This window comes from Xanthomonas sp. LMG 8993, from assembly GCF_009835065.2.
GTDB classification, from domain to species: Bacteria; Pseudomonadota; Gammaproteobacteria; order Xanthomonadales; family Xanthomonadaceae; genus Xanthomonas; species Xanthomonas arboricola.
The window spans coordinates 1-230686 of record NZ_QVIF02000008.1; the positions used below are offsets into that span (position 1 = coordinate 1).

194 protein-coding genes, 2 other RNA genes, 2 pseudogenes and 1 riboswitch (1 of these 199 cut by a window edge) are annotated in these 230686 nt (G+C 66.1%); of the genes and pseudogenes, 123 read left to right on the forward strand and 75 right to left on the reverse strand.

Annotated elements, in window-relative coordinates; all coding sequences use genetic code 11:
* Positions 1–536: 536 nt before the first annotated feature.
* Together DYQ94_RS14705 and DYQ94_RS14710 are read right to left on the reverse strand one after the other, a co-directional pair.
* Positions 537–821 carry a DUF4031 domain-containing protein gene (locus DYQ94_RS14705; RefSeq protein WP_024940290.1) on the reverse strand — a complete coding sequence of 95 codons (285 nt, stop codon included), beginning with the start codon at positions 819–821 and terminating at the stop codon, positions 537–539.
* 9 nt (positions 822–830) lie between these two features.
* Positions 831–1412 carry a hypothetical protein gene (locus DYQ94_RS14710; protein WP_126966598.1) on the reverse strand — a complete coding sequence of 194 codons (582 nt, stop codon included), beginning with the start codon at positions 1410–1412 and terminating at the stop codon, positions 831–833.
* 298 nt (positions 1413–1710) lie between these two features.
* Here DYQ94_RS14710 and DYQ94_RS14715 point away from each other — a divergent pair, with 298 nt between their 5' ends.
* Positions 1711–1926 (forward strand): hypothetical protein, encoded by a 216-nt coding sequence (locus DYQ94_RS14715; RefSeq protein ID WP_160955152.1) that lies wholly within the window; start codon positions 1711–1713, stop codon positions 1924–1926.
* Here DYQ94_RS14715 and motB read toward each other — a convergent pair.
* From motB to msrB, 3 genes and pseudogenes are all read right to left on the reverse strand, one after another.
* Positions 1901–3096 (reverse strand): annotated as a pseudogene (gene motB, locus DYQ94_RS14720) (flagellar motor protein MotB). The gene DYQ94_RS14715 and the pseudogene motB sit on opposite strands and share 26 nt — an antisense overlap.
* Positions 3097–3106: 10 nt before the next feature.
* Positions 3107–3961 carry a flagellar motor stator protein MotA gene (motA, locus tag DYQ94_RS14725; protein ID WP_024940287.1) on the reverse strand — a complete coding sequence of 285 codons (855 nt, stop codon included), beginning with the start codon at positions 3959–3961 and terminating at the stop codon, positions 3107–3109.
* Positions 3962–4375: 414 nt separating this feature from the next.
* Positions 4376–4840, reverse strand: coding sequence for a peptide-methionine (R)-S-oxide reductase MsrB (gene msrB, locus DYQ94_RS14730; RefSeq protein WP_102253354.1), 465 nt, complete (start codon positions 4838–4840; stop codon positions 4376–4378).
* A gap of 417 nt (positions 4841–5257) precedes the next feature.
* Between msrB and DYQ94_RS14735 the strand changes: the two genes are divergently transcribed.
* Positions 5258–5689, forward strand: coding sequence for a hypothetical protein (locus DYQ94_RS14735; protein ID WP_126966600.1), 432 nt, complete (start codon positions 5258–5260; stop codon positions 5687–5689).
* A 39-nt stretch (positions 5690–5728) separates the two neighbouring features.
* On the opposite strand, the gene DYQ94_RS14740 is transcribed toward DYQ94_RS14735, so the two are convergent.
* Positions 5729–6208 carry an Lrp/AsnC ligand binding domain-containing protein gene (locus DYQ94_RS14740; protein ID WP_024940284.1) on the reverse strand — a complete coding sequence of 160 codons (480 nt, stop codon included), beginning with the start codon at positions 6206–6208 and terminating at the stop codon, positions 5729–5731.
* A 148-nt stretch (positions 6209–6356) separates the two neighbouring features.
* On the opposite strand from DYQ94_RS14740, the gene DYQ94_RS14745 reads away from it, so the two are divergent.
* Complete coding sequence (locus tag DYQ94_RS14745) at positions 6357–7646, forward strand: D-amino acid dehydrogenase (protein WP_039525213.1); 1290 nt, start codon at positions 6357–6359, stop codon at positions 7644–7646.
* Positions 7646–8746: an alanine racemase gene (alr, locus tag DYQ94_RS14750; RefSeq protein ID WP_046344495.1), complete on the forward strand. Its 1101-nt coding sequence runs from the start codon at positions 7646–7648 to the stop codon at positions 8744–8746. Before DYQ94_RS14745 ends, alr begins: the two co-directional genes overlap by 1 nt.
* A gap of 215 nt (positions 8747–8961) precedes the next feature.
* Here alr and DYQ94_RS14755 read toward each other — a convergent pair whose 3' ends face one another.
* Entirely contained in the window at positions 8962–9537 is a 576-nt protein-coding gene (locus DYQ94_RS14755; protein ID WP_024940281.1) for a DUF3016 domain-containing protein, read from the reverse strand.
* Positions 9538–9786: 249 nt separating this feature from the next.
* Here DYQ94_RS14755 and DYQ94_RS14760 point away from each other — a divergent pair, with 249 nt between their 5' ends.
* From DYQ94_RS14760 to DYQ94_RS14780, 5 genes are all read left to right on the forward strand, one after another.
* Positions 9787–10233 carry a hypothetical protein gene (locus DYQ94_RS14760; RefSeq protein ID WP_046346071.1) on the forward strand — a complete coding sequence of 149 codons (447 nt, stop codon included), beginning with the start codon at positions 9787–9789 and terminating at the stop codon, positions 10231–10233.
* Positions 10220–10510, forward strand: a complete 291-nt coding sequence (locus DYQ94_RS14765; RefSeq protein WP_104574587.1) for a hypothetical protein — start codon at positions 10220–10222, stop codon at positions 10508–10510. The genes DYQ94_RS14760 and DYQ94_RS14765 overlap by 14 nt, the downstream gene beginning before the upstream one ends.
* 107 nt (positions 10511–10617) lie before the next feature.
* Entirely contained in the window at positions 10618–12651 is a 2034-nt protein-coding gene (locus DYQ94_RS14770; protein WP_160955162.1) for a hybrid sensor histidine kinase/response regulator, read from the forward strand.
* A 125-nt stretch (positions 12652–12776) separates the two neighbouring features.
* A complete protein-coding gene (locus DYQ94_RS14775; protein ID WP_016903450.1) occupies positions 12777–13085 on the forward strand; it encodes a DUF3247 family protein in 309 nt (102 codons plus the stop codon).
* Between the two features lie 87 nt (positions 13086–13172).
* Positions 13173–14507, forward strand: a complete 1335-nt coding sequence (locus DYQ94_RS14780; RefSeq protein ID WP_024940276.1) for a PQQ-dependent sugar dehydrogenase — start codon at positions 13173–13175, stop codon at positions 14505–14507.
* A 110-nt stretch (positions 14508–14617) separates the two neighbouring features.
* Here DYQ94_RS14780 and DYQ94_RS14785 read toward each other — a convergent pair whose 3' ends face one another.
* Positions 14618–14878 (reverse strand): hypothetical protein, encoded by a 261-nt coding sequence (locus DYQ94_RS14785; protein WP_087962350.1) that lies wholly within the window; start codon positions 14876–14878, stop codon positions 14618–14620.
* A 192-nt stretch (positions 14879–15070) separates the two neighbouring features.
* On the opposite strand from DYQ94_RS14785, the gene DYQ94_RS14790 reads away from it, so the two are divergent.
* Together DYQ94_RS14790 and DYQ94_RS14795 are read left to right on the forward strand one after the other, a co-directional pair.
* Complete coding sequence (locus DYQ94_RS14790; RefSeq protein ID WP_054592389.1) at positions 15071–16138, forward strand: class I SAM-dependent methyltransferase; 1068 nt, start codon at positions 15071–15073, stop codon at positions 16136–16138.
* The gene (locus DYQ94_RS14795) at positions 16135–16848 is read left to right on the forward strand and encodes a pseudouridine synthase (protein ID WP_126966601.1); all 714 of its coding nucleotides are present in this window, start codon (positions 16135–16137) and stop codon (positions 16846–16848) included. The genes DYQ94_RS14790 and DYQ94_RS14795 overlap by 4 nt, the downstream gene beginning before the upstream one ends.
* 74 nt (positions 16849–16922) lie before the next feature.
* Here DYQ94_RS14795 and DYQ94_RS14800 read toward each other — a convergent pair whose 3' ends face one another.
* The 6 genes from DYQ94_RS14800 to DYQ94_RS14825 all read right to left on the reverse strand — a co-directional run bounded on the left by DYQ94_RS14800 (position 16923) and on the right by DYQ94_RS14825 (position 22242).
* On the reverse strand, positions 16923–17729 hold the full coding sequence (locus tag DYQ94_RS14800; protein ID WP_104567937.1) for an SDR family oxidoreductase: 807 nt from the start codon (positions 17727–17729) through the stop codon (positions 16923–16925).
* Between the two features lie 187 nt (positions 17730–17916).
* Entirely contained in the window at positions 17917–18477 is a 561-nt protein-coding gene (locus tag DYQ94_RS14805; RefSeq protein WP_016903456.1) for a DUF1415 domain-containing protein, read from the reverse strand.
* A 135-nt stretch (positions 18478–18612) separates the two neighbouring features.
* Entirely contained in the window at positions 18613–19440 is an 828-nt protein-coding gene (locus tag DYQ94_RS14810; RefSeq protein ID WP_126966602.1) for an alpha/beta hydrolase, read from the reverse strand.
* Entirely contained in the window at positions 19427–21166 is a 1740-nt protein-coding gene (locus tag DYQ94_RS14815; protein WP_126966603.1) for an ATP-binding response regulator, read from the reverse strand. Before DYQ94_RS14815 ends, DYQ94_RS14810 begins: the two co-directional genes overlap by 14 nt.
* The gene (locus tag DYQ94_RS14820) at positions 21159–21623 is read right to left on the reverse strand and encodes a hypothetical protein (protein WP_126966604.1); all 465 of its coding nucleotides are present in this window, start codon (positions 21621–21623) and stop codon (positions 21159–21161) included. The genes DYQ94_RS14815 and DYQ94_RS14820 overlap by 8 nt, the downstream gene beginning before the upstream one ends.
* A gap of 133 nt (positions 21624–21756) precedes the next feature.
* A complete protein-coding gene (locus tag DYQ94_RS14825; RefSeq protein WP_016903460.1) occupies positions 21757–22242 on the reverse strand; it encodes a YajQ family cyclic di-GMP-binding protein in 486 nt (161 codons plus the stop codon).
* 106 nt (positions 22243–22348) lie between these two features.
* Here DYQ94_RS14825 and DYQ94_RS14830 point away from each other — a divergent pair, with 106 nt between their 5' ends.
* The 6 genes from DYQ94_RS14830 to DYQ94_RS14855 all read left to right on the forward strand — a co-directional run bounded on the left by DYQ94_RS14830 (position 22349) and on the right by DYQ94_RS14855 (position 26776).
* Entirely contained in the window at positions 22349–23245 is an 897-nt protein-coding gene (locus DYQ94_RS14830) for a DMT family transporter (protein WP_054592383.1), read from the forward strand.
* Between the two features lie 161 nt (positions 23246–23406).
* Positions 23407–24414: a methionine ABC transporter ATP-binding protein gene (locus DYQ94_RS14835; RefSeq protein ID WP_016903462.1), complete on the forward strand. Its 1008-nt coding sequence runs from the start codon at positions 23407–23409 to the stop codon at positions 24412–24414.
* Entirely contained in the window at positions 24411–25103 is a 693-nt protein-coding gene (locus tag DYQ94_RS14840; RefSeq protein ID WP_024940266.1) for a methionine ABC transporter permease, read from the forward strand. The genes DYQ94_RS14835 and DYQ94_RS14840 overlap by 4 nt, the downstream gene beginning before the upstream one ends.
* 136 nt (positions 25104–25239) lie before the next feature.
* Positions 25240–26055 carry a MetQ/NlpA family ABC transporter substrate-binding protein gene (locus tag DYQ94_RS14845; RefSeq protein ID WP_126966605.1) on the forward strand — a complete coding sequence of 272 codons (816 nt, stop codon included), beginning with the start codon at positions 25240–25242 and terminating at the stop codon, positions 26053–26055.
* A 62-nt stretch (positions 26056–26117) separates the two neighbouring features.
* Positions 26118–26193, forward strand: a non-coding RNA gene (locus DYQ94_RS14850) — sX9 sRNA.
* A 25-nt stretch (positions 26194–26218) separates the two neighbouring features.
* Positions 26219–26776, forward strand: a complete 558-nt coding sequence (locus tag DYQ94_RS14855) for a CcdC protein domain-containing protein (protein ID WP_024940264.1) — start codon at positions 26219–26221, stop codon at positions 26774–26776.
* An 87-nt stretch (positions 26777–26863) separates the two neighbouring features.
* Here the strand turns inward: DYQ94_RS14855 and DYQ94_RS14860 are convergent, their stop codons facing one another.
* Positions 26864–27535, reverse strand: coding sequence for an OmpW/AlkL family protein (locus DYQ94_RS14860; RefSeq protein ID WP_016901022.1), 672 nt, complete (start codon positions 27533–27535; stop codon positions 26864–26866).
* Positions 27536–27710: 175 nt separating this feature from the next.
* Between DYQ94_RS14860 and DYQ94_RS14865 the strand changes: the two genes are divergently transcribed.
* From DYQ94_RS14865 to lpdA, 5 genes are all read left to right on the forward strand, one after another.
* Positions 27711–28238, forward strand: coding sequence for a DNA-deoxyinosine glycosylase (locus DYQ94_RS14865; protein ID WP_425519011.1), 528 nt, complete (start codon positions 27711–27713; stop codon positions 28236–28238).
* Positions 28239–28472: 234 nt separating this feature from the next.
* Positions 28473–29231 (forward strand): DUF2884 family protein, encoded by a 759-nt coding sequence (locus DYQ94_RS14870; RefSeq protein ID WP_126966607.1) that lies wholly within the window; start codon positions 28473–28475, stop codon positions 29229–29231.
* 128 nt (positions 29232–29359) lie between these two features.
* Positions 29360–31132 carry a dihydrolipoyllysine-residue acetyltransferase gene (locus DYQ94_RS14875; RefSeq protein WP_126966608.1) on the forward strand — a complete coding sequence of 591 codons (1773 nt, stop codon included), beginning with the start codon at positions 29360–29362 and terminating at the stop codon, positions 31130–31132.
* Complete coding sequence (locus tag DYQ94_RS14880; protein ID WP_054592378.1) at positions 31129–31776, forward strand: hypothetical protein; 648 nt, start codon at positions 31129–31131, stop codon at positions 31774–31776. Before DYQ94_RS14875 ends, DYQ94_RS14880 begins: the two co-directional genes overlap by 4 nt.
* A gap of 16 nt (positions 31777–31792) precedes the next feature.
* Complete coding sequence (lpdA, locus tag DYQ94_RS14885) at positions 31793–33625, forward strand: dihydrolipoyl dehydrogenase (RefSeq protein WP_126966609.1); 1833 nt, start codon at positions 31793–31795, stop codon at positions 33623–33625.
* Between the two features lie 433 nt (positions 33626–34058).
* On the opposite strand, the gene DYQ94_RS14890 is transcribed toward lpdA, so the two are convergent.
* On the reverse strand, positions 34059–34871 hold the full coding sequence (locus DYQ94_RS14890) for a hypothetical protein (RefSeq protein WP_026064024.1): 813 nt from the start codon (positions 34869–34871) through the stop codon (positions 34059–34061).
* A 528-nt stretch (positions 34872–35399) separates the two neighbouring features.
* Here DYQ94_RS14890 and DYQ94_RS14895 point away from each other — a divergent pair.
* The 10 genes from DYQ94_RS14895 to DYQ94_RS14940 all read left to right on the forward strand — a co-directional run bounded on the left by DYQ94_RS14895 (position 35400) and on the right by DYQ94_RS14940 (position 43646).
* Positions 35400–35765: a hypothetical protein gene (locus tag DYQ94_RS14895; RefSeq protein WP_016901016.1), complete on the forward strand. Its 366-nt coding sequence runs from the start codon at positions 35400–35402 to the stop codon at positions 35763–35765.
* Positions 35766–35790: 25 nt separating this feature from the next.
* Entirely contained in the window at positions 35791–36591 is an 801-nt protein-coding gene (atpB, locus tag DYQ94_RS14900) for a F0F1 ATP synthase subunit A (protein ID WP_016901015.1), read from the forward strand.
* Between the two features lie 73 nt (positions 36592–36664).
* Positions 36665–36967 (forward strand): F0F1 ATP synthase subunit C, encoded by a 303-nt coding sequence (gene atpE, locus DYQ94_RS14905; protein WP_002814105.1) that lies wholly within the window; start codon positions 36665–36667, stop codon positions 36965–36967.
* 113 nt (positions 36968–37080) lie between these two features.
* Complete coding sequence (locus DYQ94_RS14910; RefSeq protein WP_016901014.1) at positions 37081–37551, forward strand: F0F1 ATP synthase subunit B; 471 nt, start codon at positions 37081–37083, stop codon at positions 37549–37551.
* Between the two features lie 3 nt (positions 37552–37554).
* Positions 37555–38082 carry a F0F1 ATP synthase subunit delta gene (locus DYQ94_RS14915; RefSeq protein ID WP_016901013.1) on the forward strand — a complete coding sequence of 176 codons (528 nt, stop codon included), beginning with the start codon at positions 37555–37557 and terminating at the stop codon, positions 38080–38082.
* Between the two features lie 47 nt (positions 38083–38129).
* A complete protein-coding gene (atpA, locus tag DYQ94_RS14920) occupies positions 38130–39677 on the forward strand; it encodes a F0F1 ATP synthase subunit alpha (protein WP_039525261.1) in 1548 nt (515 codons plus the stop codon).
* A gap of 186 nt (positions 39678–39863) precedes the next feature.
* Positions 39864–40727 (forward strand): F0F1 ATP synthase subunit gamma, encoded by an 864-nt coding sequence (gene atpG, locus DYQ94_RS14925; protein WP_047129381.1) that lies wholly within the window; start codon positions 39864–39866, stop codon positions 40725–40727.
* A 144-nt stretch (positions 40728–40871) separates the two neighbouring features.
* Positions 40872–42278 carry a F0F1 ATP synthase subunit beta gene (gene atpD / locus DYQ94_RS14930; RefSeq protein WP_016901010.1) on the forward strand — a complete coding sequence of 469 codons (1407 nt, stop codon included), beginning with the start codon at positions 40872–40874 and terminating at the stop codon, positions 42276–42278.
* Positions 42279–42420: 142 nt separating this feature from the next.
* Positions 42421–42843, forward strand: a complete 423-nt coding sequence (locus DYQ94_RS14935) for a F0F1 ATP synthase subunit epsilon (RefSeq protein ID WP_024938404.1) — start codon at positions 42421–42423, stop codon at positions 42841–42843.
* A 233-nt stretch (positions 42844–43076) separates the two neighbouring features.
* Complete coding sequence (locus DYQ94_RS14940; protein WP_102251211.1) at positions 43077–43646, forward strand: chorismate mutase; 570 nt, start codon at positions 43077–43079, stop codon at positions 43644–43646.
* Positions 43647–43688: 42 nt separating this feature from the next.
* Here DYQ94_RS14940 and DYQ94_RS14945 read toward each other — a convergent pair whose 3' ends face one another.
* Positions 43689–44072: a GtrA family protein gene (locus DYQ94_RS14945; protein WP_016901007.1), complete on the reverse strand. Its 384-nt coding sequence runs from the start codon at positions 44070–44072 to the stop codon at positions 43689–43691.
* Between the two features lie 145 nt (positions 44073–44217).
* Between DYQ94_RS14945 and glmU the strand changes: the two genes are divergently transcribed.
* Positions 44218–45582, forward strand: coding sequence for a bifunctional UDP-N-acetylglucosamine diphosphorylase/glucosamine-1-phosphate N-acetyltransferase GlmU (gene glmU, locus DYQ94_RS14950; protein ID WP_126966610.1), 1365 nt, complete (start codon positions 44218–44220; stop codon positions 45580–45582).
* Positions 45583–45672: 90 nt separating this feature from the next.
* The gene (locus DYQ94_RS14955; protein ID WP_126966611.1) at positions 45673–46644 is read left to right on the forward strand and encodes a right-handed parallel beta-helix repeat-containing protein; all 972 of its coding nucleotides are present in this window, start codon (positions 45673–45675) and stop codon (positions 46642–46644) included.
* On the opposite strand, the gene DYQ94_RS14960 is transcribed toward DYQ94_RS14955, so the two are convergent.
* The 7 genes from DYQ94_RS14960 to DYQ94_RS14990 form a co-directional block, all read right to left on the reverse strand.
* On the reverse strand, positions 46641–47993 hold the full coding sequence (locus DYQ94_RS14960; RefSeq protein ID WP_126966612.1) for a sensor histidine kinase: 1353 nt from the start codon (positions 47991–47993) through the stop codon (positions 46641–46643). The two genes, DYQ94_RS14955 and DYQ94_RS14960, sit on opposite strands and share 4 nt — an antisense overlap.
* 8 nt (positions 47994–48001) lie before the next feature.
* Entirely contained in the window at positions 48002–49345 is a 1344-nt protein-coding gene (locus DYQ94_RS14965) for a sigma-54-dependent transcriptional regulator (RefSeq protein ID WP_126966613.1), read from the reverse strand.
* Positions 49346–49505: 160 nt separating this feature from the next.
* Positions 49506–49976: a PDZ domain-containing protein gene (locus DYQ94_RS14970; protein WP_237474933.1), complete on the reverse strand. Its 471-nt coding sequence runs from the start codon at positions 49974–49976 to the stop codon at positions 49506–49508.
* 117 nt (positions 49977–50093) lie between these two features.
* The gene (locus tag DYQ94_RS14975; protein ID WP_126966614.1) at positions 50094–51320 is read right to left on the reverse strand and encodes an ABC transporter permease; all 1227 of its coding nucleotides are present in this window, start codon (positions 51318–51320) and stop codon (positions 50094–50096) included.
* A gap of 55 nt (positions 51321–51375) precedes the next feature.
* Positions 51376–52677 carry an ABC transporter permease gene (locus tag DYQ94_RS14980; RefSeq protein ID WP_126966615.1) on the reverse strand — a complete coding sequence of 434 codons (1302 nt, stop codon included), beginning with the start codon at positions 52675–52677 and terminating at the stop codon, positions 51376–51378.
* An 11-nt stretch (positions 52678–52688) separates the two neighbouring features.
* Positions 52689–53408, reverse strand: coding sequence for an ABC transporter ATP-binding protein (locus DYQ94_RS14985; protein ID WP_065032892.1), 720 nt, complete (start codon positions 53406–53408; stop codon positions 52689–52691).
* 101 nt (positions 53409–53509) lie between these two features.
* Positions 53510–54781 carry an efflux RND transporter periplasmic adaptor subunit gene (locus DYQ94_RS14990; protein WP_039814569.1) on the reverse strand — a complete coding sequence of 424 codons (1272 nt, stop codon included), beginning with the start codon at positions 54779–54781 and terminating at the stop codon, positions 53510–53512.
* Positions 54782–54985: 204 nt separating this feature from the next.
* Between DYQ94_RS14990 and glmS the strand changes: the two genes are divergently transcribed.
* The 4 genes from glmS to DYQ94_RS15010 all read left to right on the forward strand — a co-directional run bounded on the left by glmS (position 54986) and on the right by DYQ94_RS15010 (position 59179).
* Complete coding sequence (glmS, locus tag DYQ94_RS14995) at positions 54986–56815, forward strand: glutamine--fructose-6-phosphate transaminase (isomerizing) (protein WP_102580587.1); 1830 nt, start codon at positions 54986–54988, stop codon at positions 56813–56815.
* Positions 56816–57151: 336 nt separating this feature from the next.
* Positions 57152–57625, forward strand: coding sequence for a hypothetical protein (locus tag DYQ94_RS15000; RefSeq protein WP_024938393.1), 474 nt, complete (start codon positions 57152–57154; stop codon positions 57623–57625).
* A 228-nt stretch (positions 57626–57853) separates the two neighbouring features.
* Entirely contained in the window at positions 57854–59002 is a 1149-nt protein-coding gene (locus tag DYQ94_RS15005; RefSeq protein ID WP_126966616.1) for a hypothetical protein, read from the forward strand.
* Between the two features lie 100 nt (positions 59003–59102).
* Positions 59103–59179: non-coding RNA, sX9 sRNA (locus DYQ94_RS15010), on the forward strand.
* Positions 59180–59309: 130 nt separating this feature from the next.
* Here the strand turns inward: DYQ94_RS15010 and gloA are convergent.
* The 4 genes from gloA to DYQ94_RS15030 form a co-directional block, all read right to left on the reverse strand.
* The gene (gene gloA / locus DYQ94_RS15015; RefSeq protein WP_126966617.1) at positions 59310–59834 is read right to left on the reverse strand and encodes a lactoylglutathione lyase; all 525 of its coding nucleotides are present in this window, start codon (positions 59832–59834) and stop codon (positions 59310–59312) included.
* Positions 59835–60052: 218 nt separating this feature from the next.
* On the reverse strand, positions 60053–61117 hold the full coding sequence (locus tag DYQ94_RS15020) for a copper resistance protein B (protein ID WP_425519012.1): 1065 nt from the start codon (positions 61115–61117) through the stop codon (positions 60053–60055).
* 233 nt (positions 61118–61350) lie between these two features.
* Complete coding sequence (locus DYQ94_RS15025) at positions 61351–63186, reverse strand: copper resistance system multicopper oxidase (RefSeq protein ID WP_184429119.1); 1836 nt, start codon at positions 63184–63186, stop codon at positions 61351–61353.
* Between the two features lie 82 nt (positions 63187–63268).
* Complete coding sequence (locus DYQ94_RS15030; protein ID WP_126966620.1) at positions 63269–63670, reverse strand: CopL family metal-binding regulatory protein; 402 nt, start codon at positions 63668–63670, stop codon at positions 63269–63271.
* Positions 63671–63803: 133 nt separating this feature from the next.
* On the opposite strand from DYQ94_RS15030, the gene DYQ94_RS15035 reads away from it, so the two are divergent.
* Together DYQ94_RS15035 and DYQ94_RS15040 are read left to right on the forward strand one after the other, a co-directional pair.
* Positions 63804–64907, forward strand: coding sequence for a PLP-dependent cysteine synthase family protein (locus DYQ94_RS15035; RefSeq protein ID WP_024938387.1), 1104 nt, complete (start codon positions 63804–63806; stop codon positions 64905–64907).
* 99 nt (positions 64908–65006) lie between these two features.
* A complete protein-coding gene (locus DYQ94_RS15040) occupies positions 65007–67031 on the forward strand; it encodes a M3 family metallopeptidase (RefSeq protein WP_126966621.1) in 2025 nt (674 codons plus the stop codon).
* Positions 67032–67129: 98 nt separating this feature from the next.
* On the opposite strand, the gene fabB is transcribed toward DYQ94_RS15040, so the two are convergent.
* Together fabB and fabA are read right to left on the reverse strand one after the other, a co-directional pair.
* Entirely contained in the window at positions 67130–68338 is a 1209-nt protein-coding gene (fabB, locus tag DYQ94_RS15045; protein ID WP_039525306.1) for a beta-ketoacyl-ACP synthase I, read from the reverse strand.
* Positions 68338–68853: a 3-hydroxyacyl-[acyl-carrier-protein] dehydratase FabA gene (gene fabA, locus DYQ94_RS15050; protein ID WP_039522501.1), complete on the reverse strand. Its 516-nt coding sequence runs from the start codon at positions 68851–68853 to the stop codon at positions 68338–68340. The genes fabB and fabA overlap by 1 nt, the downstream gene beginning before the upstream one ends.
* Before the next feature lie 340 nt (positions 68854–69193).
* Here fabA and dinB point away from each other — a divergent pair, with 340 nt between their 5' ends.
* The 4 genes from dinB to DYQ94_RS15070 all read left to right on the forward strand — a co-directional run bounded on the left by dinB (position 69194) and on the right by DYQ94_RS15070 (position 74755).
* On the forward strand, positions 69194–70273 hold the full coding sequence (gene dinB, locus DYQ94_RS15055; RefSeq protein WP_039525307.1) for a DNA polymerase IV: 1080 nt from the start codon (positions 69194–69196) through the stop codon (positions 70271–70273).
* 173 nt (positions 70274–70446) lie between these two features.
* Positions 70447–71097: a phosphoglycolate phosphatase gene (locus DYQ94_RS15060; RefSeq protein ID WP_047127351.1), complete on the forward strand. Its 651-nt coding sequence runs from the start codon at positions 70447–70449 to the stop codon at positions 71095–71097.
* A 434-nt stretch (positions 71098–71531) separates the two neighbouring features.
* Complete coding sequence (locus DYQ94_RS15065; protein WP_485129988.1) at positions 71532–73748, forward strand: TonB-dependent siderophore receptor; 2217 nt, start codon at positions 71532–71534, stop codon at positions 73746–73748.
* 95 nt (positions 73749–73843) lie between these two features.
* Positions 73844–74755, forward strand: coding sequence for an alpha/beta hydrolase (locus DYQ94_RS15070; RefSeq protein WP_126966686.1), 912 nt, complete (start codon positions 73844–73846; stop codon positions 74753–74755).
* A gap of 107 nt (positions 74756–74862) precedes the next feature.
* On the opposite strand, the gene DYQ94_RS15075 is transcribed toward DYQ94_RS15070, so the two are convergent.
* Complete coding sequence (locus tag DYQ94_RS15075) at positions 74863–75255, reverse strand: TfoX/Sxy family protein (RefSeq protein WP_024938378.1); 393 nt, start codon at positions 75253–75255, stop codon at positions 74863–74865.
* Positions 75252–75734: a free L-methionine (R)-S-oxide reductase MsrC gene (gene msrC / locus DYQ94_RS15080; RefSeq protein WP_054592358.1), complete on the reverse strand. Its 483-nt coding sequence runs from the start codon at positions 75732–75734 to the stop codon at positions 75252–75254. Before msrC ends, DYQ94_RS15075 begins: the two co-directional genes overlap by 4 nt.
* Positions 75735–75851: 117 nt before the next feature.
* Between msrC and bioD the strand changes: the two genes are divergently transcribed.
* Positions 75852–76526, forward strand: coding sequence for a dethiobiotin synthase (bioD, locus tag DYQ94_RS15085; protein WP_126966624.1), 675 nt, complete (start codon positions 75852–75854; stop codon positions 76524–76526).
* Between the two features lie 258 nt (positions 76527–76784).
* Here the strand turns inward: bioD and DYQ94_RS15090 are convergent, their stop codons facing one another.
* Both DYQ94_RS15090 and queD read right to left on the reverse strand, forming a co-directional pair.
* Entirely contained in the window at positions 76785–77147 is a 363-nt protein-coding gene (locus tag DYQ94_RS15090) for a phasin family protein (RefSeq protein ID WP_126966625.1), read from the reverse strand.
* 192 nt (positions 77148–77339) lie between these two features.
* On the reverse strand, positions 77340–77693 hold the full coding sequence (gene queD / locus DYQ94_RS15095) for a 6-carboxytetrahydropterin synthase QueD (RefSeq protein ID WP_024938374.1): 354 nt from the start codon (positions 77691–77693) through the stop codon (positions 77340–77342).
* A gap of 282 nt (positions 77694–77975) precedes the next feature.
* Here queD and DYQ94_RS15100 point away from each other — a divergent pair, with 282 nt between their 5' ends.
* Together DYQ94_RS15100 and DYQ94_RS15105 are read left to right on the forward strand one after the other, a co-directional pair.
* Positions 77976–80597, forward strand: a complete 2622-nt coding sequence (locus DYQ94_RS15100) for a TonB-dependent receptor plug domain-containing protein (protein ID WP_184429094.1) — start codon at positions 77976–77978, stop codon at positions 80595–80597.
* Between the two features lie 108 nt (positions 80598–80705).
* Positions 80706–82991 (forward strand): transferrin receptor-like dimerization domain-containing protein, encoded by a 2286-nt coding sequence (locus DYQ94_RS15105; RefSeq protein ID WP_126966627.1) that lies wholly within the window; start codon positions 80706–80708, stop codon positions 82989–82991.
* A 158-nt stretch (positions 82992–83149) separates the two neighbouring features.
* Here the strand turns inward: DYQ94_RS15105 and DYQ94_RS15110 are convergent, their stop codons facing one another.
* The gene (locus tag DYQ94_RS15110; RefSeq protein WP_039525325.1) at positions 83150–84538 is read right to left on the reverse strand and encodes a DEAD/DEAH box helicase; all 1389 of its coding nucleotides are present in this window, start codon (positions 84536–84538) and stop codon (positions 83150–83152) included.
* A gap of 308 nt (positions 84539–84846) precedes the next feature.
* On the opposite strand from DYQ94_RS15110, the gene DYQ94_RS15115 reads away from it, so the two are divergent.
* Together DYQ94_RS15115 and maiA are read left to right on the forward strand one after the other, a co-directional pair.
* The gene (locus DYQ94_RS15115) at positions 84847–85905 is read left to right on the forward strand and encodes a fumarylacetoacetate hydrolase family protein (protein WP_026064014.1); all 1059 of its coding nucleotides are present in this window, start codon (positions 84847–84849) and stop codon (positions 85903–85905) included.
* 43 nt (positions 85906–85948) lie between these two features.
* A complete protein-coding gene (gene maiA / locus DYQ94_RS15120; RefSeq protein WP_102580573.1) occupies positions 85949–86614 on the forward strand; it encodes a maleylacetoacetate isomerase in 666 nt (221 codons plus the stop codon).
* Positions 86615–86897: 283 nt separating this feature from the next.
* On the opposite strand, the gene DYQ94_RS15125 is transcribed toward maiA, so the two are convergent.
* Entirely contained in the window at positions 86898–88031 is a 1134-nt protein-coding gene (locus tag DYQ94_RS15125; RefSeq protein ID WP_016900968.1) for a PilT/PilU family type 4a pilus ATPase, read from the reverse strand.
* A 98-nt stretch (positions 88032–88129) separates the two neighbouring features.
* Here DYQ94_RS15125 and DYQ94_RS15130 point away from each other — a divergent pair, with 98 nt between their 5' ends.
* From DYQ94_RS15130 to DYQ94_RS15195, 14 genes are all read left to right on the forward strand, one after another.
* Positions 88130–88513: a DUF4398 domain-containing protein gene (locus tag DYQ94_RS15130; RefSeq protein WP_039525328.1), complete on the forward strand. Its 384-nt coding sequence runs from the start codon at positions 88130–88132 to the stop codon at positions 88511–88513.
* Entirely contained in the window at positions 88510–89400 is an 891-nt protein-coding gene (locus DYQ94_RS15135) for a coiled-coil domain-containing protein (RefSeq protein ID WP_046344413.1), read from the forward strand. Before DYQ94_RS15130 ends, DYQ94_RS15135 begins: the two co-directional genes overlap by 4 nt.
* A 345-nt stretch (positions 89401–89745) precedes the next feature.
* Positions 89746–89964: an HP1242/YdcH family protein gene (locus DYQ94_RS15140; protein WP_002814034.1), complete on the forward strand. Its 219-nt coding sequence runs from the start codon at positions 89746–89748 to the stop codon at positions 89962–89964.
* Between the two features lie 286 nt (positions 89965–90250).
* Positions 90251–91621 (forward strand): pyridoxal-phosphate dependent enzyme, encoded by a 1371-nt coding sequence (locus DYQ94_RS15145; RefSeq protein ID WP_126966628.1) that lies wholly within the window; start codon positions 90251–90253, stop codon positions 91619–91621.
* Between the two features lie 86 nt (positions 91622–91707).
* On the forward strand, positions 91708–92907 hold the full coding sequence (locus tag DYQ94_RS15150; RefSeq protein WP_126966629.1) for a cystathionine gamma-synthase: 1200 nt from the start codon (positions 91708–91710) through the stop codon (positions 92905–92907).
* The gene (locus tag DYQ94_RS15155) at positions 92904–94286 is read left to right on the forward strand and encodes a glycosyltransferase family 4 protein (RefSeq protein WP_102255805.1); all 1383 of its coding nucleotides are present in this window, start codon (positions 92904–92906) and stop codon (positions 94284–94286) included. Before DYQ94_RS15150 ends, DYQ94_RS15155 begins: the two co-directional genes overlap by 4 nt.
* A 101-nt stretch (positions 94287–94387) precedes the next feature.
* A complete protein-coding gene (locus tag DYQ94_RS15160) occupies positions 94388–95173 on the forward strand; it encodes an ABC transporter permease (protein WP_049818051.1) in 786 nt (261 codons plus the stop codon).
* Complete coding sequence (locus DYQ94_RS15165) at positions 95170–96456, forward strand: ABC transporter ATP-binding protein (RefSeq protein WP_024938363.1); 1287 nt, start codon at positions 95170–95172, stop codon at positions 96454–96456. The genes DYQ94_RS15160 and DYQ94_RS15165 overlap by 4 nt, the downstream gene beginning before the upstream one ends.
* 40 nt (positions 96457–96496) lie before the next feature.
* Positions 96497–98785 (forward strand): methyltransferase domain-containing protein, encoded by a 2289-nt coding sequence (locus DYQ94_RS15170; protein WP_184429092.1) that lies wholly within the window; start codon positions 96497–96499, stop codon positions 98783–98785.
* Between the two features lie 51 nt (positions 98786–98836).
* Positions 98837–99898 (forward strand): glycosyltransferase family 4 protein, encoded by a 1062-nt coding sequence (locus DYQ94_RS15175; RefSeq protein WP_024938361.1) that lies wholly within the window; start codon positions 98837–98839, stop codon positions 99896–99898.
* A 20-nt stretch (positions 99899–99918) separates the two neighbouring features.
* Positions 99919–101661 (forward strand): glycosyltransferase, encoded by a 1743-nt coding sequence (locus DYQ94_RS15180; protein WP_126966688.1) that lies wholly within the window; start codon positions 99919–99921, stop codon positions 101659–101661.
* Between the two features lie 37 nt (positions 101662–101698).
* Entirely contained in the window at positions 101699–102298 is a 600-nt protein-coding gene (locus DYQ94_RS15185; RefSeq protein WP_237474934.1) for a glycosyltransferase, read from the forward strand.
* A gap of 77 nt (positions 102299–102375) precedes the next feature.
* Entirely contained in the window at positions 102376–103410 is a 1035-nt protein-coding gene (gmd, locus tag DYQ94_RS15190; RefSeq protein WP_024938358.1) for a GDP-mannose 4,6-dehydratase, read from the forward strand.
* Positions 103394–104359, forward strand: a complete 966-nt coding sequence (locus tag DYQ94_RS15195) for a GDP-mannose 4,6-dehydratase (RefSeq protein ID WP_024938357.1) — start codon at positions 103394–103396, stop codon at positions 104357–104359. The genes gmd and DYQ94_RS15195 overlap by 17 nt, the downstream gene beginning before the upstream one ends.
* Before the next feature lie 270 nt (positions 104360–104629).
* On the opposite strand, the gene DYQ94_RS15200 is transcribed toward DYQ94_RS15195, so the two are convergent.
* From DYQ94_RS15200 to DYQ94_RS15230, 7 genes are all read right to left on the reverse strand, one after another.
* A complete protein-coding gene (locus tag DYQ94_RS15200) occupies positions 104630–106654 on the reverse strand; it encodes a hypothetical protein (RefSeq protein ID WP_126966630.1) in 2025 nt (674 codons plus the stop codon).
* Complete coding sequence (locus DYQ94_RS15205) at positions 106654–107970, reverse strand: NAD(P)/FAD-dependent oxidoreductase (RefSeq protein WP_024938355.1); 1317 nt, start codon at positions 107968–107970, stop codon at positions 106654–106656. The genes DYQ94_RS15200 and DYQ94_RS15205 overlap by 1 nt, the downstream gene beginning before the upstream one ends.
* A complete protein-coding gene (locus tag DYQ94_RS15210; RefSeq protein ID WP_223214397.1) occupies positions 107967–108392 on the reverse strand; it encodes a GtrA family protein in 426 nt (141 codons plus the stop codon). Before DYQ94_RS15210 ends, DYQ94_RS15205 begins: the two co-directional genes overlap by 4 nt.
* A complete protein-coding gene (locus tag DYQ94_RS15215; protein ID WP_228960050.1) occupies positions 108389–109357 on the reverse strand; it encodes a glycosyltransferase family 2 protein in 969 nt (322 codons plus the stop codon). Before DYQ94_RS15215 ends, DYQ94_RS15210 begins: the two co-directional genes overlap by 4 nt.
* Entirely contained in the window at positions 109341–110042 is a 702-nt protein-coding gene (locus DYQ94_RS15220; protein ID WP_024938352.1) for an NAD-dependent epimerase/dehydratase family protein, read from the reverse strand. The genes DYQ94_RS15215 and DYQ94_RS15220 overlap by 17 nt, the downstream gene beginning before the upstream one ends.
* A gap of 144 nt (positions 110043–110186) precedes the next feature.
* Positions 110187–111131, reverse strand: coding sequence for an electron transfer flavoprotein subunit alpha/FixB family protein (locus DYQ94_RS15225; RefSeq protein ID WP_024938351.1), 945 nt, complete (start codon positions 111129–111131; stop codon positions 110187–110189).
* On the reverse strand, positions 111131–111877 hold the full coding sequence (locus tag DYQ94_RS15230) for an electron transfer flavoprotein subunit beta/FixA family protein (protein WP_039525367.1): 747 nt from the start codon (positions 111875–111877) through the stop codon (positions 111131–111133). Before DYQ94_RS15230 ends, DYQ94_RS15225 begins: the two co-directional genes overlap by 1 nt.
* Before the next feature lie 216 nt (positions 111878–112093).
* On the opposite strand from DYQ94_RS15230, the gene rfbB reads away from it, so the two are divergent.
* From rfbB to rfbD, 4 genes are all read left to right on the forward strand, one after another.
* Positions 112094–113149 (forward strand): dTDP-glucose 4,6-dehydratase, encoded by a 1056-nt coding sequence (gene rfbB, locus DYQ94_RS15235; protein WP_065032868.1) that lies wholly within the window; start codon positions 112094–112096, stop codon positions 113147–113149.
* Positions 113150–113212: 63 nt separating this feature from the next.
* Positions 113213–114100: a glucose-1-phosphate thymidylyltransferase RfbA gene (gene rfbA / locus DYQ94_RS15240; protein WP_024938348.1), complete on the forward strand. Its 888-nt coding sequence runs from the start codon at positions 113213–113215 to the stop codon at positions 114098–114100.
* Complete coding sequence (gene rfbC / locus DYQ94_RS15245; protein ID WP_024938347.1) at positions 114097–114654, forward strand: dTDP-4-dehydrorhamnose 3,5-epimerase; 558 nt, start codon at positions 114097–114099, stop codon at positions 114652–114654. Before rfbA ends, rfbC begins: the two co-directional genes overlap by 4 nt.
* Entirely contained in the window at positions 114651–115559 is a 909-nt protein-coding gene (rfbD, locus tag DYQ94_RS15250) for a dTDP-4-dehydrorhamnose reductase (protein ID WP_126966631.1), read from the forward strand. Before rfbC ends, rfbD begins: the two co-directional genes overlap by 4 nt.
* A gap of 115 nt (positions 115560–115674) precedes the next feature.
* Here rfbD and DYQ94_RS15255 read toward each other — a convergent pair whose 3' ends face one another.
* Both DYQ94_RS15255 and DYQ94_RS15260 read right to left on the reverse strand, forming a co-directional pair.
* Complete coding sequence (locus DYQ94_RS15255; RefSeq protein WP_024938345.1) at positions 115675–117078, reverse strand: mannose-1-phosphate guanylyltransferase/mannose-6-phosphate isomerase; 1404 nt, start codon at positions 117076–117078, stop codon at positions 115675–115677.
* A gap of 45 nt (positions 117079–117123) precedes the next feature.
* Positions 117124–118460 (reverse strand): annotated as a pseudogene (locus tag DYQ94_RS15260) (phosphohexomutase domain-containing protein).
* A 134-nt stretch (positions 118461–118594) separates the two neighbouring features.
* On the opposite strand from DYQ94_RS15260, the gene DYQ94_RS15265 reads away from it, so the two are divergent.
* Together DYQ94_RS15265 and DYQ94_RS15270 are read left to right on the forward strand one after the other, a co-directional pair.
* A complete protein-coding gene (locus DYQ94_RS15265; RefSeq protein ID WP_065032865.1) occupies positions 118595–119326 on the forward strand; it encodes a CoA transferase subunit A in 732 nt (243 codons plus the stop codon).
* Positions 119326–119958, forward strand: coding sequence for a CoA transferase subunit B (locus DYQ94_RS15270; RefSeq protein WP_126966632.1), 633 nt, complete (start codon positions 119326–119328; stop codon positions 119956–119958). Before DYQ94_RS15265 ends, DYQ94_RS15270 begins: the two co-directional genes overlap by 1 nt.
* Positions 119959–119987: 29 nt before the next feature.
* Here DYQ94_RS15270 and DYQ94_RS15275 read toward each other — a convergent pair whose 3' ends face one another.
* Together DYQ94_RS15275 and DYQ94_RS15280 are read right to left on the reverse strand one after the other, a co-directional pair.
* The gene (locus tag DYQ94_RS15275) at positions 119988–122723 is read right to left on the reverse strand and encodes a rhamnan synthesis F family protein (protein ID WP_252374715.1); all 2736 of its coding nucleotides are present in this window, start codon (positions 122721–122723) and stop codon (positions 119988–119990) included.
* A gap of 109 nt (positions 122724–122832) precedes the next feature.
* Positions 122833–124482 (reverse strand): electron transfer flavoprotein-ubiquinone oxidoreductase, encoded by a 1650-nt coding sequence (locus DYQ94_RS15280; protein WP_126966633.1) that lies wholly within the window; start codon positions 124480–124482, stop codon positions 122833–122835.
* Between the two features lie 127 nt (positions 124483–124609).
* Between DYQ94_RS15280 and DYQ94_RS15285 the strand changes: the two genes are divergently transcribed.
* Complete coding sequence (locus DYQ94_RS15285) at positions 124610–125209, forward strand: alpha-ketoglutarate-dependent dioxygenase AlkB family protein (protein WP_126966634.1); 600 nt, start codon at positions 124610–124612, stop codon at positions 125207–125209.
* Here the strand turns inward: DYQ94_RS15285 and DYQ94_RS15290 are convergent.
* The 4 genes from DYQ94_RS15290 to DYQ94_RS15305 form a co-directional block, all read right to left on the reverse strand.
* On the reverse strand, positions 125206–125868 hold the full coding sequence (locus tag DYQ94_RS15290) for an ABC-type transport auxiliary lipoprotein family protein (RefSeq protein ID WP_126966635.1): 663 nt from the start codon (positions 125866–125868) through the stop codon (positions 125206–125208). The genes DYQ94_RS15285 and DYQ94_RS15290 overlap by 4 nt on opposite strands.
* On the reverse strand, positions 125865–126791 hold the full coding sequence (locus tag DYQ94_RS15295) for an MlaD family protein (protein WP_011035876.1): 927 nt from the start codon (positions 126789–126791) through the stop codon (positions 125865–125867). The genes DYQ94_RS15290 and DYQ94_RS15295 overlap by 4 nt, the downstream gene beginning before the upstream one ends.
* A gap of 2 nt (positions 126792–126793) precedes the next feature.
* A complete protein-coding gene (locus DYQ94_RS15300; protein WP_054592900.1) occupies positions 126794–127636 on the reverse strand; it encodes an ABC transporter ATP-binding protein in 843 nt (280 codons plus the stop codon).
* A gap of 85 nt (positions 127637–127721) precedes the next feature.
* Positions 127722–128951 (reverse strand): MlaE family ABC transporter permease, encoded by a 1230-nt coding sequence (locus tag DYQ94_RS15305; RefSeq protein WP_372358572.1) that lies wholly within the window; start codon positions 128949–128951, stop codon positions 127722–127724.
* 49 nt (positions 128952–129000) lie between these two features.
* On the opposite strand from DYQ94_RS15305, the gene DYQ94_RS15310 reads away from it, so the two are divergent.
* The gene (locus tag DYQ94_RS15310) at positions 129001–130260 is read left to right on the forward strand and encodes a threonine/serine exporter family protein (RefSeq protein WP_024938335.1); all 1260 of its coding nucleotides are present in this window, start codon (positions 129001–129003) and stop codon (positions 130258–130260) included.
* A 59-nt stretch (positions 130261–130319) separates the two neighbouring features.
* Here DYQ94_RS15310 and DYQ94_RS15315 read toward each other — a convergent pair whose 3' ends face one another.
* The 3 genes from DYQ94_RS15315 to DYQ94_RS15325 all read right to left on the reverse strand — a co-directional run bounded on the left by DYQ94_RS15315 (position 130320) and on the right by DYQ94_RS15325 (position 133127).
* Positions 130320–130772 (reverse strand): H-NS histone family protein, encoded by a 453-nt coding sequence (locus DYQ94_RS15315; RefSeq protein ID WP_024939137.1) that lies wholly within the window; start codon positions 130770–130772, stop codon positions 130320–130322.
* Positions 130773–130916: 144 nt separating this feature from the next.
* Positions 130917–132611, reverse strand: coding sequence for a proline--tRNA ligase (locus DYQ94_RS15320; protein WP_126966636.1), 1695 nt, complete (start codon positions 132609–132611; stop codon positions 130917–130919).
* A gap of 114 nt (positions 132612–132725) precedes the next feature.
* Positions 132726–133127, reverse strand: coding sequence for a DUF4124 domain-containing protein (locus DYQ94_RS15325; protein WP_104626241.1), 402 nt, complete (start codon positions 133125–133127; stop codon positions 132726–132728).
* A gap of 120 nt (positions 133128–133247) precedes the next feature.
* On the opposite strand from DYQ94_RS15325, the gene pssA reads away from it, so the two are divergent.
* Genes pssA through rimI form a run of 3 tightly spaced genes read left to right on the forward strand, consistent with a single transcriptional unit; the run spans position 133248 to position 134967 of the window.
* Positions 133248–134021 carry a CDP-diacylglycerol--serine O-phosphatidyltransferase gene (gene pssA / locus DYQ94_RS15330; RefSeq protein WP_016902892.1) on the forward strand — a complete coding sequence of 258 codons (774 nt, stop codon included), beginning with the start codon at positions 133248–133250 and terminating at the stop codon, positions 134019–134021.
* Complete coding sequence (locus DYQ94_RS15335; protein ID WP_046344356.1) at positions 134018–134488, forward strand: alanine acetyltransferase; 471 nt, start codon at positions 134018–134020, stop codon at positions 134486–134488. Before pssA ends, DYQ94_RS15335 begins: the two co-directional genes overlap by 4 nt.
* Positions 134485–134967, forward strand: coding sequence for a ribosomal protein S18-alanine N-acetyltransferase (rimI, locus tag DYQ94_RS15340; protein WP_024939133.1), 483 nt, complete (start codon positions 134485–134487; stop codon positions 134965–134967). Before DYQ94_RS15335 ends, rimI begins: the two co-directional genes overlap by 4 nt.
* 168 nt (positions 134968–135135) lie before the next feature.
* Here the strand turns inward: rimI and DYQ94_RS15345 are convergent, their stop codons facing one another.
* Complete coding sequence (locus DYQ94_RS15345; RefSeq protein ID WP_160954894.1) at positions 135136–135345, reverse strand: hypothetical protein; 210 nt, start codon at positions 135343–135345, stop codon at positions 135136–135138.
* A 421-nt stretch (positions 135346–135766) separates the two neighbouring features.
* Here DYQ94_RS15345 and DYQ94_RS15350 point away from each other — a divergent pair, with 421 nt between their 5' ends.
* The gene (locus DYQ94_RS15350) at positions 135767–136900 is read left to right on the forward strand and encodes a pectate lyase family protein (RefSeq protein ID WP_024939132.1); all 1134 of its coding nucleotides are present in this window, start codon (positions 135767–135769) and stop codon (positions 136898–136900) included.
* Positions 136901–136985: 85 nt separating this feature from the next.
* On the opposite strand, the gene DYQ94_RS15355 is transcribed toward DYQ94_RS15350, so the two are convergent.
* From DYQ94_RS15355 to DYQ94_RS15370, 4 genes are all read right to left on the reverse strand, one after another.
* Positions 136986–139820, reverse strand: a complete 2835-nt coding sequence (locus DYQ94_RS15355; protein ID WP_126966637.1) for a valine--tRNA ligase — start codon at positions 139818–139820, stop codon at positions 136986–136988.
* Between the two features lie 207 nt (positions 139821–140027).
* Positions 140028–140453, reverse strand: a complete 426-nt coding sequence (locus DYQ94_RS15360) for a DNA polymerase III subunit chi (protein ID WP_016902887.1) — start codon at positions 140451–140453, stop codon at positions 140028–140030.
* A complete protein-coding gene (locus tag DYQ94_RS15365; RefSeq protein ID WP_184429090.1) occupies positions 140453–140824 on the reverse strand; it encodes a hypothetical protein in 372 nt (123 codons plus the stop codon). The genes DYQ94_RS15360 and DYQ94_RS15365 overlap by 1 nt, the downstream gene beginning before the upstream one ends.
* Complete coding sequence (locus DYQ94_RS15370; RefSeq protein WP_126966638.1) at positions 140824–142296, reverse strand: leucyl aminopeptidase; 1473 nt, start codon at positions 142294–142296, stop codon at positions 140824–140826. Before DYQ94_RS15370 ends, DYQ94_RS15365 begins: the two co-directional genes overlap by 1 nt.
* 107 nt (positions 142297–142403) lie before the next feature.
* On the opposite strand from DYQ94_RS15370, the gene lptF reads away from it, so the two are divergent.
* From lptF to DYQ94_RS15385, 3 genes are read left to right on the forward strand one after another with little or no spacing between them, the layout of a single operon-like run.
* Positions 142404–143486 (forward strand): LPS export ABC transporter permease LptF, encoded by a 1083-nt coding sequence (lptF, locus tag DYQ94_RS15375; RefSeq protein ID WP_039814671.1) that lies wholly within the window; start codon positions 142404–142406, stop codon positions 143484–143486.
* The gene (gene lptG, locus DYQ94_RS15380; RefSeq protein ID WP_024939127.1) at positions 143483–144589 is read left to right on the forward strand and encodes an LPS export ABC transporter permease LptG; all 1107 of its coding nucleotides are present in this window, start codon (positions 143483–143485) and stop codon (positions 144587–144589) included. The genes lptF and lptG overlap by 4 nt, the downstream gene beginning before the upstream one ends.
* 5 nt (positions 144590–144594) lie before the next feature.
* Positions 144595–144894: a hypothetical protein gene (locus DYQ94_RS15385; protein ID WP_126966639.1), complete on the forward strand. Its 300-nt coding sequence runs from the start codon at positions 144595–144597 to the stop codon at positions 144892–144894.
* A 130-nt stretch (positions 144895–145024) separates the two neighbouring features.
* Here the strand turns inward: DYQ94_RS15385 and DYQ94_RS15390 are convergent, their stop codons facing one another.
* The gene (locus DYQ94_RS15390; protein WP_054592486.1) at positions 145025–145486 is read right to left on the reverse strand and encodes an RDD family protein; all 462 of its coding nucleotides are present in this window, start codon (positions 145484–145486) and stop codon (positions 145025–145027) included.
* Positions 145487–145673: 187 nt separating this feature from the next.
* On the opposite strand from DYQ94_RS15390, the gene xerD reads away from it, so the two are divergent.
* From xerD to DYQ94_RS15415, 5 genes are all read left to right on the forward strand, one after another.
* Positions 145674–146645 (forward strand): site-specific tyrosine recombinase XerD, encoded by a 972-nt coding sequence (xerD, locus tag DYQ94_RS15395; protein ID WP_126966640.1) that lies wholly within the window; start codon positions 145674–145676, stop codon positions 146643–146645.
* A 135-nt stretch (positions 146646–146780) separates the two neighbouring features.
* Positions 146781–147584: a DsbC family protein gene (locus tag DYQ94_RS15400; protein ID WP_016902881.1), complete on the forward strand. Its 804-nt coding sequence runs from the start codon at positions 146781–146783 to the stop codon at positions 147582–147584.
* Positions 147585–147956: 372 nt separating this feature from the next.
* Positions 147957–152009 (forward strand): phosphoribosylformylglycinamidine synthase, encoded by a 4053-nt coding sequence (gene purL, locus DYQ94_RS15405; protein ID WP_126966641.1) that lies wholly within the window; start codon positions 147957–147959, stop codon positions 152007–152009.
* A 746-nt stretch (positions 152010–152755) separates the two neighbouring features.
* Entirely contained in the window at positions 152756–156724 is a 3969-nt protein-coding gene (locus DYQ94_RS15410) for a YadA-like family protein (RefSeq protein ID WP_221232210.1), read from the forward strand.
* 83 nt (positions 156725–156807) lie between these two features.
* Entirely contained in the window at positions 156808–158688 is a 1881-nt protein-coding gene (locus DYQ94_RS15415) for a S8 family peptidase (RefSeq protein ID WP_164738935.1), read from the forward strand.
* On the opposite strand, the gene DYQ94_RS15420 is transcribed toward DYQ94_RS15415, so the two are convergent.
* The gene (locus DYQ94_RS15420; protein WP_126966643.1) at positions 158682–159053 is read right to left on the reverse strand and encodes a hypothetical protein; all 372 of its coding nucleotides are present in this window, start codon (positions 159051–159053) and stop codon (positions 158682–158684) included. The two genes, DYQ94_RS15415 and DYQ94_RS15420, sit on opposite strands and share 7 nt — an antisense overlap.
* Positions 159054–159231: 178 nt before the next feature.
* On the opposite strand from DYQ94_RS15420, the gene DYQ94_RS15425 reads away from it, so the two are divergent.
* From DYQ94_RS15425 to DYQ94_RS15490, 14 genes are all read left to right on the forward strand, one after another.
* On the forward strand, positions 159232–165759 hold the full coding sequence (locus tag DYQ94_RS15425) for an ESPR-type extended signal peptide-containing protein (protein ID WP_126966644.1): 6528 nt from the start codon (positions 159232–159234) through the stop codon (positions 165757–165759).
* Between the two features lie 221 nt (positions 165760–165980).
* Complete coding sequence (locus DYQ94_RS15430) at positions 165981–167864, forward strand: diffusible signal factor-regulated S8 family serine peptidase (protein WP_016901936.1); 1884 nt, start codon at positions 165981–165983, stop codon at positions 167862–167864.
* Positions 167865–167993: 129 nt separating this feature from the next.
* Positions 167994–169721, forward strand: coding sequence for a type II secretion system ATPase GspE (gene gspE / locus DYQ94_RS15435; protein WP_160955010.1), 1728 nt, complete (start codon positions 167994–167996; stop codon positions 169719–169721).
* A gap of 175 nt (positions 169722–169896) precedes the next feature.
* Positions 169897–171114, forward strand: a complete 1218-nt coding sequence (xpsF, locus tag DYQ94_RS15440) for a type II secretion system protein XpsF (protein WP_047129329.1) — start codon at positions 169897–169899, stop codon at positions 171112–171114.
* 123 nt (positions 171115–171237) lie between these two features.
* On the forward strand, positions 171238–171669 hold the full coding sequence (gene gspG / locus DYQ94_RS15445; RefSeq protein WP_024939118.1) for a type II secretion system major pseudopilin GspG: 432 nt from the start codon (positions 171238–171240) through the stop codon (positions 171667–171669).
* 10 nt (positions 171670–171679) lie between these two features.
* Positions 171680–172189, forward strand: coding sequence for a type II secretion system protein XpsH (gene xpsH, locus DYQ94_RS15450; protein ID WP_104570683.1), 510 nt, complete (start codon positions 171680–171682; stop codon positions 172187–172189).
* Positions 172186–172602, forward strand: coding sequence for a type II secretion system protein XpsI (xpsI, locus tag DYQ94_RS15455; protein ID WP_029218999.1), 417 nt, complete (start codon positions 172186–172188; stop codon positions 172600–172602). Before xpsH ends, xpsI begins: the two co-directional genes overlap by 4 nt.
* Positions 172599–173234: a type II secretion system protein J gene (locus DYQ94_RS15460; protein WP_016901925.1), complete on the forward strand. Its 636-nt coding sequence runs from the start codon at positions 172599–172601 to the stop codon at positions 173232–173234. The genes xpsI and DYQ94_RS15460 overlap by 4 nt, the downstream gene beginning before the upstream one ends.
* The gene (locus DYQ94_RS15465) at positions 173231–174082 is read left to right on the forward strand and encodes a type II secretion system minor pseudopilin (protein WP_016901924.1); all 852 of its coding nucleotides are present in this window, start codon (positions 173231–173233) and stop codon (positions 174080–174082) included. The genes DYQ94_RS15460 and DYQ94_RS15465 overlap by 4 nt, the downstream gene beginning before the upstream one ends.
* The gene (locus DYQ94_RS15470; protein WP_029219000.1) at positions 174079–175200 is read left to right on the forward strand and encodes a PilN domain-containing protein; all 1122 of its coding nucleotides are present in this window, start codon (positions 174079–174081) and stop codon (positions 175198–175200) included. Before DYQ94_RS15465 ends, DYQ94_RS15470 begins: the two co-directional genes overlap by 4 nt.
* Complete coding sequence (gspM, locus tag DYQ94_RS15475; protein WP_016901906.1) at positions 175184–175837, forward strand: type II secretion system protein GspM; 654 nt, start codon at positions 175184–175186, stop codon at positions 175835–175837. The genes DYQ94_RS15470 and gspM overlap by 17 nt, the downstream gene beginning before the upstream one ends.
* Positions 175827–176618, forward strand: a complete 792-nt coding sequence (gene xpsN / locus DYQ94_RS15480; protein ID WP_065032854.1) for a type II secretion system protein XpsN — start codon at positions 175827–175829, stop codon at positions 176616–176618. Before gspM ends, xpsN begins: the two co-directional genes overlap by 11 nt.
* Positions 176615–178939, forward strand: a complete 2325-nt coding sequence (gene gspD / locus DYQ94_RS15485) for a type II secretion system secretin GspD (protein WP_126966646.1) — start codon at positions 176615–176617, stop codon at positions 178937–178939. The genes xpsN and gspD overlap by 4 nt, the downstream gene beginning before the upstream one ends.
* Positions 178936–179775 (forward strand): glycosyltransferase family 2 protein, encoded by an 840-nt coding sequence (locus tag DYQ94_RS15490; RefSeq protein ID WP_046344326.1) that lies wholly within the window; start codon positions 178936–178938, stop codon positions 179773–179775. The genes gspD and DYQ94_RS15490 overlap by 4 nt, the downstream gene beginning before the upstream one ends.
* A 513-nt stretch (positions 179776–180288) precedes the next feature.
* On the opposite strand, the gene DYQ94_RS15495 is transcribed toward DYQ94_RS15490, so the two are convergent.
* From DYQ94_RS15495 to DYQ94_RS15510, 4 genes are all read right to left on the reverse strand, one after another.
* Positions 180289–181017: a UTRA domain-containing protein gene (locus DYQ94_RS15495; protein ID WP_104575375.1), complete on the reverse strand. Its 729-nt coding sequence runs from the start codon at positions 181015–181017 to the stop codon at positions 180289–180291.
* A 105-nt stretch (positions 181018–181122) separates the two neighbouring features.
* Positions 181123–181698, reverse strand: a complete 576-nt coding sequence (gene pnuC / locus DYQ94_RS15500) for a nicotinamide riboside transporter PnuC (protein ID WP_126966647.1) — start codon at positions 181696–181698, stop codon at positions 181123–181125.
* Between the two features lie 197 nt (positions 181699–181895).
* The gene (locus tag DYQ94_RS15505; RefSeq protein WP_126966648.1) at positions 181896–184061 is read right to left on the reverse strand and encodes a TonB-dependent receptor; all 2166 of its coding nucleotides are present in this window, start codon (positions 184059–184061) and stop codon (positions 181896–181898) included.
* 32 nt (positions 184062–184093) lie between these two features.
* Positions 184094–185254 carry a phosphotransferase enzyme family protein gene (locus DYQ94_RS15510; RefSeq protein WP_126966649.1) on the reverse strand — a complete coding sequence of 387 codons (1161 nt, stop codon included), beginning with the start codon at positions 185252–185254 and terminating at the stop codon, positions 184094–184096.
* Between the two features lie 355 nt (positions 185255–185609).
* Here DYQ94_RS15510 and DYQ94_RS15515 point away from each other — a divergent pair, with 355 nt between their 5' ends.
* The 12 genes from DYQ94_RS15515 (at position 185610) to DYQ94_RS15570 (ending at position 204589) form a co-directional block, all read left to right on the forward strand.
* On the forward strand, positions 185610–186449 hold the full coding sequence (locus tag DYQ94_RS15515; RefSeq protein ID WP_126966650.1) for a glycosyltransferase family 2 protein: 840 nt from the start codon (positions 185610–185612) through the stop codon (positions 186447–186449).
* Positions 186450–186578: 129 nt separating this feature from the next.
* Positions 186579–187601 carry a hypothetical protein gene (locus DYQ94_RS15520; protein WP_160955009.1) on the forward strand — a complete coding sequence of 341 codons (1023 nt, stop codon included), beginning with the start codon at positions 186579–186581 and terminating at the stop codon, positions 187599–187601.
* A gap of 13 nt (positions 187602–187614) precedes the next feature.
* Entirely contained in the window at positions 187615–189522 is a 1908-nt protein-coding gene (locus tag DYQ94_RS15525; protein ID WP_024939104.1) for a glycosyltransferase family 2 protein, read from the forward strand.
* A 49-nt stretch (positions 189523–189571) separates the two neighbouring features.
* Positions 189572–190855, forward strand: coding sequence for a hypothetical protein (locus DYQ94_RS15530; RefSeq protein ID WP_184429086.1), 1284 nt, complete (start codon positions 189572–189574; stop codon positions 190853–190855).
* A complete protein-coding gene (locus DYQ94_RS15535; protein ID WP_126966652.1) occupies positions 190837–191805 on the forward strand; it encodes a glycoside hydrolase family 113 in 969 nt (322 codons plus the stop codon). The genes DYQ94_RS15530 and DYQ94_RS15535 overlap by 19 nt, the downstream gene beginning before the upstream one ends.
* Before the next feature lie 156 nt (positions 191806–191961).
* Positions 191962–193158 carry a nicotinate phosphoribosyltransferase gene (gene pncB / locus DYQ94_RS15540; protein ID WP_126966653.1) on the forward strand — a complete coding sequence of 399 codons (1197 nt, stop codon included), beginning with the start codon at positions 191962–191964 and terminating at the stop codon, positions 193156–193158.
* A 175-nt stretch (positions 193159–193333) separates the two neighbouring features.
* Positions 193334–193789 (forward strand): cellulose biosynthesis protein BcsD, encoded by a 456-nt coding sequence (gene bcsD / locus DYQ94_RS15545; protein WP_104567975.1) that lies wholly within the window; start codon positions 193334–193336, stop codon positions 193787–193789.
* 28 nt (positions 193790–193817) lie between these two features.
* A complete protein-coding gene (locus tag DYQ94_RS15550; RefSeq protein WP_024939099.1) occupies positions 193818–194303 on the forward strand; it encodes a hypothetical protein in 486 nt (161 codons plus the stop codon).
* Between the two features lie 92 nt (positions 194304–194395).
* Positions 194396–196540, forward strand: a complete 2145-nt coding sequence (gene bcsA / locus DYQ94_RS15555) for a UDP-forming cellulose synthase catalytic subunit (protein ID WP_126966654.1) — start codon at positions 194396–194398, stop codon at positions 196538–196540.
* Positions 196541–196584: 44 nt separating this feature from the next.
* Positions 196585–198900 carry a cellulose biosynthesis cyclic di-GMP-binding regulatory protein BcsB gene (gene bcsB, locus DYQ94_RS15560; RefSeq protein WP_126966655.1) on the forward strand — a complete coding sequence of 772 codons (2316 nt, stop codon included), beginning with the start codon at positions 196585–196587 and terminating at the stop codon, positions 198898–198900.
* Positions 198897–200078 carry a cellulose synthase complex periplasmic endoglucanase BcsZ gene (bcsZ, locus tag DYQ94_RS15565; protein WP_237474953.1) on the forward strand — a complete coding sequence of 394 codons (1182 nt, stop codon included), beginning with the start codon at positions 198897–198899 and terminating at the stop codon, positions 200076–200078. Before bcsB ends, bcsZ begins: the two co-directional genes overlap by 4 nt.
* Positions 200060–204589 (forward strand): cellulose biosynthesis protein BcsC, encoded by a 4530-nt coding sequence (locus tag DYQ94_RS15570; RefSeq protein ID WP_126966656.1) that lies wholly within the window; start codon positions 200060–200062, stop codon positions 204587–204589. Before bcsZ ends, DYQ94_RS15570 begins: the two co-directional genes overlap by 19 nt.
* Positions 204590–204824: 235 nt before the next feature.
* On the opposite strand, the gene DYQ94_RS15575 is transcribed toward DYQ94_RS15570, so the two are convergent.
* Both DYQ94_RS15575 and DYQ94_RS15580 read right to left on the reverse strand, forming a co-directional pair.
* Positions 204825–206483 (reverse strand): PA domain-containing protein, encoded by a 1659-nt coding sequence (locus tag DYQ94_RS15575; protein ID WP_126966657.1) that lies wholly within the window; start codon positions 206481–206483, stop codon positions 204825–204827.
* Entirely contained in the window at positions 206476–206889 is a 414-nt protein-coding gene (locus DYQ94_RS15580) for a post-PEP-CTERM-1 domain-containing protein (RefSeq protein WP_160955008.1), read from the reverse strand. The genes DYQ94_RS15575 and DYQ94_RS15580 overlap by 8 nt, the downstream gene beginning before the upstream one ends.
* Before the next feature lie 666 nt (positions 206890–207555).
* On the opposite strand from DYQ94_RS15580, the gene arsC reads away from it, so the two are divergent.
* Together arsC and def are read left to right on the forward strand one after the other, a co-directional pair.
* Positions 207556–207978: an arsenate reductase (glutaredoxin) gene (arsC, locus tag DYQ94_RS15585; protein WP_126966696.1), complete on the forward strand. Its 423-nt coding sequence runs from the start codon at positions 207556–207558 to the stop codon at positions 207976–207978.
* 195 nt (positions 207979–208173) lie between these two features.
* On the forward strand, positions 208174–208689 hold the full coding sequence (gene def / locus DYQ94_RS15590) for a peptide deformylase (protein ID WP_126966658.1): 516 nt from the start codon (positions 208174–208176) through the stop codon (positions 208687–208689).
* A gap of 60 nt (positions 208690–208749) precedes the next feature.
* Here the strand turns inward: def and ettA are convergent, their stop codons facing one another.
* Complete coding sequence (gene ettA / locus DYQ94_RS15595; RefSeq protein ID WP_024940592.1) at positions 208750–210411, reverse strand: energy-dependent translational throttle protein EttA; 1662 nt, start codon at positions 210409–210411, stop codon at positions 208750–208752.
* A 226-nt stretch (positions 210412–210637) separates the two neighbouring features.
* Between ettA and DYQ94_RS15600 the strand changes: the two genes are divergently transcribed.
* From DYQ94_RS15600 to ribD, 5 genes are all read left to right on the forward strand, one after another.
* Positions 210638–211153: an RcnB family protein gene (locus DYQ94_RS15600; protein WP_160955007.1), complete on the forward strand. Its 516-nt coding sequence runs from the start codon at positions 210638–210640 to the stop codon at positions 211151–211153.
* Positions 211154–211342: 189 nt separating this feature from the next.
* Entirely contained in the window at positions 211343–212596 is a 1254-nt protein-coding gene (gene glyA, locus DYQ94_RS15605; protein ID WP_046344297.1) for a serine hydroxymethyltransferase, read from the forward strand.
* Between the two features lie 102 nt (positions 212597–212698).
* Positions 212699–213223 (forward strand): transcriptional regulator NrdR, encoded by a 525-nt coding sequence (gene nrdR / locus DYQ94_RS15610; RefSeq protein ID WP_006453216.1) that lies wholly within the window; start codon positions 212699–212701, stop codon positions 213221–213223.
* Positions 213220–213705, forward strand: coding sequence for a GNAT family N-acetyltransferase (locus tag DYQ94_RS15615; protein ID WP_160955006.1), 486 nt, complete (start codon positions 213220–213222; stop codon positions 213703–213705). Before nrdR ends, DYQ94_RS15615 begins: the two co-directional genes overlap by 4 nt.
* Entirely contained in the window at positions 213702–214796 is a 1095-nt protein-coding gene (gene ribD, locus DYQ94_RS15620) for a bifunctional diaminohydroxyphosphoribosylaminopyrimidine deaminase/5-amino-6-(5-phosphoribosylamino)uracil reductase RibD (protein WP_126966660.1), read from the forward strand. Before DYQ94_RS15615 ends, ribD begins: the two co-directional genes overlap by 4 nt.
* 95 nt (positions 214797–214891) lie before the next feature.
* Here the strand turns inward: ribD and DYQ94_RS15625 are convergent, their stop codons facing one another.
* On the reverse strand, positions 214892–215515 hold the full coding sequence (locus DYQ94_RS15625) for a hypothetical protein (RefSeq protein WP_104567979.1): 624 nt from the start codon (positions 215513–215515) through the stop codon (positions 214892–214894).
* Between the two features lie 219 nt (positions 215516–215734).
* Positions 215735–215913, forward strand: a riboswitch (FMN riboswitch).
* 162 nt (positions 215914–216075) lie between these two features.
* Between DYQ94_RS15625 and DYQ94_RS15630 the strand changes: the two genes are divergently transcribed.
* The 6 genes from DYQ94_RS15630 to DYQ94_RS15655 all read left to right on the forward strand — a co-directional run bounded on the left by DYQ94_RS15630 (position 216076) and on the right by DYQ94_RS15655 (position 221948).
* Positions 216076–216678: a riboflavin synthase gene (locus tag DYQ94_RS15630; RefSeq protein ID WP_054592512.1), complete on the forward strand. Its 603-nt coding sequence runs from the start codon at positions 216076–216078 to the stop codon at positions 216676–216678.
* Positions 216675–217814: a 3,4-dihydroxy-2-butanone-4-phosphate synthase gene (gene ribB, locus DYQ94_RS15635; RefSeq protein WP_039525502.1), complete on the forward strand. Its 1140-nt coding sequence runs from the start codon at positions 216675–216677 to the stop codon at positions 217812–217814. The genes DYQ94_RS15630 and ribB overlap by 4 nt, the downstream gene beginning before the upstream one ends.
* Before the next feature lie 256 nt (positions 217815–218070).
* Positions 218071–218535, forward strand: a complete 465-nt coding sequence (ribH, locus tag DYQ94_RS15640) for a 6,7-dimethyl-8-ribityllumazine synthase (RefSeq protein WP_005997267.1) — start codon at positions 218071–218073, stop codon at positions 218533–218535.
* Positions 218532–219020 carry a transcription antitermination factor NusB gene (gene nusB, locus DYQ94_RS15645; protein WP_024940797.1) on the forward strand — a complete coding sequence of 163 codons (489 nt, stop codon included), beginning with the start codon at positions 218532–218534 and terminating at the stop codon, positions 219018–219020. Before ribH ends, nusB begins: the two co-directional genes overlap by 4 nt.
* Positions 219021–219130: 110 nt before the next feature.
* Positions 219131–220105, forward strand: a complete 975-nt coding sequence (gene thiL / locus DYQ94_RS15650) for a thiamine-phosphate kinase (protein WP_054592513.1) — start codon at positions 219131–219133, stop codon at positions 220103–220105.
* 262 nt (positions 220106–220367) lie between these two features.
* Positions 220368–221948, forward strand: a complete 1581-nt coding sequence (locus tag DYQ94_RS15655) for a CocE/NonD family hydrolase (protein ID WP_126966662.1) — start codon at positions 220368–220370, stop codon at positions 221946–221948.
* A gap of 603 nt (positions 221949–222551) precedes the next feature.
* Here DYQ94_RS15655 and DYQ94_RS15660 read toward each other — a convergent pair.
* The gene (locus DYQ94_RS15660; RefSeq protein ID WP_126966663.1) at positions 222552–223496 is read right to left on the reverse strand and encodes a DegV family protein; all 945 of its coding nucleotides are present in this window, start codon (positions 223494–223496) and stop codon (positions 222552–222554) included.
* 476 nt (positions 223497–223972) lie between these two features.
* Here DYQ94_RS15660 and DYQ94_RS15665 point away from each other — a divergent pair, with 476 nt between their 5' ends.
* Positions 223973–224788, forward strand: a complete 816-nt coding sequence (locus DYQ94_RS15665) for a GH12 family glycosyl hydrolase domain-containing protein (protein ID WP_046344285.1) — start codon at positions 223973–223975, stop codon at positions 224786–224788.
* A gap of 499 nt (positions 224789–225287) precedes the next feature.
* Here DYQ94_RS15665 and DYQ94_RS15670 read toward each other — a convergent pair whose 3' ends face one another.
* The 5 genes from DYQ94_RS15670 to DYQ94_RS15690 form a co-directional block, all read right to left on the reverse strand.
* A complete protein-coding gene (locus tag DYQ94_RS15670) occupies positions 225288–226889 on the reverse strand; it encodes a rhamnogalacturonan lyase B N-terminal domain-containing protein (protein WP_126966664.1) in 1602 nt (533 codons plus the stop codon).
* Between the two features lie 246 nt (positions 226890–227135).
* Complete coding sequence (locus DYQ94_RS15675; protein ID WP_047129733.1) at positions 227136–227462, reverse strand: hypothetical protein; 327 nt, start codon at positions 227460–227462, stop codon at positions 227136–227138.
* Positions 227463–227618: 156 nt separating this feature from the next.
* Positions 227619–228014 carry a ribosomal maturation YjgA family protein gene (locus DYQ94_RS15680; RefSeq protein WP_126966665.1) on the reverse strand — a complete coding sequence of 132 codons (396 nt, stop codon included), beginning with the start codon at positions 228012–228014 and terminating at the stop codon, positions 227619–227621.
* Positions 228015–228051: 37 nt separating this feature from the next.
* A complete protein-coding gene (locus tag DYQ94_RS15685; protein ID WP_126966666.1) occupies positions 228052–229332 on the reverse strand; it encodes an amidohydrolase family protein in 1281 nt (426 codons plus the stop codon).
* Positions 229329–230686, reverse strand: the 3' portion of a protein-coding gene (locus DYQ94_RS15690; protein WP_126966667.1) for an amidohydrolase. 43 nt of this gene lie beyond the right edge of the window; the window shows 1358 of its 1401 coding nt (coding positions 44–1401); its start codon lies beyond the right edge, outside the window — the gene reads right to left on this strand; its stop codon occupies positions 229329–229331. The genes DYQ94_RS15685 and DYQ94_RS15690 overlap by 4 nt, the downstream gene beginning before the upstream one ends.

Here is a 230686-nt window from a genome sequence, read left to right on the forward strand (position 1 = left end):
AACGGCGTGCCGTCATGTGCAGAGGGATGCCGCCGGTCGTGAAGTTGCAGGCCTCTTTACCAGGAGGCTTACTCGGCACAGCGCTTGCCACGTAGGAGCGTGCCTGCGCGCGACGGGCATTACCGGGACGGCTCCTCGCGCTCAGGCGCGCTCCTACAACGGCGTGCCGTCATGTGCAGAGGGATGCCGCCGGTCGTGAAGTTGCAGGCCTCTTTACCAGGAGGCTTACTCGGCCCAGCGATTGCCACGTAGGAGCGTGCCTGCGCGCGACGGGCGTTACCGGGACAGCTCCTCGCGCTCAGGCGCGCTCCTACAACAGCGTGCCGTTATGGTGCGGAGGGGATGCCGCCGGTCGTGAAGTTGCAGGCCTCTTTACCAGGAGGCTTACACGGCCCAGCGATTGCCACGTAGGAGCGTGCCTGCGCGCGACGGGCGTTACCGGGACGGCTCCTCGCGCTCGGGCGCGCTCCTACAACGGCGCGCCGCCGATCAGCCCGCGGTTGCGCATCCCAAATCCCGACTCCCCAATCCCCGCCTCAAGGCGCCTCGCCGCGCGCCTGTGCACGCGCGTTGGCGATCAAGGCCTTGAGCAGGGCGCGGTCGGTGTGACGGGAGATCGCAATGGCACCGAGCGCGATCGCTTCGGCGCGTAGCGTTGCGGACACATCGTAGTGCGCGCCGCTGAGTTTGTTCTGGAAGGCGCGGCGGGGAATGCCCAGCCGCGCCGCCATTGCATGCAGCTCGTCCAGCGTATCGCCGAGCAGGTGCGCCCAGCGCTGCTCGCGCCACGGATGCACCGCATCGTCGACGTAGACGGCCACGGGCAGGCCTTAGGCCTTCTTGCCCTTCTTCTTGCCGCCGTCGGTTGCGTCGTCGGTGTCGTCCTGCGACGCGTCGCCTGCGGTCTCGGCAGCGGCGTCTTCGGCGGTGGCATCAGCATCGGCATCGGTGTCCGCGTCGGCATCTGCCGGGGCATCGCCTGCCTCGGCGTCTGTGTCTTCGGCTTCGCCGTCGTCGCCTTCAGCGTCGCTGTTCTCGAACTCGGACACCAGCGTGGTCAGGTATTCCTCGGCGGTCTTGCCGTCTTCGGCGGCCAGGTCGTCGATCATCTGCTGCAGCTGGGTGGAGTATTCCAGCGAGATGGTCTTGCCTTCCTTCTCCTGCAGATTGGCCAGGTGCTTGAGCATGGCCAGCATCGGCACCGGGTTGTCGGCGCTGCCCATGGTCTGGCCGCCGATCGACAGCAGCCATTCGCTGCCGTTTTGCAAGCCGATCGCAGCGACCACGCGGCCGTCGGCATCCTGCAGCACGGCATGGTTGGCGATCTGCGGCGCCTGGCCCAGACGGACGATCGGGCGCTTGGGTTGGGACTTCTTGCGCTTGTCGCGCTTGGCCTTGGAATTGCGGGACACGGTGTTCTCGACGCTGGGAATGGCCGACCATTCTAGGCGCTTGCGCGTGACCCGGCTCGGGTACCGCCGCCAGGCCGATGAACGCCGGCCGCGCCGGGGGATGCTGCTGTCGGCGCTTCCGGCGTTGCGAAGGCCGCTGACGCCGATATGCCGGACAGGCTGCAGCGGCTGGCACCGCGCGTCTGCCGGGCGCCAACGCGCGATTGCCGGTCAGGATCGGCATTCAGGACGACAAGCCCTACAAGCCCGACAAGCCCGACAAGCCCGACAAGCAGCCCGCAGGGCGACCAGATCCGGGATGCAAATCAAGTTCGGGATGCACATCGGATTCGACATGCACGATAACGTCTGCCGTCTGCCGTCTGCCGTCTGCCGTCTGCCGCCGCCCGCTGCCCGCTGCCCGCTGCCCGCAACCGCCAAGAACGCCAAGAACGCCAAGAACACCAAAAACCGCCAGGCAACCTCAGGCCAAGTTCCCGCAGCCGCCGTCAGCGCCGCGCGGGTACTTCGCTGACCGCAGTGCGCGGTGCGGCCACGGCGGCTTCGGCAGCCTTGGCCAGTGCGGTGGCCGAAGCCACCTGGCTGCGCGTGGAGACGCGCGGTGCCGCCGGCGCGGCGCTGGTGACCGGGGGTGCTGCAGCAGGCGGTGTGGCGCTGGCCGCAGCCGCAGGTCCACCCGCCGGCGCAGCAGCGCTGGGTCCTGCCGCAGGCAGCGCGGCCGGGGTCCCCGCCGCGGTGGTGGCGGTTGCTGCGGCACTCAGATCCGGCACATGGGTGTCGGCATCGTGGGTCGGCTTGCCCAGCGCAATGCCCTGGCCGGCGCCGGCCAGCGCGGCCTGTTCGGCATCCTGGGTCATCACCACGATGCTGATGCGGCGGTTGATCGGGTTCTGCGGGTCGGTCTTGTCGAACAGCACCGACGAGGACAGCCCCACCACGCGGGTGACCTTGGCATCGTCCATGCCGCCGCCCACCAGCGCACGGCGCGCGGCATTGGCGCGGTCGGCGCTGAGTTCCCAGTTGGTGTAACCGGTATCGCTGCTGTAGGCGGTGGTGTCGGTGTGGCCGGTGATGCTGATGTGGTTGGGCACCTGGTTGATGAAGCTGGACAGCTCGCGCAGGATCGCCACGGTGTACGGCTTGAGCTGGTCGCGGCCCATGTCGAACATCGGCCGGTTCTGCTTGTCCACGATCTGGATGCGCAGGCCGTCCGGGGTGAGGTCGAGCAGCAACTGGTCCTTGAACGGCTCCAGCGCCTGGCTCTTGTCGATGGCCTCTTTCAGGTCCTGCATCAGCGCTTCCAGGCGCTTTTTGTCCCTGGCGCGGCTGTCCTCGTTGGTGTCGGCAGCGTTGTCGCGCTTGCGGCCCATCTCGTCCTTCTGCCCCTTGGCCATGTCGGCGGTGCCGCCGAGCTTGATCATCGAGGTGCTGGCGCCACCAGGGCCGTTCATGCCCGGCGAGGGGCCGGCGACTTGCCCGACAACGGGCTGGGATTGCGGAAGTATTCCGAGATCGCCGCGCGCTGCTCCTTGGTGGTGGCGGCCATCAGCCACAGCACCAGGAAGAACGCCATCATCGCGGTCACGAAGTCGGCAAACGCCACCTTCCAGGCGCCGCCATGATGGCCGCCGCCCTGCACCTTCTTGACCCGTCGGATGACGACGGTGGATTTGCCCTCGGCCATGACCGCGGTCCTACTTGATCGTCTTCAGGTGCGTTTCGAAATCCGCAAAGCTCGGACGCACGTTGGAGGGCAGCGTCTTGCGCGCGAATTCCAGCGCAATCTTCGGGTTGTAGCCACGCAGGCAGGCCAGCAGCGCGGTCTTGACCGCCTCGTACATGCGCCCGTCCTGCTCGGCGCGCGCTTCCATCGCCGCGGCCAGCGGTGCGACGAAGCCATAGGCCAGCAAAATGCCCAGGAAGGTGCCGACCAGGGCGGCGCCGACGTGGTGGCCGATCTCCTCGATCGGCCCGCCGATCGAACCCATGGTGATCACGATGCCGAGCACGGCCGCCACGATGCCGAAGCCGGGCAGGCCGTCGGACACCTTGCTCAGCGCATGCGAGGGCGCCAGCGCCTCGTGGTGATGTTTTTCCAGCTCCAGCTCGAGCAACGGCTCCAGCTCGTGCGGCTCGATATTGCTGCCGATCATCAGGCGCAGGCAGTCGGTGATGAAGTCCAGCAGGTGATGGTCGGCGACCACCTTGGGGTAGTTGCCGAAGATGGTGCTGTCCTGCGGTTTTTCGACGTGATCTTCCAGCGCCATGAAGCCATCGCGGCGCGCCTTGTTGAGCAGCTCGTAGATCAGGCTCAGCGTGTCCTTGTAGTCGTCGGACTTGTACTGCGGGCCCTTGAACACGCCCAGGATGCTGCTGAAGGTCTCCTTGACGATCTTGCCGGGCGTGCTGACCAGAAACGCGCCGAACGCCGCGCCACCGATGATCATCAGCTCGTACGGCTGCCAGAGCGCGCCCAGCTTGCCATGCGACAGCACATAGCCGCCGAGGACACTGACGATGACGACGATGAAGCCGATGATGATGAGCATGGCGCAGCCAAAAGCAAACAGGGTTGCTGTTGTTTCGGCTTGCGCGGCGGATTCTTGAAGCGCACGGCGTGAAGGTGTGCGGTGTAACTGAACGATCGCTTGGTGGATCGCTTCTTCACGCGGCAGGTTGCGGCGCTGTCGTTGCTAGCGCTAGGTGCGCTCAGGCCGTTCCAGCCCTTGATTGAAGGGCTTTGCGGCGCGGATACCCACTGCAAGCAATCTCTGCAACGCTCGTCGTGACGTAGTTTGGCGCAGCTGAGTCGGCGCTTGGTCGCAATGATGGTTCGACGCACTGCCGGGGTCGCTGCGCTGCGTCGCCGATGCGGCAGCGCCTGCCAGTGGGCGCATAGGTAGGCGCAGGTGTTGCAGGCATGCATCCGGCACGGAATCCCCGGGCCGGATGCATGTGTCGGCTCAGGCCGGTTGCGCTTCGGCGCCTGCGCGCTGCAAGGGGTTGGGCAGGACCTGGCCGTTTTCGGTAAAGCCCAGCGAGACCGAGTTCAGGCAGTGGCGTTCGCCGGTCGGCGGCGGGCCGTCGGGGAAGACGTGGCCCAGGTGGCTGTCGCAGCGCGCGCAGACGATCTCGGTGCGGATCATGCCGTAGCTGGTGTCGCGGATTTCGCGCACATGGGCGGTGTCGTACGGGGCAAAGAAGCTCGGCCAGCCGGTGCCGGATTCGAACTTGGCGCTGGAGCGGAACAACGGCAACCCGCACAGGCGGCAGGTGTAGACGCCGTCGAGCTTGTTGTCCAGGAACACCCCGCAGAACGGCGCTTCGGTGCCATGGTGCAGCAGCACGCGCTGTTCCTCGTCGCTGAGCCCGGCGATCAGGGCGTCGCGTTGGGCGGGGGAGGGAGGGGTCAGATCGAACTGGCTCATGGGGTTCTCGCATGCGCGCGCTGGCAGGGTGCCGCGCCTGCACCCGTGATGTGGGCGCTGTCGGCGTGGTTCAAGCGTGCCGGGACCAAGCCCCTCTCCCGCCGGGGCGCCACTGCACAGCTTGCGCGCCACTGGCGCGCGTGCCTTGGTGCGCCTGCGCCGCTGGCGCAGGGCGGGGCGCGGAGCGGGGTTGGGGTGAGGGCACGGCGGCGAAGCCACGACGCAGTACTGATTGCCAGGCTTCACGCACCCTCATCCGGCGCTGTGCGCCAGCTTGTCCCGATGGGAGCAGACAAGTGCCTTTCGCGCCGCACTCATCTCGCGAACGCGTTCAGGCCATAGCCGGCCCGATGCATTGCCGCAGCACGCCGGCGCCCCCATCCAGTGAGTACTCCTCGATCAAGCACGGTGTCCGTCATGGCGATCCCTTCTTCAATGCGCGGCCTGCTGCTGTGTGGCCTGCTGGCTGCCGCCAGCGCTGCGGCGGCGCAATCGGCCACCAGCACACGCTCGTCCAATACGCTGCAGCCGATCACCAGCCCGACGCCCGCCCAGCCCACGCTGACCGCGCCGCGCGCAGTGCAGCCCGCGCCGGCCACGGCTCCGGTGCCATCGCAGCTCGGCCAGCGCCCGTCCGCGCCCACCATCCCGACCCGTGGCCCGGCCCAAACGCCGGTGGCGCCGGCCGGCAGCCAGGTTGCGCCGGCCAGCGCGCCGATGGTCTACGACCGCAATGGCCGCTTGCTGCAGGGCATGCAGCCGGCCGGCGCCAACCGCGTGCTGGATACCAAGACCGGGCGCTATTACGACGCGGTCCCGGCCGGTGACGGCATGCGCGTGGTGCGCTGACCCGCGCCGTTACCAATCCCGACTCCCGAATCCCAAATCTCAGCCCTCGATCGGCAACGCCAGGGTCTCCTTGACCTCTTCCATCACGATGTAGCTCTTGGACTCGCGCACATGCGGCATGGTCAGCAAGGTGCTGCCGAGCAGCTTGCGGTAGGAGGCCATCTCGCTGATGCGCGCCTTGAGCAGGTAGTCGAAATCGCCCGAGACCAGATGGCATTCCAGGACGTTGGGCAGCTTGAGCGCGGCGCGCCGGAACTCCTCGAAGATGTCGCCGGACTTGTAGGCCAGGCTGATCTCCACGAACACCAGCAGGCTGGCCTTGAGATAGTGCGGGTCCAGCCGTGCGTAGTAACCGGTAATGGCGCCATCGCGCTCCAGCCGGCGCACGCGCTCGGTGCAGGGCGTGGTCGACAGGCCCACCCGCTCGCCCAGTTCGGTAAAGGAAATCCGCCCCTCCTGCTGCAGGATGCGCAGGATCTTGCGGTCGATCTTGTCCAGCTCGCGGGTGCGCGTCGTCATCGGGTCTGCTTCCACAGGGTTTGACAGGAGGATTCACTGCCAAGGCGGGCCGATTCCAGAAATGGCACTGCCTGGCTCGCAATATACTGCGTCTAACTGTCCCCCTCGGCGCCTGCTTGTGGGGGAATACCCTTTCCAGGAGAACGACATGCGGGTGCTCATTCTCGGTAGTGGCGTCATCGGCACCACCACGGCCTGGTATCTGGCGCAGGCCGGTTGCGAGGTCACCGTGGTCGACCGCCAGCCGGCGGCGGCGCTGGAAACCAGCTACGCCAACGCCGGCCAGCTGTCGTTCGGCTACACCTCGCCGTGGGCCGCGCCCGGCGTGCCCGGCAAGGCGGTGAAGTGGCTGTTCGAGCAGCATGCACCGCTGTCGATCCGGCCCACCCGCGACCTGCGTCAGCTGGCCTGGCTCAGCCAGATGCTGCGCAACTGTACCGCCGAGCGCTATGCAGTGAACAAGGCGCGCATGGTGCGCATGTCCGACTACAGCCGCGATTGCCTGAACGCATTGCGTGCCAGCACCGGCATCGAGTTCGAGGGCCGTCAGCTCGGTACCACCCAGCTGTTTCGCACCCAGCAGCAACTGGATGCCGCCGCGCAGGACATTGAGGTGCTGGCCCAGTACGGCGTGCCCTACGAGCTGCTGACCCCGGCGCAGATTGCGCAGTTCGAACCGGGCCTGGCCGGCGGTGGCGCGCAAATGGCCGGCGCCCTGCGCCTGCCCGAGGACCAGACCGGCGACTGCCGGCTGTTCACCCAGCGCCTGGCCGAACTGGCCGCGCAGGCGGGGGTGGAGTTCCGCTACGGGCAGCAGATCGAGCATCTGCAGCACGCAGGCGGGCGCGTCACCGGCGTGCAGATCGATGGCCGCATCGAGACCGCCGACCGCTACGTGCTGGCGCTGGGCAGCTATTCGGCCGACCTGCTGCTCTCGCTCGGCCTGCACCTGCCGGTGTATCCGCTCAAGGGCTATTCGCTGACCATCCCGATCGTGGATGCCGCGCGCGCGCCGACCTCCACGGTGCTGGACGAGAGCTACAAGATCGCGCTGACCCGCTTCGACGACCGTATCCGCGTCGGCGGCATGGCCGAGGTGGCCGGCTTCGACCTGTCGTTGAATCCGCGCCGCCGCGCCACGCTGGAGATGGTGGTCAACGACCTGTTCCCCGGCGCCGGCGATCTGGCCCAGGCCGAGTTCTGGACCGGCCTGCGCCCGGCCACGCCGGACGGCACGCCGGTGGTCGGTGCCACGCCGTATGCCAACCTGTTCCTCAATACCGGCCACGGCACCCTGGGCTGGACCATGGCCTGCGGCTCGGGCCGCTATCTGGCCGACCTGATGCAGGGCCGCACGCCCGACATCGATAGCGAAGGCCTGGACATCTTCCGTTACCTGTCGCCACGCAGCGCCCGCGCGCAGCAGGAGGCTGCGTAGTGCGTCCTGCGCAAGCGTTGATCGACCTGGACGCATTGCGTCACAACTACCGCCTGGCCAAGCGCCTGGGCGGCAGCAAGGCCCTGGCGGTGGTCAAGGCCGATGCCTACGGCCACGGCGCGGTGCGCTGCGCGCAGGCGCTGGACGGCGAGGCCGACGGCTTTGCGGTGGCCTGCATCGAAGAAGCCCTGGAGCTGCGTCAGGCCGGCATCCGCGCACCGATCCTGCTGCTGGAAGGGTTCTTCGAACACGACGAACTGCGCCTGATTGCCGAGCATGATCTGTGGACGGTGGTGGCCACGCCGCAGCAGGTGCGCGCGCTGGCCGAGTTCCAGAGCCCGCGTCCGTTGCGGGTATGGCTGAAGCTGGACAGCGGCATGCACCGGCTGGGCCTGTCACCGGAAGACTTTCGTGCGGCGTGGTTGCGTCTGCGCGGGCTGCCGCAGATCGCCTCGCTGGTGTTGATGACCCATCTGGCGCGCGCCGATGAGCTGGAGTGCAGCCGCACCGACGAGCAGGCGGTGGCGTTCGCACTCACTGCAGGCGGCATGCAGGCCGAAACCAGCCTGCGCAATTCGCCCGGCCTGCTCGGCTGGCCGGCGCTGCGCAACGATTGGTCGCGCCCGGGGCTGATGCTGTATGGCGCAAACCCGTTTCCGCAGGACACCGACACCACCGCGCAACTGCGCCCGGTGATGACGCTGCGCTCGCGCATCATCTCCGTGCGCGAGCTGCCGGCCGGCGAGCCGGTGGGGTACGGCGCCCGCTTCGTCGCCGAGCGGCCCACCCGCGTCGGCGTGGTGGCGGCCGGTTATGCCGACGGCTATCCGCAGTTCGCCCCCAACGGCACCCCGGTGCTGGTGGATGGACAGGTCTGCCCGCTGATCGGGCGTGTGTCGATGGACATGCTGACCGTGGATCTCACCGAGCACCCGCAGGCCGACATCGGTGCGTCAGTGCAGCTGTGGGGAGATGCGCCGCGCGTCAGTCCGCTGGCAACGCAGTGCAATGTCAGCGCATATCAACTGCTGTGTGGACTCAAGCGCGTGCCGCGGACGTATGTGGGTGAGGCGGCAGTGGGCGAGGGAGTCACGCGGTGAGATGTCTCTTCTCCCATCGGGAGAAGGTGCCCCGAAGGGGCGGATGAGGGGACGCGAAGCCACACTTGGAACGACAGGTGGGCTTCGCCCGTACCCTCACCCCAACCCCCGCTCCGCGCCCCGGCCTGCGCCAGCGGCGCAGGCGCACCAAGGCACGCGCGCCAGTGGCGCGCAAGCCGTGCCGTGCCCCAACGGGAGAGGCTTGAAGCGGCTGCTTACAGCCCGGCGGTACTCCGGTCGCCGCGGAACTGCTTGCGCACCCAGTCGTCGATCATCGCCTTTTCGAAGCGCAGCGGATCGCTGTCGGTCAGGCGCGGGCCGCTCATCAGAAACGCCGAATCCACCAGCTTGCGTTCGCCCTGGTCGATCACCTGACCATCGGCGCCGGTCAGCGTGTAGTTGAAGCTCAGGCGCGGCGGGTAGATGTCCTTGACGATGCGCACGTCCTGCATGCGCGGCCCGTGCCAGGGCTCATACTGGCCGGCGCGGCGGATGTCGGTGATGGTCACGCTCAGGCGCTGGCCGTCGGGCAGCTTGCGCGCGGCGCTCTGCTGGAAATAGGTCGCCAGCTGGGTCACCCAGTCGCCACGCTGCGCTTCCCAGCGGTTGCCGCTGAAGCGCACTTCGGAAAACTGCGCCGGGTCGGTCCAGCGCACATCGACCTTGCCATCGCCGGTCAGCGCGCGTGGCGCCTGCGGGTCGGTGACGTTGCGTACACGTGCCTGCGCGCCGGTTGCCGCGAGCAGTCCTGCCAGCAACAGGCTGGCGCCGCAAAGGCTGGAACGTTTCATGGAAAGTCTCCAAGCGGAAGGTACGTGGACGTACCGGGCGTCATTGCAGTGTGGGGGCGCGTCTGACCGCCCGCAACGCTTGCCGCGCAAGGGCTTGCCGGCCATTGCCACGCGGTTAATCCGCAGCGCTGGCGCCATGACGGCGGGTTCACCGCGCCTGCGCCTGCGCTTCACGGCGCAGCCAGGAAGATCGCCAGCATGGACACCCACTCTTTCCGCACAAAGTCAGCCTCTTCGGCGCCGGCACACCTGCCGTCGGACGTGCGCCTGCAGTTCATCGACTGGGCGAAACAACACGGCCATAACCCCTCCACCGGGGCCGCCGCCTTCGTCGCCCTGCAAAGCGATGTGGATCTGGATCTGGCGACCCGCGCGCTGCGGATGGAACCGGGAGCCTCGCCGCGCGATGCCTTGCGCGAACACCTGGCCGCGCTGGCGCGCCAGGGCGATGTGGCGGTGCAGTTCCCGCCGGTCTACGCCTACACCGCCGCCAACGGGCTGGAATACCGCTACTCGCTGATGCTGGTGATCGCCGAGGATTGCGTCGAGTGGACCGGGCGGGTCTGGCAGGACCTGGATTACCAGGGAATGCTCACCGGCCGCGGCCAGGGTCCACGCGCCAACTACACCCAACTGGCGCGGATGGCGCTGGAACACGAGCTTGATCAGGAGCGCCCCCGTTATGTCCAGGCATGAACTCGAACTGCAGTTGCCGCTGGGCGCACAGGTCGCCACCGGCGAGGATGGTTTCAGCGAGCGCTGCCGCAGCGAATGCGCCAAACTTGGCCTGTCGCGGGTGCGGTTGCTGTTGCTAGACGCCGAGTACGCGCGTTCCACCGCCTGGCGCGAAGAAGCGCAGCGCTGGATGGACGAGCAGTTGCGCCGCGAAGGCGAGTGGGTGTTTCGCGGGGTAGTCGCCGGGATCGTGGTGCTGGCGGCCTGCATCGCGCTGTGCGCGGCGCTGCTGTGGTGATTCCTGGGGAGCCGGTGGCACGCGCGTGAACCGGGTCGGCCGGCTGTGCACCCGCTGACGACACCGGGCGTGGTTTCATCTGCTCGTCATCCGCCCTGGCATCACCCCTGGATCCCGATTTGAGCACCTCGACCACCAGCCCCGATCTGGCTACCAGCCACCCGGCAGCCCTCGCCGAGCCCTTCCTCGACCCGGGGATGTACCACGAGATCTTCCATAATCTGGACGCGGGGTTCTGCGTCATCGATATGGTGTTCGATGGCGACAAGGCCATCGATTACGTGATCCGGATGACCAATGGCGCGTTCGAGCGCTACACCGGTCTTTCCAATGTATTGAATGTCTCCATTCGCGGCATGCTGGTCGATCACGAACAGGAATGGTTCGACCGCTACGGCCATGTTGCCCGCACCGGCAACCGCATCCACTTCGAAATGCAGGCCAAGGCATTGCGCCGCTGGTATTCGGTGGACGCATTCCGGGTCGGGCAGCCGGAGCAGGCGCGGGTGGCGGTGTTGTTCATGGACATCACCGAGCGCAAGCGGGTGGAGCGCGAGCTGGCCGAGAGCGAGGCACGTTTCAGCGCCCTGGCCGATGGCCTGCCGATGCCGGTCTGGGTGCTGGACGCGCAAGGCGTGGTGCGCTTCGTCAACAGTGCCTATGGCGAATTTTTCGGCATCGATATTTCCAGCGGCACGGTGTCGGCCTGGAGCGAGTTGCTGCATCCGGACGACCTGTCGATCTTCCAGTTCGAACTGGCCACCGCATTGGAAGAACAGCGCGGCCTGCATGCACTGGTGCGTGCGCGCCGCCACGACGGGCAGTGGCGCTGGATCGAAATGACCGCCACGCCGCGCTATTCGGCCGACGGGCGCTTCATCGGCCTAGCCGGCAGCAGCCCGGACGTGACCGAACAACGCGAGATCGAACTGGCGCGCGAACAGCTGCTCGAATCCGAGCGCAGCGCACGCAACGAAGCCGAGAGCATGGCGCGGCTGAAGGACGAGTTCCTGGCCACCTTGTCGCACGAGTTGCGCACGCCGCTGACCACCATCCTGGGCTGGAGCGAGCTGCTGCTGCAGCGGGTCGAGGAAGGTCATCCCAATTACAAGGGCCTGTCGGTGATCGCCAGCAGCGCCCGTGCGCAGAAACGCCTGATCTCGGACATGCTCGACCTCAGCAGCATGTTGCTGGGCAAGGTGCAGCTGGAGGTCGAGTCGCTGGATCTGGTCGAACAGGTGCGCGAGGCCCTGAACACCCAGGAGCTGGCTGCCGAAGGCAAGGACCAGGTGCTGGAAGTACATGCCCCGTCCACGCCGTGCCTGGTGCTGGGCGATGCCACGCGGCTGCAGCAGGTGCTGTGGAATCTGCTGTCCAACGCGATCAAGTTCACCCCGGCGCATGGCCGCATCGACGTCACCATCGAGCGCGACGACGGCCACTTGCTGGTCGCGATACGCGATTCGGGCGACGGCATCGCAGCGGAGTTTCTGCCGCATCTGTTCGGCCGCTTCCGCCAGGCCGACGGCACTACCACGCGCCAGCATGGTGGGCTGGGCCTGGGCCTGGCGATCGTACAGCAGCTGGTGGAAATGCATGGCGGCCAGGTCAGCGCCACCAGCGGCGGCCGCGGCAAGGGCGCCACCTTCACGGTGCGCCTGCCGGAGCATATTCCCGATCAGGCCAGGAGGCCGCGGCGCGAGCTGCGCCGACGGCTGATGTCCGAGCAGATCATCGAAGCGCGCGCGCTCAATGGCTTGCGCCTGCTTGCGGTGGAAGACCAGCCGGACATGCTCGATTACCTGCGCCGCCTGCTGGAAGAGCAGGGCGCCGAAGTGGTCACCGCCGGCAGCGCCACCGATGCGCTGGCATTGATCGATCATCGCGGCCACGCACGCTTCGATCTGATGCTGACCGACATCGGCATGCCGGGCATGGATGGCTACGGGCTGATCCGCACCGTGCGCGAGAATATGGGGCTGGACGCGGCGGCACTGCCGGCCGTGGCAGTGACCGCCCTGGCACGCGACGACGATCGCAAGCGTGCGCTGGACTCCGGTTTCCAGGAGCATCTGGCCAAACCCTACAGCGTCGCCCAACTGGTCACCGCGGTGCGTGCCGCGCGCGAATCGGTGGAGTGAGACCGCAGGCGGCGCCGATGTCGCGCCGCTGCTCCGGCTGACAAGCACGGGTGAAAGAGGCTGTTTACTGCCTCTTTCACGGCCGATGGCCTAGCGTGGTGCATTCCCTCGATGGAGATGACGCCATGTCCAGATACGCCCCGCATGTCTATTCGGAACAAGTACAGATCGCCACGCTCGAACATTGGGTGTCGCTGCTCGGTGGCCAGGAGCGCGTGCGCGTCGAGCTCGACGACGGCAGCATGATCAGCGGCACCGTCGCCGTGCGCCCGAGCATCCAGACCTATCTGGACGACCAGCAGCGCGAAGGCCTCAACGGCCAGTTGCGCATCGACCAGCTGGATGCCGCGCAGGAGCCGCACTGGATCTGGATGGACCGCATCGTGGCAGTGCACCCCTTGCCGCTGGGCAGCGATCCGCAAGCCGCTCCCTGAGTCACGCATTGACGATGTGTTTACTTCTCGTCATGGCGTTGACGGCATGATGGCCGATTGTCGTAACTGTTCAGGATCAATCGCGCAATGAATGCTCCCGCGTTGAAGCTCGCCCGCTGGCCGCTGTCGCTGATGACCGTCGCCCTCCTCGCCGCCTGCGGCGATACCGCCACGCTTGCCATCGAACAAGGGACCGGGCCGAACCCGCAATTGCCCGAGCCGGTCAAACGCCTGATCCCCACCGTCAAGGTGGCGCCGGTCAAGCGCTGGACCGAGAACGCCAAGCCGATCGCTGCCGACGACCTGCAGGTGGCCGCGTTTGCGCGCGACCTGGATCACCCGCGCTGGGTCTATGTACTGCCGAACGGCGACGTGCTGGTGGCCGAGACCGCCGAGCCGCCCAAGCCGGAAGACGCCGAAGGCGGCGGCATCCGCAAGAAGGTGCAGGGCGCGATGATGAGCAAGGCCGGCGCCGTGGTGCCCAGTGCCAACCGCATCACCTTGCTGCGCGATGCCGACGGCGACGGCGTGGCCGAAGTGCGCACCCAGTTCATCAGCGGGCTGTTTTCCCCGTTCGGCATGGCCCTGATCGGCGATCGTTTCTACGTGGCCAATGCCGATGCGCTGGTGAGCTTTCCGTACAAGCCCGGCGAGACGCATATCACCGCCAAGCCGACCTTCGTGGCCAATCTGCCCGGCGGCCTGAATCATCATTGGACCAAGTCGCTGCTGGCCAGTGCCGATGGCAGCAAGCTGTATGTCGGCGTCGGTTCCAACAGCAACGTGGCCGAAAACGGCATGGAGGCCGAACTCAACCGCGCCGCGATCCTGGAGATCGACCCGGCCACCGGCAGCAGCCGGGTGTTCGCCAGCGGCTTGCGCAATCCGGTCGGCACCGCCTGGGAGCCGCAGAGCAAATCGCTCTGGGTGGTGGTCAACGAGCGCGACGAGATCGGCAGCGATCTGGTGCCGGACTACCTGACCTCGGTGCGCGACGGCGGCTTCTATGGCTGGCCCTACAGCTATTACGGCCAGCATGTGGACGAGCGGGTCAAACCGCAGAACCCCGAGCTGGTGGCCAAGGCGATCAAGCCCGACTACGCGCTGGGCCCGCATACCGCCTCGCTGGGCCTGAGCTTTGCCAGCGGAAGCCTGCTGCCGGAGCGCTTCCGCCAGGGCGCCTTCATCGGCCAGCACGGCTCGTGGAATCGCGACCCGCCCAGCGGCTACAAAGTGCTGTTCGTGCCGTTTGTCGATGGCAAGCCCAGCGGCACGCCGATCACGGTGCTGGATGGTTTTCTGGATGCCGAAGGCAATGCGCAGGGGCGCCCGGTGGGCGTGAGCCCGGACAATACCGGAGCGCTGCTGGTGGCCGACGATGTCGGCAATGTGATCTGGCGGGTGACACCCAAGGCGCGCTGATCCAGACAACGCGCTGGCTCAGGCGTTCAAACGAAAAAAACCGGGCCCAGGCCCGGTTTTTTCATGCGTGTGCCGCGATCGTGCGCGGTGCCACGCCAATGCGCCCACGCTCAGCGCGGCGGTTCGGGCGAAGCACTGAAGCGGCGCGCATAGCCACGTTCTTCGGTGATCCGGCTGATGTCGTCATCGGCCATTTCCGGGGCGCCATACACCGCATATGCCACGCTGCCATCGTCGCGCTCGCCGACCTGGTGCAGGCGGTAACGCGGCCGGCCCGCACCGGTGTTTTCGGGGTAGTGCATCGGTGGCGGGGTGTCATCCAGATCCATTTCGCTGTTGTCGACCACTCCACCTACGAACAGGGCTCGCATCGCGTCTCTCCGGTATTGGTGTGATTCCAGCCTAGGCGGGCGGATGTTGCGTGCGCATCAATAGACCGTATAGACATTGGAAGGGCCGCCGTCTGCAGGTCACGCAATCGAATGCCCGCCCAAGCGGGCGCCAGGGCGGGCGGCAGGCAGCGCTCCCTTACAATGGCGGCCTGTTCCCGACCCGATGATCCGATGGCTGGCCCGCACGATGCCCCGCTTCAAGCTCTGTTTCTGCCCTTCGCCCAGGGCGTGCTGCCATGGCCCAGCGGCCCGGTGCTGTTCCTGCGCGCGCGCGACGGGTTCCCGCTGCGCGAGCATGCGGCTGCCGATGCGCTGACCTGCGAGCAGAGCTTTCGTCCCTTCGCCGAGGCGCTGGAGCGCAATGGCTGGAACGTGCGCGAAGAGAGCGAGATCGAGGCCGACAGCACCCGTTACGCCCTGGTGCTGGTGTTGCCGCCGCGGCAACGCGAGGAAGCGCGTGCCCTGTTCGCGCGCGCGGTCGCGCTGGCCGCACCGGGCGGCCGCGTGGTGGCCTGCCAGTCCAACAACGAGGGCGCGCGCTCGGGCGAGGCGGATCTGCGTCAGCTCACCGGCCTGGCCGGCAGCCTGACCAAGCACCATTGCCGCACCTACTGGAGCGCACCGCTGCCTGCCGACACCGATGCGGCGCTGCAGGCGCGCTGGGCCGCGCTGGATGCGCCGCGCCCCATTCTGGATGGGCGCTTCGTCAGTCGCCCCGGCGTGTTTGCCTGGGACCGCATCGATCCTGCCTCGGCGCTGCTGGTCGAGCATCTGCCGAGCACCCTGGCCGGACACGGCGCCGATCTGGGCGCGGGCTTTGGCTATCTGTCGGCCGAGGTGCTGGCGCGTTGCCCCAAGGTCACCGGGCTGGATCTGTACGAGGCCGAGGCGCGCGCGCTGACCCTGGCGCGGCGCAACCTGCAGGCCATCGCGCATCCGGCGCAGCTGCAGTACCACTGGCGCGACGTCACCGCTGGCCTGGGGGCGCAGTACGATTTCATCGTCAGCAACCCGCCGTTCCACACGCCTTCGCGTGCCGATCGCCCGGATATCGGCCAGCGCTTCATCGCCGTGGCCGCGCAGGCGTTGCGCCCGGGTGGGCAGCTGCTGCTGGTCGCCAACCGGCATCTGCCCTACGAGTACGTGCTCAACGAAAGCTTCGGGCAGGTGCGCGTGGCCGCCGAACGCGACGGCTTCAAGCTGATTTCCGCCGTGCGCGGTCGCGGAGCGCGCGTATGAAGCTGGTCAAGCACATCGCCAACCTCGGCTACGGCAGCCGCAAGCAGGTGACCCAGCTATTTCGCCAGGGCGCGGTCACCGACGCCGCCGGCGAGGTGCTGTATGCCGACGACCAGGTGGAGCACGATGCGATCCGTATCGATGGCGAACCGCTGGATCCGCCGGCGGGTTTCAGCCTGCTGTTGCACAAGCCCGGCGGCTACACCTGCTCGACCAAGGACACCGGCCGGCTGATCTACGAACTGCTGCCGCCGCGCTTCCGTTTGCGCGCGCCGGTGCTGGCGCCCGTCGGGCGGCTGGATCGCGAGACCAGCGGCATGTTGCTGATGACCGACGACGGCGCGCTGCTGCACCGGATCATTTCGCCCAAGTCGGCGCTGGACAAGGTTTATGACGTCATCCTGGCCGAGGACCTGCGTGGAGACGAGGCGGGGCTGTTTGCCAGCGGCACGCTGTTGCTGGACGGCGAAACCAAGCCGCTGCTGCCGGCCGAACTGGACGTGCTCGGCCCACGCGAGGCACGCCTGACCCTGCACGAAGGCCGCTACCACCAGGTGCGGCGCATGTTCGCCGCCGCCGGCAATCACGTGGTGGCCTTGCACCGCAGCCGCATCGGTGGCTTGTCGCTGGATGGTCTGCCGTCCGGGCAATGGCGCGCGCTGGAGGCAGGGGATCTTGCGGTGTTGTTCGGCCGCAGCGAGCAGGCCTGAGCCACGCCGCTAGTGCTTGCGCCTGCGGCGCTTCCGGCCTGCGGTTTGCTGCAGGCCGCCTGCGCGGCAATGCCTCAGACGTACTGCATCTTGCGCGACATGCCGCCATCGACGATGAAGTCCTGCCCGGTCACAAAGCCGGACAGCTGCGGCGACAGCAGATAGACCGCCAGTTGCGCGATGTCTTCCGGCGTGCCGACCCGTCCGGCCGGATGCTGGGCATGGTCGCGCCGTGACAACTTGGGTGTGCGCCGGCGCGCCGGTGCGCGCCAAGCGTCGGTGCTGATCCAGCCCGGACTGATGCTGTTGACGCGCACCTGCGGGCCTTCGCTCAGCGCCAAGGCGTGGGTGAAGGCCACCAGCCCGCCCTTGGCGGCGGCATAGGCTTCGCTATGCGGCTCGGATTGCCAGGCGCGGGTGGAGGCGATGTTGACGATCGCACCGCCGTCCTGGGCCTGCGCCAATGCGGGCAAGGCCTGCTTGCTGCACAGGAAGGCGCCATGCAGGCTGGCCAGCCTGCGATTCCACTCGTCCCAGTCCAGTTGCGGCAATGGCGCCACATGCGGATCGGCCACGCCGGCGTTGTTGACCAGGCCATCGAGTCGCCCGAAGCGGGTGAGCGCGGTGGCGATCAGGCGCGTTGCCTGGGCCGGGCGCGCGGCATCGCACCGCACGAAGGCACTGCGTCGCGGCAATGCCCACTCCTGCAGGCAGGCCTTGCCGGCATCGGCATCCAGGTCGCCGATCACCACGCTGCCACCGGCGCCCAGCACCGCCTGCGCGATGCCACGGCCGATGCCTTGGGCGCCGCCGGTGATCACCACCACGCGGTCCTGCAACGGGGAGGGATTCCATGCGGAGACGGCGGGGGTCAGGGGCATCGGGCGCACCAGGGGAGTGAGGTCGCGCGCACTGTAACGCGGGCGCCGTGGTGGCCGTAGCAACGCGATCGCCGCGCGCGAGGCATGCAGATTGGTGGCTTGCCCGCCGTTATCGCGTCATGCCGCGCCGCTGCGCGCCGGCATCGCTGCGCGTTTCAGGCACGCGCAACCGCACCCGATGCGGCGGTCAGTGCTGCGATGCGCTCAACAACCGTTCCCAGCCGTCCTGGCCCAGGCGTTCCAGCGTCTGGATATTGCGTTCGACGATCACGTCCGGATCCGGAAACGCGGCCACCGCACGCTCCACGCTGTCTTCGCGCAGCAGGTGCAAGGTGGGGTAGGGCGAGCGGTTGGTGAAGTTGGCCACGTCATCCACCGCCGCGCCTGCGAACTGATAGTCCGGATGGAAGCTGGCCACCTGCAACACGCCACCCAGATCCAGCGCTTCCACCGCCGCATCGGCGTTGTCGAGGAAGTCGTTGTAGTCCAGGAAATCGGTGAGCACGTCCGGATGCACGATCAAGGTGGTGTCGATCTGCTCGGCCGGCGTGTCGCGCAGCAACACCAGCTCCTCGGCCAGTTGTTCGAGCAACGCTTCGGGCGTGCTGGCATCGCTGAGCACCAGCCGCACCTGCTCCTTGACGTAGACCGCCTTGGCGAACGGGCACAGATTCAGGCCGATCACCGCGCGCTCGATCCACTGGCGGGTGGCGGTCAACGGGTCGAGCGTGGCAGGCGTGGTCGTCATCGTGGCGGCGGCGTGATGGTGGGCCAGTGTATGCGATCGCTGCCGGCGCGGCCGCCTGTGCCGCTGCAGCGCAGCGCGGAGCCGGCGCTTGGCGGAATGCGGGGAGAACTGCAGCAGTTGCTGCGCTGACGCAGCCTAGGTGGCATCCGCATGCGTGTTTGCGCCGACATGCGCACGCAGGAACGCACTCGATGCCTGCGCAACTTTATCGGCGTGCAGGGTCTTGTGCGGCGAGCCGATCGCATGCGCGCCGGTGTCGAAGGCCATCGCGCAGGTGTGCTCCGGCGCGCTGCCGAGCGCAGCGAACATCGCCAGCATCGCCGGCACCGAGGCGGTGGGATCCTCCTCGCCGTTGGCAGCGCGGTAATAGCCCAGAAACACCGGGCATTGCACGCGTGGCCACGGTGGATCGGCGGCAACCGCGTCGAACAGGCTGCGCAGCGCGCGGAATCCATCCGGGTGGATGGTGCCGGACCAGAACGCCAGCGACGCGGCGGTGCGCGGGCGCGGGTCGGTCAAGGGCGTTTGCGCGGCGCAGACCTGATCCAGCAGCGCCGGGTCGGCCGGCCGGATGCCCGGTGACCAGGCGACCACCGCAGCCACCGCGTCGGGGCGCTGCGCCGCAAGCCACAAGCCCAGCGTGGCACCCATGGACGAGCCGACGATCGCCACGCGTGTGCCCATGCGCCGTGCCTGCGCCAGTGCATCCAGGGCCGAGGCCTGTAACGCCGCCGGCGTCAGCCCCTGCATCGCATCGGCGGCGCTGCGGCCATGCCCGGGCCAACGGTGCACGTACAGGTTGGCAGCCAGCGCATCGGCGATCTGCTCGGGCAGTTCGCCGGCTTCTCCCGGGCTGGCGGCGAACCCGTGCAGGTACAGCAGCGCCAGCGGCGTGCGTGTGCGCGCGGCGGTATGCCAGTGCCGGCGTGCCGCATTGCCCGGTTTCAGGTCAGCCGGTTGCATGGGTGGCATGCGCGGCGAGGATGGCCAGCAATTGGTGCGCGTTGATCGGTTTGGACAGATAGCCGGCCACGCCGGCCGCGGTGGCCTCGCGCATCGAATCGGTGCGGGTGTCGGCGGTCAGCACGATGATCGGCGGCAGCGCGGCGATCGCCGCGCGCGCCTCACCCAGCGCGTCCCAGCCCGAGGTGCCGGGCATGTGCAGGTCGAGGAACACCAGGTCCGGCGCTGCCTCGCGGATGCGCTGCACCGCGTTGCTGCCATCGCTGTGAAAGCTCACCCGGTGCCCAGCGCGGGTGAGCAGATTGCCGATCACCAGCCGATTGGTGTCCATGTCCTCGAACACCAGGCAGTGCAGCGGCGGCACCGTCTCGGCATGCTGTTGCAGGGCCTCGCGCAGCGCCGGCGGGCGGCAGCCTTGCGCTGCGGCGGCGGCCAGTGCGAAGGTCCAGCGAAATACGCTGCCGCCGCCGGGGTTATCGCGCACGCTCAGGCTGCCGCCCATCGCCTCGGACACCGACAGCGCAATGAACAGGCCCAGCCCGACCCCGCCCTCGGCACGGCTGAAACCGGTGCTGAGCTGGGTGAAGGGCGTGAAGATATAGGCCTTCTGGGCGTCGGGGATGCCGATGCCGGTATCGGTCACGGTCACCGCGATCGCCCAGCGCTGCTGCACCTGCGTGGCGGCGATCAGCACGTCGACCGCGCCACCGGCCGGGGTGAACTTGATCGCATTGATGACCAGGTTGGTGATGACCTGTTCGATACGCCCCTCGTCGCCGATGAGGTCAGGCGTCTGCGCCACATCGCTGCGCAGCGCCAGCGCCACGCCCTTGGTCGACGCTGCACTCGCGCACACCGCTTTGACCGTGGCCAGCACGTCGAGCAGGCTCAGCGGCTTGCTGTGCAGCTGCAGCCGACCACCGTCGATGCTGGCCACGTCGATCACTTCGTTCACCCGATGCCGCAGCGCGATCGCATTGACCGTCACCGCCTGCATCAGTTCGCGCTGTTGCGCCGACAAGGTGTCGCTGTCGATCAGCTGCGCGCAGTTGATGACCGCGTTCAACGGCGTGCGCAGTTCGTGGTTCATGGTGCTGATGAAGCGGCTCTGCGCATCGCGCGCGGCCAGCGCCTGCAGGGCGATCTCCTGCATTGCGCTGACGATGCGCGCCACCAGCAGCGGCAGCACCACGCTCAGCGCCACTGCATACACAAAGTAGGCCGGCCGCGACAGCCAGTAGCCGGCCGGCGCGGTCAGCAGCATCAGCACGAAGGTGCTGAGCAGCACCGGCAGCGTCGCCTTCTGCCCATAGCGCGCCACCGCGGCGATGGTGATGAAGGGCAGGAAGGCGTTCAGCGACATCAGCAGGATGAAGGCCAGATAGGTCTGGATGCCGATGAACAGCAGGTTCATCGCAAACCCGATCGCATCCAGCCACTCGCCCGGCGGGATGATCCTGCGTCGCACCAGCACCATCCAGACCACCGCCACCATCCACAGCGTCGCTGCGGTGGGGAAGACCGCCTGTGCATCCCTGACCAGCACCGGCTGCGGCCCGTACAGCCAGCCGAAGCACCACAGCGCCACGATGGTCTGCACGATCACCCGGCCGACGCAGGCGCGATATTCCAGGAACGATTCGAACAGCCGCACCAGCCTGTCGTTGCGCAGCTGCCGGGCAGCCAGGATCAGGCCGGGCGCCGCGCGGTTGGATCCACTACGCATCGGGGGCGGTGTCGTCGTTGGGGAGGGTGCGCCGGTAATTCTCGACCAGCAGGCCGGCCGCGGTCGCAATCGCGGTGTAGCGCTGCGCAAGCGCGGACCCCGGTTCGCCGCCGTCGACATCGCCGCGCAACCGGTCGCAGGCGTTCAGCAGTTCGCCAGAGCCGGTCAGCGAGAGCGTGTTCTTGAGCGCATGGATCTGCTCCAGTGCCTGCGCCTGGGTGGTGCTGGCCTGGCCGAGCGTGCAGCTGGCGATGGCGCGCTGCACTTCCACCGCAAACGCATCGGCAAACGCCGCGGCCGCCAGCGGGTCCAGCCCGGCCAACGTGTGCAGCGTCGAGCCGGCTTCGATGCGTGGCTGTGCGTGCGTCACGGCGCACGCCGTCCCGGCAGCGGGCGGCGCCTGCGGCACTGTGGCCGGGTGCGCGCGTTGCAACAGGCTGGAGAGCAGGCCACGCATGCTTGCATCAGATCCGTAACGCGCCGGCGCGCGCGTGGCCGATGCCCGGGTAACGGACGGCCGACACATCGCGCTGCGCGGCCCGCCTGCACAGTGCGGCACGACAAGGCGCCGTGTCAGCCACCAAGCCTGCTCAGTCGCGGAAGTTGTCGAACTGCAGCGGCAGCTCGAAGTCGGCCTTCTTCAACAGCGCCATCGCGTCCTGCAGATCGTCGCGCTTCTTGCCGCTCACGCGCAGCTTGTCGCCATTGATCTGCGCCTCGACCTTGAGCTTGGCTTCCTTCAGCTTGGCCACCAGTTGCTTGGCCTGCTTCTGCTCGATGCCCTGCTTGACGGTGACCTTCTGGCGCGCACCGGCCAGGTTGGTTTCCATGTCGCCGAACTCCAGGCAACGCACGTCGATGCCGCGCGCCAGCAGGCGCGCGCGCAGGATGTCGGTCATCTGCTTGACCTGGAAGTCGCTGGGCGCGGACTGGTTGATCGCCTTGCCGTCTTCCAGCTCGAACCTGGCCTCGACCCCCTTGAAATCGAAGCGCGTATCCAGCTCGCGGTTGGCCTGGTCCACCGCATTGGTCAGTTCGTGCTTGTCGACTTCGGACACCACGTCGAAGGAAGGCATGCAAAGCTCCTGCTGTCTGTAAACAGCCGCCATTCTAGGGCATCGCGTCATCGCCCCTGTCGACACAGGGTTGCCAGGCTGCGCGCACGCGCAGCGATAATGGTCCATGCCCACCACCCGCTCTCCGCTTCCCGCCATCGCCTGGATGGTGGCCGCCGTGGCCTGCTTCTCGCTGATGGATGCGGGAATGAAGCTGCTGTCGGCGCATTACCCGCCGCTGCAGGTCACCCTGCTGCGCGGCGCCGCCTCGCTGCCGTTCGTGCTGGTGTGGGTATTCGCCACCGCCGGACCGCGCTCGATCGTGCCGGTGCGCTGGGGCCTGCACCTGCTGCGCGGGGTACTGGGCATGGTGATGATCGGCTGCTTCGTCTACGGCCTGAAGCGCATGCCGCTGTCGACCGCCTACACGCTGTATTTCGTCGCCCCGCTACTGGTGGCGGCGCTGTCGGTGCCATTGCTGGGCGAGCGGGTCGGGCCACGCCGCTGGACGGCGATCGGCATCGGCCTGGTCGGGGTGATCGTGGTATTGCGCCCAGGCGTGGACGGGCTGATCTCGCTGCCCGGGCTGATGGTGCTGCTGGCGGCCACCGCCTATGCCATCGCCGCCATCACCGTCAGTCTGCTGACCCGCACCGACACCCCGCAGGCGATGGTGGTGTGGTTCCTGCTGTTCATGGCGGTCGGTGCCGGCCTGCTGGCCATTCCCGACTGGGTGCCGTTGCGGGGCGAGCACGCCTGGCTGATCGCCGGCATGGGCCTGGCCGGCGCACTGGGGCAGATTGCGCTGACCCAGGCCTTCCTGCGCGGCGAGGCCTCGATGATCGCGCCGCTGGAATACACCGGCCTGGTCTGGGTGATCGGCTGGGACTGGCTGCTGTGGCAGACCCTGCCCGACAGCTGGACCTGGACCGGCGCCGGCATCATCGTCGCCAGCGGGCTGTATCTGCTGCGCCGGGAGCGGATTCGGAAGGCGGATCGGCCGATGTCGTTGGATAAGCCGTGATTGGGGATTCGGGATTCGGGATTCGCAAAAGCCAGAGCACCTTGCCGTTGCTCTAACTAATCCCCAATCCCGACTCCCCAATCCCCAACTTAGAACTCATTGGAATATCGTCCGCAAACATTGACTGGTAGGCTTCACGGCCCCCCAATCGGCCACGCGCGGTGATCCAGTTTCAGCGCCTGCACAAGTCTTATTCCGTTGACGGTCGCCAGATCGTGGCGCTGCATCCACTCGATCTGCGGATCGGCCCCGGCGAGGTGTTCGGCATCATCGGCCATTCCGGTGCCGGCAAGTCGACCCTGATCCGGCTGATCAACAGGCTGGAAGAGCCCAGCGGCGGGCGGCTGCTGATCGGCGACGAGGACGTCACTGCGCTGGACAGCCAGGGCCTGCGCGCGCTGCGTCGGCGTGTCGGGATGATCTTCCAGCACTTCAACCTGCTGTCCTCGCGCACCGTGGCCGGCAATGTGGCGTTTCCGCTGGAACTGGCCGGCACCCCGCGCGCCGAGGTCGATGCGCGCGTGGCCGAGCTGCTGGCACGGGTCGGGCTGGAGCAGCATGCCAGCAAGTATCCGGCGCAGCTGTCCGGCGGGCAGAAGCAGCGCGTGGGCATCGCGCGCGCGCTGGCCACCCGGCCGCAGATCCTGCTGTGCGACGAGGCCACCAGCGCGCTGGACCCGCAGACCACCGCCTCGGTGCTGCAGCTGCTGGCGCAGATCAACCGCGAGCTGGGCCTGACCATCGTGCTGATCACCCACGAGATGGACGTGATCCGCCGGGTCTGCGACCGCGTCGCGGTGCTGGATGCCGGCAAGCTGGTGGAAACCGGCCCGGTGACCGAGGTGTTTCTGCATCCGCAGCACGCCACCACCCGGCGCTTCGTGTCCGAGGCTGAGCATGTGGACGAGGCCGAGCTGCATCGCGACTTCGCTGCGGTGGGCGGGCGCATCGTGCGGCTGACCTTCCTGGGCAACGGCACCTACGAACCGGTGCTGGGCCGTATCGCCCGCGAGACCGGGGTCGACTACAACATCCTGTCCGGGCGCGTGGACCGCATCAAGGACACCCCGTACGGCCAGCTCATCGTCGCGCTGACCGGCGGCGACCATAACGCGGCACGCGCCGGCTTCGTCGCCGCCGGCGTGCACGTGGAGGATCTGCGCGTATGACTCTGATCGCCACGACAAGCGGGTTTTTCCGCAATCTCGATGCCGCCAAGTGGGGCGATATCGGCCAGGCCACGCTCGATACCTTGCTGATGCTGGCCGGCGCGCTGCCGCTGACGCTGCTGATCGGCCTGCCGCTGGGCGTTGCGCTGTTCCTGTGCGGTGCCCCGCAGCTGCGCCGCCGCCCGGTGCTGTACGGCGTGCTCGCGGCACTGATCAACCTGCTGCGCTCGGTGCCCTTCATCATCCTGATGATCGCGATGATTCCGCTCACGCTGATGTTGATGGGGACCTCGCTGGGCGTGCGCGGCGCGATCCTGCCGCTGGTGGTCGGCGCCGCACCGTTCTATGCACGGCTGGTGGAAACCGCCTTGCGCGAAGTGGACCGCGGGATCATCGAAGCCAGCCAGGCGATGGGCGCCACCACCCGCCAGCTAGTGCTGCGCGTGCTGCTGCCCGAAGCGCGCCCGGGCCTGATCGCCGGCGCCACCGTGACCACCATCGCGCTGATCGGTTTCACCGCGATGGGCGGTGCGATCGGCTCCGGCGGGCTGGGCGATGTCGCGTACCGCGAGGGCTATCTGCGATCGCATTCGGATGTCGCGCTGATCACCGTGATCGCCCTGCTGGTGCTGGTGCAGCTGCTGCAGATGCTGGGCGACTGGCTGGTGGCGCGCTACAGCCGGCGCTGAGCTCGACCGCGATCGCGTGTTGCCGGCGCGCGCAGGGCCCAGCAAGCACACGGGCCTGCCGATCGCGGCTCCACCTGCGGTCTGCTAGGTTTAGCGCTTGCGGCAGTGCCGCATTCCTCCTCCCACGGACCCCCACATGAACACATTCGCGTTTCGTTCCCTCCTGGCTGCGGCCACGCTGGCCCTGGCTTCCTGTGGCGGTAGCGGTAGCGGTAGCGGTGGCAGCAGCGGCGGCGACACACTGACGGTGGCCGCCACCGCGGTGCCGCATGCCGAGATCCTGGAGGTGGTCGAACCGCTGCTGGCCAAGCAGGGTGTCAAGCTGGACGTGCGCGTGTTCAACGACTACGTGCAGCCCAACGACCAGGTCGTGCAGAAGCAGATCGACGTCAACTACTTCCAGACCGAGCCGTACCTGGATGCCTACAACCGCGACCGCAAGAGCCAGCTGGTGACCGTGGTCGGCGTGCATATCGAGCCGTTCGGCGCGTATTCGCGCCGGTTCAAGACGCTGGCCGAGCTGCCTACCGGCGCAGATGTGGTGATTCCCAACGACCCGAGCAACAACAGCCGCGCGCTGATCCTGCTCGACAAGGCGGGCGTGATCAAACTCAAGGACCCGAGCAATGCCCTGTCCAGCCAGCGCGACATCGTCGAGAACCCCAAGCAGCTGAAGTTCCGCGAGCTCGACTCGGCGATGCTGCCGCGCGTGCTCGACCAGGTCGACCTGGCACTGATCAATACCAACTACGCGCTCGACGCCGGCCTCAATCCGACCCGCGACGCGCTGGCGATCGAGAGCAAGGACTCGCCGTACGTGAACTTCCTGGTCTCGCGCCCGGACAACAAGGACGACCCGCGCGTGCAGAAGCTGGCCAAGGCCTTGACCAGCCCGGAAGTGAAGGCGTTTATCGAGCAGAAGTACAAAGGCGCGGTGTTGCCGGCGTTCTAAGAGCGGCGATCAAACCGACCGCGCTCACCCCCAGGCGGGTGCGGCCGGTGCTCCGCATCGGCATGCACCCCGCGAACACGCCGGTTGCTGCGCGCCGCCCACGTTCACCTGACGTCCGCGCGTTTCGTGTTGCCAACCACTCTTCATCGCCACCGAGCATGTGATGCCACTTCTCCTCGCCATACCGCTGGCCGTGATCATCGCCCTGGCGGTGTTCGCGGTGCTGTTGCCGTTGTCGCTGGTGCAGCGCTTTCGTGTCGGCACCGCGCGGCGGCAGGCACGCGGCTGGCTGTTGATGATCAATCTGGTCTCGGCCGGCCTTTCCACCGTGTTGTTCGTGATCTTCGTGTTGATCGCCGCCGCGTTCTGGCCCGGCGCGATCAGCCATGCCGCCTTCGGCTGGGCCTGCGGGCTGGCGCTGGGGCTGCTGGCACTGCGTCTGACCCGCTTTGAGCGCACCCAGCAGGGGCTGTTCTACCGGCCCAACCTGTGGCTGGTGCTGGCCTTGACCGCGCTGGTGGTGGTACGTGTGATCGCCGGCATGGTGCAGGGGTGGCGCAGCACCTGGCAGGGGGCTGCCTGGCCCACGGAAGGGTGGCTCAGTCACGCCAGCCTGTTGGGCGCGGCCGGCGTACTACTCGGCTATGCGCTCGCCTATGCCACCTTGCTGTGGTGGCGCTGGCGCAGCGCGCGCCTGCGCGGCAGCGTCTACTGGCGCTGAGCGGGCGGCGCCACGATTTCAAAGCATAAAAAAAACGGGCCTTGCGGCCCGTTTCTTGTTCGACTGAAACGTCGCTTTCCCGCGTGCTTAGAAGCGCGCGCCGACGCCGAAGCCGACGGTCCACGGATCCAGTTCCAGCTCGCTGCCGGTGCCCTGGCCGCCCACGCGCAGTTCCGGACGCGAACGCATGTAGCGGGCGTCGGCACGTGCGAACCAGGTGGAGTTGATGTTCATGTCCACGCCGACGGTGCCGATGACACCCTTGGCGGTGTCCAGGCCCACGTGCTGGCCGGTGGCCGACGCCGCGTCGATCTTCTCGTTGCTGAAGTTCGACTCGTAGTAGCCCACGCCCACGAACGGACGGAACACGTTATCGGCCTGGCCGAAGTGGTACTGGCCGCTGATGGCGATCGGCTGCTGCTCGACGGTACCGATCTTGCCCACGCCATCGGCGTTGACACGGTGGTTGAACTTGTCGGCGGCGCCCCACAGCTCAACGGCCCAGTTGTCGTTGATGTAGTAGCTGGCGCTCAGCGTCGGTGCCGGGCCGCCATCGACGTCCAGGCCGGGAGCCGGATCGTTCTTCGGCTTGATCAGAGCAACACCGCCGACCACTGCCCAATGCTTTCCGGAAGCGCTATCGGCGCTGGTGGAAGCCGAGGAGGTGTCGCCGGTGTAGGTGGTGTCTTGTGCAAATGCCGACGGCGCAAACGCAAGTGCGGATACGGCAGCCAGGCTCAGGATGGAAATGGCACGCATTGGGGGTCTCCTCAGTGTTCTTGTTAGGCCCGTGGAGTGGGCCGCGCCAAAGCTATTCCTGAAAATCTGAATCCACGCCCACCCGTGGCTCGCTAAAATTTCGTTTGTTCAGCAAGTTTCCGGAGAAGGCCGTGGCTGCAACAGGCAAGCTGAAAAAGACATTCACGCAGATGCGATCGCCGTGACGAAAACCGACCTGTTGCAGGGCCTTCCAGCGCACATTCCTAACGATTGCCGTGTCCTGGTGCTCGGCTCGATGCCGGGCAACGCCTCGTTGCACGCGGCGATGTACTACGCCCATCCGCGCAACCGTTTCTGGCCGCTGATGCAGGAACTGCTGGGCATCCACGCCGGGTTGGCATATCCGGCGCGCCTGCAGGCGCTGTCCGACTGCAAGGTCGGCCTGTGGGATGTGATCGGCCAATGCGAGCGGCGCGGCAGCCTGGATACCGCCATCGTCGCCAGCAGCATCGTGGTCAATCCGCTGGCGGCGCGGCTGGCGACGCTGCCGCAGCTGCGCGCGGTCGCCTGCAACGGTGCGGCCGCCGCGCAGGCATGGCGCCGTCATGTGCAGCCGCTGTTGCCGGTCGCCCTGCACACGCTGCCGGTATGGGCCTTGCCGTCCACCAGTCCGGCCAATGCGGCATGGTCGCTGCCACGGCTGTGCGCGGCCTGGCAGCCGCTGCGCGACGCGCTGGATTAGCGACGTCGGATCGCCGCGCAACCAATTCATGAGCGAAGACATCAGCGAGCGGATGGGGCCGTGCGAACCATGTGCCTGCGTCGTGGCGGAGTTGGCCGACACCTGTCACCACTGCAGCGCCGGCCGTGTTGGTCAGCGCGCAGCCACCGGCCGGAAGTCATGCCAGCGTCCGGCACGGGCAAGTGCTGCTCCTGGGCAGGCATGCTGCAGCCAACGCATAACGGAAGCGACCAGATGGCGATCAAGCACGCACTACCGATGGCAGCGGGCCTGCTGCTGGGCCTGCTGGTCGCCGTACCGGCTGCCAGCGCCGACGATCTGCACTGCAACGTCAGCAGCGACTACGACCTCACGCTCAACCCGCGCAGCCTGATCCTGATCCGAGCGTCGGGCACGCCGCAGCGGCTGGTGATGCGCCAGGGCGCGTTGTTCGTCGACGACCGCTGGGTCGCGGTGAGCGCGGACGATCGCACGCGTTTGATCAACTTCGAGCGGCAGACCCGCGACGTGGTGCCGCTGGCGCAGGAGGTCGGGCGTGAAGCGGCCGACATCGCCGTCACTGCGCTGGGCGAGGTGGCGGCCGGCTTCAGCCGCAGCCCCGAGGCCACACGCGTGCAGCTGGCGGCCGTGCGCGAAAAGATCGACACCCGCCTGAAGCAGAGTTTCGGCAAGAGCCAGCTCACCTCGATCGATATCGATGACGACATCGGCGCGATGGTGGCCGAGCTGCTGCCGCAGCTGATCGGCGATGTCGTCGCCGGTGCGGTGCAGTCGGCACTGACCGGAAACGATCTGCAGCTGCGGTCGCTGGAAGGGGTCGAAACGCGCATCGAGCGCCTGATCGAGCCGCAGGCGCGTGCGTTGCGGCCACGCGCGCAGCAACTGTGCACGCGTGTCGAGGCGCTCGACGGCTTGGACAATGCGCTGGCGTATCGTTTGCCCTCGGGCGAGCCACTGCAACTGTTGCGGGTCGATCGACGCGCGTCGAAATGATCCGGCGCATGCGCCGGCGAACGCTGCATCCCGTCCGGTGCGCGACTTTTTCCACGGCAATGGTTGGCGCTGCGGCCCGCAGCCGGCCACAATAGGGGTTTCCCCATTCTGTTGCCGGAGTTCCCCGTATGGCCGAAATCAAGGAAGCACTTGTCCCCGATATCGGTGACTACAGCGATGTCCCGGTAATCGAGGTGCTGGTGTCGGTCGGCGATACGGTCAGCAAGGACCAGAGCCTGGTCACGCTGGAATCGGACAAGGCCACGATGGAAGTGCCCTCGTCGGTGGCCGGCGTGGTCAAGGAGATCAAGGTCAAGGTCGGCGATTCGCTGTCGCAGGGCGCGCTGGTCGCGCTGATCGAAGTGGCCGACGCCGGCGCCGAAACCGCCGCCGCCCCGGCCGCCGCTCCTGCCGGCCCCGCCAAGGCTGCGCCCGCTGCCGCGCCGGCGCCTGCCGCCAAGGCCGAGCCGGCTGCGCCTGCCGCGTCCTCGGACGGCGGCCTGGTCGAGGCCCGCGTGCCCGATATCGGCGATTACACCGACATCCCGGTGATCGAGGTGCTGGTCGCCGTTGGCGATACCGTCGCCAAGGACCAGAGCCTGGTCACGCTGGAATCGGACAAGGCCACGATGGAAGTGCCGTCCTCGGCCGCCGGTGTGGTCAAGGAACTCAAGGTCAAGGTCGGCGACACGCTCTCGCAGGGCAATGTGGTGGCGATCATCGCTGCCAGCGATGGCGGCGCCGGTGCGGCGCAGTCCCCGGCCAAGCCCAGCACCGACACCGCCGAAACCGCCGGCAAGGTCGAGCCGGTCGCCGTGTCTGCGGTGCCGGACAAGCTGGCCCAGCGCGAGATCGCGCAGGTGCAGGGCGCCCGGTCCAGCGAGGCCGCGCAGCCTGCGCAGGGCGGTCAGCCGTCGGCCGGGCAGCCGTCCAGCCCGCCGGTGACCTTCGACGCCGACAGCGTGCTGCCGTCCAAGGTGGCCTACGCCAGCCCGGTGGTGCGCGTGTTCGCACGCGAGCTCGGCGTGGATCTGAACCAGCTCAAGGGCAGCGAAAAGGGCGGCCGCATCACCCGTGAGGACGTGCAGCGCTTCGTCAAGGCCGCACTCAGCGGCGGCGCGCCTGCCGCAGCCGGGGCCGCACCGGCCGGTGGTGGCAACGGCCTGAACCTGCTGGCTTGGCCGAAGGTGGACTTCAGCAAGTTCGGCGAGACCGAGACCCAGCCGCTGTCGCGCATCAAGAAGATTTCCGGTGCCAACCTGGCACGCAACTGGGCGATGATTCCGCACGTCACCCAGTTCGAATCGGCCGACATCACCGACCTGGAAGCCCTGCGCGTGGCGTTGAACAAGGAAAACGAGAAGGCCGGCATCAAGCTGACCATGCTCGCCTTCCTGGTCAAGGCCAGCGCCGCGGCGTTGAAGAAGTTCCCCGAATTCAACGCCTCGCTGGATGCGGCCGGCGAGAACCTCACGCTGAAGAAGTACATCAACATCGGCTTCGCCGCCGACACCCCGAACGGCCTGGTCGTGCCGGTGATCCGCGACGTCGACAAGAAGGGCGTGCTGCAGATCGCGCAGGAAAGCGGCGAGCTGGCCAAGAAGGCGCGCGACGGCAAGCTCGGCCCGGCCGACATGAGCGGCGGCTGCTTCTCGATCAGCTCGCTGGGCGGCATCGGTGGTACGGCGTTCACGCCGATCATCAATGCGCCGGAAGTGGCGATCCTGGGCGTGTCCAAGTCGGCGATGCAGCCGGTGTGGAACGGCAAGGAGTTCGCCCCCAAGCTGATGCTGCCGCTGTCGTTGAGCTACGACCACCGCGTCATCGACGGCGCGCTGGCCGCACGCTTCACCACCTACCTCAGCCAGGTGCTGGCCGACATGCGCCGCGTCCTGCTGTGAGAGCAGCGCTGCTGACCTTCGCCCTGCTGGGCGTGCTGCCGTGGACATCCGCGGCGGCACGCGAGTGCGAGAGCACGCTCGGGCGCGGCTGGCCGCCGGCGGTGGGCAACTATGGCACCGCGGTGACCACGCTGCTCGACGCCGGCACCCGGCCGAGCCTGTCGTTGCTGACGCTGCCTACCCGTGGCGTGGAAAGCGGTGTATCGCTGGTGCCGGGCAAGGACGGTGCCGACTGGACCCTGCGGCATAGCCGCGCCGACGAGCGCGTCTACAGCTGGGTCAGCCAGAGCGATCGCGGCAGCGTGCAGTTCCGCACCGCGCAGACCCCGGAAACGGTCGAGATCCCGATTCCGGCGGCGTTGGCAAGGCGCCTGGTCAGCAACTGGACCGGCGCACTGACGCAACTGGCGCCGAGCGGTCGCAGCGCCCCGGTGAGCGAGGGCGAGGTGCTGTCGTTCCAGGTCGATGGCGTGCGTTACAGCGGCACCCGCCCGAGCTGCGGCGCCGGCGAGTTGCTGCTGCAGCAGGCCGCGTTGCTGATCGAAGCCAGCGAAGGCAAGGAAAAGAAGCGCGACAAGCGCTGGACCCAAATCGAATCGTCGCTGGATGAACTCCAGCAGACGCTTGCCGGCACGGCCGGTTGAGCCACAGGAGAAGCAAATGGCGGTCATTGAAATCAAGGTTCCCGACATCGGCGATTACAGCGATGTCCCCGTCATCGAAGTGCTGGTCGCCGTCGGCGACAGCGTGGTCAAGGATCAGGGCCTGGTAACGCTGGAGTCGGACAAGGCCACGTTGGAAGTGCCGTCCTCGGCCGCCGGCGTGGTCAAGGAGCTCAAGGTCAAGGTGGGTGACAGCCTGTCCGAAGGTGCGCTGGTGCTGCTGCTGGAAGCCGAAGGCGAGGCCGCCGCACCGGCTGCGCCCGCCAAGGCCGACAGCAAGCCCGCACCGGCGGCTGCGGCGCCTGCCGCCGCGCCCGGCAGCAAGCCGCCGGTGACGCCGTCGCATCGCGCGCCGGCCGAACCGGCGCCGTCCAAGCCGGCGCTGGCCAGCGGCAAGCCGGCCGATATCGAATGCAAGATGGTGGTGCTCGGCGCCGGCCCTGGCGGCTACACCGCCGCATTCCGCGCCGCCGACCTGGGCCTGGATACGGTGCTGATCGAGCGCTACGCCAGCCTGGGCGGGGTCTGCCTCAATGTCGGCTGCATCCCGTCCAAGGCGCTGCTGCATGCCGCCGCGGTGATCGACGAAGTGGCGCACGCCGGCGATTTCGGCGTGGACTTCGGCCAGCCCAGGATCACCCTGGACAAGCTGCGCGAGTACAAGGAAAAGGTGGTCGGCAAGCTCACCGGCGGCCTGGCCAGCATGGCCAAGCAGCGCAAGGTGCGCACCGTTACCGGCGTGGCGTCGTTCGTGTCGCCCAACGAGCTGGAGATCGTCGGCGACGACGGCAAGACCCAGCTACTGCGCTTCGAGCACTGCATCATCGCCGCCGGTTCGCAGGCGGTGAAGCTGCCGAACTTCCCGTGGGACGACAAGCGCGTGATGGACTCCACCGACGCGCTGGAACTGCACGACATTCCCAAGACCCTGCTGGTGGTCGGCGGCGGCATCATCGGCCTGGAAATGGCCACGGTGTACAGCGCGCTCGGCAGCAAGGTCACCGTGGTCGAGTTCATGGACCAGCTGATGCCGGGCGCCGACAAGGACCTGGTCAAGCCGCTGGCCGATCGCCTGAAGAAGCAGGGCGTGGAGGTCCATCTCAAGACCAAGGCCACCGACGTCAAGGCCGGCGCCAGCGGCATCACGGTGTCGTTCGAAGCGGCCACCGAAGGCGAGAAGCCGGGTCTGCAGGCCACCGCCTACGACCGCGTGCTGGTGGCGGTTGGCCGTACGCCCAACGGCAAGAAGATCGGTGCCGACAAGGCCGGCGTCACCATCACCGAGCGCGGCTTCATTCCGGTCGATCGGCAGATGCGCACCAACGTGCCGCACATCTTCGCCATCGGCGACATCGTCGGTAACCCGATGCTGGCGCACAAGGCCACCCACGAGGGCAAGCTGGCCGCCGAAGTGGCTGCCGGCGAGAAGAAGGAATGGGTGGCGCGGGTGATTCCGTCGGTCGCCTACACCAACCCGGAAATCGCCTGGGTCGGCGTGACCGAGACCGAGGCCAAGGCCAAGAGCCTGAAGGTCGGCGTGGCCAAGTTCCCGTGGGCCGCCAGTGGCCGCGCGATCGGCATCGGCCGCACCGAAGGCTTCACCAAGCTGATCTTCGACGAAGAAACCCACCGCGTGATCGGTGGTGCCATCGTCGGCGTGCATGCCGGTGATCTGCTGGCCGAGATCGGCCTGGCGATCGAGATGGGCGCCGAGGCCGAAGACATCGGCCATACCATCCACGCGCATCCGACCCTGAGCGAATCGGTCGGCATGGCCGCCGAGGTCTACGACGGCACCATCACCGACCTGTACATCCCCAAGAAGAAGTAAGCGCCGCCACTTGCGGCACGGCCAGCGACGCCCCGCCTTGCGCGGGGCGTTGTCGTTTCGGTGTGCTGCCGGGAGGGGTTGCAGGGTGCGGCCGTTCCCACCGGGGCGCTGCATGCGCCACGGAATGCAGTGCTCGCAGTGCTGATGCTCTGCGCTGTGCTCCCATGGCGCGTTGCAGCTGCGCAGCGGGACGAGGGTCCGGCGCATCGTCGCCGGGCACAATGACCTGCCGTGCGGCGCAGGCGGGCGTGACGGTGTGGATGCTGGTGCGGCATTGCCATGCCGATCCGGTCTTCAAGGCGCAGATGTCGGGTGCGCTGACGCAACAGGTCGCGCATGGCGATATCCGCGCACTCGCTGGTGCTGTCGGCACCGCACAAGAAAACAAAAGGCCCGCAAAACGCGGGCCTTTTGGTGCAACGCTGCGCGTCGATCAGAACGCGAACGTCACGCCCGCAACCGGGCCCTTGAACTCCTGCTTCAGACCGATCAGGCCATCGCTGCCGCGCTGGTCGACGTCGAGCTTGAACCAGTCATAGCCGGCGAAGATGCCGAAGTTCTTGGTGAAGCGGTATTCGGCAATCGCGTTGGCGCGGCTCAGGTCGCCGTCGTAATCGCCAAAGTCGCCCCAGCTGGTGTTGAGGTACTGGCCCTGCACGTTGAACAGCCAATGCTCACTCGGGCGCGCGGTGAAGCGGATGCCGACCACCGGCGCAACGCCGTCTTCGCTTTCGTCCAGCACATCGCCGCTGAAGACGCTGCCCAGGTCGGCGTACGCGTTGGCTTCGACCTTGGCGTATTCGGCGCCGATCTGCAGGCCCAGGCTGAATTCCGGCGAATCGATCACCGAGTAGTCATACACCAGGGTGGCAACCTGATACTTCAGCTCGCCCTTGATGAAGCTGCCGGTCGGGACGGTGACGCCACCGCCGCTGATGTCCTGGGTCAGGGTCTCGCGGCGATCCTTGTCGTACTTGAAGTAATCGAAGATCAGGCGCTGGCGGGTGCTGATGCGGAACACGCCGTCGACGCGCGGCTCCCATTCCTTGCCGCCGAGCTTGAAGTCTTCGTTGACCGACACGTTGTTGCCTGCCACCAGCGTGTTGCCACGGATGGTGTTGTCGTTGTCGACGTTCATCGCACCCAGACGGAGCTGGAAGCGGTCATCGGTATCTTCGGCGTGCGCCGGCGCGGCGTAGGCGGCAGCCAATACGCACGGGATGGCCAGTGCGAGAAGGTGTTTCATGGGGAGCTCCGAATTCTTGGAATGGTCAGGCGTTTCGGCCTGTGCGGCGCATCTTCGATAAGACGGCGTCTTCCATAAGTGAAGGAGCTGTCGCATTGCTGTGAAGGCCGAGATAGCAATCGGACAAAACGGTCCGCTGCTGCAGGGGTCAGACTTTAGTCGTACGTTGCGCAATCCGGGCGCCAGGCGCGAAGCGCCACGGCATGGGTCATGCCGCCATGGCACCGATTGGACCGCCAACGGGAAGGTCGCAGGGTGCGACAAAATGCGTAAAAAGCAGGAGCCCCGATGCTCCGGGGCTCCCATACGCGACCTGCGGCGGGACCTTTCGACGAGGATGTGCAGGCCTCGCGGGTTATGACCGCCGGTTTGTGGCAAAGTTCCCACCCGCCGCGGCAACCCTGTATGGTGCGACGCAGCAACGGATGACCTCTGCCGGTTGTCTCGCAATTTGTCCCATTGCTATACTTTCGCGGCTCGACGAGGCGCATCTGCGCTTCCCACTCATTCACACGTAAGGTAACCGTAGTGCTGAACTCCGTTGACGCGGGTCGGCGGTTGATGCTGCGCGCTGCGGTATATCCGCTTGCCGCTGTAGCTATAACCAGTCTGGGGTTGCTGTTGGTCGGTCCCCGTTACTCTGCCGGTCTGGCATTGACCGGGTTTGCGACGGTGCTGGGCGGTTGGGTGGCAGCACGTACCGCGCTAGGTGGCGGTATCCAGGCAGCCGGCATTGCCATGGTCCGGCTGATCCTGGCGATGGTGTTGAAGTGGGTGTTGGTTTTCGTGGCGCTGGCGCTTGGCTTCGGCCTGTGGCGGCTGCCTCCTCTGGCCTTGCTGGCGGGTATCGCCATCGGGCTGATTTTTCAGGTTCTGGCTCTGGCCAGGCGTTGATTCGAACTTAAAGGGCTCCGGACACATGGCGGGCGAGGCAGCAACACCTACCTCCTATATCCAGCATCACTTGCAGAACCTGATCTATCCGGTTCGCGAGGGTGGCGGCACGTTTTGGACCATCCACGTCGACACCCTGGTCATGGCGGTGCTGATGGGCCTGGTGATGGTCTTCGCGTTCTGGACGGCGACCCGCAATGCCACCGCCGGCGTGCCGGGCAAGTGGCAGGCGTTTGTCGAAATCTGCCTCGAGTTTGTCGACCGTCAGGCCAAGGACACCTATCACGGCAGCAGCAAGCTGGTGACGCCGATCGCGATCACCATCTTCTTCTGGATCCTGTTGATGAACCTCATCAAGATGATCCCGGCCGATTTCATCGCCATCCCGCTGGGCTGGGCCGGTATCCACGCCTGGAAGCCGGTGCCCACCGCCGACGTCAATGCCACCCTGGGCATGTCGATCAGCGTGTTCTTCCTGATGATCGTCTTCTCGCTGCGCTCCAAGGGCGTGGGCGGCATGACCAAGGAATTCCTGACGGCGCCGTTCGGCAAGTGGATGATGCCGTTCAACCTGCTTTTGAACATCGTCGAGTGGCTGAGCAAGCCGATTTCGCTGGCGATGCGACTGTTCGGCAACATGTTCGGCGGCGAGATCGTCTTCCTGCTGATCTGGGTGCTGGGCGGTGCGGGCATCGCCGGCATGGTCGCTGGCGGCGTATTCGGCCTCGGCTGGATGCTGTTCCACCTGTTGGTGATTCCGCTGCAGGCCTTCATTTTCATGATGCTGTCGATCGTGTATCTGAGCCTTGCCGAAGACAGTCACTGAGTTTCGCTGCACCCTTCATACGCTTCATCCCGATTCATCCATCACCCTTAGAAACTTTCGTTCGGAGATCACCATGTACCTCGCCGTCCTGACCAACCTCGCTCAAGTCCAGAGCTCCACCGTCCTCGCCGTCGGCATCATGATCGGCCTGGCCGCGCTGGGTGCCGGCCTCGGTCTGGCCATCATGGCTGGCAAGTTCCTGGAATCGGCTGCGCGCCAGCCGGAGCTGATCCCGGTGCTGCAGGTCCGCATGTTCATCACCGCCGGCCTGATCGACGCCGCGTTCATCATCAGCGTCGCCGTCGGCCTGCTGTTCGCCTTCGCCAACCCGCTGGCCCAGGTGTTCATCGAGCGTCTGTCGCAGGCTGCCGGCTGATCCAGCGGTAGCAGGATGTGGAGGCAACCGCTCGCGGTTGCGTCCGCGGATGAAGGTCGGAAAGCGTCGCCATGCGGTGGCGCTTTCACCCCTAAACAGCGATTGAGCGACCCATGGATATCACCCTTACCATCTTTGCCCAGGCGCTGGCCTTCGCCGGTCTGATCTGGATCGTCGCGACCAAGATCTGGCCGCCGCTGCTGCAGGCGATCGAAGAGCGTCAGCAAAAGATCGCTGAAGGTCTGGCTGCTGCCGATCGCAGTCAGAAGGATCTGGCGCAGGCGCAGGAAAAGGTCAACGAAGCACTGAAGGACGCACGCACCAAGGCCAACGAGATCATCGATCAGGCCCATGCGCGCGCCAACCAGATCATCGAAGCGGCCAAGCACGAGGCAATTGCCGAAGCCAACCGTCAGAAGGATCTGGCGCAGACCGAGATCGACGCGTCCGCCACGCGTGCCCGCGAGGAACTGCGCAAGCAGGTGTCCGTGCTGGCCGTCAGCGGTGCCGAAAAGCTGCTCAAGCGCGAAATCGATGCCAACGCCCACAAGGCGCTGCTCGACGAGCTGGCGGCGGAGATTTAATCGATGAGTCAGGCCCTCACACTTGCCCGTCCGTACGGCCGCGCCGCGTTTGCGATCGCGCGTGAGGGCGGCAACTTTGCGCCCTGGTCCGATGCGCTGGCGTTTTCGGCGCAGGTGGCCGGCGACCCGCGCGTGGCCGCACTGCTGCTCAACCCGGCCCTGGGCCAGGATCAGGCAGTGACGTTGTTGGCGCCGCCGCAGGCGAGCGAAGACTATCTGCGTTTCCTCGGCCTGCTGGCCGACGCGCAGCGGCTGTCGCTGTTGCCGGAAGTGGCAGGACTGTACGAACAACTGCGGGCCGAAGCCGAACACGTCGTCAAGGCGACGGTGACCTCGGCGGCTGCAATGAGCCAGGCGGAACTGGACACGATCGCTGCTGCGCTGAAGAAGCGTTTCGGCCGCGAGGTGGACATCACCACCGCGGTGGATGCTTCGTTGATCGGCGGCGCGGTGATCGACACCGGCGACGTGGTCATCGACGGCTCGCTGAAGGGCAAGCTTGCGCGTCTGCAAAGCTCGCTCGCCCACTGAATTCACATAAACGCATGGCCCTCGCGGCCGGCACCTAGGACTGAACGATGGCAACCACGCTCAACCCCTCCGAAATCAGCGACCTGATCAAGACCCGCATCGAGGCGGTCAAGCTGTCCGCAGAGTCGCGCAACGAAGGCTCCGTGACCAGCGTGTCCGACGGCATCGTGCGCATCTTCGGCCTGGCCGACGTGATGCAGGGCGAAATGATCGAACTGCCGAACAACACCTTCGCGCTCGCACTGAACCTGGAGCGCGATTCGGTCGGCGCCGTGGTGCTGGGCGATTACGAGAACCTGCGCGAAGGCGACGTGGCCAAGACCACCGGCCGCATCCTGGAAGTGCCGGTCGGTCCGGAACTGCTCGGTCGCGTGGTCAACGCGCTGGGTGAGCCGATCGATGGCAAGGGCCCGCTGGGCGCCACCCAGACCGCACCGGTGGAGCGCGTTGCGCCCGGCGTGATCTGGCGCAAGTCGGTCGACCAGCCGGTGCAGACCGGCTACAAGTCGGTCGATGCGATGATCCCGATCGGCCGCGGCCAGCGCGAGCTGGTCATCGGTGACCGCCAGACCGGCAAGACCGCGCTGGCGATCGATGCGGTGATCAACCAGAAGGGCACCGGCATCAAGTGCGTGTACGTGGCGATCGGCCAGAAGGCCTCGACCGTTGCCAACATCGTGCGCAAGCTCGAAGAGAACGGCGCGCTGGCGCACACCGTGGTGGTGGCTGCGACCGCGTCCGAATCGGCCGCGATGCAGTACATCAGCCCGTATGCCGGCTGCACCATGGGCGAGTACTTCATGGACCGCGGCGAAGACGCGCTGATCGTGTACGACGATCTGTCCAAGCAGGCCGTGGCCTACCGCCAGATCTCGCTGCTGCTCAAGCGCCCGCCGGGCCGCGAAGCCTATCCGGGCGACGTGTTCTATCTGCACTCCCGCCTGCTCGAGCGCGCTGCACGCGTGTCCGAGGAGTATGTGGAGAAGTTCACCAACGGTGCGGTGACCGGCAAGACCGGTTCGCTGACCGCGCTGCCGATCATCGAAACGCAGGCCGGCGACGTGTCCGCGTTTGTGCCGACCAACGTGATCTCGATCACCGACGGCCAGATCTTCCTGGAAACCGACCTGTTCAACGCCGGCATCCGCCCGGCCGTGAACGCCGGCATCTCGGTGTCGCGCGTCGGTGGTGCGGCCCAGACCAAGATCATCAAGAAGCTGTCCGGCGGCATCCGTATCTCGCTGGCGCAGTACCGTGAGCTGGCCGCGTTCGCGCAGTTCGCCTCGGACCTGGACGAAGCCACCCGTAAGCAGCTCGAGCGCGGTCAGCGCGTCACCGAGCTGATGAAGCAGAAGCAGTACGCGCCGATGTCCATCGCCAACCAGGCGCTGTCGATCTATGCCGTCAACGAGGGCTACCTCGACGAAGTGCCGGTCAACAAGCTGCTGGCGTTCGAAGAAGGCCTGCACGCGCACTTCGCCAACACCCAGGGTGAGCTGGTCTCCAAGATCAACAGCACCGGCGGCTGGGACAACGACATCGAAGCTGCCTTCAAGAAGGGCATCGAAGAGTTCAAGACCACGGGCAGCTGGTAACAGCGCCGGGAGTCGGGATTGGGCATTCGGGATTCGTAGAAGCGGTGATCTGAGGGCTTGAACGCCCAGGATCACCAGTTCGGATCTCCAGATTCAGGTACTCGGGGTTTGTGGGTGAGGTGACGTCGGCGGCTTTGGCCAATCCCGAATCACCCATCTCGAATCCCACCATCGAAGCGAGCGAGTATGGCAGGCGGACGCGAAATCAAAACCAAGATCAAGAGCGTGCAGAACACCCGCAAGGTGACGCGCGCGCTCGAAATGGTCTCGGCCTCCAAGATCCGCAAGGCGCAGGACCGTATGAAGACCTCGCGTCCGTACGCGCAGGCGATGAAGCAGGTGATCGGGCATCTGGCGCAGGCCAGCACCGATTACCAGCATCCGTTCCTGGTCGAGCGCGAGCAGGTCAAGCGGGTCGGTTACATCGTGATCTCTTCCGACCGCGGCCTGGCCGGCGGCCTGAACAACAACCTGTTCCGCAGGATGCTGGGCGAAGTGCGCCCGTGGCAGGACAAGGGTGCCGAGATCGACGTGGTGACCATCGGCCAGAAGGCTTCGGCGTTCTTCCGTCGTATCAAGGTCAACATGGTCGGCAGCGTCACCCATCTGGGCGACAGTCCGCAGATCGAGCAGTTGATCGGTGTGATCAAGGTGATGCTGGATGCCTTCGTCGAGGGCAGGGTGGACCGCGTGTATCTGGTCTACAACCGCTTCGTGAACACGATGACGCAGAAGGCCAGCTTCGATCAGCTGCTGCCGCTGCCGGCCGCCGAGCACAAGGTGGCGCACCACGATTGGGATTACCTGTACGAACCCGATGCCGCGACCGTGCTGGAGCACGTGATGACGCGTTACATCGAGTCGCTGGTGTACCAGGCCGTGCTGGAAAACGTGGCCTCCGAACATGCTGCGCGCATGGTGGCGATGAAGGCCGCCAGCGACAACGCCAACAAGATGATCGGCACCTTGCAACTGGTCTACAACAAGGCGCGTCAGGCGGCGATCACCCAGGAAATTTCGGAAATCGTCAGCGGCGCGGCCGCGGTATAAGCACGGCCGGGATTGGGGATTCGGGATTGGTAGGAGCGCAGCGAACTGCGCCCTTGCGAATCCCCAATCACGAATCCCAAATCACAAAATTCCACGAGATGGCATCTGCCACTCGGACAGAACAAAGCTAACCGGAGCAGCAAAATGAGTCAGGGCAAGATCGTTCAGATCATCGGCGCGGTCGTCGACGTCGAATTCCAGCGCAATGAAGTGCCGAAGGTCTATCACGCGTTGAAGGTCGAAGGCACCGAAATCACCCTGGAAGTGCAGCAGCAGCTCGGCGATGGCGTGGTGCGCACGATTGCGCTCGGCTCCACCGACGGCCTGAAGCGCAACCTGCTGGCCACCAACACCGAGCGCGCGATTTCGGTGCCGGTCGGTGCCGGGACGCTGGGCCGCATCATGGACGTGCTGGGTCGTCCGATCGACGAGGCCGGCGACGTGCAGGCTTCGGACCATTGGGAAATCCATCGCGCTGCGCCGTCGTATGAAGACCAGTCCTCCAGCACCGAGCTGCTGGAAACCGGCATCAAGGTCATCGACCTGATGTGCCCGTTCGCCAAGGGCGGCAAGGTCGGCCTGTTCGGCGGCGCCGGCGTCGGCAAGACCGTCAACATGATGGAACTGATCAACAACATCGCCAAGGCGCACTCGGGTCTGTCCGTGTTTGCCGGCGTGGGCGAGCGTACCCGTGAGGGCAACGATTTCTACCACGAGATGAAAGACTCCAACGTGCTGGACAAGGTCGCGATGGTGTACGGCCAGATGAACGAGCCGCCGGGCAACCGTCTGCGCGTTGCGCTGACCGGCCTGACCATGGCCGAGTACTTCCGCGACGAAAAGGACGAGAACGGCAAGGGCAAGGACGTGCTGTTGTTCGTGGACAACATCTACCGCTACACGCTGGCCGGTACCGAAGTGTCCGCGCTGCTCGGCCGCATGCCGTCGGCAGTGGGCTACCAGCCGACCCTGGCCGAGGAAATGGGCGTGTTGCAGGAGCGCATCACCTCGACCAAGAGCGGTTCGATCACCTCGATCCAGGCCGTGTACGTGCCTGCGGACGACCTGACCGACCCGTCGCCGGCGACCACCTTCGCCCACCTGGACTCCACCGTCACGCTGAGCCGTAACATCGCTTCGCTGGGTATCTACCCGGCGGTGGATCCGCTGGATTCCACCAGCCGCCAGATGGACCCGCTGGTGATCGGCACCGAGCATTACGACACCGCCCAGCGCGTCCAGCAGACCTTGCAGAAGTACAAGGAACTGAAGGACATCATCGCGATCCTGGGCATGGACGAGCTGAGCGAAGAAGACAAGCAGTCGGTGTCGCGCGCACGCAAGATCGAGCGCTTCTTCAGCCAGCCCTTCCACGTGGCCGAAGTGTTCACCGGCTCGCCGGGCAAGTACGTCTCGCTGAAGGACACCATCCGCGGCTTCAAGGCGATCTGCGACGGCGAGTACGACCACCTGCCGGAGCAGGCGTTCTACATGGTCGGCAGCATCGAAGAAGCCGTCGAGAAAGCCAACAAGATGAGCGCCAAGGCGTAAGAGCCGGGATTTGGCATTCGGGATTCGGGATTTGGTACGGCGGTGATTGGGACGGTGGATGAGGATGGGAACGACGGTGAACGCCGCTGTTGCCAATCCCCAATCCCCAATCCTCAATCCCCGCCTCACAGAGTGAGGCACCATGAGCACTATCCGTTGCGACATCGTCAGCGCCGAGAAGGAAATCTTCCACGGCGAGGCGACGCTGGTCGTGGCTACCGGCGAGTTGGGTGAGCTGGGCATCGCGCCCAAGCACGCACCGCTGATCACGCGCCTGAAGCCGGGCAAGGTGGTGGTCACCACCGCCAGCGGCGAACAGCTGGACTTCGCCATTTCCGGCGGCATCCTGGAAGTGCAGCCGCAGGTGGTGACCGTGCTGGTCGACACCGCGGTGCGCGCGCAGGACATCGACGAAGCTGCCGTGCGCAAGGTCAAGGAAGAGGCCGAGCGTCTGCTGGCCAACCGTGGCGACACGGTGGATGTGGCCGATGCGCAGCGTCGGCTGGCCGAGGCGACCGTGCAGCTGCAAGCACTGGAACGCCTGCGTCGCAACCTCAAGCATTAAGCACGCGGGCGTGCGCGCATTTGCTAGCGCACGCAGACGTGATACCCGATGCAGCGCCGCACGCCGGTGTGGACTGGAAACGCCGACCTCAGGGTCGGCGTTTTCGTTTCTGGAGCTGCGCGTGCGTGGCGCCGCCTCCATGCCTGGGCACAGCAGGCACACTGCCTGCCTTGTGCCATGCCGCCGGTTGCAGGCGGCGCGGCCTCTCACTCACGCACGTCGAGGAACACCCGATGACCCGCACGATCGATGGCTTTCGTAGTTATGCGCTGAGCGGCCTGCTGGCCGTGGCGATGCTGGGGTGCGCGCTGCCGGCCCGCAGCCAGCCGCCGCTGGATCCGCTGCTGGATCGCATCGTGCAACGCAATGCCATCGGCGATGCGGTGGCGCTGAGCAAGTGGGACAGCGGCAAGCCGGTGCTGGACCAGACCCGCGAGGCGGCGGTGCTGCAGAGCGTACGCGAGCAGGCGCCTGCGCATGGACTGGATGCCGACGATGCGGCGCGCTTCTTTGCTGCGCAGATCGAGGCCAACAAGGCGGTGCAATACGCGTTGTTGCACCACTGGCGCGAACGCGGACGCGCGCCGGACACCGCGCGTCCGGATCTGGCGATCCTGCGCACGCGTCTGGATCAACTGCAAGGTCAATTGCTCGACGCACTGGCCGAGGTCGCGCCGGCACGTACAGCGCCGCAATGCGCGACCAGCACCGCGCGTGCGGCGGCCCATTACGCCGCGCAATGGCAGCTGGACGCGCTGCATCGTGCGGCACTGGTGAGAAGCCTGGGCGATTTCTGCCACTGATACGCGCCGGCTCCGACACTGCCCGGGCTCAGGGACGCTCGCTCAGCGATACACCACGTGCCGGCCCAGGAAAAATGACACGATCGCCAGGCCGCCTTCCACCAGCGGTTTGGCCAGCCAGGCCTGGCGCAGGCCGACCAGATCCACCGTTGCCGACAGCAGCCATGTGCTGATGAGTGTCAGCGCCAGCCACATCAGCGCAAAGCGGCGAAAACGCGGCCAGCCCAGACGTGCGCCGCCTTCCTGGGCAAAGGTGTAGCGGCCGTTGAGCCAGAAGCCCAGCACCGCGCCGCTGATCCGCCCGAGCAGATTGGCAGGCACGGCCGGCATGCCGGCCGCGGTGGCGGCGATGAAGATGCCGCAGTCCACCGCCAGCTGCAGGGCGCCAATGATCATGAATTGGCTGCCTTGGCGGAACAGACTCATGCAGGCCGGGTCATCGTGGAAGGGCGCTCATGCTAACGGCAGCGGCGCTTGAAAAGTGTCATCGTCGCGCATGCTGCAGGCAGGACACGACGCACTGCCGGGACAGCGACTAGAATTTGGCTCTCCCATGTTCTGGAACGCTTCGATGACTCTGCCCCTGCACGTCGTGATCCTGGCCGCGGGCGAGGGCAAGCGCATGCGCTCGTCCCTGCCCAAGGTGCTGCAGCCGCTGGCGGGCCAGCCGATGCTGGCACATGTGATCGCCACGGCGCGGCAGCTGCAGCCGGCAGCGATCCATGTGGTGCACGGGCACGGCGGCGAGCAGGTGCAGGCGGCGTTTGCCGCGCAGGGCGATCTGCACTGGGCCGAGCAACGTCAGCAACTGGGCACCGGGCATGCAGTGCAGCAGGCGATGGATGCGATTCCGGATGCGGCCACGGTGCTGGTGCTGTACGGCGATGTGCCGCTGATCCAGTCCCAGGACCTGCTGCAGCTGCTGCACGCACCCGGGCGCATGGCGGTGCTGGTGGCCGATGTGCCCAATCCCACCGGCTACGGCCGCATCCTGCGCGATGCCGAGGGCAAGGTCGCCGCGATCGTCGAGCAGAAGGATGCCAACGACGAGCAGCGCCGCATCCGCACCATCAACACCGGCATCCTCACTGCCGAGTCCACGGCGCTGCGCCGCTGGCTGGCCGGCCTGTCCAACGAGAATGCGCAGGGCGAGTTCTATCTCACCGACGTGTTTGCCAGCGCCGCAGCCGATTTCACCCCGGCCGACATGGTGCATGTGGCCGACGTGCAGGATGTGGAAGGCGCCAACGACCCCTGGCAACTGGCGCAGCTGGAACGCGCCTGGCAGCTGCGTGCCGCCCGTGCGCTCTGCCTGCAGGGCGTGCGCATGGCCGACCCGGCGCGCGTGGAGCAGCGCGGCACGGTGAGCGTGGGCAGTGACGTGCAGCTGGATATCGATGTGATCCTGGAAGGCAATGTGACGCTGGGCGATGGCGTGGTGATCGGTCCGTTCGTGCGCCTGCGCGATGTGACGCTCGGCGCCGGTACGCAGGTACGCGCACATTGCGATCTGGAAGGCGTGGTGACGGAAGGGGCGGTGCAGATCGGTCCGTTCGCGCGGCTGCGTCCTGGCACCGTGCTGGCCGATGGCGTGCATATCGGCAACTTTGTCGAGACCAAGAAGGTCACGATGGGCATGGGCAGCAAAGCCAACCATCTGACCTACCTGGGCGATGCGGTGATCGGCAGCAAGGTCAACATCGGTGCCGGCACCATCACCTGCAACTACGATGGAGTGAACAAGTCGCAGACCAGCATCGGCGATGGCGCCTTTGTCGGTTCCAACAGCGCACTGGTGGCACCGATCGAGATCGGCGCCATGGCCACCATTGGCGCAGGCTCGGTGATCACCCGCGATGCGCCTGCCGGGCAGCTCAGCGTCACGCGTGCGCGTCAGACCGTGGTCGAAGGCTGGCAACGCCCGACCAAGAAGTAGCCTGCCTGCATGTCGCTGCAGCGCGCACAGCTGCTGTAAAGCGATGCCATGCATAGGCTATGCCCGTCACGATGGCTCAGGAGGTGCACGATGCGAACGCCGCGTTGCGTGTTGCTGGTGGCATGGCTGCTGCTATTGGCGGCAGTGTTGCCAGCTGCGGCCCATGCGCAGACCTACCGGCTGTATCTGGCGCCGGACGGCAACGATGCGGCGGCAGGCACCAGCGCAACGACCGCGTTGCGGAGTCTGGCGGCCGCCCAGCAGCGGTTATTGGAGCAGCGGCCCAGCGGTGCGGTGGACGTGGTGATCGCTGCAGGCACGTATCTGCGGCAGTCGGTGCAATGGACGTTCACCAACGGGGCGCCCATTCGCTTCATCGCCGCGCCCGACGCTGCCACGCCACCGTGGTTCGACGGGCGCGGTGGCGCGACCTGGTTCACGCTGAAGGGCGGCGGCGATGTAGCCACCCGGCTGACCTTCACCGGGTTGAAGGTCAGCAATTACTGGATGGCGATGGACCTGGGCAGCAGCAAGCGCAGCGCGGACGGCAACAGCGGCAACATCATCCGCAACATGACCTTCGAGCGGATCGGCGGGGTCCACGGCAGCAGCAGTGAGGCCGCCTATTCGTTCGCGGCGATCCGCCTGCAAAACTCGCGCGACAACCGCATCGAACGCAATCGCTTCGCGTCGATCGAAAACGACACCCGGACCTCGGGTTTCGTGCACGCGGTCTACCTGGCGCGCCACTCCTCCGGCAACCGCATCGAAGGCAATACCTTCACCGACGTCAACGGTGATGCCGTGCGTACCCGCGATGCCTCCGACAACACCTACGTGGCGTCCAACCGTTTCGTCCGGGCCGGCAAGTACGCGGCGTTTTCGGACTGGATCAAGCCCGATGGCGAATGTCCGTCGCAAGGCGGGCAGTTCGTCGACAACACCGTGGGAGCCGGCTATTACGGCGCCATCGCCGCCACCCGCACCAGCGGTGCCGACGATGCCTGCGGTGCGTTGAAACAACCGCGGATCCAAGAGCGCGGGACGGTGCGCGGCAACTAGCCGGCCACCGCCGCCGGCAGCAGCAAGGTGACGCACAACCCGCCGTGTTCGCGGTTATGCAGGGAGATGCGCCCGCCGTGTGCTTCGGCGATCTCGCGGGTGAGCGCAAGCCCGAGCCCGGTGCCATTGCGCTTGGTCGAGTAGAACGGCATCAGTGCGTTATGCAGCACGGCCTCGTTCATGCCGTTGCCGCGGTCCAGCACTTCGATCCGCAGCCATTGCGGCACACGCGTGACGCGCACGGCGACATCGCTGTTGGGCGGCTGTGCTTCGCTGCAGGCTTCGTGCGCGTTCTTGAGCAGGTTGAGCAGCGCCTGCTCGATCTGCGCGGCATCGATGCGGCTGGAGACATCGTTCAGTGCGCCCTGCAGCTGAAACGGAATCTGCTGCCGCAAACGCTCCAGGAACGGTGCCCATTCGATGGTCTGCAACTGTGGCTGCGGCAACTTGGCAAAGCGGGCGTAGCCGCGGATGAAGCCTTCCAGATGACGTGCGCGTTCTTCGATGGTCTCGAACACCGTGCCGAGCCGGTCGGTGCGTTCGCGGCGCAGCAACTCGGCACCGGAATGCGCCAGCGAGGCGATCGGCGCGAGCGAGTTGTTCAATTCATGGCTGATCACCCGGATGACCTTCTTCCAGGTCTGCACTTCCTGGCGCCGCAGTTCGGTGGTGAGGGTGCGGATCAGCAGCAGCTCGTGACCGCGTCCGTTGAGATGGAAACTGCGGCGTGACAGGTGATAGATCTGCTCGTCGTCTTCGTCATCGCCGTCCTCGCGGACCGCAAACAGGCAATCGCCGCCGCGGGCCAGCGCATCGCGCAGTTCGCCGGGCATGCGCGCCAGTACGTCGTCCAGGTGCTGGCCTTCGAGCTTGCGGCCATCGTGCAGCAGCTTGCGTGCGGCGTTGTTGGAAAAGCCGATGCGGCGCACGCCATCGCCACCGGCCACCACCAGCAGCATCGCCACCGGTGTGTTCTGCAGCATGGTGTCGAGCATCAACTCGCGTTGCACCAGGTCGCGTCGCTGCGCGCGCAGCACATCGCCAAGTTCCGAATGCGCCTGCACCAGTTGCGCCAGTTCGTCGGTGCCGCGCCAGTACACGCCGAAGTTGTACTCGCCATCGCGGTAGCTGCTGGTGGTGCCGGCCAGCGCACGGAACAGCGAGCGCATCGGTGCGGTGGCGCGGTTGAGGCTGAACCACATCGCGGCCAGCACAACGACGACCGACATTGCAGCGACCTGCCAGCCGTGGTCTAGCCAGTACGCCATGAACCACGGCAGGGCGGCGGCCAGTGCAAGTACCGGCAACAGCCTGAGAAACAGGGTGAACGTGAAGGAGCGATGCCACATGCGCGGAGTCATTCCGATCTGATGCCGTAACGGTCCATACGCCGGTAGAGCGCCTGTCGGCTCATTCCCAGTTCGGCGGCGGCCTGTGCGATCACGCCTTGCGCGCGCGCCAAGGCCTGTTCGATGCGTGCGCGATCCGGCTCGCCGGCAACAGCCGCCGCCGGCCGTGGCGCGGCGGCGCGCGGAAGGTTCAGATCGCTGGCTTCGATACGCGCGCCTTGTGCGAGCAGCGCCGCACGCTGCAGCACGTTGCGCAGCTCGCGCACATTGCCCGGCCAGGCGTGTCGCTGCAGCGCATCGCGCGCCTGTGCAGACAGGGGCTTGCCGCCCGCCAGGAAGTGATCGGCCAATGGCGCGATATCGCCCGGACGCTCGGCCAGGGCAGGCAGCGCGATTTCCACCGTGTTGAGACGGTAGTACAGGTCCTCGCGGAAGCTGCCGTCGCGGATCATCGATGGCAGGTCGGCATTGGTGGCGCTGATCACGCGCACCTTGGCGTGGCGTTCGCGGTTGGAGCCCAGCCGCTCGTAGCGACCGGTTTCCAGCACGCGCAGCAGTTTCATCTGGCCCGCCAGCGGCAGGTTGCCGACCTCGTCCAGGAACAGGGTGCCGCCATCGGCCGCTTCGAACTTGCCTTCGCGCGCCTTGTTGGCACCGGTGTAGGCGCCGGCTTCGGCACCGAACAATTCCGCCTCGATCAATTCACCCGGCAGGGCGCCGCAGTTGAGCGCGATGAAGGGGCCACGCTTGTTGGCCGAATTGGCCTGGATGATCTCGGCGATCTTCTCCTTGCCGCTGCCGTTGGGGCCGGTGATCAGGACCGGCAACTCCGAGCGTGCGACCTGGCAGGCGAGCGCGATGGCGCGTTCGCTGGCGGGGTCGGCGAACACCGCGCCGCGCAGATCGTAGCGCTGTGTCAGTTGCTCGCGACCACGGTGCTCGCGTTCGCGGCGGCGCGCGAGCTCGCGCCGCGCTTCGGACAGCTCCAGCAGGTTGTTGACCGTGGTGAGCAGCTTGGTGTCGTCCCATGGTTTGGCGATGTAATCGGCGGCGCCGGCCTTGACCAGACCCACCGCGCTACCAAGGTGGGTCCAGGCAGTGAGCAGGATCACCGGCAGGTCGGGGTGGCGCTGGCGGATCTGGGTAAACAGCGCCTCGCCTTCTTCGCCGGAGGTGGTGTCGGCGGTGAAGTTCATGTCCTGGATCACCAGGTCGAACACCTGTTCGTCCAGCAGCGCCAATCCGGCCTGCGGCGATGACGCATGCCGCGCTTCGATGTCGTGCAGGGAAAACAGCACCTCCAGCGCGGTGGCCACAGCGTTGTTGTCGTCGATGATCAGGATTTGCGGCATCGCGGTGCTCGGAAGGCGAAAGGTGTCGGGGGAGAAAGCGCTCGCCACAGCATACGGCGCAAGCCGGTGTCGATGGCAACGGACGTTGCAGCTGCGCAGTGCCCCGGCGTAGTGGTTGCTCGTGCGACAGGCCAGCATGTACTCCGGTCGCAAGCGAGGGCTACCGCACCTGTTGTGGCGAGGCGGGTGGCGCAGGCGCCAGCGGCGGAAGCAGCGGCGCATACGTCGCTGCGGTCCAGGTCAGGCCCATCCGTGCCTGCCCGCGTGCCACCTGGACCTGCACTGGTCGGCCGGCCGCAGCGCGCAGGACGTGCAGCAGATCTTCCACGGTTGCGATGCTACGGCCATCGGCTGCGCGCAGCTGGTCGCCTTTGCGCAGCTGCAGTGCCGGTATGTCGCTGGCCTGCGTGACCAGCAGGCCGGCGGCTGTGGCGGTCAGCACCAGCGTCTGTGCGTTGTGGCGCCAGCGCAGTTGATGATCGTCGATGCGCAGCACGGTGCGCTCGGTCACCTCGCTAGTGGTCTGCGTGGCAGCACGCGCGCAGGCGCTACTGCCGGCATGCAGCGTACCGATCATCGCAGCGATGGCGAATACACCGGCGACGCTGCGGGGATGGACGATCGAATGCATAGGGAGAAGGTCCTTGGTAGGGAAGCATCGCGGTTTGTCGGCATGCGCAGCGGACCAGTGCCCGGCAGCGCCGGGCCCAAGGGTGTGGTGGGCTTGAGGCAGCGTCCCATGGCCAGCTCAGGCGCTGCGCGTGGCGACTGCCGGCGGTACCAGCGCCGCGCGACGTGCGGGCCAGAACACCGCGATCTGGCCCAGTACCCACAGCGTGAGCGCGCCGATCGGCAGGTAGATCACCGGCAGGCGCGGCAATTCGTAGCGGGCCATCAGCCAGATATTGATCGAGTAAGCCAGCAGCATGCCCAGCACGATACCGACCGAGGCGAGCAGAAAGTTCTCGATCTGGAAATAGCGCAGGATCTGGCCGCGTGTGGCGCCCAGTGCGCGGCGAATGCCGATCTGCTTGGTACGCTGCTGCACCCAGAAGCTGGCCAGGCCCACGATGCCCAGCGCGGTGACGATCAGTAGCGCGATGCACACTGCGCCAAGTAGCCAGATCATTGCGCGATCGTTCTGGAAATACTCGTCGCGAATATCCTCGTAGGTCTGCTGCTTCAGCACCAACCGGCTGTTGTCCAGCTTCATCAAGGCTGCCACCGCCGCCTGCAGTATTTCCTGCCGCCGCAACGGATCGGTCACGCGCAGGATGTACTGTCCCTCGTTATAAGGAGGACGGATCGGCAGCATCATCGAATAATCCTTTTGATCCAGCCCATTGACGTTGTTCGGGCGCGCCAGCGTATGCACGATCCCAACGACCCGTAACGGGACGTCACCGGAGTAGATGGTCTTGCCGAGCGCACTGTGGTCCGGGAACATCTTGTCTGCAGCAGCTTGCGTCAAAATGATAGCGGCGCCTTTCTTGCGGACGTTGTCGTCGTTGTCCGCCTTTTGCTGGCTGATGTATTCCTCTGGTGTGAAGTCGCGCCCGGCGGTCAGTTGAAGGCCCAGCGTTTTGAGGCTGCCTTCGCTGACCAGATACTGCGCGGCGTTGAGCGTCGGGCGCTCCTGTTCTGCGGTCAAGGTCAGTCCGGTGTTGGACGAGTAGCTGACGAACGGAACCTGGTTGGTGATGGCCGCGCTGCGCACACCGGGAACAGCGCGCAATGCCGCAAGGTCCTCCTGGGTACGGACGTCTGCATTTGTCTGCGTCCCGATGCCATCCAGCCTGATGCTGAGCAATTCCTGTTCTGCGATGCCGCTGGCGCGATGGAGGGTTTCCACACGGTTGCCGATCAGGAACAGCGAATTGCAGATGATGGCGCAGGCCAGGGCGATCTCCAGCACGATCAGTGCGGCTGCGGTCTTGTGGCGGCGGAGGGTGGAAACGATAGGGCGGATGTCCATGGGGCTGACCTTCGATGGATGGGCGTGGCGCTCCGCATTGCGGAGGGCAAAAGGATCAGGAGGATTTGAGCTGCAACGCGGGGGCGACCTGGATGGCGCGCCACGACGGCAATATGCCGGCGATCAGGCTCGCGGCGAGCGCGATCGCGAACGTCAGCAGCAACATGCTGATGTCCAGGTGCGCCAGTGCCGCATAGTCCACCGGCTGCTGGCGTACGGCCCACAACCCCAGCCACGCCAAAGCCAGTCCGCAGATGCCGCCGACCAGGCCGATGGTTCCCGCCTCCACCAGGCATTGCGCAAAGATCGCGCCTCGCGATGCTCCGAGTGCACGGCGCACTCCGATCTCTCCGCTGCGGCGCAGGAACTTCGCCAACAGCAGCCCCACGGTGTTGAGCAGACACACCAGCAGAAAGCCCATCGCCAGCCAAAGCTGCAGGCGGACATCGCTGGGAACGACCTTGTTGTGATCCAGCCATTCCATCACATTGCGCAGGCGCACATTGTTCGGCCGCGTGAAACGTCCGGAGGCGCGTTGCTGATCGGAGTAGTTCTCCAGGTAGGCCTTGTAGTCGCTTGCCTGCTTGGCGTTCTCAAGTTCCACCCAGTACTGCACCCAGCTGCAGGGCGCATTGAGTGCGGTGGAATCACCACCCTCGACCTTGCCGTAGCAGTTGGTTCCGCCGGCATGGGTCATCTTCAAGTCCATCGCAACGCTGAAGGGCACGTAGAGTTGTTCGTTGGAACCATAGGTGTCGGTGATGTCGTAAAAACGTGGATTGAGCTTCCATGCATCCAAGACGCCGACGATCCGGAAGGTGTTCTTGTCGATGCGCAGGTCGCGCCCGACGCTATTACCTCCGTCAAACAGCTTGTCGTTCAGCGACCTGCTGATTACCACAACGCGTTCATGTCGCTCGTCGCTGGCACTTGACCAGCCCTGGCCGTAAAGAAACGGTGTGTCGAACATTGGGAAAAAATCTGCTGAAGTGAAACGTGATTCCAGCTTGAACGGGCTCAGCCCACTTCGCTGTGGTTCGATCGCCACGTTCCCGCCTGTCATCATTGCCTGGCGCACGGCGCGCTTTTCGCGCAGCAGTGTTTCAGCGTCGAAGCGGGTGGACTGATAGTCGGGATCTTCTCCCGGTTGATAGCCGGACTTCGGTTGCGCATCGACTTGTACATAGAACAACCGGTCGCTCTTCTGCGGAATCGGATCGCCCGACAGCACATAGAACACCGTCAATGTGGTCATGCTGGCGCCGATGCCGAGCGCGATGGCCAGCACCATCAGCGCGGTGAGCACCTTGTTGCGGCGGAAGCTGCGTAAGGCAAGATTGAAGTAGTAGCCGAACATGGATGTGCCTCTTACTCGGCCAGGGTGGCGGCGCTGTCGCGCGCGCGCATCAGGGTGGGGTTGCGTTCCAGGTCGGTGGCCTGGCCGTCGACGATATGCACGTTGCGCTGCGCGCGTGCGGCCAGTTCCGGGTCGTGGGTGACCATGACGATGGTGGTGCCCTGGCTGTTGATCTCTTCCAGCAGTTCCATCACCCCGCGTGCCATCTGCGAGTCCAGGTTGCCGGTGGGTTCGTCGGCCAGCAACAGGCGCGGGCTGCCGGCCAGCGCACGCGCGATGGCGGCACGCTGCTGCTGGCCACCGGACAGCTCGGTGGGGTAGTGCTTCAAGCGCGAGCCCAGGCCGACCTTGGTCAAGGCTTCTTCGATGCGCTGCTTGCGCTCGGCCGCGGCCATGCCGCGATAGCGCAGCGGCACATCGACGTTGTCGAACAGGTTGAGATCGGGAATCAGATTGAAGCCCTGGAAGATGAAACCGATCTTGCGGTTGCGCAAGCGCGAACGCGCGTCGTCGGACAGGTGGCTGACGTCTTCGCCGTCGAGCAGGTACTGCCCGCTGGTGAAGGTCTCCAGCAGCCCGGCCAGGTTGAGGAAGGTGGTCTTGCCCGAGCCGGAGGGGCCGGTGACCGCAACGAATTCGCCTTCGCGCACATGCAGGTCCAGCGAGCGCAGCGCGTGCGTTTCCACCTGTTCGGTGCGGAAGACCTTGGAGACCGATTGCATCTTGAGCATTGCCGATTCCTTTACGAAGAAGGTGTGTGCGAAAGAGAGTGAGAGTGGCTGACAAACCGTGGCGAGCAGCCTGACGGCTGCGCAGCAGGTGCTGGCCGCCTTTAGTGAACGGTGACGCGCGGTGCATCCCCGAAGTTGTCTGCACCGGAGACCACCACGCGGTCGCCGACCTGCAGCCCGGACAGCACCTGCACCTCGCCCAGGCTGCTGACACCCATGCGCACCGGACGGCGCACCGCGGTGTTGCCATCCATCACATAGGCGTAGCTGCCGCCGGACTGTTCGACGAACGGGCCGCGCTCGACCTTGAGCACGTTGCGGCGCGTGTCCATCACCACGCGTGCGCTCATGCGCTGGCTCTGGCGCAGGCCCGGCGGCTGCTTGTCGGCAAAGCGGATGCGCGCGGTGACTTCGCCATTGACCACTTCCGGCGACACCGCCGAGATCGCGCCCGGGAACGGCTCGCCACTGCCGCTGGTGAGCTGCGCCGGCATGCCGATTGCCAGATCGCGCGCAAAACTTTCCGGCACCTTGATCTCCACTTCGAACTTGGACAGGTCCACCACGCCCAGGATCGGCGCGTTCGCCGCGACCTGGGTGTGCTGCACCGCCTGCACCTGGCCGACCTGGCCATCGAACGGCGACAGCAGCGTGAGCGCATCCACCTGGCGCTGCACCTCGGCCACCACCGCGCGCTGGCGGTCGGCGAGCAGGCGCTTGTTGCGCGAATCCAGGTCCGCGCCCTGGCTCTTCAGCGACGCATCCCGCTGGGCGTGCTGCAGGTCGATGTCGGTCTTCTTCAAGGTGTCCTGCGCCTTGGCCAGTTCCACCTGTGGCACCGCGCCGCCATCGTAGCCGCGCTGGTAGCGCTCCAGGTCGCGCGCGGCGGCCTGCTTGTCGATCTTGGCCTGGTCGGTGAGCTTGCTGGCCGTGGCGCGGGCCAGGGTGGCGTCCAGGGCGGCGCGGCTGGACTCGGCTTCCAGCCCGGCCAGCGTGGCCTGCTCCTGCGCCAGCTTGCTGCGCAGCTCCGGGCTGTCGATACGGGCCAGCTCCTGGCCCTGCTTGACCACGTCGCCGGCCACCACGCTCAGCGTCACCGTGCCGGCCGAGATGGCGTACAGCACCGGGCTGTTGGCGGCGATGACGCGCCCGTCGGCGGCGATGTCGCGCACCAGGTCGCCCTGGCTGACCGTGGCGATCCGCACCCGGCTGGCATCGAACGAGCGGCTGCCGGCGCTCCACGCGGTGACTGCCCAGCCGATGCCGGCCAATACCGCGACCACCGCGATGCCGGGCCATAGCCAGCGGCGCCATGGCGCGCTCTGGGCGGGTGTACGGAGAACCTGGTCCTGGGCGGAGGTATCGCGAATCATGGTCGGCTGGCTCGGTGGCGTGACGGTGATAAAGCAGGGTCTGTGCCAACCTCCAAGTCGTTGAATAAAATCGCTTTTAGACGTTCGTGGCCGGTGTCCGCAGTGTCCGCGGACACCGGCGCGGACACGCTGTCCGGGCACGGTCATGCAGCGGACAAGAGCGGACACGCTAAAATGCCCGGCTTCGTCCTCAAGGGTTGTCCTATGTGCGGCATTGTCGGAGCGATCGCCGGGCGCGATGTGGTCCCGGTCCTGATCGAAGGACTCAAGCGCCTTGAGTACCGCGGCTACGATTCCTCCGGCATCGCCGTGCTCGATGGCGCGCAGGTACGCCGCGTGCGCCGCACCGGGCGCGTGGCGGAGATGGCGCAGGCCGCGCAGGCCGAGCAGTTCGGCGCGACGCTGGGCATCGGCCACACCCGCTGGGCCACCCATGGCGGCGTCACCGAGGCCAATGCGCACCCGCACATCAGTGACGGCGTGGCACTGGTGCACAACGGCATCATCGAAAACCACGAACAGCAGCGGGAGAAGCTGCGCGCGCTGGGCTACACCTTCGAGTCGCAGACCGATACCGAAGTGATCGCGCACCTGATCCATCACCATCTGGGCAGCGCAGGCGACCTGTTGACCGCGCTGCAGCGCACCGTCAAGGAGCTCACCGGTGCCTATGCGCTGGCGGTGATGAGCCAGGCCGAACCGGAGCGCTTCGTCTGCGCGCGCATGGGCTGCCCGCTGCTGATCGGCGTGGGCGAGGGCGAGAACTTCGTCGCCTCCGATGTCTCGGCCATCGTGCAGGCCACCCGCCAGGTGATCTTCCTGGAAGAGGGCGACACCGCCGACCTGCGCCGCGATGGCGTGCGCATCTTCGATGGCAACGACGCCCCGGTCGAACGCCCGCTGCATCTGTCGGACGTGTCGCTGGCATCGTTGGAACTGGGCCCATTCCGCCACTTCATGCAGAAGGAGATCCACGAGCAGCCGCGTGCGCTGGCCGATACCATCGAGGCGGCGATCGACGCCAAGGGCTTCCCTGCGTCATTGTTCGGCGCCAATGCCGAAGCGGTGTTGCGCGACATCGACGGCGTGCAGATCCTGGCCTGCGGCACCAGCTACTACGCCGGCATGACCGCGCGCTACTGGATCGAAGCCATCGCCGGGCTGCCATGCAGCGTGGAGATCGCCAGCGAATACCGCTACCGCGCCGCGTATGCCAATCCCAGGCATCTGATCGTCACCATCTCCCAGTCCGGCGAAACGCTGGACACGATGGAGGCGCTGAAATACGCCAAATCGCTGGGGCACCTGCACACCTTGTCGATCTGCAACGTGCCCGAAAGCGCGATTCCGCGCGCCAGCGAACTGGTCTGCTACACACGTGCCGGCGCCGAGATCGGCGTGGCCTCGACCAAGGCGTTCACCACCCAGCTGGCGGTGTTGTTCCAGCTCACCATGGTGCTGGGCAAGTTGCAGGGGCGCATCAGCGAGGCCGAAGAAGCGGAGTATCTGGAGCAGCTGCGCTTCCTGCCGGGCAGCGTGCAGCACGCGCTGAATCTGGAGCCGCAGATCATGGCCTGGGCCGAGCGTTTTTCGGCCAAGGAAAACGCATTGTTTCTCGGCCGCGGCCTGCATTACCCGATCGCGCTGGAAGGCGCGCTCAAGCTCAAGGAAATCTCCTATATCCACGCCGAGGCGTATCCGGCCGGCGAGTTGAAGCACGGCCCGCTGGCCCTGGTGGACGCGGCGATGCCGGTGGTGGTGATTGCGCCGAACGATCGCCTGCTGGAAAAGGTCAAATCCAACATGCAGGAAGTGCGCGCCCGTGGCGGCGAGCTGTTCGTGTTCGCCGACCAGGACAGCCACTTCAGCGAGTCCGAAGGCGTGCACGTGATCCGCACCCCGCGCCACGCCGGCGTGCTGTCGCCGGTGATCCACACCATCCCGGTGCAGTTGCTGGCCTACCACACCGCACTGGCGCGCGGCACGGATGTGGACAAGCCGCGTAACCTGGCCAAGTCGGTGACGGTGGAGTAGCGCGGCCGATCGAGGGGGCTGTGCTCGCCGCGATCAGCGTCGCGGCCGCCGGGTGCGGCATCTCCCTGCATGCGCTGTGGCTCGGTGCGCATGCCCAACGACTGCCCGCCCTGTTTCTTTGTCGCGATTGCCTGCAGCGTGCGGACATCGGTGGCGTTGCTGGGGCCCCGCGTCGGTATCGCCCGGTGGCCGCGTGGAGGCGTGTTTCGCAACGCGCCCGGGTCGCTGCCGGTGCCGCAGCAAGCCAAGTTTGGCAGACTGCCGCTCCGGCTGCCAACGTGATGGCCCAGGTTATGCATACGCTTCCTGCGAGGGTCCCATCACGCAGGAGGACGTATGCACGAGTCTTTCAAACAGGGCGCGCCGGCGGAATTGTGGCAGGCGTTGGTACGTGAGGCGGGGCAGCGGATTGCGCAGCCGCTGGACGAATCGCGCGAGCACTATCTGGTTTTCGTGTTGCTGCGCCTGCAGCGCGATGCGCAGCTGTTTTCGCGCACGCAGGCCCTGGCCTGGTTGCACGCGCACGACCAGATCGGCAGTCTGCGGGCCGATGCATTGCGCGACATCGGAGATCAATGCCTGCTGATTGCAGGCCTGTTTCCCGGGATTGCGCAGCGCCGGCGGCTCAGCGTCGACTACTTCATCGCGTTGGGCCGCGGCGCGTATTTCGAAGTGGCCGACACGCGTTACAGCGATGCGGGTCTGTTCGCGCAGTTGGCCGCCACCTATCGCGAGTTGGTCCGCACGCTTGCGGCGCTGCGCCCGCCGCGCGAGTGGCAGCGCAGTCACGGCGGGCTGCTGCATGCGTAGATAAGCGTCACTTCCGGGGCCGTCCCTACAGCTGTGGGGACCGCCCCGACTGCCAATTGCGCATGATGCGCTCACACTAAGTTCGCAACTGAGCGTTCTAGCCGACTGCGGACCGTTGTCTGATGGACCAAAGCACTGTGCCGTTGATCGCTGTCCGCGCGATCTGACAGTGCCATGTCGCATTGCGTGGGGGACACGCAATGCGACGCTCTCCAGGGGAAGGAATCCATGAAAGCATTAATTGCAGTGGCGATCTCGGCGCTGAGCGGCGCCGCAATGGCCAGCGATGTGCCGCCCGGTTATGCGGGCGTGGGCGGCATGACCTTGCAGGACATCGACCCGGCCATCTATGCCTATCACTACGACCACGGCTTCGTTGGCGAAGACGCGATGGGGTGGGATCCGGCGCTGCAGTTCGCCTGGTCGCGCATCGCTGCGGCCAAGGTCTGCGGCCAGCAGCCTGTCGAGCAGGACGCCATCGTTGCCAGGCTGGTTGCGCAGTACGGCCAGGATGCGGCCGTGCATCAAGTCAACGGCATCGCATTTCATGAAGTGCAGATGCGTGCCTCCAGCGCGTTCTGTACCGCCACCCGTGGTGCCGAGGCGGTGGCAGTGGTGCCCGCATTTGCCAACGGCGATTTTTCGACGGCAACGACCTATGCCGCGGCTGCAGTTGCCGGCACGCTGTCGGTCGCCGAGAAAGAGCAACAGCCCTCCGCACAGACGCAGGGCGATGCCGACGCAGCCATTGCACCATCGGCGGATTGGGCGTTGCAGCTGCCGTTGCATGCCAGCATGCGCGTGGGGTCCAACGGCCTGCCCAACGGCGACGAAATGTTGCGCGTGGTGCGGCGCGGGCACACCGGGGCAGTGGTGGGCCTGCAGATCGCCACCAGCCTGTTCACACGCGGCGTCGCAGTGTCGGCCTTCGGCAAGGGGCAGCTGAAAGGCGAAAGGATGGAGGGCGTGGGCAATCCCGGCTATCAACTGCAGCGCGATGCGGTCAATGCGCGCCTGAAGAGCTACTTCACCGGACATCCGGCAGCACTGCCGGCAGAACCGTTCCCGCTGCAGGTCCTGATGTCCGACTGGCTGCTCGTCTACCAGAGCCTGGCCGATACCAAGTCGCCCTACGAGCTGCGCTACGCGGTGACGATCGGCGGTGAACGCTCCGGACTGTTGAAGCGCAAGGCGAGTCCGGTCAATCTGGACTGCGCGCCCACACCGCGCACCGCATCGCTCGAGGAGTGGGAGGCAAACGACTACGCGCTGGTCAAGCAGGCCGCGCAGGCCTACAGCGAGGAATGCGCCGCAAAATTTGCCGAGCAGTTACCGCAGTGGTTCCCGGATAGAGAAGCAGTTGCCACCTCCAACTGAGGCAACGCGTCATGCCGCAGGATGGCGCCTGCATCTAGATAAGAGCTACCAAAACTATTGCGCCGCCGTCAGGCGGGCGCGGCCGGTGCTCGGAATCGGTATGTGCCACTCGTACGTTCCGGCTCTGAGCGCGCCGTCCGCACCCACCTGATGACTGCGCGCTAGGTTGCGTTAGCCGCTGTAAGCGCGCTGCGCGCATCCAACTGGGTGGGTATTCTCTGCCGACATACCCTGCTCGAAAGCGAAATACAGACAGCGCATGTGTCTGAAACAAAAATGCCCGGGAACCCGGGCATTTTGCTAAGTATTACACCAGCGGCGTATTGGAAATGATCTCCACCCAGTAGCCGTCGGGGTCCTTGATGAAGGCCAGGTGCTTCATGCGGCCGTCTTCCAGGCGTTTCTGGTACGGCACGTTGAGGCTGTCGAAACGTGCGCAAGCGGCGTGGATGTCGGGCACCGAGATGCAGATGTGGCCGAAGCCGCGCGGGTCGCTGTTGCCGTCGTGGTAGACCGGGCCGTCCTGGGTTTCGGTGCCGTGGTTGTGGGTGAGTTCGAGCACGCCGGGGATGCCGGCCATCCACAGCCGACGCGCTGCATCGTCGTCGGGGATGGCGGTGTCGTCGGGCAGCAGGGCCAGGAAGTACAGGCTGAACTGCGCATCCGGAAAATCACGTGCGTCCAGCAAGCGGAAGCCCAGCACGCGCGTGTAGAAATCCAGCGAACGCTGCGCATCCTTGACGCGCAGCATGGTGTGGTTGAACACGAAACCGGCAGTGTCGGCAGGTGCGGCGCTGGCGCCGGGGACGTGTTGCAGGTCGGTCAAAGGCATTGCGGTCTCCTCGATGGAATGCGGGGGGCAGGTCAGGCTGCATTGGAGGTGGATGTTAGCGGGGCAATGGTTGTCGGCATGTCTGCACCGTGCGCGTCGGCGGTCTGGCGTCGCTCTGTGGTCGATCGTGCGCGACAGCGCGACCTGCCTTGTTCAAGGCCGTGGCATGGGCCTGCATCCGAATACGAACGGTCAGGCCCATGCGCACAGCGGTTGTCTCAGAACCAGATGCGCAGGCCGGCAACAAACCGGCTGTCGCGTGCAGGCTCATCGTCGATCGCGGCGCGGCGGGCGGTGTCGCCGAAACTGCGGCTGTGCACCCAGCCGATGTAGGGCGCGAAGCGGCGGGTGATTTCGTAGCGCAGCCGCAGGCCCACCTCGACCTGCTCCAGCCCGCTGCCGACGCCGCGCCGGTCATCGTCGGTGAGGGCGATATCGGCTTCCACGCGCGGCTGCAGGATCAGCCGGTTGGTGAGCAGCACCTCGTATTCGCCCTCCAGTCGCAGCGCGGCACGGCTGCCGCTGCCGACATAGAGCGTGGCTTCGGTCTCGAACTTGTAGGGCGCCAGGCCCTGCACGCCGAAGGCGGCCCAACGGCGCTGCTCACCCGCTCCGATGTCCTGACGTGCGCCGACCAGCAGGTCCCACCACGGCGAGATGGCGTGGCCATAGAACGCTTCCACCGATGCGGCCTGCGTGCGCCCGTCCTGCCGCTCGCCTTCGCTGCGCAACCAGAGCCGGTCGATATCGCCGCCAATCCAGGCGCGCGCTTCCCAGTCCTGGCCACTGCCGCGCGTGGTGTCGAAGGCTTCCAGTCGATCGAGCAACACGTAGTGATTGATGCCTGGCGCGTGCATCGCATGGTGCTGCAAGGGGGCGAATGCCGCCGCGATCTCCTCGGCAGTGGGCTCGGGGATCGGCGTACGTGGCAGTGCGCCGGTGGTGGGCGATGCCGGCATTTGCGTCACCGCTTCGGCATGCGGCGCGTGCTCCATGTCGGAGTGATCCATCGTCCCATGCTGTTGCCCGTGCTGCATCGACGCATGATCCATCGATGCGTGCTCCATCGATGCGTGCTCCATTGCATCGTGGTCGCTGTCTGCCTGTGATTGCCGGGTGTGGTCCAGTTGTGGATTTGCAGAGGTCTGGTGTGCGGCGTGCTGCATGCCTGCGTGGTGCATCGATGTCGGCGCTGCCGAAACGTCGGCCTGCACCGGGCGTTGCGCAGGCGTGCTGTCAGCAGCGTTTGCCGATGCAGTGCTGGAGTGCTGCGCGTGCTGCATCTGCGCATGCTCCATCTGCATCGCCTCTGCGCTCTGCTGCGCGGATGGCGGCGATGCCTCCGTTGCGATGGATGTCTGCGGGTGGGCCGCCGTTGCCTGGTCGGCTATCTGCATTGCATGTGCGCCGTCGGCATGCGCGGATGATTCCATCGCCGCATGCTGATGCTCCTGTGCAGTGGCCGATGCGCTCAGCAGCAGTGCGAGCAGCGTCCTGTATTGCGTCCGTGGTGTACTCATGCCTCCACCCGCACTTCGCGCATCATGCCCGCTTCCATGTGGTACAGCAGATGGCAATGGTAGGCCCAGCGGCCCAATGCATCGGCGCGGACGCGATAGCTGCGGCGTGTGCCGGGCGGCATGTCGATGGTGTGCTTGCGCACCTGGAAATTACCATCGGCGTCTTCCAGATCGCTCCACATGCCGTGCAGGTGGATGGGGTGCTGCATCATGGTGTCGTTGACCAGCACGATGCGCAGCCGCTCGCCGTACTGCAGCCGCAAGGGCTCTGCCGAGGCGAAGGCGATGCCGTCGAACGACCAGGCAAATTTTTCCATATGCCCGGTCAGATGCAGTTCGATCTCGCGCCCGGGTTCGCGCCCATCCGGATCCTCGAACAGGCTGTGCAGATCGGCGTAGCGCAGCACCCGGCGGCCGTTGTCGCGCAGGCCAACCCCAGGATCGTCCAGGCGCGGTGAAGTGGCATTGCTGCGCATGTCGATCAGCGGGTTGCCGTCTTCGCTGGCGGGGTGGTGCGGTGTCTTGCGCTGCGCATCGACGCTTGCATGCCCGTGCGTCTGTGCGGCTGGCATCGGCATTGCCATCGCGTGCGCCGCATGCGGGTCACTGTGCGGCGTGTCGGCGCCGTGCATGGGGTGACCTGCATGCGCCATGCCATCGCCGTGCCCCATGTCCTGCATGGTGAGGATCGCGCGTGGATCCAGCGCGGGAATCGGTGCCTGCAGCCCATGCCGCACCGCCAGCGTGCCGCAGGCGAATCCGGTGCGGCCCATGTCCTGCGCGAACAAGGTAAACGCGTCCTGGCCGATGGGCTCGACAAGCACGTCGAAGGTCTCGGCCGCCGCAATGCGCAGCTCGTCCACGCTGACCGGATGCACGTACTGGCCGTCGGCGGCCACCACGGTCATGCGCAGGCCGGGGATGCGGATGTCGAAGTAGGTCATCGACGAGCCGTTGATGAAACGCAGCAGTACCTTCTCCCCTGGCCTGAACAGGCCGGTCCAGTTGCCGGCCGGGGCGACGCCGTTGAGCAGGTAGGTGTAGGTGTTGGCGTTGACGTCGGACAGGTCGGTCGGGGTCATGCGCATGCGCCCCCACATGCCGCGGTCGGCCAGCGTTGCGCGCAGGCCGTCGTCGCGCGCATCGCGCAGGAAATCGCCCACCGTGCGCTGCGCGTAATTGTCGTGGCTGGGCATCTGCTTGAGCCGCCGGAACAGCGCGGCCGGGTCCAGGTCGGTCCAGTCCGAGAGCAGCACCACATGCTCGCGATCGTGCCGGTACGGCGGCGGTGTCAGCGGGTCGATGACGATCGCACCGTACAGGCCGGCCTGTTCCTGAAACATCGAATGGCTGTGATACCAGTAGGTGCCGGACTGGCGCAGCGCGAAGCGGTAGTGGTACTCCTGGCCCGGCGCGATGCCGTCGAAACTCATCCCCGGCACGCCGTCCATGTTGGCCGGCAGCAACAGGCCGTGCCAGTGCACCGAGGTGGGTTGGTCGGCCAGCGCGTTGCGCACGCGCACGCTGACCGTGTCGCCTTCGCGCCAGCGCAGCGTGGGGGCCGGCAGGCTCTGGTTGACGGTGATGGCGGGGCGGCGGCGCCCGGTGAGGTTGACCGGCATGCGGCCGATCTGCAGCGTCTGGCTGCTGCCGCGCAGGACCGGCGTGCTCACCGGGTTGGACGCACGCGCATCGCTGCGCCACAGGCCGGCGGTGGCGGCAACACCGCCCAGGGCCATGCCCTGAACGAAGCGGCGTCGGCTCAGGCCGCCGTTGGAGGGTGGATCGAAACAATTGGGATCGAAAGACATGACATCTCCGCTGCGGCCCACCGATGAAGGCGGACGCATCGCATCGCTTAGAAACCCCGCGCAGCAAGCGCGCGGGCCCGATGACGGCCAAGGCCGTCAGCGCTCAGGCGATGGGAGGTCGAACCGGTTGCTCGGGCACTGGACTGCCGCGCCCTTCGGCCAGGGTGGCAGGCAGGGTGGCGCGGCCAGGCAGGCCGGCGGGCACCGCAGGCAGGGTCAGCAAGGCGAGGCTGCAGTGCTGCAGGCAGTCGCAGCTGCCCAGCTTGCAGCAGTCGGCCGCGTGCGCGTGCCGGGTTTTATCGGGGGGATGCGCCGCAGCGGGCGGCGGCATGTCGGCATGGCACGGCATCGCGGCCGGCATGAGCGCGTGCGCCATCGACGCGGTCGCAACCGCCCCGGCCGACGCCATCCCCGGCAGCGCCATGCCCACCCACGCCCACGCGCCGGTGGCCGTATTGGCAACCAGGCACAGGCACAGCAGCAGGCGGAGCAGGCAACGCAGCACGGGCAGTCAGGGCGGGCAGTCGGGTGCCACGAGCATAGCACCGGCTCCCAGCTGTCCGCCCGATGACCCGCCGGCCGTGGCCGCGCGCCCGGCAGCGGTAGAATTGACGCTTCCTTCGCCGCACAGTCCTGCCATGTCGCAGCGCCAGTGGGTGGCCGCCGCCATCCAGAAGATCGAGGCCGATTTCAACCGTTCGGCCGACACCCATCTGATTCCGATGGACCTGCCGGGTTTTCCGGGCATCGACCTGTATTTCAAGGACGAGTCCAGCCACCCGACCGGCAGCCTCAAGCACCGGCTGGCGCGCTCGCTGTTCCTGTACGCGCTGACCAACGGCTGGCTGCGTGCCGGGCGGCCGGTGATCGAGGCTTCCAGTGGCTCGACCGCCATCTCCGAGGCCTACTTCGCGCGGCTGCTGGGGGTGCCCTTCATCGCGGTGATGCCGGCTTCGACCTCGCCGGAAAAGATCGCCGCGATTCAGTTCCAGGGCGGCCGCTGCCATCTGGTCGAGCGTGCCTGCGATCTGGACAGCGCCTCGCACCAGCTCGCGCGCGAGACCGGCGGTCATTTCATGGACCAGTTCACCTACGCCGAGCGCGCCACCGACTGGCGCGCCAACAACAACATCGCCGAATCGATCTTCAAGCAGCTGGCCGAGGAGCCGCATCCGATTCCCGACTGGATCGTCTGCAGCCCCGGCACCGGCGGCACCAGCGCCACGCTCGGCCGCTATGTGCGCTACCGGCGCCACGCCACCCGCATCCTCTGCGCCGACCCGGAAGTGTCGGTGTTCTTCGACGGCTATTGCCGCGCGGTGGACGGGCAGTGCCCCAAGGAGCTGGCCATCACCGGCGGCTCGCGCATCGAAGGCATCGGCCGGCCGCGGGTGGAGTCCAGCTTCATCGCCAGCTGCGTGGACGTGATGATCAAGGTGCCCGACGCTCTGAGCCTGGCCGCCATGCGCCATGTCAGCGCCACGCTCGGCCGCCGCGTCGGTGGCTCCACCGGCACCAACTTCGTCGGCGTGCTGCAGGCCGCCCAGCGCATGCGCCAGGCCGGCCGCAGCGGCTCCATCGTCACCATCCTGTGCGATGCCGGCGAGCGCTATGCGCACAGCTATTACGACCCGGCCTGGTACGTGGCGCGCGACATCGACGTCACCGACAGCGATGCGGCCATTGCCATCGCCGTCAACGGCGGCGACTTGCCTGCGCTGCCTTGTGCGGCGCTGGAATGACCGCCATATCCGATCAGCTGCTGGCAGAACCGCTGCCTCTGGCAGCGTCTGCCAGTCCCTCGCCCTGATTCCTGATCCAGTCCACCGCCGGAGCGCCCCATGACCAACCCGCTGCTCGACCTGTCCGGACTGCCGTCCTTCGATGCGATCCGCCCCGAACACGTGGGCCCGGCAATCGATCAACTGCTCGCCGAGGCCGAGGCCTCGGTGAAAGCGGCCGAGCAGGTCAGCCCGGTCAGCTGGGACAGCTTCGTGGTGCCGCTGGACGATGCTACCGAGCGGCTGTGGCGTGCCTGGGGCCAGGTCGGCCATCTGCAGGCGGTGGTCAATACGCCGGAACTGCGCGAGGCCTACAACAGCAATCTGCCCAAGCTCAGCCGCTTCGGCAGTGCGCTGGCGCAGAACCTGGCGCTGTATGCGCAGTACAAGGCGCTGGCCGAAGCGCCGGAAGCGGCGCACTACGACGCCGCGCGGCGCAAGGTGCTGGAAAACGCGCTGCGCGATTTCCGCCTCGGCGGTGCCGAGCTGGATGACGCGTCCAAGGCGCGGTTTGCGCAGGTCCAGGAAGAACTGTCCGCACTGGCCGCCAAGTTTTCGCAGAACGTGCTCGATGCCACCGATGCATGGTCGTACGTGAGCGAGGACGCAACCGAGCTGTCTGGTTTGCCGGCCGAGGTGGTCGCCGCTGCACGTGCGGCCGCGGAAAAGGACGGCGTGCCTGGCTGGAAGCTGACCTTGCAGATGCCGTGCTATCTGCCGGTGCAGACCGATGCGGACAATCGCGAGCTGCGCGCGCGGCTGTATCGCGCCAACGCCGAGCGCGCCTCCGAGTTCGGCGATGCCGCGCTGGACAACAGCGCCAATATCGATCGTATCCTGGCCCTGCGCGCCGAACTGGCGCAGCTGCTCGGCTTTGCCAGTTACGCGGAGTATTCGGTCGCCACCAAGATGGCGCAAAGCCCGGATGAAGTGATGGGCTTCCTGCGCGATCTGGCAGTGCGCGCCAGGCCGTATGCGCAACGCGACCGTGCCGAGCTCGAAGCCTTCGCCCGCGACGAACTTGGCCTGGACGAACTGCAGGCCTGGGATCTGGCCTACGCCTCCGAAAAACTCAAGCAGGCGCGCTACAGCTTCTCCGAGCAGGAGGTGAAGCAGTACTTCACCGAGCCCAAGGTGCTGGCCGGTCTGTTCGATGTGATCCACAGCCTGTACGGCCTGACCGTCAAGCCCGACCGCGCGCCGGTCTGGCATGCGGATGTGCGCTTCTATCGTCTGGAAGATGCGCAGGGCGAGCTGGTCGGCCAGTTCTATCTGGACCTGTACGCGCGTGAAGGCAAGCGTGGCGGCGCGTGGATGGACGATTGCCGCAACCGCCGCGACACCGCCAACGGCGTGCAGACGCCGCTGGTGTATCTGGTGTGCAACTTCGGCCGTGGCAGTGGCGATACGCCGGCCACGTTCCGGCATGGCGAAGTCACCACGCTCTTCCATGAAATGGGCCACGGCCTGCATCAGTTGCTGACGCGCATCGGCGAGTTGGGCGTGGCCGGTATCAACGGCGTGGAATGGGACGCGGTGGAACTGCCGAGCCAGTTCATGGAGAACTTCTGCTGGGAATGGGAGCGCGTGCAGGCGATGACCGCGCACGTGCAGACCGGCGAGCCGCTGCCGCGCAACCTGTTCGACCGGCTGCTGGCCGCACGCAATTTCCAGAGCGGCATGTTCACCGTGCGCCAGCTGGAATTTGCGTTGTTCGACATGCAGCTGCACAGCAGCTTCGACCCGACCCAGGACAACGTGCTGCAGCTGATCGAGCGCGTGCGCGACGAGGTGGCGGTCAACCGCCCGCCGGCATGGAATCGCTTCCCGCACCAGTTCAGCCATATCTTCGCCGGCGGTTACGCAGCCGGTTACTACAGTTACAAGTGGGCCGAAGTGCTCAGTGCCGATGCCTACGCCGCGTTCGAAGAAGCGCCGGAACAGGTCGCTGACACCGGCGCACGTTTTCGTCATGAAGTGTTGTCGCGCGGTGGCAGCCGCAGCGCGGCCGACAACTTCCGCGCCTTCCGGGGACGCGCGCCGAGCATCGACGCATTGCTGCGGCACAACGGCATGGCCGGCTGAACCGGGAGTGGGGAATCGGGATTGGGGAGTGGCAAGAGCGATCTCTCCGCACACCGATCCCCAATTCCCAATTCCGCGCGGCGCCCGCCGCCGCGCCCTCACACCCGCCCGAACACCAGCGCTGCGTTGGTGCCGCCGAAGCCGAAGCTGTTGGACATCACCGTGTTCACCGTGGCGTCCTGGGTCTGTCGCAGGATCGGGAAGCCTTCGGCGCGCGGGTCGAGTTCGTCGATATGCGCCGAGCCGGCCATGAAGCCGTCGCGCAGCATCAGCAGGCTGTAGATCGCCTCGTGCACGCTGGCCGCGCCCAAGGAATGGCCGGACAGCGCCTTGGTCGAGGACAGCGGCGGGACGTTGTCGCCGAACACCTCGCGTACCGCGCCCAGCTCGGTCACATCGCCCAGCGGCGTGGAGGTGCCGTGCGTGTTGAGGTAGTCGATCGGCTGCGTCAGGCCCTGCATGGCCATGTGCATGCAGCGCACCGCACCTTCGCCGCTGGGCGCCACCATGTCGGCGCCATCGGAGGTCACGCCATAGCCGAGCAGTTCGGCATGGATGCGTGCGCCGCGCGCGATGGCGTGGTCATAGTCTTCCAGCACCAGCATGCCGCCGCCGCTGCCGATGACAAAGCCGTCGCGCTGCGCATCGTAGGGCCGCGAGGCCACGGCGGGGCGATCGTTGAAGCCGGTGGACAGCGCGCCCATTGCATCGAACATCACGCTCATGGTCCAGTGCAGTTCTTCGCCGCCGCCGGCGAACATCACATCCTGCGCGCCGTGCCGGATCAGGTCCGCGGCCGCGCCGATGCAATGCGCCGAGGTCGCACACGCGGCCGACAGCGAATAGCTCAGGCCACGGATCTTGAACGCGGTCGCCAACGAAGCGGAGACCGACGAACACATCGTGCGCGGCACCATGTACGGGCCGACCTTGCGCACGCCACGGTTGCGCAGCAGATCGGCGGTTTCCACCTGCCACTGGCTGGATCCGCCACCGGAGCCGGCAATCAGGCCGGTGCGCAGGTCGCTGACCTGCTCGGCATCCAGTCCGGCATCGGCGATCGCATCGCGCATCGCCAGGTAGGCATAGGCCGAGGCATCGCCCATGAAGCGTTTGAGCTTGCGGTCGATCAGGCTGTCCAGATCCAGCGCCACCGCACCGCCGACCTGGCTGCGCAGGCCGGCGTCGGCATGATCGGGCAATGCGGTGATGCCCGAGCGGCTCTCGCGCAAGGCGCTGGAGACGGTGTCCAGATCATTGCCCAGGCAGGAAGTGATGCCCATTCCGGTGACGACGACGCGACGCATCAGAAATTCTCCGTTGAAGTGAACATGCCCACGCGCAGATCGTTGGCCGTGTAGATTTCGCGCCCGTCCACCAGCATGCGTGCATCGGACTGGGCCATCACCAGCTTGCGGTTGATCACGCGGCTGATATCGATTTCGTAACTGACCAATTTCGCGCTCGGCAACACCTGGCCGGTGAACTTGACCTCGCCGCAGCCCAGCGCGCGGCCGCGGCCCGCTGCGCCGATCCAGGTGAGGAAGAAGCCGGTCAGCTGCCACATCGCGTCCAGGCCCAGGCAGCCGGGCATCACCGGGTCGTCGATGAAGTGGCAGCCGAAGAACCACAGGTCCGGGCGCACGTCGAGTTCTGCGCGGATCAGGCCCTTGCCATGCGCGCCGCCGCTGTCGTTGATCTCGGTGATGCGGTCGAACATCAGCATCGGGTCGTTGGGCAGGCGGGCACTGTCGGGTCCGAACAATTCCCCGCGCGCGCTGGCCAGCAATTGGTCGCGCGAGTACGCACTTTGACGAGTCATGACGAACGTTTCCTGCAAGAAGCGAAAGGCGAGGCCGGCAAGGGTGCATGAGGGCGCGCGGTTCAATCAAACGTTTTATCCGTACGCATGCGTGCTGTTTTCAGCCGGTTGCGCAGTGCGGCAAGCATGTGTGGCAGACAGGATCCAACGCGGATCACGGCATTCAGCGGAACGCGTCAGGCATGCCTGCTCGGCGTGGATCGGCACCCGGACAGACGCAGCAGAGCGTCCCGCCAGCGCTCGCGTCCGTTCGCGCCCGGGCTTGCGCGATGGCGCGGCGCAAGACGTGAGACGCGGCTGATTTATCATGGCCCGACGTTTTCGGAGAGATGCCAGCTTGATGCGCAAGATCGTGCACGTGGACATGGATGCGTTCTACGCGTCCGTGGAGCAACGTGACGATCCATCGCTGCGCGGCAAGCCGGTGGTGGTGGCCTGGCGCGGTGCGCGCTCGGTGGTGTGCGCGGCCTCGTACGAAGCGCGCACCTATGGCATCCGTTCGGCCATGCCCGCGCTGCGTGCCGAGCGCCTGTGTCCGGATGCGGTATTCGTGCCGCCGGATTTTGCGCGCTACAAGGCGGTGTCGCGGCAGGTGCGCGAGATCTTCCATCGCCACACCGATCTGGTCGAGCCGCTGTCCCTGGACGAGGCCTATCTGGATGTCACGCAAGCCAAGACCGGCATGCAGCTGGCCACCGAAATCGCGCAACTGATCCGCAGCCAGATCCGCGAGGAAACCCAGCTCACCGCATCGGCCGGCATCGCACCGAACAAGTTCCTGGCCAAGATCGCCTCGGACTGGCGCAAGCCCGACGGGCAGTTCGTCATCGCGCCCAGTCGTGTCGATGCGTTCCTGCTGCCGCTGCCGGTCAACCGCATTCCCGGCGTGGGCAAGGTGATGGATGGCAAGTTGGCGGCGTTGGGGATCGTCACCGTCAGCGATCTTCGGCTGCGCCCCCTGGAAGAATTGCAGGCGCATTTCGGCAGCTTCGGGCAGAGCCTGTACCGCCGCGCACGCGGCATCGACGAGCGCCCGGTCGAGCCGGATCAGGAGGTGCAATCGGTGTCCTCGGAAGATACCTTCAGCGAGGACATCGCGCTGGAGGCACTGGATCCGCACATCCTGCGCCTGGCCGAAAAGACCTGGCTGGCCACGCGGCGTACCGAGCGCATCGGGCGCACCGTGGTCCTCAAGTTGAAGACCTCCAACTTCCGCATCCTGACCCGCTCGTACACGCCAGATCAGCCACCGGCTTCGCTGGAGGCATTGGCGGAGATCGCGCTGGCGCTGACCCGGCGCGTGGAGTTGCCCGACGACACGCGCTATCGCCTGGTCGGGGTGGGATTGAGCGGTTTCAGCGACGCGGAAGAGGGCGCGGTGCAGGGCGAGTTGTTCGGCGACATGCCGCCGGCGCAGTGAGTGCGTGGCGGCATGGCTGCTGCACCGCGGCCGCGGCGTGTGGTGCATGCAGCGATGACTGCACCCATGCATGCAGCCACGCATGCATCGGCCGTTCGCATCGCGCCACGGTGACGCGCCCTGAATCCCGCAGCTCGTACACTGCAGGCCGCTCCCCCAACGAGACTGTGCGCATGTTTCCGTATCCGCTGGTGATCTTCGACCTGGATGGCACGCTGGTGGACAGCGCACCCAATATCGCCGAAGCGCTCAATGCCACCTTGCAGGAACTCGGGCTGCAGCAGTTCAGCGAGGCGACGATCCGCAGCTGGATCGGCGAAGGCGTGCACGTGCTGCTCGCCACCGCCTTGCGCGAAGCCGGCGGCACCCACGATGCCGATACCGAGATGCCGCTGATGATGCGCCACTACCAGGCCAGCCTGCTGCACAACCCGCAGCTGTATCCCGGTGTTGCCGAGGCATTGGCCGGCCTGCGCGAGGCCGGCGCCACGCTGGCGCTGTGCACCAACAAGCCAGCGCGCTTCATCGCGCCGCTGCTGGAGCACCTGGGCATCGCTGCGCATTTCAGCAGCGTGCTCGGTGGCGATTCGCTGCCGCAGCGCAAACCCGATGCAGCGCCGCTGCTGCACCTGGCCAAACAGTTCGGGCGCACACCGCAGCAATGCCTGATGGTCGGCGATTCGGCCACCGACGCGGCGGCTGCAAACGCCGCGGCAATGCCGCTGGCGATGGTGCGTTACGGCTATCTGCGCGGCTTCGATGTGCAGAGCGCCGGTGCCGTGGCCATCATCGATGACATGCGGCAATTGCTGGCGCTGAAGTAAGACGCGCAGTGTTGCCAGCGCGGATGCAGGCATCGTCCACACCGCGGCGCGGCAACCAATACCACCATCGGCTGGCTGCGTTTGTCGCCTTGAATGAAGGCCTTTCGCACGCTGGCCGCATCGTCGGCCAGCTAACGCGTACAGTTCCCCACCGGTGTGCGTCATTGGTGACGTCTGCGCTGCCGGAAGCGGCAATGCCTGCGTGCGGCCATGCCAGCGCAGCGTTCCGATTTGAGAATGAATCGCATCTGTGTAGAATGCGCGGACAAGTTTGACTGTGTCAGCGCCGCGCACGCGCGTCGGGCGCGGCGCTGCATGCATCACTCCCATCGTGTCACCTCAAGCCGTCGCCAGAGGTCCATCTCCTGTCGAGAGGTTTGAGAATGTCCGCATCACGCCGGTCATGGATGTCTGCGCCTGCACGTCGTCCCGTGTTGTCCCACCGTCAGCTGGTGCTGGCCATTGCTCTCGGTTGCGGCAGCTGCATCTGCAGCGCATCGGCCGAAGAGGTTGCAGCCGAGCCACAGTCGCTGGGCACCGTGCACGTCACCGCCGCGCAGATCGCACGCCAGGCCTTGGGGTCATCGGTGATCACCGCCGAAGACATCGAACGGCGCCCACCGGTCAACGATCTGTCGCAGTTGCTGCGCACCATGCCTGGCGTCAACCTCACCGGCAACAGCGCCTCCGGCCAGTACGGCAACAACCGCCAGATCGATCTGCGCGGCATGGGCCCGGAAAACACGCTGATCCTGGTCGACGGCAAGCCGGTGGGATCGCGCGATGCGGTGCGCATGGGCCGCAGCGGCGAGCGCAATACGCGCGGCGACACCAACTGGGTGCCGGCCGAAGCGGTGGAGCGTATCGAAGTGCTGCGCGGCCCGGCCGCAGCACGTTACGGCTCCGGTGCCTCCGGCGGTGTGGTCAACATCATCACCAAGAAGCCGACCGGCGACCTGACCGGTTCGATGACGGTGTTCGGCCTGGTGCCGCAGCACAGTGCCGAAGGCGGTGGCCAGCGTGCCGGCTTCCAGCTCAGCGGGCCGCTGAGCGACACGTTCTCGTTCCGCCTGTATGGAAACCTCAACAAGACCGATCCGGATTCGCTGGAGCTCAATCGCCGCTTTGCCAGCAGTGCCGCCGCGGTGCCGCCGGCCGGGCGCGAGGGCGTGCGCAACAAGGACATCAACGGCCTGCTGCGCTGGGATCCGATGGAAGGCCAGGTGATGGAACTCGATGCCGGCTTCAGCCGCCAGGGCAATCTGTACGCCGGTGATCGTGCGGTCAGCGCCGATGGCCTGGCCGGTGCCGATCTGGGCGCACTGTTCGGCAGCGAAACCAACACCATGATCCGCCGCACCGCCTCGCTGACCCATCGCGGCACCTGGGCGCTCGGTACCTCGCGCCTCACCGCCGCCTATGAAGGCACCGACAATACCCGCCTTAACGAAGGCCTGGCCGGCGGCCCCGAAGGCTCCATTGCCGCCAGCCTGCTCAATTCCACCGCCACGCTCGACAACCTCAACATCGACGGCGAGTTCAACATGCCGTTGCAGGCCTGGGCCGAGCAGGTGCTGACGCTGGGTTTCGAGCGCCGCCAGAGCCGCCTCAGCGATGCGTATTCGATGTCGCAGACGGTGAGCGCCGGCGGCGGCTTTCCCGGTCTTGCCAACGGCACGCGCAGCCCACGCAGCGAGGCCACGCTCAGCGCGGTGTATCTGGAAGACAACATCTATGTCAGCGAGCGGCTGACGCTGACGCCCGGTGTGCGGCTGGATCACCACAGCCAGTTTGGCAACAACCTCAGCCCCAGCCTCAACGTGCAGTACAAACTCAGCGACGACTGGTTGCTCAAGGGCGGCATCGCGCGCGCCTTCAAGGCGCCCAACCTGTATCAGTCCAACGCCAATTATCTGTATTACACACGCGGCAATGGCTGCCCGGTGCTGTTCCCCAATCTTGGTTCGGGCTGCTATATCCAGGGCAACGACAACCTCGATCCGGAGACCAGCATCAACAAGGAGATCGGCATCGAGTGGGCACCGCAAACCGGTCACCACGCCTCGCTGACGTACTTCCATAACGCCTACGACAACAAGATCGTCGCCGGCATGACGCCGGTCGGTATCACCGTCGACCGGCGCGGGCAGGTGTTCCAGTGGACCAATGCATCGGAAGCGATCGTGCAGGGCGTGGAAGGTAATCTCACGTTGCCGCTGTTGGGCGAGCAGGGCCGCGAGCTGAAGTGGAACACCAATGTCACCTACATGATCGAGAACAAGAACACCGCGACCGATCAACCGCTGTCGGTGATCCCGGAATACACCGTCAACACCACGCTGGATTGGCAGCCGACCCAGGCCTTGTCGCTGCTGCTCACCGGGACCTTCTACGGCAAGCAGGAGTCGGCCACGCAATCGAGCACCAGCGGCGGCGCCATCGCCCCCGACACGCGCGACCCCTATGACCTGTGGGGCGTCAGTGCGCGTTACCGGATCACCCGCAAGGTCAGCGTGGGCGTCGGTGTGGACAATCTGTTCGACACCCGTCTGTTCCGCGAAGGCACCAACAACACCGGCGGCGCGGCGGGTGCAGCCACCTACAACGAACCCGGTCGCGCGTTTTGGGCGAGCCTGAGTTTCGGTTTCTGACAGCGATGCGGCGCCGTGCGCGAACGTGCGCGCCGCGACAGGAGAGTGCAATGACCCGACAGCATCGTTGGCGGCTTGCGTGTGCCGCTGCGCTGATGTGGATCGCCGGCGCTGTGCCGGCGTTCGCACAGCCGGACCTGAGCCGCACGATCGGCAGCACCGTCGCCGATCGTCCCAGTGCCTCGTATGTGTTCAGCGCGTTGCGCCTGGATTCGGCCGATGGCCAGCGCCATTACCGCGTGCGCATCGCCACCCCCAAAGCTGCGCCACCGGCTGCGGGGTATCCGGTGGTGTATCTGCTGGATGGCAATGCCGCGCTGATGGAGCTGGATGAGCGCCTGCTCGACAGCCTGACCACCCACGGCGATGCGCCGGTGCTGGTGTTCATCGCCGACGACAGCGCATTGCGCATCGATGCGGTGGGGCGCAGCCTGGACTACACGCCTGCGCGCTATAGCGACGGGCGGGTGGAAACCGATCCACTCGATCCGCAGCGCAGAACCGGCGGTGCGGCGGCGTTCGCGCAGCTGATCGCAACAGGCATTCGCCCGCAGGTGGAAGCGCGCGTGGCGGTGGACCGTCAGCGGCAGACGCTGTGGGGCCATTCGTATGGCGGATTGTTCGTGCTGCAGGTGTTGCTGACGCAGCCGCAGCTATTCCAGCACTACGTCGCGGTCGACCCGTCGCTGTGGTGGGGCGATGGGTTTGTCGTGCAGCAGGCGCAGCGTGTGGTCGACCATGCACGGGAGCGTTCGGCGGGCACGCAGCCATCCAGGCGTCGGCTGACGCTGATGGCAGGCGAGGGCGCACCATCGGCGAACAAGGCAAAACCGGATCGCCCGGGGCGGCCGCGCGCAGATCCACAGGCCGCCCGACGCCTCGTCGCGCTGTTGTCGTCGTTACCCGGCCTTACCGCCGACTATCAACCGCTGCCAGGCCTCAGCCATGGCCAGACGTTGGGCGCATCGCTTGCGCCAACGTTGCGGGATGCAGCGACGCGTCGATGACGTCCCATCAAGCAGGCGCTCGAGGAAAACCCGCTCGACAAGCACGCTGCTGCGGATCGCAGTGTTGATGCCGCACGCATGCAGCGGTGACACCTCGGCGCAGGCACTCAATCGTCGCGCGTGTCGCTCTGGTCCGCAGTCTCGTCGTCTGCTTCGCCTATCTCACCGTGCGTATCGTCGTTGTCGGCGCGTGCGTAGTGCACGGTTTCCACCGGTCCACCGACCGCGCGCCCGCGCACCGGCAACAGCGCACTGGCTGCCTCGTATTCGGCCAGCAAGGCATGCCGGCGCGCTTCCGGCACGTCCTGCCAATGGCAGTCGGTCAACGCGCCTTCCAGCGAATACAGCAGGTTGAGGCTGGGCTTGAAGCCGGCGCGGCGCACTTTGACGAATGCGCCCACCGCGCCCACCGCCTGCAGATCCTGCTGCGTGCGCAGGCCGACCTGGCGCAGCCACGCCGCACTTTTCGGGCCGATGTTGCGCAGCCGTTCGGTGGTCACGTCAGCGCGCCGACGAAGACCTGGGCAATGGCTTCCAGGCCGCGCTGATCGTCGGCGTCGAAGCGATCCAGCTCCGGGCTGTCCAGATCCAGCACGCCGATCAGCGCATCGCCCCTGACCAGCGGAATCACCAGCTCCGAGCGCGAGGCCGAATCGCAGGCGATATGCCCGGGGAAGGCATCCACGTCGGCAATGCGCTGACTCTGCCGGGTGCTGGCAGCCGCGCCGCACACGCCCTTGTCCAGCGGAATGCGCACGCAGGCCGGCAAGCCCTGGAACGGCCCCACCACCAGCTCGCGGCCGTCGTAGAAATAGAAGCCGGCCCAGTTGAGCGACGGCAACGCATTGAAGATCAGTGCGGCCAGGTTGGCGGCATTGGCGATCCGGTCCGGCTCGCCATGCACCAGGGCCTGGGCCTGGGCGGTGAGCTGGGCGTATTGTTCCGGCTTGCTGCCGGTCAGCGAAGAGGTTGCGAACATGGCCGAAGTTTAGCAGCGGCCATCCGCAGCGGCATTGCGACTCAGCCGCGCGTTCGGATCCGCACGCTATGCTGCGCGCCCCCACGGCAACCGCGGCGCGGCCGCAGGAACAGACGCATGCAGCTTCCGGCGTTGTATGTCACCGGCACCGACACCGGCATCGGCAAGACCATGGCCAGCACCGCGCTGCTGCACGCACTGCGCAGACAGGGCCACACGGCGGTCGGCATGAAGCCGGTGGCCAGCGGTTGCGAGCACACGCCGCAGGGCTGGCGCAACGAGGACGCGCTGGCGCTGCAGGCCGCCAGCGCCCCGCAACCCGATTACGCCACCCTCAATCCCTATGCCTTGCCGGCACCGCTGGCGCCGGAACTGGCCGCCGCCGATGTCGGCGTGACCCTGTCGCTGGAGCCGATCGTCCAGGCCTTCGCGCAATTGCGCGCGCAGGCCGAGGTGGTGGTGGTGGAAGGTGTCGGCGGCTGGGCTGCGCCATTGAGCGCCGATCTGGACCAGGCCGATCTGGTGCGTGCGCTCAAGCTGCCCGTGGTGCTGGTGGTCGGCATCCGGCTGGGCTGCATCAATCACGCGCGCCTGACCGCCGCGGCGATCGCTGCCGACGGGCTGGACTGCATCGGCTGGATCGCCAACGAGGTCGACCCGCAGATGGAGCGCATCGAGGAGAACATCGGCATGCTGCGCCAGCGCCTGGCGATGCCGTGCTGGGGCCGGATCGGCTGGCGGCCGGGCGCCGATGCCGCGGCGCAGTCGCTGGGGCTGCACGTGCCGGTCTGAGTGATGTTGGCGGTCTGGCGGCCGCGTCACTGCGACGCGGATCGCCAGATGCCATCCCAGCCTTGCGCGCTGCCGGGCGCTCGCCCTGCGTCCCGGCGTTTCCAGTGCACCCTGCGCCGTGCCGCGATACCACCTGGTCGGAGTGGCAGCGCGCGCAATGCGCAGACAATAAAAAAGCCCGACAGAGGGAGGGATCTGTCGGGCCGGATTGCATGGGGGGAGGGACCCATGCAAAGACGCTGAATTTTTTGTCGGCGCTTACGTGCGCCGGGTCTTGCTTTTGGCGGCCTGCTCGCTGTTGGCCTCGAACTGCTGCTTGGCCAGTTGGCCGAGCGCATCGGATGCCTTCAATCCCAGTCCAACCACTTCCTGATTCACCGAGGCCAGCCGTTCCAGGTTGTCGCGGGCCAGTTGCAGCCCCTTCGGCCAGAGCGTCTGGTAGGCGCCAAGGTCGCGGGCCTGGGCAAACTCACCGAAGAAGCTGGTGGTCGCACTGACGTTGCGTTCGAGCGTCTTCAGCTGCAGGCCAAACGCGTTTTCCGCGTGTTCCATCGCCAACTGGTTGGCGCGTGCCGCTGCAGAGGCAAAGCTGTTGAAGCCGTTTTCGAACTGCGCCGACATTGCGAACCCCTTGGGGAAGGCTGTGACCGTTGTTGCGTTGCAGCATACGCGGATATTGCTGCGATGCAACACGTTTGCTGAAAATTTCCGAAATCGCCTGCAAAGCGTTTTGAAATCAATCCATTATCCGTGCCGTAGAAACGGCAAGACCGCCCTGGAGGCGGCCTTGCGTCACACCACTGCGCTGCGCGATCAGCCGCGATAGCGGCAGCCGGAGGTGCAGGTTTCATGCACCACGATCTCGCTCAGCTGCGGCAGCGCCGGCTTGAGCTGGTCCCAGATCCAGATCGCCAGCCGCTCGCTGGTCGGGTTTTCCAGCCCCTCGATGTCGTTGAGGTAGTGGTGGTCCAGGCGGTCGTAGATCGGTTGGAAGGCGGCCTTGATGTCGCCGAAATCCATGATCCAGCCGGTCTCGGCACCGGGTTCGCCGCTGACATGCAGCTCGACCCGGAACGAATGCCCGTGCAGGCGGGCGCACTTGTGGCCGGGGGGCACATTGGGAAGCCGGTGCGCGGCTTCGAGCGTAAAGACTTTGAAGATATCCATGCGCGCCATTGTAAGTGCGCCGGTGCCTGCCGGGCTGACCCGATCGCGGCGACACAGCGTCTCTGCGCCCTGGCATGGCACCCGCAACGCGGGGTGGTCGCGTTGCGCCGGAGCGCCGCACCCGGTCGGCCGCACAACGTCCGACGCGCGTCTTACTGCGTCCGGCCAGCGACGTGTGTCACCGCGCGTCATATCTCTATGCAGATCTGTAATTTTTGTTAATCGATTGCGCATGGCCCACTGCAAAACCCCCATTCATGGATGCCGTGCGTGAAGCGCCCGATGCCTTATCTGCTGTCTGCTGCCGTTCTGTCGGCGCTGATTCCCCTTGCCCATGCCGACGACGCGACAGCCGACACGGGCAAGACCCTGGCCACCGTCAGCGTCACCGGCTCCAATATCAAACGCACCGACAGCGAAGGCCCGAACCCGGTGCAGGTGATCGACCGCCAGCAGCTGGAGCAGTCCGGCAAGGTCACCGTGGCCGACGCGCTACGCTCGATCTCGGCCAACACCGGCAACGCCACCAACGAAACCACCAACAACGGCTGGGCGTCCGGCTCGGCGGGCATCGGCCTGCGCGGGCTGTCGCAGAAGAACACCCTGGTGCTGCTCAACGGACGCCGCCTGGCCAACTACGGCTTTCCCGCCAATGGCCTGGGCGACACCTTCGTCAACCTCAACGCATTGCCGCTGGTGGCGGTGGAACGCATCGAAGTGCTCAAGGACGGTGCCTCTGCCGTGTACGGCTCCGACGCGGTGGCCGGCGTGGTCAACATCATCACCCGCCAGGATTTCCAGGGCGCAGAGCTGGGCGTGAGCGGCGGCACCTCCGATCAGGGCGGCATGGATACCCAGCGCGCCAAGTTCATCGGCGGCATCGGCGATCTTGACCGCGACGGCTACAACATCCTTTTCAGTTTCGACGCCTACAACCGCGACCGGCTGGATCAGGATCAGCGCGCGCTGACCCGCTCGGGCATCTACACCGACCTGCCCGGCGGGCGCTGGAACGGCTGGTCGGCCAAGGGCGCGCGCTACCTGGTCGGCGGCCGCTCGGTGCCGATGCTGGATGCGCAAGGCAACTGCCCCGCCGGCACCGTGCTGACCGCCAGCGCGCCGATCGACGGCCTGGCCGGCGACACCTGCGGCTTCAACCAGGCCCCGTTCACCACGCTGATTCCCTCGACCAAGCGCTATCAGGCCTACACCAACGCCACCTTCCGGCTCAGCGACAATGTCGAGGCGTTCGGCGAGGCGCTCTACAGCGAGGTCAAGGGCGTGTCGATCTTCGGCTCCAGCCCGTACTTCACCCTGGAAGGCGGCCGCTTCGCCTTGAACGCCAGCAGCGGGCTGGCCGAGCCGGTGTCCAACCTGTTGCCGGCCTCCAGCCCGTACAACCCGTACGGCACCGCGGTGCCGATCGAATACACCTTCTTCGACCTGGGCCAGACGGTCAAAACCAATCGCTCGCAGTCCTACCGCTTTCTCGGTGGTGTGCGCGGCAAGACCGAACGCTGGGATTGGGAGGCGGCTGCGTTCGCCGCACGCAGCACCGAGCACGAAACCGTGTCCGGTGGCTTCGCCAACCGCTTCACGCTGGCGCAGGCGCTGGCCGACGGCAGCTACAACCTGCTCGACCCGTCCGCCACGCCGCAGTCGGTGATCGACGGCATCAACCTCAGCACGCTGCGCCCGGCGCAATCGACGCTGCGCGGCGTCGATGCCAAGGTGTCCGGCAACCTGTTCGAGCTGCCGGCCGGCAGCGTCGGGTTCGCTGCCGGTGCCGAGTGGCGGCAGGAGGAACTGGTCTCGCGCAATCCCTGGCAGATCGACCAGGGCCTGCAGATCCGCCCCGCGATTGCCGCGGTGGATGGCGAGCGCAGGGTGTCGGCGCTGTATGCCGAGGTCAACCTGCCGCTGCTGCGATCGCTGGAACTGCAACTGGCCGGGCGCGGCGATCACTACAGCGATTTCGGCGAGGCGTTTTCGCCCAAGGCCAGCCTGCGCTGGCAGCCGCTGGACGCCGTGCTGGTGCGCGCGGCCGCCTCGCGCGGCTTTCGCGCACCGTCGTTGTCGGAGAATGCGGCCAGCACCAACATCTCTTACGGCTCGGTGGTCGACCCGTTCGATCCGGACGTGCCGGGCTCGCGCCAGAACCCGACCTTCTTCACCGTCGGCAACACCGCGCTCGAACCCGAGCGCACACGCAGCTACAACCTGGGCGTGGTGCTGTCGCCGTGGGCCGACACCAGCCTGAGCGTGGACTGGTACAAGATCGAACTGGAGAATCTGGTCGGCACCGGCAACAACGCCACCATCGTGCAGAACAACGACCCGGCCGACGTGATCCGCAACGAGCGCGGCACCCTGGTGGCGGTGTACAACCGCTACCAGAACCTCAGCGAGCTGACGACCTCGGGAGTCGATGTCGAACTGCGTCAGCGCTGGCGCACCGAGGCAGCCGGCAACTTCGGCCTCAATACCGCCTATACCCATGTGCGCGATTACCGCCGCCCCACCGTGGTCGGTGGCCCGTTGCAGGATTACGCCGGCAGCAATCTCGGCCCGTCGCTGCCACGCAACAAGGCCACCACCACGCTGGACTGGAACCTGGGCACCGTCAGCGCCGCACTGACCTGGTACTACACCGGCGGCTACGACCAGAGGGCCAGCGCCGCGGCCACTGCCGTGCAGTCGCGTGTGGGCGACTACAACCAGTTCGACCTGTATCTGGGTTACACCGGCATCGACAAGCTGACCCTGTACGCCAAGATCGAGAACCTGGCCGACAAGCAGCCGCCGGTCGACGCCTCGTTCCCGGGCATTCGTGCGCCTTACGACTTCACCCAGTACGACCTGCGCGGGCGTTACTTCACCGTTGGCCTGGACTATCGATTCTGATCGGAATACGCACGGCCCATGCACGCCCGTGCGATGGTGCGTGCGTGCTCCAGCGTGCTGTCTCAACCCAATCGCCATTCGCCCCCGGACACTTTCCAAGGAACTCCGATGACGTCTTCGCCGCATGCCTGGCTGCTCGCCCTGGCCTTTGTCGCACCTTCCCTCGCTGCCCAACCTGCGGCCCAACCCGTCGCGCTGCCGGGTTATGACGCCGCTGCCGCACAGGCGCAGCGCGCGCTGGAAGCGCGTTTCGATAGCGGCCTGAAGGACGCCGATTATCGCGGCTGGTTGAAGCAATGGGCATCGGCGCCCAATCACGTTGGCGCGCCGCATAACCTGGAGAACGCCCGCGATCTGCAAAACCGCCTGCGCGGCTACGGGTGGGATGCGCGCATCGAAACCTTCCAGGTGCTGTGGCCCTCGCCCAGGAGCTCGCAGCTGGAATTGCTCGGGGCAAAGCCGTATGTCGCGCGTCTGAAGGAGCCGCCGCTGCCGGGCGACAGCACCTCCACCCAGACCGAGAACGTGCTGCCGCCGTATGTGATCTACGGCGGCAATGGCGATGTCACCGGCGATCTGGTCTACGTCAATTACGGCATCGCCGAAGACTACGAAGCGCTGGCGCGCAATGGCGTGGATGTGCGCGGCAAGATCGTCATCGCCCGCTACGGCAAGGGTTGGCGCGGGCTCAAGCCGCGGCTGGCGCAGGAGCATGGCGCGATCGGCGCGATCATCTATTCCGATCCGCGCGACGACGGCTATTTTCAGGATCGGGCGTATCCGGATGGCCCGGCGCGCAACCAGTGGAGCGTGCAACGCGGCTCGGTCGCCAATTTCGCGATCTATCCCGGCGATCCGCTGACCCCGGGCGTCGGCGCCAGCAAGGGCGCCAAACGCCTGAAGATCGACCAGGCCGGCAGCGTGTTGAAGATCCCGACCCTGCCGATCAGTTGGGGCGACGCGCAGCCCTTGCTGGCCGCGCTGGGTGGGCCGGTGGCACCGGAGGACTGGCGTGGCGCGCTGCCGATCACCTACCGCATCGGCGGCGACGACACCGCGCGCGTGCATCTCAAGGTGGACGCGGAGTGGGGCAGCAAGACCATCTACAACGTCATCGCCACCCTGCGTGGCAGCGAGTATCCGGACCAGTGGGTGGTGCGCGGCAATCACCGCGACGGCTGGGTGTTCGGTGCGGCCGATCCGCTCTCGGGTACCACCGCCTTGCTGGCCGAAGCCAAGGCGATCGGCGAGCTGGCCAGGCAGGGGCAGCGCCCCAAGCGCACGCTCGTCTACGCCAGTTGGGACGGCGAGGAGGCCGGCCTGCTCGGCTCCACCGAATGGGCCGAACAGCACGCCGACGAACTGCGCCGCAAGGCGGTGCTGTACGTCAACACCGACGGCAACGGGCGCGGCTTTCTCAATGCCGGTGGCAGCCATGCGCTGCAACGCCTGGTCAACGGCGTGGCGGCGGATCTGCGCGACCCCGACAGCGGCGTGAGCGTGCTCGAACGGCAACGCGCCCGTGCCCGCATCGACGCGCTGGCGCCCACCGCCAAGCCGGCGCAAAAAGACGTTGCCAAGCAACTCGCGGCCGGCGGCGACGTGCCGCTGAAGGCGCTGGGCTCGGGCAGCGACTACAGCCCGTTCCTGCAGCATCTGGGGCTGACCACGCTGGATCTGGGCTATGGCGGGCAGGGCGGCGGCAGCGGTGTCTATCACTCGCTGTACGACTCCTACGATTATTTCGCGCGCTATATCGACCCGGATTTCAGCTATCTGCCGCTGTTGTCGCAGACGGTCGGCCGCACGGTGCTGCGCGTCGCCAACGCGCCGGTGTTGCCGCAACGCTTCGGCGACTTCGCCGACGCGGTGGCCGGCTACGCGCAGGAGCTCAAGCAGCAGGCCGACAGCGACCGCACTGCCGCCCGCACCCAGGCCGAGTTGTTGCAGGCCGGTGCCTATGCCGCCATCGATAACCCGAACCGGCCGCAACGCGCCCCCGAGCCGAAAGCCGCAGTGCCGCAGATCGACTTTGCCGCACTGGATCAGGCCATTACCCGCCTGCAAACCAGCGCCAGACGCTATGACGATGCACTGGCATCGCGCGGCGGCGGGTTGGATGCACGTGTGCGCGGCACGCTCAATGCCTCGCTGCAGCGCATCGACCAGACCCTGCTGGCCGAAGGCGGTCTGCCGGGGCGGCCGTGGTACCGGAACCTGATCTACGCGCCCGGCCTGGCCACCGGATACGAGGTCAAGACCTTGCCCGGCATCCGCGAAGCGCTGGAAGACCGGCGTTGGGAGGATCTGAGCGCCTACATCGTGCAGACCGCCGCGGTGCTGGATCGGTATCGCGAGGCGATCGATCGCAATACCGCGTTGATCGAAGGCTAGGGGGGCATGACGGATTGCGTCGCGAGGTCTACGCGCAGTCCTGTTCGCACCCCAGCGTGCATCGGCTACACGACGCGCACAAAAAAGCCGCCCCGAAGGGCGGCTTTTTCTTTCAGTTCAACGCAGACCTGGGCGCCGGTCGTACCGGCGCTCCGGCGTCAGCGCGAGCCGCCCGGACGCTGACCGCCACGGCCACCATCGCGACGGCCTGCACCGGCACCGGCGGCAACACCGGCCTGACGCGGACCGCTGCTGCGCTGGCCGCCCGGCTTCTTCGGGCCGGCATGCGCATGCGCCTGACGCGGTGCATCGCCATGCGGACGACGGGCGTGGCTCTTGCGCGGGGCGCGATCGCCACCCGGCTGCTCGGCACGGCCCGGCGCGCTGTTGCCCCAACGGATCGGGGTCTGCGGCTCGTAACCCGGCACGTCGCGGATTTCCACGTCGCGGCCCAGCATGCGCACGATCTGGCGCAGCAGCTTGGCTTCGTCCTGCGCCACCAGCGAGATCGCCTCGCCGGTGGAACCGTTACGGCCGGTGCGGCCGATGCGGTGCACGTAATCCTCGGCCACCATCGGCAGGTCGTAGTTGATGACCTTGGGCAGCTGGTCGATGTCGATGCCGCGTGCGGCGATATCGGTGGCCACCAGCACGGTCACGCGGCCGGCCTTGAAGTCGCTCAGCGCGCGCATGCGCTGGCCCTGGCTCTTGTTGCCATGGATCGCCGCGGTCTTGATGCCGGACTTTTCCAGGAACAGCGCCAGCTTGTCGCTGCCGTGCTTGGTGCGGGCGAACACCAGGGTCTGCTCGCGGCTGTCCTGCGCCAGCAGGTGCAGCAGCAGGTCGCGCTTGCGCGCGCCATCGACCGGGTGCACGCGGTGGGTGATGCTCTCGGCCACGGTGTTGCTCGGGGTGACCTGGATCTGCATCGGGTTGCGCATGAATTCCAGCGCCAGCTGCTTGATGTTCTCTTCGAACGTTGCCGAGAACAGCAGGGTCTGACGGTCCTGGCGCGGCAGCTTGGTCAGGATGCGCTTGATCGACGGCAGGAAGCCCATGTCGAGCATGCGATCGGCTTCGTCCAGGATCAGCACTTCGATGCCGGACAGGTCCACGCTGCGGCGCTCGATATGGTCGATCAGCCGGCCCGGGCAGGCGATCAGCAGGTCCACGCCGCGACGCAGGGTGTCGAGCTGGTTGCCCATGCCCACGCCGCCGTAGATCACCGCGCTCGGGATGCGCAGGTACTTGCTGTAGCCGCGCAGGCTGTCGTGCACCTGGGTGGCCAGCTCGCGGGTGGGGGTCAGGATCAGCGCGCGCGGCTTGCGCGGGCCGTTGACCGGCTGCGGCGAGGTGCCCAGGTGCTGCAGCAACGGCAGGCCGAACGCGGCGGTCTTGCCGGTACCGGTCTGTGCGCCGGCCAGCAGGTCATGCCCTGCCAACACCAGCGGGATGGCCTGCTGCTGGATCGCAGTGGGGGTTTCGTAGCCCTGCTCGGCCAACGCGCGCAGCAGGAAGGGCGCCAGGCCCAGGGATTCAAAAGACATCAGGAAGCTCCAAGTAAAGCGTCGCCGCCAGGCCAGGCCCGGAGCGCAAACGCATTGCAGATGCAAAAAAGTGAGGCTCGGAGCGTTCCCGTGAACCGCGCTGCGAGATGGTGGAACAACCCAATCAAGACGCGATGGGTTTGTCGGCACCACGAAAGGCGTCGGGTGGGGCGGGCGAGCGGATCGATCGATCCTGGCCTCGCCGGCTGTCCCTAAGGGAAACGGACGGCCGCATGCAGACCGCGCCAGTGTACGCGCGTTTGGCGCGCTGCACAAAAGGCGAGTTCATCGGTTGGGCTACGGGTCAGTTGTTTCAGTTGCAACCACTGTTGCGACAGGCCGTACAATCGACCGATCAGCCACAGCACAGGACGGTCATGAAGCTAGGTTCCCTGAAGGAGGGCGGCCGCGATGGCAGCCTGATCGTGGTCGCGCGCGACCTGCGCACCGCAGTCCGCGCCACCGGCATCGCGCCCACGCTGCAGCGCGCGCTGGAAGACTGGAGCAATGTCGCGCCGCGCCTGAATGCCTTGTCGGCCTCGCTCAACGAGGGCAGCGCCGATGGCGTGTTCGATCTGGATCTGCAGGCGCTGGCCGCACCGTTGCCGCGCGCCTACGAGTTCGTCGACGGCAGCGCCTACCTGCCGCACGTGGAGCGCGTGCGCCGTGCGCGCAATGCCGAGGTGCCGGAAAGCTTCTACACCGACCCGCTGATGTACCAGGCCACCAGCGCCGGGTTCTACGGCCCGCGCGATGCGATCAAGGTGATCAGCGAAGACCACGGTATCGATCTGGAAGCCGAGCTGGTGGTGATCACCGACGATGTGCCGATGGGCGCCTCGCCCGAGCAGGCCGCCGCGCATATCCAGCTGGTCGGCCTGGTCAACGACGTATCGCTGCGCAACCTGATCCCGGCCGAGCTCGCCAAGGGCTTCGGCTTCGTGCAATCCAAACCGCGCTCGGCGCTGTCGCCGGTGTTCGTTACCGTGGATGAACTGGACGAGGCATGGCGCGACAACAAGGTGCACCTGCCGCTGGTCACCCACGTCAATGGCGCCTGGTTCGGCGCGCCGGAGGCCGGCAACGACATGCAGTTCGACTTCGCCCAGCTGATCGCCCACGCGGCCAGAACGCGGCCGCTCTCGGCCGGCACCATCGTCGGCTCCGGCACCATCGCCAACCAGGACACCACGCTGGGCGCCTCGTGCTTTGCCGAGCAGCGCGTGGTGGAAACCCTGCGCGACGGCACCCCGAGCACGCCGTTCCTGTCCTTCGGCGACGTGGTGCGGATCGAGATGTTCGCTGCCGATGGCGCCAGCATCTTCGGTGCGATCGAACAGCGGGTCGAACGTCAGCCGCTGCCATGACATCGGCAAGGGCGTCTGCACAACACTGCATGCGAGGCCGGGCATGAGCGCGCCACTGGAATTGTTCTCGTACTGGCGCTCCAGCGCCGCGTATCGCGTGCGCATCGGCCTGCACCTGAAGGCGCTGGCCTACCTCGCGCATCCGGTGCATCTGGTGCGCGACGGCGGCGAGCAGCATGCACCCGCCTACGCGCAGCTCAACCCGCAGGAACTGGTGCCCACGTTGCGGCACGGCGCGGTGGTGATTCCGCAGTCGCTGGCGATCCTGGAGTATCTGGAAGATACGTTCCCGGACAGCGCGCGGCTGCTGCCCGCAGCGCCGGCCGCGCGCGCCCGCGTGCGCGCCCTGGCGCAGGTGATCGCCTGCGACGTGCATCCGCTCAACAACCTGCGCGTCACCCAGTTTTTCGAGCGCGAATGGCAGCTGGATGCCGCGCAGCGCCAGCAATGGACACGGCACTGGATGCAGCGTGGCTTTGCGGCGATGGAAGCGCAGTTGGCCGGTGATCCGCATACCGGCACGTTCTGCCACGGCGACACGCCGGGCCTGGCCGATTGCGTGCTGATCCCGCAGCTCTACAACGCGCGCCGTTTCGACGTCGATCTGGTGGCGTATCCGATCCTGCAACGTATCGAACAGGCCTGCCTGGCATTGCCGGCATTCGCGGCGGCGCGGCCGGAAATGCAGGCCGACGCGGTGCCGGCCTGATCGGCGGCAGGCCTTTGCCTGGTGCGGGGGCACATCCGCGTTGAATCGCAGCCCGGGCAGGGCAGGTACCGGTAGCGAGCGGTTGTCGGTTGGCCGGGTGGCGCGCAGGCGGGCGCGCGGTCTCCGCGCACTGGGCACCGGCCGCGCTCGGCGGCACTCATGGGTTGATCGGAGCTAGCCGCTGCGCTGTCCCAACCGTGCGCACCGCTCGTACGCCGGCAACGGCCCTGCGCAATCCGCCGTGCCGGGCAGGTGCGCGGCAACACCGCGCACCTGCCGATGATCAGATAAAGCCGTGGCTGATCTTCGGCGCTGCTGCCGTTTCGTAATCCGCGTACGGGTCGTGCTCGCCGGAACCGCCCTCGGACAGGCGGAACTTCAGCGCCAGGCCATCGCGCGAGTCGGCCGCGCGCAGCGCTTCCTCCTGCTCGATTTCGCCGGACTTGACCATGCGGAACAGGCATTGGTCGAAGGTCTGCATGCCTTCTTCCAGCGATTCCTCCATCGCCTGCTTGACCTCGTGCACCTGGCCACGGCGCAGCAGGTCGCGGATCATCGGCGTGTTGAGCAGCACTTCGGTTGCCGGCCGGCGGCGTCCGTCCACGCCCTTGACCAGGCGCAGCGACACCACGGCGCGCAGGTTCAGCGCCAGGTTCATCAGCACGTTCTTGTGCGCGCTCTCGGGGAAGAAATTGAGGATGCGCTCGATGGTCTGGTCGGCATTGTTGGAGTGCAGCGTCGCCAGGCACAGGTGGCCGGTCTCGGCGAAGGCGATCGCCGCCTCCATCGTCTCGGCATCCAGGATCTCGCCGATCAGGATCACGTCCGGCGCCTCGCGCATCGCGTTTTTCAGCGCGCTCTGGAAGGCGTGCGTGTCCAGGCCCACCTCGCGCTGGTTCACGATCGACATCTTGTGCTTGTGCAGATATTCGATCGGGTCCTCGATGGTGAGGATGTGTCCGGTGGTGGTGCTGTTGCGGTGGTCGATCATCGAGGCCAGCGAGGTCGACTTGCCCGAGCCGGTCGAGCCGACCACCAGCACCAGCCCGCGCGGGGTCATGATGACGTCCTTGAGCACCTGCGGCAGGTTGAGCTCTTCGATGCTGGGGATCCGGCTGCGGATGGCGCGGATCACCATGCCCACCTCGCCGCGCTGCTTGAACACGTTCACGCGGAAGCGCCCCGCGTCGGACAGGGCAATGGCCATGTTGAGCTCCAGCTCGCGCTCGAACTGCGGTACCTGGCCTTCGTCCATCAACGAATAAGCGATTTTCTTGACCATTCCCGGCGGCAACCCCGTATTGCCGAGCGGGTAGAGCTTGCCTTCGATCTTGATGTACACCGGTGCGCCGGTGGTCAAGAACATGTCCGAGGCATTCTTTTCGGTCATCAGCTTCAGGAAGTAGCCGATATCCATGCGCAATGGTTCCCCAACAAACGGCAGCGTCTCGTTGCAAGTCCGCCGCAGGCTTCCGACAATGGCCGTGCTCGAGACTTCTCGCTACGGCTCCCCTAATGACGGCTAGCTTCGCATACTTGCGGCGATCCCTGTATGGCATCGCCTGTTTCATGGTTCTTTCCTCTCCTGCTGCCGCCCAGGTGGCACCGGAGCTCACCGCCGCCGAACAGGCGGTGCAACGCGCCACCCAGGCCGATGCCGACCAGTACGCACCCGATCTGGTTAATCTGGCCCGCCAGGAACTGATGCAGGCCCAACAGGCTCAACTGGACAAGCGCCAGCGCAAGCAGGTGCCACAGATCGCCTTGCGCGCAGCGGCCGACGCCGATCTGGCCAAGGCGCGCAGCGAAGAGGCGGTGGTCACCGCCCAGCTGGAACAGCGGCGCAAGGAAGTGGCGCAACTGCAGAACAGCCTCAACACCGGGGAGGCCGGCCGATGAAACTGCGTCCGCTTCTCTATCTGGGCGTACTGAGCCTGGGCACCCTGCCGTCGCTGGCAATGGCGGCCAAGGACGACCCGCAGGCCGACGCGCTCAACCGGCGCCTGGCCGCGCTGCAGAACGACCCGCAGACCAATGAACTGGCCCGCTTCGAGCGGCTGCAGGCGCAGCAGAGCGTGGCGGCGCTGGCCGAGGCCAAGCGGCGCGACCGCGACGAGCTGGTGTTCCTGGCCGATCGTCGGGTCGAAATCGCCGAACTCACCGCCCGCACCGCACTGGCGCGGCGCGAGCTGGATCGGTTGGAAGGCACCCGCAACGACCTGCTGATCGAAGCCAGCCGCCGCGACGCCTCGCGCGCGCGCCAGGAAGCCGAGCGTCTGCGCGTGCAGGCGCAGATCCAGGCCGAAGAGGCCGAGCGCATGCGTCAGGCGGCCGAACAGGAGACCCTGGCTCGTCAGGACGCCGAGCTGGCGCTGACCAGCGTGGCCGGCAAGCAGACCGCCAAGCTCAATGCGGCCCAGCAGAAAGCGGTGCAACTGGCGCATGAAGAAGCCGAGCTGGTGGCCGGGGCCAAGTTGCCTTCCGCCAAGTTCGACAGCCGCGGCGAAGTGTTTTCGCTGGGCAGTGGCGCCTTCGGTGGCAAGGCCGCGCTGTCCGGCGATGCCGCGGGGCAGGCCAAGGCACTGGCCGAGTATCTGAACATCGGCAAGAAAGGCCGGGTCAGCATCGTCGGCTACGACAGCGATGCGGCCACCGCCAAGAAGCGGGCCGAAGCGTTGCGCGACGCCCTGGTGGCTGCCGGTGTCGCCAGCGCACGGCTGCAGGTCAATGGCACCAAGGCCGCCGCCAGCAAGACGCGCGCTGCCGAGGTGGTTGTCGCGCCGTAATGCAAGTGGTTGGAAGTTAAGGTCTTTTAACCCGGGCATGACGCCCGGTTGAACCGCGGTCACTGATTGAGGCAGGGAACGGCAAAAGCAGCCGTTCTGGCCTTGAACCCCCTCCGCGACCGGCGTAGGGTCGTACTCCCGGGCAGCACTCCGCTGCCTGGAAGTACGGAGGGCCGGGCCAGTGACGCAAGGGCACGCATCAACGCAATTCGGTGGACAGCTTTTTGGTTCCGCCAGTGCGCTTGCCATTGTGATCCGCGAGTCTTCCATCCCCAAGCAGCGCCCCGTGCCGCCCGCGGCCGGGGCGTTCTTGTTTTAAGTGTTTCAAGTGAAGGAGGTAACGCCATGTTCGAAGGGCAACCGCAGACCGAAATCGACGCATTGGTCAAGTCCGATCCCGAGTTCAAGCAGCTGTACCAACGCCACAAGCTCTTGAACAAGAAATGCATGGATGCCGAACTCGGGGTACTCCCCATCGACGACGTGACCTTGGGCCAGATGAAGCGCGAGAAGTTGCAGGCGAAAGAAAAGCTCACCCGGATGTACGACCAGCTCACCCACTGATCCTTCCCCACCGCTAGAACAAGTTCACCGCCGCGGGCGGTGGCGGCCTCCTCGTCGGCTTGCCACCGTCCGCGTCTTTATTTCCGCAACCCGTGTCACGCGCCTGGCGGCAGGGCGCGATGCCCGCCTGGCGGCCGCGCACTCATGCCGGTGGTAGTGGCGCAGCGCTGGCTGAGCCCGCCCGTTCATTGGCCGGCGCGATCGGTTCCAGTCTGAATGAGCATTCCCCAGCCGTTCGTCGGATAATGGGCGGCCAAGCCCCGCGCGACGCAGTGACGATATTCCGATGGCGATCCATTCCTCCGTACTCGAACTGATCGGCAACACGCCGATCGTCAAGGCACAGCACCTGGACACCGGCGTCTGCGAGCTGTTCCTCAAGCTGGAGGCGGCCAACCCCGGCGGATCGATCAAGGACCGCATCGGCCTGTCGATGATCGAGGCGGCCGAACAGCGTGGCGACCTCACCCCGGGCGCGACCCTTGTCGAAGGCACCGCCGGCAACACCGGCCTGGGTCTGGCACTGGTCGCCCAGCAGAAGGGCTACCGGTTGATCCTGGTGGTACCGGACAAGATGAGCCGCGAGAAGATCTTCAACCTCAAGGCCATGGGCGCCCAGGTGGTGCTGACCCGGTCGGACGTGGCCAAGGGCCACCCGGAGTACTACCAGGACCTGGCCGCCAAGATCGCCACCGAGACCCCGGGCGCCTACTTCATCAACCAGTTCGGCAACCCGGATAACCCGGCCGCACACGAACTCGGCACCGGCCCGGAGATCCTGGCGCAGATGGACAACGATCTGGATGCGATCGTGTTCGGCTGCGGCAGCTCCGGCACCATGACCGGCCTGTCGCGCGCCTTCGCCACCGCCTCGCCGCACACCGAGCTGGTGCTGGCCGACCCGGTCGGCTCGATCCTGACCCAGTACATCGAAGAGGGCACGGTCAGCGAGAAGTCCGGCAGCTGGCTGGTCGAAGGCATCGGCGAGGACTTCCTGCCGGACATCTCCGATTTTTCGCGGGTCAAGAAGGCCTATTCGATCAGCGACGCGGAAAGCTTCCACACCGCGCGCGAGTTGCTGGCCAAGGAGGGCATCCTCGGCGGCTCGTCCACCGGTACCTTGCTGGCCGCCGCGCTGAAGTATTGCCGCGAGCAGACCACGCCCAAGCGCGTGCTGGTATTCGTCTGCGATACCGGCAACAAGTACCTGTCCAAGATGTACAACGACTACTGGATGCTGGACAACGGCTTCCTGGAACGCCCGCAGCACGGCGACCTGCGCGACCTGATCCTGCGCCCGTACAACAAGCGCGACACCGTGGTGGTCGGACCGAAGGACCTGCTGACCACCGCCTACCAGCGCATGAAGCTGTACGACGTCTCGCAGCTGCCGGTCATCGATGACGGCGAGCTGGTCGGCATCGTCGACGAGAGCGACGTGTTGCTGCATGTGTACGGCGACGAGGCACGCTTCCGCGACCCGATCTCCACCGCCATGGTCAGCAAGCTCGATCGCCTGGATGTCGCTTCGCCGATCGAAGCGCTGCTGCCGGTGTTCGACCGCGGCCAGGTCGCCATCGTCATGGACGGCAACCAGTTCCTCGGCCTGATCACCCGCATCGACCTGCTCAACTACCTGCGCCGCCGCGTGCAGTGACCGCAGCTGGCCGCGCGCCCGGATGGGACGCGCACCGGCCATTCAGACCTGCTTGCTACAATCCGCCACTTTTTCCGGGAACCTCCATGTCCAATCGCACCACACCCAGCCACGATGGCGAGCGCGAACTCTCGCTCGCTACGTTGGCGATCCATGGAGGGCAGTCGCCGGACCCCAGCACCGGGGCGGTGATGCCGCCGATCTACGCGACGTCCACCTATGCGCAGTCCAGCCCGGGCGAGCATCAGGGCTTCGAGTATTCGCGTACCCACAACCCCACGCGCTTTGCGTATGAGCGCTGCGTCGCGTCGCTGGAAGGCGGCACGCGTGCGTTCGCGTTCGCCTCCGGCATGGCCGCCACCTCCACGGTGATGGAGCTGCTGGACGCCGGCAGCCACGTGGTGGCGATGGACGACCTGTATGGCGGCACCTTCCGCCTGTTCGAGCGGGTGCGTCGCCGCACCGCCGGCCTGGATTTCAGCTTCGTCGACCTGACCGATGCGGCCGCCTTCGAAGCCGCGATCCGTCCCGACACCAAGATGGTGTGGATCGAAACCCCGACCAACCCGATGCTCAAGCTGGTCGATATCGCCGCCATCGCCGCGATCGCGCGCAAGCATGGCCTGCTGATCGTGGTCGACAACACCTTCGCCTCGCCGATGCTGCAACGCCCGCTCGGCCTGGGCGCCGACATCGTGGTGCACTCGGCCACCAAGTACCTCAACGGCCACTCGGACATGGTCGGCGGCATCGCGGTGGTCGGCGACAACGCCGAACTGGCCGAGCAACTGGCCTTCCTGCAGAACTCCATCGGCGGCGTGCAAGGCCCGTTCGACAGTTTCCTCGCGTTGCGCGGCCTCAAGACCTTGCCGCTGCGCATGCGCGCACATTGCGAGAACGCGCTGGCGCTGGCGCAATGGCTGGAAACCCACCCCGCGATCGAAAAGGTGATCTACCCCGGCCTGGCCTCGCACCCGCAGCACGCACTGGCGCAGCGCCAGATGTCCGGCTTCGGCGGCATCGTCTCGATCGTGCTCAAGGGCGGCTTCGAGGCGGCCAAACGTTTTTGCGAGAAGACCGAACTGTTTACCCTGGCCGAATCGCTCGGCGGCGTCGAAAGCCTGGTCAACCATCCCGCCGTCATGACCCACGCCTCGATTCCCGTGGCTCGCCGCGACCAGCTTGGTATCAGCGATGCGCTGGTGCGGCTGAGCGTGGGGGTTGAGGATGTGGGGGATTTGCGGGGGGATCTGGCGCAGGCGCTCGAGGCACCCAGTTCTCCATGACCGCGTCGCCGCAACGTCAGGGCATCTCTGCTTCCTGGCGGACCGGGCTTGCAGGACTGCGCGTGCAGTCATGGATACGCCAGCAGCCGTGGCTGCAGCGCATCTATCGATTGTTTCCGCGTGGCCTGCGCGCGCGCGTATCCGCACTGCTCTCCGCCCGTGCCAGGGTGCAAACGCGCTTTCAGAGAACGGAGGCCTGGGACCTGGCACTGCAGGGCTGCGACGAGTCTTTGCAGCTGGAAAACAGCGGCGCCTTGCCTGCAGTCGAATCGGTAGCAGGAGTCAATATTCTCGGCTATATCCGTGGCGAATTCGGGTTGGCAGAGAGCGCCAGGATGTACGCGCGGGCACTCATCAACGCAGGGGTGCCGGTGTCGTTGTATGACCTGGAAATGGGGCTGCCACACTCCTGGCAGGAACGGAGCATGGACGGCTTTATCGACCAGCGCATGCCGCATCGGGTCACGATCGTCTTCGTGAACCCCGACTACCTGGAGGCCGCGTTCGAGCATGTCGGTCGCGCGCGCATGCAGGGGCATTATGTAATCGCCTGCTGGTTCTGGGAGCTGGAAGTGATCCCGCCGAGCTGGTTGAGCGCGATCGGACTCGTGGACGAGATCATGGTGGCCTCGCGGTTCATCGAAAACGCCTTCCTGCAGATTACAGACAAGCCGATCATTCGGCTGCCTTTGCCATTGTCCGACAGGCGCGATAGCGGGCTGCAGCGGCATGACTTCGGGCTCGATGCAGACAAGTTCGTCTTTCTTTTCACCTTCGATTTCCATTCCTTCGTCGCCAGAAAGAACCCGCAGGCAGTTGTGCACGCCTTCCTGCAGGCGTTTCCACGCAGTCGTGACGACGTTTGCCTCGTGCTGAAGTCAAGCAATGGGCATATGTATCCCGAACAGATGCGTGAACTCCTCGCGCTCGTGGTCCAGGATTCGCGAATCCTGTTACGTGATGAAGTGATCGACAACGCGCATGTGCGTGCGCTTCAGCGTTGCTGCGATGTATATGTCTCGCTACATCGTGCAGAGGGTTTCGGACTGGGGCTGGCCGAGTGCATGTCGCAGGGCAAGCCCGTCATCGCGACCGGATGGTCCGGCAATATGGAATTCATGACCAGCCGGAACTCCTGTCTTGTAGAGTACGATTTGGTCGCCGTTGCAGGCCGGTACCCCGATTCGGACGGCGCCAGCTGGGCCGAGCCGCGGGTTGAAAGCGCAGCTGCTGCCATGCGGCGCCTCGCCGACGATCCAGCACGCGCGCGCGCGCTCGGTGAGGTGGCGAGGGACGACATTCGCCTGCAACTTTCCCCGGACACTGCGGCGCGGCAACTGATGGCGCGGGTTGCGGAAGTAACCGAAGTCATGGACTGACCGCGCCGGTGACGGCGTAACCTCATTCATGGGCATGCAGCGATCTGTGTGCAGCGGCTTCAACAAGGTGCTGAACGATTTCAGAGGTAGCAACGTTGGACATGATCCGGTCCGTATGGGCCTTCCGTTATTTCATCCTCTCGTCAATCAGGAACGATCTGCGACTGCGTTTTGTGCAGAGCAAGCTGGGCGCGTTGTGGATGATCATCCATCCGCTCATGCAGGTGCTGATCTTTGCGACGATCCTCTCTGAGGTCCTGGCGGCCAAGTTGCCGGGCGTCAACAACAAGTTTGCCTACGCACTGTACCTGATGGCCGGAACGCTGTGCTGGACCCTGTTCGCCGAATGCATTGGCAAGTGTGTTTCATTGTTTGTAGATAACGGCAATCTGATGAAGAAGCAGGCCTTCCCGCGGATTTGCCTGCCACTCATTGCCGGTGGCACTGTCATGGTGAACAACCTTCTGCTGTTCCTGGCAATCATCATCGTGTTCGCGATCCTGGGGCATACCCTGGGGCCGCAGGCGGCCTGGCTGCCGCTGCTGATGCTGCTGACGCTGGCTTTCGCGATGTCGATCGGATTGCTGCTTGGCGTCTTCAATGTCTTCGTGCGTGACATCGGGCAGGTCGTGCCGGTCGTTCTGCAGGCGATGTTCTGGGTGACGCCTATCGTTTACACCATCGATATCCTTCCGCAGCAGACACAGCAGCTGTTCAAGCTCAATCCGCTGTTCCCGCTCGTCAGCGCCTATCAGGGCGTGCTTCTCTACGGGCGCTCTCCGGAATGGATGGGCTTGGTGCCGTTGATGGTGGCGACGGCCGTCCTCTGCACCGTGTCCATGATTGTTTTCCGCCGCGCGAGCGCCGAAATGGTGGATGCCCTATGAGCGCTATGCTGACCGTAGAAGGACTTGGAAAGTCCTATCGCGTATGGGGGAGCGAATGGTTGCGCGCAGCCAGCTGGTTCGGTCTGCAGGTCAAGCCTCGTGAAGAGCACTGGGTCCTGAGAAATGTCGGATTCTCGGTCGCTCCCGGCGAGTCTATCGGAATCATGGGCCGCAATGGTGCGGGCAAAAGCACGCTGCTTAAACTGATTACCGGCACATCGCAGCCTACCGAAGGGCGAATCATTCGGCGTGGGCGCATTGCCGCCATCCTTGAATTGGGCATGGGCTTCAATCCTGATCTGAGTGGACGCGAGAATGCTCGGCATTCTGCGGGGCTCATGGGTTATACCCTGGAGCAGATCGAGGCGGTCCTGCCTGAAATACAGGAATTTGCTGAGATCGGTGAGTATTTTGACGAGCCGGTGCGTACGTACTCAAGCGGAATGCAGGTGCGCGTTGCCTTTGCGGTGGCCACGGCGTTCCGACCGGACCTGCTGATCGTCGATGAAGCGCTGTCGGTAGGAGATGCATACTTCCAGGCCAAGTGCTTTAAGCGAATCCAGTCCTTCAAGGAAAAGGGGATGACTCTGATTCTTGTGAGTCATTCTGTCGGGGACATCGTCAAGCATTGCGACCGCGCCATCCTGATCAAGGGAGGGGCTGTCCATGCCGACGGTCCGTCGCGTGAAGTGTCAAATCTCTACCTGGACGAACTTTTCGGCAAGAAGCCTGCCTTGCTCCAGGCCGAGGCAACCGACCTGCCGCGCGAGATGGGCGCGGGCGACGAAGACGTCTTCCATACCCGCCCGTATTACAATGCCGACGAGCACCGCTGGGGGCAGGGCGGGGCGCGGATACTGGATTATGTGGTGACCAGCGGCGGGCAGGAGTTTCCCGCACGTGTCGAAAGCGGTGCCAGGACCGCGTTTTACGTCAAGATTGCATTTGACCGGGATTTCGACAGCGTTGTCCCCGGGTTTCTAGTAAAAACGATCGAGGGGCTGTTCCTTTACGGTACCAATTCCTTTCTTTCGAGCGGTGGGCAGGCGGGGATTTCCGTAAAGGCGGGACAGGTCATTGTCTGCAAGTTCACCATGCCTCTGGACCTCAACGAAGCCAATTACCTGGTTTCCCTGGGTATCTCCAGTGGCGACCCACTCATGGAACTGACACCTCTGGATCGCCGCTACGATGCCATCGTGCTGGATGTCGCCAGAGGCATGCAGTTCTGGGGAATGATGGATCTCAAGGCGGATTTCGAACTCGTAGAGGCGTCGTCATGACGGCTGTGGGATTCCGCATTACTTTAGCGAATAAAGAGTCATGACCGAACCGATGAATATTGACGCGCTGGTGGCAGCCTTGCCGGAGAAGTATCAGCCCATTTTTGGCCACCCGGAACTCTCGGACGGCAGCTCTCGCGGTTGCGAAGACAGGCTGGTGCTGATCCGCGACTGTGCACGGCAGCTGCAGGCAGCGCTGGGGCGGCCGTTGCGGGTGCTGGATCTCGGCTGTGCGCAGGGGTTCTTTTCTTTGAGTCTGGCGGCTGACGGGCACCAAGTGCACGGTGTGGATTTCCTCGATCTCAACGTCAACGTGTGTCAGGCGCTGTCTCGGGAGCATCCGGTGTTTGCCGCATCGTTCGAGCACGGCACGGTGGAGGATGTCATCTCGCGGCTTGATCCGGATCAGTACGATCTCGTGCTGGGTCTGAGCGTTTTCCACCACCTTGTGCATTCTCAGGGAATTGCGCGTGTTGCGGCGCTGTGCCGAAAGCTTTCCGAAGTGACTGAGGCAGCAATCTTTGAATTGGCATTGCGGGAAGAGCCACTTTACTGGGCGCAGTCGCTCCCGCATGACCCTGCAGAGTTGTTGAGCGATTATGCGTTCACCAGGCTGTTGGCGCGGCAGGCGACCCATCTGTCCGCCGTTTCCAGGCCTCTGTACTTCGCCAGCAGCCGGCTGTGGTACGTGGGAGAGAGTGTCGGCCGATTCAGTTCGTGGTCGGGCGAGGCGCACGCCTACGGGCGCGGCACCCATCAATACAGCAGGCGCTATTATTTCGGCGAACAGGTTTTCGTCAAGAAAATGACGATGGGGATCGGCGGGCGATCCGAGATCAATCGGCAGGAATTCGATAATGAGGTGGAATTCCTCAGCAATCCACCGGCGTCCTACCCGGCACCCCGGTTGATCGCAGCGCTGGACGATGCGTCTGATCTGTTTCTGGTCAGGGAGATGGCGGAAGGACGTCTGCTTTCTGAGCTGATCGATGACGGCTCTCCGTATGACGCCGACCGAGTGATCGCTGATCTGCTCGAGCAATTGGTGATACTGGAGCGCGCCGGTCTTTACCATAATGATGTCCGTTGCTGGAACGTGTTGATGGCCCGGGATGGGCGCACGCTTCTCATCGATTATGGTGCGATTTCCAGCGATGCCACCGATTGCTCCTGGCTCGGTGATTTGCTGCTGTCGTTCCTGATTACCGTAAAGGAAATATTGCAGCGGCAGATCGTTCCGTCCAATCCAGGTCGAGAACCCGCGCTTGACTTCATGGTTCTGCCGCCCCGCTACCGGAATGCCTTCATCCAGGCCTTCGGCCAGGAGCAGACTCGCTGGACCTTCGCCGAACTGCAGCAGTGCATCGCGCGTGGCGAAGCAGGTCCGGACCGTGCGCCTGAGTGGACCTCTCTGTACCTGCACATGCAGCAGGCACTGCTCAACTACAACACCCGCCTGGGCGCGCTTTATACCCAGAACGAACACGACAGGGTCGAACTTGCCGGGCGTGCGTCGCTGCTGGAGCGGATGCAGGAAGGTGTCCAGCAGAGCCAGGAAAAGATTGCGTCCCTCCAGCTTGACGTGGAGACGGCCGACGCCCGTTATCGCGATCTTGAAAAGGCCAGCGGTCAACTGAACGACTGGGCAAGAGAACTGGAAAAGCGCGCTTCCGCGGCTGAGGAAAATGATGGCGTTCTAGCCGATCGCCTGGCCGAGCAGACGGCAAACAACGCGACGCTGGTTGCACGCGTCGCGGAACTGGAGTTGGAGCTGGTCGAGCGTCAGCGGGTTCGCGAACTGTCGGAACTGCTGGCCGCCGATGTCAGCCGACTCGTTGAAGAACGCGATGCAATGCAGGCGAGGATGGTGGAACTGGAACAGCTCAACGAGCAGCACGCAACCACCAATGCCCAACTGCAGGCCAGGATCGTTTCGTTGCTGGAACGCGTCAAGACGTCCGAGGCGTCAAAGGCCGACGATGGGCGCAGGCTGAAAGATCTGCAGGCGGACTTGTCGCAACGTCTCGAAACCATAGAAGCGGCGCGTCATCGTGCGCGTGAGCTGGAGCTGGCTGTCCAGATGCTGGAGAAGCAGCTTGCAGAGTTTCACGCCAGCCGCTCATGGCGTGTCACGGCGCCGCTGAGGTGGTTCAGTGTGAAAGTGAACAAGCGCGGCGCTCCTCCCTCTGTCCCGCTGATTCAGCGGACAGAGGGAGCGGTTACGGCGGTCTCGGAGCACACCCTGGATACCCCGGCTGGCGTAGCCATCGACAAGCGATTGGTCGCGCTGGATCAGTTAGGTGCTCGCATCAGAAGGATGCGCAAGTAAGATCGGACAACGCAGTTGTGTGGGCAGGGACATCATTGAAGGGGAATTTACTTGAAGAGAGTTATTGTGCTTGGCGCGCAAGTGCCGTTTGTCAGGGGCGGCGCCGAGCTTCTCAACGAGGAGCTGGTCAGGCAGATTAATCTGTGGGGCAAGTCGCGCAATGTCGTTGCAGAACTGGTGCAGCTGCCTTACAGGTGGTACCCGGAAACAGAGATCATGTCCTCCCTGCTGGCATGGAGGTTGCTCAATCTGAATGACAGTAATGGTCAAAAGATCGACCTGTGCATCTGTACCAAGTATCCGACCTATGCGGCGTCGCATGACAACAAGGCGCTTTGGCTTGTCCATCAGCACAGGGTGCTTTACGACCTGGGGCGCACGCGCTTCGACCAACCGCACCTGACCGCCAGGGAAGCTGCGATTCGTGATGCCTTGCGTGCGTCTGACAAGGAGTTGCTGTCAGAAATCGAACCTCGCTACACGATCTCCCAGACGGTCACGGACAGGCTGCAGCAGTACAGCGGCCTGGGATCCGAAGTCCTTTATCCACCGTCCAAGCTGGCGCCCTTCATCAAATCCGGCGACTACGGGGATTACGTGCTGTGCATTGGTCGCCTGGAGTCGATGAAGCGGCCGGATCTGCTGATCCGCGCCGCCCAGCACGTTCCCCATGCCAAGGTGGTGATTGCAGGCACGGGGGCCGGCGAGTACGCACATTCGCTGGCGCCTCTGGTAAGGGAGTTGGGGCTGGAGGATCGTGTCGAGCTGGCGGGCTTTGTCGATGACGCGAGGCTATTGGAGTTGATTGCCAACTGCCGTGCAGTCTTCTACTCACCAGTGGACGAGGATTACGGTTTTGCAACGCTGGAAAGTTTCGCCGCATACAAGCCGGTCATTACGGTGGATGACAGTGGTGAAGTTGGCCGAATCGTTCAGTCCACCGGTAGTGGTTGGGTGACGCGTCCCACGCCGGAGGCCATTGCAGAGAGCCTGGTCGATTGCTACTCGAAGCAGCCGGCGCAGCTCCGTGCCCTCGCCGAGGAAGGTCAACGCATGAGCACCTCCATCACGTGGGATCGCGTGATAAGCAATCTGGTGGAGAGCCGGCTTTGAGTGCCCCGTATCGCATCGCGATGGTCGGGCCACAGCCCCCGGAGCGCTCGGGCATTGCGGAGTATTCGGCAGGCCTGGTGGAGATGCTGCGGAAGCAAGGTCTGGACGTGGAAGTGATCACCCGGGGCCGCCTCGAACGCGAGGGGTCAATGAGCGTGATCGACACCCTCCGGGATGTGGATGCGGTCGTCTACCAGATGGGAAACCATCCCGCGTTCCATGGCTGGATGCTGCCGCTGATGGCGGCCAGGCCGGGCGTCGTCCATCTGCACGATCTTGTGCTGCATCATATGGCCGCGGGTGTCTTGAACGACGAAGCTCGCCTGCTGAACGGCGATTACCTCAGCCTGCTGGAGAAGTGGCATTCGGCGAACGAGATCAGCGCCGCCGGTTTGGCGCTTCGCTGCGGCGCTCCCGTGTGGAATCGCGAGGATGTGGTGCAGTTTCCTCTTCATCAGGTGGCCACCAAGCTCGCCATCGAGGTCGTGGTGCATTCCCGCTATGCGGCTGATCGCGTCGCTGCGGACTTTCCATGGCTTCCCGTCACCGTGGTGCCGCAGCTGTATCCTGTGGTCGCACCGCACCGCGAACGTAACCAGTTGCGTACCATCGCGCTCCTGGGCGGCGGGCACGCCAACCGACGTTTCGACTGGGTGGTGCAGGCCCTGGTCGCCATCGACGCAGATCTGACGGAACCGGTCACGCTGGAAATCGCGGGGGAGCTGGAGGCTGCTGTCAGCGTGGAGCTGGAAGCCTTATCGGGCCTCCGCAACGTGCGGCTGATCAACCATGGACACGTCGACAATGACCAATTCCGCAGCGTCTTCGAGCGCGCCGATTTGATGATCGCCCTGCGACAACCGACGATGGGCGAGACCTCTGCAGTCGTGTCCAAGGCGCTACAGGCGGGCCTTCCGACCATCGTATCGGATCACGGTTGGTACGCCGAGCTACCGGTCTCGGTAAAGAAGCTAGCGCCGGATGCCGGGTGTTCGGAAGCGCTGGCAGACCTGCTGCGGCAGCTGATCCTGGACCAGAGGTCCTATGCAGCCTGGGCGGACGAATGCACCGATGCCGCACGCCGAGCGGCATTCGACCCATTCGTGGCGGCCGAGCAATATGCGCGTGTCTTGCGGAAACACCGCGTATTTTCCGATTTCAGGGATACCGTTGCCGAAGCAGTGGCAAGTTTGAAACTCGATCTAGACTCCCCGCTTGCTGACGAACTGCATCGGATCGACGTGCTGAGCACCTTGCGGGGAGATCAGTGGGTTGGGAAAGCCATCAGCGCACTGGAAGAGCAAGAGCTGGATCCTGATGCCCGTATCGTAGGAGCATCGGTTGGCTACCCGTATGACGAGCCCTTGCCCGAGGCGGCTTTTCAGGGCCAGGCCGTCGTGCTGGAATCACCGTCGGTCGTGGAGCCCACGAGCCTGATCTCCCTGAAAGTGGAGCTGATCAATCACAGCGAGTATCCATGGCTCAGTCCTTTTGGCTATTCGCTGAAGCCCTTCGGTATCTACCTGGGACATTTCTGGTTCTCTGCGGATACGACAGAGGAACTGGCCGAACAGCCTCGCCATTTCCTGCATGACGTGGTGACCCCGCTGTCGTCCGGAATTCATGAAATCACGGTCCGTGCTCCGGAAGTTCCAGGTGAGTATTACCTGGAGCTGGATCTGGTCCAGGAATCAGTTTGCTGGTTCAAAAGTCGTGGATTTTTGCCGGCCCGGCTTCGCGTGCTCGTGGAAGCCACTCAATAATCAGCGGCGTATGTCCATCCATCACAGGTCTTCACCCATGAACGTAATATCCAAATTGCGCGCCCAGTCGGGCATCGTAGTCGCATTGATGGCGGTCATCGCCTTGGTCGGCTGCTCCAGGTCGCCGGACGCTGAGCAGCCAGTGCAGGGTGCGGTACAGCAGCAGAAGACAGTGGCCGAAGCGCCCGAGATGAGCGGCGCATTGACGCAGGACCAGGCAGGGGCCCGCTATGCCATCGCTTCGGATCCGGTTATCGTTCAGAATGGGGCCTTGCTCAGGACCGTCGTGTCGGTCACCAACCTTGGCAAGGTCATGATCAGTTCGACGGGGAAGCTGCCGGTAAACCTCGCCATTTCCCTGGCGGACCGTGACGGTGCCGTGCTTCAGCAGGATTTTGTGCGCGCATCGCTTCCAACGGGTGGGATCGCCGCGGGCAGTACCGCCGAGGTGACCGTTGAGGTGCCCACACAGGCCGTGCTTGGCAAGGTCATGCGGTTCGGCCTGGTGCAGGAATCGGTAGCGTGGTATAGCGACTTCAAGATCGAGCCCATTGACTACGGCCCGATTACAGCGTGCCAGGATCAAGGCACGCAGGCCGTTTGTGGCGTAGGCGGAAAGCCCTTGGCCACGCGCTGAATCCAAACGATCACTGGAATAGGGCCGGCTTCGCTCAGGCTTGATTCAAATCCAATACGTAAATCAAGAGACTATTAATGAAAACTGCGTTGATTACCGGAATCTCCGGCCAAGATGGTGCTTATTTGGCCCAGCTGTTGTTGGACAAAGGCTACCGCGTGTTCGGTACGTACCGGCGCACGAGCTCGGTCAACTTCTGGCGCATCGAGGAGCTGGGAATTGCAGCGCATCCGAACCTCAATCTGATCGAATACGATCTGACGGATCTGGGTTCAAGCATCCGCATGCTTGAGAGCGCCGGAGCCACCGAGGTCTACAACCTGGCTGCTCAGAGTTTCGTCGGTGTGTCCTTCGACCAGCCAACCACCACGGCCCAGATCACCGGCATCGGTCCTGTCCACTTGCTGGAAGCGATCCGCCAGGTGAACAAGGACATCCGCTTCTACCAGGCGTCCACCTCCGAGATGTTCGGCAAGGTGCAGGCAGTCCCGCAGATCGAGAGCACGCCGTTTTATCCGCGCAGCCCTTATGGCGTTGCCAAGCTCTACGCACACTGGATGACCGTCAACTATCGTGAGAGCTACGGCATTTTCGGTTCGAGTGGCATCTTGTTCAATCACGAAAGTCCATTGCGTGGACGCGAGTTTGTAACGCGGAAAATCACCGACTCTGTCGCAAAGATCAAGCTTGGAATGTTGGACTGCCTTGAACTTGGAAACCTGGACGCCAAGCGCGACTGGGGTTTCGCACGCGAATATGTGGAAGGCATGTGGCGGATGTTGCAGGCTGATGAGCCCGATACGTTCGTGCTTGCGACCAACCGGACCGAGACGGTACGCGACTTCGTCGCAATGGCCTTCAAGGGCGCCGGGATCCATGTCGAATTCCGCGGCAGCGACCTGGATGAAACGGCGGTGGATACCGCAACCGGGAAAGTGGTTGTGCGGATCAACCCTAAATTTCACCGTCCGGCCGAGGTTGATCTGCTGATCGGCAATCCTGAGAAGGCCGAGCGTCTGCTCGGATGGCGTCCAGAAACTACGCTGGAATCGTTGTGCCAGATGATGGTGGACGCTGATCTGCGGAGGAACGAGCGTGGTGCTTCATTCTGATCTCGGCAGCAAGCGGATCCTGATTACAGGAGCGTCCGGTTTTACCGGGCGCTATGTGACGGACGAACTCAAAGCACAGGGTTGCGAGGTCATCGGTCTTGGGGGGGCGGAGCATTCGGTCCCCTCCTGGGCTGCTGGGCTGAGACCGGCTGACCGATATCTCCAGGCCGATCTGCGTGATGCAGATGGCTTGCGCAACGTACTCAAGGAAAGTCGTCCGGATATCGTCATTCACCTGGCGGCGCTCGCGTTTGTGGCGCACGGCAATGCAGATGATTTCTACCAGGTGAATTTGGTCGGTACCAGGCACCTTTTGCAGGCGATCGACGACGCTGCGATTGCCCCTGAGCGCGTCCTGATCGCAAGCAGCGCCAATGTCTACGGTAATTCCTCGGCAGGTCGACTAGACGAATCGGTCACTCCTGCGCCGGCCAACGACTATGCGGTCAGCAAACTCGGTATGGAGCATGTCGTCCGATTGTGGCAAGGGCGCCTTCCCTGCACGGTGGTTCGCCCATTCAATTACACAGGGCGTGGCCAGTCAGAAAATTTCTTGATCCCCAAGATCGTGTCCCATTTCGCAAGGCGGGCCGCACGGATGGAGCTCGGGAATCTGGACGTGGCCCGTGACTTCGGCGATGTCAGGGCTGTTGCCTGCGCGTACCGTGGGCTGCTTCAGTCCGAGGCGGCGGTAGACCGCACCGTCAACGTATGTTCCGGCATCGCGTTCTCGTTGAGGGAAGTCATAGACCTCTGTGCCCAGATCACCGGTCACACACTCGATGTCTCGGTGAATCCTGCATTCGTTCGATCCAACGAAGTGAAGATGCTTTGCGGGGACAATACGTTGCTGCGGCAGATGACCAGTGATTGGTCATGTCCCCCATTGCGGGAAACGCTGGAATGGATGTTGACCGCGCCATCCCAGGACGAGCCACTCGCCGCCTGATTGGTGTCATGCGAGGGGCGCTGCAACGGCGCCCCATGGATCCGCATGATCGCCATCTCCAGCCCGATTCAATTGGCCCGGCGTCCACCCGGCCGGTGGATCGTGGCATTCCCATCGCATGATTGCTTGCGCCCAACGACGGCTGCGGCAGAGAGCTCTTTATCCGGCGATGCAGACCGCTTGACGGCCGAATCACTCTGGCAGGACGCAAGCGTGTCTGCCAGGCCGCATGTCTTGCACTTTACGTGTCAAGACATGCGGCTGCTCTTCTCAGGGACGGGTTCCCAGTTCCAGTGACATCAGATAAATGCCCAGTACCCGGTCATCCAGGGACATGCCCAGTTGCGACGGCGATGCAGGTTCGTCATAACGCATCTGAATACGGACTTCCTGCCCTGCCTGCAGTTGGGGCAGGCTGATCCTCAGCGGTTGCGGTTGAGGCGTCGATGCGGTCAATTTCTGCACCTGCCACTGCCCGTCGTTGACACGTGCGCTTACCTTCATTGAGGTCCTCTTCGGCGCCCATAGTCCGGACACGTGCAACACCAACGGTGCTCCCTCGGGAATGGATTGCTGCACACTGAATTTGAGTTCGGACTCATCGCCGATCGACCAAGTACCGGATGGCTCGTCTGCCGACCAACCCGCGCCCAGATATGGGCGAATGTGTCCGGGGGTGAGGGACTGCGCCGCGGGCAGGATCGGTGCCTTGGGCAGATCCTGTCGGTCTACCACGAAGTAGCGGGCAGTATCCGGCCTGCGATCGAACTTCTTGGCGACGAGTTCCGCAGCACTGTCCGGGGCCAGCGCGCACGCTCCCGCGGGATACACGGTAATGGGCGCGCCTTCCTGTCCTGGAATGTAGAGCGCCTTGCGACATCTCGGACCTACCACCAGGGCAGGAAGACTCGATGGGGGACCCTCGGTGGCAGCATTGCGCTCAAAGAAGACCTCTTCCGTCGGACTCCAGAGCCACGGCACGTAGCCATAGATGAGCTGGGCGGCGCGGCTGGGGGTCAGGTAGGACTCGACCTTCGCCGGCCAGGCCGTACGCGCGCTCAAGACGGCGGTAAGCGCAACGATGACCCACGTTCCAGTGCCAAGCCAGCGACTCCAGCGACCCGGCCACATCGGTTGCAGCGCGGCGATCAGCGGATAGAAAAGGCAGATGTACCACAGGCCGTATCGTGCCGGTCCGAATGTGCCGCCGGAGTTGATGTTGGTGGTCGCCGCCTGCGCAAGCATGGCCGCCAGCGCATAGACGACCACGTAGACGAGCAGGGTCGGTGCCGGGCGCGCGTAGCGTCGCTTGATCAGGCCGTACAAGGCAATTGCAAGGATCACCGGCCCCAGCGGCCAGCTGGGCAGAAGTCCGATATCGGGGTCGAACAGGTAGCGCAACGACGACAGGACATGCAGATCCGAGACCTGCGCGCCTCCGTTGATCAACTGCGGGGTGATGCTGCCGAAGCGCGAAAAGTAATAAAACGGGTGCAACAGGGCAAACACCGGGGCCAATGCAAGTGCCAGGACTTCCAGCGACGACATGCCGGAAGCTCGCGACCTTGCGTGGATGACCAGCGCGAGGACGCAGGCCAGGCAAGCAGGCACCGCAAAACTGATGTTCTGACTCGTCACAATCGCAAGCAGCAGGCCTGTGTACGCCCAGCGCCGCTGCAAGGCGCAGGCCAGCGCCGCTGTACTGAGCACCACTGTGAACAGCTCGGTGTGCACCTTATTCACGTACCACAGCACTGGTGACGCAAGCAGGATCGCTGCAGCCGCCAGGATTCCCCGCCGGCCGTGCAGGTGGTGGCACAACAGGAACAGGCCCGCAATCAAGATGGCGTGCAGCAGCATGTAGTGCGCATGCGACTCGGTGCTGAGGCCGATGATTTCGCCTGCTTCCCCGACCGCGGCTGCTGCTGCGGGGTAAAACCAGAAGTGATTGAAATCAGTACCGCCGTTGACGGTCAACGGCCGGTACATGTTCTTGAGATCGGCTACCGGCTGCATTCCCCGGATCTGGCCCGACAGTCTCAGCCGCTCGTAAGCGGCCCATGTCTCTTCCTGGACGTAGGGCCGATGTTCGATGCCCATGGCCATTTCCATCGCGTAGTATTCCGAGCCGTCGCCGGTACGGTCCCTCGGAAAGCTACAGAGGACTGGATACAGCACCGCGACGATCAGCAGCCCAGCGACCAGATACAGCAAGGCGATGCGAATACGTCGCTGGTTGTCCGACATGTTCCGGCGCAAGTCATCCGTGCCCTGTGCAACGTATTCGGTAGTCATTAACGCCCGTCCGAAGCCAGAATGTCGTTGGCCAGGTTCCTGCCTTCGCGCACGGCATAGTTGGTGCCGCGGTCTTCCGGATAGACCTGCGCCATGCTGGTCAGGTAGACATTGGGCAGCGGGGTCTTACGTCCCGGGACCAGGCTCGAATAATGCTTCTCGGCGATCGGCTGGGCGTATTCGGCGCGCCATACATGGACGTCCTGAATCCAGCTACGGTCGAACGCGGGAAACATCTTCTGCAGATGTGGCAGCGAGAAGTCGACCAGCTCCTGGTCGGTCATCGTGTACATCGGGTGGCTGGTCGGAAGGTACTTGGACAGGTAGACGATATGGCGACCACCGTACGAGCTGGCCGGCTCGAAGTTCGTATGCTCGATCACCCCGACGTACGGGAATCCGGGATCGTTGACATTCAGCCAGTAAGTTTCAGACAGGCTTCGGTCCAGCGAAAGCACCATGCACACATTCGCCAGATAACGGATGCGCCGCAGCGACTGCAGGAATGCGTCGTCGGTCTTGCCCTGGAGCAGGTTGGCAGAGATGGGGAAGGCGGTCGACAATACGACGTTGTCAGCCTGCACTTCGCCGTCTTCCAGCAGCACGCCGGTGGCAACGCCATTCGCGGTCAGTACCGAGGTCGCGCTGGTGCCAAGCCGAATTTCACCACCCAGTCGAACGATGGCTTCACCAAGTTTTTCAGCCAGCGCGGCGAAGCCGCCGCGATAATAGGCGAGCACTTCGTCGCCCGAGTTGCTGCGGCTGCCGCCGCGCAACACAAGCTTTTTCCAGAACCAGACCGCGGAAACATCGTCGGCCACATCGCCGAACTTGCCGACAAGCAGCGGATCCCATACGACCTTGTAGGCTTTCTCGCCACACAGGTCGAGCAGCCATTCCTTGGCACTGAGATTCTCCAGTTTCTTCCAGTCCTTGACCGAGCGGGCACGCAGGACCGCGATGCCAAGACGGATGCGATCGATGAACGGCAGGGCATCGAACCGGAGCAGGTCCATTGGAGTGCTGAGGCGATAGAACTGGTCCGCAAAATACATGCCGGTCCGGGTGGGGCGCAGCACGATGTTGTCGTTTGCTCCCAATTCTTCGATCAGCTTGAATATCTCGACATCGTTGTTGAACCAATGGTGATAGAACTTCTCGAGGACCTGGTCGCCAACCTTGAAACCGCCTGCCAGGCCGCCAAGTTCATGGTCACGCTCGACGACCAGGACGCGCTTACCCTGCTTGGCGAGCTCGTAGGCGACAGATAGGCCGGCGAAGCCGCCGCCGATGATCACAGTATGGAATTGGTTCATTTGCTTGAGATGCTCGCAGGGGATCGGAATGTAATGGCGCGATTTAGAGAGAATTGCAGAATCAGCACGACCACCAACGTGGCCAGCTTGGCCCAAAGCGGATTCCAGCCGAGGACCGAAACCAGGCCCCATAGCAATGCGCTGGAGACGAGGTAGCCCACCAACGCCGTTGCAACGAAGAGGCCGAGACGCCGCATCGTTTTATCGTAGGTCTGAAACGTGAAGTGGCGATTCAGTGCGAAACTGAGCAAGGTGCCGGCAAGATAACCAGCCGCGTTGGCGAGTTGGTAGTTGACGTGCAGCCAGATCAGCCCGGTGTACACACACAGGTCCAGGCAGACGCCGGAGCCCCCGCAGACCGCGTAAAGGACAAACTGGCGGATGCGCGGATCCGCCAGCGCCACGCGCAGTAATTTCATCATGTGGCCCGTTCGTTATGTGATGGGATATTCGCGGTCGACTCAATCACTGCCTGCGGCGTGGCGTTAACGTGCCGCAGGGCGCGGCCGAGGTATTCGCCAATGACACCGATCGCAAGTAACTGGACGCCGCCAGTGATGAGCACGCAAACCATCATGGAGGCCCAGCCGACCGGCATGGCGTTGACGGTGAACCGTTGAACGACAAAGACCAGTGCAAGCAGGAAGCCGAGCATGGAGACTGCAATCCCCATCAGCGAGGCGAGTCTCAGGGGAAATACCGAAAAGCTGGTGGCCATCTTCAGCCACAGCGAGATGGACTTGCGGAGGCTGTAACCGGACTGTCCGTCTGCACGCGCGTGATGGTCGATCTTGATGCTGGTGATTCTCGTCGTGGTGGCAAGAATCAAACCATCGAGATACACGTTGGGGCCGGTGAACTTGACCAGTTCTTCCCGGACTCCAGCGACCATCGCACGAAACGGCGACAGATAGAGTCCCTGGGGCTTGCCAAGCAGATACACCGCCATCCGGTCATTCAGTGCGCTTCCGGCTTTCTTCCACAGCGCGTGCTGCTTGGAATGGAAGCCTGCGTAGCAGACATCGTAACCATCGCCGAGAGCGGCAAGCAGCGCGGGAATGTCGTCGGGATTGTGCTGCAGGTCGTCATCCATGGTGATGATCTGCTGGCCGCGCGCCACACGCAGGCCGGCCATGATGGCGTTGTGCTGGCCTGCGTTCTTGCGCAGGTTGATCACCTTCCACCAAGGCCGCTCGCGCGCCAAGTCAAACAGCACCTTGCGCGAGTCATCCGGGCTGCAGTCGTTGACCAGGATGACTTCAAAGGAATCGCCGAACATGGTGGGCAGTGTCCGGCCCAGCTTGTCTGCGAGTTTCGGCAGGATCGACGCACTCTTGTAGACCGGGATAACGACCGAAAGTTTGCAGGTCTCAGTTGGCATTGTCATGGCGATGATATTTTTCCAGGAGGCGCCGCGTGTACCCGGGGCTTACGTCGATGCCAAGGGTCGGTGCGACCTGCATCATGAGTGTGGCATCCGGCTGCGTCCCCCCGGTGCGGTCGACAATCTCGCGGCGCGCATGCAGGCCCAAGATCGATTCCATGACGTCCACCAGTGCCGGCATGCTGATGACCTCCGGCGGTGCCAGGCTGGCGCGCAGTTGCTCGGGCGCTCCATCCTGCAACAGGCGCATGGTGATTGCGGCGACGTGCTCAACGTCTATCAGGCACCTCACGGCACCGGACCACATCGGGATCGGCTCGCCGCTGCGTAGACGGTCGGTCAAGAAATTGATCAGGTTGTGCGGATTTCCCGTGCGCCCCACCACTTGCGGCAGGCGCAGGATCAGATAGCGGCCGCCGCGATCGGCCACCAACTGTTCCATCCGCACTTTGTGACGGGCGTACTGACCGCTCCCGCGATCCGGGTCTTCGATGCTGCACGTACTGAAATAGACGAAGGCGCCCCTGGCGGCCGCAAGCCGCTCCTCCAGCAGTTGCTGTTCGCGCGCATAGGCGGAGGGGTCGATCTCACTGGAATTTGAGACTCCGGATGCGAATAATGTGGCCTCCAGTGTTTCGATAGCTTGAGCATCAAAAGCGGATGCAAGCAGTCCTCTACCGACAATCATGGGCGCGATGGATCCTCTGCATGGTGGGTGCAGGCCGATGCGACATGTCGATCCATGACCATCTCGCCTGAGCGGGGGTTGAACAGTTTACAACCAGAGCGACCGTTCTAGGGGACGATGCCGAGGAAAGAGGTGGACAGCGCTCTATGCGAGCGCTGTCTCAAGTTCCGGCAGGAGAGTGAAAAGATCTCCCACCAACCCGATATCGGCAATCTCGAAGATCGGCGATTCAGGGTCCTTGTTGATTGCCACGATCGTGCCGGCGTCCTTGATGCCGGTCAGATGCTGGATCGCCCCGCTGATGCCGATCGCCACGTACAGCTCGGGGGCGATGATCTTGCCGGTCTGGCCGACCTGCAGCTCGTTCGGTACATAGCCGGCGTCCACGGCGGCGCGCGAGGCGCCCACGGCGGCGCCGAGTTTGTCGGCCAGGCTGTAGATGTGCTGGAAGTTCTCGGCCGAGCCGACGCCGCGGCCGCCGGAGACCACCCGCTTGGCGCTCTGCAGGTCCGGGCGATCGGAGCTGCCTGCGGCCAGGCCGACGAAGCGGGTATGGGTGGGCAGCGCGGCATCGACGGTGACTGCTTCGACCGTCGCACTACCGCCGGCTGCCGCTTCCGGCCAGGAGGCGCTGCGCACGGTGGCGACCACGATCTGGTCGGCCGGCGCTTTCACCGTGATGATGGCATTGCCTGCGTAGATCGGGCGCTTGAAGGTGTAGGCATCTTCGACCGCCATCAGGTCGGAGACCTGGTTGACGCCCAGCAGCGCGGCAACCACCGGCATCAGGTCCTTGCCGAACGTGGTCGAGGGGCCGAATACATGGGTGTAGCCCTGGCCGGCGAGCTGGGCGATCTGCGGCCCCAGCACCTGCGCGATGGCATGTTCGTTGGCGGCGTTTGCCACCGTCAGCACGCGAGCAACACCCGCCAGCTGCGCGGCCTGCGCCGCAACCGCGGCCGGATCGGCCGCCAGCACGACGATGTCAATGGACTCGGCCGACACCGCCAGCGCGGCGCTGAGGGTCTTGGCAGTGGCCGCATTGAGCTGGCCGTTGAGATGTTCGGCAACGATGAGAACCTTGGCCATTACAGCAACCCCTTCTGCTTGAGTGCGGCCACCAGCTCGGCGGCGTCCTTGACCATCACGCCGCGGCTGCGCTTGGACGGCGCGGCGTAGTGGGTGGTGCTGAGACTGTCATGCGCATCGACGCCGAGATCGGCAAAGGCCAGCGTTTCCAGCGGCTTGCTCTTGGCTTTCATGATGTCCGGCAACTTGATGAAGCGCGGCTCGTTCAAGCGCAGATCGGTCGTCACCACCGCCGGCAGGTCCACTTCCAGCGTCTCCAGGCCGGCATCGACTTCGCGGGTCACCGTGGCCTTGCCATCGGCGACCACCAGCTTGCCGGCGAAGGTCGCCTGCGGGCGACCCCACAAGGTGGCCAGCATCTGGCCGGTCTGGTTGGCGTCGTCGTCGATCGCTTGCTTGCCCAGGATGACCAGATCCGGCTGTTCCTTCTCGACCAGCTTGAGCAGGGTGCGCGCGGCGGTCAACGGCTGGATTGCCGCGTCAGTGACCACGTGGATGGCGCGGTTGGCGCCCATCGCAAGCCCGTTGCGCAGGTGCGCGGCCGCATCGGCCGGGGCCAGGGTGGCGACCACCACCTCGGTGGCGATGCCGGCGTCGCGCAGGCGCAACGCCTCTTCCAGGGCGATTTCGTCGAACGGGTTGGGCGAGAGCTTGACGCCGTCGGTGACCACACCGGAACCATCGGGCTTGACCTGAATGCGGACGTTGTAGTCCACCACGCGCTTGTAGGCGACGAGGATTTTCATCGTGTACGAGATCCTTCAGCTGTTGCGGGAAGGCCCGGCCGCGGCGGCAGGCTCGGGAGTGGGGCCATTCTAACCGGGCGGCATGCACCATGCGATGGCGTATGGATGCTGCGGCGCAACACTTGCGCATGCCGTTTGGGCCTGGGATTGCTCCGACCGTATATCCTGTGTGGTTTGAGAACGCAGCGCTGCGCGCGCGACCAGGAGGGGTAGACAGTGGCGACTTGGCTAGTGACCGGCGGGGCCGGTTTTATCGGCGGAAATTTTGTTCTTGAGGCAGTGGCGCGCGGCATTCGCGTGATCAATCTCGACGCGCTCACCTATGCGGGGAACCTGAACACGCTGGCGTCGCTGGAAGGCAATGCCGACCATGTCTTCGTCAAGGGCGACATCGGCGACGGCGCGCTCGTGACCCGTCTGCTGCAGGACCATCAGCCGGACGCAGTGCTGAACTTCGCTGCCGAAAGCCATGTGGATCGCTCGATCGAAGGCCCCGGCGCGTTCGTCCAGACCAACGTCGTCGGTACCCTGGCCTTGCTCGAGGCCGTGCGCGACTACTGGAAAGCACTGCCGGATGCGCGTCGCGAGGCCTTCCGGTTCCTGCATGTGTCCACCGACGAGGTCTATGGCACGCTGGGCGAGACCGGCAAGTTCACCGAGACCACGCCGTATGCGCCCAATTCCCCGTACTCGGCGTCCAAGGCCGCCTCGGATCACCTGGTACGCGCGTTCCACCACACCTACGGGCTGCCGGTGCTGACCACCAACTGCTCGAACAACTACGGCCCGTACCATTTCCCGGAAAAGCTCATTCCGCTGGTGATCGCCAAGGCGCTGGCCGGCGAGGCGTTGCCGGTGTACGGCGATGGCAAGCAGGTACGCGACTGGCTGTTCGTCAGCGACCACTGCGAGGCGATCCGCACCGTGCTGGCCAAGGGCCAGGTCGGTGAGACCTACAACGTGGGCGGCAACTCCGAGCGCCAGAACATCGAGGTCGTGCAGGCGATCTGCGCGCTGCTGGATCAGCACCGCCCGCGTGAGGACGGCAAACCGCGCGCGAGCCAGATCACCCATGTCACCGACCGCCCCGGACACGACCGTCGCTACGCGATCGATGCCTCCAAGTTGAAGAACGATCTGGGCTGGGAGCCGGCCTATACCTTCGAGCAAGGCATCGCGCAGACGGTGGAGTGGTACCTGACCAACCAGGCCTGGGTGCAGGGCGTGCTGGATGGCAGCTATCGGCTGGAACGGATCGGCGCCGCGGCCTAACGCGAGCCCTTAGGCAAGAGTCCGCGCATGTAAGCGTGTGCGGGCCTCAACAGGACATACCTGATGACACAACGTAAAGGCATCATTCTGGCGGGCGGCTCCGGCACGCGCCTGTATCCGATCACCAAGGGCGTCAGCAAGCAGCTGTTGCCGGTGTACGACAAGCCGATGATCTACTACCCGCTGAGCGTGCTGATGCTTGCGGGTATCCGCGACATCCTGATCATCAACACGCCGCACGAGCAGGCGCTGTTCCAGACGCTGCTGGGCGATGGTTCCCAGTGGGGCGTCAATATCCAGTATGCCGTGCAGCCCAGCCCCGATGGTCTGGCGCAGGCCTATCTGATCGGCCGCGAGTTCGTCGACGGCAAGCCGAGTTGCCTGGTGTTGGGCGACAATATCTTCCATGGGCATGGCCTGACCGATACCTTGCGCCGCGCCGATGCGCGTGAGCAGGGTGCAACCGTCTTCGGTTACTGGGTCAACGACCCGGAGCGCTACGGCGTTGCCGAATTCGATCAGCAAGGCAAGGTCATCGATATTGCCGAAAAGCCGGAAAAGCCCCGTTCCAACTACGCCGTCACCGGCTTGTATTTCTATGACGGCAAGGCCAGCGACTACGCGGCTGCGTTGAAGCCTTCGCCGCGCGGCGAGCTGGAGATCACCGATCTCAATCGCTGCTATCTCGATGCCGGCAATCTGCACCTGGAGCCGTTGGGGCGTGGGTATGCATGGCTGGATACCGGCACGCATCAGTCATTGCACGAAGCGGCCAATTTCATCGAGACCATCCAGATGCGCCAGGGCCTGCAGGTGTGCTGCCCGGAAGAAATCGCATTTGGTCAGGGCTGGATCGATGCCGAGCAGCTGGAGCGTCTGGCGGCGCCGTTGTTGAAGAATGACTACGGCAAATATCTGACTGCATTGGCCAAGCGCGGGGTTGTCCATTGAAAGTGATCGAAACGACGTTGCCCGGCTGCGTCGTCATCGAGCCTGCGGTCTTTGGCGATGCGCGCGGTTATTTCTTCGAAACATGGAATGCAGAGCGCTTCGGGCAGCACGGCCTGCCGACAAGCTTTGTACAAAGCAACGTCTCCACGTCCGCCAGGGGCGTGCTGCGTGGTCTGCATTACCAGTGGCCCCGGCCACAGGGCAAGCTGGTGAGCGTGCTCGAAGGCGAGGTGTATGACGTCGCGGTGGATATCCGTGCCGGGTCACCCCACTTCGGGCGTTGGACTGCCGTTTTGCTCAGTGCGGAAAACCGCCGCCAGGTCTGGATACCTGAAGGCTTCGCGCATGGTTTTGCCGTGCTTTCAGAAAAAGCATTGTTCAGCTATCTGTGCACCGACATTTACGTCAAGGAGGCAGATGCTGGCGTGCGCTGGAACGATGCGGCGATCGGGATCGATTGGCCGATCAGCGATCCAGTGCTGTCCGCCAAGGATGCCAAAGCGCCGTTTCTGAATGAGGTGCCAGTCGATCGACTGCCGGTGTACATGCCGTGACCACGGTGTTGTTTGGTGCCAATGGGCAGGTCGGGACGGAACTGCTGCGCGCACTGGCAGCCGATGACGCAATATGTGCAACGACGCGCAGCGGCCGGTTGGCCGATGGAAGTGCGTGCGAGACGGCGGATTTCGACGCGCCGGAAATGCTGGCCGCTTTGTTGGACCGGGTCGGCCCGTCGCGCGTGGTCAATGCGGCCGCCTACACGGCGGTGGATCGTGCCGAACATGAGCGAGACAGCGCCATGCGCGCAAATGCCATCTCGCCCGGCGTCATCGCCGCATGGTGTGCATCCCGCAACGTTCCGCTGGTGCACTACTCGACCGACTACGTCTTCGACGGTCGAGGTCACGCACCGTATCCGGAAGACGCGCCGACCTCGCCACTGGGCGTCTACGGTGAGACCAAGCTTGCTGGCGAGGAGGCCATCCGTGCTTCGGGCACGCAGCATCTGATTCTGCGCACGGCATGGGTGTACGCCTCGCGCGGCGCCAATTTCCTGCGCACCATGTTGCGTGTGGGTGCCGAGCGCGATGAGCTGCGGGTGGTGGCCGATCAGGTCGGAACGCCGACACCCGCCGCCCTGATTGCCGATGTCACTGCGCAGTTGCTGCGCCAACGCACCCCCGACACGTCGGGTACCTGGCACCTCACGGCGGCAGGGCAGACCAGCTGGCATGGTTTTGCCGAGGCGATCTTCCAGCAAGCCGTCAGCACAGGCCTGTTGTCGCGCGCACCGCGCGTGGTGCCGATCACGACCGCCGACTATCCGACGCCCGCAAAGCGGCCGGCGTACTCGCGGCTGTCGATCGACAAACTGCAGCGCGATTTCGACATCGTGTTGCCGGACTGGCAGCTCGGCCTGCAGCGCGTGATTGCCGAAATCGCCGCTGCCAGAGAGTAAATCCGCAACTCTGGTCGGTGGCGATAGGTCCGCTGATCGATACGAGCCGCAAAAACAAACAGCCGGGAATCCCCGGCTGTTTGCTGATACGTCGGAAGGGCCTGCAAGCGACCGATCAGGCGCGCCCGTAGGTATCTTCGAAACGCACGATGTCGTCTTCGCCCAGGTAGCTGCCGGACTGCACTTCGATCAGCTCCAATGGCAACTTGCCCGGATTGCGCAGGCGATGGGTCACGCCCAGTGGGATGTAGGTACTCTGGTTTTCGGTCAGCAGCAGCACCTCGTCGCCACGGGTGACTTCGGCGGTTCCGCTCACCACGATCCAGTGTTCGGCGCGATGGTGATGCATCTGCAGGCTCAGCACCGCACCGGGTTTGACGGTGATGCGCTTGACCTGGTGGCGCTGGCCCATGTCGATCGAATCGTAGGCGCCCCACGGCCGATAGACCTTGCGATGCCAGGTGGCCTCTGAACGGCCAGCCGTCTTGATCTGGCCGACCACATCCTTGACCTCCTGGATGCGATCGCGATGACCGACCAGCACGGCGTCCGGCGTCTCGACGACGACGACGTCTTCCAGGCCGACCATGGCGATCAGGCGCGAGCCATACGCATAGGTGTTCTTGCAGTCCAGCTGGATGACATCGCCGTGGTGTGCATTACCCTGGCCGTCCTGTTCGGAGACGTCCAGCAGCGACGACCACGACCCGACATCGTTCCAGCCGGCATCCAGCGGCACCACCACTGCATCGGCGGTCTTTTCCATCACCGCATAGTCGATCGAATCCGATGGGCTGGAGGCGAACGCGTCCTTGTCCAGACGGGTGAAGTCGGCGTCGCGCTTGCCGCCTTCCCACGCCTTCTGGCACGCATCGGCGATGGCGGGCTGGAACTTGCGCAGTTCTTCCAGATAGCGCGAGGCGCGGAACAGGAACATGCCGCTGTTCCAGTAATACTCGCCGCTGGCCAGATAGCCTTGCGCGGTGGCCAGGTCGGGCTTTTCGACGAAGCGCTCGACTGCGGTGGCGCCGGTGCCGGCACCGGCCTTGATGTAGCCGTAGCCGGTTTCGGGCGCGGTGGGCTTGATGCCGAAGGTGACCAGCTTGCCCTGCGCTGCGGCAGCTGCCGCGACGGTCACGGCAGCCTGGAAGGCGGCCTCGTCACGAATCACGTGATCCGACGGCAATACCAGCAACAGCGGATCGTCGCCATTGCGGGTGGCTTCCAGGGCGGCTACAGCAATCGCCGGAGCGGTGTTACGGCCCTTGGGCTCGAGCAGGATGGCAGACGGCTTGACGCCCAACTGCTGCAATTGCTCGGCGGCCATGAAGCGGTGTTCTTCGTTGGCCACCACGATGGGGGCATGTGCCGCCACCGGAGCGGAACGCAGCCAGGTGGCCTGCAGCATGCTGTGCTCGCCGACCAGCGGCAGGAACTGCTTGGGATAGGATTCGCGCGACAACGGCCACAGGCGCGTGCCGGAACCGCCGGACAGGATGATCGGAAGGACGTCGCTCATGAGCGGGGGAAACTCCAGTGCGTCAAAGTGGGGGAAGATGTTAAATCAGCCGCGCAGCAGGTTGGAAATTTCCTGCGTGCGCGTTTCCAGCAGGGCGGCGTCGCCGCGCGTTTCCACGTTCAGGCGCAGCAGCGGCTCGGTGTTGGAGCTGCGCAGGTTGAAACGCCATTGGCCGAAGTCGGCACTGATGCCATCGGTGTAGTCCAGTTCCGGCGACTGATCGCCGTAGTGATCCATCACGCGGGCAACCGCTGCCTTGGCATCGTCCACCTTGAAGTTGATCTCGCCGCTGCAGGGGAATTTCTGCATGCGCGCCTCGACCAGATCCGCCAGCGAACGACCCGACTGCGACACCAGCTCGGCGATCAACAACCACGGGATCATGCCGGAGTCGGCATAGGCGAACTCGCGGAAATAGTGGTGCGCGCTCATCTCGCCGCCATACACGGCGTTTTCGCTGCGCATCTTTTCCTTGATGAAGGCATGGCCGCTCTTGCACAGCACCGGGATGCCGCCGGCGTCCTCGACCATCTCGACGGTGTTCCAGGTCAGGCGCGGGTCGTGCACGACCTTGCCACCCGGCTGCTTGGCCAGGATCGCCTGGGCCAGCAGGCCGACCAGGTAATAGCCTTCGATGAAGCGGCCGGTGTGGTCGAAGAAGAAGCAGCGATCGAAGTCGCCGTCCCAGGCGATACCAAAGTCGGCGCCGTGTTCCTTGACCGCCCTGGCGGTGGCGTCGCGGTTCTCCGGCAGCAGCGGGTTGGGGATGCCGTTGGGAAAGTTGCCATCGGGTTCGTGGAAGACGCGGATGAACTCGAACGGCAGCTGCGGTGCAAGCAGGTCGACGATCAGGCCGGCGCCACCGTTGCCGGCGTTGACCACCAGCTTGAGCGGCTTGAGCGTGCTGCGGTCCACGTAGCTGAGCAGATGCTCAAGATAGGCGGTCTTGTCGGTGCGGCTCTGCTCGCTTGCGGTTGGCTCGCCGGGTGCGGCGGTATCGGCAGCGACGGTGTCGCGGATCGCGAACAGGCCGGTATCGGAGCTGATCGGTCGCGCCTGCTCGCGGACCAGCTTCATGCCGTTGTAGTCCATCGGGTTATGGCTGGCGGTGACCATCACGCCGCCGGCCGCCTTGAGGTAATCGGTCTGGAAATAGACCTCCTCGGTGCCGCACAGGCCAATGTCGATCACTTCGCGGCCGCTGGCGCGCAGGCCGGCCGAGAGCGCCTCCTGCAGGCCAGGCGCACGTCGTGGCCCAGGACCACGGGCCCTTGCTCCAGCTGCGCCGCCAATGCCACGCCGATGCGGCGCGCCAAGTCCTCGTTGAGTTCATCCGGCACGCGGCCGCGGATGTCGTAGGCCTTGAAGGCGGGTAGCGTCATGGGCAATTCCTGGGATGGGGGAATTCCGAGTTTAGCGGCTGTGCCGTGTCTTGGGTGTGGCGGAATTGCGATCGGGGACAGGGAACAGTCAGCGGCTAGAATGGCCGCTTCACATCAGCGAGGCGAGGGCGGTGATGAGCAATGGTGGACGTGGTGCGGCAAGCGGCAAACGCTATGCCGATGCCGGGGCGGCGCTGGATGGGGTGCTGGCCGATGGCCAGACCCTGGCGGTCGGCGGCTTTGGGCTGTGTGGAATCCCGGAAGCGCTGATCGCGGCAGTGCGCGCGAGCGGGGTCGGCGGATTGACCGTGATCTCCAACAACGCAGGCGTCGATGGATTCGGGCTGGGTCAATTATTGGCCACCCGGCAGATCCGCAAGATGATTTCGTCCTACGTGGGCGAGAACAAGGAATTCGAGCGGCAGTACCTGGCCGGCGAACTGGAGCTGGAGTTCAACCCGCAAGGCACGCTGGCCGAACGCCTGCGCGCGGGCGGTGCGGGGATTCCCGCGTTCTATACCGCAACCGGCTACGGCACCATCGTCGCCCAGGGCAAGGAAACCCGGCAATTCGACGGCAAGCAGTACGTGATGGAAACCGCACTGCAGGCCGACGTCGCGCTGGTCAAGGCCTGGCGTGCGGATACGGCCGGCAATCTGGTGTTCCGCAAGACTGCGCGCAACTTCAACCCGGCCTGCGCCATGGCCGGTCGCGTCTGCGTCGCCGAGGTCGAGGAGATCGTGGAGGTGGGTGCGATCGATCCGGACCAGGTGCATCTGCCCGGCATCTATGTCGACCGGCTGGTGCTCAACGCCACCCCGGAAAAACGCATCGAGCAGCGCACCGTGCGCGAAGGACAGCACTGATGGCCTGGACCAGAGACCAGATGGCCGCACGTGCGGCGCGTGAATTGACCGATGGTGCCTACGTCAACCTGGGTATCGGTCTGCCGACGCTGGTGGCCAACCACATTCCTGATGGCGTGGACGTGTGGCTGCAATCGGAGAACGGCCTGCTCGGCATCGGTCCGTTTCCCAGCGAGGACGAGGTGGATGCGGACCTGATCAACGCCGGCAAGCAGACAGTGACCGCGCGTGCCGGGGCCAGTTATTTCGGTAGCCACGACTCGTTTGCGATGATCCGCGGCGGGCACATCGATCTGGCGATTCTCGGTGCGATGCAGGTGACCGAGCGCGGCGACCTGGCCAACTGGATGGTGCCCGGCAAGATGGTCAAGGGCATGGGCGGCGCGATGGACCTGGTGGCCGGCGTCAAGCGCGTTGTCGTGCTGATGGAACATGTCGCCAAGGACGGCAGCCACAAGATCCTGCGCGAATGCGACCTGCCATTGACCGGCGTCGGCGTGGTCGATCGCATCATCACAGACCTGGCGGTATTCGACGTCACCGATCGCGGGCTGGTGCTGGTGGAGGCGGCCGAAGGAGTGGCGCTGGAGGAATTGCGCCAGAAGACCGGTGTGACAATTCTGACGCTTTAATCGTGAGGCAAGGCCGGACGGCCGCCAGGTCATCCGGCCCGCACCACGCCGCGTCCGGTGAAACGGTCGTCCAGTTGCAGATCCGCCAGCCACGGCGCCTGCCAGCGTCCGGAACCGATGCATTGCAGCGGGATCTGGACCGAGGTTCGGTCAAAGTCCAGCAGGTAGCTTTGGTCCTGTGCAACCTGGCAGACGTCTGCAATGAACGCCAACGCACCTTCGTGCACCTGCGCGATCGTCGCCCATTGCGCTGTCGACAGTTCCGGATGGGCGTAGACCGCAGTCGGAACGTCGTTGCTGGCTGTGAAGCAGGAAAATTGCGGCGAAGGAGCGGTGAGCAGTGTTTCCAAAAGCAGGTCGTGGCGCAGGATCGCTGACTGCTCCGGGTCGCTCTCGGTACGGCCATCGAAATAGCGAGCGGCTGCCCAGCTCTGCGCAGTAATCTTTGTGGCGCGCCCGTTCAATGCAAAATAAGCGCCACCCAGCGGCTGTCCGGTCAATCTTGTGAGGTTGGCCTGGATGGTGCCGGAATAACCTATATCGGCCACCATGGCGGTGCCGTCGCCTGCAATCGCTCTCCAGTAATGCAGGTAAGCCGTCCTTTCAGTTTCGGCAAGCGCCAGCAGTTCGTTGATCGCCGGGGCAATCAGTTCCAGCAGCTCGGCATGCATCTCCGGCAGGTAGACATCGCGTTGCATGACCGGGCGGCCCAGGCGACGTTCCAGAACATGTGCTGCAGCCTCTCCCAAGCGCGCCTGTACCAGGTTACCCAGTGTTCCGGTGTAGGTGCTGTCCAGCAGCAGTGCAAGATCGTCCGGCGCATGCAGTGAGGGGGTTCCGGTTCCCCGCCGCGACGCCAGCAGATACTTGCCATGCAGCTGCTGCAGTGCAGGGGATGTCTGCCTCACCAGCTGGAACCCCTGCTCCAGCAGGTGGCCTTCCCGGCTCAGGAACAAGATCGTTTCGATATTGCGTTGCGTCGCCGTGCGGATCAGCCAGGCGAGATAATCGAAGATCAGCGGACCGATCACCACATAGCCAAGACAGGCCGGTGAAAGAACCGGCAAGGGCATCAACGTGTCCGGGTGCCGGTCGGCAAGATCGGCGAACCGATTGGCCAGCAGGCCAAGCCACAACTGGTCCTGCCACCGGGTTGCCGCCCCCGAAGCGGCTCTCAGCGGGCGCAATGCAGGAATCACCTCCAGCAGTGCGGATGGCCGAAGCACATGCACCGGTGTCAACAGCTTGTGCATCTGTGGACGCTGGACATCTGCATGTTCGTTGTCGCCGACATGCAGCCACTGGGAGGCATCGATTTTCTCGAGGGCCGGCAGCTCCCTCCAGACATTGTCGGCATCCTTGCGCCAGCCCGTCTCGCAGGACACATACCAGGCAGCCGGCAGTGCGCTGACTTCTGGTGGCAGGACCTGCTGCAGCAATGCGCTATCCAGATACATGTCCGAAAGCGCAACCAGGCGGATGCCACGTTGCTTTAGTTGCGTCGCTGCTGCGATCACGCCCTGGCGTGGTCGCAGCAGCCGGGCTTCCAGGGCCACTTCCAGTGCCTGGAGGGCGCTGGTCGGAAGTCCCTTCGCATCGGGCAGGCCAGCCAGTGTGGCGTAGATGCTCGATAGATCGACATCGGCGCCACGTTGATGGCGCGCTTTTGACTCGGCAAGTTCGCGTAGTTCGAGAAAATTTCCGATCCCGAATTGGCGTGCTATCAGGTGGGCAAGAAAGGCGCGGGCACCGGCCGGAAACAGGAACGGCCTCACCACCAAGGTGTCGAAGATATCCAGCGACACCAGTCGAGCCTGCAGGGACGACAGTGTCAATCGTGTGGCGATCGGCGTCTCGAGCGACGCCTGCCAGTTGCGTCCACCCTCGTCGCTGAGTGACAGCGTCCCGTCTTGCGGCAGGATGCCGATGCGATACCGCTGATGGCGCACCACAGCGACGAACAAGCGTTCCACTGCGTGGTGCAGGGTGCCGTCGATCTGCCCGTGCTCTTCGGGGAAGTCCTTGAGTTCCAGATTCAGTGCGTACAACGGCCGCAGTGCATCCACCTTCGCCCAGAACATCGATCCGGCAGGAAAATCGATGTACTCCGGGGGGCTGATGTCGAATCCAAGTCGCTGGGCAAGTGTGCGACAGACGCTGAAATTGCTGAGCCAGGTATGCGCCCACAGCAGCACCCGCTCGTAACTTTCGGGATAAAGCATGCCGAGCCGCGGCTCGGCCTGAAACATCCCCAGTTGCCAGGCGATACGCTCCGGGCTCCCCATCAGGGATGACACCAGGTAGCGACGCCACTCGCCTTGTTCGCTGCCGGTATACAGCGATTTTTTCGTATGCAGATGGCCGACAACATCCAATGCCAGGATCTGCTCGCGAAACGTCACCAAGAGCGGTGCGATGTCACGGCCGCGATTGGGCACGACGCGTATCTCGAGCTTCTCGACCTGCGGCAGCTTTGAAAAGCGCTCGCGCGCCTGAGCTGCGGCTGTGTCATCCATCACCGATACCAGCAGGTCATAACCCGCCGGCATGTGCTGGAGCGACTGCGCGAATTCGTCGATCAGGTCGGGATAGAAGACGTGCAGCATCACGCCAATCTTGAGCTGCAGCTGCGACAGGGGAGCAGGCGCGGGGAATGGGTGTTGGTCAGGCAGGCGATGAACCGCCGGGCGTGCGCGCCCGGCTAGCTGTAACCGCCCCACCAGGCCACGAATTCCCAAGGCGCGTATCAGCTTGAGTGCCCGTATTGCGACTGCGGTTGCGCCGGAGAAACCGCCGCCATGGAGTTCTACCGAGCGACGCGCCGCAGCCATGAGTTTGGAAAGACTGCCGGTCACGCGGTACGGCACTGGCTACTCACAGATTCTGGTAGTTCGGGCCCGAACCACCCTCCGGGGTGACCCAGGTGATGATCTCGTACGGGTCCTTGATGTCGCAGGTCTTGCAGTGCACGCAGTTGGCGGCGTTGATCTGCAGGCGCTTGCCGGAGGGGCTGCCGGTGTCTGCGACCATTTCGTAGACGTTGGCCGGGCAGAAGCGGGTGCAGGGGTTGTCGTACTCCTGTACGCAGCGGGTGGCGCAGACGTCGGTGTCGAGCACCTTCAGATGCACGGGCTGGTCTTCGTCGTGCTCGGTGGCAGCGAAGTAGACCGCCTGCAGGCGGTCGCGCGGGGCGAGCTCGCGCGTGCCGTAGTCGCGGTTGGGTTGCTCGTAATCGCCGATCTTGTGCAATGCCGACCAGTCGGGTTTGTTCTTCAGCGTCCATGGCGAGGCGCCCTTGAGCGCGGTTTCCCAGGCGGCATTGAGCAGGCCTAACCACAGGCCCTTCTTGAAACCGGGCTTGATGTTGCGCACCTGCTTCAACTCGGCCATCGCATCGGACGCGCGCAGTTTCGCGTCGAAGCCTTGCGGCGCCAGCTGCGATTGCACCAGATGTTCGGCGGCCAGCATGCCGCTGCGGATCGCCTGATGGGTGCCCTTGATCTTGGGCACGTTGAGCAGGCCGGCGGTGTCGCCGATCAGCAGGGCACCGGGCATTTCCACCTTCGGCAGCGACTGCCAGCCGCCGGTGACGATGGCGCGCGCGCCGGCCGAGAGGATGCTGCCGCCTTCCAGCAATGGCTTGATCAGCGCGTGGTTCTTCCATTGCTGGAAGGCTTCCCACGGCTGGTACTTCGGGTCGCTGTAGTCCAGCCCGCTCACGTAACCGAGCGCGATCTGGTTGTTGTCCAGGTGATACAGGAAGCTGCCGCCGTAGGTGCGGTTGTCGGCCGGCCAGCCCAGTGTGTGCACGATCTTGCCGGGACTGACGCGCCCCTCCGGTACCTGCCACAGCTCCTTGATGCCGATCGAATAGCCCTGCGGGTCGGCATCGGCGGTGAGGTCGAAGCGGTTGAGCAGGCGCTTGGTCAGATGCCCGCGCGCGCCTTCGGCCAGCACGGTGACCTTGGCACGGATATCGATGCCGGCGGTGTAACCGGGCTTGTGCGAACCGTCCTTGGCCACGCCCATGTCGCCGATACGCACGCCGATGACCTGGCCGTTGTCGTCGTGCAGGGTTTCGGCGGCGGCAAAGCCGGGGTAGATCTCCACACCCAGCGCTTCGGCCTGCGGCGCCAGCCAGGCGCACATTGCGCCCAGGCTGACGATGAAATTGCCGTGGTTGCGCATGCCCGGCGGCACCACCGGGAACTTGCGCGCGCTGTCCTTGCCGAGAAACCAGAATTCGTCGTCGGTGGCAGCCACGCAGATCGGCGGCGGGTTGTCGCGCCAGCCCGGCAGCAAGGCATCCAGCGGGCCCGGCTCGATCACCGCGCCGGACAGGATATGCGCACCGATGGTGCTGGATTTTTCGATCACACAGACGCTGATGGCCGGATCGAGCTGCTTGAGCCGGATCGCAAAGGCCAGCCCTGCCGGACCGGCGCCGACGGTGACGACGTCGTACTCCATCACGTCGCGCTCGACCGTCTCTGGCGCATTTGCGCCGACTCCTGCTTCCGACATTGCTCCGCTCCCGTTGGCTCGATGGCTGCCGCGCATTTTCCGGGATTCGATGTGACGGCGGCAAATCGGATCGATTCATCCGCGCCGCGCAGCCTCCACTCAGCGGGCGCGTGCTAGCGTTTGATGGATGAAGATTCGGGTGGCATTGCCGCAAGCGGAGATCGCCTGGTGTCGCGGCTGGTTGCCGCGCGCGCAGGCCGATGCGCTGCTGCAGGCGCTGCTGACGCAGGTGCAGTGGGAGGTGCATCGCATCCGCATGTTCGGGCGGACGGTGGATTCGCCGCGTCTGAGCAGCTGGATGGGCGATGCGGACGCCAGCTATCGCTACTCGGGCACGCAGTTCGCGCCGCAGCCGTGGCTGGAGGTATTGCAGCCTCTACGCACGCGCCTGCTGGCCGAGACCGGGGCGCCGTTCAACAGCGTGCTGGCCAACCGTTACCGCAGCGGCAACGATGCGATGGGCTGGCATAGCGACGACGAGCCGGAGTTGGGGGCGCGACCATTGATCGCCTCGGTAAGCCTGGGCGCGACGCGGCGCTTTGCATTCAAGCATCGCGACGATGCTGCGTTGAAGCAGACGCTGGAATTGGGGCACGGCGATCTGCTGCTGATGGCAGGCGAGACCCAGCGCCACTACAAGCATGCATTGCCGCGCACCACAAAGCCCATCGGCGAGCGCATCAATCTGACCTTTCGCCAGATTGCGCCGCGTGCTCCCCAACGCTAGTTCGGCTGTCGCGGTGACAGCGGACGCGGCAGGATCTGGCTGTCCTGCTGGCCGGTGACCAAGGTCCAGCCGACCAGTTCGGTGGTGACCTGCGTCATCGCCTGTTCGAATGCTGCTGCCACCGCAGCCGTGTCGGTGCCGCTGGACGGGCGTGCGACCAGGAAGGTGCGCGAAGCCACCACGCGCTGATCGGCGGCGTGCAGCAGTTTGGCATTGAGTTCGATGGTGGCCGAGGGCAGCGACTGGCCGGCGTAGTCGGACTCGAAGCGGCGCAGGTCGATCGCCAGCTTGTAGTCGGAGCGGATGCCGGTGCCGATACGGGCGACGGCGGCGATCTTGCCGGAGTCCTCGAACGCGCGGACCACGCTGTCTTCCAGCATGTCGGTGGCCGGCTGCGCCCAGCCTGCGCCGTGATAGACCTGCAACTCGCCCGGGGTCGGGCGCACGTTGATGCGCGGGCTGTCGATCACCCGCGCGGCGCTGGGCTTGGACACCGACAGCTGCCAGCTCACCTGCGGCCAGGACGGGTTCGGCGCGATCCGCACATTAGGTGCGTAAATGGTGGCCGGCTTCTTGTCGCCGCCGGTCAACACCGAGCAGCCGCCCAGCGCCAGCAACGAGACGCACAACATGGGACGCAACAGGCGCATGGCAGTCATTTCGGTTCGAACTCCTTGGGTGCGTCGCGGCCGAGCAGGTAGCGCGCAGGGTTGTTGTCCAGTTTGTCGCTGACCCGGCGCAGGTCGCGGATCAGGCCGCGCAATTCGGTCAGCGTGGGCCCGAGCTGGCCCAGTCCGTCGTTGGCAAAACTATTGATGGCCGCGCGGTTCTCGCCAAGGATGTTGTCGGCGTTGCCGGCGGCCGAATCCAGCTTGACCAGGGTGGCATCGAGCTTTTCCAGGATGCCCGGCAGCTGCTGCACCAGGTTCTGGTCCAGCCGCTTGATGGTGCCATTGGTGGTGGTCAGGGTGGTGTCCAGATTGCGTGCGGCATCGCGCGCGCTGACGATCAGCGCCTGCATGCCTTCGTCGCGGTCGGCGATGCCACCACTGATCTTTTCCAGGTTCTGCAAGGTGGCGGTGATGCTGGCCACGTTCTTGTCCGAGAGCATCTGGTCCATGCGCTCGACGATGCGGTTGGCGGTGTCGGTGATGTTCTGCAGCGCCGACGGCGTGGTCTGGATGATCGGCGCATCGCTCTTGTCGATGGTGGTCAGCGACGGGGCCTCGGGCGTGCCGCCGGAGAGCTGGATGATCGACGGGCCGGTCAGGCTGGTGATGGCCAGCTTGGCGCGGGTATCGCTCTTGATCGGCGTGGTGGAGTTCACCCGCACGTGCGCGACCACCTGGCGCGGGTCGTTTGGTGCCAGCGTCAGCTCGGTGATCGAGCCGACCGCGATGCCGTTGTATTGCACCGGGCTGCCGACCGACAGGCCGGTCACCGCCTCGCGGAACACCACCCGGTATTGCTGCCAGGTACGGTCGGAGGAGTATTTTGCGGCCCATAGCCCGAACAGCAGCAGGGCCAGGCCCGCCACGATGGTGAAGGCGCCGATCAGGACGTAATTGGCTTTGGTTTCCATGCTCAGGCGGTCTCGGTGGAGTCGGTCTTGGCCGCGCGCGCGGCGCGGGCGCGCGGACCGTGGAAATATTCCTGGATCCAGGGGTGGTCGATCTGCTCGACTTCGGCCAGCGGCGCGTTGGCGATCACCTTGCGATCGGCCAGCACCGCGATGCGGTCGCAGATGGCGTACAGCGTATCCAGGTCATGCGTGATCAGGAACACGGTCAGGCCCAGCGCCTGTTGCAGGGTGCGGATCAACCGGTCGAAGGCGGCCGCGCCGATCGGGTCCAGCCCGGCGGTGGGCTCGTCCAGAAACAGCAGCGGCGGATCCAGCGCCAGCGCCCGCGCCAGGCCGGCGCGCTTGCGCATGCCGCCGGACAATTGCGAGGGCAGCTTGTCCAGCGCATCGGCCGGCAGGCCGGCCAGCTTGATCTTCAGCAGCGCCAGCTCGAAATACCAGCGCTCGGGAAACTCGCCGTGATGTTCCTTCAGCGGGACCTGCACGTTTTCGCCGACGGTCATCGACGAGAACAGCGCGCCGTCCTGAAACAGCACCCCGGTATTGCGGGTGATGTGCTGGCGGTCGGCGAAACGGCCCGAGCGTGCGTCCGCACCCAACACCTGGATGCTGCCGGCGTCGGGCTCGCGCAGGCCCAGGATGCTGCGCATCAGCACCGACTTGCCGGTGCCCGAGCCGCCGACCACGCCCAGGATCTCGCCGCGACGCACGTCCAGATCCAGGTCCTCATGCACGACCTGGCTGCCGAAGCGATTGGTCAGCCCGCGCACCGAAATCGCCAGCTGGTCGTCGTCGGCGTCGGTCTCTGTGCCGGGATTGGGGATTTGGGATTCGGGATTGGTCACAGCACAGTTCTCCCGAGTGTCAGGGCGCCAGCTGCGCTCCTGCCTTGCACCAATCCCGAATCCCGCATGTCGAATCCCGGTCTCATCACCACCCCATCTTCATGAACCACAGCGCGGCGACCGCGTCGAGGATGATGACCAAGGAAATCGTCTGCACCACCGAGGAGGTGGTGCGTTCGCCAACCGACTGCGCGGTGCCGCTGACCTTCAGGCCTTCCAGGCAGCCGATCAGGCCGATCACCAGCGCAAACAGCGGCGCCTTGGATAGGCCGACCAGGAAATGCCGCAGCTGGATGGTGTCGTGCATGCGCGCCAGGTACATCTGTGGCGGGATATCCAGATCGAATGCGCCCACGGTGACGCCACCGGCCAGGCCGGCGATCATCGCGATGAAGGTCAGCAGCGGCAGGGTGAAGATCAGCGCAAGCAGGCGCGGAATCACCAGCAGGTCGATCGGGTCCAGGCCCAGGGTGCGGATCGCGTCCACTTCCTCGCGCGATTTCATCGCACCGATCTGCGCGGTAAACGCACTGGCGGTGCGCCCGGCCAGCACGATGGCGGTCAGCAGCACCGCGAACTCGCGCAGGAAGGCGATCGACACCAGCTCCACCACGTAAATCTCCGCGCCGAAGTCGCGCAGGATGGTCGAGCCCAGGAACGCGATCACCGCGCCGACCAGATACGACAGCAGCACCACCAGTGGCACCGCATCCAGGCCGACCTGCTCCATGTGGTGCACGGTGGAGGTCAGGCGGAAGCGCCGCGGCTCGTGGATCAGCCGCGCAATCTTGACCAGGTTCTCGCCCAGAAAGCTGTTCAGCTCCAGAATGCCCTGGCCGACGCCGTGGGTGGTGCGGCCCAGACGGTCCAGCGCGGCGACGAAGCCGTAGTCGCGTTTGGGCTTGGGGCGTTCGTCGTTGAGTTCCTCGATGGTGCACACCAGCGCCTGGTGCTCATCGCGGAAGTCGATCGCGTCTTCCTTCAGGCCCATGCGGCTGGCGAAGCGCAGCAGCTGCAGCACCCCGGCCGAGTCCAGTTGCCCGATGCCGCGCGCGTCGATGCGCCGGATCCCTTCGGGCACGGCCTGCAGCAGCTCGGCCTGGGGCAACGCGGTCGCCAGGACCCAACTGCCAGCAAGGCGGACCTGTGCGTGATCCTGCGAGTCTTGTTCGATGCGTGGAGGTTGCGCTTTGATCATGGGTGGCCTGTCCGTGGCGCCAGCATACCGCGCCCGGCGTGAGCGAATGATGGGGACGCTTCGCCGCTGCGGTCCCGGCACAGACAATCGGCGCGCCGGCCAGGTGCGCTGCGGCATACACTGACGGTCTCGCCAGACGGCGTTTCTCCGATCCGACCCGCCACGCATGTCCGCTGCCACCGTCGTCCAACCGTCCGCCAGCGCCACCTATGCCCAGCGCGTCGCCTTTGTTTCGGAAATCGCCGGACGCCTGCATTCCTACGGCACCACGGCGCAGCGCCTGGAGGCCGCCGTGGTCGGGCTGTCGCACAAGCTGGGCTTGGACTGCGAGCCCTGGTCCAATCCCACCGGGATCATTTTGAGCTTCAGCGACCCGACCAAGGCCATCGGCTCCAGCGACATCACCCGGGTGATCCGGCTGGCTCCGGGCGAGAACGACCTTTACAAGCTCAGCGTGGCCGATTACGTGGCCGACGGCGTGGCCAACGGGCGCATGAGCATCGCGCAGGGCCACACCGCGCTGCGGCGGCTGGACCGCGAGGTCGATCGGCGCGGCAAGACCATGCAGGTGCTGGCATTCGGGCTGGCCGCCGCCGGCGTGGCAGGGCTGTGGAAACTGCCCTGGCTGGACATCGCCACCGCCGGCGCGATCGGCATGTCGATCGGCCTGCTGACCCAATACACCGACAGGCGGCCGGCGACCAAGGAAGCCGGCGAGGCGCTGGCCGGCCTGCTGGCCGGGGTGGTGGCCGCCGTGGTGGCGTCGCTGGTCGGGCCACTGAACCTCAACACGGTGATCATCGCCTCGCTGGTGGTGCTGCTGCCCGGCATGTCGTTGACCAATGCCTTCAACGAGCTGGCCAGCCAGCACTGGGTCTCGGGCACGGCGCGTCTGGCCGGTGCGGTGACCACGGTGCTCAAGCTCACCGTCGGTGCAGTGATCGCGGTGACGCTGACCCAGGTGCTCGGCCTGCATCCGCAGGTGGCCGCATTGCGCCCGCAGGCCGGCTGGGTGGAATGGGCCTCGCTGCTGGTGGCCGCTTATGCGTTTGCGGTGTTGTTCAAGGCCAATCGACGTGATTATTTATGGATCATGGCGGCGGCCATGTCCGGGTATGTCATCGCGCGTTATGCCGGGCACGCCTGGGGCGGTCCGGCCGGTGTCTTTGCATCGGCCATGGCATTGACCGCCGCCGGTAATCTGTTCGGGCGGGTGATACAAAAACCCGGGGCATTGATCCGTTTGCCCGGCATCATCATGCTGGTTCCGGGCAGTGTCAGCCTGCGCGGCTTTCTGACCCTGATACAGCAACAGGATGTCAGTGTGGGGCAGGCCGCGCTATTGGCGGTGACCAATATCGTGATGGCCTTGATGGCCGGATTGCTGTTCGGCAATCTGTTGATTCCGGCCCGCAAGAATTTATGACCGGCAGAAAACGCGCAATAAAAAACGCCGGCACTGCCGGCGTTTTTTATTGGTAACAATCAAGCCGCCTTGGGCTTCTTGGTCACGCGCTTGGTGGCGGCTTTGCGCGGCGCGGCCTTCTTGGCCGGGGTCTTCTTGGCGCTGACCTTGCTGATCAGAAAGTCTTCGACCTTCTTGCCGGCGGCGGTCAGTTCGGCCAGCCAGCGCGGCTGCTTGCCGCGGCCGGTCCAGGCTTCCTGGGGATTGGCGGGGTTGCGATATTTCGGCGCAACCTTGCCCAGCTTGCGGCCGGCGCGCGGACCCGGCTTGGCAGCGGCAGCCGAACGGCCCGCACCGGCGCTGGCGCCAAACAATTCTTCGATGGAATAACCCTGGGCTTTTGCCGCGCGGGTCAGCTGCGTGCGGACCTTGGCAATCGGGGCGCGCTTGGCAACCACGGTCTGCTGCTTTTTCGCGTTTTTGATCAGGGCACCCAATTGCTTGGCCGACAGGCCGCTAAGATCGATCGACATCACTACTCCGGAAGATGAGAGAGAAAAGAATGCCGGTCCGTGGCAGCGCTGGCCATCATAATGTCAGAAAACCCGGGTGACAAATGCGCCGAAATACTCCGGCGCATTGTGTTCATCTAATCGAAGTAGTTTCGGGTGATTTGATCAACGACCCAGGCGGGAGAATAATCCGGCCTTATCCAGGTTTTCTGCTGCTTCCGCAGTACGGGCACGATATTCAAAGGTACCGGCGACCAATCCGCGTTCGGAGACCACCACCCGATGCGGAATGCCCAGCAGTTCCATATCGGCAAACATCGCACCCGGGCGCAGGCCACGATCGTCCAGCGCCGCTTCAATGCCTGCGTCAAGCAATTCGTCCAGCAATGCCTGAGCGGCGGCAACCACCTGCGCATCCTGCTTGGGGTTGATGATGCAGACCACCACCTGCCACGGTGCCATCGGCGCGGGCCAGACGATGCCGGCATCGTCGTGATTCTGCTCGATCGCCGCGGCCACGATGCGCGATATGCCGATGCCGTAGCAGCCCATCTTCATCACTGCGGGCTTGCCGTTCTCGTCGATCACGGTGGCCTGCAATGCCTGCGCATACTGGCTGCCGAGCTGGAACACATGCCCCACCTCGATGCCGCGGGCCAGCCGCAGCTCGCCGCCGTCGGCCGCACGTTCGCCGTCGATGACGTTGCGCACATCGGCAACGGTTTCCGGTTCCGGCAGGTCGCGGCCCCAGTTGACGCCCACCAGGTGCACGCCGGGCACATTGGCGCCGACCACGAAATCGGCCAGCGCCGCGACATCGCGATCTGCCACCACGCGCACCGGGCGGGCGGTATTGATCGGACCCAGAAAGCCCGGCTCGCAGCCGAGGTGGTCGCGGATTTCGGTTTCGTTGGCCAGGCGGTAACCAGCCAGGCCGGCGACCTTGCCAAGCTTGATCTCGTTGACGGCATGATCGCCGCGCACCAGCACCAGCACGAAGCCGGCTTCGGTCATCACCGCCACCGACTTGACCGTGCGCTGCAGCGCGATGCCCAGCAACTGGGCGACGTCTTCGCAGGTCTTCTGGGTGGGCGTTGCGACCTGGCGCATTGCCTCGCCAGCCGCAGCGCGCGGGGCGGGCAGGGCGGCGCTGGCGGTTTCCACGTTGGCGGCGTAATCGGAGCCGGTGGAAAATGCCAGCGAGTCCTCGCCGGAGGCGGCGATGACGTGGAATTCCTGCGAGGCGTCGCCGCCGATGGCGCCGGAGTCGGCCTGCACGGCGCGGAATTCCAGCCCCAACCGGGTAAAGATGCGGGTATAGGCCGCGCGCATGTTGTCGTATTCGCGCGCCATGTCGGCATCGGTGAGATGGAAGGAATAGGCATCCTTCATCAGGAATTCGCGCGCGCGCATCACCCCGAAGCGCGGGCGGATCTCATCGCGGAACTTGGTCTGGATCTGGTAGAAGTTCATCGGCAGCTGCTTGTAGCTGTTGATCTCCTGGCGCGCGAATTCGGCCGCGGCCTCTTCGGCGGTCGGGCTGTAGCAGAACTCCTGCTCCTTGCGATCCTTGATCTTGAGCAACTGCCCGCCGAACTTCTCCCAACGGCCGGTGGCGTCCCACAGCTCGCGCGGCTGGATGGTGGGGAACAGCACTTCCACCGCCCCGGCGCGGTTCATTTCCTCGCGCACGATGGCCTCGACCTTGCGCAGCACGCGCAGACCCAGTGGCGACCAGGTGTACAGCCCGGAGGCCAGCTTGCGGATCATGCCCGCGCGCAGCATCAGACGGTGGCTGACCAGCTCGGCGTCGGCCGGGGTTTCCTTGGTGGTGTGCAGGTGGAACTGGGAAAGACGCATCGGGCTTCGCTTGGGCGGAAAGCCCATAGTTTGCCAGTCTCGCGCCCTGCCGGTCAGGGGCACCGGCCGATCGGCCGGATGCCGGGACCGGTATGTGGCCGGTCCCGGGCCGGCTCAGGTGGCCGGATTGCCGCTCGCTGCCGGCTTGCAATAGGCCTTGGCGGCCGCCTCGGCGAGATTGCGCTGCGCCGCGCGCGCGTCCGGGTCCAGCGGGGTGCCGGGCTTGCCGTCGGCGCCGGCGCCCATGGTGACCTCGCCCTTGCCGCTGAGCAGTTCCAGGTTGCGGCGCGCGGTCAGGCAGTCGGCCGATTCGGGCGTGGTGGTTTCCGGCGCGGCGATGGCGGCGGTGCCGCTGCGCGCATCGATCCGGCGCGCTTCGTAGCGCTGGCCGGCCGGTGGCGGGGTTTCGGTGTAGTGGGTGACGCCCCTGGCGTCCTTCCATTTATACAGATCGGTCGCGCCGGCGGCGGCGCTGGCCAGCATCAGCAGGGCGCAAAGCCCGGACGACAGGTGCATGTGGCTTCCCCTGGATGATTCCCGCGGCGATTGCAGCATCCGCGGCCCGCGCTGGCAAGTGACGCTGCAGGCGCACAGGCGCGCTACCGCCGGACGGACCTCAGGCCCTACACTTGCCGGATGGATGAGATGAGACCGCCCCCGCGCTCGCGCACGATTTACCTGCTGCCGAACCTGTTCACCACCGCCGGGCTGTTTTCCGGTTTCTACGCCATCATCGCCGCCGCCAATGGGCAATTCGTCCAGGCCGCCATGGCGGTGTTCGTGGCCGCGGTGATGGACGGGCTGGACGGCCGGGTCGCGCGCCTGACCAATACCAGCAGCGAATTCGGCGTGCAGTACGACTCGCTGGCCGACCTGGTCAGCTTCGGCATGGCCCCGGCGTTGGTGATGTACCACTGGTCGCTGTCGGCATTGAAGTACGACAGCAACGTGATGGGTCGGGTCGGCTGGTCGGCCGCCTTTCTGTATGCGGCCTGCGCGGCGCTGCGGCTGGCGCGCTTCAACACGCAGGTCGGCGTGGTCGACAAGCGCTGGTTCATCGGCCTGGCCAGCCCGGCGGCCGCCGGCCTGATGATGTCCTTCGTCTGGGCCTTTGCCGACGATAGCCTGGGCTTCGACGGCGAGCAGCTGCGTTACCTGGCGCTGGCGGTCACCGTGGTGGCGGCCTTGCTGATGGTCAGCCGGATCCGGTTCTGGAGTTTCAAGGGCGGCGCGCGTGGTCCGCGCGCCGACCGTGTGCCGTTCCTGGCGCTGGCGATCGCCACGGTGGTGATCGCGTTGCTGGTGATCGATCTGGCCCGTTCGCTGCTGGTGATCGGCGTGCTGTATGCGCTGTCCGGCCCGGTGATGTGGCTGTGGCGGCGCTGGCGGCGCACGCCCGAGCTGCCATGAGTCAATTGGCCTCCGAGCCGATGTGGTCCGATCTGCAGGTGTCGTATCTGCAGGCGTTGGGGCACACCGTGTATCTGGACCGCGACGCCGTGGACGCGGCGGCGCCTGACGAGACGAGCGAGCATGCGCCGGCGGCGGCTGCACCGTCACGCGTGGAGCGCGCGCCGTCGATGCCGCCACCCGCGGCACCGCCTGTGGTCCGGCGCAGCGCACCCGCTGCGCCGGCCGACGCGCCGTCTGCGGTCACGACTGCGCCATCGGCAGCGCCGCAGCGGCGCAGCCGGGTCGGCATGCCCGATCGCCTGCAGATGGCATTGCTGCGCGCCTCCGGCTGCAATCCAGGCGATCCGAATACCCAGGCCTTGATGGCATCCTGGCCGCTGGCCGAGTTGCGCGGCAACCCGGCGGCCAAGCGCGCGCTGTGGCCGCAACTGCGTGCGCTGCGGCGGCGTCGGGATCCGGCATGAGCGCCTTGAACGTGCCGCTGCCCACCTCACTACGCGCCATGCGCGAGAGCGATCTGGATGTGGTGATGGAGATCGAACACCGCGCCTATCCGTTTCCGTGGACGCGCAGCATCTTTCGCGACTGCCTGCAGGCGGGCTATCCGGGCTGGGTGATGGAGCAGGGCGGGCAGGTCATTGGCTACGGGGTGATCAGCATCGCCGCCGACGAAGCGCACGTGCTCAATGTCTGCATCGCACCGGAGGCGCAATCCCAGGGGCATGGCCGGGTGCTGTTGCGCGCGCTGATCAAGGGCGCCTGCGATCGCGGCGCGCGGCGGGCGTTTCTGGAAGTGCGCCCGTCCAACCCGTCGGCGATTGCGCTGTATCACTCCGAAGGCTTCAATGAAATCGGACGGCGCCCACGCTATTACCCCTCCAACACCGGCCGCGAAGATGCGTTGGTGATGGCGATCGAGTTGTCTTTCGAAGGGTTTTCCTGAGCGGCATCGGCGGTTGCTGATGGGAGCGTTCGCGCACGTCCGGTTGGCACTGTCAGCCACTCACCTGACAGGCGCCGCGCGTTTGCCTTGGTAGGGGCCTGACGACCCGCAGATATTCCGCCCGGCGCTTGCGTCGCGGGCGAACAATTGCGCCGGTACTGCGCTGCCTCACGGCAGCTGCGGCTTCGTCGTTACAGCAGACGATCGGGTAAACAGGCAATCGCCGATGCCGTGAGCAACGCCCTTGCGCGTCACTGCAATCGATCGCAGCAAGGCTGCACATCGTTCCTGACGCACCGCGTGCGTCGGCTGCTCGCGCGCCGCCATCTGGCATGACACGCTCGCACACATCATGGTGATTCTTTCGCCATCTTGCATTTCTCTTTTCGGTGACGTGACCGGTTGCGTCCTCGCATGCGAGATGCCGCTCGAAGGCGCTAGAGCGCATTGCAACCAATGTGCGCGTCAAAAAAAACATGCAGGTCTGTGAGCGTGGTGGCACACCGTGCTGACCCGTACCCGTGTGTACTGCGCTGCAGATCATGCTGCACTGCAGTGTCCTCGCGACTGTCTCCACGTGTCTTGATTACAGCGTTTTGTCTTCTCTTGCGTGTCCCGCAACCGTTTGCGTGACTGCGCGTGCACATCGATGCATCGGCTAGATACAAGCCATTGCGATGCTCCTAGTATCGGCGTCGCGGAACTGAACATTACAGAGATGAAAAGTATGTTCCGCGCCTGCTAGACGAGGGGTGTGCCGCCGCGCGGCGCATCGAACCCATTCGAGGGAGACATCAAGATGAAGCCGAAATTTTCAACGGCGGCCGCCGCGTCGCTGTTTGTCGGGTCGTTGCTGGTCGTTGGCGTTGCCTGCGCCGATCCTGCACTGGAAGTTGCAACCACTGGTTGGGCAACCCAGAACGGGGGAACCAAGGGCGGCTCCAAGGCGGCCGCTGCCAACATCTACACGGTCAAGACTGCCGCCGAGCTGAAGAGCGCGCTGAAAGCCAGCGTGGGCAGCAACGGGCGCATCATCAAGATCAGCGGCATCATCGATGTCAGTGAGGGCAAGCCGTACACCACGACCTCGGATATGAAGAGCCGCGCGCGGCTGGACATCCCGACCAAGACCACGCTGATCGGCATCACCAGCAACGCGGAAATTCGCGAAGGCTATTTCTACGTCAAGGCCAACGACGTCATCATCCGCAACATCACCATCGAAAATCCATGGGATCCGGAGCCGGTCTGGGACCCGGATGACGGCAGTGCCGGCAACTGGAATTCCGAGTACGACGGCCTCACGGTCGAGGGTGCGACCAATGTGTGGGTGGACCATGTCACCTTCACCGATGGTCGCCGCACCGACGATCAGAACGGCACCGCCAACGGGCGCCCCAAGCAGCATCACGACGGTGCGATGGACGTCAAGAAGGGCGCCAACTTCGTCACCATTTCCTACTCGGCGTTCAAGTCGCACGAGAAGAACGACCTGATCGGCTCCAGCGACAGCGCCTCCAGCACCGACAGCGGCAAGCTCAAGGTGACCATCCACAACACCTTGTTCGAGAACATTTCCGCACGCGCGCCGCGGGTGCGCTTCGGCCAGGTGCACCTGTACAACAACTACCACGTCGGCAGCACCAGCAATAAGGTCTACCCGTTCTCGCACGCGCACGGCGTGGGCAAGGAGTCCAAGATCTTCTCCGAGCGCAACGTGTTCGACATCAGTGGGGTGAGCAGCTGCGACAAGATTGCGGCCGATTACGGCGGCAGCGTGTACCGCGACCAGGGCTCGCTGCTCAACGGCAAGGCACTGACCTGCTCGTGGAATAGCAACATCGGTTGGACCCCGCCGTACACCTATAGCCTGCTGTCGGCCGACAAGGTCGCTGCGGACGTCAAGGCAAAAGCCGGCGCAGGCAAGCTGTAAGGCGTCTGCCACATGCAACGCATGCAGCGTTGCATCTGTTTCCGCAACGCCCGCAACACTGCGGGCGTTGTGCGTTTTGGCGGCGTTAGATCTTGGCGCGTTGCTCGCGCAGGCCGGTCAGCTGCGTGGTCCAGTCGTTCAGGCGCGCACGCTCCTGTTCGACCACCACGGCCGGTGCGTTCTGCACGAAGGTGGCGTTGCCCAGCTTGCCATTGCACTTGCCGATCTCGGCTTCCACGCGCTTGATTTCCTTGTCCAGGCGCGTGCGTTCGGCATCCATGTCGACCAGGCCTTCCAGCGGCACCAGCAGGGTCAGCTCACCGACGATGGCCGTGGCCGACGGCGGGGTGTCCTGGCCGGCCTCCAGCCAGTCGATCGCTTCGAGCTTGAGCAGGAACGACAGCTGCGAGGCAAAGCGGCCAATACGGGTGCGATCGTCGGCAGTGCCGGCCTGCAGCAGCAGGCGAACCTGTTTGGACGGCGGTACGTTCAACTCGCTGCGCACACGACGCAGTGCCGACACCATCGACTTCAGCCATTCGACATCGGCCTCTGCGCCGGCGTAGCTGGCGGTATCGATATCGCCTGCCTGCGGGAATGCCTGCAACGAGATCGTGGCGGCGGTGATGCCCAGGCGCGGTGCGACCTGCTGCCACAGTTCTTCGGTGACGAATGGGGTAAGCGGGTGCAGCAGGCGCAATAACGCTTCGAGCACGTAGAGCAGGGTGTGCCGCGTGCTGGCGGCAGCTTCGCTGTCCTGGCCATTGAGCGCGGGCTTGGCCAGTTCGACGAACCAGTCGCAGAACGCATTCCAGGCGAACTCGTACAGCGATTGCGCGAGCAGATCGAAGCGGTAGTTGGCGTAGTGCGCGTGGGTTTCGGCAGTGACCTTGTCCAGGCGCGCCAGAATCCATTGCTCGGCTTCGGTGCGCGGCTGCGGCACGCCGGCAAAGCGCGCGCCCTCGGTATTCATCAACACAAAGCGCGTGGCATTCCACAGCTTGTTGCAGAAATTCTTGTAGCCTTCGGCGCGGCCGAGATCGAACTTGATGTCGCGGCCGTGCGTGGCGAGTGCGGCGATGGTGAAGCGCAGCGCGTCTGCACCGTGGGCGATGATGCCGTCCGGGAATTCCTTGCGCGTGGCCTTTTCGATCTTCTCGGCCATGCGCGGCTGCATCAGCCCGTGGGTGCGCTTGGCCACCAGGTCTTCGATGCTGATGCCGTCGATGATGTCCAGCGGATCGAGCACGTTGCCCTTGGACTTGGACATCTTCTGGCCCTGCGCATCGCGAATCAGGCCGGTGATGTAGACATCGCGGAACGGCACCTGGCCGGTGAAGCTGTCGGTGGCCATGATCATGCGCGCCACCCAGAAGAAGATGATGTCGAAGCCGGTGACCAGCACCGACGACGGCAGGTAGCGCTCGAAGCCGCGCTCGGCCATCGCGTTCGCATCCGGCCAGCCCAGCGTGGAGAACGGCCACAGTTGCGAGGAGAACCAGGTTTCCAGCACGTCACTGTCCTGGTGCAGCGCGACGTCGGCGCCCAGGCCGTGTTTCGCGCGCACCTCGGCTTCGTCGTGGCCGACATAGCACTTGCCTGCCTCGTCGAACCACGCCGGGATGCGATGGCCCCACCACAGCTGACGGCTGATGCACCAGTCCTGGATGTTCTCCATCCAGTGGCGATAGGTGTTGATCCAGTTCGGCGGCACGAATTTGACCTGGCCGCTTTCGACCAGCTCCAGGCCGCGCCTGGCCAGCGCGTCCATCTTCACGAACCACTGGTCGGTCAGATAGGGCTCGATCACCTGGCCGGTGCGGTCGCCGCGCGGCACCTGCAGCTTGTGCGGCTTGGTTTCGACCAATACGCCCAGGTCTTCCAGTTCCGACAGCACCAGCTTACGTGCGTCATAACGATCCAGGCCGCGATAACGCTCCGGCGCATTCTCGTTGATGGTGGCGGTGACGGTGAACAGATTGATCAGCGGCAGGTCATGTCGCACGCCCACCTGGTAATCGTTGAAGTCATGCGCAGGCGTGACCTTGACCACGCCGGTGCCGAAGGCGCGGTCGACATAATCGTCGGTGATCACTGGCACCTGCCGGCCGGTCAGCGGCAGCACGATGCGGGCGCTGTGCAGCGTGGCGTAGCGCGGATCTTCCGGATGCACCATCACTGCGGTATCGCCCAGCATTGTTTCCGGGCGCGTGGTGGCGACCACCAGGTAATCGCGGGTTTCGCGCAGCGTCTCGACGCCGTCGGCATCGTGTTCGACGTGCTCGTAGGTCACGCCATCGGCCAGCGGGTAGCGGATCGACCACAGGAAGCCGTCTTCTTCGACGTTTTCCACTTCCAGGTCGGAGATCGCGGTCTTCAGCACCGGGTCCCAGTTGACCAGGCGCTGGCCGCGATAGATCAGGCCCTGCTCGTACCAGCGCACGAAGGCTTCGTTGACCGCGGCCGACGGCTGCGGGTCCATGGTGAAGGTGCTGCGCGACCAGTCGCTGGAGGTGCCCAGCCGGCGCATCTGGCGCTCGATGGTGTCGCCGGACTCGGCCTTCCATTCCCACACCTTGGCGATGAAGCCATCGCGCCCCAGCGAGTCGCGTGTTTTGCCGTTGCCTTCCAGGGCCAGGTTGCGCGACACCACCATCTCGGTGGCGATGCCGGCGTGGTCGGTGCCCACCTGCCACAGCGTGTCGAAGCCGCGCATGCGGTGATAACGCACCAACGCGTCCATCAGTGTCTGCTGGAACGCATGGCCCATGTGCAGCGTCCCGGTCACATTCGGCGGCGGCAGCAGCACGGTATACGGCTCACCCTTGCCGGACGGCACGAAATAACCGGCCGCCTCCCACTGCGCGTACAGGCGCGATTCGAAGGAAGAGGGTTCGTAGCTGGAGGCGAGGGTGGTCATAGAGAGGCGGCGATTCGTTGTTCGGGATTCGGGATTGGTTGCGTCATGGGGCCGGCGAGAAGCGCTGGCAATCCACTCATCAACGTCAGCGGTGGTGCGGTGGAGCGAAGATCGGCTATTGGGGATTCGTCATTGGATGCAGCCCTGGGATGCGCAAAAGAGTTGCTTTTACCAATCCCCAATCCCGACTCCCCAATCCCCGCCCTCTCACATGTCGTATTTGGTCAGTTCCAGGCCCAGGGCCTTGTACTGCTTCCAGCGCTCGCGCAGCGGTTCGCGGGCGGCGGGGTCGGCCGGGACGACTTCCAGTACGCGGTCGCAGGCACCCAGGTAGGGGTCGTCGCGCAGGTTGATCACCAGCGGGCGCGAGGGGGCATCGAACTCCGGCGCGGCGATCAGCACCGGCGCCAGCTCGTCTTCCTCGTCGGTGCCGGCAATCTGGTGCGGGATGTAGGCCTCGTCGTCGAATGCCCACAGCAGGTCGTCCAGTGCCTCGGCCTGCGCGGCGTCGCGCGCCAGGATCAGCGTGGACAGGTTGGCGTCGTTGGCCTTGCGCGCTAGCTCGCAGACCAGCCGCAGCGGTTCGTTGAGGAAGCGCGGTTTGGCGATCAGGTAGAAGTCGGCACGGGGCATCAGGCGGTCACAAAGCGGGAGGAGAGCAAGAATTCGGTGGCCATGCCGGCGGCCACGAACAGGGCAGCAAAGCCGAGCACGGCCAACAGCAGGCCGCCGAATGCACGCAGGTGGCGCCCCGGCGGGCGCGAACGGTACAGATACACCGGCAGGAACAGCACGGCGAACGCCACGATGCCGATATTCATCCAGGCCGGCCGGCGGTAGCCGAGCCGGCGGCTGTCGGCCGCCAGCCAGACAAACAACAGCACAATCTGCATGACGATCCAGAGCAGGTCGATGCCGGGGTTGGTCCAGCCCGGCACCGCGCTGGCTGCTCCGTTCACAACGGAGAAGCCGGCAATCAGCGCCAGTGCAGCGCGTGGCGACATCAGGCCGCGCGGTCCAGCAACCACTGGGTCAGCAGCCCCACCGGGCGGCCGGTGGCCATGCCGCGCTTGCCTTCGTCGCTGGCGACGCCGGCGATGTCCAGATGCGCCCAGCGCTGGTTCTCGGTGAAGCGCGACAGGAAGCAGCCGGCGGTGATCGCGCCGCCCCAGCGGCCGCCGATGTTGTAGACGTCGGCGAAGGTGGAATCCAGCAGGCCCTGGTACTCGTCCCACAGCGGCAGGCGCCAGGCGCGGTCGAACACGTGCTCGCCGGCGGCCAGCAGTTCGTTGGCGAGGTCGTCGTGCTTGCTCATCAGGCCGGCGGTCTGGTGGCCCAGCGCCACCATGCAGGCGCCGGTCAGCGTGGCCACGTCCACCAATGCTTCGGGGTTGAAGCGCTCGGCGTAGGTCAGCGCATCGCACAGGATCAGGCGGCCTTCGGCGTCGGTGTTGCCGACCTCGATGGTCTTGCCGGACATGCTGGTGATCACGTCGGAGGGGCGGTAGGCATTGCCGTCGATGGCGTTCTCCACCGCCGGCACCACCACCACCAGGTTGATCGGCAGCTCTGCCTTGACGGTGGCCACGAAGGTGCCGATGACGTTGGCGCCGCCGCACATGTCGTACTTCATTTCCTCGATGCCGCCCTGCGTCTTGAGGTTGACGCCGCCGGTGTCGAAGGTGATGCCCTTGCCGACCAGTACGTACGGACGCGCGTCGCCGCCGCCGTTCCACTTCAGCACGATCAGCCGCGGGCGGTTGGCCGAGCCACGCGCCACCGACAGCAGCGAGCCCATGCCGAGCGACTCCATCTGCGTCTCGTCCAGGATCTCGGCCTCGGCGCCGGGGAACTTGCCGGCGAACGCGGCGGCGGTCTCGGCCAGATAGGCCGGGGTGCAGTAATTCGGCGGCAGGTTGCCCAGCTCGCGGGCGAACTCCACGCCCTCGGCGGTGGCCACGCCCACGGCCAGTGCGCGGGCGTCGTCGCCGGCGATCGCCAGCGTGGTCAGGCCGGTCTCGTCGACCTTCTTCTTGCCCAGCGTGGCGGTGTAACGGTAAGCGGCGTGGTCGCTGACGATGATGGCCTGGCGGATGTTCCAGGCGCTGTCGCGCGCCTTGACCGGCAATTCGGTCAGGGTGAGCAGGGCGGTGCCGACCGGGCCGGTCTTCAGCGCGCGGGTCGCATCGCCCACCGCCTTGAGGTACGGCGCCACGCCGAACTTGCCGGCTTCGCCCAGGCCGACCACCAGCACGCGCGGGGCGGCGACGCCGGGCAGGTCGTACAGCAGGCTGGTGCTGCCGGTCTTGGCAGCCACATCGCCGCGTGCCACCAGGGCCGTCAGACGGCCCTGGCTGGCGCTATCGAGTGCCTGGGCAGCGGGCGACAGGGTCTTGTCGGCGAACACGCCAACCACGATGCAGTCGACGGCGGCGCTTGCCGGCGCGTCTTGGTTCAGGGTGAATTGCAGGGCCATTGATCAGATTCCGTAGGCAAATCCGTACAATCGCGGGCTGTTTACGCCAACCGGACTAGGCTGGCGCCGCCGCGAACGAATCCGAGAGTTTAAAACAAGCCCACCCCATGCCGAAGCTCGATCGATACCTGCTTAGCGATTTCACCCAGAGCTTCCTGGCCACCTTGATCGTGCTGCTGGTCGTCAGCGTCGGCGGTGTGCTGGTGGATATCCTCGGCAATATCGCCGACGGCCGCATCCCTGCTCGCTTGCTGCTGTCTCAGGTGGGCCTGCAATTCGTTGCGTATCTGCCGATCATCCTGCCGCTGGCGCTGATGCTGGGGCTGTTATTGGCACTGGCGCGGCTGTACCGCGATTCAGAAATGGCCGTCATCACCGCCATCGGTGTGGGCCCGCGGCGCCTGCTGCGGCCGATGCTGATGCTGGTGGTGCCGGTGGTGGTGGTGATCGGGCTGTGCTCGCTGTGGCTGGGCCCCTGGGCCAGCCGCACCGCCGAGACCATGCTGGAAGACGCCAACCGCAGCATCGTGATGGCCGGCCTGGAGTCGGGCAAGTTCACCCCGCTGTCCGGTGGCGGCGTGGTGTACCTGACCACGATCTCGGCCGACGGCAAGGGCCTGGGCAAGGTCTTCATGCAGCGCCAGAAGGACGACCGCATCGATGTGGTCACCGCCGACCGCGGCGCGATGTTCTTCGAAGGTAAGGCCGACCGTTATCTGCGCCTGGAGGACGGTTACCGCATCGAAGGCCCGGCCGCCGGCAATACCCTGGACTACCGCCTGATGAAGTTCGCCAGCAACGATGTGGCCTTGCCCGACCGGACCCAGGTGCACGATGCCAACGATCCGGAAGTGATGTGGACCACGCAGCTGCTGTCGGACCAGCGCCCGGCCGCGCGCGCGCAGCTGCATGAGCGCCTGGCGCCGCCGCTGCTGGCGCTGGCCTTCGCGCTGCTGACCCTGCCGCTGTCGCGCAGCGCGCCGCGGCAGCAGCGGTATGGCCGGATCATGCTGGCCTTCCTGGCGTACATGGTGGGCACCAATCTGATGATCGTCGGCACCCAGTGGATCGCCAATGGCAAGACGCCGGCCGCGCTCGGTCTGTGGTGGCTGACCCTGCCGCTGCTGGCGGTGGCGATCTGGGCGTATGCGCGTGATGGCCGCGTGCGTCGGCCGAGGGTACGCGCATGAGGCTGATGCCGCGGGTGCATGACTGGTACATCGGGCGCGCGGTGTTGTTCACCGTGCTGCTGACGTGGGCGGTGCTGCTGGGCCTGGACCTGGTCAACGCCTTTGCCAGCGAGGCCAAAAGCATCGGCCAGGGTAGCTACAGCTTTGGCCATGCGGTGGCCTATGTGGCCTATACCGTGCCGCGCCGGGCCTACACCTTGTTTCCCACCGCGGCGGTGATCGGCGCCCTGATGGGCCTGGGCCAGCTGGCGGCAACGTCCGAGCTCACCGCGCTGCGCGCGCTGGGCGTGTCGCGCAAGCGTATGTCGGCCTCGGTGGTGGCGGCCATGGCGCTGCTGACCGCCACCATGGTGATCAGTGGCGAGACGGTGGGGCCGTGGGCACAGAACCAGGCCGATACCCTCAAGACCAGCGCCCGCTACAACAGCAACATGGCCGGCTCGCGCTATTCCGGCCTGTGGGCGCGCGAGGGCGACACCTTCCTCAACGCGCTCAGCGGCGAAGAAAAGCTGCTCGATGGCGGCGGCACCGCGCTGGACCTGCACGATGTGCGGCTGTACCACCTCGATGCCAGCGGCCGCATGCAGCAGCTGACCTATGCAGCGCTGGCCGAGAACCGCAACGGGACCTGGACGCTGCGCCAGGTGCGCCGCGACACCTTCCAGGAGCGCTCGGTGCAGCGCGAAACCTTCCCCGAGCTGCCGTGGCAATCCCAGCTCAGCCCGGCGGCACTGGCGGCCGGGCTGGCCAAGCCGCGCAACCTGTCCGCGCGCGATCTGGAACAGAGCATCGAGTACCGCCGCCGCAACGGCCTGGACGCACGCGACTACGAAGACCAGTACTGGAGCCGCTGGTTCTATCCGCTCAACGTATTGGCGCTGTGCCTGGCGGCGATTCCGTTCTCGTTCGGTTCGCTGCGTAGCGGCGGCCTGGGCAAGCGGCTGTTCCTGGGCATCCTGTTCGCGCTGGGGTTCTGGCTGCTGCAGCTGTTCTTCGGCCGCATGGCCGGCGCACTCAAGCTGGATTACCGCATCGCCTACGCGCTGCCGCCGATGGTGATGCTGGGCGTGTCGGCATGGCTGTTCCGACGGCGCAGTAGCTGACGCCGATGCGTCGGTTCAGCGTGTTCGGAACCGTGCTCTGTCTGCTATACGTCGCTGGAACTGCTCTATGCGTGTGGGCGGCCAGCGACGCTGGTGGCGACCCCAAGGGCCATTTTGTATTGCTGCAGTTGCCGCTGACACCACAGCTGACTGTGCTTGATGCCATGGGTGCTGACGCCTGGTTGACCGATATGCCCTGGGTGCACAGCTATCTGCTATTGGTTCCGCCATTTCTGGCGGCGCTGTATCTGGTTGGCTATGCCGTGCAGTGGCTGATTGAGCGCCCCTCGGCACGCGGGCATTGAGTCCACACCCGTCTCGGTTCGCCGCATTTAACTGCCTGCACGCGAGCAGTTGCCTGGTGGGTGCTTCGCATGACGGCCGCACTCCGTTGTCGCCTGCCGTCGAGATCGGCAAGAGGCCGGTCTGGTCGTTTCAGCGTTTGGGTGTGCGTTGCAGCCGGGTACCACTGGCGCGGTCGTGCCAGGCCAGGCGGTCGCGGTCCAGCCACGCCCACCAGAATCCTGCGCCAGCCAAGGCCAGCGACAGCGTGCCGACGGCATAGCGGACCCAGAGCGCGCGCCAGGTGGCTTGCGGGCCGACCAGCGACAGCCGCCACGGGCGCATGCCCAGGGTCTGGCCACCCCGTCGCCAGCTGACGGTGGCGTACACCCCGGCGGCGATCCAGCAGCACAGCCACAACAGCCATTGCCAGCCGCTGAAGGGGGCGATGTTTTCGCGGGCCGGGTGCCCGGCAAGCGTGAAGCCCAGCGTGAACGCGGCGGAGATCAGCATCCATAGCGCCAGGACCGGCCAGGCGTCGTAGCACAGGGCCAGCAGGCGCCAGACCACCAGGGCGGGCGGTCGCGCGCTGCGCGGTGAAGGGGGCGAGGTCATGCCGCGAGCATAGCCGGCGCAGCCGATCGGGCAACGTCGCGCTGCGGCAATCCCGCGCCGGGCCGGGCCTGTGCGTCGAGGCGGGAGCGATGTGGTGGCTGGCTTGTCGAGGCAAGCCGCACCACCAATCCCGCGCCTGGCCAACACGGCGCGCCGCAAATCGCATGTCACGCTCTATGCTGTTGCGATGTCAGCCAGCAGTCCCGCCGAACGTCGCCAACTGGCGCAACACCTGCCACCGGTGCAGGCCGCCGATGCCGCCGCCATCGAACGCTTCCTGGACCGGTTATGGGCCGAGCAGGGCGTGGCACGGCAGACCCTGGACAGTTACCGGCGCGACCTGGAAGGCCTGGCGCGCTGGCGCGACGGTGCCGGCGGCGGCCTGCTGGGTGTCGATCGGGCGGCGTTGTTCGACTATCTGCGCTGGCGCGCTCAGGCCAATTACTCCCCACGCAGCGCAGCGCGGCTATTGTCGACGCTGCGGGCGTTCTACGCGCTGTGCCTGCGCGATGGGGTACGCAGCGACGACCCGACGGCGCTGATCGACCCACCAAAGTTGCCCCGTAGCTTGCCCAAGGCGCTGACCGAAACGCAGATCGATGCGCTGTTGGCCGCGCCCGAGATCGACACCCCGCTGGGCCTGCGCGACCGCGCAATGCTCGAGCTGATGTATGCGGCCGGCCTGCGCGTCAGCGAACTGGTCAACCTGCCGGCGGTGGGGGTCAATCTGCGCCAGGGCGTGCTGCGGGTCACCGGCAAGGGCAGCAAGGAGCGGCTGGTACCGCTGGGCGAGGAATCCCAGCACTGGCTGGAGCGGTATCTGAGCCAGGCGCGCCCGCTGCTGGCCAGCCACAAAGCGGTGGCGGCAGTGGACGGGCAGGTGCCGCTGTTCATCGATGCAGCGCGGCAGCCGCCCAGCCGCCAGCAGTTCTGGGCGCTGGTCAAACGCTATGCGGCGGTGGCCGGGATCGACCCCGCCACGGTGAGCCCGCACGGGCTGCGGCACAGCTTTGCCACCCATCTGCTCAACCACGGTGCGGACCTGCGCGCGCTGCAGATGCTGCTGGGTCACAGCTCGCTGTCCACCACGCAGATCTACACCCTGGTGGCGCGTCAGCACCTGCAGAAGTTGCACGCCGCCCATCATCCGCGCGGCTGACTGCGGTCGCAGGCGCAGCGGCATCCCCCCGCGGCCCATTCAGCGGCTCGGCCGGCAAACAAAGCGTCCCGCTCGCTGCCTGGCTTCATCTGCGCTGTGCGAGAATCCAGGCACCCCATTCAACTGGATGCGTGAATGTATCGTCTTGCCATCGCCGCGCTGCTGGGCGCAATCAGCCTTACCGCCTGCGCGCAATCCTCGCAGCCTGCGGCAAGCAATGCCGGCGCCAAGCCAGCTGCCGCCGCTGCCCCCGCCGCTGCGGGCAATGTGGACCAGCGTGTGAGCGTCGCGCTCAAGGCGCTGGATCCGGATTTCAAGCCGGACTACATCGGCGCCGCGCCGTTTCCCGGTTTCCGCGAAGTGGTGGTCGGCGGGCAGGTGCTGTACGTCAGCGACGACGGCCGTTACCTGATCCAGGCGCAGCCGTTCGACATCCAGAACAAGCAGTTCGCTGCCAGCCCGGGCCTGCTGGCCTACCGCCGCAAGCAGCTGGAGACCGTGCCCAAGGCCGACCGCATCGTGTTCGCACCGGCAAACCCCAAGTACACCGTGACAGTGTTCACCGACGTGGAATGCGGCTACTGCCGCAAGCTGCACAGCGAGATCGGCGAACTCAACAAGCAGGGGATCGCGGTGGAATATCTGGCGTTTCCGCGCATGGGCCTGGGCAGCCAGGACCACAAGGAAATGATCGCGGTGTGGTGCGCCGCCGACCGCAAGCAGGCCCTGACCGCGGCCAAGTCCGGGCAGCCGGTGAATGCCAAGGACTGCAAGAACCCGGTGTCCATGGAATACACGCTGGGCCAGCGTCTGGGCGTCAATGGCACCCCGGCGATCTTTGCGCCGGACGGCACCCAGCTCGGTGGCTACCTGCCGCCGGCGCAGCTGCGTGAGGCGCTGGAAAAGCGCGCGGTCAGCACTGCCGGCGGCAGCCGCTGAGGTATCCCGCAGCGGAGCCGGGATGCTGGCCGCTGCGGCGGTCGGTGTGATTGATCAGGAGGCCGGAATGCATGCATTCCGGCCTCCTGCGTTTCAGGGGCGGGCTGGCTGAGCGGCGGTGGACCGGTGGTGGCTAGCGCTGCGGACGTTGCCACCGCGCTGAGACCGGCCCCAAGGCAGGTGGGCGCGACAATCCCTGCCGGCATCGCCATCCGCCTTCGCCGTTGCCGCATCGGCCGGAATGCGCCGAATCCGGCCCGGGCTGTGCGAATGATCACCGCATGGATCGGCGGCCCACCCACGCCGGGTCCGGCGCCGACGCATCAGCTCCGTTACAATCTGCAGCCCCGTTTCTGACACGGTTCCCCGGACATGATGGTCCTCGAGGGCGCTTCCGCCCTTTCGCCGTTCCGCCGCGCTCGGCTCGAAACCCGCCTGCAAACCCTCGTTCCCGCGCTGCGCATCACCGGCGCCTGGCACGTGTACTTCATCCGCGCCGAGGCCGGGCAAGCGCCCGACCAGGCCACCTTGCAGCGGATCCTGCAGGCCGAAGCCGCCCCCGCGCCGCGGGCCGAGGATGCTTCCTCGCGCTATGTGGTGCCGCGTCTGGGCACCTTGTCGCCGTGGTCGAGCAAGGCCACCGAACTGGTGCGCGGGGCCGGGCAGCCGATCCAGCGCGTGGAGCGCGGTACCCGCATCGATCTGGCAGGCTGGCCGGCCGACGAAGCGATGCAGGCCGCCGTGGCCAAGCTGCTGCACGACCCGATGACGCAGTCGCTGCTCGGCTCGGCCGCGGCCGCCGAGGCGCTGTTCAACGTGCCCGATCGCGGACAGTTGCAGCGTGTGCCGCTGGCGGCGCTGGAACAGGCCAACCGCGACCTTGGCTTGGCCTTGGCGCAGGACGAGATCGATTACCTGCGCGAACGCTTCGCCGAGCTGGGCCGCGACCCGGCCGACGTCGAGCTGATGATGTTCGCCCAGGCCAATTCCGAGCACTGCCGGCACAAGATCTTCAATGCCAGCTGGACCATCGACGGCAAGCCGCAGGAACGCTCGTTGTTCCGCATGATCAAGCACACCCACCAGCAGACCCCGCAGCACACCTTGTCGGCCTACAGCGACAACGCGGCGGTGGTGGAAGGCGTGCCGGCCGCGCGCTATCGGCCGGATCCGGCCAGTGGCGAGTACCGTGCCGAGGCGGTGCTGCCGTCGGCGTTTGCGATCAAGGTCGAGACGCATAACCACCCGACCGCGATCGCGCCGTTTCCCGGCGCCGCCACCGGTGCCGGTGGCGAGATCCGCGACGAAGGCGCCACCGGCCGCGGCGGCAAGCCCAAGGCCGGGCTGACCGGGTTCACGGTGTCGCACCTGCGCATCCCGACCCTGCCGCAGCCGTGGGAGGCGCCGCGCGCGCTGAACCCGCGCATGGCTCCGGCGCTGGACATCATGCTCGACGGCCCGCTCGGCGGCGCCGCGTTCAACAACGAATTCGGCCGGCCGAACCTGCTCGGCTATTTCCGCAGTTTCGAGCTTGCCGAAGGTGAGGGCCTGACCCGCGCCTACGACAAGCCGATCATGCTGGCCGGCGGCCTGGGCGCGATCGATCGCAATCAGGTCGAGAAGCTGCGCCTGCAGCCCGGCGATGCGGTGATCGTGCTGGGCGGCCCGGCGATGCTGATCGGCCTGGGCGGCGGTGCGGCCAGCTCGGTGGCGGCCGGCGACAGTGCCGAGGCGCTGGATTTCGCCAGCGTGCAGCGCGAAAACCCGGAGATGGAGCGCCGCTGCCAGGAGGTCATCGACCGCTGCGTGGCGCTGGGCAGCGACAACCCGATCCGCTGGTTCCACGATGTGGGCGCGGGCGGCCTGTCCAACGCCATCCCCGAGTTGCTGCACGACTCCGGCGTGGGCGGCATCATCGACCTGGGCCGCGTGCTCACCGACGACCCCTCGCTGTCGCCGCTGGAACTGTGGTGCAACGAATCGCAGGAGCGCTACGTGCTGGGCGTACCGCAGGCACGCCTGGACGAATTTGCCGCCATCTGCGCGCGCGAACGCTGCCCGTTTGCCGCCGTCGGCGTGGCCACGGCCGAGGAGCGGCTGGTGGTTGGCTATGGCGTGTTTGGGGACGGGATTGGGGAGTCGGGATTCGAGATTCGCAAAAGCGATTCATCAGTTGCCGGGTCCGCCGTTGCTTCCAACCAATCCCCAATCCCCAATCCCCAATCCCCGCTCCCGATCGACCTGCCGATGGACGTGCTCTTCGGCAAGGCACCGAAGATGCATCGCGATGCGTTGCATCCGCCGGCGCCGCAGTGGCCGGTGCTGCAGACCGCCGCGCTGGACCTGCAGCAGGCCGGCCTGCGCGTGCTGGCGCATCCCACGGTGGCGTCCAAGAGCTTTCTGGTGACCATCGGCGACCGCAGCGTGGGCGGCCTGACCGCGCGCGAGCAGATGATCGGGCCGTGGCAGCTGCCGCTGGCCGATTGCGCGATCACCCTGGCCGGCTTCGACACCTTCGCCGGCGAGGCGATGTCGATCGGCGAGCGCACCCCGCTGGCGTTGTTGAACGCCGCCGCGTCGGCGCGCATGGCGGTGGGCGAGGCGATCACTAACCTGTGCGCCGCGCCGGTGCAGACGCTGGACAGCATCAAGCTGTCGGCCAACTGGATGGCCGCCGCCGGTCACGCCGGCGAAGACGCGCTGCTGTACGACGCCGTGCGCGCGATCGGCATGGAGCTGTGCCCGGCACTCGAACTGAGCGTGCCGGTGGGCAAGGACTCGCTGTCGATGCAGGCGCAGTGGGTTGACGCTGGGATTGGTGATTCGGCAGTCGGGATTGGCGAAACGCCGCAGCCTTCCGCCGTTGCGAATCCCCAATCCCCAATCTCCAATCCCATCGCCCACAAGAGCGTTTCACCGGTCTCCTTGATCATCAGCGCATTCGCGCCGGTCGGCGATGTGCGCACGCAGTTGACGCCGTTGTTGCGCAGCGACGAAGAGAGCGAGCTGTGGTTGATCGGGTTGGGCGGCGGCAAGCAGCGCCTGGGCGGTTCGGTGCTGGCGCAGGTGTATGCCGACGCTGCGGCATTGCCGGCGTTCGGCGGCGAGGTGCCGGATCTGGACGATGCGCAGCGGCTGCGCAGCTTCTTTGAACTGATCCGCGCGGCGCGCGAGAGCGGCCTGTTGCTGGCGTACCACGACCGCAGCGATGGCGGTGCGTTTGCGGCGCTGTGCGAGATGGCGTTCGCCTCGCGGCAGGGCCTGGACATCACCCTCGATGCCTGGGGCGACGATGCATTCCGCAGCCTGTTCAACGAAGAACTGGGCGCGGTGGTGCAGATCGCCAGCGAGGACCGCGCCGCGTTCGCCGATCTGGTCGAGCGGCACGCGCTGACCGAGTGCGCGCAGCGCATCGCACGCCCCACCGGCGCGCCACGCATCCGCGTGAGCGGGCAGGGCCGGGTGCTGGCCGAGTGGCGTTGGGAAGCCTTGTTCGATGCCTGGTGGTCGGTGACGCACGCCATGCAGAAATTGCGCGACAACCCGGAAACCGCCGACGAGGAGCGCGCGCAGGCACGCGACTTCCAGGCGCCGGGATTGCGTCCGAAGCTGGTGTTCGACCCGTCCGAAGACGTGGCCGCGCCGTTCGTGGCGACCGGTGCGCGGCCCAAGGTGGCGATCCTGCGCGAGCAGGGCGTCAACGGGCAGATCGAGATGGCCTACAACTTCGAGCGCGCCGGTTTCCGTGCGTTCGACGTGCACATGAGCGACCTGATCGAAGGCCGCGTGGATCTGGCGCAGTTCTCCGGGTTTGCCGCCTGCGGCGGCTTCAGCTACGGCGACGTGCTGGGTGCCGGCCGTGGCTGGGCCACCTCGATCCTCGAGCGCTCGGCCTTGCGCGATGCGTTCGCCGCGTTCTTTGCGCGCAGCGATACCTTCGCGTTGGGCGTGTGCAACGGCTGCCAGATGCTCAGCCAGCTCAAGGACATCATTCCCGGTGCCGAGCACTGGCCGCGCTTTTTGCGCAATCGCAGCGAGCAGTTCGAAGCGCGCACCGCCTTGCTGGAAGTGGTGGAGTCGCCGTCGATCTTCCTGCGCGGCATGGCCGGTTCGCGGATCCCGGTGGCGGTGGCGCATGGCGAAGGCCGCGCCGAGTTCGACACCGTGGTGGATCAGGCGGCTGCCCGTGTGGCCCTGCGCTTCATCGATGGCGATGGCGCGGTGGCATCGCAGTACCCGCTCAATCCGAACGGCTCGCCGGACGGCATCACCGGGCTGACCAGCAGCGACGGTCGCGCCACCATCCTGATGCCGCATCCGGAGCGCACCCCGCGCACGGCAAACCTGAGCTGGCACCCGGCCGACTGGGGCGAGGACTCGCCGTGGCTGCGCATGTTCCGCAACGCGCGGGTCTGGTGCGGTTGACGGTGCGGAGGTGTGTGGCGTGAGCTGAAGCGCCGTACCAACCGTGTCATTGGACGGCCGTGTGCAGCGATGCACACGGCCGTTGTCGTTTCCGGTGTCGGAGCTGCGCGACGGCCTGCGGTGGTATCGAGTCCTTCGACCGTTGCCGCGAGCGGCGTGGCGATGCCTGGTGCTTTATGAGCAAGAAAATGCATGGCCGCGTTTGGGTCGACTGCAGGCTCCCAAGGAGCCGGGCTCGCCTGCAACAGCTGCCAATGGCAGCCACGTCCTTGCACGCAGCGCGCGCATCGGCAGGACACTCGAGAAAAACGCGGCTTTCCAGCCTGGCCCGCGGCCAGCACAAGGCTTGTCGCCATCACGTTGCATGCGTTCCTGGTGGGGGCGAACGTCTGCGGTCGCATTGGCGCTGTTGCGATGAAATGCATTTAGTGAAGGTCGAAACATGGTTTACTTTAAGTAACTATCAAAACTACTAGGTATTTAGTCGAAGTATCTGGTGATGCTGCTTGTGTGACGTCAATCTCAATTGAAATTTTGGTTTTTCAATAGATTCAGACCACGTTATGAATCTTCGATTCATGGCGTTTCTGCAGCACTTTATGGATTGATCGTGGATGCTTTTGCGCGGGTAGTTGCCGCTGCAGAAGCAGGGCGAGTGCGTTTTCGATAAACCTCAGGGGGACCGTGCGATGCAATCGTACGGTGGTCGGTTTTTACATGCCAGACCAATGGGGAGTCAGTCGGTAATGAAGCGAATTCAATTGGATGCCGGTGGTGAGCAGCGTGCTCATCGCCGAACGGTGAGGCTTGCCCGCGATGCGGGAAATCAAGCGTTATATCGGTCTGCCGGGCATGCCCGCGGCAGGCTGGCGGCGGCACTGCTGCTGGCGCTTGCCGGCGTGGCTGGAGTTGCCCAGGCCACGACCACGCAAGCCGACGCGCTTGAACCTTGCACGGTGGTTCAAGGCCAACAGCGTTGCGACGCCGATGCGGCGACAAGCGACAGCGCCGCGCCTGCCATCGTGAGCGCGCGAGCAGCGGCAACACCTGCGGCCGATGCCGATGCACCGGCGTTTGCGGATGGGCAGGATGCGCTGGCACTGGGCAATGCGAGTAATGCGCTGGGCGATGGAACCAGCGCGTTCGGCGGCGGAAGCCTGGCATTGGAGCGCGACGCCACCGCGATCGGACATAACGTGTCGGCCGCAGGGGAATCGGCAACCGCCGTCGGCAGCGTGGCAACGGTCTACGACTACGACGCATCCGGATTTGTCATCGGGCAACGCGAACAGGCCACGCAAGCGTCCGGTGTGGGAGCCACTGCCGTTGGCGGTGGTGCAGTGGCTGGGGATCCGTTTTCCAGCGCCGTTGGCAGCGGCGCCAGCGCCACTGGCGTGCAGAGCGCGGCGCTGGGTTATCGCGCACAGACCTTCAACGACGGCGCCACCGCGATCGGCGGTTTGTCCACGGCCAGTGGTTTTCTTTCCACCGCCGGCGGCTACAGTTCGCGTGCCAGCGGAGACACGTCCACGGCCTTCGGTTACCGGGCGCGCAGCCAAGGCAGCAGCAGTATCGCGGTGGGCGATACCGCATTGGCCAGTGGCGTGCAGAGCGTGGTGGTCGGTGGCATCAGCAACTTCGGCTCGATCACCGCTGCCACCGGAACAGGCGGCATCGCGCTCGGCGCAGGTGCGCAGAGCCAGTCCGATTATGCGATTGCCATTGGCTACGATTCCAACATCTTTCCCAATGCGCCAGGCAATACCGATGCAGTGGCGATCGGCCACAGCGCCGGTTCGTTCGCGCCACGCACGGTGTCGCTGGGTGGTTTCGCCTTGGCGATGGGCGATGGTGGTATCTCGATCGGTCACGACAGCACCGCCTACACTGAAAACAGCATCGCGTTGGGCGCACGTGCCGGCACCTCGTGGTTCAACGGCAACAACACCGCGATCGGTGCAGATTCCCAAACCAATGGCATCGATGCGGTGGCAATCGGCTATGGCGCGCGCGTGGGCGATTTTGTTGACGATGCCTGGAACCGCTCTGCCTCCAGCGCCGTCGCACTGGGCGCGCATTCCTACGCGAACCGCAGCAACACGGTGTCGGTTGGCGATGTGCAGGCGGGGCTGACGCGGCAGATCACCAGCGTGGCGGCAGGCACCGAGGCCAATGACGCAGTCAATGTCGCCCAACTCGACAGCGTGCGTGCGGTGGCCGACCGTCTCGACAGCACGCTGGCCATTGGCAAGACCGATACGGACGAAGTCGCTGCCCATGTCGACGGACTCAACGCGCTGGCGTTGGGGAGCGCCAGCAACGCGATCGGCGATGGTGCCAATGCGCTGGGCTCGGGCAGTCTGGCACTCGGGCGCGATGCCGTGGCCGTCGGCCGCAACGCCAGCGCGGCCGATGCCTCGGCCGTTGCAGTGGGTGGCGTCGCGTCCGTGCCGGTATTCGATGCGGCGGGTTCCATCGTCGGCGCGCAGGAACAGGCCACCTTGGCCCAGGCGCGCGGTGCAGCGGCGCTGGGCAGCGGGGCGATTGCCACGCGCAGCTTCGCCACCGCGGTCGGCACGGGGGCAGCGGCCAGCGGCGAGCAATCGATGGCGGCGGGATTCAGCGCACGTGCGCAGGATGATGTCGCCACCGCGGTGGGCGCGTTCTCGACCGCGCGCAGCACGGCGGCGTCGGCCTTCGGTGTTGGTGCGCGGGCCGACGCGAGCATGACCACGGCGGTGGGCTTCAATGCCTCCAGTCTTGGCGAGAGCAGTGTTGCCGTGGGCAGTCTGGCGGTTGCCGCCGGCGAGCGCAGCGTGACGCTCGGCGGCATGTCGCTGATCAGCTCCACGCTCAGGCCGGCGGGTGCGTTCCGGGTCGGTGGCGTTGCCATCGGCGCAGGTGCGCGCAGCGACGGCGATTACGCCGTTGCGCTTGGCTACAACGCCAACGTGTTCTCCAACGACAACAATACCGACGCGGTGGCGATCGGCCATAGCGCCGCGTCGTTCGCTCCGCGCACGGTGTCGCTGGGGGCATTGGCATCGGCCGAGGGCGCGGAGGGCATCGGCATCGGCTATGACGCGCGTGCCACCTCCAGCAGGAGCATCGCGATCGGGAGCGGCGCCAATACGTCGATCCTCTATGGCGACAATATCGCGCTGGGAACCAACGCCAAGGCGGATGCGCCCGATGCGATCGCGATCGGGCGCAATGCCAACGTGGGCGTGTTCGTCGGCGAAACGGGCAGCGCGGCGGTGGCATTGGGCGTGCAATCAAATGCGTTGGGCAACAACAGTCTGGCAGTGGGCTACAACGCGTTTACCCGCGAGGGTGGCCGTGATGCCGTCGCACTCGGTGCCAATGCCGGTGCCAGCGGTGCCGATTCGGTGGCGCTGGGCGCAGGTTCGCGCAGCTACGAGGCCAACGTGGTGTCGGTGGGCAACGGCAATGGCCGCGGCGGCCCGGCCACGCGCCGCATCGTCAATGTCGGCAATGGTGCGATTGCCGGTGGCAGTACCGATGCGATCAACGGCGGCCAGCTGTTCCAGTCGTTGAGTAATGCCGCCAGCTTCCTCGGCGGTGGTGCGGCGATCGGTGCGCAGGGCGTGTTCGTCGCGCCGACCTACGTAATCCAGGGCAGCAGTTACCGCAATGTGGGCGAGGCGCTGATTGCGCTGGACAGCAAGGTCAGCGAGCTGGATGCGCGTGGTGGTACCGCGACGCCTGGCGCTGCGGCGCGTTCGGCTGCAGCGCGTGCGGCAACGGCGCCAGCCCCGGCTGCGGACGCCTCGATTGTCGCCACTACCCCGGATGCGACAGCCGATGGCCTGCAGTCGACATCGCTGGCCATTGACGGCATGGCCGACAGCGCGGTGTCCTCCGTCACCGCAACGGCGAGCGGGCTTGCTGCAAGCAACGCGCTCCAAGGCACGCCCACCGCAGCAGTGGTCGGCAGCATCACCCCGGCCACAACGTCCACCGCCGTCGGCACGGCCGCAGTGGCCAACCACGTGACCGGCACGGCGATTGGCGGCAGCGCGTATGCGCATGGCCCCAACGACACCGCAATCGGCAGCAATGCGCGCGTCAATGCCGATGGCAGCACCGCGGTCGGCGCCAACACGCAGATTGCCGCGGTGGCGACCAATGCGGTGGCGATGGGCGAAGGCGCGCAGGTCAGTGCGGCCTCCGGCACGGCGATCGGACAGGGCGCACGTGCGAGTGCACAAGGTGCGGTCGCGCTGGGTCAGGGGGCGGTTGCCGATCGTGCCAACACGGTGTCGGTGGGCAGCGTCGGCGGCGAGCGTCAGGTGGCCAATGTGGCCGCCGGCACACGTGCCACCGATGCGGTCAACAAGGGCCAGCTGGACAACGGCGTTGCCGCGGCCAACAGCTATACCGACAGCCGCTACAACGCGATGGCCGACAGCTTCGAGACCTACCAGGGCGATATCGAAGACCGTCTGCGTCGGCAGAACCGTCGCCTGGATCGTCAGGGCGCGATGAGCTCGGCGATGTTGAACATGGCCGCCAGCGTCGGTGGTATCGCCACACAGAACCGCGTCGGTGCCGGCGTCGGTTTCCAGAACGGCGAATCGGCGTTGTCGGTGGGCTACCAGCGTGCGATCAGCCCGCGCGCCACCTTGACGGTGGGCGGCGCACTCAGCGGTGACGACCGGTCGATCGGCCTGGGCGCCGGCTTCGGCTGGTAGCGCAGGTCTTGCCATCGCAGCGGCTGCGCTCGCGGCGGCTGCGTGCTCACTCATTTGCATTTCATCTTGAAGAGGACGTCATCGTGATTCAGACCCATCGTTCCCGAACCCTCGCCATTGCCTGCAGCGCCGTGCTGTCACTCGCCGGCGGCCTCGCCAGCGCGGCCACACCAGACGGCATGCGCAGCGCGCAACAAGTGCAGGCCATGCGCGATGCGCCGGTCGACGCCATCATCGTCACCTATCGCAGCGGCACAGTGAGCGCGCGCACCGTCGGCGCCGCGTCCACGGCCACCATCACTGCGGCGGCATCACGCGCGGCAGTGCGCCTGGCGTCGGCCACGCGCAGCGGCGCGCAGGCGGCGCCGACGCATGTGCGTACCCTGGCGGTGGGTGGAGAGTTGATCCGGTTGCCCACGCAACTCAGCCGCAGCGACGCCGACCGCCTGGTGCGCGAGCTGCAAGCCGATCCGGCGGTGGAACATGCACAGATCGATGCACGCGCCTATCCGTTGCAGAGCAGCGGCGGCAGCTTGCCCAACGATCCACTGCTGGCGAGCAATCAATGGCATCTCACCGATCCGGTCGGCGGCATCGATGCGCCGGCGGCGTGGAAGACCGCGCAGGGCGAGGGCGTGGTGGTGGCGGTGATCGACACCGGCATCCTGCCGGCGCACCCGGATCTGGCCGGCAATCTGCTGCAGGGCTACGACTTCATCACCGATGCCGGCCGGTCGCGACGTCCGACCGATGCGCGCGTGGCGGGTGCGCTGGACCGTGGGGACTGGGAGGCCGAAGACGGCGAGTGCGGCATTTTTTCCGCGGCGCATGACAGCTCCTGGCATGGCACCCACGTGGCCGGCACGATCGCCGAAACCACCGGCAACGGCATTGGCGGTGCCGGCGTGGCCTACAAGGCCAAGGTGCTGCCGGTCCGCGTGCTCGGTCATTGCGGCGGTTCGTTCTCGGATATCAGCGATGCCATCGTGTGGGCGTCCGGCGGGCATGTGGAGGGTGTGCCGGACAATCGCGACCCGGCGGAAATCATCAACATGAGCCTGGGCGGCTTTGGCCCCTGCGATTCGGTCACGCAGGCGGCGATCGACGGTGCGGTGTCGCGTGGTACCACCGTGGTGGTGGCGGCCGGCAACGATGGCTCGGATGTGTCCAGTGCGGTGCCGGCCAACTGCGCCAATGTGGTGTCGGTGGCGGCCACCCGCCTGACCGGCGGCCTGGCGTACTACAGCAATTTCGGCAGCTTGATCGATCTGGCCGCACCCGGTGGTGGCGCACGCGATCTGGCAACCGACACCTTGTACGACGGCCCGATCGGCAGCTGGATCTGGCAGACCGGCTACACCGGCAAGACCACGCCCACGTCCGGCCAATTCGACTACATCGGGCCCGGCTTTGCCGGAACCTCGATGGCCTCCCCGCACGTGGCGGGGACTGCCGCACTGGTGCAGAGCGCGCTGATCGCCGATGGCAGGCCGCCGCTGACACCTGCGGCGCTGGAACGCCTGCTCAAGCGCAGTGCACGCGCGTTTCCGGTGCAGTTGCCGTTGAGCACGCCGGCCGGCACCGGCATCGTGGATGCCGGTGCGGCGATCGATCGTGCACTGCGTCGCTGCGACAGCGGCGATCTGGGCTGCCAGCTGGATGCGCAGACGCTGCGCAACAGCGTGCCCGAGCGCGGCTTGTCCAATGTGGCCGGCGATGCCGGTGTATTCGCCTTCGAGGCGAACGCGGGTGCGGTGCTGAGCTTCATCAGCTTCGGCGGCAGCGGGCAGGCGGCGCTGTATGTCGCCTTGGGCCGCGCGCCGAGCGCGACCGACAACGACGGCATGTCCAGCCGCAGCGGAACCAGCCAGACGGTGCGCTTCACCGCACCGCGTGCCGGGACCTATTTCATCCGGCTCGACGGCAGCGGCTTCGATGGAGTGAGCCTGTTGGCGCGTCAGTGATCCGACACATGGCGGCGCGAGGGGGTGTTGACGTCGGTTTCCTGACGCAACGGTGCGGGCAAAACCGCTCTCGTCGTGCACCATGATGGGCTGAGTGGTCGGCGCGGGGAGCGCTGGTCCGATTCCTGACCTGTTCGGCGCGCGGTTTTGCGCAACCAAGCCTGCTGGCGTCCTGCCAGCGGGCTTTTTTGTCTGCTGCGGACATGCGCATTCAGCTTGGAAATGTCTCTCAAGACATGACCTAGATCGCTGTTTTCCAAAGAATTATCAAAAAACGAATAAAAGCAAGCAGAAGTGTGATGGAACGCACGTTCAACTTCGCTTTCTGTCAAAAACTTGACGCCTGATTTGACCGCTGTTAACACTTCGCTCAGTTCTATGGTTGGGTAGCGTTCACTTTTTGACTACCCAGGGTGCAGCTTCCCGCGCACTGCCATTTGGCCCATGGCGCCAATCACCACGGGGAACCGCAGCGGCTGGAACGCCTCGCGATGGTGGGTGTTCGTCAAAAAACCAGTCCCAACATTCAGGAGCAGTGCGTCGATGAATCGGATTTATCGCAAGGTCTGGAACAAATCGTTAGGCGTGTGGGCCGTGGCATCGGAATTGGCCAGCGGCGACAGCCCGGGCGCAGTGAGCACCGCCGCATTCATCGACCGCCGCCAGAGCCGTTGCCTGGTTGCCGCGATCGCCCTGGCGCTGGGTAGCGCCGGCATCGCACTCCCGCTTTCTGCAATGGCGCAATCGGTCGAGGTCGGCCGCGGCGCATCGGCACCTGCCGCCAACGCCACTGCCGTCGGCGCCGGCAGCCGCGCCAGCGCCACCGGCGCGCTCGCCAGCGGTGCCGACAGCAGCGCCAGCGGCGTGAACAGCAGCGCGATCGGCCGCCAGACCAATGCGATCGGCGAGAACGCAGTGGCCATCGGTTACAACAGCTTCGTACGCCAGAGCGGCGAAAACGGCGTCGCGCTGGGTGCAAACGCCGGCGTGACCGGTGCCAACTCGGTGGCGCTGGGCGCAGGCTCGCGCACCCACGAAGACGATGTGGTGTCGGTCGGCAGCGGCAATGGCCGCGGCGGCCCGGCCACGCGCCGCATCACCAATGTCGGCGCCGGCGTCAACGCCACCGACGCGGTCAACGTGGCGCAGTTGCGCGACGTGGCCGATGTGGCCGAAGACACGGCCACGTTCTTCAAGGCGACCCCGGGCGAAGACAGCGTCGGCGCCTATGTCGAAGGCGATAGCGCGCTGGCTGCCGGCGATGCCGCCAATGCGGTAGGCACGGCGACCACTGCGCTGGGAACCGGTGCCAATGCGGTGGCCGACAATGCCACTGCGGTCGGCGCCAATGCGCTCGCATCCGGGCAGAACAGCGCGGCATTCGGCCATAACGCGCAGGCCAACGGCCCTGGCAGCGTGGCCGTGGGCGGCGCTGCCGTGGACGAAGACGGCGAGCCGTTGGTCACCAACGGCGGCGTGCCGGTCACCACCGGCGCCACCAGTGCCGGCGTCGGCGGAACCGCAGTCGGCGCCAGCGCCAATGCCGATGGCTTCGCCGCCTCGTCGTTCGGCGTCGGTGCGTATGCGGCCGGGACGCAGTCTTCCGCGTTCGGTGCGGTAGCCAATGCGGCGGGCGATTACGCCACTGCGGTGGGCACGCAGACCAGCGCCAGCGGCACCAGCAGCACCGCTGTCGGTGGTCCGGTCGATTACATCCCGGGTCTGGGCTTCTTCGTACAGACCCAGGCCAGCGGCGAAGCCTCCACCGCGCTCGGCGCCGGTGCGATCGCATCGGGCAGCTACACCACGGCAGTGGGCACGCTCAGCGAAGCCTCCGGCACCGAAGCCACCGCGGTGGGTTACTTCGCCTATGCACCTGGCGAAGGTGCCACGGCAGTCGGCCCGGAATCCTGGGCCAGCGGCGAGCTGAGCACCGCGCTGGGTTACTACAGCACCGCACGCGGCGCCAACTCGGTGGCCTTGGGCGCCAATTCGGTGGCCACGCGCGCCAACACCGTGTCGGTGGGTGCGGCTGGCGACGAGCGTCAGATCACCAACGTCGCCGCCGGTACCGAAGGCAGCGATGCGGTCAATCTCGATCAGCTCACCGCCGTGTCCGACGTCGCCGCCACCACCGCACGCACGTTCGTGGCCACCGGCGATGGCACCGCGATTGCCGAAGGCGTGGACAGCGTTGCGGCCGGTTCCAATGCATCGGCTTACGAGGATTACAGCACTGCGCTGGGTTCGAGCAGCCTGGCGTCAGCGGTCAACACCACTGCGGTCGGCAGTGGTGCGGTGGCCAATGTCAACAATGCCACCGCGCTCGGCTTCAACAGTATCGCCAGCGACCGCTATGCCACTGCCGTGGGTGCCGACAGCACGGCGTCGGGTTTCTATGGCACTGCAGTCGGCGGCACCAGCGTGGCCAATGGTCGTGGTGGTACCGCGATCGGTTTCGAAAGCATCGCCAATGGCCTCGAATCCACCGCGCTCGGCTTTGCCAGCGTGGCCTGGGGCGACACCAGCACCGCAGTGGGTGCGGAAAGCACCGCCTACGGTGCGGGCAGCGTCGCGGTGGGCATCACCTCGGCCGCCAGCGGCAGCGTTTCGGTCGCCATCGGCGACAACGCCTATGCCGGCGGTGGGCGTGCAATCGCCATCGGTTCGCAGTCAGTCGGCTATGGCGATCGCAGCATTGCGCTCGGCACCGAGGCAGTCGTCGAAGGCGCAGACAGCATTGCGATCGGCGACGGCGCGCGGATTGCGGTCGACAACAGCGTTGCGCTGGGCGTCGGCGCAGTGGCCGATCGCGCCAGCACGGTGTCGGTGGGCACGGTTGGCGGCGAGCGTCAGATCACCAATGTCGCTGCCGGTACCGAAGGCACCGATGCGGTCAATCTGGATCAGCTCACGGCAGTGTCCGATGGCGCCGCCAACACCGCGCGCACGTTCGTCGCCACCGGTGACGGCACCGCAATTGCCGAAGGCGCCGACAGCGTTGCGGCAGGTTCCGATGCGTCGGCGCTCGCCGATAACAGCACGGCGCTGGGTGCCAGCAGTATCGCCAGCGGGCGCGGCGCAACCGCACTCGGTTATGAAAGCCTTGCCAACGGTGCTGCATCCACTGCGGTGGGTGTGGCCAGCGTGGCGTGGGGCCAGGGCAGCACGGCACTGGGTACCGACAGCGTGGCCTACGCCGACAACAGCGTGGCGCTGGGTGCCGGCGCGGTTGCCGATCGCGACAATACGGTGGCGGTCGGCAGCGTCGGTGGCGAGCGCCAGATCACCAATGTCGCCGCCGGTACCGAGGGTACCGATGCGGTGAACCTGGACCAGCTCAACGCAGTCGGCGAAACCGCCGAAACCACTGCGCGTCTGTTTGCCGGCACAGGTACCGGCACAGCCGATGCGCAGGGCGAGGACGCCACCGCAGCCGGCTCCAACGCTACCGCGGACGGCGATTACAGCAGCGCGTTCGGTTCCAGCAGCCAGGCCACTGCGATCGGCGCCGTCGCCATCGGCAGCGGTGCCAGCGCCACCGCGCAGTACGCCAATGCAGCAGGTTACAACGCCGCTGCCAGTGGCTACGGCAGCATTGCCAACGGCGCCTTCAGCCAGGCCAGCGGCGATTACGCCGTGGCCGTGGGTGGCGAGAGCGAAGCCGCCGGCGCGCAGAGCACCGCGCTGGGTGCGGCGGCAGGTGCGTATGGCGATGGTTCCCTGGCCGCTGGCACGCTGAGCGTGGCCGATGGCAGCGAAACCACCGCGGTGGGCTATTTCGCCAGCGCCAGTGGCGAGTCGGCCACTGCGGTCGGCGCAGAAAGCGTGGCCGATGGCACCAGCGCGGCGGCGTTCGGCTTCGGTGCCGAGGCCACCTCCAACTACTCCACCGCCTTGGGCGGCTATTCCAGTGCGACCGGTTTCAACAGCACCGCGCTGGGCAATTTCAGCACCGCCAGCGGCTCCAATACCGTGGCCGTGGGTGGCGATGCCACCGCAACCGGCGACTACAGCGTTGCAGCCGGCCAGGGCAGCGTGGCCAGCGGCTACAACAGCGTGTCGGTCGGTGGCGCCCTGCTCGGCCTGTTGCCGACTGAAGCCTCCGGGGACTACTCCACCGCGCTCGGCGGCGCGGCATGGGCACCGGGCCTCAACAGCACCGCGCTCGGCAATTTTGCCGAATCCACCGGCGAAGGCAGCGTGGCGCTGGGTGCCGATTCGGTGGCCGATCGCGATTTTGCAGTCTCGGTGGGCAGCGCCGGCAACGAGCGTCAGATCACCAACGTGGCCGCCGGTACGCAGGGCACCGACGCGGTGAATCTGGATCAGCTCAACGCCGTTGCCGAAACCGCACAATCCACCAGCAAGTACTTCCAGGCCAGCGGCAGCGATGACAGCGATGCCGGTGCCTACGTCGAGGGCGACAACGCCCTGGCCGCAGGCGAGGGCGCCAATGCCACCGGTACCGGCGCCACGGCGTTGGGTGCCGGTGCGCAGGCGGTGGTCGATAACGCAACGGCGGTTGGCGTGAGTGCGCTGGCCAGCGGAACCGGCGCAGCGGCGGTGGGCAACAACGCCCAGGCCACCGGCGAAAACAGCAGCGCCGTCGGCAGCAATGCCCTGGCCAGCGATGTCGGCGCCAGCGCAAACGGTGCCGGCGCGCAGGCAATTTCGACCTATGCGACCGCGCTCGGCAGCGAAGCGGTGGCATCGGACAACCAGGCCACCGCGGCCGGTTTCCGCAGCACCGCCTCCAATGTCGGCAGCGCCGCCTTCGGTGGTTACAGCGAATCCAGCGGCAGGCTGTCGTCGGCGCTGGGCTATGGTGCGGTGGCGTCCAGCGACTACAGCACCGCCGTGGGTGCCGCCGCACTGGCCTCCGGCGCAAGTGCAGTGGCCGTGGGCGAATTCAGCGAGGCCACCGGCGAAGAAAGCGTGGCCGTCGGCGGCAGCACGTTCTTCGGCTTCATCCCGGCGCGTGCCTCCGGCACCGGCGCTGCCGCATTCGGTGCGGGCGCGTGGGCCACGGCCGACTACACCACCGCCATCGGCTGGAATTCGTATGCCGACGGCGTCAATGCCACCGCGCTCGGTCAGAGCGCGGCGGCCCTTGCCGACAATACGCTTGCCCTGGGTGGCGGCAGCCGCGCCGATGCGGTCGGCGCCAGCGTGGTCGGTGTGGATGCATCGGCAACCGGCATCAACAGCACCGGTGTCGGTCGTCAGGTCAACGTGATCGGCGAGAACGCGGTGTCGGTCGGCTACAACTCGTTCGTGCGCCAGAGCGCGGTCAATGGTGTGGCCCTCGGTGCCAACGCCGGTGCGACCGGTGCCGATTCGGTGGCGCTGGGCTCGGGCTCGCGCACCTACGAAGCCGACACGGTGTCGATCGGCAGCGGCAATGGCCGCGGCGGTCCGGCCACGCGTCGCATCATCAATGTCAGCGACGGCCAGGCGGCGACCGATGCGGTCAACAAGGGCCAGCTGGATGCCCTGGCGGCCGATGTGCAGACCACCAACGGCATGGTGCAAACCACCGGTGAAGGGGTGGCCAGCGCAACCGGTGATCGCGCCACTGCCGCGGGCGCCGGTGCAACCGCCAGCGGCGCACGCAGCGTGGCGATCGCCTCCGGCAGCCGCGCCTCGGCCACCGGCGCCAGCGCCATGGGCGTGGACAGCAGCGCCAGCGGCGTGAACAGCACCGCGATGGGCCGGCAGACCAATTCCATCGGCGAAAACGGTGTGGCGTTGGGCTACAACTCCTTCGTGCGCCAGAGCGGTGCCAATGCGGTGGCGCTGGGTGCCAATGCCGGTGCCAGTGGTGCCGACTCGGTGGCGTTGGGCTCAGGCTCGCGTACCTACGATGCCAACGTGGTCTCGGTGGGTAGCGGCGATGGCCGCGGCGGCCCGGCCACGCGCCGCATCGTCAACGTCGGCAATGGTGCGATTGCCGGTGCCAGTACCGATGCGATCAATGGCGGCCAGCTGTTCCAGTCGCTCAGCAATGCCGCCAGCTTCCTCGGCGGTGGCGCGGCGATCGGTGCGCAGGGCGTGTTCGTCGCGCCGACCTACGTGATCCAGGGTGCCAGCTACAACAATGTCGGTGCGGCATTGACCGCGTTGGACAGCAAGGTCACCGAGCTGGATGCACGCGGTGGTACCGCAACGGCCAGCACCGCGGCACGCACGCTGTCGCTGCGCACTGCAGGGGTGCCTGCAGTGGCTGCGAGCGCAGTGAGCACGTCGGGCAACGCCGTTGCCGATACCGGCGCAGGCTTGCAGGGCACGCCGACCGCCGCAGTGGTCGGCAGCATCACCCCGGCTGCAACGTCCACCGCCGTCGGCACGGCCGCAGTGGCCAACCACGTGACCGGCACGGCGATCGGCGGCAGCGCGTATGCGCATGGCCCCAACGACACCGCAATCGGCAGCAATGCGCGCGTCAATGCCGATGGCAGCACCGCGGTCGGCGCCAATACGCAGATTGCCGCGGTGGCGACCAATGCGGTGGCGATGGGCGAAGGCGCGCAGGTCAGTGCGGCCTCCGGCACGGCGATCGGACAGGGCGCACGTGCGAGTGCGCAAGGTGCGGTCGCGCTGGGTCAGGGGTCGGTTGCCGATCGTGCCAACACGGTGTCGGTGGGCAGCGTCGGCGGCGAGCGTCAGGTGGCCAATGTGGCCGCCGGCACACGTGCCACCGATGCGGTCAACAAGGGCCAGCTGGACAACGGCGTTGCCGCGGCCAACAGCTATACCGACAGCCGCTACAACGCGATGGCCGACAGCTTCGAGACCTACCAGGGCGATATCGAAGACCGTCTGCGTCGGCAGAACCGTCGCCTGGATCGTCAGGGCGCGATGAGTTCGGCGATGTTGAACATGGCTGCCAGCGTCGGTGGTATCGCCACACAGAACCGCGTCGGTGCCGGCGTCGGTTTCCAGAACGGCGAATCGGCGTTGTCGGTGGGCTACCAGCGTGCGATCAGCCCGCGCGCCACCTTGACGGTGGGCGGCGCACTCAGCGGTGACGACAGTTCGATCGGTGTGGGTGCCGGCTTCGGCTGGTAACGCGCCGCTGCATGACACGCGGCGGCACCGATGTGCGCCGCCGCGCCAGAGCAAGGCCTGAGGGGGCGGGCAAGGACCGTGGCTGGGCCGGCCAACGGATTCGATGGAGTGATGGCCTTACCAGGAGTGGCTGATCGAACGCAGCGCGCTGCACCGCAGTTGCGCCGCAGTTCGCAAGCCGCTCCCAGCTGATCGACGAAAAACACGAAGAGGACTTCACCGTGATCGACAAGAATTTCCGTCTCTCCCCGCTGACCGGCGCCATCCTGATGATGGCGCTCGGTGCATCGGGCACGCTCGCTGCTGCCCCGAAACTGCTGGTCAAGGAACCGACCCAGGCAGCATCGGCCGGCGCTGCGTTCAGTAGCCGCCTGATCGTGCGCTACAAGGACAACACTGCTGCCGCGACCGATCGCGCCAGCAAGCTGAGCGCGGTGCAGGCCGCGGTCGGCCGTGTCGGTGCGAGCACCGGCGCACGCAGCAGCGCAGCCGCCGCCAAGGCGACGTATGTGCGCAAGCTCGGCATCGGCTCGGACCTGATCAAGCTGTCCAGCACGCTGACCACCGCCCAGGTGGACAAGGTGGTGGTCGAGCTCAAGAACGACCCGTCCGTGGCCGACGTGCAGATCGATCGCATGCTGCGCCCGGTCGACATCAAGAAGAGCGTCGCCGCCACCGACGTGACCCCGCAACTGGTCCCCAATGACCCGCTGTACGCGCAGTACCAGTGGCATCTGAGCAACCCCAACGGCGGCATCAATGCGCCGGCCGCTTGGGATCTGTCGCAGGGCGCGGGCGTGGTGGTGGCAGTGCTGGATACCGGCATCCTGCCGGGCCATCCCGACTTTGCCGGCAACCTGCTGCAGGGTTACGACTTCATCACCGATGCCGAAGTCTCGCGTCGTCCCACCGATGCCCGCGTGCCGGGCGCGCTGGATTACGGCGACTGGGAAGAGGCCGACAACGTCTGCTATGACGGCTCGGTGGCACAGGAGAGCTCCTGGCACGGCACCCACGTCTCGGGCACCGTGGCCGAGGCGACCAATAACGGTGTGGGCATGGCTGGCGTGGCGCCGAAGGCGACCATCCTGCCGGTGCGCGTGCTCGGCCGTTGCGGCGGCTACACCTCCGACATCGCCGATGCGATCGTCTGGGCGTCCGGCGGCACGGTCGCTGGCGTGCCGGCCAACACCAACCCGGCCGAGGTGATCAACATGAGCCTGGGCGGCGGCGAGCCCTGCGATTCGGCCACCCAGCTGGCGATCAACGGCGCGGTCGCGCGCGGCACCACCGTGGTGGTAGCGGCCGGCAACAGCGGCGAAGATGCGGCCAACCATTCGCCGGCCAGCTGCAACAACACCATCACCGTGGGTGCCACACGCATCACCGGCGGCATCACCTACTACTCCAACTACGGCAGCAAGGTCGACCTGTCCGGCCCGGGCGGCGGTGGCAGCGTGGACGGCAATCCGGGCGGTTACATCTGGCAGGCCGGCTACACCGGTGCGACCACGCCGACCTCGGGCACCTATACCTATATGGGCTTGGGTGGCACCTCGATGGCATCGCCGCACGTGGCCGGTGTCGTCGCCCTGGTGCAGAGCGCGGCGATCGGTCTGGGCGATGGCCCGCTGACCCCGGCCGCGGTGGAAGCCCTGCTCAAGCAGACCAGCCGTCGCTTCCCGGTGACCCCGCCGGCCAGCACCCCGATCGGCAGCGGCATCGTCGATGCCAAGGCCGCATTGGAAGCGGTGTTGGTGGAGCCCTGCGATCCGGCCACCGAGAGCTGCGCGCCGACCGCCATCGCCCTGACCAATAAGGCCCCGTTGACCGGCCTGAGCGGTGCTTACGCCAGTTCCACGCTGTACAGCTTCGAAGCCAAGGCCGGTGCCGTGCTCAGCTTCATGACCTATGGCGGCACCGGCGATGTGTCGGTATACGTCAGCCATGAAGCCGAGCCCAGCGCCACCAGTTACGACGCCAAGTCGACCCGCCCGGGCAACAGCGAAACCGTGCGTTTCACTGCCCCCAAGGCCGGCACCTACTACATCAAGTTGGTGGGCGCTGCCGACTACGCGAAGCTGACGCTCGTCGCACGACAGTAAGCCGTCTCATAGTGTGACCGATGCCCCCGGCCAATCACCGGGGGCATCGTTTTTCAGGGCGATTCAGATGCGTACGGTTGATCGTCGCGGCAAACTGCTACAGTCGGCGCCGGACCAGTGGAGACGAGTGTGAACGCGGTTGCCGTCGATCCAATTGAGCATCGCAGTGCGGAGACACGCATCGTCGAAGCGCTGCTTGAACGCCGTCGTCTGAAAGACACCGATCTGCTGCGCGCGCGCCAGTTGCAGACCGAATCCGGTATGGGCCTGCTGGCCTTGCTGGGCCGTCTGGGCCTGGTGTCCGAACGCGATCATGCGGAGACCTGCGCCGATGTGCTGGGTCTGCCGCTGGTGGATGCACGCCAGCTCGGCGATACCCCACCGGAAATGCTGCCGGAAGTGCAGGGACTGTCGCTGCGCTTCCTCAAACAATTTCATCTATGCCCGGTCGGCGAACGCGATGGCCGGCTGGAGTTGTGGATCGCCGATCCCTACGACGATTACGCGATCGACGCGGTGCGGCTTGCGACCGGTTGCCCGTTGTTGCTGCAGGTCGGCCTGCGCTCGGAAATCGATGACCTGATCGAGCGCTGGTACGGCCAGGGCCGCAGCGCGATGGGCACCATCGTGGAAACCGCCGATGGTGATGCCAACAGCAGCGACGATATCGAAGCGCTGCGCGACCTGGCGTCCGAAGCGCCGGTGATCCGGCTGGTGAATCTGGTGATCCAGCACGCGGTGGAACTGCGCGCATCGGACATCCATATCGAACCGTTCGAAAGCCGGCTCAAGGTGCGTTACCGCGTGGACGGTGTGCTGGTGGAAGGCGAAAGCCCGCCGGCCAAGCTCACCGCTGCGGTGATCAGCCGCATCAAGATCATGGCCAAGCTCAACATCGCCGAACGCCGGCTGCCGCAGGACGGCCGCATCATGCTGCGCGTGCAGGGCAAGGAGCTGGATCTGCGTGTCAGCACCGTGCCCACCGCGCACGGCGAGAGCGTGGTGATGCGCCTGCTCGACCGCGAAACGGTGGTGTTCGATTTCTACAAGCTCGGCTTCACCGAAGAGTTTCTGCCGCAGTTCCGCAAGGTGCTGGAGCAACCGCACGGCATCATGCTGGTGACCGGCCCGACCGGTTCGGGCAAGACCACCACGCTGTACACCGCGTTGAGCCAGCTCAACACCTCGGATGTGAAAATCATCACCGTCGAAGACCCGGTGGAATACCAGATCGAAGGCATCAACCAGATCCAGGCCAAACCGCAGATCGGGCTGGATTTTGCCAACGCGCTGCGCAGCATCGTGCGTCAGGATCCGGACATCATCATGATCGGCGAAATGCGCGATCTGGAAACCGCGCGCATCGCGATCCAGTCCGCGCTCACCGGCCATCTGGTGCTGTCCACGCTGCACACCAACAACGCGGCCGGCGGTATCACCCGTCTGCTCGACATGGGCGTGGAAGACTATCTGCTCACCTCCACCATCAACGGCATCCTGGCGCAGCGCCTGGTGCGCAAACTCGACCTGGCCAACGCCGAGCGCTACGTGGCATCGCCGGAAGAAATCGAACGCTTCAATCTGCGCCGGCTGCAACCGGACGGCGAGATCTACCTGTATCGTCCGCGCGCCTCGGCTGCCGCGCCGACCGGTTACCTGGGCCGCACCACCATCGTCGAATTCCTGGTGATGAACGACGAATTGCGGCGCGCGGTGATGCGTCGCGCCGGCATGGGCGAGATCGAACAACTGGCCCGCAAGGCCGGCATGCGCACCATGTACGAGGACGGCCTGTCCAAGGCCTTGCGCGGCGAGACCACCATCGAAGAAGTGCTGCGCGTGACGGAGGATGCGTGAGAGTCAACGGAGCCACAGCGAGCATCGGATGCTCAGGATCGGAAGATAGGCAGGGCAAGGTCCCGGCAACGCGTCGCGCGCGCGCGCGCGTGCGCCCGGTGGCGCCAACGCAGCGCAGGATCCTGCTTTTCCCGATTCCCGAATCCCGATTCCCCACTCTCGGCCGTCCAGCCTGATGCCCCTGTACCGCTACAAAGCGCTCGACGCCCATGGCGAAATGCTCGATGGCCAGATGGAAGCGGCCAGCGACGCGGACGTTGCGCTGCGCCTGCAGGAGCAGGGCCACCTGCCGGTGGAAACGCGCCTGGCCACCGGCGAAAACGACTCGCCGTCGCTGCGCATGCTGTTGCGCAAGAAGCCGTTCGACAACGCCGCGCTGGTGCAGTTCACCCAGCAGTTGTCCACGCTGATCGGGGCCGGCCAGCCGCTGGATCGCGCGTTGTCGATCCTGATGGATCTGCCCGAAGACGACAAAAGCCGGCGCGTGATCGGCGATGTGCGCGACACCGTGCGTGGCGGCGCGCCGCTGTCCTCGGCACTGGAACGCCAGCACGGGCTGTTTTCCAAGCTCTACATCAACATGGTGCGTGCGGGCGAAGCCGGCGGCAGCATGCAGGACACGCTGCAGCGCCTGGCCGATTACCTGGAGCGCAGCCGTGCGCTGCGCGGCAAGGTGATCAACGCACTGATCTATCCGGCGATCCTGCTGGCGGTGGTGGGCTGCGCGCTGCTGTTCCTGCTCGGCTATGTGGTGCCGCAGTTCGCGCAGATGTACGAAAGCCTAGACGTGGCCTTGCCGTGGTTCACCCAGGCGGTGTTGAGCGTGGGCCTGCTGGTGCGCGACTGGTGGGTGGTGTTGATCGTGGTGCCGGGCGTGCTCGGTCTGTGGCTGGATCGCAAGCGCCGCAATGCCGCGTTCCGTGCCGCGCTGGACGAGTGGTTGCTGCGGCAGAAAGTGGTCGGCAGCCTGATCGCGCGCCTGGAAACCGCACGGCTGACGCGCACGCTGGGCACCTTGCTGCGCAACGGCGTGCCGCTGCTGGCGGCGATCGGCATTGCGCGCAATGTGATGTCCAATCTGGCGCTGGTCGAAGATGTCGACGCCGCAGCCGACGACGTCAAGAACGGCCATGGCCTGGCGATGTCGCTGGCACGCGGCAAGCGCTTCCCGCGGCTGGCCCTGCAGATGATCCAGGTCGGCGAAGAATCGGGCGCCCTGGACACGATGCTGCTCAAGACCGCCGACACCTTCGAGCTGGAAACCGCGCAAGCCATCGACCGCGCGCTGGCCGCGCTGGTGCCGTTGATCACGCTGGTGCTGGCCTCGGTAGTGGGGCTTGTCATCATTTCGGTGCTGGTGCCGCTGTATGACCTGACCAATGCCATCGGATAACGTGGCGGCGGATTCACAACAACTTTCCGGTGACCGCGCGACACCCATGCGGGAACCATTGCAATGCCCGCCGTGTCATCTTCTGGCGGCAGCATCTTTCATCGACGTGCAAGGAAATCGTTCATGATCAAGCGCTCCATCACCCGTAGTCCGTCGCGTGCAGGCCAGGCCGGCATGAGCCTGCTGGAAATCATCATCGTCATCGTCCTGATCGGCGCGGTGCTGACCCTGGTCGGCAGCCGTGTACTCGGTGGTGCCGATCGCGGCAAGGCCAACCTGGCCAAGTCGCAGATCCAGACCCTGGCCGGCAAGATCGAGAATTTCCAGCTCGACACCGGCAAGTTGCCGAGCAAGCTCGATGATCTGGTGACCCAGCCCGGTGGCAGCAGCGGCTGGCTGGGCCCGTATGCCAAGCCGGCCGAACTCAATGACCCGTGGGGCCACACCATCGAATACCGCGCGCCCGGCGATGGCCAGCCGTTCGATCTGATCAGCCTGGGCAAGGACGGCCGCCCCGGTGGCAGCAGTTACGACGCGGACATCAAGTACCAATAAGCCGTTCGCCATGCGCGTTGCGTGTCAGCCGTTGCGTCATCCGCATGGAGTGGTCGGCCCTGGTCGTCCCCGCACGCGTGGCAGTTCGTTGCTGGAGATGTTGCTGGTCATCGCCCTGATCGCGATGGCCGGCGTATTGGCCGCCGCCGCGCTCAACGGCGGAATCGACGGCATGCGCCTGCGCACCGCCGGCAAGGCGATCGCCTCGCAGCTGCGCTATACGCGCACCCAGGCGATTGCCACCGGCACGCCGCAGCGGTTTCTGATCGATCCGCAGCAGCGCCGCTGGGAAGCACCCGGCGGCCATCACGGCGATCTGCCGTCGTCGCTGGAGGTGCGTTTCACCGGCGCGCGGCAGGTGCAGTCGCGGCAGGATCAGGGCGCCATCCAGTTCTTCCCCGATGGCGCCTCCACCGGCGGGCGCATCGATCTGCGCGTCAAGGATGCGACCTGGCGCGTGGACGTGGGCTGGATCACCGGCGAAGTGCGTTCCGGCCAGTTGCGGACGCCGTCGCCATGAAGCGCCAGCGCGGTTACACGCTGATCGAGGTGATCGTCGCCTTTGCGTTGTTGGCGCTGGCGTTGAGTCTGTTGCTGGGATCGCTGTCCGGTGCCGCGCGTCAGGTGCGCGCGGCCGACGAGAGCACGCGCGCCACCCTGCATGCGCAATCGTTGCTGGCAGCGCAGGGCATGGACAAACCGCTGGTGCCCGAGCAGCAGCAAGGCACCTTCGAAGACGGGCATTTCCGTTGGTCGATGGATGTGCGCCCGTACGACGAGCCGCGACGCAATCCGCAGGCGCCGGTCTCCCCCGGCGCGCACACGCTGCTGCAGCTGACCCTGGTGGTGCGCTGGGGCGAGCAGCCCAATCAGGTCCTGCAGTGGCGCACCTTGCGGCTGGTGGCTGCGGCGCAGCCGGGCAGCGCGCCATGAGTCGCTCGCGCAGTGCCGGCTTCACCTTGATCGAAGTGTTGCTGGCGACGATGTTGCTGGTCGGCGGGCTGGCATTGGCGTTTGCCACCTTGCGCTCGGCCAGTGCGGTCAGCCAGCGCGGCGAGGCGATTGCCCAGCGCAGCGAACGCGTGCGTGCGGTGGAAGAATTCCTGCGCCGGCGGCTGGCGGCGGCACTGCCGATCGCAATGGGCATCGACCCGCAGAGTCAGCAGCCGATGCTGTTCATCGGCGAACCGCAGCGCCTGCGTTTTGCCGCCGATGTACCGGATTACCTGGGCCGCGGTGGGCCGTACCTGCACGATCTGTCGGTGGCCGGCGATGGCGAGCAGCGCACGCTGCGGATCGCGTTGACCATGCTGCAATCGGGCAAGTCGATCGAAGAGGGCACCACGCTGCCGCCGGAAACACTTGCCGAAGACGTGCAGCAGGTGAGCTTTCGGTATCGCGGCATGGATCCGCAGAGCGGCCGCCTGAGCGCATGGTTGCCGCAGTGGGAATGGCACGACCGTCTGCCGTTGCTGGTGCGCATCGAGATCCGTAGCGGCGGTGCCGCCTGGCCGCCGCTGGTGGTGGCCTTGCCGCAATCCAGCAACCCGGGAGCAGGGCAATGAGCGCAATGCGCGGTGCCGCGCTGGTGTTGGTGCTGTGGCTGATTGCGCTGCTCACCGCGATGATCGGCGCATTCGCGCTGACCGCGCGGGTGGAAGCACTGCAGGGCAGCATGCTGCGCAATGGCGCGCAGGCGCAGGAATATGCGCGCTCCGGGCTGGAATACGCATTGTCCCGCCTGCAAAGCACCGACACCCAGGCACGCTGGCTTGCAGACGGCCGGCGCTATCGTTGGCAGATGGACGATGCCACGGTGGAGATCCGCATTACCGATGAAAGCGGCAAGGTGGACTTGAACATGGCCGAGCCCGCGCTGCTGGCCGGCCTGGTACGCGCGGTCGGTGGCGAGCAGGGCCGCGATACGCGCATTGCCGGCGCGATCGTCGACTGGCGCGATGGCGATTCGCTCAGCCAGCCCGGCGGTGGCGCGGAAGACCGCGATTATGCCGATGCCGGATTGCCATACGGTGCCAAGGATGGCCCGTTCGAAACGCTGGGCGAGTTGCGCCTGGTGCTGGGAATGGATGGCGAGCTGTATCGCAAGCTGTTGCCCAACCTCACCCTGTACAGCGGACGCTCGCGCCCCGAAGCGCGCTTTGCGCCGGGCCCGGTGCTGACCGCGATGGGCCTGGATGCGCGGCAACTGCTGGCCCAGCGTGACGCGCCGCCGGGTTTGCCGGGCAGCGAGGCGACGGTCGGTGGGTCGGACACTTATAGTATCGAGAGCCGGGCGCGACTGAGTCAGGGACGCGAGGCTGTGTTGCGGGCGGTGGTCTCCACCAGTGCGTCCGCATTACCTGGGTCTGCATATACCGTGTTGCGTTGGGAAGAGGGAGCAGCAGTGCAATGACCGCATGGCGGGACACCTTGGGTCGTATCGGCGTACGCGCCATGCCGGGAGCCGGAGGCTTCTGGCGTTGGTGGCAACAATCGCTGCTGGCCTGGCTGCCGCAGCGCTGGCAATGGCAGTTGGGCCTGTCGCCGTCGCGGCTGTTGTTGCAGCCCGATGGGCAGGCGTTGCAGTTGCTGCGTCAGCGCGATCACAGCAGCGAGACCATCGCCAGCCTGCCGTGGCCGGTGCAGCCGCAGGAAGTGCATGCCTTGTTGCCGACCGCGCTGGAAGGCCTGCCGCGGCATTGGCTGCTGCCGGCCGCGCATGCCTTGCGTCGTCCGTTGCGCCTGCCTGCTGCGGCAGCGGCGCGCCTGCAGGATGTGGCGCGCTTCGAGATCGATCGGCAAACCCCGTTCACTGCCGACCAGGTGTACTTCGATGCGCGCGTGCTGGACGTGCGCGAGGACGGCCAGCTCGATGCCGAACTGGTGGTGGTGCCGCGGCGCCTGATCGATGGCCCGGACGGCGTGCCCGACGCATGGGCCAGCGCCTTGTCCGGCATCGATGTCGCCAATGCGCAGGGCCTGCCACTGGGCGTGAACCTGCTGCCGCCGGCGCGGCGGCTGCGGCGCAGCGACCCGATGCAGCGCTGGAATCTGTTGCTGGCCGCCGCCGCACTGGTGCTGCTGGCCGTGGCCGGCTGGCTGCTGCTGGACAACCGCCGCCAGGCCGCCGACGACTTGCGTGCCAAGGTGCAGGCCAACGCCGCACGTGCGCGCCAGGTCGCCGCCGAACGCCAGCAATTGCTGGATCTGGTCGAAGGGGCCAACTTCTTTCAGCAGCAACGCGCCACCCGCCCCACCTCGGTGGAAATCTGGGACGAGCTGAGCCGGCGTCTGCCGGGCGGCACCTATCTGGAAAAATTCTCGGTCGAAGGCGGGCAATTGCAGTTGATCGGCTTGAGCAACGAAGCCTCCTCGCTGGTGCGGCGCCTGGAAGGCTCGCCACTGTGGCGCACGCCCTCGCTGACCGGCGTACTGCAGAGCGATGCCGGTCGCAACGTCGACCGCTTCACCATCACCGCCGAACTGGCCGGCCCCGATGCCAAGGAGGCGGCCGATGCCACGCAGCGTTAAGCGCGATCGCTGGATCGCTTTGGGCCTGCTGTTGCTGGTGATCGGCGTGGCCTATCTGGTGCTGGTGCACCCCTGGTTCACCCAGCCGATGATCGCGGTGCAGGACGACCTGCAAGCGCTGCGCGAGCGCGAGCTGCGCGTGCGCGTGCAACTGCAGCAGGCGCCGGAAGTCAGCAAACGGCTACGCCAGGCGCGCCAGACCCTGGAAAGCCGCCCGGGCTTCCTGCCGGAAACCTCGGCCGAACTGGCATCGGCCGGCCTGGTGCAGCGGCTGGAACGCGCGGTGGTGGAAGCCAGCCCCGGCAACCGCAGCTGCGCGATCAGCAACCGCTCGCCGCTACAGCCAGAAAGCAAGGACCGCTTCACCCGCGTCGCGGTGCAGGTGCGCCTGCGCTGCGGCACGCCGGAGCTGGCCTCGGTGCTGTACAGCCTGGAAAACGGCACCCCGCGCCTGTTCGTGGACAACCTCAACGTGATGGCGCAGCGCTACCAACTCTCGCCCAACGAAAGCGGCAACGGCCTGGACATCGCCTTCGAACTGGCCGGCTACCTGCGCCCCGGCGCCAGCGCCGCGCCGTTGAACACCGACGCCGCGCCCGCCGCCCCCGACGCCGCGGAGGCCAGCAATGCGCCTTGACATGATCGGTCTGCGCACCTGGCTGCTGGCCACCGTGGTCGGCTGGGCGCTGCTGGTGTGCGTGCTGGCCGTGGCCGGGCTGGGCAAGCGCGTGGAGCTGCTGCCGGACGACCCGGCCCTGGTGCAGCGCCTGCCCACCCTGCCGGCACCGGCGCCGGAACGGCTGGGCGCGTTCGAAAAATATTCGGAGATCGCCGCGCATCCGGCCTTCGCCGAAGACCGCCTGCCGCATCCGTTCTTCCTGTCCGGCAACGACGGCAGCAGTGCCGCCTCGACGGTGCGCCTGACCGGCGTGCTGCTGACGGACAACTTCAAGATGGCCACGCTGACGCTGGACCCACAGGATTCGGTGCGGGTGCAGTTGGGCGGCGAAGCGGTCAAGGGCTGGCGCCTGCTCGCCCTGCAGCCGCGCAGCGCAACCATCGAAGGCCCCGGCGGCACCCAGACACTGGAGCTGCACGTGTTCAACGGCCTGGGCGGGCAACCGCCCACCGCCAATGCGGGCGCGCGTGGCGCTGCCGGCGCCGTCCCGCCATTACCGTCGCCCGATGCCGCCGCGGTCGCACCGACGCAGCCGCCGCAGACCCAGCCCACCACGCCGCCACAGCAGCCCGGTGGGCAGACACCGCCGACGGTGCCGCCGCAGCGCAGCGATGGCGCCCAGGAAGCCCCACGCCCCTCCGATGATCAGATGCGCGCCATCCGCGAACGTATCGAAGCCCGACGCCGCCAGCTGCAACAGCAGCGCCAGAGCGGCTCTACCCCCGGTCAGACCCAATGAGTGAACGCATGACGCAGCGCCTGTTTCCCGTGTCCCTGCTGATCGGCCTGCTGGCCGGTTGCGCCACCACTCCGCCGCCGGACGTGCGCCGCGACGCGCGCCTGGACCCGCAAGTCGGCGCCGCCGGCGCTACTCAGACCGGTGCCGAGCAACGCGCCGAGGGCAATGCCAGCGCCAAGCCCACCCCGGTGATCCGGCGTGGCAGCGGCACCATGATCAACCAGAGCGCGGCGAGCGCGCCGGCACCGACGCTGGGCATGGCCAGCAGCGGCAGCGCCACCTTCAATTTCGAAGGCGAGTCGGTGCAGGCGGTGGTCAAGGCGATCCTGGGCGACATGCTCGGGCAGAACTACGTCATCGCCCCCGGCGTGCAGGGCACCGTGACCCTGGCCACGCCCAATCCGGTCTCGCCGGCGCAGGCCTTGAACCTACTGGAAATGGTGCTGGGCTGGAACAACGCACGCATGGTGTTCAGCGGCGGCCGCTACAACATCGTGCCGGCCGACCAGGCGCTGGCCGGCACCGTCGCGCCCAGCACCGCATCACCGTCTGCCGCGCGCGGTTTCGAAGTGCGCGTGGTGCCGTTGAAGTTCATCTCCGCCAGCGAAATGAAGAAGGTGCTCGAGCCCTATGCGCGCCCGAACGCCATCGTCGGCACCGATCCCTCGCGCAACGTGATCACCCTGGGCGGCACCCGCGCCGAGCTGGAAAACTACCTGCGCACCGTGCAGATCTTCGATGTGGACTGGCTGTCGGGCATGTCGGTGGGCGTGTTCCCGATCCAGTCCGGCAAGGCCGAAAAGGTCTCGGCCGATCTGGAGAAGGTATTCGGCGAACAGAGCAAGACACCAAGCGCCGGCATGTTCCGTTTCATGCCGCTGGAAAACGCCAACGCGGTGCTGGTGATCACCCCGCAGCCGCGCTACCTGGACCAGATCCAGCAGTGGCTGGACCGCATCGACAGCGCCGGCGGTGGCGTGCGGCTGTTCTCGTACGAGTTGAAGTACATCAAGGCCAAGGACCTGGCCGACCGCCTGTCGGAAGTGTTCGGTGGGCGCGGCAACAACAGCGACTCCAACGCCTCGCTGGCCCCGGGCTCGGAAACCAGCGTGCTCGGCGGCGCCCTGGGTAACCGCGACAGCAGCATGGGCGGTAGCTCGGGCACCACCGGCGGCAGCATCGGCGAAAGCAGCGATGGCAGCTCCTCTGGCAGCAGCTTCGGCGGCAGCAGCGGCAGTGGAAGCAGCAGCGGTGGACTGGGCAACGGCAGCCTGCAGCTGTCGCCGCGCAGCAACGGCAATGGCGCGGTGACGCTGGAAGTGGAAGGCGACAAGGTCGGCGTGTCGGCGGTGGCCGAAACCAATACCTTGCTGGTGCGCGCCACCCCGCAGTCGTGGAATTCGATCCGCGACGTCATCGAAAAGCTCGATGTGATGCCGATGCAGGTGCATATCGAGGCGCAGGTGGCCGAGGTGAATTTGACCGGTGCGCTGAGTTACGGCGTTAACTGGTATTTTGAAAATGCAGTAAATGCACCGGCAACCGCGACCGATGGCGGTCTGACCAATGGAACGGGCATCGGTCTGGGAGCTGGTCTTGCAAATGCAGCGGGACGTAACATCTGGGGTGACATCGCCGGGAAAGTCGGCAGTGGAGGGCTTGCTTGGAGTTTTCTCGGCAAGAATGCTGCGGCCATCATCACTGCACTGGACCGTGTAACCAACGTCCGCCTGTTGCAAACGCCGTCGGTATTTGTTCGAAACAATGCCGAGGCTACACTTAATGTCGGATCGCGTATCGCAATTAACTCAACTTCCATCAATACCGGTCTTGGTAGCGACAGTAGCTTCTCTTCAGTCCAATACATCGACACGGGCGTGATTCTGAAAGTGCGTCCACGCGTAACCAAGGATGGAATGGTGTTTTTGGATATAGTTCAAGAAGTCAGCAGTCCAGGCGACCGTCCAGCTGCGTGTACGTCAGCAACGGCAACCGTCAATGCTGCAGCTTGTAATGTCGACATCAATACACGTCGGGTCAAAACTGAGGCCGCAGTGCAGAGCGGTGACACCATCATGTTGGCCGGTCTGATCGACGACAGCACGACCGACACCAGCGACGGCGTTCCGTTCCTCAGCAAGTTGCCCGTAGTAGGTGCGCTGTTTGGAACTAAAGGCAAAAACAACACTCGCCGCGAAGTCATCGTGCTGATCACTCCGTCGATCGTGCGCAACCCGCAGGAAGCGCGCAATCTCACCGACGAATACGGCCAGAAGTTCAAAGCCATGGAGCCGCTGAAACCCAGCCAGAAGCCGCAATGAGTGCGGCATTGCCCGTCGTGCTGGTGCCGGTCGGCACCGACGACGAGGCCCTGGATGCCTGTCTGGGCGCAATGGATGCCGCCACGCCCGCCGGCACGCGGGTGTGGTTGGCCGACGACGCGCAGGCCGGCCCGCGCGGCCGCGCGGTGATCGCGCACTGGTTGGCGCGCACGCGGCTGCAGGCGCATCACACCCGTCGTCAGCGCATGCTCGGCGAGGTGGCCCATCTGGACGAAATGCTCAGCGGCTGCGGCGATGCCGATGTGGTGGTGCTGGGTGTGGATGCCTGCCCGCTGCCGGGGTGGTTGAATCAGCTCGACGCCTGCTTTGCGCGTGATGCGGCGATCGCCACCGCCACCCCGTGGAGCAATGTGGGCGAAGCCTGCAGCTGGCCACGCCTGGGCGAACTCAATCCGATGCCTGCCGCGCCGGAGCGGCTCGCCGCTGCGTGCGCGGCGATGCCGCCATTGCATCCGGAACTGCCGTCGGCAATCGGCCACGCGGTGCTGCTGCGCGGCAGCGCGCGGCGCAAGGCCGGCGGCCTGGACGCCAGCAGCTATGGCTCCTGGTATGCGGCACTGGTGGACCTGAGCCTGCGCATGGCTGGCCTGGGATGGCGCAACGTGCTGTGCGACACCGCCTTTGTCGCCTCGCCGCACGAAGGCCGCCCTGCCGATGGCGACATGGATGCACTGGCCACACGCTGGCCGGCCTGGCACGCACGCCTGGCCAACTTCCTGATGCACGACCCGCTACGTGCGCAGCGCGATCAACTCGCGCAGTTGCTAGCCGATTTACCGCCGCCGGATCCACAACGCAGGCTATTTGACGCGTAGAACAGCTTCCAAAGCGGCATGCTCACCGTCAGGTGGGCGCAGTCGGTGTTCGGTGGACTCGTACAGTGCAGTTCTTGAGCGCTGTCCTATGCAACCTGACGACTGCTCGCCGTACGGTGAGTGCAATGGCTTTGTCGGCTGTATGTTGGTGGATGCTATCGGACGTCCAGGTCAAACGCCGAGTGGGTCGAGGGCGCGGTGCCCTCACCGCTAGCGGGACACGCCGTGAACCCGTCCCTGGGGGCTCGGTGGCGGCATCCATGCCGCCACACGGTCCCGCAATCGGCGAGGACACCGCACCAGAGAGTGAGTCGGTTGCTTTGTTGAAAACATGCACACCGACCATCTCGACTGGTCCTTGCCCGCCCACCGTCGCGGGACCTTACGCGGCATGGATGCCGCGTAAGAGCCTACATGGACGTACTTGCGGCGTGTCCTGCGATGGTGGGCGGGCAAGGGCCCTGCAGCCAGGCCGCAGTTCAGTGACTGACGTGACGTCGTCTTGTTAGCCGATCAAGAAGCCGACCGCATCGGTGCCTCGGTCCGCACCACTACATCCAGCGCATCGTGGCGCCAGGATTCGATATCCAGCTCCACCGCGCGGCCGTCTTCGGCGAAGCTGATCCGCTGCAGCCGGAAGCACGGTGTGCCGGTGGTGGACTGCAGCAACAGGGCTTGCGCGGCGTCCAGCCCGGCCGGATGCATCGACAATTGCGCGCGGCTCAGGAACAGCCCGAGTTTCTGGTTGAACACGCTCGACAGCGAGCCGGCCAGGTCGTGCTCCAGCAGGCCCGGCGCCCAGGCGGCCAGCACCACGTTGGTTTCCAGCAGCACCGCGCGGCGGTCGATCCAGCGCCGGCGTTGCAGCACGAAGACTTCGTCGTACGGCGTCTCCAGCCGTAGCGCGGCCGCGTAGGCAGGCCCCGCTGCCTGTCGGGTGGCACTCAACAGCTCGGTGCGCGGTTTGCGCCCTTGCGCCGCCACGTACTGCATGAAGCCGGCGATGCTGGTGGGGTCGTAGCGCACGCGCGGTGCGCTGACGAACCAGCCGCGCCGGTTCTCGCGGTAGATGCGGCCCTGCGCTTCCAGTTGCTGCAAGGCCTCACGCAAGGTGATGCGGGTGCAACCGAAGCGTTCGGCAAGCTCGCGCTCCACCGGCAGGCGCTGATCCGGGCCCCATTCGCCAGCGGCGATCTGCGCGGAGACGATTTCGGTGATGGCGTGTTGGCGCGACGCGCTCATGCGGCGATCCGCCGACGGTGGCTGCGGCGCAGGTGCAAGGCAGTCAGATGAGAGAGGTGCATGCAGCGATGGTAAAGAAGAACGCGCCCGCAAACTGCAGGTGGCTCAGGCAAGGCCTGCCAGGTTCTGCTGCTGTTGGGTTTTCCAGCTGCGCCATCCATATAGCGCCAGCAGCACGAAGCCTGCATACAGCAGTGCGGTGGGATACAGCCCCTTGCTGACGAACACGCCCACGTAGACGCAATCGAGCACGACCCACAGTATCCAGTTGGCGATGCGCTTGCGTGCGGCCCAGACGCTGGCGACCAGGCTGAAGCTGGCCAGCGCCGCGTCCACCCAAGGCAGTGCGGCATCAGTGCGGTGATGCATGTAGGCACCGAGCGCGGCGGCGAACACGGCACCGATGCATAGCGAGATCCACAGCTCCGCCTGCGGCATCGGCAACGGGCGAATGCGTGTCTGTGCCGCCATCCCGCGCTGCCACTGCCACCAGCCGTACAGCTGGGTCAGCACGTAGACGCCTTGCAGCAGCATGTCCGAGTACAGCTTCCACTGATAGAACAGCCAGGCATACAGCGCCACCGCCACGATGCCGACCGGCCAGCACCAGCGAATGCGCCGCGCGGTCAGCCAGACACCGAGCAGGTTGATCACGACGGCGGCAGATTCGAGCAATGACATGGAAGGTCTGGGGAGGATGTCTGATGGAAGAGGGATCGAGGGCAGGGACGCAGAACAGTTCAACGCGATCGTGCAGGCAGGCCGAGCGCGTTCACCGCCTGCAGCCGCTACCTGCAGCGCACGCGGCCCGCGCAGTACCGCTGTCGTAACCCATACAGCTCATGCGTCAGCGGATCGCATGGCCGCATCGGCTGTGTTTAGAAGTCCAGCTGCACGGTCAGACGCGCCGTGCGCGGCGCGCCCGGGAACAGATAGGCATCGCCCTGGTATTCGCCGCTATCGCGCCAGTAGCGCTTGTCGAACACGTTGTCCACGTTCAAACGCCAGGTGGTGGCCAGCCCGCCCAGTGCAGTGGCGTAACGCGCGCCCAGGTTGGCCACCGTGTAGGCCGGCACGCTGGCGTTGCCGAGCCGGTCGGCGAACTTGCGCCCGCTGTATTGCACGCCTGCCAGCAGCGCCAGGCCATCAATGCCGGGCACGCTGTAATCTGCCTGCAGGCTGGCGCGCAGCTTGGGCACGTTGATGGCCTGGTGGCCTTCGTACTCGGCAATGTCGGTGTCTTCGGCGCGCGCGCGGATCGCCGCGACGCTGGCGAAGATGCGCAGCTGCGCGGTGGCCGCGCCATCGGCCGACAACTCCAGGCCGCGGTTGTGCAGGCGGCCCTGTTGCACATAGCGCAGGCCACCATCGACCTGCGGCTGGGTGAACTGGTAGGCCTGGCGGATGTCGAACAGCGCCGCGCCCAGGCGCAGGCCGTCGAGATCGAATTTTGCGCCGGTCTCCAGTTGGTAGGCATTGGTCGGCGGCAGGATCTCATCGGCGTTGTCGGCAAACCACGGGGCGGTGCCGCCGGCGGCCAGACTCTTGGCGTAGCTGGCGTACAGCGATACCTGCTGCTGCGGTTTGAACAGCAGCGCGGCCTGCGGCAGCAGCGTGTCCTTGCGCGTGCGTCGTTCCAGCACGCCATCGCGGTCGAAGCTGCGCTCGTCCAGACGCACATAGCGCGCGCCCAGCGACAGCTCCCATTGCGACCCAAGACCGATCCGGTCGGCCAATACCAACGCACGTTGACGGCTGTCCAGGCGGCGTTGCTTCGGGTCCAGCGCGACGTCGGTCTGTGCAAACACCTCCGGGTCGCGGTCGATGCTGCCGCTGCCGACGAATTCGTTGACCGAACCGAAGCGATCGATGGTGCGGCGTAGCCAGTCGCCGCCGATGCTCAGGCGGTGATCCAGCGCGCCGGTGAGCACACGGCCTTCCAGCGTGGCGCGCAGTTGATCGTGCACGCGGGTGTCGTCGGGGCTGCGGTAGTCGTAGACGTCGTACTCGCCCTGCGCGCTGAAGAAATTCGGGGTGACGCTGTCGGCGCAACTGGCCGCGCCATAACAGCCCCAGGCGAACGCGGAGAAATCGTTGATCACCGAGCGGCTGCGTGACGCTTCAGCGGTGGCGCGCCAGTTGTCGTTGAACTGGTAGGCGTAGCGCAGCTGCGCATTGAGCGAATCCATCTCCACCGGCCGCGACCACGGCTGGTAGCCGAGCAGGCGATGCACATCGATGTCGCGCGGTACCTGCGTGCCACCGAGCAACTGGTAGCCGGGCACCGAGCGTTGCTGCCGATGCTGATACTCCACATCCAGCTGCAGCAGCGACTGCGGGCTGATCTTCCAGTCGCCGGCCAGCGACAGGAAATTGCGATAACCGTCGGCGTGGTCGACATAGCTGTTGATGTCTTCGCGCGCGGCGTTGACGCGCAGGCCCAGGCTGCGCTCGGCGCCGAACCAGTCGCCCAGGTCGGCGGCGACATAGCGCGAGCCCTGCTCGTCGGTGCCCAGGATCACGCTGCGCACGTGCTCGGGCCGCTTGGTGCGGTAGTCGATCAGTCCGGCCGGTTCGTTGACACCCGATTGCAGCCCGGCCAGGCCCTTGAGGATCTGCACCTGCTGCTTGTTTTCCAGTGCAATGGATTGCTCGCCCACCGCGCTCAGGCCGTTGATGCGGTAACTGTTGGCGGCATTGAGCGAATAGCCACGCACAACGAAATTCTCGTAGTAGCCGATCGGGGCGTAGGCGTCGCCCGCGGAGGCATCGGCGCGCAATACCTCGCTGAGCACGCGTGCCTGACGGTCGAGCAATTGCTGGCGATCGATCACCGCGATCGAGGCCGGCGCATCCAGCAGCCGCGTGGCACCGAAGCCGGTCAAGGCCGTGCTGGCGTCGGCGCGTTCGCCACGCACGTTGACCGCATCCAGCTCGACCGCCTCGGCACCGGGTTGTTGCTGCGCGAGGGCAGGCGTGGCGATGCACAGCGCAAGTGCAAGCGCGAGCGGGCGGCGGTGGTGAAGAGGGGCGGGCAGGTGCATGCGCAGGGCTCGAAAAGGAGAAGGAAAAACGCTCATGGCAACCGACGCGCGCGCGCGTGCAGGTGATTGAGCAGATGCTGGCCATCGGCGCTGGCAAACCAGTCCGCATGGCCGAGCAGGTAACGGTGATAGGCGATGTCGGCGTTGTCGGCCGAGCGGGTGATGCCGGCGAAGTATTCGATCTCGCTCAGGGCGAAATCCGCATGCACGATCGGCAGCAAGGCGGCCAGCTGCCGCAGCTGCGTGGCGCCCAGTGCGCAGTGCCGGGCGTAGCCGTCCAGCAAGGCGTCGAGCTGCTCCAGCTGCGGCTGCGCGCGCTGCCCCGCATCCAGGTTCAACCATGGAATCAGGTTGCGTTCGATCGCCGTGGCCAGGTCGAACATCGCAAAACTGCGGTCGCACAGGCCGAAGTCGAACACCGCGCTGACCTCGACGTCGCCATCGTCGTGTGTGCGCCACAGCAGGTTGGAGGCATGCCAGTCGCCATGCGTCCACAGCGGCGGCAGCGCGCCAGGCGCCGACAGCACCGACCAGGCCCGGGCGTGCCAGGGCAACAGGTGGTCGGTCAGGTCGCGGCGCCAGGGCCGGTCCTGAAAATCGGCGGCCAGGCCGGGGCGCGACAGCAAGGCCTGTTCCACCGCCCGGAGCGGGTCGGCCTGCGCGAACAGGGCCAGGTTGGCCACCAGTACGCTGCTGCGGCGTGGCGGCGCATCGAATCCCTGCGCTGCCAGATGCAGGCGTGCCAGCGCGGCACCTGCCGCCGCCGCATGCGGGACGCTGGTAAAGGGCGTCCACGACAAGGCATCCCGATACAGGTCCTGGCCGAGCCCGGCGCGCTGCACTTCGTAGACCCAGTCCGCATCGGCCAGGGCGGTGCGGCCCGCGGCATCGTGCAGCACCTCGACCACCGGTGCGCCGGCCCAGCGCAGATGCGCCATGAAGACGTGCTCTTCGCGCAACGCGGCGACATTGCGCACGCTGCGGTGATGTCGCTTGACGATGAGCGTGCCGCTGGCGGTGTCCACGCAGGCGGCGGCGGAAAACGGGCGGGCGCTATGCCAGCGAATCAGTTCGCTACCGACGGGAGCGGAAAAGTGCTGCAGCACGCGACGGATTTCGTCGGCGGTCAACACCGGCCAGTCCGGCAGCGCCAGCTCCAGGCTCATGCCATGCACCTGATGCGAGGTGCTCATGCGCCCGGCTCCGGCAATGCGGTGCGGGTCAGTGGTATAGACCAGTCGATCGGTGCCGAAGCGGCGGACCCGGCGCGCGCGCCGGCGACAACACGGACGGCGCTGCCAGGCCGTCGTTGCGGCGCGCCCGCCATCAGGCGGTTGCACTGCAGGGAATGAAAAGGCAGCGCAACACCGAAAGGTCGCTGGCCGTCATCTCGACACTAAAAATGTGGGGCGCGCCGTGGGCGGCGCCTGCGCAAAACCGCTGGGCGGTTCCGGGCGCGCAGTATGCCTGTTGCTGCTGCCAGCCGCCATGTCGGCGCTGGCAGACGCACGATGGCGTTGCGCCGCCCCGGCACCGGATAATGACCGGATGACTCCCGTCCAGATTGCCGCCGTCGTCGTCACCTATCAGAGCAGCAGCACCATCGATGCGTGCCTGTCGCGGCTGCGCGCGGCCGAGGGCATCAGCGAGATCCGGGTGGTCGACAACGCCTCCAGCGACGACACCCTGGAGGTCGTGCAGCGGCATGCCTTGGCCGATGCGCGGCTGCACTTCATCGCCAATCCGGACAACCCGGGTTTTGCGAGCGCCTGCAACCAGGGCGCGCGCGACTCGCAGGCGCCCTGGTTGGTGTTCATCAACCCGGACCTGATGGTCGAGCGCGACACTTTGGCGCAGCTGTGCGCACGCGCGGCCGGCCATGCGGCGGTGCTGTTGGGCGTGGAGCAGGTGGACGAGGACGGGCAGCCGGATGCCGCAGTGCGCCGTCGCGATCCGGATTTTGCCGCCATGCTGCGCGCACCGCGCGCTGCCGCCCAGCTGGCGGTGCCGGCCGATCCCGCTGCGCCCCTGCAGGTGGTGGACGCCATTTCCGGTGCCTTGATGCTGATGCAACGCAGCCTGTTCGACCGGCTGGACGGCTGGGACGGCGCCTACCGCCTGCATGCCGAAGACCTGGACCTGTGCCGGCGGGCACGCCAGGCCGGTGCGCTGGTGGCGGTGGCCAACGATCTGCGGGTCGTGCATGTGCGTGGCGTGTCCAGTCGTTCGCGGCCGTTCTTTGTCGAATGGCATAAGCACCGCGGCCTGTGGCGCTATTTCCGCAAGTTCGAGGCGGGCCGGCGCGGGTGGCTCACCCGGCTGGGCGTATGGCTGGCGATCTGGACCCATGCCGTCGCCCAGGTACCGAAATTGTTGCGAAAGAGATGAGTTCGCTCGCGTTAAATTTGTGATAAATCAGTGATGGGTGGCGGGACTTATGTGTGATACGTTTCGCCTCGAAGTGTGATCAATCACTAGCTTCCTGTCCCTTCCGGGTCCCCCATCAGGAATCGTGCAATGTCCTTACAGAACGACCCGCAATTGCGGGGACGTCAGCCGTGCGCCGCCGCGCTGCAGTCCAGTCCGGTTGTCTCGCCCTCTTCTCTTGATTCCATCGCTTCCCGCGTGCCAGGGGCTGCGCTGTCGGCGCTCGCGCTGTGCTGCCTGATGGCGGCCTTGCCGGACACGGCCGTGGCGGGCGCGTGGACCCAGCCGCAGGGCGACACCCTGGTGATCGTCAAGGCGCTGCATAGCGATGGCACCGGCTGGTTCGACGATGCCCACCACCGTGGCGATTTCGGCAACAACGGACGCAGCCGCCAGGACCAGCTCAACGTCTACGTCGAGCATGGCCTGAGCGACAAGCTGAGCTTCATCGGCAATTTCTATTTCACCGAAGTCGGTTTCAACAACGACGAACCGGTGAACGGTGCGCCCGGACGGGCACGCCGCAGCACCACCGGCTTTGCCGATCAGGAGATCGGCCTGCGCTACGCACTGCCAGGCGCGGCCGACGATGTCTGGCGTAGCTCGGTGCAGGCCCTGGTCAGCATCCCGGCCTATGGCCGTAGCAAGACCTATCACCCGAACAATCCTGGGCGCGACCCCGCGCTCGGCCTGGGCGACTACGGCCTGGAGCTGCGTTACAGCCGCGGCCGTGGTTACACGCTGGGCGGGCGCAACGGCTACGTCGATCTGGGTGGCGCGGTGCGCCTGCGCGGCAGTGCCGCTTCCGACGAAGTGCGGGTGGACGCGTCCACCGGCCTGAGTCTGACCCCGAGCTGGTTGCTGCTTGGCGAAGTCAACGTGATCCAGGGCCTAGGCAATGGCCGTAACGACGCGTTTGTCGTTGGCTCGACACCTGGCGATTCCGGCTTTGTCGCCACCGGCACCAACTACGACCTCACCAAGCTGCAGCTGTCCACGCTGTACACCGCGCCGGGCGGCAGCCAGTGGCAGGTGGGATATCAGCAGCCAGTGATGGGCCGCAACACCGGCGCCGCAGGTGGGCCATTCGTGGCCGCCTGGTGGCGGTTCTAAGGACGCCACGACAATGACGGTCACCTGCGAAATGGACGCGCTGGGACGAGCACCGGACATCGGCCGCGAACGCGGTCTGTTGGGTCGCGCGCTGGTCACGGCAGGCGTCATCACCGACGAACAGCTGCGCTCGGCGCTGGCGTTGCAGCAACGCTGGAACTCGCGCCTGGGCGATGTGATCCTGGCCCAGCGCGGCGTGCCGGCGCAGCGGTTCTACGCCATCGTTGCCGCGCACTTCGGCCTCGAGTTCATCGATCTGGTGCAGCAGCCGCCGGATCCGGAGCTGCTCACCCCGGGCGATCTGGAAAGTTACGCGCAGCGCCTGCTGCTGCCGTGGCGTCGCGAAGACGGTGTGCTGGTGCTGGCCGTGGCCGATCCCGACCCGGCGGTGTTTGCCTGGGCGCGCGCGCACTACGGCGAGGACGTGCGTTTTGTCGGCACCGCCAAGTTCGACATCATCTGGAGCCTGCAGCGCTATGCCGACGAGCAGCTCACCGACAACGCGCTGAACCTGCTCGCATCGCATGCGCCGACGTACTCGGCGCGCCAGGTGGTGACGCGCGGACAGAAGTTCACGCTGTGGGCGATCGCCGCGGTGATGGTGATCGCAATGGTGCTGTTCCCGGTGCCGGCCCTGATCACCGTCAACGTGCTGGTGGCGCTGGGCTTTCTGGCGACCTTCGGCCTGAAGCTGTTGCTGGTGTGGTTCGGCTCGCGCCACCGCATCGACATCAAGGTCACTGAGGACGAGGTGGCCGCGCTGCGCGACGACGACCTGCCGGTCTATACCGTGCTGGTGCCGATGTACAAGGAGCCGGAAGTCCTGCCGATCCTGGCCAACGCGCTGCGCAAGCTGGATTACCCGATCAGCAAGCTCGACGTGAAGCTGGTGCTGGAGGCAGACGATTTCGACACCATCGAGGCCGCCAAGAAACTCGGCCTGGAGGCGTTCTTCGAAATCATCCGGGTGCCGCCGTCGCAGCCCAAGACCAAGCCCAAGGCCTGCAACTACGCGCTGCATTTTGCGCGCGGCGAGCTGCTCACCATCTACGACGCCGAAGACAAGCCCGAGCCGGATCAGCTCAAGCGCGTGGTGGCCGCGTTCCGCAAGGCCGACAAGGATGTGGCGTGCATCCAGGCGCGGCTGAACTACTACAACGCCGACGAGAACTGGCTGACGCGGATGTTCACGCTGGAGTACACGCTCTGGTTCGACTTCTACCTACCGGCGCTGGAATACCTGCGCATCCCGATTCCGTTGGGCGGCACCTCCAACCACTTCCGTCTGGATGTGTTGCGCCAGGTGCGCGCCTGGGACCCGTACAACGTCACCGAAGACGCCGACCTGGGCGTGCGGCTGATCCAGAACGGCTACCGCGTCAACGTGGTCAACTCCACCACGTTCGAAGAAGCCAACGTCAGCATTCCCAACTGGATCCGGCAGCGCTCGCGCTGGCTCAAGGGCTACATGCAGACCTGGCTGGTGCACATGCGCGACCCGGTGCACCTGTATCGCAGCACCGGGTTCAAGGGCTTCTGGGGTTTCCAGTTCTTCATTGGCGGCGGCTTCTTCACCGCGTTGGGCGTGCCGGTGCTGTGGGCGCTGTATGTGGTCTGGGCAGTCACCGGGACAACCGCGTTCGAGCGCTTCTTCCCGCCGTGGCTGGCGACCGTGTCGTTGGTCAATCTGCTGTTGGCCAATGCGTTCTTCATCTACATCACGCTGGTGGCTGCGTTCAAGCGCGACTACTTCAAGCTGGCGCCCTACGCGCTGACCGTGCCCTTTTATTGGGTGCTGCAGTCGATCGCCGCGTACAAGGGTCTCTGGCAGCTGATCCACAATCCGTTCTATTGGGAGAAGACCACTCATGGCATCAGCAAGCATTCGGAAAACGAGCGCCGCGCCGCACTCGAAGAGTGAGTCGGCGGTCCCGCGCCGTCACAGCGGGCTGCCGGCGTTTCTGGTTGCCGTGGTGGCCCTGTCGCTGCTGAGCCAGCCGCTGCTGCTGCAGTCGGTCGGCTCCGCTACACCGGCAATCGCACCAGCAGCCGGCTTGCCGGCAACCGGTCTGTTGTCGTGGGCGATCAATCTGGGGCTGGACAGCTGGAACCTGCCGTTCCAGGTCTGGCCGTTCCTGGCGGTTGCCGCCAACGCGTTGTTCCTGTCGCTGCTGTGGCGCGATCTGGCCGGCGTGTTCGGGCGCGGCTGGGCCAGTGGTTTGACCGTGCTGGTGGGCTGCAATCCGCTGTTCCTGCTGCCGATCGCCGCAGGCGGAAGCCAGGCGGTGGGTCTGCTGGCGTTCTACGGCTTGTGCCGCACCTTGCGCCGCCTGCAGACGCCGGTGGAGGCCTTCACCTATCTGCGCATCGCCGGCTGGTTGTGCATCCTGCTGTGCCTGGATCTGCAGACACTGGCGCTGTCGACGATGGTGGCACCGTGGCTGCTGCTGGTGATGCCGCCGCAGATGCTGCGCAAGGCGCCGGGTTCGTTCTATCTGGTGTGCTATCTGCCGTTCGCGTTTCTGGTCGGCATGTGGGCCTACGTCAATCTGACCGTGTTCAACGCCCCGTGGCCGACGCTGTCCAGCATCGGGCAGGGCGCGCATCCGCTGCCGTTGCCGCTGGCCGAGCATGCGCAAGGCTGGTCGCCGGCCGTGCGTTGGGGCGTGGCGGCGGTGGTCTGCTTCCCGGTGCTGGCGTTGCTGGCCCGTAGCCGCAGCAGTGCGCTCACGCGCGGCGTGCTGGCCAGTGCCGGCACCGTGATCTGTGCGGCGGCACTGTCATTCGCCTTCGGCTGGGCCGGGTTCGACGCCTTGCTGCTGCTGTGGGTGCCGGCAGCGTTGCTGCTGCGCGCGCTGCATGCCGATCAGCGCAGTCAGGCCGCCGGCCTGCTGTTGCTGGGCCTGATCGGTGCGGCCTGGGTACAGCCGCAGGGCTGGGGCAGCTGGATGCGTGCGGCGCCTGCCGATGCGCAGTCCTTGCTGCAGGGCGAGGCGGTGGTGGTGAGCGCGCCGGTGTCGTTGCCGACCGGCGCGGCGACGCCGGCGATGGACGCCGTGCAGGCGCAGCCCACCGTGGCGACTGTCGCGGACGTGGCCGCGCCCACGCAGCCCGCGTCCGGCGTCAGCGCGCCCGCCACTGCTGCAATCGTGCAGCCGGACAAGAACACTGCGGTCATCGGTGCAATGGACTGCGCGCACACCACGACCGCGTCCACCACCAAGGCATCCGCCGCATGTTCAAACGCGTTCTGAGTACCGCGTTTCTGGTCGGGGCGTGCATGCTGGTCAATGGCTGCAACGCCGATGCATCGACGTGGATGGGCGCCAACGTCAAGGTCTCGGCCAATGCGCCGTGGGAGAGCGAGGCGGCGGGACAGTCGCTGGATGCGCTGGCCAAGACCGGCGCCAGCAAGGCCTTGCTGGTCGCGTTTGTGTGGCAAGCCAACCCGCAGGCGAACGATCCGGTGCTGGGCAGCGACAGCAGCGTGGAGGCCATGCGCGCGGCGTTGCGGCAGAGCCACCACGCCGGCCTGCAGGCCACGCTCAAGGTGCATGTGTGGATTCCCGGGCATTGGGCCGGCGACACCGCGCCCACCGACCAGGCAGCCTGGTTTGCCGCGTATCAGAACGCGTTGCTGCCGTTGGCCAAGCTGGCCGAAGACGAGCATGCCGAAGCGTTGGTGATCGGCACCGAACTGCGCAAGCTGCAGGACGCGCCGCAGTGGCCCGGTCTGGTGGCGGAAGTGCGCAAGGTCTACCACGGCAAGCTGCTGTATGTGGCCGACGGCATGGAGCACGCCGAAAGCTTCCGTTACTGGTCCTTGTTCGATGCGGTGGGCACCAGCCTGTATCCGCGGCTGTCCGAAGCGGCTGCCGCGCGCACGGCCGAGATGGATGCCGCCGCGCAGCGCCTGCAGCAACTGGGCCAGCGCGTGGGCAAGCCGGTGTGGGTGGCGGAGCTGGGGCTGCGTTCTGCACGCGGTAGCCTGGCCGCGCCCTGGGAGAGCCCGGAGCAACGCGCCGCTGCAGTGGACACCCGCCTGCAGCTGCAGGTGTTGCAGCAGTGGCGCAAGGTGCTGCAGGCGCACGGCGTGGAAGGTATCGCGCTGTGGTGCTGGTACACCGACCCCAAGGCCGGCGGCCCGGGCGACAGCGACTTCACCGTGCAGGGCAAACCAGCGCAGCAGGTGCTGGCGCGCTGAGCGATGGCGCCTGGCACTCTCCAAGAGAACGCCAGGCGCAATTGCCGAGGTGACTTGCCGGGGCGAAGCGCACTGCCGCCGCGCAGCGCATCGCCTCTCGGACGCATCGGCGGCTTGCACGCAGCGCGATCGCCGCTGCGGGCATAATCCGGCGGCATGATCATCCATTCGCTGCTCGACACCGACCTGTATAAATTCACCATGATGCAGGCGGTGCTGCATCAGCATCCGGCCGCGCAGGTCGACTACCGCTTCAAGTGCCGCACGCCCGGCGTGGATCTGGCCCAGTTCATCGACGAGATCTCGCGCGAGATCGATGCGCTGTGCCGGCTGCGGCTGCGCGAGGACGAGGTGGCCTATCTGCGTGGCCTGCGCTTCATCAAGCCGGACTTCGCCGACTTCCTGGCGCTGTTCCATCTGGACCGCAAGTATCTGCAGCTGTCGGCATCGACCACCCATCCGGGCGAGATCGAGCTGACCATCCGCGGCCCGTGGCTGCACACCATCCTGTTCGAAGTGCCGTTGCTGGCGATCATCAACGAGGTGTGGTTCCGCAACACCTCCGAGCCGGATTACGAAGAAGGCCGTCGCCGCCTGCGCGAGAAGGTGAGCAGCCTGCGCAGCATGCCGGCCGGCTGCAAGATCGCCGATTACGGCACCCGGCGGCGCTATTCGCGGCACTGGCACGGCGAGTTGCTGCCGTTGCTGCGCGATGGCCTGGGCGAGCAGTTCGTCGGCACCAGCAATGTGTATTTCGCCAAGCATTACGGCCTGACTCCGCTGGGCACGATGGCGCACGAGTATCTGCAGGCATTCCAGGCGTTGGGGCCGCGGCTGCGCGACTCGCAGGTGGCCGCGCTGGAATCGTGGGCGCGCGAGTACCGCGGCGATCTGGGTATCGCCCTGTCCGATGTGGTGGGGCTGGACGCGTTCCTGCGCGATTTTGATCTGTATTTCTGCAAGCTGTTCGACGGCATGCGGCATGATTCGGGCGACCCGTTCGAATGGGGCGAGCGCGTCATCGCCCACCTGCAGGCACACCGCATCGACCCCGCGACCAAAGTGCTGGTGTTCAGCGATGGCCTCAACATCGACAAGGTGATGCGGCTGTACGCGCACTTCCATACGCGCTGCCGGCTGGCGTTCGGGGTCGGCACCAGCCTCACCAACGACCTGGGGCCGACGCCGCTGCAGATCGTGATCAAGATGGTCCGCTGCAATGGGCAGCCGGTGGCAAAGCTCAGTGACTCGCCGGGCAAGAGCATGTGCGAGGACGCCGGCTACCTGCGCTATCTGCGCGATGTATTCGGCCTGCCGCCGATACCGGAAGCGGGTGACCACGCGCGGCAGTGACTGACGTGTAGCGGCAGCGTGTGCCGGGGCTTGGCGGCCCTGTCAGGGAATGGCCAAAAAAAATGCGATGCAGCGCTCAATTGGCCGCATGGGTTCGTTAACATTGGCATCACGCGTACTTCACGTTTGATGCACGCGACGTTGACGGACGGCTTCCTCCCCACGCGATGCCCGTATGACTGCACCCGACCCATTGTCGCTGTACCGCGCGCGCAGCTGCTCCCGGCAGTGGCTGGGCTTTGTGCGTGCGATGGCCGCCGAGTTCGGCGCCGAGTTGCCCGAGGACGATCTGGCCCCGTTGATGGCGCGCATCGGCCGGCGCTTCGCGCGCGAGCACCGGCTGGCGCACTGCACGACCCTGGACGAGATGCAGCAGGCCGCCAACGCCGTGTGGGAGCGCTGTGATTGGGGCCAGTGCGCGATGCACGACCACGCCGACCACGTGCGGATCCAGCACGCCAGCGCGCCGTTGAGCGTGGCACTGGATGGTGCGGCATGGAGCGATGGGTTCCTGCAGGGCGTGTACGAAGGGTGGTTCCAGCAACTGGGGATGCTGGCAGGCCTGGCGGTGCAGACCGCGCCAGGCGACAGCGTCGATCTGCGCAACCTCGTGTTGCTGCGGACGGCATGAACGGCTGAAGTCGGGCAAGGGGAGTGTGATGGCACCGAAGAACAACAAGGCAGCATCCGGGCATGACGATGTGTCCGGCCTGTTCGCGCGGTTGGGGACGCCGGCGAGCGCGGGCTATCAGGATTTCGCCCACACCCAGCTGCCGCCGCGCAGGCCGGAAGTGACGCAAACGCCGGTCCCGGCAGCGGTCGAACAGGCCCCCGCTGCGGCGGACGCCGTGCAGACGCCAGCGCCGCTGTTGGCGCCTGCCGCATCGGTGCCGAGCGTTTCGATTGCCATGCAGGCAGTGCCGGCGGCGCACCGGTCCGTGCCTGCCGAAGAGACGGCAGGCCCGCCGCTCGATGCGCTCGCGCCGCTGCGCAAATTGCGCCAGCTCGACGAGCCCGCAGCGCCTGCAGCGCAGCCGGGCGAGCGCCAGGCGCAGACGCCGCTGGAGTGCTTGTTCCAGCGGCTGTTGCAGGCCGATGCGCCCAGCGCGACGCAAAGCCCGCTGCAGCGACTGCGCTCGCGTTGATCAGCACCACCGCGTGACCTTCGGCAAGCGCCGCTGCGCTCGCCCGTTTCGCCTCGTTTTGCCGCACGCCGCCACACTTGAAGGATTATCTGATGACTGCTGCCAGCCGCCGTTCCGGATCACCGCTGCCCATGCTGGCGACCTGGGCGCTGTGGTTGTTGGGCGGCCTGCTGCTGGTGTTCGTGGTTGCCGTGCCGATGGATGTCACCCAGCAACTGGTGTTCTCCGGGGTGCTGTTCGCCGTTGCGCTGGCGGTGCGCAAGCGCGGCGGGCGGGTGGTGATGCTGACGATGATGGGCATGTCGCTGGCGGTGTCGTGCCGCTACATCTGGTGGCGCACGACCCAGACCATGGGCGTGGGCAGCGCGGTGGATTTCATCCTGGGCCTGGGCCTGCTGGGCGCGGAGCTGTATGCGTTCGTGATCCTGGTGCTGGGCTATTTCCAGGTGTTGTGGCCGCTCGATCGCAAGCCGGTGCCGTTGCCGGCCGACCAGGCCCTGTGGCCGAGCGTGGACGTGTTCATTCCCACCTACAACGAGCCGTTGTCGGTGGTGCGCACCACCGTGCTGGCGGCCAGCGTGATCGATTGGCCGGCCGGCAAGATCACCATCCATCTGCTCGATGACGGCCGCCGCGACGCATTCCGCGACTTCTGTGCCGAGGTCGGCATCAACTACGTCACCCGCACCAACAACGCGCACGCCAAGGCCGGCAACATCAATGCCGCGCTGAAGAAGTGCAACGCCGAGTACGTGGCGATCTTCGATTGCGACCACATTCCGACCCGCAGTTTCCTGCAGGTGGCGATGGGCTGGTTCCTGCGCGACACCAGGCTGGCCCTGGTGCAGATGCCGCACTATTTCTTCTCGCCCGACCCGTTCGAACGCAACCTGGGCACGCATGGCAAGGTGCCCAACGAAGGCGAGCTGTTTTACGGCCTGCTACAGGATGGCAACGACCAGTGGAATGCGACCTTCTTCTGCGGTTCCTGCGCGGTGATCAAGCGCAGCGCGCTGGAAGAAGTCGGCGGGGTGGCTGTGGAAACCGTCACCGAGGACGCCCACACCGCGCTCAAATTGCAGCGTCGCGGTTATCGCACCGCCTATCTGGCGGTGCCGCAGGCTGCAGGCCTGGCCACCGAGAGCCTGTCCGGCCATGTGGCGCAACGCATCCGCTGGGCGCGCGGCATGGCGCAGATCGCGCGCATCGACAATCCGCTGCTGGGGCGCGGGCTCAGGCTCTCGCAGCGGCTGTGCTACCTCAATGCGATGCTGCACTTCTTCTACGGCTTGCCGCGCATCATCTACCTCACTGCGCCGCTGGCCTATCTGTTCTTCGGCGCGCACGTGATCCAGGCCTCGGCGTTGATGATCCTGGCCTATGCGTTGCCGCACCTCCTGCAGGCCAATCTGACCAACCTGCGGGTGCAGAGCCGCTTCCGCCATCTGCTGTGGAATGAGGTCTACGAGACCACGCTGGCCTGGTACATCTTCCGTCCCACCCTGGTCGCGCTGCTCAACCCCAAGCTGGGCAAGTTCAACGTCACGCCCAAGGGCGGGCTGGTGGCGCGCAGTTATTTCGATGCGCAAATCGCCAAGCCATACCTGTTCCTGCTGTTGCTCAACCTGGCCGGTGTGGCTGCCGGCGTGCTGCGCCTGATCTATGTCGGCGGCAGCGGCGAGCAGCAGACGATCTGGTTCAACCTGGCCTGGACGCTTTACAACATGGTGCTGCTGGGCGCCACCATCGCCACCGCCAGCGAAACCCGCCAGGTGCGCAGCGCCCATCGCGTGCCGCTGGATGTCCCGGTCAATCTGTATCTGCCCGATGGCAGCGTGCTGCCCAGTCGCTCGCTGAATTTTTCCACCGGCGGCATGGCGATCAGGCTCGCCCAGCCGCAGCCGATCGAGCCGGGGTTGCCGGTGCAGATCGGCCTCAGTCATCGCGGCGTGGAGCAGACCTTGCCGGCGGTGGTGCGGCAGGACCGCGACGGCCAGGTCAGCGTGCAGTTCACCGCGATGTCGATGGAACAGGAGCGCTGGCTGGTGGCCTCGACCTTTGCGCGCGCCGACATCTGGCTGTCGCAATGGGGCCAGCACGACCGCGATGCGTTCTGGCGCTCGCTGGGCCAGGTGCTGGCCGCCAGCGCGCGCGGCTTCGGACGCCTGGGCGGGCATATCGCGCTCAGTGCGCGTCAGGGCTTCCGCCCGGCGCGCGCGCTGGATCTGGAGTCGTGAGCGTGACGCCTGCCGTTTCCCTTTTCCCTGCCAAGAAGCCACCGATGCGAATGTCCCCGGCCGTGTTGACCTGTGTGCTCACCCTGCTGACCGGCCTGGCGCAGGCGCAGCAGGCCGTGCCGGCAACGGCGACGACCACGCCGACCGGGCAGGACGGCACCGCCGCGAGCGCGCCGCCCGCACCGGCAGCGATGCCGGCCGGCAGCACCCGCACCTCCAGCCTGCGCGAGCTCGGCATCGACTACGAGATCACCTTGCGCGGCGTGCAGGGCAGTGCCGGCGTGCCCTTCAGCGTGCGCAGCGACGAGATCGTCACCGCCGCCACGCTCAACCTCAAGTACAGCTATTCGCCCGCGCTGCTGCCGGACCTGTCGCATCTGAAGGTCACCATCAATGGCGTCACCGTGGGCACCTTGCCCGCCGACAAGGCCAATGCCGGCAAGCTGCTCTCGGCCGATCTGCCGATCGACCCGCGCCTGGTCACCGATTACAACCAGCTCAACCTGCAGTTGATCGGCCATTACACGCGCGAGTGCGAAGACCCGGACCACAGCAGCCTGTGGGCGAATGTGGACGCGGCCACCAGCCTGTCGCTGACCACCACGCCGCTGGCGCTGGCCAATAACCTGGCGTTGTTGCCGGTGCCGTTCTTCGATGTGCGCGACACGCGCCGGCTGGAATTGCCGTTCTACTTTCCGCAGCGCCCGGACAACGCCACGCTGCAGGCGGCCGGCGTGGTCGCCTCGTGGTTCGGCGCCCTGGCCGGCTACCGCGGCGCGCTGTTCCCGGCCTCGACCGAAGCGCTGCCGGCCACCGGCAACGCAGTGGTGTTCGCCACGCCCAGCACGCTGCCTGAGCAGTTCGCCACCGCCGACAGTGGCGTGGCCGATATCCGTGGCCCGACCGTGGCAGTGGTGGTCAACCCGACCGATCCCAATGGAAAGCTGCTGCTGGTGCTCGGCCGCAACAGCGAAGACCTGCAACGCGCCGCCACCGCGCTGGCCTTGCGCGCGCCGTTGACCGGGGCGGTCGCCCGCATCGGCGAGGTCAGCGCGCCGGTGCCGCGTCAGCCGTACGATGCGCCCAAGTGGGTGTCCAGCCAGCATCCGGTGCGCTTCGGCGATCTGGTGACCCAGCCCGGCCAGCTTAATGTCAGCGGCTATCACCCGGACCTGATCCGGGTCGGCCTGCAGCTGCCGCCGGACCTGTTCGTGTGGGAGCGCGACGGCATTCCGGTCGCGCTGAAATACCGCTACACGGTGCCGGACGTGGATAACAAGTCTGCGCTCAACGTCAGCATCAACGAGTCGTTCGTGACCACGCTGCCGCTGACCGGCCGCCCGTTCGCCGAGTCCACCCCGAGGCGCTGGTGGAACAGCCTGGGCGCGCGCGGCAGCATGCCGGTGCATCAGGATCTGACATTGCCGGTGGGTGCGTTCTCGGCCAACAGCCAGTTGCGCTTCCACTTCTTCTTCGATCGCCCGCAGGGCGAGGAGTGCAAGAACACCTTCCCGGATGTGTCCGGCGCCATCGACGCCGATTCCAGCATCGACCTGAGCGGTTTCCACCACTACATGGCGATGCCGAACCTGGCCGCGTTCGCCAATGCCGGTTACCCCTTCACCCGCCTGGCTGATCTGTCCGAATCCACCATCGTGCTGCCCGACAATCCGGGCGACCAGGACCTGGGCAATGTGCTGACCCTGCTCGGACGCTTCGGCGCCTCCACCGGGTATCCGGCGCTGCATGCGCAGATCATTGGTGCCGGCGCGGTGCAGCAGCATGCCGACCGCGACCTGTTGCTGCTCGGCAGTGCGCAGTCGCAGCCGCTGTTCAAGCAATGGCGCGCACAGCTGCCGGTGGGCCAGGACGGGCAGGCGACCCGCTTTGCGCTGACCGATTGGGTGCTGGAAAAACTGCCTGGCTTCCTGTCCTTCGATGCACGCCGCACCGACCTGCCGACCACCACCGAAATCGCGCTGCAACCGCAGCCGGACGACGTGCTGTTGATGGGATTCGAATCGCCGTTGAAGTCCGGCCGCAGCGTGGTCGCGTTCCAGAGCGAAGACCCGGCCAACATGAGCCGGCTGTTCGATGCCTGGTTCGACCCGACCCTGCTCAAGGACTTCCAGGGCAGCGTGGTGTTGCTGCAGCAGAAAAAGGTCATCAGCCTGGTCGGCAACCAGACCTACTACGTCGGCCATCTGCCGCTCCCGACCTGGTTGCGCTGGTACTTCTCGCACCACCCGGTGTGGCTGGCGTTGACCGTGGTGCTGTTGGCGCTGTTGCTGGCGCTGGCCGCGCGCGTGCTGCTGCGCCGGCATGCCGCCGAGCGGCTCAACGACGGCGGCAGCGCATGAGCGCGCACGACAGCGCCGCAGCGATGACACGCCGCAGCCTGCTGCGCGCCGGTGCGCTGGCCGGCCTGGCTGCGCTGCTGCCCACGCGCGCAGCGGCGGCGGCTGGCCAATGCGGGCCGTGGCCGCTGTGGAATGCCTTCGTCGACAAGCACATCCAGCCCGACGGGCGGGTGGTGGATTTCCTCAATCCGGACCAGCGCTCGACCTCCGAAGGTCAGTCGTATGCGCTGTTCTTCGCCCTGGTCAACAACGACCAGGTGTTGTTCGAGAAGGTGCTGGGCTGGACCCGCCATAATCTGTGCGGCGGCCGCCCGGACCTGAACCTGCCGGCGTGGTTGTGGGGGCGCGATGGCAGCGGCAACTGGCGCGTGCTCGATGCCAATACCGCCAGCGATGGCGAGCTGTGGATTGCCTACGCGCTGCTGGAAGCCGGGCGGCTGTGGAGCCGGCCCGGTTACGGCAAGGCCGGCCAGCAGATCCTGCAACTGATGCGCCAGCAGGAGGTGGCCACGTTGCCGGGCCTGGGCGCGATGTTGCTGCCCGGCCGCACCGGCTTTGCCGAGAAGCAGCGCTGGACGCTCAATCCCAGCTACCTGCCGATCCAGGTGCTGCGGCGCTGCGCCAACGCCGACCCCAAGGGGCCGTGGGCGGCGATCGCCAGCAATGCCGCGCGCGTGTTGCGCGAGAGCGCGCCGGTGGGTTTTGCGCCGGACTGGACGGTGTGGGATGGCGAGCGCTTCAGCCCCGATCCGAAGCGCGGCAACGTCGGCAGCTACGACGCGATCCGCGTGTATCTGTGGGCCGGCATGCTCGATGCCGGCGAGCCGCTGCGCAGCGGCTTGCTGCGCGACCTGTCCGGCCCGGCCGACCTGCTCGCCGCACAGACCCCGTTTGCGGAAAAGGTCGACACCGCGCGCGGCGTGGGCAGCGGCGCATTGCCGGTCGGGTTTTCTGCCGCGCTGCTGCCTTACCTGAGTGCGATGGGCCAGCCCGCGCTGCTCAAGGCGCAGGCGCAGCGCATTCCCGCCGCCGCACAAGCGGCAGCCGCTGTGCTGCCGTACTTCGAACGCACGCTGGCCCTGTTCGGACAGGGCTGGCTTGAGAACCGCTACCGCTTTGCCGCAGACGGGCGCCTGCTGCCCGCCTGGAGAACGCCTGCATGCTCCGCAAAAAACTGACCCCGCTGTACCTCGTCGGCATGATCGACCTGTGCCTGCTCGCCTTGCCGGTGCAGGCGCAGACCAGCGCCACCCAGCAACTGGTCGGGCAGGGCAATTACTGGCACGACCAGGGCCGCGACGATCTGGCCGCCGACACCTGGCGCAAGCTGCTTGGCGTCGATCCGGATCAGCCCGACGCCTTGCTCGGCCTGGCGCAGATCGATCTGGCGCAGGGCCGTCAATCCGAAGCACGCAAGCGCCTGCAGCAACTCGACGCGGCACACCCGCAATCGCCGCAGGCACAGCGCCTGCGCGTGGCGATCGGCGCCCGTGGCAGCAGCGCTGCCGGCGAAGATCCGAACCTGCGCAACGCACGCCGCGCCGCCGCGGCCGGGCGCTATGTCGAAGCCGCGCGCAACTACGACGCGCTGTTCGCGGGCAAGCCGCCGCCGGCGTTGGCGCTGGAGTACTACCAGTCGCTGGCCGGCACCCCCACCGGCTGGGAGCGTGCGCGTGACGGCCTGCAACGCCTGCAATCCAGCGAACCGGGCAACCCGTCCGTGCAACTGGCGCTGGCGCAGGTGCTGAGTTACCGCGAACCCACCCGCCGCGACGGCATCGCGCAGCTGCGCACGCTGGCGCAACGCGCCGATGTCGGCGGGCCGGCGCGCACAAGCTGGCGCCAGGCGCTGTTGTGGCTCAACGCCGGCATGGCCGATGCGCCGCTGTACCAGGCATTCCTGGCCGGCACCCCGGCCGATGCGGAAGTCACCGCCAAACTCGGCCAGCTGCGCGAACAACGCAGCGCGGCCACCGCCGCGCCGGCCGACTCCAACGGCGTGCTGCTGGGCGAAGGCTTCCGTGCGCTGGGCGCCAATAATCTGGGCGCTGCCGAACAACGCTTCACGCAGGTGTTGCGCGCACGTGCGCGTGATCCGGAGGCGCTCGGCGGCCTGGGCTCGGTGCGCCTGCGTCAGCAGCGCTTTGCCGAAGCGCAGGAGCTGCTGCGCCCGGCCGCGGCGAATAACGGCAAATGGAAAGCTGCGCTGGATAGCGCGCGCTACTGGCTGCAGCTGCAGCAGGCCGAGGCCGCACGCACACGTGGCGATCTGGCACAGGCGCGCCAGCTGGCGGAGCAGGCGGTGCAGCTGCTGCCCAACGAGCCGGCCGCGCAGGTGGCGCTGGGCGGCTTGCAGGCCGCCAGCGACCCGGCCGCCGCCGAGGCCAGCTACCGCAAGGCGCTGTCGCACGATGCCGACAATGCCGGCGCGCTGCAGGGCCTGGTCGGTTTGTACAGCCGCCAGGGCCGCATGCAGGAAGCCAGCGACGTGTTCAATCGCCTGCCTGCCGCAGAACGTGCCAAAGCCGGGGGGCAGGCCTTGCTGCGTTCCAACGTGCAGCGTGCGCGCGCCCGCCAGGCGCTGGAAGCCGGCGATGCGGTCAGCGCGCAGACCGAGCTGGAAGCGGCGATGGTCGAGCGCCCGGGCGATGCCTGGATCCGTCTGGATCTGGCTCGCCTGTACCAACAGGCCGGCCGCCCCGACCAGGCCCGCAGCGTGATGGATGGCCTGCTCGCCGTGCATGGCGACCAACCCGAAGCGCTGCAGGCCAACGCCTTGCTGGCGCAGGAAAGCGGCGACTGGCAGGGCGCCTACGACAGCCTGGAGCGCATTCCGGTCGCCTCGCGCACGCCGGAAATGACCCAGCTGCGCACCACCGCCTGGATCGAACTGCAGGCGCGTCAGGCACGCTTGCTGGTGGAGCAGGGCCGGCCCGGCGACGCGCAGCAGTTGCTGGCGCGCACCGAAACCGCGCTGGGCAATCAGCTCGACGACCCGCAGTTGCTGGCCGCACTGGCCGGCGCACATGCCGATGCCGGCAACGCCCCGCGCGCGCTGACCCTGGCCCAGCGTCTGGTCACCGGCGCCACGGTGCGCAGCGAAGATCGCCTGCAATATGCCGGCGTGCTGCTGCGCGCGCACCAGGACGCCGAACTGTCGGCGGTGCTGCGCCAGTTGCAGGCCACCACCCTGACCCCGGAACAGCTGCGTCGTTATCAACGCCTGCGCAGCGCCTACACGCTGCGCCAGGTGGATGCGCTGCGCGAACTCGGCAATCTGGAAGGCGCCTACGACGCGCTGTCGCCGATCCTGGCCCAGCAGCCGGACAGCCGCGATGCGCAGGCCGCGCTCGCACGCCTGTATGCCGCCTCCGGCGACCAGCGTCAGGCGCTGGCGATCTACCAGCAGATCCTGCAGCGTCATCCCGACGACCTGGACACGCTCACTGCCGCCGCCAACAGCGCGGCCGCGCAGTCGGACCTGCGCAATGCCGAGCATTACCTGCAACGCGCGCTGGCGCAGGCACCGGAGTCGCCGGAGGTGCTGGCCGCGGCCGGCCGCGTGTATCGCAGCGCCGGCAAGAACCGCAAGGCCGAGCAGTATTTCCGTGCCTCGCTGGCCGCGCAGCAGCGTCAGGCCGGGCAACTGGACAATGGCCTGCCGTCCGCGCGTGGTCCGTCCGCGGTCGCGTCCTCCAGCCGCCCGCTCAATCCGTTTTCCGGCATGACCGGCGGCATGCCACGCTCGCCGGCGGTGTTGTCCGAGCGCATGGATGCCGGTAGCGCCTATGGCGACGTGGCGGTTGCACCGGTGGCAGCGTCGCCGGGCTCTGCACGATTCGCCGCTGCCACACCGATTGGTCCTTCCGACAATGGTGGCGATGCATTGCCGCCGCCGATCAGCGCCGGCGCTGCGCCCGCCATGCTGCCGGTCTCCAGCGGCCGCATGCGCGGGTCGTCGCGCGGCGACGGGCTGCTTGCCGCGCGCGCGGTCGCACCGATCGCCGCAGACGCCGGTCCACGTCTGACCAAGCCCGCCGCACAGGCGTTGCCGCCGCTCGGCAGCGGCAACGGCGTGCTCGACGAGTTGCGTGCGGTGCAGTCGGAAAACAGCGACAACCTCGCTGGCGGCGCGTTGTACCGCTCGCGCGATGGCGAAGACGGTTTGGGTCGCCTGGACGATATCGAAATGCCGGTCCAGGCCGAGTTCGCGGTCGGCGACGGCAAGCTCGGCGTCACCCTGACCCCGACCATCGTCGATGCCGGCACGCTGACCACCGATTACGTCACCGCCAGCCGCTTCGGCAGCGGCCCGCAGACCGCCATCAACGATGCGCTGGCGGCCGATCGCGGCCCGATCGATACGCTGGTCAGCTCGTCGATGTACCAGTTGCTCGCCACCGAAGGCGACACCGCCGCCACGCGCGAACGTCTGCGTCGCTACGCCTTGAACACCGGCCTGTTCAACGAACTGCTGGTCGAGAACAACAACAGCAATGCCGCCGCCGTGGCGGCGCTGGCCAACGAACCGTTGCCGGCCTACCTGCTCGGCATCAATGCCTCCAACACGCCGATCGCCCAACTGGCGCGCGACATCCTCGGCAATACCGCGCTCAGCGAACAGCTGGCCGCCGGCGATGCGGCCGCGTTGCGCGCGCTGGCCGGCAGCACCGCCGCCGCACAACAGACTCCGACCGGGCTGGCCGCCACGCTCAATACCATGGCCGCCACCGGCAACGGCGCGCGCCGGCTCAGCCAGGACGACACCGGGGTGGGCGTCGGTGTGCGCTATCGCAATGGCGGGTTCAGTGCCGACATCGGCAGCACCCCGATCGGCTTCCAGGAACAGAACCTCATCGGCGGCGTCGGCTATCGCGGCGAGCTTGGCGATGCGGTGAGCTGGTCGGCCGAAGCCTCGCGGCGCGCGGTGACCGACAGCGTGCTGTCGTTCGCCGGCGCGCAGGATGCCCGCAGCGGCCGCGAATGGGGCGGGGTGACCAGCAATGGCGTGTCGTTGTCGGCCACTGCCGACAATGGGCTGCTGGGCGGTTATGCCAATCTTGCCGCGCACCGTTTGCTCGGCAACAACGTCGCCGACAACGACCAGCGCCAGCTCGACCTGGGCTTCTACGTGCATGCACTGGAAACCCGGCACCAGTCGCTGACGGCCGGCATCAATCTCACCGCCATGCAGTACGACAAGAACCTCAGCGGCTTCACCTATGGGCACGGCGGTTACTTCAGCCCGCAGGACTATGTGGACCTGGGTTTTCCGGTGCACTGGAGCGGCCGCAGCGCCGGTCAGACGGTGAACTGGAAGGTCGATGCCAGCATCGGCGTGCAGCACTTCAGCACCGACGCCTCGCCGTATTTCCCGACCGATCCGACTTTGCAGCAGGCCGCCTACGATGCCGCCTCGCTGGCGGCCTTGCTCGGGCTGGTCAACCGCTACACCGACCCGGTGTATGCGGGCGAAACCCGCACCGGCGTGTCCTACAATCTCAGTGGCGCGGCCGAATGGCAGGTGGCGCCGCAGCTGTTCCTGGGCGGGCGCATGACCTTCAACAATGCGCGCGACTACAACCAGTTCAGCAGCAATCTCTATCTGCGGTTCGTGATGGATCGCCTGGGCGCGGCACTGGGTCGTGCGCCACAGGTGCTGACCTCGCCATACGCTGCCGATCGTTGAGGACAAGGCAGACCGACTGCGCGGCCCTCTGGCCGTGGCGGTTGGTCTGCGCTGTGGCGGGTGTCTCTGGCCGGCGTTTTGCTGCGCGCTGTACACGTATGCTGGCGCGCGCGCGCTCGGTGGGGCGTGGACATCGCCGCGTGTGGCGCAGCGCGAACAGTGTGAGCACGGATAAACGAACGGCGCCTCCCGGCGCCGTTCGCATTGCATCGATTAACGCAGACTGCGCCTGTTGTTACGGGCGCACCTTGGTGGCACAGACAAACACCGCTGCCTGTTGAATGCGGCTGATCGCACCCTGGTTCTGCAACTCGCGTGCGTGCTCGTCCATGCAGGTCAGGTACCCCAGACGGTTGCCGGCGTTCTGCGACTTGCACAGGCTGTTTTCGGCCGAGATGTTGGCGCCGGGAATCAGCCCGCCGGTCTCCAGCGTCGGCACCAGCGTATTGCAGTTGCCCAGCTTGGCCAGCCCGCGATTGAGTGTCCAGCCGATATCGGCAAACAGCGCCGGGGTCAGGTCGATGTTCAGATGCGCCTGCACTTCCGGCGTATCGAACGGTTCCATCAACGCGTTCGGCTGCAGGTCGGTATCGAAGTGCGAGAACGTCGACCCGCCGGCTACCACGCTGGGCGAATACAGCCGCGTGCGGCCCGCGGTATCGGTGCCCTGCAACAGCTCGGGGTCTTCGTACAACGCCGCCACCACTCCGGCGCTGCCCTTCAGTCGCGCGCCATCGGTCTGCGAGACCATGATCGCCGGGATGGTGATGTCGGTGATCGGCGGGGCGGCATTGCCCATCGTCTGTACGCCGGCCGCGTTATTGGCCACGATCACGCCCACCGCACCGTTGAGCTGTGCGTTCTTGACCTTGATCGCGAACGCGCAGGTGCCACGGTCGATCAGCGCAACCTTGCCGGCCACCTCGGCCGCGTTGACGAACGGCGTTTCGCAACCATCGCTGGCCGATGCGGCAGCCACTCCGTCGTTGACCGTCACCACTGCGCGGGCCGGGAAATTGGCCGCCGTGGCCAGCGGCCCGAAGCTGGCAAAGCCCACCTCGAACTTGCCCGCCGCGCTGGCCGGTGCGCTCACCTGCAACAGGGTGCGCGGATCCAGGATCAGCGCCGCCTCGCGGTTGACGCGCGTGCCGGCCCACACCGTACGACCCGGCGTGCGCATCGCTTCGGCACGCAGCGCGTTGGTCATGGCCGGATCGTCGAAGCGCTTGTTCTGCACGTTGTCGTAGGCCTGCGCGGTGTAGACGTCGGTCAGGCCGCTGCCCGAGCCGAGCACGCCGGTGGTCTTGTTGAGAAAGCCCGCCGCACCCAGACCGTGGCCGATCTCGTGCATCACCACGTTGAGGAAGTTGATCTGGCCTTCGGGCGTCTTGCCGTCCAGGCCCAGGTACCAGCCCGAGCCGGCCAGGCAGTCGGGCTTGCCCAGATCGCCGTTGAATTGCGAGAACACGTCGGCCGGATCGCTGGGATCGGGGACCAGATCCTGCCCGGCGATCGCATCGCCCAGCGCGGACGGATACAGCGTATTGGGCTTGGAACCGGGGAAGTCGTTGACGATCCAGTTCGGGCCGGCCTGGCCCAGCGTGCCGCCGGTGGCGGTACAGGTCAGCCGCGCGAACGAGGCATACACCTTGATCTCGACATTGCTCTGTAGCACCGCGCCCCACAGATCCATCGCGTACTGGTAGGCGATGCGACGCTGCTCGCCGACCGAGCGCCCCGGATTGCCGCCCAACGGCGCTGCGCTGGTGGGATCGTTCAAGCCGACGCTGGTGCCGGCATCGCCATTGATCAGCGTGACATTGGCGGCGCTTGCATGCAGCGGCGCGATGGCCGCAGCCACGGCCAGGGACAACAGCAACAAGGGCTTATTCATGCGGCAGCGCTCCGTGCTCGGCGTGGGCGGGTTGGGTGTCGGCGTCTTCGCTGTGCTCGATGACGATGCGGCCATCGGCCTGACGGGTCGCCATCAGCGAACTCATCTGCGTGGCCGGCAACTTGCGCGCCACGGTGCCGTTGGGCAGGCGTCGCTCGGTCGCGCGTGCGGCAGATTCGGTCTGCGGAACCGCAGTGCGGGCAGCGCTGCTGCGGGCAGCCGACGCAGCCTGCTGATCCAGCGCCGCGCTCTCGGCGTCGGTCAGCGGGCGCAGCTTGCCGGTGACGGGATCGATACCCACCTTGGAACTGCTGGTTGCAGCCTCTTGCGCCACGGCCAGGGCCGGCAGGCAGGCGACGCACAACACACCGGACAGCATCCATCCGGGCTTACGAAAGCTCATCATCGTTGGGGTTTCCTTGAGTCCAACAGGGAAAAGGGACGCCGTGCAGACACCGGCATCGGGGGAATCCTTCCGTTTCAGTCTGTTCATGACTGAATCATGAATCCGTGATGTGTGTCAATCTTTTGACATATAGGCCGCTGAATGCGAAGCGAGAGCCTGAAACGGTCATCGCCGCAGTTGCGTTGGGAAATTTCCGGGGATTACAGCGGCAGCTGGCCCCAGATCGGCCAGATTTTTGACACGAACCAACCGGGCCGGAAGCCTCCCCAGCCCATGGTCTCGACGGACAATTCACGCCAGCCAAGATCTGGACGACTTATTCCCTTCTCCCCCGAGAGAAGGTGCCTCGAAGGTGCGGATGAGGGTACGAGCGAAGCCAGGTGGAGGTTGAGGGCAGGGTGCGAGTACGCCTGAGCTTCGCCCCGTACCCTCACCCCAACCCCTCTCCCGAGGGGAGAGGGGCTGTAGTCCGACCCGGCCAGTGGCCCGGCCTACGCAAGTAGCGCGGTCGTACCAATGCGCGCAAGCCATGCGTTGCCGGCCTGCTGGGAGATGCTTATGCCCGGCATCGGCGCGGGCTGCGCGTACGCTGCGCTGGCTCTGCACGCCGCGCGCCATTCGACCGCAGCGCGTTACAGTCTTGGTGACTCCGCGCACCAGGTTCCCATGCACGCCGTCATCTATCACACCCCCAACTGCGGGACCTCCCGCAATACGCTCGCCCTGATCCGCCACACCGGCATCGAACCGCAGATCGTCGATGACCTGCAGCACCCGCCCACCCGCGAAACGCTGCAGTCCCTGATCGCCGCCGCCGGCATCCCGGTTCGCGCGGCCATGCGTCAGAAAGGCACCCCGTATCTGGAACTGGGACTCGACGATCCCACGCTGGACGACGCAGCGCTGCTGAGCGCAATGCTCCCGCATCCGATCCTGATCAACCGCCCCTTCGTGCAAACCGCATTGGGGACGCGCTTGTGCCACCCCTCCGAACGCGTGCTCGACCTGCTGCCGCACGCGACGAGCGGCTTCGTCAAGGAAGACGGCGAACGCGTGCTGGACGATGCCGGGCAACGCGTAACGGGCTGATAGACAGATACCCGAAACGCAGTCGCTCCACATCAAGCGCAGCCAACTCCGATCAAGCTGCGAAACGCCAAGCAGCGCCACTGACGCCCCAGCTACCAATCCCTAATCCCGATTCCCCAATCCCGACTCCCCAACCTCACCCCCACCTACCGCACAGGTCTTAAAATCGCCGCAACGTTTCCCGGGAGCAGTCAGATGATTCGCGAGATTATCCGCATGGGCGACAAGCGCCTGCTGCGCGTGGCGCCGCCGGTGACCAACCTGGGCAGTGCCGAGCTGCGCGCGCTGGTGGCCGACATGTTCGAGACCATGGACGATGCGCGTGGCGTCGGCCTGGCCGCACCGCAGATCGCGGTGGACCTGCAGCTGATGGTGTTCGGCTTCGAGGCCAGCGAACGCTATCCCGATGCGCCGGCGGTGCCGCGCACCGCGTTGGCGAATGCGCAGATCGAACCGCTGTCGGAAGAAATGGAAAACGGCTGGGAAGGGTGTCTGTCGATTCCCGGCTTGCGTGCGGTCATTCCGCGCTATCGCCACATTCGCTACCGCGGCTTTGCGCCGGACGGCAGCCTGATCGAGCGCGAGGCCGAAGGCTTCCACGCACGCGTGGTGCAGCACGAGTACGACCATCTGGTCGGCCGCCTGTATCCCTCGCGGATCGAGAACTTCGCCACCTTCGGCTTCGAAGACGTGCTGTCCTACGACCTGTAGGCCATCGGTCGCAGCTGCACCCGGATGTGACAAGGGCGCCTTGCGGCGCCCTTGTCGTGCTTACTTGAGCGCCTTGAAGCGCAGACGCTTGGGACCTGCGTCATCGCCCATGCGGCGGCGCTTGTCTTCTTCGTACTCGCGGTAGTTGCCCTGGAAGAACTCCACGTGCGAGTCGCCTTCGAACGCCAGGATATGCGTGGCGATGCGGTCCAGGAACCAGCGGTCATGCGAGATCACGAAGGTGTTGCCCGGGAACTCCAGCAACGCATCTTCCAGCGCGCGCAGGGTCTCGATGTCCAGGTCGTTGGACGGTTCGTCGAGCAGCAGCACGTTGCCGCCCTGCAGCAGGGTCTTGGCCATGTGCAGACGACCGCGCTCACCACCGGACAGCGAGCCGACCATCTTCTGCTGGTCCTGGCCCTTGAAGTTGAAGCGGCCGATGTAGGCGCGCGACTGGATCTCCACGCCGTTGATGTTGAGGATGTCCAGGCCGCCGGCAATCTCCTGGAACACGTTGTGGTTGCCTTCCAGCTTGTCGCGGCTCTGGTCCACGTAGGACAGCTGCACGGTCGGGCCGACCACGATCTCGCCGGAATCGGGCTTCTCCGCGCCGGTGATCATCTTGAACAGGGTCGACTTACCGGCACCGTTGGGGCCGATGATGCCGACGATGGCGCCGGGCGGCACGATCATCGACAGATTGTCGATCAGCAGGCGGTCGCCGAACTTCTTGGAGACGTTCTTGAACTCCATCACCGCATTGCCCAGGCGCTCGCCTGGCGGGATGAAGATCTCGTTGGTCTCGTTGCGCTTCTGGTAGTCCACCGACTGCAGTTCTTCCAGGCGGGCCAGACGCGCCTTGCCCTTGGTGCGGCCGCCCTTGGCGTTCTGGCGCGACCATTCCAGTTCCTTCTGGATCGCCTTCTGGCGCGACTTTTCCTGGTTGTCTTCCTGCTTGAGGCGCTCGTCCTTCTGGGTCAGCCAGTCGGTGTAGTTGCCCTTCCACGGAATGCCGCGGCCGCGGTCCAGTTCCAGGATCCACTCGGCGGCGTTGTCGAGGAAGTAGCGATCATGCGTCACCGCCACCACGGTGCCGGTGTAGCGCGCCAGGAACTGCTCCAGCCATTCCACCGATTCGGCGTCCAGATGGTTGGTCGGTTCGTCGAGCAGCAGCATGTCCGGCTTCTGCAGCAGCAGGCGGCACAACGCCACGCGGCGCTTTTCGCCACCGGACAGCTTGCCGACCACCGCGTCCCACGGCGGCAGGCGCAGCGCATCGGCGGCCACGTCCAGCTGGTTTTCCAGGGTGTGCGCATCGCCGGCGGCCAGGATCGCTTCCAGGCGTTCCTGTTCCTTGGCCAGGGCGTCGAAATCGGCGCCTTCCTCGGCATAGGCCAGGTACACCGCATCCAGCGCGGCCTGGGCCTGCAGCACGTCGCCCACGCCTTCCTCGACCGCTTCGCGCACGGTGTGCTCGGGGTTGAGCTGCGGTTCCTGCGCCAGGTAGCCGACCTTGATGCCGGCCTGGGGACGGGCTTCGCCCTCGAAATCGGTATCCACGCCGGCCATGATCTTCAGCACCGTGGACTTGCCGGCGCCGTTCAGGCCCAGCAGGCCGATCTTGGCGCCCGGGAAAAAGCTCAGCGAGATGTCCTTGATGATCTGCCGCTTGGGCGGGACCACCTTGCTGACGCGGTTCATGGTGTAGATGTATTGCGACATGGGTGCTCCGTGGACGCAGGCAGCCCACCGGCCGGGGCCGGAGGCAGCGGAAAAGGGATTGCGCCGATTATACGGGCAACCGGCCTGGCTCGCGGCGGCGCGGCGGCAGCTAAACGGCAGCTTACCTTCCACCTGAATGGGCGTTTTCGTAATCGATTCCAGCAAGAATGCGTTAAGGCGGCCAGCGCCTTAATGAAATTGCGACATCGCAGACAGGAGCAATCCCATGAACCGCAAACGCATCGTGACTGTTGTGCTTTCCTCCATCCTGGCGCTGGGCTCCGTGGCCCCGGCAGCGTTTGCCGACGACTGGGGCCGCGGCCACGACCGTCGTGGTCATGATCGCGACGATCGCCACGACCGCGATTACCGTGGCAATTGGCGCAACGACCGCCGCGACTGGCACGACGAGCGCCGGGCCGACCGCCGCGATGACCGCCGTTACTACAGCAACGGCTACCGCGAGGGCTATCGCGATGCCCGTTATCAGGACCGTCGCTACGACCGCAACCGGGTCTATGTCTACGATCGCCCCAGCTACTACCGCCCCGGCCCGCCGCCGCGCCCGTACTGGGCCCGCGGTCAGCGTTACCACGGCCCGGTCTACGTGATCAACGACTACGATCGCTACAACCTGCGCCGCCCGCCGTATGGCTACCGTTGGCAGCGCGACAACACCGGCAATCTGCTGCTGGTGGCCATCGCCACCGGGGTGATCGCCGACCTGGTGCTCAACAACTAAGCCTGTCTACCGTCCGGGTCAGGCCTGGGTAGGCAGGGAACCCGCAAAGGCGCACTCCGGTGCGCCTTTGTCGTTCAGGGGGAACCTGCCATGGCGCGCCTGGCCTCGCCAGCGTCTCAATTGGTCACCTGTCCATGCGGGGGCTTACAATCTGCGCCCCTACTGGCAACAGCTGCCCCGGAGCTCTGCATGTTCTCGCGCGACGTCCGACTGGAAACCTACGACCCCGAACTGGCCCAGGCCATCGCTGCTGAAGCCGGCCGCCAGGAGGATCACGTCGAGCTGATCGCCAGCGAAAACTACTGCAGCCCGCTGGTGATGGAGGCCCAGGGCAGCCAGCTGACCAACAAGTACGCCGAAGGCTACCCGGGCAAGCGCTACTACGGCGGTTGCGAGTTCGTCGACATTGCCGAGCAGCTGGCGATCGAGCGCATCAAGCAGGTGTTCGGCGCCGATTATGCGAACGTGCAGCCGCATAGCGGCTCGCAGGCCAACCAGGCGGTGTATCTGGCGCTGCTGCAGCCCGGCGACACCATCCTGGGCATGAGCCTGGCCCACGGCGGTCACCTGACCCACGGCGCCAAGGTCAACGTCTCCGGCAAGCTGTTCAACGCTGTGCAGTACGGCGTCAACGAGCAGGGCCTGATCGACTATGACGAAGTCCAGCGACTGGCCACCGAGCACAAGCCGAAGATGGTCGTGGCCGGGTTCTCGGCGTATTCGCAGAAGATCGACTGGGCGCGTTTCCGCGCCATCGCCGACAGCGTCGGTGCGTATCTGTTCGTGGACATGGCGCATGTGGCCGGCCTGGTCGCCGCAGGCGTGTATCCGAGCCCGCTGGAGCATGCGCACGTGGTCACCTCGACCACGCACAAGACCCTGCGCGGCCCGCGCGGCGGCATCATCGTGGCCAAGGGCGCGAGCGAAGAGCTGCAGAAGAAGCTGCAGTCGATCGTGTTCCCCGGCATTCAGGGCGGCCCGCTGATGCACGTGATCGCGGCCAAGGCGGTGGCGTTCAAGGAGGCGCTGGAGCCGGAATTCAAGACCTACCAGCAGCAGGTGGTCAAGAACGCGCAGGCGATGGCCAACACGCTGATCGCGCGCGGCTACAAGATCGTGTCCGGCGGCACCGAAAATCACCTGATGCTGGTGGACATGATCGGCCGCGACGTCTCCGGCAAGGACGCAGAGGCCGCGCTCGGCAAGGCACACATCACCGTCAACAAGAACTCGGTGCCCAACGACCCGCGCTCGCCGTTCGTCACCTCCGGCCTGCGCCTGGGCACCCCGGCAATCACCACCCGCGGTTACCTGGAGCAGGACAGCATCGACCTGGCCAACTGGATCGCCGACGTGCTCGACGCCCCCAGCGACGAAGCGGTGCTGGCCAAGGTCCGCGACGCGGTGACTGCGCAGTGCAAGAAGTATCCGGTGTATGGCTGAGGTGCCGGGATTGGTGATTCGGGATTGGGGATGCGCGACAAGCGCGTCCTTGCTCCTGCTGTTGCCAATCCCCAATCCCCACTTCCCAATCTCGGCGACCTGATGCACTGCCCCTTCTGCCAGCACAACGACACCCGCGTGATCGATTCGCGGGTGTCCGAAGACGGGACGACGATTCGTCGGCGTCGCGAGTGCGAGGCGTGTGGCGAGCGTTTCAGCACCTTGGAAACGATCGAGCTCAAGCTGCCGACCGTGGTCAAGAGCGATGGCGGGCGCGAGGCGTTCGACGCGCGCAAGCTGCGCACCAGTTTCGACCGCGCGCTGCAGAAGCGCCCGGTGTCCGAAGAACAGATCGAAGCGGCAGTGCGCGCGGTGGTGCATCAGTTGCGTATGTCCGGCGAGCGCGAGGTGGGCTCGCTGCGGGTGGGCGAATACGTCATGGTCGAGCTGCGCAAGCTCGATCATGTGGGCTATGTGCGCTTCGCCTCGGTGTACCGCAGCTTTCAGGACGTGGCCGATTTCCGCGAGGAAATCGAAAAGCTCGAGCGCGAGCTCCCGGTCGGCATCGAGCAGTTGCCGTTGCTGGAAGCGGCCCTGGAGCGCGCCGGCAAGCCCGGCAAGCGGTGAGCGCCATGCGCATCGCGTGCGTGGCCGACACGCCGCAGCTGCTGCCCGCCATCGCGCAGGCGCATCTGCAGGCCTTCGGCAGTCTGTTGCCGGACTGGAATTTCGATCAGGCCTTGAGCGAGTTGCGCAGCCACACCCGCGACGGGGTGATCCCGACCACGTGGGTGGCGCTCGATCAGGCGCAGTGGCTCGGGTCGGTCAGCCTGCTGGAAAACGACGATTCGCGCATTCGGCAATGGTCGCCATGGCTGGCGTCGCTGTACGTGCAGCCGCAGGCGCGCGGGCAGGGCATCGGCGAGGCGCTGGTGACGCACTGCGTGCAGTCCGCCGCGCGCATGGGCGTGCCGGCGTTGTACCTGTATTGCCAACCAGTGCTGGTGCCGTTTTATCAGCGGCTGGGCTGGCAGACGCATGCAGAATTACTGCTGGGGCCGATGCAGATCGTGGTGATGTGTATCGAACCGCAAGCGGCAACGCAATGAGCGCAACGGCCGACGACCATCGCTGGATGGCGCAGGCATTGCGCCTGGCCGAGCGTGGCGCCTACACCACCCGCCCCAATCCGATGGTTGGCTGCGTGATCGTGCGCGATGGCGTGTGCGTGGGCGAGGGCTTTCATCAACGTGCCGGCGGCCCGCATGCGGAAGTGTTCGCGCTGCGCGCGGCCGGCGCGCTGGCGCGTGGCGCCACCGCCTACGTCACGCTGGAGCCGTGTGCGCACTACGGACGCACGCCGCCCTGTGCCCTGGCCTTGATCGATGCCGGCATTGCGCGTGTGGTTGCGGCGATGGCCGACCCGTTTCCGCAGGTCAACGGCGGCGGGTTTGCGCTGATGCGCGAGGCCGGAATCGAAGTGCTCAGTGGTGTCCTGCAAACACAGGCGCGCGCGCTGAATCGTGGGTTTCTGTCACGGGTGGAGCGTGGGCGGCCGTGGTTGCGGGTCAAGCTCGGCGCCAGCCTGGATGGGCGTACGGCGCTGGCCAGCGGTGAATCCAAGTGGATCACCGGAAGTGACGCGCGCGCAGACGTGCAGCGCTGGCGCGCGCGTGCGGGCGCGATCCTCACTGGTGCGGGCACGGTGCTGGCCGACGACCCCTCCATGACGGTGCGGCTGGGCGATGACACGCCGGTCGTGCCGCCGCTACGCGTGGTGCTCGATGCCGGGCTACGGACGTTGGCGTGCAGGAACCTGCGTCAGGGCGATGCGCCCACGCTGTATCTGCATGGCGAGGATGTCGCCGCGCCGTCGCTGGACGATGCGCAGTTCCTTGCGATGCCGTTGCAAGCCGGCCGCTTCGATCTGGCGGCGGTGGTGGCACTGCTTGGCGAGCGCGGCATCAACGAGGTGCATGTGGAAGCCGGCGCAACGCTGGGTGGTGCGCTGCTGCAGGCCGGCCTGGTAGACGAACTGCTGGTCTACATGGCGCCGGTACTGCTGGGCGATACCGCCAGGCCGCTGCTGGCCGGGCTGGGCATTGAGACGATGGCGCAGCGCGCTGCGTTGCAGCTGCTGGATGTGCGCCAGCTGGGTCAGGATCTGCGTCTGCGCTATGCGCCGGTTGTTGCCGGGTGAGCGCTGCATGGCGCGCGCGATGCAGCGCAGCTGTGCTGTTGCGCGCATGAAAAAGGCCCCGCATGCGGGGCCTTGGTGTATATGCGACGCGCCGATCAGAAGCTCGCGCGCACGCCGACCTTGTACTGGTTGGCGTCGTCGATGAACTGCGCTTCGGCGACCAGGCCCCAGGTGCGGGTGAAGTTGACCTGACCACCCAGGGTGCCGACGAACTCGCCTTCGTCCACGTCGCTACCGTCGATATAGCCGGCCTTGATCCAGGCTTCGGTCCGCGGCGAGGGCTTGCCGCGCAGGCCCAGGTTGGCGAAGCCCAGGTTGGTCGAATCGGATGCCTTGTCGATCGAACGGCCGCGCAGGCGCAGATCGGATTCGACCTTGGTGCGCAGCACGCTGATGTCGGCGGTGAACTCGACGCGCTCGGTCATTTCCTGGCGGTAACCGATACCCGCCGTGGCCTGCTGCAGGGTGCCGTCGATCACGAAGCCGCTGCCGAGGTTGTAGTCCTTGGTGGCACGCTCGTAGCTGGCCAGCAGGTAGACCGGCTGGGCAATCTGCCAGGAGCCGCGGATGTAGCCGCCATCGATGTCGTCGGACGCGTCGTTGACGTTGATTTCGGTCCGGTTCCAGCCGCCTTCGACGTAGGAATAACTCAGGCCTTCGGCCGATGCGGCAAACGGTGCGGCGGCCAGCAGGGCAGCCAGAATCAGGGTGTTACGCATTGGATGTCTCTCTCCGAATTGATGTCCGTGTCTCCGTCCCGTTGCGGGAGGGAAAAAAGCGACGTCTCCCGTCGCGGCGCGTAAATTAACAGATCCTTCACAATCCTGGCTATGGGGGATTTCCCCACATGACGCAGTGTCCTGTCAGCCTTGGCCCACGCTCAGCCATCGCGCCGATGTGCCCTGTTAGACTTTGCGCACCGGTTCGCCGGTACTCACGAACGTCTTCAGGGCGGGGTGCGATTCCCCACCGGCGGTAGGCATGCGCAAGCATGCGAGCCCGCGAGCGCTTGCACTTCAGGGTTGAGCGGATCCACGCGAAACCCCTGCTGCGCAAGGTCAGCAGATCCGGTGCGATGCCGGGGCCGACGGTATAGTCCGGATGAAAGAAGACGGCCAACGCGCAGCCTTGCGGCTGTGCGCGCGCCTGTTTGCCTTGTGGCGTTTTTCGCTCAACTCCTGCGAGAAACGACTATGTCCATGCGTCACCCGTCGCGCTGCGTCGCGATCTTTCACTGCACTCCGTCCGCACTGTCGTCATCCACGACGGGGGTGCGCTGATGTTTACCGGAATCATCGAAGGCGTCGGCCATCTGGCGGCGCGCCAGCCGCAGGGCGGCGATGTGCGTTTCACCTTCGCCACCGGCAACCTGCCGTTCGAGGCGGTACAGCTGGGCGAGAGCATTGCCGTCAACGGCGTGTGCCTGACCGTGATCGCTTTCGACGCGGGCAGCTTCCAGGCCGATGCCTCCACCGAAACCCTGTCGCTGACCACGTTGGGCGCCTTACCGGAAGGCGCGTTGCTCAACCTGGAGCGCGCGATGCGCCCGACCGACCGCCTCGGCGGGCATCTGGTCAGCGGGCATGTCGACGGCCTGGGCCAGGTGCAGTCGGTACATGGCGATGCGCGCGCGCAGCGCTGGCGGTTTGCCGCCCCGCCGGCGGTGTTGCGCTATGTCGCCAAGAAGGGCTCGATCTGCGTGGACGGGGTCAGCCTCACCGTCAATGAAGTGGACGCGGATGGCTTCGAGGTCGCGTTGATTCCGCACACGGTGGCCAATACCGCGTTTGCGCAGACCGCAGTTGGCGCGCAGGTGAATCTGGAAATCGACCTGGTGGCGCGCTATGTCGAACGCCTGCTGGGCACGCGGGGTGCGGCATGAATTTCGCACCCGTTCCGGAATTGATCGAGGAACTGCGCGCCGGCCGCATGGTGGTGATCGTCGATGACGAGGATCGCGAGAACGAAGGCGATCTGATCATGGCGGCCGAGCTGGTCAAGCCGTCGGACATCAATTTCATGGTGACCCACGCGCGCGGGCTGGTGTGTCTGTCGCTGACCCGCGAGCGCTGCGCGCAGCTCGGCCTGGCGCCGATGGTGCGCAACAACACCGCGCAGTTCCAGACCAACTTCACCGTCAGCATCGAGGCGGCCGAAGGCGTGACCACCGGCATCTCCGCCTACGACCGCGCACACACCGTGCGCACCGCGGTGCGGCCGGATGCCAAACCGCAGGATCTGAGCCAGCCGGGGCATATCTTCCCGCTGATCTCCCAGCCCGGCGGCGTGCTGACCCGCGCCGGCCATACCGAAGCGGCCAGCGACCTGCCGATGCTGGCCGGGCTGGAACCGGCCGGCGTGCTGGTGGAAGTGCTCAACCCGGACGGCAGCATGGCGCGCCGCCCGCAGCTGGAAGTGTTCGCGCGCGAGCACGGGCTGAAGATGGGCTCGATCGCCGATCTGATCGCCTACCGCCTGGCCAACGAGCACACCGTCGAGCGCGTGGACGAGCGCGAGATCAGCACCGAGTTCGGCCCGTTCACGCTGGTGACCTACCGCGACCGCATCGCCCACGACCTGCACTTTGCGCTGGTGCGCGGCACTGCCGATCCGGCCACGCCGACGCTGGTGCGTGTGCAGGTGGAAAACCCGCTGGCCGATCTGCTGCACTGGCAGCGCGACGACTTCGGCGTGGCCGCCACCGATGCCTTGCGTGCGATCGCCGCCGAAGGGCAGGGCGTGATGGTGGTGCTGTCGGCGCCGCGCGACAGCGAATCCTTGCTGGCGCGGTTGCGCCAGCAACCGGAAGCGGCCACCAACGCCAAGGACGTCAGCCAGTGGCGGCGCAACGGGGCCGGGGCGCAGATCCTGGCCGAACTGGGCCTGGGCAAGCTGCGCGTGCTGGGCACGCCGCGGCGTCAGGTGGGCCTGGCCGGGTTCGGGCTGGAGGTGGTGGAGTACCTGGAATGCCACGCGGGCGAAGGGGTGCGCTCGGTGCCGGCGGCCGCGCTGCCCTGACGTGGCGCGGGCGGCCTGGAGCCGCCGTTGTCCGGTGGTTGCAGGGCGCGCAACAGGAACCGCGCTGTCCGAGTGGTTCGCGCGGTTGCTGCGTATCGACCCTGCCAGCTGCGAGCTGCACAGCCCGTGCTGCGCGCTCCACATTCGTTTCCTGGCGACATGGCCGGGGCTGCTTCGGCACCCCGGCCGCCACGTACCGGCCGGGCCAGGGCCCCGCAGCTGTTAAACTTGCCGCCCCCTCGAGTTGCCGACCCGCATGACCCACTACGAAGGCGATCTCCGCCCCACCACCGCGCGCTTTGCGATCATCGCCAGCCGCTGGAATGCCCGCATCACCGACGCGCTGGTCACCGGTGCGCGTCAGAGCCTGGCCGGCAACGGCATCGGCGAGGACGCCATCGACGTGATCCGCGTGCCGGGCGCCTGGGAAATTCCGATCGCCGCCAACCGCCTGGGGCAATCCGGACAGCATGCGGCGATCATCGCGCTGGGCTGCGTGATCCGCGGCGACACCCGCCACTACGAACACGTCGCCGACCTCTGTGCCGAAGGCCTGATGAGCGTGCAGTTGCAGACCGGCGTGCCGGTGCTCAACGGCGTGCTCGCGGTCGAGCGCGTGGAAGATGCCGAGGCGCGTGCCGGTGGCAGCCATGGCAACAAGGGCGAAGAATGCGCGCTTGCGGCATTGGAACTGGTCAATTTGATGGAGTTGTTGCCATGAGCAAGTCCGGTGGACACGCCCGCCACGTCCGTCGCGACGGCATCGACCCGGTGCTGCGTTCGCGCGCGCGTCGGCGTGCCTTGCAGGCGGTGTATGCCTGGCAGATTTCCGGCGGGTTCGCCAAGCAGGTGATCTCGCAGTTTGCGCATGAGCAGGCGCACGAAGTGGCCGACCTGGCCTATTTCGAAAACCTGGTCGAAGGCGTGCTGAGCAACCGCGCCGAGCTGGATACCGCGCTGACCCCGTATCTGGATCGCGGCGTGGAAGAAGTCGACGCGATCGAGCGCGCAGTGCTGCGTCTGGCTGCCTACGAGCTGCTGTATCGCCAGGACGTGCCGTACCGCGTGGTGATCAACGAAGCGATCGAAACCGCCAAGCGCTTCGGCTCCGAGCACGGCCACACCTACGTCAACGGCGTGCTGGATCGCGCCTCGGTGGAGTGGCGCAAGGTGGAGTCGGGCGCCAGCGGCGCTAGCGGCGCCTGAAGCGCCTCGGGATTGGGCAGTTTGGATTGGGGATTGGCCGCGGCGCTGCTCCCTGCCAAAGTGCGCCGTGACCAATCCCCACTGCCAAATCCCCAATCCCGGCCCTTCAAATGCCCGAATTCGATCTAATTGCCCGCTTGCGCGCGCGCATTGCGGCGCGTGCGGATGTGCCGTTGGGGATTGGCGACGATGCGGCGCTGCTGCAGCCGCCGCCGGGTGAGCAACTGGCGATCACCGCCGATACGCTCAATGCGGGCGTGCATTTCCCGCACGAGACGCGTGCCGAGGATCTGGGCTGGAAGACGCTGGCGGTCAATCTGTCCGACCTGGCGGCGATGGGCGCGCAGCCGCGCTGGTGCACCCTGTCGCTGTCGTTGCCGCACGACGATGCTGCCTGGGTCGACGCATTCGCCGATGGATTCTTTGCACTGGCCGATGCGCATGACATTGCGCTGGTCGGTGGCGACACCACGCGCGGGCCGTTGGCGTGTGCGGTGACCGCGATCGGCAGCCTGCCGCCGGGCGCGGCGCTGCGTCGCGATGGCGCGCGTGTGGGCGACGACGTCTGGGTCACCGGCGCGCCGGGCGAGGCGGCGGCGGCCTTGTCGCTGTGGCAGGCCGGCCAGCTGGACGTGACCTGCGCGGCGGCCGATCCGTTGCACGAACTGTGGCGCGGCCGGCTGCTGCGCCCGCAGCCGCGCGTGCAGGCCGGGCTGCGCTTGCGTGGGCTTGCGCATGCCTGTGTGGACATCTCCGACGGCTTGCTCGCCGATCTGGGCCATCTGTGCGAACGCAGCGGCGTGGGCGCGCAGCTGGCGCTGGCGGCACTGCCGGCGATGCCGCGCAGTACCGGGATCAGTGCGCTGCAATGCATCGGTTGGCAACTCGGCGGCGGCGACGACTACGAGCTGTGCTTCACCGCCGCCGTGCAACACCGCGACGCGGTGGTGCAGGCGATGGACTTCGCCGGAGTCGCGGTGACGCGCATCGGCCAGATCGTCGCCACGCCGGGCGTGGTGGTCCACGACGCCGACGGCAACCCGTGGCAACCGCCGCAGCGCGGGTATCAGCACTTCGTGGGCTGAGCTGAGCGCGCGGGAGGCGTGGCGCGGGCGTGCTGCATTGCAGCCAACGTCTGCAGGTCGGGAGCGGCCATGCGATGGCGTCCGCCGGCTTGCACTTCAGCACGTGCCAGCCATTGCGGCGCCTACGCTCCCGAATCCCGAATCCCGGCCCTTGAGCCATACCGTACCGTCTGGTACGTTCGCGACGTTCTCCCCCGAACCACGGATGCATGGCAGTTGCCGCTGGGCCATCCCGGCCCGGCCTTGCGTGGGAGAGATCCGCATGAACAAGCGTTGGATCGGAGGCATCGCCGCACTGGCGTTGCTGGTGGCATCGGCGTCGGCGGTGGCGGGCGCTTTCAGCAAGACCTACGAACGGATTCCCGGCTGGGACGGCGCGCCGATGGGCGCACTGGTCTTGGTGCCGCAAGGGCAGGGCAGCGGGCCGTTTCCGCTGATCGTGATGCCGGCCAGTTGGTCGTTGCCGAATCTGGAGTACCTCGGCCGCGCGACCCAATTGGCCAGCGATGGCTACGTGGTCGTCAGCTATACCTCGCGCGGGTTCTGGGATTCGGCCGGGCAGATCGATATCGCCGGCGCCGACACCGTGGAAGACGTCAGCGCGGTGATCGACTGGGCGCTGGCGCATACGCCGGCCAATGCGAATGCGATCGGTGCGTCGGGCATCTCGTATGGCGCGGGCATCAGCCTGCTGGCGGCCGAGCGCGATCCGCGCATCAAGGCCGTGGCTGCGCTCAGCGGCTGGGCCGATCTGGAAGCGTCGCTGTATTCCAACCGCACCGTCAGCCAGCAAGGCGTTGGGCTGTTGGTCGGTGCCGGCGCGTTGACCGGACGTCCCGGCCCGGATCTGGCGCAGATCAGCACACGGGTTGCCGTTGGCGATTACGACGGCGCCGTGCAGGGCTTCCTGCCGCAGGCCGCGTCGCGCAGCCCGGCAAGCGATGTGGCCGCGCTCAATGCGCGTGGCACGGCGGTGCTGCTGGGCAATGCCTTCAACGACGGCCTGTTTCCGCCGAACCAGACCATCGCATTCTTCAATCAGTTGCGCGGGCCCAAGCAGTTGCTGCTCAGCCAGGGCGATCACGCCACCGCAGAGCTGCCGGGCGCGCTCGGCCTGCCCAACGAGGTCTACACGGCGACCACGCGCTGGTTCGATCGTCATCTCAAGCAGCTGCGTAACGGCGTGGACAGCGAAGCGCCGGTGCGGTTGTCGCCGCGCGCGGGGCAATGGCTGGAGTACGCGGACTGGGCGTCGGTGCAACAGGGCAACACGCGCCTGGGGTTATCCGCACCGTCCGGATTGCTCAGCCCCACCGGCGGTTTGATCGGCGGCACCGCCAGCGGATGGCAATCGCGCATTGCCACCGATGTGCCGACGTTGGCCGACTCGGGCGTGGTCCTGGTCAGTGGCCTGTTGCAAGGCATCGGTGTGCCGGTCACCACCTCGATTCCGTTGGTCAATCGCATCGGCGCGGCAGTGTGGGTGGGTGCGCCATCGAACACGCTACGGCGGCTGGCCGGCAGTCCATCGCTGCGCGTGACCGTGGTACCCAGCCAACCGAAAGTGAGCCTGTTCGCGTATCTGTATCGCATGGACGCGCTAGGCGTGGCGCAACTGATCACGCATGCGCCGTACTCGCTACGCGGGGTCACGCCAGGCCGCGCAGTGACGCTGGATTGGTCGCTGCAAGCGGCTGCTGCGGAGATTCCGGCAGGGCAGCGCCTGGTGCTGGTGATCGACACGCAGGACGTGCGCTACACCGATGCCAGCGACGGCGGCGGCACGGTGACGTTTACCTCGCCGGCGGCAACGCCATCGGTATTGAACGTGCCGCTGCGGTAACGCTGCGCTGGGCTAACTCGGATGGTGCAGCGTCCGGCCATTGTCCCAATGCAAGCCGAGCAACGCGCAAGCTTTGGAAAGTATCGATTAACTCTCAGGTGCGTTGTCCTCGCCGCTTGCGGGACCCTTGGCGGCACGGATGCCGCCTACTGAGCTTCCAGGTTTGGATTCACGGCGTGTCCCGCAAGTGATGAGGGTGCTGCGCGCTCGACTAACCGGAATTTTGGCCGCATCTAACAAACGAGGCTGTGACCCGACTGTTGACTGTCTTGTGTCTGGAAGTAAATTGCCCGCACGGATAGATCAGTTGTAGAGCGGTTGGTCTGCGGCTTGGCTGCAGGGCCCTTGCCCGCCCACCCTCGCGGGACACGCCGCAAGTACGTCCGTGTAGGCTCTTACGCGGCATCCATGCCGCGTAAGGTCCCGCGACGGTGGGCGGGCAAGGACCTGTCGAGATAGTTGGTGTGTTTAGGCAAGCTAGGCATGACATGTCGAGATGGTCGGTGTGCGTGGTTGTCTTTGGAGATCCGGGGTGCGCGGATAGGTCAGCTGTAGATCGGCGTGTCCTGAAGCCGGCGAGGGCGCCGCGCGCCGGCCTTGTTTTCAGGCCGAAAAGGTATGCGGTTCGGCTGCAAATGCCACGGCCAGTGCACCCTTGCCGACGTTGACCATGCCGGTCAGGCTCATCACGCTTTCGAACAATTCCACGTTGTGGGTCTGACAGGCGCTTTGCAGGGCGGCGTAGCCGGGCAGGGCGTGCAGCTCGGCCAGTTCGCCGCCGTAGCCCACGCAGACGGTCGGTGTCATCAAGCCCTCGCGGATCTTGCGCACGGTGAAGCCGAACAGCTTTTCGGTCGACGGCTCGAAGCCTTTCAACTTGGCCACCGGTTCGGTGACGCCGCGGTAGGCGCGCAGCACTGGCTTGATGTCCAGCGCAGTGCCCAGCGCGGCGCTGATTAGGCCCACGCTGCGATCGCCCTTGGTGCGTGCACGCGCACGCAGGTAGTAGAGATCGCGCGGAATCATGTAGCCGTAGGTGTGTTCGGCCAGCTGTTCGAGCCGGCTGCGGATTGCCGCCACGCCCTGACCCTGCGCGCGCAGGCGTACCGCTTCCACTGCGGTGATGCCCTGGCCGGCAAACAGGTTGAGCGTATCGATCACGCGCAGCGCGAACGGCGAGGTGTGGCCGGCGGCCTGCCGGATCGGCTTGTAATCGTTGAGGATCGCGAAGCTGGCCTGCATCGCGTTATCGAAGATCTGGCTGCGCAGCTTGGAGATGGTCAGGCAGAACACGTGGTCGTAGTCGATGACCAGCCGTTGCAGGAACAGGTCGCGAATCTGGTTGACCGAAAACGGCGTAGTTTCCGCTTCGTGCCCACGCTCGGCCACATGTGCCTGCAGAAAGCTCAGCGTCGCTTCCTCATCGCGGTGATCGGCCAATACCGCTTCGCCGATACGTACGCTGATCGGCAATACGATGACGTTGTTTTGCTGAATGAAGTCCTGCGGCAAATCGCAGGCACTGTCCACCACGATTCCGATGCGCATCGTCGCCCCCTCCGGCTGTTGCGTTATCTGTAACTGCGAACGCTATCGCAAAACAGCGGAGGCGAGTAGGGCTGCGGTCGAAGGCCGGGTGCCGAAGCGCGCAAGCCGCGGACGGGAGCCTGGCGCGCGGTCATCAGGCAAGCTCGACGGAGGCGAATGGACCGCAGCAAGCAGCTGCAGGCGCTGTCAAAACGCAGATCGCCCCGATGTGGCTCCGCAGCATTGGCATGCACCGCGCCGTCATGCAGATGACCGGTACACGCTGTCGCACTGCGATTTACCTTGCGAACTGAGGATCGGCGCACGCTTCGGCTGCAAGGTGGCGCCCGCTATCGCAGATGACGAGCGAGGCCTGCTGCAATTGCTATAGCTCCCGTCACAACGCCGCTGCTAGGGTCCGACGCGACCGCTGCAAAGCGGCTCTCGACGCTGCCGCACCGGCATCGCCGCGCTGAACTTACTCGGAGAGAGTCAACATGCAAAACAGCCAATCCAGCACCCTTACTCAGACTGGCGCACAGGCGCCTACTACACGGCGGCGCGCATCGCGCTGGTGGAAGGCTGCACTGGCCGTGGGTCTGGTCGCGCTGACGCCGGCGGCGCTGGCCGGTCCCTACAAGATCTTTGGTAACCACTATGCGTGGGTCAATAATTTCAACGATCCCAACAACATCATCCAGGGCACGTTCGGCACCGGCAGCACGCCCGAGCTGACCGTCACCTTCAACTTCGCCGACTACAATCTCTACGGCTATCCGGCGATCGTGCGCGGCTGGCATTACGACTGGAACCCGACCAGCGACACGCTGTTTCCGCGGCAGATTTCCTCGCTGAGCAAGATCCCGCTCAAGTTCACCTACAGCGCCGGCGGGACCAATCTCGCAGGCGACTTTGCCTACGACATCTTCTTCCGCTGGGATACCGCCAAGGGCAACCCGCAGCTGGAAGTGATGATCTGGGGCGACCACAACTCCTGGCCGATCGGCACACTGACTGCCAGCAAGGTGATCACCGCGGGCGGGCGTACCTTCGACCTGTGGGAGGGCTTCAACTCCGGCGCCGGCTATTACGTCTATACGTTCATCCCGACCGGCACCGCCGGGCAGGCCACGCTCAAGACCAGCGGCAGCCTCAACGTGGACGCCAAGCCCTTCCTCAACTGGCTGCAGACCAACCGGTCCAAGGATGGGCGCTACAACAACAGCATGTACCTGCATGCAGCCGAAGCCGGTTTCGAAGTGGTGCGCGGCAATGGCTGGGCCAAGGTGAGCGCGACGCTGGATGCGCAGTAAGCACGATGCCCATCGGCGACATGGCCGAGGTGCGTCATTAGCGTAGAGACCGGCGTGCAGCACACCGCACGCCGGTGATCGCACCTGCGGCGCTGGCCTGACAATCGTCGACGATTGCAGGCCGCTTGAGAGCCAACGAGGTGGCATGTGCGCGACGCACGCATTGCATGCCTCGCGTCCTGGCTGCCGACGGCTCGCGCAGCAGATCGACTGACGGCAGTCGGGCAGGCCGAGTCAGCGCGCAGGTCATATGCATGGCGACGTGCATCGACCGTGCAGTGTGAGGGTCTGCCGCTTCCGGAATCTCATGCACCGCCGCAATCACCGCACGCAGTTGCGCGCGGTGATTGCCATATCGGTGTGGCTGGCGCTGCCACCGCCAGCTTTGCACAGGTGTCAGGCGAATGCGGGCAGTGCCACGGTCTCTGCAATGGGTGCGAGGCGTTGTTACGTGCAGCCCTTGCTTGTCCGACCACCGCTCGCTGGATAGGCGGATTGCTTACAGCGCCACCAGCTGGATACTGTCGAACACCACGGCCGGGCTGAGAAAGCCGTTGTCCGGCGATCCCGAGGCGATGCCGATCTCGATCCGGTTGCTGCCCGATTGCAGCGCAGATGCCGGGATGTCCACCTCATACAGCGTGTTGTTGCCGCGCCATGTGCCGCGGGTGATGCCGCGTGTCTTGGGCTGCGTAGGCGCGGCCGGCACCGGGCCATTCCAATGCGCATTGACGCTGATCTGCGGGCGCGCGCCGACCTGCGTCAGCGCCACGAAGATGCGCAGGCGATAGCCACGCACTTCACTCGAGCCCAGGGTGAAGTCGATACGGGTCGGGGTGTTGATGCCGCGCCATTGCACTGCCGGAAAGCTGCCGGCACTGCTCGATCCAACCGTGTAGGTCACCGGGCTCCAGCGCATGCGCTTGTCGGATGGATGCGCGCGTGGCAGCAGATCCGCATGGCGGAAACCGGCCGGCGTGCCATCGGCCGTGCCGATCTGCCATTTGACGGTCCCCGGCAGCACAACCGCTTGCAGCGCCGCTTGCGTGGTCGCGTTGGCATGGATCTCCACATCGCGTTGCGCGACTTCCAGTTCGTTCTGATAGAGCGTCATGCGGTAGCGTCCCGGGCGCACGCCCGCAATCTGGTAATCGCCGCTGCCGTTGGCGGTGGCCCAGTATTGGGCCTGGTCGTTGCGCAGGCCGATCACGGCAGGCTGGCCGGACAGCACGCCACTCACCCGGCCGCTCAGCGCGCCACGCCCGTCGCTGGCGAGATAACCGGTCAACCCCAGCGTTGCATCGACGAAGGCGGTGTCCAGCTGTGCGCTGGAGGGCGTCCCGCCATCGGTGAACAGCAGCCCGTACACCCCATGCAGGCCACCGCGGAATGCCTCGGTCTGGGTGTGATCGGAATACATGTAGTTGTAGAGCTCATGGGTCACGCGGGTTTTCTGGGTGGCGATGTCCTTGAAGAACGGCCCGCCGGAACTGCGCTCGCGGTTGCCCATCAGCATGAACACCGCCACGCCCGAACCGCTGACGCCGTGCACTTGGTCGTCCATCATGCGGCGCGCCGAATAGAACTTGGAACTGGTGCGTCCGTCCGGCAGCAGGAACACGTCCTCGCCTTCCACCGGGCTGCCGACATTGGAGTCGGGCTCCTGCTGCGCATTGGGCAGCTTGGCAACGTTCAAGCGGGTGACAAAGCGCAGCTCGCCGATCGGCAGCAGCGTCGGTGCATAGGTGGCCATGTAGATCGCGTTGCGGCCCTTGCGTGCGATGTAGTACTGGGTCAGGTCGCCGGCCTTGGCAGAGACCACGATCGTGGCGCCCACCACGCGCGCCTCCACACTGGCGCTGCCCAGGCCGGAGGCAATCTGCGAGCCCTTGGACTCGGTGGTCTGCAGCGCGTTGTCGCGATAACGCATCGAGACGATGTCGCCGTTGCCGGCGTTGACCGCAAACACCAGCTCGGCGCCGGTATCGACAACGACACGTTCGCCGCTGTGGGTGACGCCAAATGCGGCGATGGCCGGCGCGCTGACGCCGCCGTACAGGAACAATGCGCACGCCAGGATGCGCAGGATAGTGCGGGGCATATCGATCTCCATGCCGAAGTAGGGGCGTCGCTATGGTGCCGACGCGCGATGCTAGGCGGGCTGGACAACGACGGCGATGGTCGGACCTGCAGAGCGTGCACCGCGTACAAGATGCAGTGCTGAAACGCAGCGCAGTTCACGCTCCTTCTGCGATGCGCAGGCATGCGCGACGACGCCGGGGCATTGCGGTGCGCCAGTCGGGCATGCGCCCTTGCGCATCAGTGCGGCCGCGCTTGTCGTGCAGCGTCAGCCCAGGGCGTCGCGCGCCGAGGCGATGGCAGCCATCCACTGTTCGCGTTTGCCGATCACGAAACGGTGCTCGCCGCCGTCATGCAGCTGCACCGCCAGCGAGGTTGGCGCCACCGGCAGCAGGCCGAACAGGCGCGTCCAGCGTGGTTGCATTGCTGCGATCTGGCGCAGGTGCACGGTCAACGACCGGGTCTGTATGTTGTAGGGATGCGGCTGGAAGTGCAGCGCATCGGCGGTCAGGATCAGCCGCCCGCCGACCGCTTCCAGCCCGCGGAGCAGATTGGCCGGCGCCTGGCGCAATACGACGCGATCGATCGAGCGCAAGCCGCCTCCCTGGAACAGCGAGGTCACTGCGACGCAGCGGCGGCGCAGGCACGCCGTTGCTGCCGTTGCCGGGACGGGATGCCAACGCTGTCGATCAGTGTCGATGAGGAGACGCAGAACATGCGGTAGGCCCGAGGGAGTGTATCAATGCAGTTGTTATCGCTGGGAAGACGCGGCGACGCGGCACGATGCCATATCGCCGATGTACGCCACCCCGCCGCCGACCAGATACATCAGCAGATCGTGCACGGTGGCGGTATTGCCAAGCGCGATGTAGGCCGCGCTGCCCGGGCGCAGCCCGAGCCGGTCGGCCAGATGCAGCGCCTGCAGCCCTTCGATCAGGCACCCGATCGCCACCGCCAGCACGCACGCCCAGCGTGGCGGCAGCGCAAGCACACCGCGCAACCCGCAATACACCAGGATCACCGCCAGCACATCGCCCAGGCTGCCGCGCACCCACGGCCCGCCCAGTGTGCCTGCGCCGATCGCCACTTCGATGACAAACACGGCGAATGCGATCAACAGGTAGGTGCAGCGCACGCCCAACGCCATGCGGGTCACCGCGCTCCCATGCGCACGCCGCTCCCGATCATTTCAGATAGGCCCGCGGCAACGCGCCGGCCGGTTGCATGTAACGCTCGCGCAGCTCGGTCTGGCGTGAGCGCATCGGCATGTCGCGACCGCCCAGCCACACCTGCTCGGCGTAGTGGGCGACATCCAGCGGGTCGCCTTCCCACAGCACCAGGTCGGCCTGTTTGCCGACCGCAATGCTGCCGATGCGATCGGCCACGCCGAAGATCTCCGCCGGCACCCGGGTCAGGCCGGCCAGGCCGGCTTCCCACGGCAAGCCGTTGGCCACCGCATTGCCGGCCAGCTGGCGCTGTTTGCGCGCGTTATGCGAGGCATCGCCACTCTGGGCAAAGCTGACCTCCACGCCGGCCGCGCGCAGCCGTGCGGCGTTTTCCAGCGTCGCACCGATCTGGTCGAAGGTGGACGGCAGGTCCGCCAGCGCATCCACCAGCACCGGCACCCCGGCCTGCGCCAGTTGCGGCGCGAGCTTCCAGGCCTCGGCGCCGCCGGCAATGGCGATGCGCACCTTTTCGCGCTGCGCCCAACGCAGCAACTGGCGGATGTCTGCGGCACGCTCCACCTGCACCACGATGCGGCCTTGCCCGGCCAGGTATCTGGCCAGCACGCTGCGGCCGACCGGGGTCAGCAGCGCATGCGGTGAGTCGGCCGGCACGCGTCCGCGCGCTTCGGCCACCAGCTGGTCGAGCAGCATCCATTGCGCGGCGCGCGAGCTGCCGGTGAGATCGGAGGCCGCCGCACCGATGCGGATGAACAAGGCATGCGGGCCGAGCGGGTCCGGGCTGCCGTCCAGCCGCACCACGCCGCCTTGCCCGGCGATGAAGGCACCGCTGGTGGTCGCGCCCAGCGCGGTGAAGCCGATGCCTTCCACGCGCGCCACCGGCACCAGCACCGAATCGGGGTTGTAGGCCAGGGTGACGTCGAATTCCGGACGCATCGGCTGGTCGCTGAGTTTGACGCCGCTGTCCACGGTGCTGTCTTCGCCGGAGACTTCTTCGATGCCGATCTCGGTGATGCCGCCGAACAGGGCCGGCGTCAGCGGGCGGCCCCTGGCCTCGACCACGCGACCATCGGCCGGCACGGCCAGGTTGCTGCCGATCGCGCGGATCACGCCGCCCTGCACCAGCACATCGGTATTGCGCAGCGTGCCTTGTGCGGTGGCGGTATGCACGGTCGCGCCACGGATCAGCACCTGCTGGCCGAATGCGGGCAATGCAAGCACTGCCAGGACCACCGCGGAGATCACGCGCAGGCGCGGGCGCAGTCCAGTTGTGCGGCTCATCGCGCCACCTCCTGGCCGAGCATGAAGTCCGACACCGGCTGCAGGCGGCGATCGTGGCGGTCGTAGACCTGCGCGCCGTCGATATAGACCTGTTCGGCCAGCGCGTAGGAGCTGAAGGGATTGCCGTTCCACACCACCATATCGCCCATCTTGCCCGGCTCCAGTGCGCCGGTCTGCTGCTCGATGCCAAGCGCCTTGGCGGCATTGCTGGTGAGCCAGCGGATCGCACGCTCGGGTGGAATCTCCATCCCGCTGCGGCGCGCGTTGGCGAGCACCTTGGCCGCTTCCTGATTCAGGCGCTGGATGCCTTCTTCCGAATCCGAATGCACGATGGCGCAGCTGTTGGCCGGCCTGTCGACCAGCGCGATGTTTTCCTGGATGCCATCGAAGGCTTCCATCTTGAAGCCCCACCAGTCGGCCCACAGCGCACCGCAAACGTTCTCCTGCGCCAGCCGGTCGGCCAGCTTGTAGGCCTCCACGCCGTGATGGAAGGCGGCGATGTGGAAGCCGAACTCCTTGGACAGGTCGAGCATGGTCGCCATCTCGTCGGCGCGGTAGCAATGGATATGCACGCGGATGTCGCCGTTGATCGCGCCGGCCAGCGTGTCGAGCTTGAGATCGCGCTTGCCGCCGGCGTCGCCGCTGCTGTCGTTGTCGCCGCCGCGGCTCCACCAATGGCGCTTTTTCGCAGTCTTTTTCTTCAATGCATTCTTCTGCAGGTACTCGGCCGCGTCGATGAAGGCGGCACGGTAGCCGGCCACGTTGCCCATGCGCGTGCCGGGGCCGCCCTTCTGGCCGTACACGCGCTTGGGGTTCTCGCCGCAGGCCATCTTCAGGCCCCAGGGGGCGCCGGGAAACTTCATGCCCTGGTAGGTGGTGGAGGCGACATTCTTGAGGGTGACGCCGCGCCCGCCGATCAGATTGGCCGAGCCGGGAAGTACCTGCAGCGAAGTGACGCCGCCGGCCAGGGCGGTGCCGAAGCCGGGATCCTGCGGCCAGATCGAATGCTCGGCCCACACGTTCGGCGTCACCGGGGCGGTCATCTCGTTGCCATCGCTGTGCGCGCTGACGCCGGGGCTGGGATACACGCCCAGATGCGAGTGCACGTCGATGATGCCGGGGGTCACCCACTTGCCGGTGCCGTCGATGCGGCGCACATCGGCCGGCGCCTCCAGCCCGCGCCCGACCGCGGCCACCTTGCCGTCGCGCAGCAGCACGTCGGCGTCGTCCAGCCGCTGGCCGGTGCCGGTGAGCACGGTGGCGTGCTGGATCAACACCGGAGCGGACGCGAGCGCACGGTAGGTGCTGGGATAGGGGTCTTGCACGAAACGCGATGCCGCAGACACAGGACCGC

What these genes read in the sequence shown, in the direction of transcription:
- msrB (WP_102253354.1), bottom strand. Translation starts at nt 4,840, where the DNA reads ATGAGCCAGTTCGATCTGACCCCTCCCTCCCCCGCCCAACGCGACGCC.
- xpsI (WP_029218999.1), top strand. Translation starts at nt 172,186, where the DNA reads ATGAAGCGCCAGCGCGGTTACACGCTGATCGAGGTGATCGTCGCCTTT.
- DYQ94_RS15680 (WP_126966665.1), bottom strand. Translation starts at nt 228,014, where the DNA reads ATGGCGTTGGGCGTGCGCTGCACCTACCTGTTGATCGCATTCGCCGTG.
- purL (WP_126966641.1), top strand. Translation starts at nt 147,957, where the DNA reads ATGATGGTCCTCGAGGGCGCTTCCGCCCTTTCGCCGTTCCGCCGCGCT.
- DYQ94_RS14945 (WP_016901007.1), bottom strand. Translation starts at nt 44,072, where the DNA reads ATGAGTCTGTTCCGCCAAGGCAGCCAATTCATGATCATTGGCGCCCTG.
- DYQ94_RS14775 (WP_016903450.1), top strand. Translation starts at nt 12,777, where the DNA reads ATGTCCAGATACGCCCCGCATGTCTATTCGGAACAAGTACAGATCGCC.
- DYQ94_RS15305 (WP_372358572.1), bottom strand. Translation starts at nt 128,951, where the DNA reads ATGCCGCAGCGCACCTGGCCGGCGCGCCGATTGTCTGTGCCGGGACCG.
- DYQ94_RS15100 (WP_184429094.1), top strand. Translation starts at nt 77,976, where the DNA reads ATGCCTTATCTGCTGTCTGCTGCCGTTCTGTCGGCGCTGATTCCCCTT.
- DYQ94_RS15215 (WP_228960050.1), bottom strand. Translation starts at nt 109,357, where the DNA reads ATGACAATGCCAACTGAGACCTGCAAACTTTCGGTCGTTATCCCGGTC.
- DYQ94_RS15060 (WP_047127351.1), top strand. Translation starts at nt 70,447, where the DNA reads ATGTTTCCGTATCCGCTGGTGATCTTCGACCTGGATGGCACGCTGGTG.
- DYQ94_RS14795 (WP_126966601.1), top strand. Translation starts at nt 16,135, where the DNA reads ATGAAGCTGGTCAAGCACATCGCCAACCTCGGCTACGGCAGCCGCAAG.
- DYQ94_RS15665 (WP_046344285.1), top strand. Translation starts at nt 223,973, where the DNA reads ATGCAAAACAGCCAATCCAGCACCCTTACTCAGACTGGCGCACAGGCG.
- DYQ94_RS15265 (WP_065032865.1), top strand. Translation starts at nt 118,595, where the DNA reads ATGAGCAATGGTGGACGTGGTGCGGCAAGCGGCAAACGCTATGCCGAT.
- DYQ94_RS15465 (WP_016901924.1), top strand. Translation starts at nt 173,231, where the DNA reads ATGAGCGCAATGCGCGGTGCCGCGCTGGTGTTGGTGCTGTGGCTGATT.
- DYQ94_RS15230 (WP_039525367.1), bottom strand. Translation starts at nt 111,877, where the DNA reads ATGAAAATCCTCGTCGCCTACAAGCGCGTGGTGGACTACAACGTCCGC.
- DYQ94_RS15410 (WP_221232210.1), top strand. Translation starts at nt 152,756, where the DNA reads ATGAAGCGAATTCAATTGGATGCCGGTGGTGAGCAGCGTGCTCATCGC.
- DYQ94_RS15035 (WP_024938387.1), top strand. Translation starts at nt 63,804, where the DNA reads ATGTCGCAGCGCCAGTGGGTGGCCGCCGCCATCCAGAAGATCGAGGCC.
- DYQ94_RS15105 (WP_126966627.1), top strand. Translation starts at nt 80,706, where the DNA reads ATGACGTCTTCGCCGCATGCCTGGCTGCTCGCCCTGGCCTTTGTCGCA.
- DYQ94_RS14980 (WP_126966615.1), bottom strand. Translation starts at nt 52,677, where the DNA reads ATGTTCGGCTACTACTTCAATCTTGCCTTACGCAGCTTCCGCCGCAAC.
- glmS (WP_102580587.1), top strand. Translation starts at nt 54,986, where the DNA reads ATGTGCGGCATTGTCGGAGCGATCGCCGGGCGCGATGTGGTCCCGGTC.
- DYQ94_RS15670 (WP_126966664.1), bottom strand. Translation starts at nt 226,889, where the DNA reads ATGCCCCGCACTATCCTGCGCATCCTGGCGTGCGCATTGTTCCTGTAC.
- lptG (WP_024939127.1), top strand. Translation starts at nt 143,483, where the DNA reads ATGAGGCTGATGCCGCGGGTGCATGACTGGTACATCGGGCGCGCGGTG.
- DYQ94_RS15220 (WP_024938352.1), bottom strand. Translation starts at nt 110,042, where the DNA reads ATGATTGTCGGTAGAGGACTGCTTGCATCCGCTTTTGATGCTCAAGCT.
- DYQ94_RS15625 (WP_104567979.1), bottom strand. Translation starts at nt 215,515, where the DNA reads ATGCGTAACACCCTGATTCTGGCTGCCCTGCTGGCCGCCGCACCGTTT.
- DYQ94_RS14875 (WP_126966608.1), top strand. Translation starts at nt 29,360, where the DNA reads ATGGCCGAAATCAAGGAAGCACTTGTCCCCGATATCGGTGACTACAGC.
- ettA (WP_024940592.1), bottom strand. Translation starts at nt 210,411, where the DNA reads ATGTCGCAATACATCTACACCATGAACCGCGTCAGCAAGGTGGTCCCG.
- DYQ94_RS15335 (WP_046344356.1), top strand. Translation starts at nt 134,018, where the DNA reads ATGAGTCAATTGGCCTCCGAGCCGATGTGGTCCGATCTGCAGGTGTCG.
- DYQ94_RS15400 (WP_016902881.1), top strand. Translation starts at nt 146,781, where the DNA reads ATGTATCGTCTTGCCATCGCCGCGCTGCTGGGCGCAATCAGCCTTACC.
- DYQ94_RS14840 (WP_024940266.1), top strand. Translation starts at nt 24,411, where the DNA reads ATGACTCTGATCGCCACGACAAGCGGGTTTTTCCGCAATCTCGATGCC.
- motA (WP_024940287.1), bottom strand. Translation starts at nt 3,961, where the DNA reads ATGCTCATCATCATCGGCTTCATCGTCGTCATCGTCAGTGTCCTCGGC.
- DYQ94_RS15205 (WP_024938355.1), bottom strand. Translation starts at nt 107,970, where the DNA reads ATGAACCAATTCCATACTGTGATCATCGGCGGCGGCTTCGCCGGCCTA.
- DYQ94_RS14970 (WP_237474933.1), bottom strand. Translation starts at nt 49,976, where the DNA reads ATGCATTCGATCGTCCATCCCCGCAGCGTCGCCGGTGTATTCGCCATC.
- DYQ94_RS15515 (WP_126966650.1), top strand. Translation starts at nt 185,610, where the DNA reads ATGACTCCCGTCCAGATTGCCGCCGTCGTCGTCACCTATCAGAGCAGC.
- DYQ94_RS14855 (WP_024940264.1), top strand. Translation starts at nt 26,219, where the DNA reads ATGCCACTTCTCCTCGCCATACCGCTGGCCGTGATCATCGCCCTGGCG.
- gloA (WP_126966617.1), bottom strand. Translation starts at nt 59,834, where the DNA reads ATGCCTTTGACCGACCTGCAACACGTCCCCGGCGCCAGCGCCGCACCT.
- DYQ94_RS14780 (WP_024940276.1), top strand. Translation starts at nt 13,173, where the DNA reads ATGAATGCTCCCGCGTTGAAGCTCGCCCGCTGGCCGCTGTCGCTGATG.
- xerD (WP_126966640.1), top strand. Translation starts at nt 145,674, where the DNA reads ATGTCAGCCAGCAGTCCCGCCGAACGTCGCCAACTGGCGCAACACCTG.
- DYQ94_RS15285 (WP_126966634.1), top strand. Translation starts at nt 124,610, where the DNA reads ATGAAGATTCGGGTGGCATTGCCGCAAGCGGAGATCGCCTGGTGTCGC.
- glmU (WP_126966610.1), top strand. Translation starts at nt 44,218, where the DNA reads ATGACTCTGCCCCTGCACGTCGTGATCCTGGCCGCGGGCGAGGGCAAG.
- ribB (WP_039525502.1), top strand. Translation starts at nt 216,675, where the DNA reads ATGAATTTCGCACCCGTTCCGGAATTGATCGAGGAACTGCGCGCCGGC.
- DYQ94_RS14845 (WP_126966605.1), top strand. Translation starts at nt 25,240, where the DNA reads ATGAACACATTCGCGTTTCGTTCCCTCCTGGCTGCGGCCACGCTGGCC.
- DYQ94_RS14915 (WP_016901013.1), top strand. Translation starts at nt 37,555, where the DNA reads ATGAGTCAGGCCCTCACACTTGCCCGTCCGTACGGCCGCGCCGCGTTT.
- DYQ94_RS15345 (WP_160954894.1), bottom strand. Translation starts at nt 135,345, where the DNA reads ATGCAAGATGGCGAAAGAATCACCATGATGTGTGCGAGCGTGTCATGC.
- DYQ94_RS15580 (WP_160955008.1), bottom strand. Translation starts at nt 206,889, where the DNA reads ATGATGAGCTTTCGTAAGCCCGGATGGATGCTGTCCGGTGTGTTGTGC.
- rfbA (WP_024938348.1), top strand. Translation starts at nt 113,213, where the DNA reads ATGACACAACGTAAAGGCATCATTCTGGCGGGCGGCTCCGGCACGCGC.
- DYQ94_RS15110 (WP_039525325.1), bottom strand. Translation starts at nt 84,538, where the DNA reads ATGTCTTTTGAATCCCTGGGCCTGGCGCCCTTCCTGCTGCGCGCGTTG.
- DYQ94_RS15630 (WP_054592512.1), top strand. Translation starts at nt 216,076, where the DNA reads ATGTTTACCGGAATCATCGAAGGCGTCGGCCATCTGGCGGCGCGCCAG.
- DYQ94_RS15575 (WP_126966657.1), bottom strand. Translation starts at nt 206,483, where the DNA reads ATGAATAAGCCCTTGTTGCTGTTGTCCCTGGCCGTGGCTGCGGCCATC.
- DYQ94_RS15570 (WP_126966656.1), top strand. Translation starts at nt 200,060, where the DNA reads ATGCTCCGCAAAAAACTGACCCCGCTGTACCTCGTCGGCATGATCGAC.
- DYQ94_RS15180 (WP_126966688.1), top strand. Translation starts at nt 99,919, where the DNA reads ATGGTCGGGCCACAGCCCCCGGAGCGCTCGGGCATTGCGGAGTATTCG.
- DYQ94_RS15470 (WP_029219000.1), top strand. Translation starts at nt 174,079, where the DNA reads ATGACCGCATGGCGGGACACCTTGGGTCGTATCGGCGTACGCGCCATG.
- DYQ94_RS15270 (WP_126966632.1), top strand. Translation starts at nt 119,326, where the DNA reads ATGGCCTGGACCAGAGACCAGATGGCCGCACGTGCGGCGCGTGAATTG.
- rimI (WP_024939133.1), top strand. Translation starts at nt 134,485, where the DNA reads ATGAGCGCCTTGAACGTGCCGCTGCCCACCTCACTACGCGCCATGCGC.
- DYQ94_RS14935 (WP_024938404.1), top strand. Translation starts at nt 42,421, where the DNA reads ATGAGCACTATCCGTTGCGACATCGTCAGCGCCGAGAAGGAAATCTTC.
- ribH (WP_005997267.1), top strand. Translation starts at nt 218,071, where the DNA reads ATGACCCACTACGAAGGCGATCTCCGCCCCACCACCGCGCGCTTTGCG.
- DYQ94_RS15000 (WP_024938393.1), top strand. Translation starts at nt 57,152, where the DNA reads ATGCACGAGTCTTTCAAACAGGGCGCGCCGGCGGAATTGTGGCAGGCG.
- DYQ94_RS15510 (WP_126966649.1), bottom strand. Translation starts at nt 185,254, where the DNA reads ATGAGCACCTCGCATCAGGTGCATGGCATGAGCCTGGAGCTGGCGCTG.
- DYQ94_RS15370 (WP_126966638.1), bottom strand. Translation starts at nt 142,296, where the DNA reads ATGGCCCTGCAATTCACCCTGAACCAAGACGCGCCGGCAAGCGCCGCC.
- DYQ94_RS15225 (WP_024938351.1), bottom strand. Translation starts at nt 111,131, where the DNA reads ATGGCCAAGGTTCTCATCGTTGCCGAACATCTCAACGGCCAGCTCAAT.
- DYQ94_RS14810 (WP_126966602.1), bottom strand. Translation starts at nt 19,440, where the DNA reads ATGCAACCGGCTGACCTGAAACCGGGCAATGCGGCACGCCGGCACTGG.
- DYQ94_RS14755 (WP_024940281.1), bottom strand. Translation starts at nt 9,537, where the DNA reads ATGAAACGTTCCAGCCTTTGCGGCGCCAGCCTGTTGCTGGCAGGACTG.
- DYQ94_RS15550 (WP_024939099.1), top strand. Translation starts at nt 193,818, where the DNA reads ATGGCACCGAAGAACAACAAGGCAGCATCCGGGCATGACGATGTGTCC.
- maiA (WP_102580573.1), top strand. Translation starts at nt 85,949, where the DNA reads ATGAGCGCGCCACTGGAATTGTTCTCGTACTGGCGCTCCAGCGCCGCG.
- DYQ94_RS14890 (WP_026064024.1), bottom strand. Translation starts at nt 34,871, where the DNA reads ATGAAACACCTTCTCGCACTGGCCATCCCGTGCGTATTGGCTGCCGCC.
- DYQ94_RS15365 (WP_184429090.1), bottom strand. Translation starts at nt 140,824, where the DNA reads ATGTCGCCACGCGCTGCACTGGCGCTGATTGCCGGCTTCTCCGTTGTG.
- DYQ94_RS15655 (WP_126966662.1), top strand. Translation starts at nt 220,368, where the DNA reads ATGAACAAGCGTTGGATCGGAGGCATCGCCGCACTGGCGTTGCTGGTG.
- DYQ94_RS15525 (WP_024939104.1), top strand. Translation starts at nt 187,615, where the DNA reads ATGACGGTCACCTGCGAAATGGACGCGCTGGGACGAGCACCGGACATC.
- DYQ94_RS15425 (WP_126966644.1), top strand. Translation starts at nt 159,232, where the DNA reads ATGAATCGGATTTATCGCAAGGTCTGGAACAAATCGTTAGGCGTGTGG.
- DYQ94_RS15255 (WP_024938345.1), bottom strand. Translation starts at nt 117,078, where the DNA reads ATGAGCGACGTCCTTCCGATCATCCTGTCCGGCGGTTCCGGCACGCGC.
- DYQ94_RS14820 (WP_126966604.1), bottom strand. Translation starts at nt 21,623, where the DNA reads ATGCGTGGCCTGCTCTCCAGCCTGTTGCAACGCGCGCACCCGGCCACA.
- DYQ94_RS15185 (WP_237474934.1), top strand. Translation starts at nt 101,699, where the DNA reads ATGAACGTAATATCCAAATTGCGCGCCCAGTCGGGCATCGTAGTCGCA.
- DYQ94_RS14765 (WP_104574587.1), top strand. Translation starts at nt 10,220, where the DNA reads ATGTCCAGGCATGAACTCGAACTGCAGTTGCCGCTGGGCGCACAGGTC.
- DYQ94_RS15660 (WP_126966663.1), bottom strand. Translation starts at nt 223,496, where the DNA reads ATGCGCATCGGAATCGTGGTGGACAGTGCCTGCGATTTGCCGCAGGAC.
- DYQ94_RS14960 (WP_126966612.1), bottom strand. Translation starts at nt 47,993, where the DNA reads ATGTGGCATCGCTCCTTCACGTTCACCCTGTTTCTCAGGCTGTTGCCG.
- DYQ94_RS15130 (WP_039525328.1), top strand. Translation starts at nt 88,130, where the DNA reads ATGACGGCTAGCTTCGCATACTTGCGGCGATCCCTGTATGGCATCGCC.
- DYQ94_RS15495 (WP_104575375.1), bottom strand. Translation starts at nt 181,017, where the DNA reads ATGAGCGCGTCGCGCCAACACGCCATCACCGAAATCGTCTCCGCGCAG.
- atpG (WP_047129381.1), top strand. Translation starts at nt 39,864, where the DNA reads ATGGCAGGCGGACGCGAAATCAAAACCAAGATCAAGAGCGTGCAGAAC.
- DYQ94_RS15155 (WP_102255805.1), top strand. Translation starts at nt 92,904, where the DNA reads ATGACCGCGTCGCCGCAACGTCAGGGCATCTCTGCTTCCTGGCGGACC.
- nusB (WP_024940797.1), top strand. Translation starts at nt 218,532, where the DNA reads ATGAGCAAGTCCGGTGGACACGCCCGCCACGTCCGTCGCGACGGCATC.
- gspG (WP_024939118.1), top strand. Translation starts at nt 171,238, where the DNA reads ATGATCAAGCGCTCCATCACCCGTAGTCCGTCGCGTGCAGGCCAGGCC.
- glyA (WP_046344297.1), top strand. Translation starts at nt 211,343, where the DNA reads ATGTTCTCGCGCGACGTCCGACTGGAAACCTACGACCCCGAACTGGCC.
- DYQ94_RS15125 (WP_016900968.1), bottom strand. Translation starts at nt 88,031, where the DNA reads ATGGATATCGGCTACTTCCTGAAGCTGATGACCGAAAAGAATGCCTCG.
- xpsH (WP_104570683.1), top strand. Translation starts at nt 171,680, where the DNA reads ATGCGCGTTGCGTGTCAGCCGTTGCGTCATCCGCATGGAGTGGTCGGC.
- DYQ94_RS15145 (WP_126966628.1), top strand. Translation starts at nt 90,251, where the DNA reads ATGGCGATCCATTCCTCCGTACTCGAACTGATCGGCAACACGCCGATC.
- bioD (WP_126966624.1), top strand. Translation starts at nt 75,852, where the DNA reads ATGCAGCTTCCGGCGTTGTATGTCACCGGCACCGACACCGGCATCGGC.
- gspM (WP_016901906.1), top strand. Translation starts at nt 175,184, where the DNA reads ATGCCACGCAGCGTTAAGCGCGATCGCTGGATCGCTTTGGGCCTGCTG.
- DYQ94_RS15350 (WP_024939132.1), top strand. Translation starts at nt 135,767, where the DNA reads ATGAAGCCGAAATTTTCAACGGCGGCCGCCGCGTCGCTGTTTGTCGGG.
- DYQ94_RS14805 (WP_016903456.1), bottom strand. Translation starts at nt 18,477, where the DNA reads ATGACGACCACGCCTGCCACGCTCGACCCGTTGACCGCCACCCGCCAG.
- DYQ94_RS15460 (WP_016901925.1), top strand. Translation starts at nt 172,599, where the DNA reads ATGAGTCGCTCGCGCAGTGCCGGCTTCACCTTGATCGAAGTGTTGCTG.
- DYQ94_RS15600 (WP_160955007.1), top strand. Translation starts at nt 210,638, where the DNA reads ATGAACCGCAAACGCATCGTGACTGTTGTGCTTTCCTCCATCCTGGCG.
- DYQ94_RS15005 (WP_126966616.1), top strand. Translation starts at nt 57,854, where the DNA reads ATGAAAGCATTAATTGCAGTGGCGATCTCGGCGCTGAGCGGCGCCGCA.
- lptF (WP_039814671.1), top strand. Translation starts at nt 142,404, where the DNA reads ATGCCGAAGCTCGATCGATACCTGCTTAGCGATTTCACCCAGAGCTTC.
- DYQ94_RS15090 (WP_126966625.1), bottom strand. Translation starts at nt 77,147, where the DNA reads ATGTCGGCGCAGTTCGAAAACGGCTTCAACAGCTTTGCCTCTGCAGCG.
- arsC (WP_126966696.1), top strand. Translation starts at nt 207,556, where the DNA reads ATGCACGCCGTCATCTATCACACCCCCAACTGCGGGACCTCCCGCAAT.
- DYQ94_RS15140 (WP_002814034.1), top strand. Translation starts at nt 89,746, where the DNA reads ATGTTCGAAGGGCAACCGCAGACCGAAATCGACGCATTGGTCAAGTCC.
- DYQ94_RS14815 (WP_126966603.1), bottom strand. Translation starts at nt 21,166, where the DNA reads ATGCGTAGTGGATCCAACCGCGCGGCGCCCGGCCTGATCCTGGCTGCC.
- DYQ94_RS15535 (WP_126966652.1), top strand. Translation starts at nt 190,837, where the DNA reads ATGTTCAAACGCGTTCTGAGTACCGCGTTTCTGGTCGGGGCGTGCATG.
- pncB (WP_126966653.1), top strand. Translation starts at nt 191,962, where the DNA reads ATGATCATCCATTCGCTGCTCGACACCGACCTGTATAAATTCACCATG.
- DYQ94_RS14940 (WP_102251211.1), top strand. Translation starts at nt 43,077, where the DNA reads ATGACCCGCACGATCGATGGCTTTCGTAGTTATGCGCTGAGCGGCCTG.
- DYQ94_RS14965 (WP_126966613.1), bottom strand. Translation starts at nt 49,345, where the DNA reads ATGCCGCAAATCCTGATCATCGACGACAACAACGCTGTGGCCACCGCG.
- DYQ94_RS15315 (WP_024939137.1), bottom strand. Translation starts at nt 130,772, where the DNA reads ATGTCGATCGATCTTAGCGGCCTGTCGGCCAAGCAATTGGGTGCCCTG.
- pssA (WP_016902892.1), top strand. Translation starts at nt 133,248, where the DNA reads ATGGATGAGATGAGACCGCCCCCGCGCTCGCGCACGATTTACCTGCTG.
- msrC (WP_054592358.1), bottom strand. Translation starts at nt 75,734, where the DNA reads ATGTTCGCAACCTCTTCGCTGACCGGCAGCAAGCCGGAACAATACGCC.
- bcsB (WP_126966655.1), top strand. Translation starts at nt 196,585, where the DNA reads ATGCGAATGTCCCCGGCCGTGTTGACCTGTGTGCTCACCCTGCTGACC.
- fabA (WP_039522501.1), bottom strand. Translation starts at nt 68,853, where the DNA reads ATGACTCGTCAAAGTGCGTACTCGCGCGACCAATTGCTGGCCAGCGCG.
- DYQ94_RS14910 (WP_016901014.1), top strand. Translation starts at nt 37,081, where the DNA reads ATGGATATCACCCTTACCATCTTTGCCCAGGCGCTGGCCTTCGCCGGT.
- atpE (WP_002814105.1), top strand. Translation starts at nt 36,665, where the DNA reads ATGTACCTCGCCGTCCTGACCAACCTCGCTCAAGTCCAGAGCTCCACC.
- DYQ94_RS15295 (WP_011035876.1), bottom strand. Translation starts at nt 126,791, where the DNA reads ATGGAAACCAAAGCCAATTACGTCCTGATCGGCGCCTTCACCATCGTG.
- DYQ94_RS15290 (WP_126966635.1), bottom strand. Translation starts at nt 125,868, where the DNA reads ATGACTGCCATGCGCCTGTTGCGTCCCATGTTGTGCGTCTCGTTGCTG.
- dinB (WP_039525307.1), top strand. Translation starts at nt 69,194, where the DNA reads ATGCGCAAGATCGTGCACGTGGACATGGATGCGTTCTACGCGTCCGTG.
- DYQ94_RS14830 (WP_054592383.1), top strand. Translation starts at nt 22,349, where the DNA reads ATGCCCACCACCCGCTCTCCGCTTCCCGCCATCGCCTGGATGGTGGCC.
- gspD (WP_126966646.1), top strand. Translation starts at nt 176,615, where the DNA reads ATGAGTGAACGCATGACGCAGCGCCTGTTTCCCGTGTCCCTGCTGATC.
- DYQ94_RS15070 (WP_126966686.1), top strand. Translation starts at nt 73,844, where the DNA reads ATGTGGATCGCCGGCGCTGTGCCGGCGTTCGCACAGCCGGACCTGAGC.
- DYQ94_RS15200 (WP_126966630.1), bottom strand. Translation starts at nt 106,654, where the DNA reads ATGACTACCGAATACGTTGCACAGGGCACGGATGACTTGCGCCGGAAC.
- DYQ94_RS15685 (WP_126966666.1), bottom strand. Translation starts at nt 229,332, where the DNA reads ATGAGCCGCACAACTGGACTGCGCCCGCGCCTGCGCGTGATCTCCGCG.
- DYQ94_RS15320 (WP_126966636.1), bottom strand. Translation starts at nt 132,611, where the DNA reads ATGCGTCTTTCCCAGTTCCACCTGCACACCACCAAGGAAACCCCGGCC.
- DYQ94_RS14715 (WP_160955152.1), top strand. Translation starts at nt 1,711, where the DNA reads ATGCAAATCAAGTTCGGGATGCACATCGGATTCGACATGCACGATAAC.
- xpsN (WP_065032854.1), top strand. Translation starts at nt 175,827, where the DNA reads ATGCGCCTTGACATGATCGGTCTGCGCACCTGGCTGCTGGCCACCGTG.
- DYQ94_RS15360 (WP_016902887.1), bottom strand. Translation starts at nt 140,453, where the DNA reads ATGCCCCGTGCCGACTTCTACCTGATCGCCAAACCGCGCTTCCTCAAC.
- atpA (WP_039525261.1), top strand. Translation starts at nt 38,130, where the DNA reads ATGGCAACCACGCTCAACCCCTCCGAAATCAGCGACCTGATCAAGACC.
- DYQ94_RS15520 (WP_160955009.1), top strand. Translation starts at nt 186,579, where the DNA reads ATGTCCTTACAGAACGACCCGCAATTGCGGGGACGTCAGCCGTGCGCC.
- DYQ94_RS15160 (WP_049818051.1), top strand. Translation starts at nt 94,388, where the DNA reads ATGATCCGGTCCGTATGGGCCTTCCGTTATTTCATCCTCTCGTCAATC.
- def (WP_126966658.1), top strand. Translation starts at nt 208,174, where the DNA reads ATGATTCGCGAGATTATCCGCATGGGCGACAAGCGCCTGCTGCGCGTG.
- DYQ94_RS15355 (WP_126966637.1), bottom strand. Translation starts at nt 139,820, where the DNA reads ATGACCACCCTCGCCTCCAGCTACGAACCCTCTTCCTTCGAATCGCGC.
- DYQ94_RS15325 (WP_104626241.1), bottom strand. Translation starts at nt 133,127, where the DNA reads ATGCACCTGTCGTCCGGGCTTTGCGCCCTGCTGATGCTGGCCAGCGCC.
- atpD (WP_016901010.1), top strand. Translation starts at nt 40,872, where the DNA reads ATGAGTCAGGGCAAGATCGTTCAGATCATCGGCGCGGTCGTCGACGTC.
- atpB (WP_016901015.1), top strand. Translation starts at nt 35,791, where the DNA reads ATGGCGGGCGAGGCAGCAACACCTACCTCCTATATCCAGCATCACTTG.
- DYQ94_RS14745 (WP_039525213.1), top strand. Translation starts at nt 6,357, where the DNA reads ATGCGGGTGCTCATTCTCGGTAGTGGCGTCATCGGCACCACCACGGCC.
- pnuC (WP_126966647.1), bottom strand. Translation starts at nt 181,698, where the DNA reads ATGTCATTGCTCGAATCTGCCGCCGTCGTGATCAACCTGCTCGGTGTC.
- DYQ94_RS15310 (WP_024938335.1), top strand. Translation starts at nt 129,001, where the DNA reads ATGTCCGCTGCCACCGTCGTCCAACCGTCCGCCAGCGCCACCTATGCC.
- DYQ94_RS15505 (WP_126966648.1), bottom strand. Translation starts at nt 184,061, where the DNA reads ATGCACCTGCCCGCCCCTCTTCACCACCGCCGCCCGCTCGCGCTTGCA.
- DYQ94_RS14955 (WP_126966611.1), top strand. Translation starts at nt 45,673, where the DNA reads ATGCGAACGCCGCGTTGCGTGTTGCTGGTGGCATGGCTGCTGCTATTG.
- DYQ94_RS14790 (WP_054592389.1), top strand. Translation starts at nt 15,071, where the DNA reads ATGGCTGGCCCGCACGATGCCCCGCTTCAAGCTCTGTTTCTGCCCTTC.
- DYQ94_RS15170 (WP_184429092.1), top strand. Translation starts at nt 96,497, where the DNA reads ATGACCGAACCGATGAATATTGACGCGCTGGTGGCAGCCTTGCCGGAG.
- DYQ94_RS15020 (WP_425519012.1), bottom strand. Translation starts at nt 61,117, where the DNA reads ATGCAGCACGCGCAGCACTCCAGCACTGCATCGGCAAACGCTGCTGAC.
- DYQ94_RS14990 (WP_039814569.1), bottom strand. Translation starts at nt 54,781, where the DNA reads ATGATTCGCGATACCTCCGCCCAGGACCAGGTTCTCCGTACACCCGCC.
- fabB (WP_039525306.1), bottom strand. Translation starts at nt 68,338, where the DNA reads ATGCGTCGCGTCGTCGTCACCGGAATGGGCATCACTTCCTGCCTGGGC.
- DYQ94_RS15210 (WP_223214397.1), bottom strand. Translation starts at nt 108,392, where the DNA reads ATGATGAAATTACTGCGCGTGGCGCTGGCGGATCCGCGCATCCGCCAG.
- DYQ94_RS14740 (WP_024940284.1), bottom strand. Translation starts at nt 6,208, where the DNA reads ATGACGACGCGCACCCGCGAGCTGGACAAGATCGACCGCAAGATCCTG.
- DYQ94_RS15390 (WP_054592486.1), bottom strand. Translation starts at nt 145,486, where the DNA reads ATGACCTCGCCCCCTTCACCGCGCAGCGCGCGACCGCCCGCCCTGGTG.
- DYQ94_RS15385 (WP_126966639.1), top strand. Translation starts at nt 144,595, where the DNA reads ATGCGTCGGTTCAGCGTGTTCGGAACCGTGCTCTGTCTGCTATACGTC.
- gmd (WP_024938358.1), top strand. Translation starts at nt 102,376, where the DNA reads ATGAAAACTGCGTTGATTACCGGAATCTCCGGCCAAGATGGTGCTTAT.
- lpdA (WP_126966609.1), top strand. Translation starts at nt 31,793, where the DNA reads ATGGCGGTCATTGAAATCAAGGTTCCCGACATCGGCGATTACAGCGAT.
- DYQ94_RS15490 (WP_046344326.1), top strand. Translation starts at nt 178,936, where the DNA reads ATGAGTGCGGCATTGCCCGTCGTGCTGGTGCCGGTCGGCACCGACGAC.
- queD (WP_024938374.1), bottom strand. Translation starts at nt 77,693, where the DNA reads ATGGATATCTTCAAAGTCTTTACGCTCGAAGCCGCGCACCGGCTTCCC.
- DYQ94_RS14975 (WP_126966614.1), bottom strand. Translation starts at nt 51,320, where the DNA reads ATGGACATCCGCCCTATCGTTTCCACCCTCCGCCGCCACAAGACCGCA.
- DYQ94_RS14825 (WP_016903460.1), bottom strand. Translation starts at nt 22,242, where the DNA reads ATGCCTTCCTTCGACGTGGTGTCCGAAGTCGACAAGCACGAACTGACC.
- ribD (WP_126966660.1), top strand. Translation starts at nt 213,702, where the DNA reads ATGAGCGCAACGGCCGACGACCATCGCTGGATGGCGCAGGCATTGCGC.
- DYQ94_RS15040 (WP_126966621.1), top strand. Translation starts at nt 65,007, where the DNA reads ATGACCAACCCGCTGCTCGACCTGTCCGGACTGCCGTCCTTCGATGCG.
- bcsZ (WP_237474953.1), top strand. Translation starts at nt 198,897, where the DNA reads ATGAGCGCGCACGACAGCGCCGCAGCGATGACACGCCGCAGCCTGCTG.
- DYQ94_RS15165 (WP_024938363.1), top strand. Translation starts at nt 95,170, where the DNA reads ATGAGCGCTATGCTGACCGTAGAAGGACTTGGAAAGTCCTATCGCGTA.
- DYQ94_RS14860 (WP_016901022.1), bottom strand. Translation starts at nt 27,535, where the DNA reads ATGCGTGCCATTTCCATCCTGAGCCTGGCTGCCGTATCCGCACTTGCG.
- DYQ94_RS14800 (WP_104567937.1), bottom strand. Translation starts at nt 17,729, where the DNA reads ATGCCCCTGACCCCCGCCGTCTCCGCATGGAATCCCTCCCCGTTGCAG.
- DYQ94_RS15135 (WP_046344413.1), top strand. Translation starts at nt 88,510, where the DNA reads ATGAAACTGCGTCCGCTTCTCTATCTGGGCGTACTGAGCCTGGGCACC.
- DYQ94_RS14735 (WP_126966600.1), top strand. Translation starts at nt 5,258, where the DNA reads ATGGCGATCCCTTCTTCAATGCGCGGCCTGCTGCTGTGTGGCCTGCTG.
- nrdR (WP_006453216.1), top strand. Translation starts at nt 212,699, where the DNA reads ATGCACTGCCCCTTCTGCCAGCACAACGACACCCGCGTGATCGATTCG.
- bcsA (WP_126966654.1), top strand. Translation starts at nt 194,396, where the DNA reads ATGACTGCTGCCAGCCGCCGTTCCGGATCACCGCTGCCCATGCTGGCG.
- DYQ94_RS14870 (WP_126966607.1), top strand. Translation starts at nt 28,473, where the DNA reads ATGGCGATCAAGCACGCACTACCGATGGCAGCGGGCCTGCTGCTGGGC.
- thiL (WP_054592513.1), top strand. Translation starts at nt 219,131, where the DNA reads ATGCCCGAATTCGATCTAATTGCCCGCTTGCGCGCGCGCATTGCGGCG.
- DYQ94_RS15280 (WP_126966633.1), bottom strand. Translation starts at nt 124,482, where the DNA reads ATGTCGGAAGCAGGAGTCGGCGCAAATGCGCCAGAGACGGTCGAGCGC.
- DYQ94_RS15150 (WP_126966629.1), top strand. Translation starts at nt 91,708, where the DNA reads ATGTCCAATCGCACCACACCCAGCCACGATGGCGAGCGCGAACTCTCG.
- DYQ94_RS14985 (WP_065032892.1), bottom strand. Translation starts at nt 53,408, where the DNA reads ATGCTCAAGATGCAATCGGTCTCCAAGGTCTTCCGCACCGAACAGGTG.
- DYQ94_RS14785 (WP_087962350.1), bottom strand. Translation starts at nt 14,878, where the DNA reads ATGCGAGCCCTGTTCGTAGGTGGAGTGGTCGACAACAGCGAAATGGAT.
- bcsD (WP_104567975.1), top strand. Translation starts at nt 193,334, where the DNA reads ATGACTGCACCCGACCCATTGTCGCTGTACCGCGCGCGCAGCTGCTCC.
- xpsF (WP_047129329.1), top strand. Translation starts at nt 169,897, where the DNA reads ATGCCCCTGTACCGCTACAAAGCGCTCGACGCCCATGGCGAAATGCTC.